Here is a 230686-nt window from a genome sequence, read left to right as displayed (position 1 = left end):
TCAAATTCGGTGTCCTCAATCTCTTTTTTTAATTCATTACTCTCTTTTAAACTTTTCATTTTTTGAGCTATTAACAAATCAAAAGTCATCCTCGGTAAATTAATTTGAAATACACAACTGAACAGAATAATCAATGATGCTGAATTCCATTCAGACAGGTTTCCAGTCAAATAGCTTTGCACAATTATATACCCAGATAGTACGAGGATGATTGGATAAATGATAACATTGGGCCATACCAGTACTTTAAGGTATGTCGTTCTCTGCGAGATATCTTTGACTCTTTCTCCTTCCCAGGTTGGTTTGTAAGATTTTAGGATATTTTCAAATGTCATGATGTTGTGGTATTTTGATGACTTAACTACATTTCAAAAATATAAACTTTTAAAACACCAACTCAATAGCTGTGTTACTCTCACAAGGTACATTTTGAAGCCTTGAGCAATTCTGTACCTTTGCTTAAATTAGAAAAAACAAAAATCACATATCAATGGAGGATATTTTCACAAAGAAGCTATCATCAAAGGAATTAATTGAACTAGAAGATAAACACGGAGCACATAATTATCATCCGCTACCGGTTGTATTGTCAAAAGGAGAGGGAGTTCATGTTTGGGATGTTGAAGGAAAAAAATACTTCGACTTCTTATCTGCATACTCAGCGGTAAATCAGGGACACTGTCATCCCACTATTACTAAAGCGCTTACAGATCAGGCATCTCGCATTACGTTGACTTCTCGTGCTTTTCACAATGATATACTGGGAAGGTATGAAGCTTACGCGACAGAATATTTCGGATTTGACAAATTGCTCCCGATGAACTCAGGAGCTGAAGCAGTTGAAACAGCTATTAAAGTTTGCCGCAAATATGCTCACGAGAAAAAAGGAGTGGATGAAAACAAAGCGAAAATCATCGTAGCGAATAACAACTTCCACGGCCGCACAACAACAATTGTATCTTTCAGTAATGATGAAGAGGCTCGTAAAGATTACGGACCTTACACACCCGGATTTATCCAGGTTCCTTACAACGATACTGATGCGCTTGAAAAAGCACTTCAGGAAGATAATGTTGCCGGTTTCATGGTTGAGCCTATTCAAGGTGAAGCAGGTGTTGTTGTACCTGATGATGATTACCTGGCAAAAGCAAAAGAACTTTGCCACAAAAACAACGCGATTTTCATCGCTGATGAGATCCAAACAGGAATCGGTCGTACCGGAAGTCTTTTAGCCAGTTGCGGAAACTGCGATTGCCAGGGACACTGTGAACGCCAGGAAGATACTTATGTAAAGCCTGATATTTTGATTTTGGGTAAAGCACTTTCAGGTGGAGCTTATCCTGTTTCTGCAATCCTGGCTGATGACGAGATTATGCTTGTGATCAAACCCGGACAACACGGATCGACATTTGGCGGTAACCCACTTGGTGCTGCTGTTTCGCACGCTGCACTGGAGGTTATTCGCGATGAAAAACTCACACAAAATGCACGTGAACTAGGAGAACATTTCCGCAGTGAGCTGCAGAAATTCATCGATCAAAGTGACCTCGTAAAACTCGTTAGAGGTAAAGGTCTCCTCAATGCAATTGTTGTAAACGATTCTGAAGAATCAACAACAGCGTGGGATCTTTGTGTGAAAATGGCTGAAAATGGTCTTATCGCAAAACCAACTCATGGTAACATCATCCGTTTTGCACCGCCACTCGTAATGACGAAAGAGCAACTCGATGAGTGCATCTCGATCATCACGAACACTATTTCAGATTTTGAAAAAGAATGGAAGAAGTAATTTTTTCATTTTGATATAAGTCAAAGCCCGGCAAAGTCATTTTGTCGGGCTTTTTTAGTATTGGTCAGAGCCGAAATTCTACCAAACCATTGACATGTAGGCTTTTTTATATCAACTTTACACCATTGGTTCTGACCGTGAAATGAGAAAGTTAATACACATTCATGCACACGAACCGAAATAAGTCCGTACTTTTGCAACTTAATTTATATATGTTCTGTGCAAAATTTTAAAGAATCAGGGCTATCGAATTCGATACTCAAAGCCCTAAAAGACCTGGAGTTCGACACTCCAACCGAAATTCAACAACTCTGTCTCACGCATTTGCTCCAAAAAAAATCTGATTTACTTGGTCTCTCGCAAACGGGAACCGGTAAAACAGCAGCTTTTGGACTTCCATTGGTGGAATATGCGTTACAGGGTGATACCAGTCATTTGACTTCGCTAGTATTAGCGCCAACGCGGGAATTAGCGTTGCAAATTACGCAAAACCTGGAGGCGTTTAGTAAATATGAAAAGGGTATTAAAATAGAAACTGTGTATGGCGGTGTTTCTATTACCAACCAAATTACTGCCATTAAAAAGGGAAAGCCCACTATCCTAGTGGCTACACCGGGTCGTTTACTCGATCTGTTGAGAAGAAAGGTCGTAAACTTTTCAAATCTCAATAATGTAGTGCTCGATGAAGCTGATGAAATGCTGAGCATGGGATTCCAGGAAGATATTGATCAGATCCTGAGTTCGGTTCCGGCTGAGCGCAACATTTGGCTCTTCTCTGCAACTATGCCGGCTGCCATTAAGAAGCTTTCCAAAAAGTACATGAACGATCCCGTTCACATTTCGTCAAAAGGTGGCGAAAACCTGAATGAGAATCTCGTTCATAAATTCGTATTGGTCGAGCCCAAACGCAAGTTTGACGCGCTTTGCAGAATTGTAGAAACAAACACCGATTTTTACGGTGTAATCTTTTGTCGTACCAAAGCTGAAACATCTAAAATCGCTGAGCGGTTGAGAACGTTGAAGTACGATGCTGAAGCCATCAATGGTGACATGACACAAAGTGCGCGTGAAACTGTGATGGGTCGTTTCAAAAAGAAACAAACGACAATTCTCGTTGCTACTGATGTGGCAGCTCGCGGAATTGACGTGAACAACCTCACACACGTACTACATTACAGTTTACCTGATGACGATGCGTATTACACACACCGTAGTGGTAGAACTGCTCGTGCAGGTAAAGAAGGTGTTTCCATCGTGATCCTCGATCCGCGTGATAGGCGCAAACTCAAGTTCCTCGAACGTAAATTGGACATCGATTTTATTGAGAGTAAAATCCCATCAAAATCAGATGTACTCAAAACGCGCATTGAGAACAGGAGTAGAGAGATTGAAAGAGCAGGCGGACAAACAGTTCCTGATGAGCTTTTAGAAGCTTATTTGGAGCAATTCAGTCACCTGAACAACGAAGCATTATTGCTTCAATTGATCTCGGCTGATATCGCTAAAATTACCGATGAAATTCCGGGTAGGGAAGAAGATTTGAACTACAAAGGAAAAGTCGGTTCTGACAAAGGAAAAGGCGAAAAAGCTCCGCGCAAAAGACGCAAGGGCGATCCTAGTGATGTTGAAACGATGTTTATCAATGTTGGCCGCACTGATGGTTTCAACAAAGGCTCTTTCATGAACTTCATTCAGGAAAACACCGGAGTTAGCAATGGCGCTATCGGTCAGATCCAAATCCAGGACCGCATCTCATTCGTTGAGGTAGCAAACCACGAGGCGGATTCTTTCCTTGAAGGATTAAAAAATAAAAAACACAACGGACGAAAACTGCGCGTTAACAACGATGCTGATCCAATCCAAAAAGGGCGAGGCAACAGCGGTGGCCGCGGAAAAAAGTTTGGAAGGCGAAAAAGAAGGTAATGGCGTAAGCTACTCTTTTAGCCGAATATTTTTGATAAAGGTGCAATGTTTTCATTGTACCTTTTTTTATTACTCAATGCCCACACACTCACCCAATCATCTTCGTAATACGAAGTATAATCGAACTGTGATTTTTGGTGAAATGCCTGGTCTTTTTCTTTTTCGTTGACGATGAAATTGTACTTCATTGAAGGATCAAAATCGGTGCGCTGAAGTGTTCCTTTCTTGTGATCGATGAGGTTGGCCTTGTATTTCAGGATGGTGTAGTGATACGTGGTATTTGTAAAGAAAAGCTCCCCGTATTCTGCAGGTAGCGCATCAGCAAAATCATAAGCCGGTTGAAGTCGCTCGTAGTAGATGTCAAATGTGGGCTTGAAAAAGAAGGCTCTGACCGTGAAAAACAGAATAGCGACAAAAGCAAATACGATGTTGAACCTCATTTTTGGAGCCAGATAATTGTCTTTTACGATTTGTGCTATAAGCATCACAATCGGAACCGTGAGCCAGAGTAGGTTGCGTGTAAACATGGGTGAGCCAGCGGCAATTAGAACGAGCAAAATCGAGATGAGGGAGAAGAAGAATAGTCTTGTTCCTGCCAATTTGCGATTACTGATAATGGATACGATTGCAAGACCAGTTACAACTCCGCTTGCAAATGGGCTGTTGTAACTTGTTTGATAAACGACTCCCCAAATATTCTCACCGATTTCTTTGAGTAACCGGAGAAATGATGGTTTTTCTAGTCCAGAGTTTTGGGTAAATGCCTCAAATCCGTTGAGGATAATGGGCGGAGCGTAGAAAATGACTGTGAGGAAAACAGCCGGAATCAACAGTTTGAGAATAGAGGTGATTTGTATTTCGCGATCTGACCATGAATAAATGATCAATGCTATGAGGGGAATCACAAACGTTGGATGAGCGTACAGTCCAATGAACATAGAGCAGATGAAAAATCCTTTTGCAAAAGTGCTTTGGGGATCTTCCTTTAGGCTGATGAGCGCGTAAAAAGCTGTGATAAATGATAACATCATCAATCCGTAGCCTCGTGCAAGGAAATGATATTTGGCAACAAGGAACAACCCTATCCAGACAATGGTGAAAATCTGCGCTCTTTTAATGCCGTACAGTTTGCGAAACAACCAGTAAAAACTGAAAGTCGAAACCGCGCCAATTATAAGAGAAGGAAGGCGGAGTCTCCAGGAAATGTCCATGAATGAAAGCAAATCACTACAGTTGGCCAGCAGCGAATACAGAATGTGATTATTGGGCTCATTGTAAAACGCAAAAGCCGCAACAAATCCGCGATTGACATAATTCAGGTAAGTAAACGCCTCATCATTTGTGACCGGTATTTGCGAAGCGTGATAGATACTCAAGGCCAGGTGAACGAGAATGATACTAGTCACGGTCAGAGCCTCTCTCGTAGAGACCGCAGATTTTAGTCCGCGTAGTTTTTGGTAGAACTCCTGTAAGAAGCTGTTCCAAAGATTTGTTATTCGCTCAAATCTGAACAAAAACAGAAAACCGGTTGAGAGAGCTACGAGAGTAGAAAAGCCAAACAACAACTGGATCTTTTCTCCAGTTAGGAAGGATTTTATCTTTTCAGAATCACCATCACTCCCAATCTTTTCTGCTAAAGCTTCTATCAGCTCTTCTGCATAAAACCCCATGTACATTGATACAGCTGAAAGCAAGATGAAAACAGCAAAAACCGAAAATCTGATAATTTTATTCATGACCTTTTCTCGTGGCCAATTTACAGAAAATTGATCGTTGATGGAGGTTGGTTAATTATGTAGTAGATTCTTATTTGTGAGAGGTGATGTTTAAACATAAAAAAACCCAAAATGGAATTCCATTTTGGGTTTTAGGTAATAGATATAATAATCTATTTATGAACGACCCCTGTTAAATCAAATTTAGTGTTAACGAGCCCCTGATCGTTATCTTTAACCACTAAAATAATATCGTTGAAATCCTTGTCTCCATGAGGGAGTAAAAGATCTTCAAATGTGAGTGTTAAATCGTCACAGCTATTCTCAACAAAGAGTAAATGCTGCTGTGTTGTATTATCGTTGAATTGAGGTAGTGAATAAATGGTAGTACTACCTGAAACCATTTTTCCACCAGACCATCCATCGACAACCAGGTAAAAACCAATTAGAGTATTAGCTGGAAATGCACCGTTGCCTAGCTGAACCATATCACCCTGATTCAAGCCGCCACCATCACTAGTTTTGGTTACATTAGGGAATACGACATGTTTCTGTAGATTTTGAATATCCTGCATAGATGTTGGAGGATTATTCTTTGGATAAGTGAAGTAGCCAAATGTGTTTGTTTTACCGGCACCTTCCCAAACAAACTGAACATATACTTCAGATGACTGATCGAGAACAACATTTTTCGTAGAACCACCCGCAAATAAATTTGGGTGATTGTTCATTGCGTTTTCTCTTTCAGGGAAAAGATCAGCGATGTTACCGAGGAGAGTAGAACATGGTTCAGTCTCGATTGGATCATCAGGAGCACCAGTCTCTTTTTCTTTAGCTAAGATTCTCAATCCTCCCTTACCATGTGCGATAAACACATTTTCAACTGATGATTTCACAAAGTTTGCAGATCCGTCAAAGCTGAAGTTAGCCATGATTTTAGAGAGCGTATCTTTATCTAGAATGTAAAGACCTTCGCTTCCTTTAGCAGCATAAACATAATTGTGGTCGTAATCAACACCATTGAGTAATCCGTTTCCTTGCGTATTAAATGATTCTACAGGTGTTCCGCTTTGAGTGAATAAATCATAAGAGTGTAAACCGTAAGAGCCTGAAGAAACATAAGCTACTTGATTTGGGTAATCTACACTCAATACTTTTTTACCATCATCAGGAGCAGTTGGAGAAGCCAAAGGAACAACTGTTTTTGAAGCCGGATCAAAGTTGTTGCCATTGTGGATGTGAAGATTAGGGCTGGATCCTGTTTCCAGGAATGTGTAGTAAGAACCACCCATTACACCAAACTTAGAGTTGTTGTAGTAATCACTTTCTGTAACCTGTAAGTAATTTGAAGGAGAAAGACTCACTTCAAAAACACCTCCGCCAGTATTTCCACTAACGCAGTAAAGGTTATCACCATCTCTAAAAACTGAGTTTCCAGAATAAGAAGGAATTGATGCTTCCTGAACATTCGTAGTTGGTAAGCCTCCTGATAGTTCAATAACTTCAACAACTCCGCCACTTGTAACAGCAGGGTCATAACCAGATGAACTCAAACTACGTCCTCCAACAACATAAAGCTCGTTGTTTTCAACGTACAATTCATTTAAATCAGTATCTGTAAAGTAAACACCTTGAATTAAAACCGGTTGAGAAGGATCAGCAATATCGATAACTTCTACAGCACCGGCAAAGTCTGCTTCGCCTTCATTCCAGTGATAAGAAACATAAGCCTTGTTGCCATCAATCGAAATACCTGTAGCAGATAATCTTTTGCCATGAATTGTTGGAGATGTAACATTAGCCACATATATGAACTCAGTCATATTGTTTGATGCTTTCTTTCCAGAACCATCATATGCCTCAACAGGTTCGTTGTGATATGTAATTCGTCCAGAAAACTCATCGTAAGTATCAATGCGCTTTTCTGTTTGGTTAAGCCCGTTATCATCCTCAGGCGTACAACCAAAGGTAATAAGTACTGAGATGAACAGCACTGTTAGTATTTGAATTAGGTACTTTTTCATAAATGTAAAATTTGAAATTTCAATATCACTTACCGAAATAGTGCCAATTGTGGATAATGCTTTAAAAACATTGAAAATCAGTAGTTAATGCTGTTTTAGAAAAGAGCATTAAATCTCATAATTAGACCTGATTTGGTACGGAATTCCCATTTTAGGACTTTCTGGGAATCAACTTAGTGTGATTTTTTAAAATAAAAAACCACCAACCCTTTCGAGCTGGTGGTTCTATTATTGATGACCGAAAAGTGTTAGTCTTCCCAATTCTCCATCGGGATTTCTATAGCGAGTAACTTTGATTTTTCAGTTGCTTCAACCGGGATCGATTTAGTGTCCCAAATACCAACTGCATCGCGTTTATTGAGCGTTTCATCACCCACGTTTACTCTTCCTTCTAGCAAAAAGAAGTACACACCATTGTTTGCACCTCCTTTAACTTTATAGTCAATGGATTTTCCATCATCTAATTCTGCAAGATGAAACCAGGTGTTTTGATGTACCCAAACACCTTCGTCATTTTGATTTGGTGATACTACTTGTGAGAACTGATTCTTCATTTTAGACTGATCAAGCGTGATCTGATCATAACGGGGTTCCACGTGTTTTTTACGCGGAAAAACCCAAATCTGTAACAACTTGCACGCTTCATCTTTATTGTGGTTGAACTCGCTGTGCTCAATGCCTGTTCCGGCACTCATAACCTGAACATCACCGGCTTTTATGACACCGCTGTTCCCCATGCTGTCTTTGTGTTCCAAATCGCCTTCGAGCGGAATAGTCACAATTTCCATATCCTTGTGCGGATGCGTGCCAAAGCCCATTCCGCCAGCGATTTCGTCATCGTTCAAAACCCTAAGTGCACCAAAATGCATTTGATCGGGATTGAACCAATTTGCAAAACTGAACGAGTGGTGAGTATTCAACCAGCCGTGGTTTGCATGTCCTCTCGATGATGATGGATAAAGAATCTTTTTCATAAGCCTTAAATTATAAAAACTTGATCAATTCGTGTTGAGGTTTTCTCACTTTTGCCATGTGTTGAGTAGCATCTTCATCGCTTCTGTAGCCCAGGCCAATCATAGCTAATGGTCGGAGCCCTTTTTCCTCGAGCTTCAGGTGTTCAGTAAACTTTTGTGGCTCAAAGCCCTCCATTGGTGAAGCGTCAATTCCCATTTCGGCTGCCACTTTGAGGGTCTGACCAATAACTAAATAAGTCTGTAATGATGTCCACTCCTCAATATCGCGAGTGCTTTTTGACAATACGGCACCTTTCATCATTTCTGCGTATTGTTGTGCCTGCTCATCCGGAATATCACGAACTTCTTGTGAAAGCTCTATAAATTTATCAATATCTGATTCAGCAAAATCTGTTTTTGAAAGGAACAGGATGAGGTGAGAGGCATCTGTAACTTGAGGTTGGTTGAAAGCTCTTTCCTTCAACTCGGCACGAAGTGTTTCATCTTCAATTACCCAAAATTCAAAAGGCTGGAGTCCGTATGAGGATGGAGCCAATTGTAACGTCCTCAAAATCTCTTTGAAGTCAGAGTGACTGATCTTCTTCGTGTTATCAAACTTTTTTGTAGCGTAACGCCATTCTAAACTTTCTACTGGTGATGTCTTTGTTTTCATAATGTTTTAAATTTATTTGTAGGTACAAATATATAAACTTTAAATATATATGTATATACATGCAATGTGATAGATTTGTTCACGAATTGTTAAAAGCTCACTTTTGTGCCATGAGTTTTGGAGATCGATTTGCAGAGTATTTCAACACCATTGAACCGTCAAATGACGAGTTACCGGATGGAGTAGATTGGATATTTCCCTATGATGATAGAGAAGTACAGGAATGTGTGAGTTCCTTTGCTCACCGTTATTATGCTGGTAATCACGATCGCACGTTCTTGTTCGGGATAAACCCGGGTAGGTTTGGAGCTGGCGTGACAGGTGTTTCGTTTACTGATCCGGTTCAGATGAACAGACTGGGAGTGGAGAATGATTTTGATCAACGAGCAGAGTTATCATCTCAATTCATCTACGAAATGATCGAAGCTCTGGGCGGTGCAGAATCTTTTTACAATTCATTTTACATCGGGTCTGTTTGCCCACTCGGCTTTGTGAAAGATGGAAAAAACCTCAATTACTATGACGAGAAGCCGCTTGAAACGGCTCTGACCGATTGGATAACAGAGCAGATTGAAGCGCAAATAGATTTTGGAGCAAATCGGGAAATCGCTTACAGCATAGGCAAGGGGAAAAACCTCAAATTTTTAGAAAAACTCAATAAAGAACACGGTTGGTTCAAGCGAATCGATACGGTTCCTCACCCGCGATGGGTAATGCAATACCGCAGAAAGCAGAAACCGCAAATCCTGGAGTCGATCATCGAAAAACTTGGACCACATATAAAATAGCATTATGGACAAACTGTTGTATTTCTTTGATCCGCTGTGCGGATGGTGTTACGGATTCAGTAAAGTTATTGGTCAGATCCATGAAAAATATGCCGATAAACTCGATTTCACTGTTTACAGTGGAGGAATGATTACGGGTGATCAGGTAAAACCCATTGGTGAACTGGCTGATTTCTTGCGAGGAGCAAATGAGGAAGTAGAGAAGAGGAGTGGAGTGAAATTTGGTGAAGGGTTTAAAAAAACGATAGAAGAAGGAACCAACAAACTATCGAGTCTGGAACCTGCTAGAGCTATTTCAACAGCTAAGAATATGGCTCCTCACATTCAGATCCCTTTTGCCGAACGCGTTCAGCAGCGAATCTATTTTGATGGTGCTGAGCCGGCCAGTTTGGAGTCGTATCTACCGCTCGCAAAAGAGTTTGACCTCGATGAAAAAGAGTTCAGAGAAAAATTCTACAGCAACGAATCCATAACGTGGGCTGTTGAAGATTTTTACATGACGAAACAGTTTGGAATACAGGGTTTTCCCGCCACAATTATCGAACATAATGGTGAATACTTCATGGTGGGGCGCGGCTACATGCCCTTTGAAATGGTCGATGAAAACATTCACAATGTTATCAATGATTTGCCTCCGGGAGGAGAGTAGGGAAGTGAGAAGTTATTAAATTAGCTCATTGACAACCCAATCAAACTTATGAGACCCCCAAATCGCTTTATCTCAATTTTACTGGTTTTGGTCCTACTTTTCGCTTCGCGATGGTTTTACATGACCGGATCAGACTTTGTTATTGACGGAGATGAAAGTATAATGGGGCTGATGGCTAAGCATTTTCTGCAAGGAAAAGAGCTGCCGCTATTCTTCTATGGGCAGTCTTACGGATTTGCGTTTATCGAAGTGTTGTTCATCTCTGCAGTTTATTCGTTTATCGGTGTTTCTGGAATAGCCTTGAAAATCGCGATGTTGATCTTGTTCGCAATCGGATTGACATTTTTTTACCTGACACTTTATGAACTGAATGAAAAACGCAATTCATGGTTGATCATAATTGTGACAACTCTGCTAGCTTTAGCTCCTTCCTGGGCTATTTGGGCGATGAAAGCTCGGGGCGGATACCACACTGCATTTGCATTCAGTTTTCTTACGACTTTTCTACTTTTCAATAAGTCAGTAAACAGGAAAGCGATAACATCAGTTTTTGTTGGCCTGTTAGTAGTATTGATCTATCAGTCTCAGCCACTCTGGTTAGTAGGTTTATTGCCGTTGATCGTTTATCAGTACCTGAATAAAACAAACTGGAAATCGGGAATTAATGTGCTTTTAGGTTTGTGTATTGGTTATGTGGCTTTCATCATTTTGAAAAGTGGAATGTCGAGTTTTTGGTCACCTTCTGTTGTGAGTTGGGAGAGACTTTCAGATTTTAATTTGATGACTTTTGTTGAACAGGTTTTCAAATCGCTGACAGGAAGTTATTACTACGGAGCGTTTATCGAACCTGATTTGTCAACTAAAATTGTAACTTGGATTTACATGGGAGCAATTGGGTTGAGCATCATTTGGATCGCGGTTGAAATTGTTACTAAGAGAAAGTCAACTGATAAACTTTCAATTTTTTTGTTCGTCTCAGTTATCCTCTCCATTTCATATTTCACAATTGTCAATCAAAATGCTTTTCGCTACTTACTCCCGCTACAGGGCTTTTTGCTCCTGTTGATGTTTTACGGATTGCGAAAAGTGCGCTACAAGGCAGCAGTCGTTTCGGTTCTGACTGTAATGGTTTTTATTTCTGCTTATTCGGTTTACAGTTTTCGTGATTTCGCTTATATCGAAAAATCCACTATCACTGATGTTGTTGAAGTAGCTGAAAAACAGGATGTAAAGTATGTGTTTTGCGAAGGAGGTTTGTTGCAGTGGCAATTGATATTTTATTCAAATGAGTCAATAATTGCGCGATATCGAGGAATGACAGATCGATACCAGCCTTACATAGATACCGTAAATGCAGCATTTTTTCGGTCAGATCCGGGAGTTGGGCTAGTTGGGTACATGCCTCCTAAGCTGGATACTACGAAATACAATGTTACGATTATCAATGATGAATTTTTTCTCGTTAAATCACCAACGAGAGAATTGTTGGAAACGGGCGGATTTAAATTGGAGTAGCTAACGCTTAGATATCTTGTTGTGCGTGATTTGCTTTTGGCGTGAGCTTTTATGTCTGCCCTCGTTGAAGTTTCGCAGTTTAGCGTGTTTTGTACTTCTTCCCTGTACGCGTTTGCGCCACATTCTGAATGAACTCGGTTTCATTTCTCTGCGCATCAACTCGATCACTTCTTGTTCCTTGAGCCCGAACTGAAATTCTATCGCATCAAATGTTGTGCGATCTTCCCATGCCATTTCGATGATTCTGTCGATTTCTTCAACTGATAGTTCTTGCATTAATAAACTTTATGATTTCAACAGTAAAGATGTAGAGTTTGTTTTGGTTAGAAATCACTACTTTTAACGCTGGCTTAAGTTCATTTGTTACTTAGTAAAAAAGATATTTGTGAAAAAAGTTAAGAAACTCCTGATATTCGCTGGAGTACTAATACTATCAGTTATTATTTTAATCTTTTCAGTAGATTTTTATGTCAAAAACTCAACTGAAGATAAAGTCTACGAGTCTGTATCAAATATTCCTAAAAATAGAGTTGGGCTCGTACTCGGAACAAGCAAAAAACTCAATAATGGCTGGATGAACCTCTATTACAAATATAGAATTGATGCTGCAGTAGAATTATACAAAGCAGGAAAGGTTGAGTTTTTACTAGTGAGTGGAGATAATTCCCGGAAGACTTATGATGAGCCCACAACAATTAAAAATGATTTAATTGAAAGAGGAGTACCCGAGGATAAAATTTACCTCGATTATGCTGGTTTTAGAACCCTGGACTCTGTTGTGAGAAGTAAAGCGATTTTTAGTCAGGAAAAGCTGACCGTCATTTCACAGGAGTTTCACAATCGAAGAGCTTTGGTTTTATGTAGAGAAAATGATATTGATGCTGTTGCCTTCAATGCTGAGGATGTTAGTATGAAGTATGGCTTCAAAACAAAGCTCAGAGAAAAACTGGCTAGAGTTAAAATGATGTTAGATATTTTATTTGGAGTTGATCCAAAGTTTTATGGTAAGAAGATTGAAATTAAATAGAATGTAGTGGTTAACCTCTTACTTACTATATTCTTTTAAAGAAAATTCCTCCCCAAAAATCATTACCTTTGCGCGCTCTATGCAACCGTATAAAACTGCAGCATATTACACGCTTGGGTGCAAGCTCAATTTTTCTGAAACGTCAACGATTGCGCGCAATCTCAAAGATGCCGGCTATGCCCGTGTAGGCTTTGATGAAGGCGCTGATGTTTACGTGATCAACACCTGTTCTGTGACTGACCAGGCTGATAAGAAATGCAGAAATGTTGTGCGCAGGGCACTCCGCAAAAATCCCGATGCAAAGGTTGTTGTAATCGGATGTTACGCTCAACTCAAGCCGAAAGAAATTTCGGAGATTGAAGGTGTAACGCTCGTATTGGGAGCCAATGAAAAGTTCAATGTCGCTCAGCATCTCGAATCGCTAGATGAAGATGTAAGTGGTGAATACATTGCCGGCAGAATTGGGAAAGTGAGAGAGTTTTATCCTTCGTATTCATATGGAGATCGCACTCGTACTTTTCTGAAAGTACAGGATGGTTGCGATTACTTTTGCACGTTCTGTACAATTCCCCTAGCTCGCGGAAAGAGCAGGAGTAATAACATTGAGCAAACTATCAAAAAGGCGAGTGAGCTGGAAAGTACTGATGTGAAGGAAGTGGTTCTGACCGGTGTCAACACAGGTGATTTTGGTGCCGGAACTGATGAAAATTTCTTCATGCTCGTTCAGGAACTCGAAAAACTCGATATCAATCGGTTTAGAATCAGCTCGATTGAACCGAATTTACTCCACGATGAAATCATCGAATTCTCAGCTCGTTCCGGTAAGTTCGTTCCGCACTTTCACATTCCGCTTCAGTCCGGCTCTGACCGTTTGCTAAAAAGCATGCGCAGGAAATACGACACAAAACTCTATGAAGATCGCGTTTACACGATCAAGCGACTCATGCCTGACGGATGTATTGGCGTAGATGTGATTGTTGGATATCCGGGCGAAACTGAGGAGGAGTTTATGAAAACCTACAATTTCCTCAATGAGCTTCCAATATCATATTTGCACGTGTTCACTTATTCAGAACGCAACAACACTTTAGCCGATAGAATGGATGGCGTTGTACCGATGAATGTCCGCCACGAACGCAGCAAAATGCTCAGGATTTTGAGTGAAAAGAAAAAGCGCGCATTCTACGAGTCACAGGTTGGTAATGAAAAAACAGTACTCTGGGAATCAGAAAAGCACGGAGAAAGTATGCACGGATTTACCGAAAACTATGTCAAGGTAAAAGCGCCATTTGATGAGTCGCTAATCAATACTTTTTCAAAAGTACAGCTTGAAGAAATCGATAGAGACGGTGTGGTAAAATCAAGAATCCTAGAATTGGCTGAAGCATGAATCAGACAGAATTGAAAGACCTTCTCGATAAAGTTGAAGATGTAGCTCTAAAAGCTCGTCAGCTCGTTTTGCGGGAACGCGAAAAACTGGATGCTCAACAGATAGATGAAAAGGGCAACCAAAATCTTGTGACAAAAGTCGACAAGATGAGTGAGGAGCTGCTCGTTTCAGAACTCTCAAAGCTTCTCCCAAACTCAGACTTCATCGCTGAGGAAGGAACGGCCGGTCAGTCCGGTGGATCTGACTATTTGTGGATTATCGATCCCATTGACGGAACAACCAATTTTGTTCACGGATTGCCCGTTTACTCGATCAGCATTGCGTTACAGGAGAAAGGCGAAACTGTTATCGCGTTGGTTTATCATATCAGCAACGATGAACTTTTCACGGCTTACAAAGGTGGTGGTACGTGTCGCAACCATAGAAAAGTGAATGTTTCATCTGCTCAAAAGCTCAAAAATTCGCTTATCGCTACCGGTTTTCCTTATGATCCTGAGGGACATTTACCCAAGTTCATGGAACTCTACAGCGAATTGTTGTATTCTACACGAGGTTTGCGCAGACTGGGCTCTGCTGCAATCGACATGGCTTATGTTGCTTGCGGTTATTTCGATGCATTTTATGAAATGGGACTAAAGCCCTGGGATATTGCGGCCGGAGCGCTTCTCATCCAGGAAGCAGGTGGAAAAGTTTCGACTTTCACAGGTGATGATGATTTCCTTCATGCCGGCAGGTTGGCTTGCTCAAACGGATCGGTTCACGATGAGCTCATAACCACGATAAAACCGTATATTGGTTCCGTTTAAATCGGTTACCATGCGCAACATATTTCTGTTTTTTATATTCTTTTTATCACTTTTTACGGTCAGAGCCGAACAAGCCGATACCGCAACGCGTGTCTACATCTTCGATATTCACGAAGCTATCGCTCCGCCATCGTGGAGAATAACACAAGAAGCGTTCAGAGAAGCTGATGAGTGGGATGCCGATATTATTTTTCTCAATCTCAACACGTATGGCGGTCAGGTCGATATGGCAGACTCGATCAGAACCAAAATTCTCAACAGCCCTAAACCGGTTTATGTCCTCGTTGAAAATAACGCAGCATCAGCCGGAGCTTTAATTTCGATTGCTTGTGACAAAATATTCATGCAACCCGGATCAACTATTGGAGCCGCTACTGTTGTGGATCAATCCGGAAAACCCGTTCCTGATAAATACCAGAGCTACATGCGCAACAAAATGCGCGCTACAGCTGAAGAAACAGGCCGCGACCCCGATATGGCTGAGGCGATGGTAGATCCTGATAAATATATAAAAGGAGTTAGCGACAGTGGCAAAGTGTTAACTTTTACCACATCAGCGGCTATCGAAAACGGCTTTTGCGAAGCAGAAATGCGTACAATTCCCAACGCCTTGCGCTATCTTGAAATCACAAACTTTGAGACAAAGAAATACAAACCCACCACAATCGATAAAATTATCGGGTGGTTAATTAACCCTGCTATTAGTGGCGTTCTGATCCTTATTATCATTGGTGGAATTTACTTCGAGCTACAAACACCCGGATTAGGTTTTCCAATTCTCGCATCAATAGGAGCAGCGTTGATGTTCTTTGCTCCGTATTACCTGGAAGGACTGGCTGATAACTGGGAAATTTTGCTGTTTGTAGTCGGACTGGTGTTATTGGCACTTGAGGTTTTTGTGATTCCGGGATTTGGTGTTGCTGGAATTGGCGGAATCATTTGCATAGTTGGCGGATTGGTCTTTAGCATGATCGGGAATGTTGGTTTTGATTTTTCGGGAGTTAGTCCAAATAACTTCCTCGGTTCTTTGGCTACTGTTCTCGTGGCAATTACGGCTTCACTCTTGTTTGCTCTTTTCTTTGGTACTAAATTGCTCAATACAGGGCCACTCAAAAAGATCGTACTATCCTCTACACAGCAAAAAAGCGAAGGCTTTGTGAGCAATAAAGATGTAAATGCTACGCTTACTGGTAAAACAGGAACAACTTACACAGAGCTTCGACCTGGCGGAAAGGTGAAAATAGATAATGCGTATTTCGATGCATTTTCAATTGAAGGTTATATCGCTGAGGGTGTAGAGATCGAAGTTGTATCGACTCAGGGAGCTCAGGTTAGAGTCAGAACCAAATAGTGGATCTGACACGCAATAGAAAAAAGTTGTATATTAACAGGGCCAAAATCACGCGCTATGTTAAAATACCGGAAACTTACAGATCATGAGCTGACAAAGTTTGAAAAGCAGTTCAACCGTTTTTTGGCAAAAAACTCAGTCGATGAGGATCGCTGGGCTGAGATTCAGAGAAAAGAGCCTTCTAAAGCTCGCTATCTAATTGAGCTATTTAGTGACTACGTTTTCGATAATATTTTGGGAAATAGCCCGTGTTTGGAAAAGATCACTCCCAAGGAATTCCGCACGTATTACTTCAGTGATGACAGCGTAGAGTTGATTGTCGTAAAACTGACTCAGGATGCACCTGAAGCGTTTACCAATGAAAACATCACGACTGTACTGGGCGATGCATTGATTCACGACCATCTTAAGATATACAGGGCAGAGAAAGAGTTTGATAAAAGTAGAGAACAGGAAATGTACGCTGTTCTTGAAAGCGGTACATTCCCTGCTTCTAAAGATAATTATGAGCTACTCCACGATTGGATTAGCTAAATTGAACTTTCGATAATACTTCGCTGAGCATTTCACGAGCTCTGTCACGAGTAATTAGCTCGTATTCCGCTTCGTAATCCTTTTGACTCAGCTTAATGATCTCCTTAGCTTCTTCAGCATTGTAGCGATCAGTAATTTTAACATCATAACTTTCATCACCGGGCATCGCCTTGTACGTGAGGAAGTAGTGTTTCAATCTGTTCGACACTTTTTCCGGTAATTCACTGATATCGCGCATGTGACCGTAAATAGAATCGTCTTTAAGAACCGCGATAATTTTATCGTCAGCCTCACCACCGTCAATCATGCGAAAACCACCGATCGGGATAGCTTGTGCAAGGATATTTCCGTGCGTTACTTCTTTTTCGCTTAAAACACAAATGTCTAAAGGATCGCCATCACCAACAATATCGGTCAGATCTGTTTTATCCATGCAGTGTTGAGCTACTTTATCGCCACAATAAGTTCTCGGTAGGAAACCGTACATAGCCGGCATAATATTCGAGAATTTTTGAGGGCGGTCAATGGTCATGAAGCCCGAGTCTTTGTCTACTTCGTACTTTACAGTATCAGATGGTACAACTTCAATAAAAGCGGTTACGCGGTTTGGCACTTCATCTCCTAAATCTACACCGTGCCATGGATGCGCTTTGTAGCGCATGCTAATTTTTTTGAGGTAATTCTTAATCTTTTCTTCCATAATAATATGTCGTTACAGAACTCTGAAAGCTCTAAATATCAAATCCAGATTATCGATTAGTTGAAAGCTTTGAGAAAAACTTTCGTTTAAAAAGGATGCAAAATTAGTGAAAAATAGCTAAAATGAAGGCTTTAGTTGTGATGTGATTGTTAAGAGTGAACTTGATGGTTCAAGAGGGTCGTACATCATTTCGCAAAGAAAACGAAACAAAAAAAGGGTCTGACCATATGTCAAACCCTTTCGATGAAAATTATATTGATCTAAAGCTAAGCTACTTTTTTGTCATAGCTACCAGTTCCTAATGAATTGAGCATTGAGAAGTGACTTTTCAATGCGTGCGCAAAAGTTGTGTGTTGGTAATAAGGAATATTAAAATCCTCAGCAGTTTTTTTCACAATCTCTGAAATGCGTTTGTAATGAATGTGACAAATATTAGGGAATAGGTGGTGTTCAATTTGATAATTCAAACCTCCAATAAACCATGACAGTAAAACACTCTTGTGAGCGAAGTTTGCTGTCGTTTTAAGCTGGTGGATAGCCCAGTTGTTTTCCATGCTTGTTCCGCTTTGAGCAGGCTCAAAAAAGCTTGTTTCTTCAATAACGTGAGCTGTTTGGAAAATAAGAGCTAAGAGTAATCCACAAATCATTTGCATGAATACAAAGCCAATCATAATTTGCCACCAGGGTAGATCGATTAAAATAATAGGCAGCGCTATTGTTAAAGCAATATACCACGATTTATTAATTATAAGATGAGATAGAGCCTTTTTAAAGGTCATTCCTTCTCTTACCAGCAAGTCTTCTTTTTTGTAGCGAATTAATTGCACAAAGTCTTTTCCTAAAAACCAGTATAAAGTCATAATGGAATAGAAGAATGGAGCATAAAAAGCCTGGAACCTAAATATCCACTTCTTTTTTTGCTGAGGAGAGAATCGCATAACCGGATTGGCAATATCGTCATCCATACCATCAACATTTGTGAACGAGTGGTGAAGAACATTGTGTTGAATTTTCCAGTTGATGTGGTAAGCACCGAGGAAGTTAGCCAAAAAGCCCAATAATTTGTTGACCCATTTTTTGTTTGAATATGCACCGTGATTAGCATCGTGCATTACAGACAAGCCAATACCTGCCATACCAAATCCCATGATTGTCCACATGGCTATTGTGCCCCAAAAAGAAGTTACCACTCCGGTAAGCATGAGCACTAAAGGTGTAAAATAAAGACTCACCATGAATAAAGTCTTTATTACCATGGCCAGATTTGCGTGCTTTGAAATGTTGTTGTCTTTGAAGTACTGATTGACGTTTTTGCGTAGTTCTTTGATGAACTCCGGATTGTCTTTCCGGTTAAATCTCAATGATTTCATAAATAAAATGTTACAGGTAAAGCTAATTAATAATGCTTTATTCTGTCGTTAATAGCTGCCAATATTACGCAATACGGATGTGAATGTTGGAGTAAAACACGATTTTTTAATAAACATTTATCAAAACAGTAATGTTAGAATCAGTTTAATCAGTTTAAAAATCAGCGTGATAAAGGTTACAGTAAGGCTCTCACCAAAAATGTAAATTTGTATCAACAAATAAAAAGATACAGATAATATGAATATACAACATTTTTATGATGACGCACTTGCTCAGGGATCATTCGCCATTGAAAGCAACGGAGAAGTTGCTCTGGTAGATCCTTCCAGAGATATTAAACCATACATTGATTTTGCTGATAAGCACAATGCCAAAATTGTGGCTGTTTTTGAAACGCACCCACATGCTGATTTCATCAGTTCACATCTCGAGTTAAAAGAGAAATTGGGTGTGGATATCTACATCAATGAAAAAGTTGGGGTGTCTTACGATTTTGAGAATATGAATCATGGAGATGAAGTAAAAGTTGGTGACGTAACGTTCAGAGCCCTTTTCACTCCGGGCCACTCACCAGACCACAACAGTTATTTGCTCATCGATGAAGATGGCAAACAGCACGGGGTTTTCACCGGTGATTCGCTCTTTGTAGGTGATGTTGGCCGACCAGATCTCCGCGAAGGTGCCGGAAATATCCAGGTGAGTAAAAAAGAGCTTGCCGGTATGATGTTCGATACGATCAATGATGTTTTTTCTAATCTCGATGATAACACGGTTGTTTATCCTGCTCACGGACCGGGATCGCTTTGTGGGAAAAACATGAGTTCGGATCTGACCAGTACAATTGCCAAAGAAAAGTCTGACAACTGGGCTTTCCACATTAAGGATAAAGGAGAGTTCGTTGAAGCATTTTTGGATGGACAAAAGTTCATTCCAAAGTATTTCCCAAACAGTGTTGAAGTGAACCGAAAAGGAGCTCAAACACTCGATGAAGCTGTGAAGTCAGTAAAGAGAGAAAAAGGAATCGAAATTCCGGCTGATGCAATTGTCATTGATGCCAGAGATGGAGAGAGCTTTAGAAGTGGTCACGTAAAAGGAGCGATCAACATTCAAAATGGTGAAAAAGACAAGTTTGAAACCTGGTTGGGAAGTATTGTTGGACCAAACGAAAAGTTCTATCTCGTTGCCGAAAACGAAGAAAAGCTAGACTTTGCAATTTATCGTGCAGCTAAAATCGGTTATGAAGGAAATATCATTTCAGGTGTAGTTGACCCAAAAAATACAAGTGAGAAAGAAAGTGATTTGAATTTAGATGATTTCAAATCAAACCCTGATCATTACACGATAATTGATATTCGCAATGCATCAGAAGTTGAAGGAGGTAAGTTTTTTGACAATGCAATAAACATCCCACTTCCTGATTTACGCGAAAAGTTTGATGAAATTCCAAAGGACAAACCAGTCGTAGTGCACTGTGCAGGAGGGTATCGCTCAGCAGCTGGAGCCAGCATCCTCAGTAAGTTGAAAGAAAATACTGAAGTCTACGACCTAAGTGAGGCTGTGAAGGAATTTCAATAGAGAGTTATTGATTTGATTTTAGAGTAAAGGGTGCCGTTATTGGCGCCCTTTTTTGTGTCAATCATCTTCAATCAACGCGACAATAGGCTTGAGCGTTTCGCTGTATTGCATAGTGACTTTCAATATCCCGAGAACAGGGATAGCCAGTATAATTCCGGTTATACCGAGTATTTGTCCGCCCACGATTAATGAAACCAATGCAGCGAGCGGATTCACACTGATTTTTCCCCCCATTATTTTAGGCGTAATGAAGTTCCCTTCTAGAAACTGAACAAATGCATAAACGGCAACAACTCCCACTGCATACCAGGCAGAGTCTTTCGTAACAAGTGCTATGAGGAATGGGAAAAAACCGCCAATCAGATTTCCAAAATAGGGGATTACCGTTAAAATAGCGGAGAAAATGCCGAAGAAAAGCGCGTATCTAATTCCCAGAATAAACAACCCAACAGAGTTTAATATCGCCAGTATCAGTATTACAATAGAAAGGCCTGTTACGTAATTTTGAATTACTCCTTTTAATTCATTTGTGCGCTCACGTGCTGTGTCGCTATTCTTCCATAAATGCGAAAGAAACTCTGAAAAACGCTCTTTGTAGAGCATGATTAAGAAAACATAAATTGGAATTTGAATACCGATACTCGTAATAGAAGAAACCTTGGAAATGACATTAGAAAAAAGCGGAGCAGCTTTACCCAAAGCATTTTCCCAAATACTCAAATCCTGAAGGTACCCAACACCAATGAGAGACTCTATTTGTTGAACTGTAGAGTTAAATAAACTCGTAATTTTTTTCTGTATTGAAGGTAAATCCTCAATCAGCAAGTTCATTTGATAAATCGTGTAAGTGATAATTCCGCCAATAACAATTGTTGCAGTAAGCAAAACCAGAATTATAGCGAATATTCGACCGATTTTGAGCTTTTCAAATTTCCTCAATAGCGGATTTAATACAATTGAAAGGAGAAGTGAAAAGAGTAGTGGAATCAGAAATGCTTTAGAAGCAATTACAAAAACCACAATAAAAGTCAGTACAATACTGATGTGACTGTAAGTTTTTACTCTTTCGCGAAACTGATTTGTCATGTGCTCAATTTTGGGTGAATAAAAGTAAATAAACTCCTACTATTGTAACAGTCTATCGGTCAGATCCACGATCAGCTTGCTAACAAACCCAATTTCAATGAAGTACACAGAAGAAATTACCATTGACTTACCGCGAGAAAAAACTGTTGAGTTGTTTTCAGATCCTGAATCGATGAAGAAATGGATGAGCGGACTCAAAGATATTAAAGTCATCAGTGGGTTACCCGGAAAAAACGGTTCAAAAACTGAGCTCGAGTTCGAGATGGGGAGTAGGCTCACTACCATGACTGAAACAATACAGGAAAACAACCTTCCCGATTCATTTCATGCTAAATTTGAAACTCAGGGAGTTGTCAATAATCAAGAAAATTACTTTGAAGTAACCGAAGAAAGTAAAACGAAGTGGGTAACAAAACCTGAATTCTTATTCAGCAATTTCATGATGAAATTGATGGGCTGGCTAATGCCCGGAATGTTCAAAAAAGAGACGCGGAAAATTATGAGAGCTTTTAAAAGTTATGCCGAGTCTCAAAAAGATTAAAACTACCAGTTTTCCTCTTCCTCATCTAGTAACATGAGAGCCTCAGTGAGTTCGCCAATAGTCTTTTGGTCATTTTGTTTCTTGGCAACAGCTTTTCCCTTTTTGTAAATATTGATCGCTTTTTCGATCTCATCTTTTTGTTCGTAAAGATGACCGAGCGTGTAATAAGCTCCCAAATATTCAGGATCAATTTCGAGTAATTCTTCGATGTGTTTTATCGCCTTTTCGTCTTCATCGATTTTTCGATATTCAATGGCAGCAGCGTATTTGAGAAAAACATCATTCGGGTTTTTCTCAAGCATTTCAAGAACTAATTCTAACCTGTCGTGACTCATCGGGATTATTAAGGTTTAGCGTCTCAAAGGTAAAGAATAATGCGCAATTATAGCCAATCAAGAAGGACATAATGGTAAAAGGGTTAACAGTCTTTATGATTTATTGAAAGTCTGGTGAACAACATTCATTATTTCTTTTTTCCTGGGAAAGTGAATGAGTAGCAAAAGAAGTGATGCAAGCAGAATAAAAGCGTGAATCAGGTTTGCTGTGAGCAAGAATAAAATCCCTGCCCATACACCTGACACACCAAAACAACCAAATTTGACAATCAATCCTGATGTGTAAGCATCAAATCGCTCAACAACGCTTTCAATTGATTGCATATCAACTAATGTTGAAGACTCTGTCTTTTTTTGCAGAGCAAAACAAACGATAAAAATACCAATTGTGGCGAGTGATATCACACTAAACTCGAGTTGATCACTTATTGGATCGCCTGAAATACTCGCAGTGGTATTGATGTAGATAATCCATCCTCCAATTAGCGAGAGCAAAATGAGCACAATAAGGATTGAAATCCATATTGTTTTGAGCTTTTTTATTTGACTGTGCAGTTCTCTCATTTGGTCATTTGATTACGTAAAAGTAAGTAACGTTTTCGTATCATTTGAAAAACGGCTATCTTGCGAAGCTTTAAAATTACGATTTTGACTTTTATCAACTTTGGAGATATTCGCATCGAGGAGCCTGTAACGGTTCTGACAGATATTTTGGTAGCAGCAGTTGCAATGTGGGCTTTTCTCAATCTCGGGAAATCGGTGAAGTACCATCAACTGAAAAAATACTTGAGAGCTCATTTTCTTTTCCTTTCAATTGGAACTTTACTCGGTGGATTGTTGGGACATGGTTTCTTGCATTACCTCTCGTTGGCGTATAAACTACCCGGTTGGTTGTTGAGCTTGTTGAGTGTGAGTTTTTTATCAGTTGCAGTACTGAAATATACACGCAATGTGTTGAATGACAATCTGTACAACTTCATTTTTGGTTTTATCGTAATCGAGAGTATTACTGCCACAATGCTTACCGTTTTTAGCCTCTCATTTTTTTGGATATCAATACACTCTGTCATTTTGTTAATTGGAGTGTCACTGCCACTTTTAATTCGCAGTCATTTCACGCTTGTCCCTAATAAAGCACTTCGTTTTTTGGTAGTTGGCCTGGCTTTAAACGCAGTGTCAGCAGTTGTTTTTGCAACCGAAATTTCAATTGATATTTGGTTCAACCATATTGATATTAGTCACGTGATCATGGCTGTTAGTATTCCTTATTTTTTGCTCGCAGGAAAATTCATGATGGAGTCTACATCAATTGTAAATTCTAAATAGCATGAACCTCAAGAACAATCTCATCAATTTGATAGGAGTAATGGCGGTGATTTTTTTGACTATGGGAATCACCTTGCTCAATACAGAGGAGCCTTCATGGGCAGGTAATGCAAAAGCTTATTCTGGCATTATAGCTGGCCTTATCCTTGTGGCTCTTCGTTTCCTGACAAAGAGGTGGGCCCAGGATGATGCCTCCAGATCTGACCAAAACGACAAGTAAGAAGTACATTTTTTAACGGTCAGAGCCGGGAGTTTTCCAAATCCCGTTTAATTTTGCCGTATGAGTAAGAGGATGCTGAAATTGCGGTTACCCACTGATCCACGCTGGGTGAACATTGCAGAGAAAAACCTGGAAGAAATTCTGACAGATCACGCTTATTGTGAGCAAAAAGCTGCTTCAACAGCTATTTCGTTGATTGTACAATTTCCAGAGTACACCGAGTTAGTATCAAAGATGAGTGAACTGGCACAAGAGGAGATGGAGCACTTTCAGCGTGTTCATCAAATCATGGAGAAACGTGATATTCCATTAGGGAGGGAGCGAAAAGACGAATACATCCATGAACTCAAAAAGTACTTTTCAAATGGTGGCAGGTCACGCTTAGATGTGCTCATCGATAAGTTGTTGTTTGCCGCGATGATAGAAGCTCGTAGCTGTGAACGTTTTCGGGTTTTGAGCGAAAATATTCAGGATGAAGAACTCGCAGATTTTTACCACGAACTCATGAAAAGCGAGGCCGGACATTACTCGATGTTTCTTTTGCTAGCGAAAAAATATGGCGATCCTGATGATGTTGAAGAACGCTGGCAAAAATTCCTCGATTACGAAAGCGATGTCATCGCTATGTTTGGCAAAAGCGAGCGTATTCACGGATAACTTTAAGGTCGCTCGTCATTCTTCTCAAAAGCTGTAATCCTTTCTCTCCACAGTTCAGGAACTGGGGCAGACTTTTGTTCAATAGGATCAAAACAAACCAGAACGAATTTTCCATCTGCTGCTTTGATTTGCTTCCCATCTTTCAATATCCTGAACTCAAAAGAATACTCCATACTTTTAGATCCCAGCTTGATGAGGTTGAGTCCGCACTCGAGATGGTCATTGATGTGCACAGGGGAGTAGTAGTTGATCTCATTTCTGGCGATGAGAACACCAAACTTCTTCCAGTCGTGATTTTCATCGATTATTTGCCTAAAGTAGGCAATACGTGCTTGTTCTACATAACTAAAATAAACCGCGTTATTGACGTGACCCAAAGCATCTAGATCTCTGAATCTTATTTCAATAGGAGAGTAAAATGTCATACTTTTTCGTTATCCAGTTTGGCAAACTCAGAGTTCTTACTGATAAACTCAGGAACGAGTCCTTTCATAATTTTCACAAGTTCTGCAGGAGTAGAGCTGCCACTTTTTGATTCCAGTTCTTTTAAACTCGATGTAATACTTTCAATATCCTGAGGACGTACCTGAGCGATCATAATTTGAGGATGATGCGTGTTCACAGTATTTTCCTCGTTAGCAAGGAGTTCCTCATAAAGCTTTTCTCCCGGTCTAAGACCAGAGAATTTGATTTCAATATCTCTGTTGACTTCAAGTCCGCTGAGCTTGATCATCTTTTTGGCGAGATCTACAATCTTAACAGGTTCACCCATATCGAAGATGTAAATTTCACCACCATTCCCCATCATGCCGGCTTCTAAAACGAGCTGACAGGCTTCTGGAATCGTCATGAAAAAGCGGGTGATTTCAGGATGAGTTACTGTTATGGGGCCGCCTTTTTCTATCTGTTTTCTAAAGATTGGAATCACAGATCCGTTAGAACCCAAAACGTTTCCAAATCTTGTAGTGATATATTTAGTCTTATTCGCAACCTCATTTTTTGCTTGAGCGTACATCTCGGCAATTCGTTTTGAGGCACCCATCACATTTGTGGGATTTACAGCTTTATCGGTAGAGATCATTACGAATTTTTCCACTCCGTATTCATCACTGAGATCAACGAGATTTGCTGTTCCCAAAATGTTCGTTTGAATAGCTTCCACAGGAGCTGATTCCATCAAAGGAACGTGTTTGTAAGCTGCTGCATGAAAAACAACTTCTGGCTTGAATTCCTCAAAAATCGACTTGATGCGGTCATAGCATCTTATGTCTCCTATTAAAACGTGTCCTATTCCTTTTCCGTAATTTTCACTTACTTCAAGATCAACTTCATAAAGTGGTGACTCTGCCTGATCGAGCATGAGAATTTTTTCGGGATAAAAACGGGCAACCTGTCTAACGAGACCGCTGCCAATTGAGCCGGCAGCGCCTGTAATGAGGACTCTTTTACCTTTTAACTCGGCACTGATTTCTTCCTGATCAAGGCGTATTGGTTTTCGGCCTAATAAGTCTTCAATGCGTACATTTTTAATCTGTTGAACGTTGATTTCTCCGTTAATCCAATCAGTTACAGGTGGTACGTTCAGAACCTTCACCTTGTGATTGAGAGCGCACTCAACGATTTCAGACTTTCTTTTTCTCTCCAGGCTCTGAACAGCAATGATCAATTCTTCAACCTTGTTTTTACTGAGGAAATTTTCCAGTTCAGATCCGTTGATTATCAGTGTTCCCTCAAGTCGCTTTGATATTTTTGACGGATTGTCGTCAACAAATGCCAGGATGTTGTAATTCTGCTCTTTAAGTCTGTCCAGAGCTCGCTTTGTCATCAATCCTGATTCACCAGCTCCGAAAATGACAACCGGAATTTGCTCAGTGCTGGTTCTGACCAATTCCCGGTAAAGCAATTTCACTGAAACCCGCATTGCTCCCATGAGGAAGAAAGTGAGTAAAAAATCGATTACTAGAATTGAAAACGGAATGAGGTATTGTGATTCGATGTAAAAAAGAACCACATTACCCGCTGCCATGATCATGGTGCTGAGGATGGAGGCAAAGAAAATACGTTGAAAGTCGTTGAAACCTGAGTGCCTGATGATACCGGCATAAGTCTTAAAAAGGTAGAATGAGAAAGCTCTTGTTACGAGAGCAAAGGCAATACTAACCGGTAAATAATTGAATTCAGTATCTGGAATTGAGAAGTTAAACCGCAGGAAATAAGCCGTCACGATTGAGAAAAGAGCTATTCCCAAATCGATGACCAGGATTATCCAGCGCGGTGCATTTTTGTCTTCTTTGAGTAAATTCACAGATTTATTCTATTTACAATTCGAACAAAAGTAGCTGTTTTACACTTCAATCAAAGCGAATTCAATTGTAATTTTATCTTTGCAACCGCTCAAATGAAAACGAATAGCAAGGAATGAAGAATATTGCATTAAAAGGCAAGCACGAGGAGTTGGGAGCAAAAATGGTCCCTTTTGCAGGATATAATATGCCATTACAGTACACTGGGCTTACTGACGAGCACCTTAATGTTCGTGAAAATGTGGGGATGTTTGATGTTTCTCACATGGGTGAGTTTTATGTGAAAGGTCCTAAAGCATTTGATTTGGTTCAAAAAGTAACATCTAATGATGTGGCCAAACTAACTGATGGTAAGATCCAATACACTTGTATGCCAAACGGAAAAGGGGGAATCGTTGATGATTTACTCGTTTACCGAATAAGTGAAGAAGAATACCTAATGGTAGTGAATGCCAGTAATATTGAAAAAGACTGGAATTGGGTTAGTGAAAACAATACGATGGGAGCTGAATTGATCAACGCTTCTGATGATATGTCTCTTCTCGCTGTTCAGGGCCCTAACGCAATAAAAGTACTTCAGGAAATTACGGATGTAGATTTAGAGAAGGTTACTTTCTACACTTTTGTTATTGATAAAATGGGTGGAGTTGAAGATGTTATTATCTCTGCTACAGGTTACACAGGTGAGAAAGGCTTTGAACTATACTGCAAAAATGAGGATGCTGAAAAGCTCTTTGATGCTATTTGGGAAGAGGGGCAAAAAGTTGACATGAAAATGGCCGGTTTAGGAGCTCGTGATACATTGAGACTTGAAATGGGAATGGCGCTTTACGGTAATGATATCGATGAAAGCACCTCACCTATTGAAGCTAAACTAGGCTGGATAACAAAATTTGTCGATGGAAATAACTTTATTGACAGAGATCAATTGGCTCAACAGAAAGAAAACGGAGTTGATAGAAAGCTAACTGCTTTTCAAATGATCGACAAAGGAATTCCACGTCAGGGATATAAGATAATTGATGCAGACGGCAACGAACTGGGTGAAGTGACATCAGGAACTATGTCACCGAGTTTGAAAAAGGGTATTGGTCTTGGATATGTGAAGGTTCCCCATCATAAAACGGGATCTGAAATATATATTCAGGTAAGGAAGAAACAGTTGAAAGCAGAAGTGGTTAAGTTACCATTCATTAAAAAGTGACGGAGAAGTAATGTCAAAAGTTGAAGTAAGTTTTACGCCTGAGAACTATCACGTTTATGAGAATTTAGACAATATCGTGGTGGTTACTGATATTTTGAGGGCTACCTCAGCCATTTGTACGGCTTTGCATCACGGAGCTAGAGAAGTAATTCCTGTTTCAACTGTAGAAGAGGCACGTTTTTATAAAAGCAAAGGGTATTTAGTTGGAGCTGAACGAAATGGTGTGCAGCTCGAAGAATTTGATTTTGGCAACTCTCCCTACAGCTACATGAATGAACTGGAAGATCGCAGTGTTGTTTTAACCACAACTAACGGTACAAAGGCGATCAATATGGCGAAAAATTCATTCCAGGTCGTGGTAGGAGCTTTTACAAACTTCACTGCACTAGCAAACTGGCTATCACAACAAGAGCGGGATATTCTAATACTTTGCTCAGGCTGGAAAGGACGTTATAATCTGGAGGATACTTTATTTGCAGGAGCTTTGACGGAGAGACTTGAGCAAATGGGAACCGTTTCTCTCACTGAAGATTCAGCACTTTCTGCTAAATACCTTTACAATTTAGCTAAAGACGACCCTTATAAGTTTTTGATGAATTCTTCACATAGGAGAAGACTCAAAAAACTCAACCTAAAAGAAGATATCCGCTACTGCCTGTCAATGGATAACACAGAGATTATACCTGTCTTGCATGAAGGTAGTTTAGTTCCAATGAACGATCAGGTCCTTGAGGAACTTCGCCTGGCAGCTGAAACAGCTGAGGACTAGAATAGCTTTTCGATCTTTGAAGCTAAATCACGATCTTTATCCGTAATTGTATTCCCACTGTCATGTGTAGTGAGTTCTAACTTCACATTATTGAATGTATTTTGAATTGTGGGATGGTGTTGGTTTTGCTCTGCAAGAAGAGCTACACCGTTTAAAAACCTCCATGCTTCATTGAAATTTTCAAATTGCTTTTCGAGAACTAGTTTATTGTTTTCTTCTTTCCACATAACTTTCATTTTCAGCTAAATTTGAGAAATAAGAAGTAGACAGCAAAACCTGAGAGCAATAATATTCCAACGATGCTTATTATTCGTGTAATAAGTTTTGGTCTCAAATGTTTTTTAACATCCTTTGAATTAATAACACTGTAGTTCAGTATAGCAATGATTGGAGCAGTAACAAAGGAAATTGTTGTTGCCAAATCGACAAGTGAATGCATGTTAGTCACGAAGAAAATCACAATTTGAGCAGCTCCCAAAACAAGTATTATCAACCAAAATCTGTAATGAGCTTTATGTTTTAGTTGTTTTTGATTCACGAGTTTATTCGAAAGTGGAACCATCACTCTAGTAAATCCGTCCATCACGGTTAAAGAAGTGCTAAACATAGTGGTCAGAGCCGCAGTTCCAATGATCGGGTAACTCCAGTCTCCCAGCGTTTCAGTGTAAATAGAGATCAGTTGAGCGGCAAATTCAGATCCGGATGAAGAAAGTGTAACATCAGACGTGTACAGTACTTTAGCGCCAAGCAACATAAAACAGATAGCCAAAAAAGTTGTACCCCAGTAACCGACATGGAAGTCTGTACGTGCAGCTTTTACCCGCTGCGTTTTGCTCATTTTTTTATTCTTCTCAATTGACCAAATCGAGTGCCACACACTAATATCAAATGGAGCCGGCATCCAACCGATAAGTGCAATGAGAAAAAATAAATCTGTATGATTTTGCCAATCAAAAGCAGGCTTAGTAATAGAGCTTTCGCCTTGTGGACTCACGAACGCTCCTACTAAAGCTGTTACCGTTGCAATCGTGAGAAGTATTATGATGTACCGCATGACTTTATCAAGCAGCTTGTAAGAGTCCCGGAATAAAATAACGGCACATAGAATGAGAACGGAGACACTCCATTGCCAGGCAGGGAGGTCAACACCGATTATTTCCTGAGCCAGTCCGGCTGTGACAACTGTAATGGCTGCCTGCACCGTAAACATGGTTCCGACCGTAATAATAGCAAAGAGAACCAATGTCCATTTGCCCAGCTTTTCGTAACCATCGAGTAAGTTGTTACCCGTGGCTGCTGCGTAGCGAGGGCCATATTCAAAAAATGGATATTTGATTATATTGGTAACAATAACAATCCCGAGAAGCGCTATACCGTAAGATGCACCCGCTCTTGTCGATTGTACGAGATGTGAAACACCAATTGCAGCTCCGGCATATAGCAAACCGGGACCAATTGTCTTGAAAATTTCACCTCTTTTAATCACGTGGTGAAATTAGGTATTTCTAGAAAGAGTAACCAAATGCGAAATCTAATTGAGGACCAACACCTTTTTTGTAATGATTGACAAAACCCAAGTGGGCTTCATCATGACTACCGGATGCGATAGGGAAAAACATACCTCCACCTAATGCAACATCAATGAAAAAAGGAGTTTCGCTAATGCCAATTATAGTACCAACCATAACCCCTACAGAAGCCGTGCTTGCTTCCCTTGTAACAGGAACAGCCAACTGTCCCATATTATTTTCTTCGAGTGTTATTTGCTTGTAAAGTGCATATGGGGAAATATAGATAGTGCTCTCATTTTCATGCACATCATTGATGTACTTTTTAAAGTTCACTTTTAAATTAAATCCCTCAAAATAATTGTAGCCATTGTAAATACCGGCATCTTCACGGTAGTAGTATCCAGCTCTAAATTTAAGAGATGAGGTATTTGTTAAAAATCTCTCATATCCCATTACAAAACCACCTATAAAAAAAGAAACTGGCTCAATACTCATAATATTTTCTCGAGGAAACTCATTCAAGGGTTTCTCTGAGTTGACTTTTTTCTTATCATTTGAATCGTAGTAATTTTGAGCAATCACAGAAGATCCTAAAGAGATAAGAAGCAGAGTAAAAAACAACTTTTTCATATTCCTGTGGTTTGATTTAATAGATACAAAGAAAACGTTTTTGGTTGCAAAATAAAATTAGCATGATTACAATACTTTCTCCCTCCAAAACTCTGGACTTTGAAAATAACTCTCCCATTAATCAATGGTCAGAACCTAAACTAGCCGAATTTTCAGGTAAGTTGATCGCTGAGTTGAAGAAAAAAAGCAGAAAGCAGATTGGTGATTTAATGAATCTCAGCAGTCAGCTAGCTGATCTCAATTATCAACGCTATCAAGAGTGGGAGGAAAGTCCGTCAAAAGATCACTCAAAACAGGCCGTTTATGCTTTTAAAGGAGATGTTTTTCAGGGAATGGAGCCTGAAAACCTCGATGAAAGCGAAATGGAGTTCGCACAGGAACACATTTGCATTTTAAGCGGGCTCTACGGAGTATTGAGACCTCTTGATCGAATTCAGCCTTACAGATTGGAAATGGGAACCAAACTGAAAGTGAATAAAGCTAAAAACCTATATGAATTTTGGTCTGACAGACCTACGGAGTTTTTAAACGAAGATTTAAAAGGTTCTGACCATAAATATCTTATAAACCTTGCCAGTAAAGAATACTTCAAGGTAATTGATACGAAAAAGCTAAATGCAGAAATTATCACTCCAGAATTTAAAGATTTCAAAAATGGAAAGTTCAAAGTAATTGCTTTTTACGCTAAAAAAGCCAGAGGTGCAATGGCAGCTTTCATTGCTCGTAACCGAATTGATAATCCTGAGTATTTAAAAACTTTTGAGTGGGAAGGATACTCGCTCAATCACCATTTAACCAAAGATAATAACCTTGTTTTTTCAAGAGGAGAACAATAATGAGAATCATAAAAACGATACCCAACGAGAATTTTACTGTCACAATTTTCGATATGAACGAAAAGTATGTCGTGAAACTTGAAGGTGGCTCAATTGAGCAATCTTACAAGGTTAGCAAAGATGGATTTTCAGGAGTAGAAGAGTTGGAAGAAATGCTCGATGATGAATTCTATGATAATGCCATTAAGGAGCACATAGCGTTACATGATAATCTCAAAAAATCTTACGGAAGGTTAAAAAAGAAGAGCAGCACTTAAGCGTACTGCTCTTTTTCCTTCTTTTTTGCCTCTTTTTTCTCCTCAACGGAGCAGGGATAATCAAAAAGACAGTGTTCTTTTATGAAATGAGCCACTCTGGTAGGAACCATTTCTTCCCAACCTTCCTGGCCATTTTTAATCATATCCAATACATCATCGCTGTATATTGTGAGGAGCTTTTTATTCGCTGATGTTATATCCTCTAGCTGTTTGTTATCTGTTAAATACTGAAACAAACCTTTGAGCTTATCAGGTAATTCAAAATTCTCACAATTGTAAAGACCATCGTGCTCACTATTGGTGGCAGGATAAACGTAGAGTTTTACATTCCTGCCGAACAACATACCAAACGCTTCCAAAATTCCACCCTTTAAATGAGTGTAGAATTTGCGGTCAAAAATAGCTTTGAGATTGTTGATTCCCAGTATTACACCAATTTTACGCTCTCTGTTGATATTAGAGAGGTAAGTGACAAGTTTGTAGTAGCGCTGGAAATTGGTGATAATCACCGTTTGACCGAGCGAGCACAAAATATCAACGCGATCAAGGAAATCCTTTTCATCAATCTTTTCTCCCTTATTGATGAGGTTGTTGAGCGTTAATTCACTCAGAACCGTAAGGTTTTCCTTATCTACATCTTTTTCTTTTTTGAATTGTCGATAAGCACTCATAAACATATCGACATTCACGAGAGTTGGAGGACGAAAACGACCTCTCAACACGAGAATATTCTTTTTGTAAAGAACTTCTGATGCTTGTAAATTATTACCATCCGGACCAAACATCGCAGCTGGAGTTAAGCCCATTTTCACTAATTTCAATGATATGAGACGATTGTCCCAGTCTTTGAAATCAGGGCCTTCCATGTTGAACATGTCAATTTCAACACGACCGGTCGCAATACTGTCCATTAAAGATTTGAGGAAATCTTCTTTATTGTCGTGATGGTAATAACACGAATAAACCAGGTTAACACCAAGTCTTCCAACTGCTTTTTGTTGGAGTAGTGTATCGTTGTCATTGAGTTGACAGTGAAGTACACAGGTATTTGGTTCTGAATCTGGACTCAGTTGAAATCTAAGTCCCAGCCAGCCGTGTCCCTGGTTAGTTTTGTAAAAGTTTAACGTTTCAATCGTGTTGGAAAAAGCGAAAAACTTCGAGTTATCTTTTCGCTCATCGAGCTTAGAACAAATATTGTCGTAATCTTTGACGAGCATTGCTTTTAGTCGTTGCGCACTTACGTAACGCGGACTTTCACCATAAATAGAGTCGCTTATTTTCATGTCATAAGCAGACTGACTTAGCGCAATAGTTCCTGAAGATGCTCCAGCGTGAAAAAAAGTACCTGCGACTTCTTGTCCGGCACCAATTTCAGAGAAAGAACCATAGATTTCAGGATCCAGGTTGATCTTGAGCGCTTTCTCTCTTATGGTGAGTTTTCTGAAATCACTCATTTTGTTGTGTGTTAATCTCTTATGTTAGATTCTCTTTGAATTCTTAACGATCGAAAGGTACACAAAGTTCATAAGGGAGCAGAAGAATCTCAAAAAAATATCCAACTTGCTATGTTAACCTTTTTCAATCGGTTTAAGAGCTTGCCGAATAGAAATTGTCTTTGAGCATTTAAAGTGACCTTCTGGGCACGCTTTGTGGCCGTGCAGTCCGCATGGCCGGCACGTCAGTTTTTCTTCAGTTTCAACGATGTGCGAATTATCGCTGAGCGGACCAAAACCAAAAGCAGGTACAGTGCTGCAGAAAACAGCTGTTGTTGGAGCATTCATTGCACTTGCCAAATGCATTGGAGCAGAGTCGTTACAATAGTTCATTTCTGCATTTGCCATGAGTGCAGCAGATTCGAGCAGACTCAGCTTACCGGCCAAGACCTGAACATTTCGGTGTAGTGTGGTTTCGATGATCTTTTCACAGGCGTTGTGATCAGCAGGTGATCCTAATAAATAAACTTTGTAACTAGATGGTATAGCATCGATCAATGCGCTCCATTTATCAGCACTCCATTGTTTGGTGAACCAAACAGATGTTGGTGATAAAGTGATGTATTTTTCTCTCTGGAGTGGTCCAATTTTCTTTAATTCACCTTGATTGGGGTAGAGCTTAGGCTTTTCAGGCTTCTCCTGAGTGAAAGGTTTTATCAATTGATGATTCCGCTCTATTTCGTGCGTGCCATCTCCAATTTGGTGATCATATTTTTTTGTGAAAAACACAGAGAAAGGGTTTTTCGAAAATCCAATTTTCTCCTTTGCTCCTGAAAAAGCAGTCAGCAAGCCGGTAGCACCAAATCGCTGGAGGTTGATAACGGTGTCATACTTTTCGGCTCTGACCGTAGATAAAATACGCTTAAGGTTCTTGTACTTCTTTATTGTTTTATCCCAAACGTGGAGTTTTGATAAAAATGGATGGTCATTGTAAAGAGAGTCGTTGCCTTTTCTAACAAGTAAATGAATTTGTGCTTTTGGCAGGCACTTATGAATGGTCTCCAATACTGAACTCGCTAAAATTGCATCGCCTATGAAAGCAGTTTGAATGACTAGTATTTTAGGATGTGTTTTCATTGTAGGTCGAGCATCTCTCTAATCATTGGAGAGAGACCTGAAAAAAGGAATTCTACTGCGATTACCATTACAATTAAACCCATTAATCTCATCAAAACCAGGTTTCCGGTTTCGCCCAGAAACTTGACCAATTTTGTTGAAGACCAAAGGATAACAAATGTCAAAAGTAACACAACTATAATAACAATGACTAATGTAACTTTTAAGGTTACACTGTGGGCATCCTGCATTAAAATGATTCCGTTTGTAATGGATCCCGGTCCAGCTATCATTGGGATTGCGAGTGGCGTGATAGAGATATCATTGACATAAGATTTGATATCTTCTTCATTAATTTTGGTTGAAGCTAACCTAGCCTGCAACATATCCTGTCCCATCAAAAAGAAGATGATTCCGCCCACAACCCTAAAAGCGTGGATTGAGATACCAAAGAACTCGAATAGCACCTTACCACTGAATGAAAATGCAATTAAAGTTATAATTGCCGTTATGATTGCTTTACGAGCCGTTTTGGTTCTTTCCTCGGGACTGAGGTTCGCTGTCATTGTGAGGAAAACAGGCATTGTCCCCAGCGGATTGAGAAGGGTGAAAAATGACGTAAAAGCCATCAATCCAAATGACAAGGTTTCGTTCATAAGGTCAAAATTTAAACCGCTACATCGTGGTCGCGGAGTGCGTTGTTCAATGAGGTTTTCTTATCTGTACTCTCTTTTCGTTTTCCAATGATCAGAGCCACTGGAACATTGTATTCCCCGGCCTGGAATTTTTTGGTCACGCTTCCCGGGATTACCACTGAGCGAGCCGGAACATAACCTTTGTATTCAATTGGCTCATCTCCTGAAACATCAATAATTCGCGTGCTCTTGGTCAGAACCACATTTGCACCTAGAACAGCTTCTTTTTCAACTTTAACTCCTTCAACTACAATGCTTCTAGATCCTATAAAAGCGTTGTCTTCAATAATAACCGGACTTGCCTGGAGTGGTTCCAAAACGCCACCTATTCCAACTCCGCCCGATAAGTGTACATTCTTACCAATTTGAGCACAACTACCAACTGTAGCCCATGTGTCTACCATAGAGCCGCTATCGACATAAGCACCTATATTGACATAGCTGGGCATCATGACAACGTTGCTCGATATATAAGCTCCATAACGAGCAATTGCGTGCGGAACTACGCGCACACCTCTTTTTTTGTAGTCTTTTTTGAGCTTCATTTTGTCGTGAAACTCAAATGGTCCCACTTCAATTGTTTCCATTTCGCGAGTTGGGAAATAGAGCACAACAGCTTTTTTAACCCATTCATTGACTTTCCAGCCGTCACCTGTTGGCTCAGCACAACGCAGTTCACCTGCGTCTATCGATTCAATGACTTTTTCAATGGTTTTAACTGTTTCTTTGTCTTTTAACAGGGAACGATCTTCCCACGCTTTTTCTATTATTTCCCTCATGGAGCTTTCAAATTTTTGCAAATGTAGTATTTCGCAATTGTGTACAACATTTTACGAAGGTTTGAATATTTTTGGCAAATGGCGCGAATAATGGCTATTGATTACGGGAAGAAGAGATGCGGTATTGCGGTGACGGATACACTTCAGATATCTGCCAACGGGCTGGACACGGTTCTGACCGAAAATATTTTTAAATTTCTCAAGGAATATTTGACTAATGAAGATGTTGAAACGCTCGTTATTGGTGAGCCAAAGAGAATGAATGATGAACCATCAGCAGTGGAGGAGCAGATAAAAGTTTTTATTCGCGGTGTGGAAAAACGTTTTCCTAAAATCAACGTTGAGAGGGAGGATGAGCGCTTTACCTCGAAAATGGCCATGCAGTCGATGGTGCAGGGCGGAGTGAAGAAAAAGAAGAGAAGAGAAAAAGAACTTGTGGATAAGGTGAGTGCTACGTTAATTTTGCAGTCCTATTTGGGACATACTCTTTAAAAAGAAATTATGATTCTACCGATTGTTGCTTATGGCGATCCTGTATTGAAGAAGGTTGCTGAAGATATTGAAGATGACTATCCAAAGCTCGATGAGCTTATCGAGAATATGTTTGAAACGATGTACAACGCTAATGGTGTTGGATTGGCCGCTCCTCAAATTGGGAAATCGATTAGGCTTTTTGTGGTCGATGCTTCTCCTTTTGCTGAAGATGAAGATCTGCCTGATGAAGAGCGGAAACAACTCGAGAGTTTCAAAAAGGTATTCATCAATCCCATTATTCTTGAAGAAGAAGGAAAGCCCTGGAATTTTCAGGAAGGTTGTCTCAGTATTCCCGGAATTCACGAAGATGTTTCCCGAAAGCCTGAAATTACGATCGAGTATTACGATGAAAACTGGGAACTTTTAGAAGAAACATACTCAGGAGTAATTGCTCGCGTTATTCAGCATGAATACGATCACATTGAGGGCATTCTCTTCACCGATTATGTGAATCCTTTGAAAAAACGTGTGCTCAAGAAAAAATTGAGTAACATTTCAAAAGGTGCTGTCAATGTTGATTATAGAATGAAATTTCCCGCATTAAAACGATAAATTGAATTTTTATGAAAAGAATACTAATCCTGTTTGTTTTAGCTGCTTTCACTTTCGCCTGCGGTAATGGTGGATCTGACAGTAAAAAAGAAAAGACTGAAAAGGAACCGATGTCTAAAGAAGAAATGCTCACTGAGATTTCTAAGATAGAGAAGGACCTGGAGAAAAATCCCGAAAACAATTATGAAGGTAGAGCAGAGAGATTGGCTAAAGTTTTGAAATCTTATGCTGATGCTTATCCTCAGGATTCTCTCGCTCCTGAAATGCTTTTTAAATCTGCCAACGTATTCATTACGATCAAAAATTATGATAGAGCTGTGGGGACGTTTAATAGGATTGCAAAGCATTACAGCGACTGGATTAAAGTTCCTGAAACAGTTTACATGACTGGCTTTGTTTACGATTACCACATGAATCAAAAGGGGAGAGCTAAAGAGTATTACGAAAAGGTAATTGATAATTATCCTGATCACGTTTTTGCTCAGGAGGCCAGAGTTGCTATCCAGCATTTGGGAAAGACAGATGAAGAATTGATCGAGGAGTTTGAAGCTAAAAACAAGGCTGAGAACAAGGCGAGTTGATCAACTAAGACAGAAAATCATCTAATTCGCTTTCAAGGGAATTTCGATCTATCAGATTGATATTCCCTTTTTCTATGAAATGTACCTGCCCCGTTTCCTCAGAAATGGTCACCACTTTTACATCACTGTGCTCTGATATTCCAATTGCAGCACGATGGCGCAATCCAAATTTTGAAGGAATATCCTGTCGGTCACTCACCGGTAAAACACAACTAGCAGCTTTAATCGTATTGTCTTTAATAATCACAGCTCCATCATGCAATGGGTTGTTCTTGTAAAAAATACTTTCGATGAGCTCAACTGAAAACTCTGAATTTAATCTGATTCCGGTTGATTCGTAATTACTCAAATCATTTCGTTGTGTGAAAACGATCAGAGCCCCGGTTTTGCGGGCTGATAGGTTCCAAATAGCCCGGCTCATTTCAGCGTGATCGAGTTCATCATTCGATTCCATTGGAGAAAAGTTGAAGAAACTACCTCTTGTGGCTTTCCTCAAAAATTGATGATTTCCGAGCCTAACGAGAAACTTTCGCAACTCAGGCTGGAAGATAATAATGACGGCAATTGCTCCCATACCAATGAACTGACCTAAAATATTGGCAACGAGTTCCATTTGGAGAACTTCAACCGTTTTCCAAATAACGAGAACCACGACTATTCCGGCCAAAATCCTTATTGTGATAGTCCCTTTAACGAGGTTGTAAAGCTGATATAGCAAAACAGCAACGAGCAAGATGTCGATAACATCGAGTAACCTGAGCGATATGAATAATGGATTGATCATTCCCGTCAAAGGTATTAAGCCTTTTTGATTTTTTGGGTAAGTTTAATCGCTTCCACAGCTTCTTTTACATCATGGACTCTTAAAATTGAAGCTCCTTTTTGTAGTGCAATCGTGTTCAGAACCGTTGTTCCATTGAGCGCATTTTCTGCATCAGTTTCCAGTGTTTTGTAGATAGAGGATTTTCTTGATAAACCTACCAAAAGCGGCAACTCCAAAAGATGAAATAAATCGAGTGATTGGAGTAGTTCAAAATTTTGATCGATCGTTTTACTGAATCCAAATCCAGGGTCAATGATCACATCATGAACACCGAGTTCTGTGAGCTTTTTCACTTTTATCGATAAGTCTGAAATGATATCACGGGCTAGATTATCATAATCAGTTAGCGATTGCATGTTTTTAGGAGTTCCCCTCATGTGCATCAGTATATAAGGCACTTTTAGTTTACTCAAAACATTAAACATAGATTCGTCTAAACTACCGCCAGACACATCATTAACGAGTTTGAACCCTGAACTGACTGCTTTTTCAGCGACATCGGATCTGAAAGTGTCAACCGATAAAATAGCATTTGGGAACTCTTTTAAAATGACTTCACCGGCACCACAAACTCTGTTGGTTTCTTCTTCAATTGTCACTTCATCAGCTCCGGGTTTAGTCGAGTATCCGCCAACATCTAAAAAATAGGCTCCCTCTTTCAAGTGTTTCTCTGCCAGTTTGAGAATATCATGATCAGATCTCAACTTACCACCATCGTAAAACGAATTTGGTGTGATATTCAAAATCCCCATTACTTTTGGTTCTGAAAGTGAGTGGAGTTTTCCGTCAATATTGAGGGAATTCTTTTTGTGAAAAAAATTATCTTGCGACACTTCTAAAAACTCGGTTTTAAGCATGAATTCAACTGTTCAACAATACGATGATATCATCGCCAAATGTACTGATATTTTTACCAGAAAAATGCACGATTACGGTACAGCGTGGCGCATTTTGCGCACTACCAGCATTACTGACCAAATCTATATCAAAGCTAAACGCATCAAAACAATTGAAGAAGTTGAAGAGTCAAAAGTTGACGAAGGAGTTGAGCCAGAATACATCGGGATTATCAACTACTGCCTGATGGGGCTCATTCAGCTCGAATGGGGTACGGCTGAAGAACCACATACCGATAACGAAAAGGTCAAAAAAGCTTATCTCAATTATTTCGAGAAAACAAAGGAATTAATGCTCGCCAAAAATCATGATTATGGTGAGGCATGGCGTGATATGCGCGTGAGTTCCTTTACAGATTTAATCTTGATGAAATTGCTTCGTATCAAACAAATTGAGCACAACAAGGGAAAAACACTTGTTAGTGAAGGGATTGATGCAAATTATATGGACATCATCAACTATTCGGTTTTTGCTCTTATACAACTGGAAGAAGAGCAGCGTTAAAATGGTGTTAAGCCGCATGGTAGAGCTGTGAAAAGGTTGTAAATTCGAACGTAAATTTTGCGAAATATGAAATGGTTACTGTTTATCTCAAGAATTTTAGTGGGTTCGTTATTTATCGTATCCGGACTCATAAAAGCCAATGATACAACTGGTTTTTCCTATAAACTCGAAGAGTATTTTGCTGAGGATGTGCTGAACTGGGTGATTTTTCAGGGCTGGGAGGTAGGCCTCGCTATGATCGTAGCTGTAGCTGAAATTTTACTTGGCTTTGCTACGCTCGCAGGTGAAAAATTCAAGCTCAACAGCTGGGCACTTCTTTTATTAATGATCTTTTTTACATTTCTAACTGGTTACACAGCTATAGGGAACTGGTTTTTTGAAAATCCTGAAGCATCTATAACGGCTACATTTGAAGGAATGCTCGGATTTAAAGCAGAAAACATTCACTATTTCAAAGACTGTGGATGTTTTGGTGATGCACTCATGCTAACGCCCTTTCAAAGTTTCTTGAAAGACTTAGTGCTTTTGATTTTCACAGTCATCATGTTTATTGGTCGTAACCGGGTAGTGCCAAATTCTCATTCGAGAGACCTATTCATTTACGCAATAAGCATCGTTATACTTGGAAGCTTCTCAATTTTTGTTTTAGAATGGTTTTTCCCAGTTGTATTCACGCTCATTACATTTATCATTATGCTGACAATTAAACGCTTGTCAACTAGTGATGAGAGCAGAGGTTGGGTAATGGCGATCGCTGTGTTGCTCGTATCTGGCGGATTTACATATTTCGCTTACGCGCATTTGCCGGTTGAAGACTTTAGACCTTACGCCATTGGTAAGAATATTGAAAAAGGAATGACAATTCCTGAAGGTAGAAACCCGCCCAAGTATGCTGTGAACTATACGATGAAAGATACCATTACGGGCGAAACAAAAGTTGTAAGTTCTGATAAATATCTCGAAGATGAAGTTTGGAAAAACAAACAGCTCAAGATTGTAGAAACAAGCGATCAATTTTTAGTAGAGGAAGGATACATTCCACCAATTCACGATTTCGTTCTTGAAGATCCTGAGTCTGGAGAAGATTATACATCCATGATATTAAACCAGGATTACGTTCTGTTTTGGGTTCAGTACGATATGAGTAAAACTGAGACTGGGGCAATGACTGATGTGAAAAAACTCAGTGAAATTGCTATGCAAAGCAACTTCAATGTTTACGGTCTAACTGCTGCATTACCAGGGGAAATCGATGAGTTTAGACACAAATATCAACTCATGTTTCCTTACTTAACATGTGATGCTACAACACTCAAAACAATTATTAGGAGTAATCCCGGACTTGTATTGTTGAAAAACGGAACAGTAAAAGGGAAGTGGCATCACAATGATATTCCTACTTTTGAGGAGCTTAAAAACCAAGTTCAAGCTTCATCATGAGTGAAAAAATAATTGCAGGAAACTGGAAAATGAATAAAAATAGAAACGAGGCACTTGATCTCGTTTCTTCTGTTTTACAAGATTTACCCGATACATCAACTAAAGTAGTATTTGCCCCACCATATCTCTACCTTGAAGAGGTGGCGCGTATGTGCGCAGATTTCTCAAACGTAAAAGTGGCTGCGCAAAACTGCTCTCACTACGATAAAGGCGCTTATACTGGCGAAATATCGGCTCAAATGATCGCTTCAGTGAATGCTGATATGGTTATCATAGGTCATTCAGAACGCAGAGAGTATTTTGGAGAAGAGGAACTTATCCTGAGTGAAAAAGTCAACAAAGCACTCAAGTATAATCTTCAACCAATTTACTGCGTGGGCGAGTCACTCGATCAGCGAAAGGCTGAGGAGCACTTTGATATTATTGAAAATCAAATAGCAAAAGCACTTTTTCACCTCGATGAAGAAAGCATGAAAAAAGTGGTCATTGCTTATGAACCAGTTTGGGCAATAGGGACAGGCGAAACAGCAACTCCTGAGCAGGCTCAGGAAATTCACGCATTCATCAGAAAACTTTTAACTGATCAGTACGGTGAAGAAATAGCTAAGTCCATCTCTATCTTATACGGAGGTAGCTGCAAGCCGGCAAATGCTGAAGGTTTGTTCGCTCAACCGGATATCGATGGCGGCCTCATTGGCGGTGCATCACTAGTAGCTGAAGATTTCGTGAAACTGATTGAAATGCGCTCATGAATTGGATAGAAGTTGCATTTACGATACAACCGTCAGAACCGTGGTCGGATTTACTACCACAAGATCTGGCCGATTTGGGTTACGAGAGTTTCTCTGAAGAAAATGACAAGCTCCTCGCTTACGTCACTGAAGACAAGTACAGCGAAACAGATCTCGATGCTTTAATTAGTCAGTTACCCAATCACGTTCAGGTCAATTACACCACCAAAACCATTGCCGATCAAAACTGGAATGCTGAGTGGGAGAAAAACTTTGACCCCATTAGAATCGGGAAGAAATTACTGGTCAGAGCTCCATTTCACCAAGCTGATAACTCCGTAGATATGGAATTGGTCATAGAACCCAAAATGGCTTTTGGTACAGGGCATCACGCCACTACGGCACTTATAGCTGAACGGTTGTTAGATATGGATCTGACCGATAAACGCGTTCTCGATATGGGGTGCGGAACCTCAATCCTCGCGATCATAGCCAAAAAGCGCGGAGCAGGAGATATTCTTGCAGTCGACATTGATGAATGGTCGGTGAGGAGTTCTGAAGAAAATATCGCGATCAATAATACGCCCGGTATTGAAGTTAGATTAGGTGATATTGATGTGGTTCCTGCTGATGAAAAGTTTGATATAATCATAGCGAATATCAACCGAAACATCATTTTAAGACATCTTGATCACTACGCTAAGCTTCTCCCAAAAGGTGGAGTTTTACTTACAAGCGGATTTTACAAAAGCGATGTGCCTGTTGTTGATGAAACAGCTAAAAAGCTTGGCCTGATTCATGTTGATATGACTTCAAAAGATAAATGGGCACACGTGCTCTACAAAAAAGAATAAGTACATATGCGAATTTTATTATCTGCCATTTTTGTTTTGTTATCGCTGGCTGGATCAGCACAGGAATTTTCGAACGAACCTGAGGATTTCATCAAAGATCTCGATAAAATGATGGGGAGATCCAATAACCGCGAAACAAAAGAATTGATAGATAATTTGGAGCCCATATTCTTAGAGCAACTCTCAGCTGATGACCAAAAAATCATCATTGATAACACAAAGAATTTCACCAAAGAACTTCGATTTCGCTCTTTCCCAGATCTACACGACTACTTTTGGGCGATCATCAATATGCACAATCAGGGTCAGTTTAGTAAAAGATTTAAAGCCTGGAACTCGGTCATTGATGAAATGGATGATGACAGGCGTAATAAAAGGGATCTGACCAGTTTTATTGAGTTCAGCCGTTATTTGTTTAAAGATAATTCTTTCTATCAGACCCGAACCGGATCTGTCAAGTGGTTTACTCGCAGTGGTTCGTGGACGCTCAAATACGATGGCAAACCAATCATCGAAACCAATGAAATTGACCTTATCTGTCACTCCAAGGGAGATAGTATCAAGATACTTTCAACCAGTGGCGTTTATGATGTTGAGGAAGAAGAGTGGACAGGTAAAGATGGAAAGGTTACCTGGGCGCGTATAGGTTTTGCTCCAAATGAGGTTTATGCAGAGTTATCAGACTATAAAATAGACATGCGTCACCCTGAGTATGAGGCTGATTCGGTTGTTTTTCACAACTCGTACTACTTTGATAATCCACTTCAGGGTAAATTTGAAGATAAGGTTTTTCCACAGCCTAAGAGATCTATGTTGTCGTACCCGCGGTTTAGCAGCTATTCGAGGCGTTTACCGATTAAAGGAATCATAAAGAATGTAGATTACGATGGCGGGTTTTCTCAACAAGGAGCAAAATTCCTTGGAACCGGAACGGGAAATACACCGGCTAGATTGATCCTGAATTACGAAGCCAATCCGCTCATGGTTGTAAGCAGCAATAACTTCCTCATCGCTCTCAATAAAACAAATGATCAGCCAGGTGAAGAAGATGAAGAAAGACAGGGAAACAGACAAAAAAGCAGAATTGTAGCCGGAGATGCCAGGATTACAATGATTTTGGATAAAGATTCCATCACACATCCCGGGTTAAAGTTTACATTACTTACTGATGAAAGACAAGCTCGTCTAGTTCGAGAATCAAAAGGAATGTCATCAACTCCTTATTACAATTCATTTCATGAAGTTGAAATGGAGTTTCCTCTCATGGTTTGGAATATTGATGATCCGTTGATCAAGTTTACCGCTCAAATGTCTGATAAGCAGGCTTCTTTTACATCTAACTCTTATTTTAGAGAACGGAACTTCGATATGCTTAGTGGAGCCGGAACACGTTTGCCACTAGTAGAGATCAGGAGTTGCTCAAAAAAATTCGATACAAATACCGTTACACTCATGCAAATGTGTGAGTGTATGAAACTACCACCCACGCAAGTTGAGCCAATGATGTTGCGCTACACGATTAGGAGGTATGTGGATTATAATAGCGATAATAAAACCATAAAGATTTTTGACAAAGTCCACAATCACGTACTCAACAAGTCAAAACTGAAAGATTACGATGTACTCAGGATCATTTCAAAGTTGCCAAAAGAAGATTCAAAACCGAATGCGAGCTTGAGTCTTTTGAATTATGATCTTACGATAAATGGAGTTAACCGAATATTGCTCAGTGATTCTCACCGTGTTCAAATTTTTCCTGATGAAGGCAGAATCGTAATGAAAAAGAACCGTGACTTTAACTTTAGCGGTATGGTGAGTGCAGGAAAAGCGGAGTTTTTTGGTAAAGAATTCGAATTCAGCTACGATGGTTTCGAAGTTAAAATGCCAATCGTTGATTCCCTTCAATTGTGGGCAACCAGTAACAAAAGAGATAACCGGGGTAAATTGTTAGAAGCCAGAGTTAGAACCCTGATTCAGGATTTGCGGGGCGGACTAGAAATCGACAAGCCGGGGAATAAATCAGGGCTTGAAAGTAATCCGCGATATCCGGTATTTACCAGTGAGCAGGAATCTTATGCTTATTACGATCAGAACGCAGTGTTGGGTGGCGCATACGATCGCGATAAGTTTAACTTCCAGCTAGAGCCGTTTGAGCTGGATAGTCTCGATAAATTTAAAAACGAACAAATTCGATTTGACGGAACCTTCAGCTCCGGAGATATTTTTCCTGATCTCGAGGAAACACTCCGTTTGCAGGAAGATTATTCACTCGGTTTCAAGCGCGAAACAGGGCCTGAAGGATTGCAGGCTTACGGTGGAAAAGGTGTCTTTAGAGATGAACTACAGTTGAGCAACAAAGGACTCAAAGGTGATGGAACAATCAAGTATCTCACATCAAGTGCTAAATCAAAAGGATTCATCTTCTATCCAGATTCTGTAAATGGTGTAACAGAATCATTCAATGTAGAAGAACAAAAAGCACCCGTAGAATACCCAAATGTAAGTGCCGATAGTACGTACCTCCACTGGATGCCTTACAAGGATAAAATGGAAGTATCTTCCATTAAAGGGCGCGATCCCATTAGTATGTATGCCGGTACAGCAGAACACACCGGTACAATCAAGTACACGCCAACAGGAATGAGCGGGAGTGGGAAAAACAGCTTTAGCGGAGCTAACCTCTATTCTGAAAACATGAAATTCAAGTTACTGGAACTCACAGCCGATACTTCAGATTTTGAGCTTCAAAAAGATATGTTCGGAGATGTCAACTTTAGTTCTGAGAATCTTCAGGCTAAAGTTAATTTTCAGGATCGAAAAGGAGAGTTTATTTCAAACACCGGCCGTAGTTTAACAAAGTTTGGAGCAACACTTTATCAGGCCTATCTCGACCGATTTACGTGGTACATGGATCGGGATGAATTCGAATACTCAGCTGAGGGGCAAACAGTTGCTCAGGGGGCAGATGCCGTTCAGGTTGAAGGTGCCGAGTTTGTGAGTACACATCCAAAACAGGATTCCCTCAGGTTTTTTGCAAAAGCAGCAATCTACAATGCATCTGATGTTCAAATTAGAGCCAAAAAAGTGGAAAATATCAATGTTGCTGATGCATCCATAATTCCAGGAGACGGTAAAGTGATTGTGAATAAAAACGCGAAGATGGAAACGCTCGATTCTGCTCGCGTAATAGCAAACACTAAAACGAAATTTCACACTGTTTTTAATGCCACTGTTGACATAACTAGCAGATGGAATTATGCCGGAAATGGAGATTACAATTACAAGGATAAGAATGGGACAACTCAACAAATACACTTCAATACAATAAAAGCGAATGACGAACGCCAAACCGTTGCTTATGGTAAAATACTGCCAAAGGATGAGTTTACGCTGAGTCCGCAATTTGGTTATAAAGGAGATGTTGAACTCGAAGCGGCAGAGAAAAATCTCTTATTCAAAGGGAGTGCTATCATCAAACACGGTTGTTCAAATTTACCAACCCAATGGTTTGCGTTTGAGAGTAGAATTGATCCAATAGATATCAATATTGAGATTGAGGATGAAGCCAAAAACGAAAATGGTAATTTAATCACGAATGGTTTAATCTTACCTACAGACTCAGGAAGTGTTTACGGAACATACCTTTCTTCACCCTATTCTGAAAAGGATATTGAAGTTGTTAAGGCAAGAGGCTATCTCGTTTACAACGAACCCACAAAAGAATACCGCATTTCGAGTTTCCAAAAACTCAATGAGCGCTCTTTGCCCGGGAATTACGTTGCTTTGAATACAGAGTCTTGTCTACTTGAAGGAGAAGGTAAAATGGACATCACATTTGAAACAGGAAGAGTAGGAGTTGAACCGGTCGGAACCTACACCTTCAACACTGTGAACAAAAATCTCAACATGCATTACCTGTTGAAAATGGACTTTCTCTTCGATGATAAATTACTCGATATTCTTGTAAAAGAAATTCAGGAAGCAAAAGACCTGAAGCCGGTTAATATCGATAATCAGCTTTACACAACTGCCTTGCGTAATTATGTGGGGAAAGAAGAAGCCGATGAGTTGTTAGGTAGAATGAGCCTCGGGAAAAGAGTTAAACTACCTGAGGAAATTGAATCGAGTTTCTTCTTCAGCGATATCGAAATGAAATATGATGCTGAAAATGATTACTACGTTACTGATGGCAACATCGGTTTGGGGTCATTAGGTGATGAAATGCTCAATAAATATGTAAAAGGCGGAATCTCATTTGAAAATAAGCGCAGAGGTACTGATTTCATGATATATCTCGACTTACCTCAGCATTTTTACATTCTCGATTACAGAGCTTCAACCGGAATAATGCAAATTCATACTGATAACGAAGAGTTCAAAACAACGCTCAACGATCTCAAGATGGATGATCGAAGGATTAAAGCAGATAAGGAAATGCGCAAACAGTTTGTATATCAGATTGGTAGTCGCAGATTGAAAAGTGAAGCGATGCGAAAATTCGAAAAGATTGAATAAATTCTTAATTTGCAAGCAATCAAAGACGAATTATGCCGCTTTACACAATAGCTACATTTATTCTTTTGGCTTATTTGATAGGCTCTATACCAACTTCAGTTTGGCTCGGTAAATTATTCTATTCAATTGATGTGCGCCAGTATGGAAGTGGAAATGCCGGAGCAACAAATACCATTCGCGTACTGGGTGCAAAAGTTGGGGTCCCGGTTCTGATCGTTGATGTTTTAAAAGGATTTTTTGCAGTTCGCCTGGCATATTTGGCTCCTTACGAAATGGCTGGTTCCTCATTTGTAGCTTTTGAATTGGCTTTAGGGACAGTCGCATTGATAGGACATGTATTCCCGGTTTTTGCCCAATTCAAAGGCGGAAAAGGAGTTGCGACTCTGCTCGGATTTATGCTCGCAGTTCAGCCACAGGCTTCTTTGGTTTGCCTCGGAATCTTTATATTGGTGATTTTCATATCAAAAATAGTTTCGGTTTCCTCTATGACCGCAGCTGTAAGTTTCCCATTTATCATCATCTTTGCATTAGAAAATTCAACCCCGGCTTTGACTGTCTTTTCAATACTGGTAGCAATAGCGGTAATAGTAACACACAGAAAGAACATTCGAAGATTATTAAAAAATGAAGAGTCGAAAGTGAATTTTAGAAAGAAAGAACAATAGGTTACAAATGTTTAGAAATGGGGGCAAATTGGTATTGCTGTTTGCTACTCTGTTATTCACAATAACGGCAGTAGCGCAGGATCGTGATACCAAACAAACAGAAAAAAGAGCACAAGAGCTGTTTGAAAAGGGGCAATACAGCGAAGCGAAAAAGCTCTACAGTAATTTGGTCTCGCTCTATCCAAAAGAACCAAATTACAACTTCAAATATGGAGCGTGTATCCTTTACACGAGTCCTGACAAAACAAAAGCACTCAAATACCTCGATTATGCTGTGAGTAGGCCTGATGTTGAGCCGCTGGGCTTTTACTACGCTGCTCAGGGTTATCACTACAATTACAGGTTTGAGAAAGCGATCAACTACTACGAACAATTTAGCGATAAAGGGAGTAACCGCACAGTTGAAGATCTCAACACATCCAGGAAAATTCAAATGTGCCAAAACGGGCAACAGCTATTTCAAAATGTTACTCAGCCCATTGTCAAAAATGTCAAATCGATCTCAAGTTCAGATTTCTACCTGAGCTACAAGTTTGAAAACGCTCCCTATAAATTTCTTAAAACTCTAAATTCTATTCTGACTGATGAGGACGAGGATCGCGAGTACAAGGGAATCATGTACAAACACAATGATCGCGATACGGTTTGGTACGCGTCTTACGGAGAAGATGGAGGGAGCGGACTGGACATCTACTTTGCCCGTGTCAATGAAAACGGAGAGTTGAAAGACCAAACAAAACTTCCGCGCTCGATCAACACACCTTACGATGAAGAATTTCCTTTTTTCAACTACAGTACAAACACGCTGTATTTCGCTTCAAAAGGTCACACCAGCATGGGTGGGTATGATATTTTCAGATCCGAATACGACCCGGCTACAAATTCATGGTCAGATCCGGAAAATATGGACTACGCCATCAACACGCCTGATGATGATTTCCTCTATGCAGTTTCTCCAGATGAGAAAGAAGCGATTTTCACCAGTTCGCGGAATAATGACTTTGGAAAAGTAAATGTTTACACGATCGATCCGGTAAAACGTCCATTACAGCAGGTTATAATCTCCGGTAAATTTGAAAGCGAAAAATACGATCTTGCCAATATCACTGTTCAACGAATGCCTTCAGAGGAAGAAGTGGGCACGTACAAATCAGACTTGAAAGAAGGCAGTTACGTATTTCAGTTGAAAGGCGGTGAAAAATACCGATTCCTCGTGAAACCGGATAACTCTGATGTCACTCATGCCGGAATGGTTGAGGTTCCTGAACTAACCGAGTTGAGACCACTCAAGCAAGAAATGAAAATCGTTGATGAAGATGGCTCTGACCGTTTAATCATCAAAAATCTCTTCGATGAAAAAGCGACTGAAGAAGACGAAGAACTAATCGCTAATTTCCTCAGCAACTCAGCTTCGTTGTCGCCAACAAAAGTTTCCAAAAACATCAACAAAACGAATGATGAAATCATTGCTGAGGTTGAAGAAGGTGCGAACAAACTCGAGAAACGCAAAAATAAATTTGCCGACTTGCGCGATAAGGCCTATCAACTGGCATCTGATAAGCTCGATGAAGCTAAACAACTCAAAAATGAAGGAGAACTATCAGGTGATAAAAAGGAACAGTACGAACAACTGATTTTCGAAGCTAATACTTCTACAGCTTTGGCTCAGCAACTTGAGCGAGAGCGCATAAAAACAGAAAAAGACGAAGAACGCTATCGCAATACATCTACTCAGTTAAAAGACTTCAAGAGCAACAATAATCGTGAAGAAATCATCAAAAACTACGAGGAGCTCAACTCTCAAAAACTGATTCCAAAGAAAGAACCTTTAGGTGTTGCAAAGAGAAATTTCAGAGATCAGTCAGAGCGCAATGAAACCAATGCTCGCGAGTTGAGAAACCGCTATGCCGATTTACAGGCTGCAGAGAAAGAAACTCAAAAAAACATTGACTTTTACGAAGGGCAGGCAGAAAGAGCTCGGAAAAAACGCGATCGCGAACAGTATGAATTGCAGGCACAAAACGCCAAAGCTGAACTCGAGGATGTAAGATCTGAACTTGAGAGAGTTGAACCAAAACTGAAAAAAGAAACTACTCAGGCTAATCAAAGTCAAAAACACCTGGCTTACATGGATGAAGTTTCTGAAAATTTAAAAGACGTTGAAGTTCACGATATTCCAGATCAACAGAAACGCGATCTCGAAAAACGAACTGATGAAGAATCTATCGCTTTACTAGAAACAAAAGAAGCGGTAGAAATCAAAGATGTTGAGCTGGAAGATGATTCATTGCAACTCGCACAACAGAGTCCTGGTGAAACTGAGCAGACTCAAGAAACAGAAGAGCCAGCGGAAAGTGAATCTGTTGAGCAAACTGAACAGGATGAAGTTCAGGAGTCTGCCCAGCAAGAGGAAACACAGGATTCGGCCGGATCTAAAAGTGAACAGACTAAACCAAAAAACCAGGTTCCAGAAAATTACGAACCATATTTTGCTGAGAAAGAGGAACAGGCTGCTTCTATTCCACAAAAAGATAAAAGTCTGTTAGCCAAAGCTCAGGTTCAGGAAGATAAGCTGAAAACGATTGAAAATGAAATTGACGAGCTTGAAAATCAGGAAAACCTTTCTGGCGATCAAGAGCGCAAACTTTCAAGATTGAAGAGTGAGCGAGCTGAGGTTAATAACCAATTGAAGCAAACCAAAGAGGAATTTGATCAGAACCGAAAGACACTTCAGGATTACCTTCCAGATAACGACATGATGGAATACACATCAGTCCAGGATCTCGAGGACAAGTATTTCTTTGATTACGGAAGTGTTTCTGATTCTACCGTAACGGGCAAACTCCGCGATCTCAACGATGTCAATGAGCGCTATGTTCAGGATGTTGTCAATTACAAAAAGGAGATTGAGCAGAGCATGAGCGAAGTAGACGAGGGTTCAGCAGAATACCAAAAACTACAAAACGAACTCGAAGCGCTCGAAAAAACCGAAAAAATCAAAAAGGAATTTTCAGATTACAATGAAGAATTGTTAGCCACAGCATCAGAGTTTGAATCTGAACAGCCATCTGGTGATGAAGGCGAACAAATAGCACAGACAGATCCAATTGAGCAGCAAACCTCACAATCTGAGCCGGAAGAGCAAGAAGAAACACCTGTTACCGAAGAACAGCCAGAAGAAGCAACAGCTCAGGAACAAACTCCAGATTCTGAGGAATTTGAGGAGCTTGAAGAAGAAACTGCTGTTGCAGCCGAGGAAGCAGAAGATCAACCTGCTGATGAAGAAACATTAGCTCAAGAAACTGAGCCGGCAGAAACTGAAGAACAAGCTCAGACAAATGAAGCTGTGGAGGATCCCGCTGAAGAAGAAACTCTAGCGGAAGAAACCCAACCAGAAAAAACTGAAGAACAAGCTCAAGTTGAGGAAAGCGGAGATTATGGAAACTACACAGAAGAAGAACTCCGCAACGAAAACTTTACGCTGGGCGAGTCAAAATACCGCAAACAATACAGCGATGAAATCAACAACATCGAGTACGATTCACAGTTGGAAAGAGCCCAAAAAGTAAAATCAATCAATGAAGAATGGCTCGCTGATATTGAAAAGGAAATAGCGGTAATCCAGTACAACATCGATCAATCAGGAAGTGATGAAACACGCGAAGCACTGAATGGTAAACTCGAAGAGCTTCAATCACAAAAACGCTCAAAGGAAAGACAAATCGATCTCAATGATCGAGTGATCGCTCAACTCGATGATTCTGAAGGAGGCGGTGAAATTGCCGATGCTGAATCTCCGGAAACTGATACTCAGGAAGAGCAAACTGATGTTGAAACTGAAAGCCAGCCAGAAACAGAAGAAGCTCCAATACAGGAAGAACAACAATCAGAACCGCAAGAACAACCAGAAGAGGACCTGGCGAGCGAAGAAACCTCGTTTGATGATGAGGACGAGCCAATGCAAACAGTTGTTTCTACTAATTACTCTCAGGGAGGTTCTTCATCAGGTGAAAAAGATCGATCAGATTTTGAAATTCAAAAGAACGCTGCTGTCGATAAGGCTCTGACCAATGAAGTGAACAAGTTTGAACGCGAGTACAAACAAGCTGAGGTTCGTTATGATTCATTGCTTTCGGCTCGTGATAGTTTAAGTGATGCTGCTCGTGACGCAAAGCGCAGAGAGCGTAAAGAGATTGAAGAAACGAGAGAAAATGTTCAGCAGCAAATCAACGATTACAGTGATGTAATTGAGCGCAAAAAGAACAAACTCGATCAGTCTAAGAAAGCGAAGAAACTGGCGATGAAGTATCCTGAAAGCGATTTGATGAGCGAAACCTATCAGGATAGTGCTCAAGCTCTCGACCGCGAAGCGCAACTCCTGGAACAAGAAGCCAATGACTTACGAGATCAGGCAGGAAATGCTAAAAGAAAAGATCGCGATCAACTAATTCGACAGGCTGAGGTGCTCGATGTAAGAGCTGATGACAAAAAAGAAGAAGCGCAAAAAATGCGTGACATGGCTGATGGGGTGAAGCCACTGGAAGAAAAAGTGCTCACACTTTCAAGCCCGATGTCTAAGAAGCTCGTTGTTGATATGTCGTCATCTGAAAAGGTTCTGACCGAAAACGAACAGCAGGAAATTCAACAGTCAGAGCCTTATCAGAATTACCAGCAGGCCAAAGAAGATTACGACACAAAAATTCAGGAAGCGACTGTCATCTACGAAAAAGCGCAACAAAAACAGTCTGAAGCTGAGCAAAAAGCAAAACGCGCTAACGAATTGGAAGCTCAAAACGGAGATGAACAAGAGATTGAACAACTGCGTGACCAGAGCGAAGATTTGATGCGTGAATCTGAAGAACTTTTTGTTGAAGGCCGCCAAAAAGAGGGAGAAGCTTATTACGATCTCAACATGGCGAGAAAAGAGCTCAACGAAATAGAAGATGAACGCATGCGCGAAAACACACTCGCTTATGTAGGTCAAAACTTCAAAACGCTGGGAACTCAGGCTGAAGAAACAGATGAACCACAGTCAGAACCGAGCGAAGAACAGGAACAACAAATCGCACAGGCTGAGGAAACAGAACTTCCAGAAACTGTTGAGGATACACCTCAGGAAACAGCAACTGAATCACAACCCGATAGAGTTGAGTTGAGCGGTTCGGCTAGCGGATTGACACAATTCCCGCGCAACCTCAATGGCTCTTTGTTCTCGAGTGAAGTTGACGGATCGGCATACAGCGAAAACAACCCAATTCCGATCAATGCCGAAATGCCGCAGGGAATTGCCTATCGAGTACAAATAGGTGCATTCAGAAACCCGATTCCACAAAACACCTTTGCAGGAATTCAACCTATCATGGGTGAAACGGCAGGAAATGGAATTACCCGCTACTTTGCAGGGCTTTTCTCTGATTATAACAGTGCTGATGAGGCAAAAGATGTCATCCGTTCATTTGGTTACAGTGACGCGTTTGTGGTAGCCTATAATAGCGGAGATCGTATTTCAGTAACTCAGGCAAGAAATGCTGAAGGAACTGATCAGGTTGCTCAGCAAGAAACTACTCAGCCTGCACAAATCACTGAAGAAGCTCGTGCAGCACAGCAACGTAACCTCGCCAAAGAGGTAATCCTGCCGGTTTCACCAATCGATTTCGCGATAGAAGAAAATCCTTCAAACATCGAAATCGCTTCGGTTGAAAATCGTGGAGAATTGTTCTTTACGATTCAAATTGGCGTCTTCCGCGACAATGTGGAGCCGCGAGATAATTTTAACTTCAATCCGCTCAATCGCGATAACATCGGTAATGGAACAGTACGTTACTCCACCGGAATTTACGCTGATCTGGAAAATGCCGTTGAAGCCAAAAATCAGGTTCGACAAACCATTCCTGATGCCTTCGTCACAGCTTACTACCAGGGCGAGCGGATTACGATCAAGCGTGCTCTCGAGCTGGGCTCTGACCGTGAAGAAACCACAACTGAGGAAACTCCTCAGGAAACAACTAATGATCAGAACCAAACGGAAGAGCAACCGACTACCGTAACCGAAGCGCCAGATGGAATTGAAGAAGGGCAGTTTACCGTGCAGGTTGGTCCGTATGTAGGCCAGGTACCGATTGAGCAGGCGAGAGAAATCCTAAATATGACATCTCGCGGAATCAATATTGAGAAAAATGGTAATGAAACTCGCTATCAAATCGGTAAATTTGACAGTGAAGCCGAAGCAGAAAATTTGGCCCGCGAATTGAGTGAAAAAGGAATGAAACAACCAAATGTGGTTAAATTTGTAGGAAGTGAATAAAATGGACAGAACTATGGAGTTACCCATTTTGAATGGAATACCGGGAGTAGAAGAACAAGAAGAAACGGATGTATTGGTTGAAGAGAATGATGAGAATAAAATAATTCTTTTCAACGATGAAGTAAATACCTTTGATTATGTGATTCAGTGCCTTATTGAAGTGTGTGAGCACGATATGAATCAGGCTGAGCAGTGTACTATGCTGGTTCACTACAAAGGAAAATGCGATGTAAAACGCGGCTCAATTGAAGACTTAAAGCCAAAATGTGAAGAGCTGTTGAGGAGAGGGCTTTCTGCTGAAATCCACTAATCGTTAGATTTTTTGATGAATGAATAAGTTATTATCGATATTCCTCACAGCAACGCTTCTCGTTTCGTGTGCGACTGTTCCAATTACTGGAAGAAGACAGGTGAACCTGCTCAATGAGCAAAACCTCATGAGCATGAGCCTGACACAGTACAACGGCTTTTTGGAGCAACATAACACCGTGCCCGACTACGATAAGAGAACGAAAATGGTGAAAAACGCAGGGGAAAAACTTAAAGTAGCCTGCGAACAATTTCTCAAGTCTCAGGGAAAAAGCAGTAGGGTAAAAGGCTTTGAGTGGGAGTTCAATCTCGTAGAAGACGAAACAGTAAATGCCTGGTGCATGCCTGGCGGTAAAGTCGTTTTTTACACCGGAATTATGCCCATCTGCCAGGATGAAACAGGTGTAGCTGTTGTGATGAGCCACGAGATAGCACATGCCGTTGCACGCCACGGCAATGAAAGGATGAGTCAGCAGTTGCTTGTTCAGCTAGGAGGAGCAACACTCTCAGTAGCCATGAACGAAAAACCCGGTTACACCAGAGACCTGTTCATGTTGAGTTACGGATTGGGTTCTCAACTTGGAACATTAGCTTACTCCAGAGCACACGAGAGCGAAGCCGATAAGATGGGACTGGTTTTTATGGAATATGCCGGATATAACAGCGAAGCAGCGGTCGACTTTTGGAAGCGCATGAGTGAGCAAGGCGGACAAAAGCCACCGGAATTACTATCAACGCATCCTAGCGATGAAAAACGGATCAATGATATTCGCGAATACATCCCGGTTGCAAAGAGTTACGCTAAAAAGAAATAAATGGATCTGACCACAGCATTAATAATAGTTGGAATTGGGCTTTTGCTCCTTCTCGTTGAGGTTTTCCTCATTCCGGGAGCAGGAATTCCAGGAATCATTGGATTAGTACTGATGGTAACCGGAATCGTTTTAGCCTATTACGAAAGTACAACTTATGGAACCATTACTCTGGTTTCAACCGGAGCTGTAACAGCGCTTTTGCTGTTCAAGTTCCTGCGAGCCGATACCTGGAAATCGATTACCATTTCTTCCAATATTACATCTAAGGCAAATAGCGATGAATACGATATTAAAGAAGGCGATACCGGAATTGCAATAACCAGAATCAATCCGTCAGGGAAAGCTCGAATAAACAATGTATATTTGGAAGTCATTGCCCGAAACAGCTTTATCGATGACCACGCTGAAATTCGAGTTGTTTCTGTTGAAGGCCGCAAAGTTTACGTAGAATCTCAAAATTCTAAATCATGAATATTTACTTATTACAAGTCTCCTGGGGAGTCACTATAGGAGTAGCAGTTGGAGCGCTCATACTCTTGTGGATCATCCTTTATTTTATCCCGATCGGATTGTGGTTCAGAGCCATTATCTCAGGAGTAAGAATCTCACTTCTTCAATTGATCGTGATGCGGTGGAGACGTGTACCGCCATCAGCAATTGTAGATGCATTGATCAACGCCACAAAGGCGGGTCTTATACTCAATAGCGATCAACTCGAAGCTCACTACTTAGCCGGTGGTAACGTGCGGAATGTCGTGATGGCTTTGATCTCTGCCGATAAAGCCAACATCGATCTCGACTTCAACTCTGCCACAGCAATCGATCTTGCGGGTAGAGATGTTTTTGAAGCCGTTCAAATGTCGGTTATTCCAAAAGTTATTGAAACGCCACCCGTAACTGCTGTAGCGAAAGACGGGATTCAGTTAATCGCAAAAGCGAGAGTAACGGTCAGAGCCAACATCCGCCAGCTTGTGGGTGGAGCAGGAGAAGAGACAGTCCTCGCGAGGGTTGGAGAAGGCGTTGTGTCTTCAATCGGTTCTGCTGATTCTCACAAAGCTGTTTTGGAAAACCCAGATATCATTTCAAAAACGGTTCTGAAAAAGGGACTCGATTCCGGTACAGCATTTGAAATACTTTCCATTGATATTGCCGATGTTGACATCGGGAAAAACATTGGAGCTGAGCTTCAAACTGATCAGGCCGAGGCAGATAAAAACATCGCTCAGGCGAAAGCTGAGGAACGAAGAGCGATGGCAATTGCCGAAGAGCAGGAGATGAAAGCAAAAGCACAGGAAGCTCGCGCCAAAGTAATCGAAGCCGAAGCTGAAGTGCCAATGGCTATATCTGAAGCCTTTAGAGCCGGAAACCTCGGATTAATGGATTACTACAGAATGAAAAACATCCAGGCTGATACTGATATGAGAGACAGCATCAGCGAGCCAAAAGAAGGCGGCAAGGATGATGACGACAAAAAGAAAAAGTAAATTGAGACTATTGTTTTTCGATATTGTTCTTATATTTGCAGCCCTGTTGGGAAAAACAACAGTTTAACTCAACAATAAAGGCCTCGTGGCTCAACTGAATAGAGCACCTGATTACGGCTCAGGAGGTTCCAGGTTTGAATCCTGGCGAGGTCACTAAGAAAGGAAAGCCTTTAAATCGAAAGATTTAAAGGCTTTTTTTATGAGTTAAAAAGTCATGCTCGCATGAGCTTTTTAGCTCATAAAAAAAGGTACTCATTCAACGAATGAGGCTTTCCTTTCGGAATTCGGAACTCCAGGGATCACGAAGTAATCCTGGTTTTAAAGTGCTCCGTGCCTACAGCACTCTTTACTAAGCAAGCAATTTTTATCAACTCTGGGCTAAACCCCAGAGTTAGTTGTGAGTCGTGCCTATCGGCACTTGAAAGGTTAGTGACATTTGGCACTTTACACTTCTATTATTATATACTATAACTTATTCTTCTATATTTTGATTAAATTGCGCTGTTTCAAACCTAAAATGTAACCCTATGGCTAATAAGAAATCGACAGTTAACTTTTTTCAAATTATACCCAAGTATGATAATATAACTTCTCCAAAAGAGATTAGAGAGTGTCTAAAAGAGTTTGGTAAGATTCAGAGTTTTGATTTAATGGATAGTTCTGCTTACGTACATTCCATTAACAAACCATTAGAACATAGAAGGAGTGGAAATTATATGAGAGGCGTAATTTTCAAGACTCAAATGAAAAATATCCCTCCTAGTATGGATATAGACAATCGTATTGTAAACAAACTTCAATTGTCTGACTCGGCCGGCTTACTAAAAGTTGCATGTTTTATAATAGAGCCTACAGCTAATATTTTAGCGATTGAAAGTGGTAATGGAGTCAGTCCACAGACACTGTTAAAGTATATAAGAGAGCATACTGGAATGGGAAGTGTAGAGGCTGGTATAATAATAGAGCCTGGTCAGATCAAAAAATTTTATGATATGGGGTCTGTTTATGAAGTTGAGGCTAATTTGGCTAGGGTTCAAAATGGGACTTTACTTTCTGAAGGTGGTGAAAAGTCAATTAGTCAAATAACAAAATCAGCTGATAATACTGATACCGATTTATTAACATACAGAATTAGTGTTTCACCAGAGACTAAGAGAAATAAAGGAACATTAAGGCTTGGGAAGGTTCGTGATATGGTGAGAGGTTTACTAAACTATAAAGATACTGATGAAGTTAAAAAGCTCAAAGTAACAGGGAAAGTTGACGGTGAAGATAAAGCTATTAGTCTAGAATTAGTTGAAGAAAGGCTTTATGAAGAGTTTTATTATCAGGTTGATGATAGGTTGATTGCTGATTATAATACTTCAGACAGGTTAGAACAAGTTGAAAGGTTGTATATTAAAAATAGAGACAGTATTCTAAAAACGTATTCAATTGATGATGAAGGCTAGTGCAGCATTTTACGTAGAGAAGTTTTGGCCTTTAGTATTAAGTGCAGCACTTTCATTTTTTTTCTTTTGGAATATTAAAGATGGGTTTTGCTATGATTCTCTCTTTGATAAATCAGTAGATAATGCATTGAGTATAAGTGGCACTTTAATTGGTTTTTTTTTAACAATATTTACTGTTCTATCATCAATTAATACAAGAAGAATGAAGTTTATTAGAGATCAAGATGCTTATAGCCGAGTTCAGAAATATCTGATAAACACTATAGTTTGGCATTTCGTTTCAATATTAGTTTTGTTCTTATACCCGATCATAGAATCACTACCAGCTTACGATTATATCCTACCATTTCATTTATCGATCACTTTATTTTCGGTTATCTACAGTTGGACTTTAAGTGTTAGGTTTTCAAGGATTTTCTTCATTATACTTAAAAGCTAAACTTACTCCCAAAACTTATTATGTTCTGCTATTTTTGTTTGTTCGTGATCTCAAGATAGAGGCGGAGTGTGTCATGTTTCTTGTGACCGGTTACGGCCATTCGCCCATACCTTTAGCTAATGAGAGAGTAACAAAAGTTTTTCTTCCCATGTGAGAATTCAATCAACTCTGGGCTAAACCCCAGATTAGAATATAGTCGTGCCTAGCGGCACTCATCTTTCGAGTGCCGCTAGGCACGTTTCACCTCTATCTGCGGGTGATAACCCGGAGCCGATCGTTCATAAAAAGCTCAGAGTGCCGTAGGTACGGATCACATTTCTTGCATTTGCATAAAAGAAAAAACCGAACCCAATGCCTAAACAGCACAAAGTTCGGTTCTGAATGTGAGTGTATTTTCTCAGTTAATTAATACCCGAATATTTCTTCGAGCTTCAGCTCTTTGACGGGGCCGTATTTTTCAAGTGCTTCAAAATCGATTTTGTCCTTGTCCCCAAGCACCATCAGCCTGAAGTTCTTGTCTTTCACATTATCCTTTTGGAAGTCGAGGACATCCTGTAAAGTGATGTCTGGAGCAGCTTCGTACACAGCTTTTCTAATGTCAGTGTCGTAGCCCATTCTGCGAGCTGTTTCGTAATTGAACAAAATACTCGTTTTGGTTACGCGCTCACTCTCGATCTGACTCATCAGTGCTTCTTTGGCATTTTCAAATGCTTTCTCTGAAGCGGGCGGATTGTTGAGTGTTTCAACCATTGCCGGGAGAGCATCAGGCAGTTTATCAGCTTGTGTACCGATGAACGCGCGAATTTTAAATGGTTCGTCAGGTAGGTAAGGAGTTGAATAACTCGCATAAGCAGAATAAGCAAGTGCTTTTCCTTCTCGCATTTCCTGGAACACGATAGACCCCATAGAGCCACTAAAGTATTCATTGTACATTTTTACGAGAGGAAGTAACTCTTCATCAAAGTCGCGGTTGATGTTGAGGAACATCAACTCAGTTTGAACCATGTCGTAATGTGTCCAGTAAACTTCATTTTCATCGTTTTTCCAAAACTCAAATTCTTTCTCTTTTTTAGGAGCTTTTAAGTTTTCAGCAATGTAATGACGAGGTTCGAGAGTCTTTTTGACTTTATTCAGATCCTGCGCACCGTAATACAGAACGCGGTGTTCGTAGTTGAGCAAGTCTTTGATGATTCCGGTTAGTTCATCTCCGCTCAATGCTTCTAACTCATCTTTACTCAAGTTGTATTTACCGGGCGACTCTTTCCCATAAGTTCCGTAATCGTTGAGTCCCATGTAGAGGATATAGAACTTACTTTTCTTGTTATCTTCACGCTCTTTGATGATGTCTGTGATCATGTTGTCCAAAGCCTCTTCATCAGGCTCAACATTACTCAATAAATGCTCGAAAAGCTCAGTGGCCTCAGCAAGGTTTTTCTCCAATCCGTTCAATGAAATATAGGCTGTGTGATTTCCCGGATATACGCGGAAACTACAGCCCAGTCGGTACATTTCACTTTTGATTTCCTCAGCAGAGAGGCTATCGGTACCCAGGTACTCGAGGTATTTTACTGCGGTATTGAGTTTTGGATCTGACAGGCGACCCATATCCAAAAGGTAGTACATTGTGAAAAGCGAATTATCCTTGTTTTTCGTGTAGTAAACAGGGATTTTATTTCCCAATTTTGTGTTTTGGATATCCTTTTCATAGTCCACATAAACCGGTTTCAATCTTTCAGGCTTTTCGCTTTTGAGCGTTTTGAAAAACACCGAGTTCGTATCGCGATTGATATCTATTTCTGTGATTTGAGGTTTCTCGATTTGTACTTTAGTCGTGTCTTCACCATTTCGTTTGTACACGATTACATAGTTATCATCACGGTAATTCTTTTGCGCAAAATCCATGATATCCTGTTTGGTGATGGTGCGCATAGAGTCAAATCGAGACACATGATTGATCCACGGTTCATTATCTCTAAAACTGCCCAGGTAAGTGCTGGCTCTGCTCCAGTTTCGCTCATTGCTGCGCATTTCAGATACTTCCAAATCTGTAATAATAGCTTCGAGCATTTCATCGCTAAACGCTCCTTTTCTCAAACTGTCAATCTGCGCCAGGAGTAAGTTTTTCACATCATCGAGCGACTGGCCTTCACGCGGGTTACCATACATGATATAGGCATCGTGATCTTTTTGATCTCTTACGAAACTTCCGGCTCTGAGCACCTTTTGGTTCTGAATGAGATTGAGATCAATCAAGCCAACTTCAGAGTTGTTCATTACCATATCGGCCAGCTCTGCTGTGAGTTTTGTCTTTTGGTCAGATCCCGGAATGCGGTATCCCATGTAGAGGAACTCGCTATCGGGACCGTAAACTTCTTCTTTTTTAACTTCCGTAACAGGTTCGGCTTGTGGATGATTTGGTAGTGATACACCATCAGATTCCCAATCGCCAAAATATTTATCGATGAGTTTTATGGTTTCATCGTAATCGATATCACCACTCATTGAGATGAGAGCGTTATCAGGAACATAGTATTTGTCAAAGTACTTTTTAATCTCTGTTATTGATGGATTTTTTAAGTGATCAATCGTCCCGATTACGGTTTGTGTTCCGTATGGGTGACCCGGATAGAGCATTTTGTTGAGAGCATCAAATGTCTTTGAGTAATCATTGTCAAGTGATTGATTCTTTTCTTCGTAAACTGTTTCGAGCTCTGTGTGGAATAATCTGGGAACCAATTCCTGAAAACGGTTTCTCTCAACCTGTAGCCAGCGTTCCAGCTCATTAGCTGGAATATCATTGATGTAAACCGTTTGGTCATTATTTGTGTAAGCATTTGTTCCCGTAGCCCCTACCATTGACATGAGTTTATCGTATTCATTAGGAACGGTGTATTGTGAGGCAACTTGAGAAACGCTGTCTATTTTACTATAATAAGCTTTGCGTTTTTCTTCATCGTCAAGTGTTCTATAATGCTCAAACATCACTTCGATTGAATCTAAAAGTGGCTTTTCACTTTCGTAGTCGATAGTTCCATACTCAGATGTTCCTTTGAAGAGCATGTGTTCCAAATAATGAGCAAGTCCTGTAGCATTTTCAGGATCGTTAGCTCCTCCGGTATTAAAACCAATTTGTGTTTGAATTCTGGGTTCGTCTTCGTAGTTCGTAAGGAAGACTTTTAAACCATTTTTTAGCGTGTAAATACGAGCATTGAGCGGATCATTGGTGACGTATTCATAGGTGAATCCATTTGAGTCCTTTTTCGTTTTAGTCTCGTGTTTTGGAGATTTTTGAGAACAGGACGCTAAAAAGATGAATAGCGCGAGATAGATTGAATTGCGTAACATAAAATAATTAGAGTTAGGTTAATAAAAAGGCTCTGTTTTCAAAGCCGTATGGTTTGATTATGCTACTAAAATATGAAAAATATTTTATTGGAATTCAGAGTGTTAAAAAAAACGAATAGCAACCTTTAAGTAGTATTCATTCAATTTTTAATAATCTTCCTGATTATAGTTTGGTTGCTGTTCGTGATTTTGAGAAGATATTGTCCGGAAGGCAATTCATTGAGATTGTTGATTTGTTTGTTTTCAATGACACCAGATTTCACGATTTTCCCTGTAACATCGAATAGAGTAAAGTTTGGCTCTGACCAATTGTGGGTTACTTTTATTCTATCATTAAAAGGGTTTGGGTAAACGGTTACCTTTTGGTTTTCAGTAGAAATACCAACTGAAGATGGAATTACAGGATCGCCATAGCTGCTTATGAACTCAACTCTACAATCGAAGTAGACTTTATATTTCCAGTAGTGCCTGTTTATGCAACCGGCAGGACAGTCGCCCCAGCCAATTGAGTAAATTAATTCAACGTGATCATTATTTATGGTTGATGTAATGTCGTTTCCATCACCTGCAAAATACATTTTCCTGAATTCTGCTTCTTGCGTTGTGTCAAGTAAGTTGATAAGGCCTGTAATGTTGTAATTACTATCAGAAGTGAAGGTTGCATCATCCAGGTACCAGGAACCTCCAAAATCATAATAACTGGTTAGCGTGAAATTGTATTTAGTCATTAAACTATCGAGTAGTGGATGAGCAGAAGGCGAGTTCCCACTTTGAAGCTGCTCCATCCATGCTAAACTTGAATCGGCAGAGATCAACAATTTATTGATATTTGGATTTGGAAACGTGTGTATTTCGTAGCGATCTATAACAGAGTCCCAGGCAGGTATTGATGTAGCATTATAAACAGCCAGGAGAGCATTTAAAATTGTATCGGAGAGTTGATTGGGGATTTCAACATTATCTATGTAGGAAAGACTATCCCTTTCTATTTTTCTAACTGCTAATCGATCAGCATCATCGTTGTATTTTTCAATAATACTGTCATGAGCAGTACACGATGATTGGACAATTTGACCAATCGAAAGCTGGGCAAAGATCAAAAGTGTTATGAGGGTAAGTACGTTCTTCATGGTTCCTGATATTTATCTTTTAAAGTTACAAAAAATCAGGAAGAGGGTGTTGCTTATTTTACAATGAGCTTTTTAAGGTTTGAATTACCTGATATATTGAGGAGGTATAAACCACAATCTAGCTCATGAATATCGGCTGATTTTTTGTTTTGTGTTGTGAGAACTTTCTCTCCTAGCATGTTGTAGATAATGATACTTACCTCATTCTCAAAGTAAATATTGCTACTTGCCGGATTGGGCCAAAATTTAAATTCATCATTCTGAAGTTCTATAAATCCGGTTTCCTGGTCAGATCCTGTCCAGCTATCGTTTGCTTTTCCGCCCCACAGGTAATCAGCTAACTCAGGGTGATCGATAAACGGATTTCTGTTTTGTTGAAATTGCTGAAAGATAACTTCATTTCTATTTCTCTCCCAGTCTGATACCGGATCTTCATCGTTCCATTGAAGCAATGTTTCCAGCTTACCGTGAAAGGGTTGTTTATCAGTTTGTCCCGGAATTGAGTTGTCTAATTCTAGATCTTCTTCGTTGTTGTCACCTTCATACCGAACTGCCATGTAAAAAAGCATGCGAGCTACATCGCCTTTTACTTCAGCGGGTGGTTGAAAAGTCCACTGGCTCTGATCGATAAAGGAACCGGTAGCAAAGTTGTTGTCGATGACTTCATCACAGTTGTTGCAGTTATCAAATGAGCGATTATTTCGAGATGAGTTAACTCCGGCATCGAGCGGACGCAAGTGATGCACATCAGTGCCCGGGCCGGGTGAAGTCCCAAAGTCACCGCGTGACTTGGCCCAAACGTGTTCGCGTGTCCAACCGCTACCGCTATTGTATTCCTGGGCAGCATCTACTGAACGACCAGAGTAGAGGAGAATAACATTGTTGGGATTGGAGGTGTCGCGATCTGTAATTTTGAGAATATCCCAAACATCTGTGCTGGATGAAGTGTAGGGAAACTCAACGTGATCATCAATAATATTGTGAAGTTCTGTTTTGAGTTGCTGTCCTGAAAGTCCAACGGCAGATTGATAATAACTTGAAACCTGTCCGTTTAGAGTAAACCCAAAGAGTAGCGAAGCAAAAAGGAGCAGTTTTGCACCTGCTGATTTGATGTGCGGCATCTTGTAAAGTGAAATAGTTTTGCCTCAAAACTAAACTCAGTTTATTACCCTATTATCGTAGTGAAAACCCCGGCACGAGTGAGATTTAACGTATTGTCATTTGATTCTTATAGCTTTTATTATGCTGATTTTATATTCTTTAAAATAACCTATAGACTCTGTTTATCTATGTAAAATGCTACTTTGTTAATAATAGTTTGATCTAATCTTAAAGAATCGCTAGAGCAACTCCAATAATCATGATCCTTCACCTAAGGTTTTGCTGTTAAGCTTTTGAAAAATGATAACAGGCGCTAAAATAATTGCACCTATTGTTAAAGCTATAAATTCACTTTTTCCTGGTGTTTCTGCTAGATCAAATCCATAAGCTATTTTGATTAAAAAGTAGCTTGGTGTTACTATAAGTCCAAGAATAGTAGCAAGGTATTTTGGATTTGAATATTTGACAACTAATGATTTAACTACTGGAGAAAAGAATGCTTCACTTATAGAAAGCATAGTGATGGCTAATAAAAATAACAGATACTGAGCTCCGTGAGGAGTACTTGGAGTAACTAGCATGATTCCACAGGAGAAAAGGAATAAAGAAACACCTGTAATCATTCTTTTTAATGAGCTATTTTTCTTTTTGGGTCAAATTATCGTCAAAATTAAAAGTGTAGCAAAAAGTATTGTAAAGCTAAAAGAATGTGTCGTTACTGAATGTATATCGATGCTTGCTAAATCAAGCCTTGATTGAATTACTTTTTCGAATTTATCAGCTACATCTCTAATTGAGAAGTTGATTATCTCATAAGTTAACCAGTATAACCCCAGTACACATGTAATAATAAAAATCAATACAAAGCGAAGATTAAAACTTACTTTATTGAATTCATTAGAATAGGAGGACAATTTCTTTTGTCTGTGAAAGTAAAATAATGTTAATGACAAAAGCATTATGATGGAACAAACTATAAAGCCTGATTTGAAACCATATATTTCACTTAGATATCCTATTAAAAAAGAACCAGTAAATGCTCCAATATTGATTGCTAAATACATTAGAGCAAAACCAGAATCCATAAGCTTTATCTTGTTGAGATAGGCTTTCCCAAAATATGCCGTAAAATTAGGAGCATGCAAACCGGCACCTATTACGAAGAGTATTAATCCAACATAAAATGACAACTCTGAACTAAATAGACAGACAGTTAAACTTCCTAAGATTTGCAAAATGCCTCCTGTGTAGACTGCTATTCTGTTATTGAGTATTAAGTCACCAATTATTCCTCCAGGAATTCTTGATAAGATCAAACCTAAAGCTAAAGACCCATATATACTTAAAGCAGCTTCATTGGTTAAGTCCAATTGGTCGCTGATCATGAACAACACTATAATTGACCGAAAACCATAAAAGCAAATTCTTTCTAGACTTTTTGAAAAGAATAGAAGAGTTGAATCTAAATGACTTTTGGGTTGTTCCATATGAAAGAAGGGTTATGAGTAATGAGTTTCTAAAGCGAATATAGTTTTATTTTAGAACCTCTTTCATTTTCATTCAAAGACAATGTATAAACCATTTTAATAGGGTATTATATTTACGGTTGAATTGATGTAGGTATTTGTATATGTTAAAAGTTAACATTACACTTGCTTTACATTTTAAAAACTTACACTATGAAAAAACAATATTTTATTATGGCTCTTGCGGGTTTGTTTTTGTTTTCCTGTAATAAAGACGAGGATGAACCAACGCCTGTACAAAACACCCCTACTAAACAAGAGGTCCCCGATACGGTAAAGGCTGTGGATGATTATTTTATGGGCATAAGAACTCAAACTAATTTTGCTGATGCTCATTTTCAAGCTGCTAGACAAACTGAAGATAATGGTTTAGAATCGTATTTTGTCAATGGTCGATTTTTTAACGGGCCGGGAGAAAATGATTACAGGTTGTACATAGGTGAGGACTTAACCATCAATGATCAATCTCTTAACTCTGATGACGGATATTATATTTTTGACACTCCTAATGGCCTAGAATCTCCTTCAAACGTTGATTTTTCTCAAGTTAAATGGGAATTCAGTAATAATACTGATGGATTCTCTCCATTTGTTTACACTTCTGCTCCTCCGGTTTATCCTTCTGCATCAACAGATACAGCATTATTTCTTTCTCAGGATTTTGAGCTCGCGCTAGATAATAGACCAGCCGAAGTAAATTATATTACTATCATTTTTGATGGCGGACCTTACTACGAGTTTTTCTCATACTATAAAGATGAGATAAAAGAAAACATGGTTTTTACTCCTGATCAACTGGCAGAATTAAAGAAAAGCATTCTAATGAAGTCAGTGAGGATTACTATTCGTTATTCTAAAACAGAAGAGAAAAAAGTCAATGGTAAAAGACTCTTTTTTGAAACGACAAGTGCTGATTTCATTACACTCCCTGTTTACGATTAATTTTCACTTTAATAAAAAAAGCCGTCAATTGACGGCTTTTTTTGTTGAAATAGTTAACGTTTTATTCTGTCAGGTAACTCATCCTTAAGCAATGGAGCGCCTTGCTTTTTGAGTTTTGACTCAATTGAAGTCAACTCACGTTTGAGACCTTCAAGTATTTTTTGGATACCCCAAAGTTCATTCTTCACTAATTCAATTGCTTTTTGCTGTGTTTCTGTAGGATTATTTTGAGTGTTGTATGTCTGGTAAACAGCAATGCCAATTCTGTTAGTCAGTGATGGCTCTGTTTCAAACTCTCTGCTGCTCAAAGATTTGTCACCAGTCAATATGATATCCAGCGAATCGAGCATTTTTTCCATTTCGCGAAGCTTAGTCAAGTCTTCAAGGTCAGAGCCGGGATAGTCGCGAACAATCGATTTCACCTCTTTTACACGTTTCTCAAAATCACCGTGAAAGCGGTTTACTTCGTAGAGTTTCTTGCGTGTTTGCTCAATATCAGTTAAAATATTGTTGCGTTCATCTTTATCTACTGGTAAAGTATTGAGGTTTAAAGCTTTCAACGAGAACTTGTGTCCGGTTAAAAGCTCGCTGACTTCTCCATTTTTACTTAAATGTGCGTCAACGGTATAGTCACCGGGTAAAGCGAAAAATGCTCCCGATGCTTCAGTGAGTGGAGCGCCTTTTGTATCAAATCCGGAAATTGAAGCGATTTGCCCATCCCAGTTGATTTTATTGATTCCTTTTTTGATCGGATTTGTCAACCTGCGGATTGGTTCACCGTCTTTGGATCTGATCGTGAGAATCAAGTAGGGCTTTTCTTCCTGATCTTCAGCTCTCAATTCGTCAAATGAAGGGTAGTAAACATCTTCTTTATCCTTGATTTTCTCTTTTTCAGATTCTCGCCTCTTTGCTTTTAAGGTTTTAACATCTTCTTTCAAATGAAGATAAAAATTCACACCTTGCTCAGGGTTTTTAGCTGTCCAAAAATCTTCACTCTGAAAGCTCACACCGCTGTATCCGTAACGGTTTTCTTCGGGGTAAATCAATCCGTTTGGAGTGGGGAGGAAAGTCGCTTCCTCATTGAGTTTTTCTTTGGAAATGGCTCTGAGTGGCGAGTAATCATCGAGCACATAGAAGCCGCGACCAAATGAGCCGAGGACGAGCGCCTCATTATCGCGCTGAATCGTTAAATCTCTAATCGCGATTGTGGGCAATCCGTTTTTGAGCTGAACCCAATTTTTACCATCGTTCAGCGTAACAAAAACACCAAATTCGGTTCCGGCAAAAAGGAGATCAGGGTTCTTGTGATCCTGGACAATGGAGTAAACTGATCCGCGTTCAGGTAGGTCGCCACTGATGCTTTTCCACGATTTCCCTTTGTTCTCACTCTTTAAAATGTAGGGCTTGAAATCACCTTCTTTGTGATTGTTGAAAACTGCAAAAACAGTATTTTCATCGTGAAGTGAAGCCTCAACATCGTAAACAAAAGTGCGTTCAGGGATATCGGGGAATTTACTCAGTTTTTTCCATTGGTCAGATCCGGGTTCTTTGACCTGAATGAGTCCATCATCAGTACCTGCGTAGAGTAGACCCTTCACTTTAGGACTTTCGGTCAGAGCCGTAATGTTCCCGTAAATTGTCGTGCTCTTGTTTTTCATGATGGCGTCAACACCCCAAACGCGGCCCATGACTTTGAGCTTGTTTCGATCTATTTGTTGAGTGAGGTCATCGCTGATGACTTCCCATGAGTTCCCTCTGTCTGTAGTTTTAAATACTTTGTTGGCCGCGAAGTAGAGAGTTTTGTTGTCGTGCGGACTTATAATCAATGGAGCATCCCAGTTCCAGCGGTAAGCTTCACCTTTTGGTGGTTGAGGCTGAATACCCACTTTTTGACCACTGTTCCTGTCAAACCGAACCAGCCACCCGTATTGCGCCTGAGCGTAAACGATATTTGGGTTTTCAGGATCGACCTGACTCTCAAATCCATCTCCATTATTTGTAACGAACCAGTCGTAATTATCAATTCCGCTGCTTTTGCGGGTCTGACTGGGGCCACCCAAAGAAAAGTTATCTTGTGTTCCTCCGTAGATGTTATAAAACGGCTCTGACCGATCAACTGAAACACGGTAAAATTGGGTGATTGGTAAGTTGGTGTAAAACTCCCAGTTTTTGCCGTTATCAAATGTTCCGTAGAGTCCGCCATCGCAGCCCATCAGGTAGTGATCAGTATTGTCTGGATTGATCCACATAGCGTGATTGTCGACATGCTTTTTGTCTTCAGGTAGCTTCTTCCATGTGTTTCCGCCATCCTCTGTAAAGTGGGCGTAAGTATCCATAGAGTAAACCTTGTCTACATCTTGAGGATCGCAAAAGAGTTCCTGGTAGTAATTTCCTGAGGTAACATAGTCGTCAACTTTATTCCAGCTGGCACCGCGATCAGTTGATTTGTAAACGCCCTCTTTGTCGTATTTTCCTTCGATGATTGCATATAGCACATCTGGGTTGACAGGAGAAATATCCATCCCGATTCTTCCCATGTTATCAACGGGTAAACCGCTTTTCAGCTCTTCAAAGCTTTCTCCTCCATCAGTCGATTTGAAAATTCCAGATCCGGGACCTCCAGAGATATAAGTGAAAACTTTACGCATTCTTTGATGTGCTGTTGCGTAGATAACATCAGGATTTCGTGGATCAAGGTGAACTTCATTTACGCCTGTATATTCATCAATATCAAGAATTTTAGTCCAGTTTTCGCCTCCGTCAGTTGTTTTGTAGAGTCCGCGATCTCCGCCTTTGCTCCACAACGGACCATAAGCTGCCACGTAAACGATGTCAGAGTTATTTGGGTGAACAGCTATCATCCCGATGTGCTCACTATTTTTAAGCCCCATGTTTTTCCAGGACTTACCGTCATCAGTACTTTTATAAATTCCATCTCCGTAAGCTACAGAACGCTGGTTATTGTTTTCTCCGGTTCCCACCCAAACTGTGTGTGGATTGTTGGGATCAATCGTTACACAGCCGATTGAATAAGATCCTTCGCTATCAAAAATGGGAGTGAAGTTGACTCCGTGGTTGGTTGTTTTCCAAACCCCACCCGATGCAGCAGCGATATACCAAAAATCTTTGTCTTGCGGATGAACGGCAATATCGCTAATTCTCCCCGAAGTCAAAGCTGGACCTATGGTTCTGAACGAAAAAGCATTTAAGTCTGAACTTTTTAAGAAGTAATCACTTTTCTGTGCTGTTAGAATTGAGCTTGAAAAGATTAGAGATAGTAATAAGAGTTTGATTTTCATTTTATTTCGATTCAAATTCGTTGTAAATGCGTTTTAAGAAAGAACTGTCTTTACCCAGGTAATGGATAGCTCCGTCATGAGTTGTGAAAACTTTCACACCCGGATTAAATTTGACTTTTTTCTCGAAAAGGATAGCAAAAGCTGTTGCCAAAGGCTTAGATGCGATGATGGCTAGTTTTCCCGATACCCGTTTTTGGCTTTCCTCAATGGCCTTGATAAATTGATTCATTTCATCGCGCGATAACTTCACATCGGCTTTTGAGAGATCTGAGATGCCGTCAAATTCAGCATCATAATCAGGGTGAGACCAAATTTTTTGAGTTACTTCGATAATGTCATTAAAAAATACTTTTCCATCAAAAACTTCCAGTATGAATTCGTCTTTTGGGAAAATTTCAAATTTTGCCGGCATATTAATCGATTTGGGAGCTAAACACTGATTATAGTCAAAAGTTGAATTTTTTAGCAAATTTGATTAGCTCGTCATTCAAGCTGGAAGGTATTAAATTTAGCTTGCGATTAAAAGCCTCGTTTATTTTTAATTGAAGTGATCTCAACTTGAGGTGTTGACTCACATTCATCCTTTCCATGTCAGGGAAAACAGTTTGAATTTCGTTGGCTATGTTATCGATAGTTTCGTTTCGGTCAACAAGGTTAATGGTCAGATCCTCAGTCTTTTTTAGCAGGATAGTGGTGATTCCGCGACCTACGTTTTCTACATGAATAAATGGGCGGTATTGTGATCCATCTCCCTGGAGCGTGACTTTTCCACTGTAATTTGCATCAAACATAAAACGGTTGATGACAGCATCAAATCGCATGCTTGGATTGTAGCCGTAAACATTAGCACAGCGGATAATTGTTGTGTTCATCTTGTTTTTGAGTCGCTTGGCGTGATCTTCACCGCGGAGTTTTGAAATTCCGTAAATGGTAGTTGGCTTGGGGTTGGTACTGACATCGAATGGTTCTGACCCAAAACCATAAACCGATGCACTCGACAGATAAATAAAGTGCTCGATATTGGCTTTTATTGCAGCTTCAACCACATTTGCTGTTCCCCAGTGGTTGACCTGCTCAAAGAGGTGGTGATTGGCATCAGCAAATGGAGTACTGACTTCAGCCGCGAGGTGAACCAGGGCATCACAGTCTTTGAGTAATCCTTCGAGTTTGATCCCATCCAGGATTTCTCCGCGAACAAACTGAACCTTTTTGTATTTATCGGGCTCGCCAATAAAAAGATTGAAATTTGTCCTGCTGAGATTATCGTAAGCGATGATTTTATCGATTTCATCGCGTTTCTCGAGGTGATTGATGAGTTCTGTTCCAATATATCCGGCTGCACCGGTGATGAGTACTTTCATATTTTGAGTAAGTTTAAAGGACTATGGACCCTATTTTGAAACGAGATCAGTGTGTAAACCACATTCTGATTTTTTCATTCCCTGCCAGCGACCATCACGATTGTTTTCGAGATCGAATTTTTGTGTGCAGGGCTCACAACCGATACTCAGATATCCTTTTGCTTCCAGTGGGTGAGTGGGTAAATCAAAAGCTTTTCGGTACTCGTGAATCATTTTTGAATTCCAATCTAAAATTGGGTGATAGCGCAATTTGCCGTCAGGCGTTGTGATGAGTTCAGGCATTTCGCGCCTGTTGGCGTTTTGATCTCTCCGAATTCCACTGATCCAAATATCGTAACCCGTCATGGCTTCTTTCATCGGTTGGGTTTTGTTGAGAAAGCAGCACCTGTCAGGATCTTCAGCAAATGGCAAAAGACCGCTTTGTCCGCGTTGGAAGTTTTTTGAAATGAAACTCTCAACCAAAACTGGTTCAACTCCAAACTGCTGGCAGATTTCATCTCTGAATTCGAGCGTTTCAGGAAAGTGATAACCTGTATTGAGGAAAAGAACATCAACTTTTGGTGTAACTGTACTGATGAGGTGGAGCAGTGGAATACTATGTGTTTGAAAGGATGACGACATGCAGATCCGCTCTCCGTCACTGAGCCAATTGCTTAACTGCTGTTCTATGCGAATTTGTTCTTTTTCTACCCATTTCATTTCCATGCCCCAAAAGTAGCAGACTTCATTAAATGGCTGAAACAAATTGTATTTTTACTGGTTTCCTTTAAAAAGTTTAACAACTATTCGGTTCTGAAAGAAATGAATAAAACCGGATGTTACTTTTGCGCGTATAATTTGATATGAAAAAGATATTTTTATTTCTGGTTGCAACCATTTTTATGAGTTGTGCAAATTCGCAAAATGAAATGCAGAAAGACGAAAGTGCTATGACAACAAACAATGATAATTTAGAATTGGCAACATTTGGTGCCGGCTGTTTTTGGTGTGTTGAAGCTATTTTTCAGGATCTCAAAGGAGTAGAGAAGGTCACTTCTGGTTACAGTGGTGGTGATGTTAAAAATCCTTCTTACCGTGAAGTTTGTACCGGAAGAACCGGGCACGCAGAGGTTGTGCAAATTCAATATGATCCTAATGTGATTTCTTTCAAAGAATTGTTGGAAGTTTTTTGGCAAACACATGATCCCACAACTTTGAATAAACAGGGAGCCGATGTAGGAACACAATACCGCTCGGCAGTTTTTTATCACGATCAGAGCCAGAAAGAGCTGGCCGAGGAGTACAAAAAGAAGCTCGATGAGTCGGGCGTGTTTGAAGATCCTATTGTGACAGAAATTTCACCATATGATACTTTTTACAAAGCTGAAGTGAGTCACCAGGATTATTACAATGAGAACAGTGATGCACCATATTGCAGAGCAGTAATAACTCCAAAAGTTGAAAAGTTTAGAAAAGTATTTGAAGATAAGTTGAAAGAGGGTGTGAAGTAGGTTTGATAATTTGTGGATAAAGAAAAAGCCAACTGAATTTTCAGTTGGCTTTTTTATTCTGTTTTGATTGATATCAAAACTTATTTTTTTCTCTCTACTGCTTTGAGTGTAGCTTCAATTACATTTGGTGTATCGATTCCATATTTAGCCATCAATTCGTGTGGCTTTCCTGATTCACCAAAGCTGTCATTTACAGCTACAAACTCTTGCGGAACGGGGAAATGACGCATCAACGTTCCCGAAACACTTTCTCCGAGTCCGCCATTCATTTGATGTTCTTCAGCAGTCACCACACAGCCGGTCTTTTTAACTGAATCGATGATTGCTTTTTCATCGAGTGGTTTTATCGTGTGGATGTTGATGATTTCAGCATCAATTCCTTTTTCTTTCAATGCTTCTTCAGCTTCAACAGCTTTCCAAACGAGGTGACCTGTAGCGATGATTGTCACGTCTTTACCATCTTTTATTTTCCACGCTTTACCAATTTCAAACTTTTGGTCTTCAGCAGTGAAAACCGGCATCTTTGGTCGGCCAAAACGCAGGTAAACCGGACCTTCATGCTCCGCAATTGCGATGGTTGCAGCTTTCGTTTGGTTGTAATCACACGGGTTGATTACAGTCATGTGAGGTAACATTTTCATCAGACCCAAATCTTCCAGGATTTGGTGTGTTGCTCCGTCCTCTCCGAGTGTCAGTCCGGCATGCGAAGCACAGATCTTGACGTTTTTCCCAGAGTAAGCTATGGATTGTCGGATCTGATCGTAAACACGACCTGTAGAAAAGTTGGCGAATGTTCCTGTAAATGGAATTTTACCACCAATTGTGAGTCCGGCAGCTACACCCATCATATTGGCTTCAGAAATTCCCATTTGGAAAAAACGATCAGGGTGAGCATCGGCAAAGGCATTCATCTTGAGAGAGCCTGTTAGGTCAGCGCAAAGGGCGACAACATTTTCGTTTGTTTCTCCCAGTTCGCTGAGTCCGGCTCCAAAACCTGAGCGTGTATCTTTTTGATCTTTGGCTTCGAATAACTTCATAATTACCTCAAATTAACGACCCGAGATTCTCCGGGTGATATTGAAAATTCTTCTACTCGTGTATATTTTGAATTGTTTGAGCTCTTGCTTCTAAAAACAACGCGATACCTGCCCGGCTGTAATTTTACTGATTCGTTGGTAGCTGCAGAATTTAGATTGGTTACCCAGGTAGCTTCATTTCCTTCCAGCTTGTAAATACCTCCATAACCGGTAAGGTTTTTCATGATGGTCACTAGCCCTGGTGGTGGGATTTCAATTGTTGTGGTGTGGCTCTGTTTGATTTCTACATCATTGATGTAAGTACGGGGCAGCGTTAAAATCTCAAGATCGTAAGTGCCAACGAGATATTTTTCATCCGTACCGAGTTTTTGTGCGTTGAGCGTTTTCATTTTGCCGCCTTGTCTCACAATAGCTACGGCCTGTTTGCTGGAAATTGAGCCTGATTTCTTGAGTTCTAAAGTTCCCTGTCCCGCCTGGACACCAATAATATTGTGTTTGCCGGGTGTTAGTGTGATACTGTCTTTCGTAACGGCCGGAGTTGTAAAAACCGTTAAATCGTAAGTTGAACTGGGGTCGAGGTAAATCGTATCAGGATTTCCAAGGGCATTCATCGTGTGTACATAATTTACGATGTCCTCATTCATGAAACGATCGAAGAATGTGTAAGGTACATTTGTCTCAGTTGGATTTCCATAAATATCGAGTAAGTTGAGCTGAGCTGTTGTGCTGTTCAGAGCCTGAGAGATCACGATATTCAATACATTGTCAAATGTTTTTTCATTGCTGGCATCAAAGAAGTTACCAACACATTTGAATGTCTTTTTAAAGTTCTCATCCATCCCAATTCCGATGATAAAAGGCTTTAATGTAATTCCTCTTTTTTGAAGCATTCGGGAAACAGCACAGGGATCACCATCACATTCTTCAATACCGTCAGTTATAAGAATAATGATATTTCGGCAATCTTCACATTCGGGAAAGTCATCACCTGCTTTTTCAAGTGTTCTCGCAATTGGAGTAGTACCTTTTGGTGTAATCTCTTTTAACTTCTTCTGAATCGCTTTAACACGTTTATTGCCAAATGGAACTTCCAGTTTTGTGTCGTCACAATCCTGTCCCTGTCTGTAACTGCTTTGGTGTCCGTAAACACGCAATGCAAGCTGAAGATTGGGCTTGTCTTTTAGGCTATCGAGTGCACTGTTGATAAGGTTGTGAGCCACTGAGTGCCGCGTACCGCTTTCCCATTCTTTGTTCATGCTGTTGGATGCGTCATAGATGAACAAAACTCTGGTCATGGCATTTTGGCTCTGACCGATAACGAGTTGAGCGAATAGGATAAAAACGAATAATAAAATGCGGCTTTTCATGATGATGTTATTTCAGATGGCTCAATAATCGCCAAGTGTTTCATCGAGTTGTTGCAAAGCTTGTTCCAATTGTTCATTATTGGGCGCAACACCGTGCCACTTGTGGGTTCCCATCATGAAATCAACACCCTGACCCATCTCGGTTTTCATGAGGATCATGATCGGTTTTCCGCGACCGGTCATTTTTTGAGCTTCGCCAATTGTATCGAGAATCATATCCATGTTGTTGCCATCCATTTCGAGGACTTCCCAACCAAAACTCTCGTATTTAGCTCTCAAATCTTTCAGATCCAAAACATCAGTCACATCACCGTCTATTTGGCGATTGTTCCAGTCTATAAAGCCGATTATGTTGTCGATTTTTTTGTGAGCTGCAAACATAGCTGCTTCCCAAACCTGGCCTTCCTGCTGCTCGCCATCGCCCATGAGAACGTAAACGAGTTTGTCCTCGCCATTGAGTTTTTTGGTCAGAGCCGCACCAGCCGCAACACTCAGTCCCTGACCGAGTGATCCGCTCGCCACTCTAATGCCTGGTAAACCTTCTTCGGTAGCGGGGTGTCCCTGTAATCTGGAGTCGAGCTGGCGGAAAGTTTTGAGTTCTGACAGTTCAAAAAATCCTTTTCTCGCAAGCGTACTGTACCAAACAGGAGAAATATGTCCGTTTGAAAGGAAAAAGAGGTTTTCGTCTTTTCCGTCAAGCGTAAAATTTTTGGGATCGTTTTTTAAAATATCGAAGTACAGCGCTACGAAAAGGTCAGCGCAACCGAGAGAGCCTCCCGGGTGACCGCTCTGTGCAGAATGAACCATGCGAACAATATCTCTGCGCACCTGAGAAGCGATTTGTTTGAGTTCTTTACTATCAGCCATGTTATAATGATTATCTCGGCTGCGAAGGTACATTTATGTAAAAAGTCAGTGAAGTTTTGCTCATGAAAAATATCCTCAAAGGTTGTTGATAACTGCTCAATAATGGTAATATCAGTTAGTTTTTACATTTTTGAAGCATGAGTAAACGCGTTTTGGTTGTTGAAGATGAAGAGCACATTTTAGAGGGATTGGTACTCAATCTCGAGCTCGAAGGTTACGATGTAACAACTGCTACAGACGGGGAGGAAGCCGTTGACAGGTTCAAACAGGAGCGGTTTGATGTAATTGTGCTTGATGTAATGTTGCCTAAAATGGATGGTTTTGCAGTTTGTGAAACGATCAGACTCGAAAACAGGCAGGTGCCAATTCTCTTTTTAACGGCCAAAGATGGCGGGCAAGATCGCGTGCAGGGACTCAAAATTGGAGCCGATGATTATCTCACGAAACCTTTTAATCTGGAAGAGTTTTTATTGCGTGTCAACAAACTTGTTGAAAGAACAACTTCACGATCAGAACCGGAACAGCGATCCGTTTATTCATTTGGACCAAACGAAGTGAATTTTTCATCATTTCAGATCAAAACCCATGATGGGCAATCAAAACAGATCACAGCCAGAGAGGCGAAGTTATTACAGCTTTTGATTAACCATAAAGATGAAGTCGTTTCCCGCGAGCAGATTTTAGAAAAGGTATGGGGATATGATGTGTTTCCCAGCACCCGAACGATTGATAATTTTATTCTCAATTTCAGGAAGTACTTTGAAGAAAATCCGCGCAAACCAAAATTTTTTCATTCTGTGAGAGGAGTAGGGTATCGGTTTACTACTGGATAGATTATCTCTTTTTCAAAAGAAAAAAGATTATTAAAAAAACCGGAGAGCATTCAAGTGAATACATCTCCGGCTTTCAGCTAAACGGAAAACTAAACCGTCTTTTCCATTGCCAGCGCTCGCGGAAATAGAATATTGTTTTCTAAATGAATATGCTGTAGCAGGTCATTGTGAAATTCCTTGAGCATTTTCAGTGTTACTTCATAAGTGTTGCAACCATCTTTTGGAGTCGTGTAGTTATTGGTCAGATCCTGGATTTTAGCAAATCGTTCACCTTCCTCACTGTGGTCGTCTTTCATCATGTTGATAGGATTTTCAACTGTTCCAAATCCGGGTGTTGGTGGTTCTGATCCGGATTCAGCAGCATCCTCGAGCTTTTTGACAAATGGAAAAAGAATAATTTCTTCTTTCTTCATGTGAGCAGCTAACTCACCTGCCGACTTTTCAAAAAGGTGCCTGATTTCAAATAACTCTTCATGACGGTCATCGTGAACATCAGCGATCTTGGCGACATACTCTTTGATCTGTGGTATTTTCTGCTCAACATATTTATGGTGGTTTTCCAAAATGTAATCGATCAGTTCGTGCTGATTCATAGAAGCAAAATCTGCTCTTGCATTGTCTGTTTTTGCACTTTCTTTATCGAGCTGGATGAGTAGTTTACTCACATCTACTTTACTCGATTCACAAGCTTCGTCTAATGTCCTGTTTCCTTTGCAACAAAAGTCGATATCGTGACTTTTAAAGATTTGTGCCAAGTTGAAATTATCGGCTACGATTTCGCCAACTTTTTGATTTTCTGAATATTTCATGTCTTATCTTTTTCAAATTGATTGATTCCGAAGATGACAAGTGAAATCACTTTTACTATTTCGGCAATCACGGATACGAGGTGTAAATTGGAATCGGGGAGAGGTTGATTTTGAATGATCATCTCGGCTCGGGCATCGAGTTGTGGCAGGATGTAAAAAGTTTGTGCGATCAAAATAATGGCCGGAATGATGTAGAAAATGGTTCTGACCGATACCATTTTAGTGTTCATTATATGAGAAATTGCAATGGCCAATGCTAAAACCCATTCAACTTTGTTGAGTGCACCAAACACCAGTCTGCCAATTCCTAGTCCGAGTTTTGTGTCTATTCCGGGAGCCTGAAATTTGAGCCAGGCCTCCATAAAACTGATCGCACATACAAATCCGATCCATAAAAATGTCGCTGAAATACTAATTCTTCTAGAGGCATTCATCTTTTCTGATTTTGCAGGTAATCGATTTTTGTTTGAAACATGAAAGCCATTTTTTGTGCTCTGCTTTTGGCTTCCATGGCTTTGCTGCCCTGGAACTCTTCGTCTATAGTTTTATTGAACAGTTCGAGCCATTTGTCAAAGTGTTGTTTTTGAACCGGAAGTTTGGCGTGAGGTGGAAACGGACTTCCAAAATAGGTGTGTTCATTGAGCAAAACTGTTTCCCAAAAGCGGTACATTTTATCCAGGTGCTCATCCCAGTTGTCACCGATTTTCTCAGCGAATATGGGACCAAGCAATTCGTCCTTTCTAACTTTCGTATAAAAGGAATCAACGAGTTGTTTGATTTCACTGACTGATAGTATTTCTTGCTTTGTCATAAAAAGACAATTTTATCCTTTATTATTCTAAATTTTTTTATCTCACAAGGTATGTTTCGCCATTTTTGAGTCCGTTTGCTAATTCAAAAATTGTTGTGGTTTCCAGCATCTCCTGCAGGTCATCTCTAATATCAACAAATTTGTCATGAACAGGGCACGGACGCTTTGCATCACATTGGTTTAGCCCTAATGCGCAACCTCTAAAAATTTGATCTCCGTCAATGGCTTCAACGATCTTGCTCAGGTATGTTTTAGTTGACGACTCTTTTGGTAAGTAGAAACCACCATTTGGACCTTTAATAGAGTAGAGGACTTTAGCCTTCGTGAGTAACTGTAAAATTTTAGCAGTGAAAGCTTCGGGAGAATTGGTCTTTTTGGCTATTTCTCGAATACCAATTCTGCTTTCATCAATCGTTTCCTGAGCGATGATAATTGATGCTTTTATACCGTATTCACAAGCTTTTGAAAACATTTACTTCTTTTATCTGGCACAAAGATACAATGAAAAACAGAGTAAAAGATAAATTTATCCTTTATTATTGTTTCATCAAAAAAAAGGCTACCGATAATCAGTAGCCTTCAGTATAATTGGAGTAATCAGTTTACTGATTGCTCATTTTTTCCATCTCTTTGTCAAAAGTCTCTTTAAACTTTTCGTAATTGTAATCAGCTTTCAATTGCTCTTCATTTGAGAGTCTTTCGTTGTAAGCTTTGAGAAGTTCCTGAGTTCCCAGTTCAATTGCGATGTAAGTTTTGTACTTACCTTCAACAGTTTTAGTCTGTTTTTCGCAAATTGTACGAACTCCCTGAATCTGTTGATCTACAACAGTTCTCGCGTTTTCCTGGAACGTCTCAGTGATTTCTTCTTTATTATTGAACTCACTTGATTTTACGTAGTTATCACCAACAACTTTCATCGTTGTTTGAATGTTAGCAGCGAGTTCTGCACGAGCATTACTCAGCGCTTTTTTCTTGGATGTCATTTGGTCGAGTGATTCGCCAATTGCGTTAGCTCTAAATTTTTCTTTTGTAGTGAAGTACTCAGGACCTGAGCAATAAACATTTACTAATTCTTCACCTTTTGGCTTTTCGCCTGATGCTTTTTCTTTGTCTTTACACGCGGGAGCTGATAGGATTAAAAAGCTACCGAATGCAAGTGCTGCGAGTGTTCTAATTGTTTTCATAATTGTTGATTTAAAATTCAAAGTTAGTCTAATAATTCATTTCGTTTCCAAACTTAATCAAGTGTTGTGCCAAATTACTGTTTTTCGATGATTTGCAAGAGTTTTTTACTGTTATTATCCCAGCTAAAGTTTTGTTGTACAAATTGATAGCCTTTATCAGCAAGTTGTTGTTTTCTTTCTTTATTTTTGGTCAGATTCACAATTATATCAGCGTAATCCTGGGCGCTAAAGCCAATAAGAACTTCTTTTCCGTCCACAGCGCCAAGTGCCTGGTTGGCGAGTTCACTCGTTATACATGGTTTTTTCATGGCCATTGCTTCGAGGAGTTTGTTCTGCAGGCCAGTTCCAATTTGCATGGGAGCTACAAAGATGTCAGCTTGTGTGTAAGAGTCGCGAATGTCTTTCACCCAACCTGTTACAATAATATCATTTCCATTATCCAAAGATTTTATTTTAGCCACAGGGTTTGTTCCGCTGATCAATAGTGAAGCATCAGGAAGTTCCTTTTGAACAAGCGGAAGCACTTCACTAGCTAAAAATAATGCTGCTCTCACGTTTGGCGGATAAGCCATATTTCCCGTAAAGCCAATGGTGTATTGAGGTTTTACATCTGACGGCTGATAAAAGTCTAAATCGACACCATTTGGAATAATTTCGATTTCATTTTTATCGGGATGAGAAATGAGGTCTCGATCTTGCTCTGAGATGATAATCTTGTTTTGAAAGAATTTAAAAACGCTGGCTTCGTAGTGTTTCAATCGGTTAGATTCTGTGATGAAAAGCCTCCTCAATCCCGGAATGCTGTATTTTATTCTGCGTTCAACTCCGCGTGAAAAAGCATCCATATAATCAAAAGTGTTGGGAATGAACGGATACTTTTTGGCGTACTCAGCGGTTCTGATCAATTGTACAAAAATGTGAGCCGGCATTTCTCGCTCCACGATTTTGTCAATCTGTTTCTGCACCGTTTTCTTGTAAAAATAATGAACCTGAAACGGCTTTGAGCTAAAAATGGCTCTGACCAAACGGAAGAAAATGGCAATTTTATTGAGTCTGAAAATGTGAACCTGACTGCAATACTCTGAAAGTACTTTTTTAGCTTGTGGATGAACTCTTTTGTCACTCAGGCAGCATAGGATTACTTCGTGTTGCCTGCTCATTTCTTTGATGTGGTGAAACGCTCGCAGCTTGTCGCCTTTTTCAAGCGGCCATGGAACCCGGGAAAGTAAGACGAGTATTTTCATGCTGCGTGTTGAAGATTATTCTGATTCTACTTTTAGACCGTTTACAAAACTGATAAAGCTTTTGGCAACTTGTTTCATTTCAAAATGCTCCCTACAATACTGAAATCCATTTTGTCCTATTTCCTCTCGCTTTTTACTGTTGCTACAAAGTGTTGAGAGTGCCTGAAAGAACTCTGTTTTGTTATCGGCAATTAGAACGGCATTTTGATAATCGCCCGGTAAGCCACGAGCTCCGGTTGTTGTTGTCACGACCGGAATTCCCTTTGAAACTGCTTCAATCAGTTTAATTCTGATTCCGCTACCAGTAAATAAAGGGACAATAACAATATTACAGGACTCAATGAATCCTTCAGCATCATTGATTTCACCTTCAAAAGTGATAGTGGGAGGCAGAGATTCTTTAAATTGCTCTGATGCATTTCGCCCACCGATGTGAAAACTCCACGATGGATGCGATTCATGAACTTTATCCCAAACTTTTTCAATAAACCAGTTGAGTCCTTCCACATTTGGCTCCCAGTCCAGCGAGCCCAAAAATCCAATTCGTTTTTTGTTGCTCTGTTTTGTGGGTTCTGCAATCATTGAAATACCGTACGGAATCACATCAGCCGGTACTTCGAGTCCGTTCTCTTTTAAGATATTGAGATCCCTTTCGCTTATGCAGGCTATCGCATCAAAATTGTTGACGATTGAAAATTCAAACCGCTTGAGTTTGTTGTTGAAATTTTGAAGAACTTTTTTGTTGAGAGCGTTTTCGCCTTGTGAGCGAGCTTCCCAGAGTTGAGACTCAATGTTGTGCTCGCGGTAAACACATTTTGCTTTTGAGTGGGCTCTGACCGTAGCCAAATAAGGTGCAGTAAAAAGCGACTCAAAAATAACCACATCGTAGTTTTTCTTTTGAAGTGTTTCGGTCAGAACCGAATCAAACTTTTCGTCAACAAAGCGTGATGTGTGGTAGGAGTTTTTTTGAAAAAGTCCTTTCAGAGCGCCCATCCATTTGACTTTCGTGTCAACCTCGATGAATTGAGCATTTGTTTTTTCAGCGAGTTTGCTGGATCCCGGCTCAGGCTCAGGATGTTTGTGAGTTGCGATAGAGAGCACATCAACCTGACAACCGTTGTCAATAAGTCCCTGAGCTATGGCTTGCATTGCTTTTGTTCCACCGTCATTTGCGGGGAATGGAGCTTTATGACAGAGTTGTAATACTTTCATCGTTTACGCTTTGAAAACATTTTTGCGAAAGGCGTAACAAAAATACGTTTAAGATTGGAGGTTATTTTAGTGTAATAAGCACTGTCGAGTAAAATACTATCAGTTGTGGCTTTGTAAGTGAGGAAAGCACCCACAGGAGCCAGAATGACTGTTGAAACCCACATTCCCTGCCATGCAGGCATTTCGAGTTGTTTCACGAGTTTTTCGCCTGTGATACTGGAGATGTGGTAAATGAGGAAAAAGATTACAGAGACGATAAACGGCATTCCGAGTCCGCCTTTTCTGATGATAGCTCCCATTGGTGCCCCAACAAAAAAGAGGATTATACAGGCGATTGATAGCGAAAACTTTCTGTGATATTCAATTTCGTGTCGTGCAATTCGTTCGCGTCTGCTTCTCAATTCCTGTTGCATAGCAGCCGCATAGGTTTTGGATGCTCTTGCGAGGTTAGATGCAGTGACAATTACTGAGACATTACTGGTTGCTTTGAGTGAGTCAAAATGCGGAATTACCGAGTCTGGAATAGCGACATCAGCTAAGTTCTCAACCCGGTTAGTATCCCGATATACAGCGAGCCTAACATCCATGGATTTTTTGAAGTCTTTGATTCGTTCAGTTTTAGCCTCCTGGAGCGAATCTGAAGAAAGTTGTAATTGATTGAGGTTGAGCATTTGGTAGTGGCTCTTGAACATATCTTCATCAGTTCGTTTGAACTGAAAGCCAGATAGGCTAAACCTGATCGTGTGTTCTTCAAAATCTGATCGGAATAGCGGTTTGTCCTTTTCGGGGATTTCATCGTACTGATTGCCGTCAAAAAGCTGCATGATGAGATACTTTCCATCTTCAGTAAGAAAGATTTTTCCCGTTTCAGCCATGATGACTTTTCGGTTTGTGTTTGATGAGGTGTGATCGTAAATGAGAACATCTTCCAGGATTTGACCATCTTTACTTTTATCCTCGATGCGAATCACATATCCATCAATTCCGCTGTAGAAAACTCCGGGCTTGAAGTCCAATGCAGGACGCTGGTGCATGACATCGTAGAGTAGCGATTTGAATTTAAGGTTGGCAACCGGTAAAATATTATTTGAAAAGTAAAAGGTGACAATCGCCAGGAATATGGAAAAGACGAATAGCGGACGCATGATGCGGTTCAACGAAATACCGGCAGATTTCATGGAAACCAACTCGTAGTTTTCACCGAGGCTACCAAACGTCATGATTGAGGAAAGCAGAATTGCGAGTGGCAAAGCCATACTCACCAATGAAGCTGATGCGTAGAGCAAAAGTTTTACCAATACTGCCGCCTCAAGTCCTTTACCAACCATGTCTTCAAAATACTGCCACAGGAATTGCATTTCCAGTATGAACAGCGTAATGAAAAACGTAAGAATGAAAGGACCAATAAAGGTCTTGATTAAAAACTTGTCGAGGATTTTCAATGCGTCCTAATTATATGCACTTAAACGGCAAAAATAGACGCTTGAGTACACATGCCAAAACTTTTATGAACCCAGAATGTGCTTGAGCTCATCAATTTGGCTATTCCACAACAAAACAGCTTCTTCTTTTTCATCGTCTTCAGCAAAATCAGTTACGATAAGAGCAGTTTCATTTGTAATAGCATCTTTCTTGAGCGCAAACTCAAAAAAGAAGTCGGTTCCTTCATCATCGAGCCATTGGAAACGAATCGATTTTTTATCCTTCTTCTCCAGCATTTTGGCAGAGTCTTCGCTGCCGTCCCAGTAGAAATTGTAAACATCATCTTTGATGTTCACATTGTCGCAAAACCATTCAGAGATTCCGCTTGGTGTACTCAGGTAGTTGAAGAGAATATTAGGGGAAGATTTGATTATATATTCTAGTTTGAATTCCTTTCTTTCATCCATAGTTCGTGACTTAGTAATAAGTTGCTGACAATATAGGTAAATTTAAACAATTTTCCGAGTGCTTTTTACTCTACTTCATAAATCCTTTTTCCATCCATGTATTGTTGGTTAAACTGCGCTTGATGAAAAAGTAAGCTAACAATGCTCCCATAATACCGATCAAAGAGCCGGCTATGATATCTTCCATAAAATGCTGTGAAATGTACACTCTCGAATAACTCACAATTACAGCACAAAGAGCTAAAAAACAATTCAGTACTCGGTTTTTAGTGGTCAGAGCCAGAGCAAAGAATAGACTAAAAGCTGCCGTAGCGTGACCACTGGGAAAGCTGAACTTGTGTTGTAAATTGACACCTTCAACAAGGTGAGGGGTAATTTCAGACATCTGTTCGTAGTAAAATCCGGGTCTGAAGACCCAGTCAAAAACACCTCGCTTGAGAAACTGAGTTACAGGAGCACTGATCAATTGGCTCAATCCAACTAATAGTCCCCATTTTACTTTGAGAAATAAGAAGAGTACAGTAAAAGCTACAATAGAGTAACCGCTGGCAAGGTGAGTGCCGTATTTAAAAAAGTAGTCGAGTGGAGGTAGGTGAAATTTATTCAGCATGAGCTGAACATCCATTTGATTACCTGATGAAATTATGACAACTCCAATAGCTAAAAAAATGGCGTAAGTCCACCAAAACCAGGCATGTTCCCTCAGCATTTTTTTCATAGCGCGGGCAAAGAAAGTGAAAACCATTTAATGAATAAGCGAATTCATGTTTGAAAAAAGAAAGAAACTTTTATATTTGCAGCCCCTTTGAAACAAGGGAGTTTTGGCGCGGTAGCTCAGGTGGTTAGAGCGCAGCACTCATAATGCTGAGGTCGAGGGTTCGAGTCCCTCCTGCGCTACAAAAGTTTAGCGATTTCGGAAATATTCGGAATCGCTATTTTTTTGGCAACAAGTTTGCTTCTAAAGCGTAATTATGGTCATGATTAAGCGCGTATTTTACATTTTTATCATACTGGCTATTGGAGCCCTCGTTTTTAGCCAATCTTTTAAACCTGTTTCAGGGAGCAACACGCAATCAGCAAATGACACTTATTCAGGTTTTGTCGATTTTCCGGATCCGTTAGATCGTAAAGTCAGACTTGCAGCTTTGCGAGCTCTCACTCACTTTCCCGATTTAAAAAATACGCAAATCGATTTTGTGGTTGATAACTCAATATCGAACTGTATCATGCAGGCTCAGCCTAAAATGAATTTCCTGTTCAGGTCAAAAGACGAAAGGCAATACAAGATTAAAATACGCTCGATCATAGGTTGGGAAAATGACACGCTTTACCTCAAAAACTTTTCAGAGAAAGTGATCGAAGGTTGGTTTGCCCATGAGCTGGGGCACGTAATGGATTATCGTGAACGGTCAAATTGGGATATGGTTAAGTTTGGAACTCAGTACGTTTTTTCAGAGAGTTTCATGAAAGAAGCTGAGCAATCTGCTGATCATTTCGCTGTTGAAAGTGGTTGTGGACATCACCTTGTTTGCATGAAAGAATTCATTCTCGCCAACGAAAGACTTCCGGAAAGCTACAGACAAAAAATCATCGATATTTATCCTTCTCCATCTGAGATTTTGGAACTCACGAAAGCAGAGCAGGAAGACGAAAATATTGGTCAGAACCTTTAAGCCGGCTGGAGTAGGGCTCTGACCGTTATAGTTTTATCGCTTAATTCTTCTCGGTATTGCTGAAGGCAACCTGCTCATCATTTCCTGATTCAACAGAAAAGTAGAATTTGTAAAAGAAGCCACGTTGATCACATTGTTCTTTTGCCTACCGATGAGCACGACTTCATCGCCAATTTCAGCATTTGAAATATGCGTGACGTCAACCATGAAAAGGTTCATATTGATGAGTCCAACAATGGGTGCTTTCTTCCCCCGAATTAATACGTGTCCGCGGTTACTTTGCGCTCTTGGGTAGCCATTGGAATAACCGAGTGGCAAAACAGCAACTCGCATTTCATGTGTGGCCTGGTAAGCTGTTCCATAACCGATGAATTCACCTTCTTTAACGGTTCTGATGTCCATGACATCTGTCTTCCAGGTGAATACGCGTTTTAAACCGTTTTCGTATTGTTTTTCTTCTTTGGAAAGGTGGTGATAATAGATATCAGGACTCGGCCAAAAACCGTATTGCGCAACACCTACCCGCACCATTTCATAATGTGATTCGGGGTACATGAATGTAGCAGCTGATGAAGCTAAGTGTCTGAATTTTGGAAGAAGGTTTTTGGTTTTGCACTGTTTGTAGTACCACTGAAAGCGCTTGAACTGTTTGCTTACTTTAAATTCATTTGACAAACTCTCAGCTCCGCCAAAATGCGTACACAATCCTTCAAAACTGAAATGTTCTTTGTTTTTTTTGATAAAGGTGAGTGTCTTTTTAAAGCTCGCTTCAATGAGTCCGGTGCGGTTGGCGCCAGTTTCAACTTCCAGGTGAATTTTAGCTTTTTTTCCAACTTCTTTGGCAGCATTGAGAATTTTTTCGAGTCGTGTTGTGTCAAAGACATAAAACTCTATTTCATTCTCAATAGCCCAGGGTAGATCTTCATCGTACATGATGCCCATGATCATGATTGAAGAAGAAGGGGAGCAAACATTCAGAACCTCTTCAGCTTCGTGCGCTGAGGCAACGGAAAAGTGATTGACTCCACATTTTTCTGCCATCGGAATATATTGGTCAATACCGTGACCATAAGCATTGGCTTTTACCACAGCTGATAGACGTGTGTCATCATTGACCTTTTTCCTTATAAAATTGAAATTTGTTTTTAGTGCACTTTGACTCAGCTCAATTCGAGAGGAGTGTCGAACCATATAGCTTCTTTAATCTTGAGTTCGTAGAGAATCCTGAATTTTATTCCATTCATCGGCAGGGATAAAGCCTAGTGAAACACTGTTTACGCAGTGACGAGTATTCTTTTCAGTGTAACCTTCGCCAGTAAATACATGACCGAGGTGTGCCTGGCAGTTGTTGCAAATAATCTCAGTTCTGCGACCGTCAGCATCGGGTACTCTTTTGACAGCACCTTCTATTTCATCATCAAAACTGGGCCAGCCGCAATGAGCATCAAATTTATCTTTAGAGCGGTAGAGCGGTGCATTACAGCGCTTACAAATGTACACTCCGGTTTCATCGTGATCGAGGTAAATACCGGTTCCGGGATACTCTGTTCCTTTATTGATAATCACTCGTTCTTCTTCAGGAGTTAGTTCGTTGTAATTTCCTTCCTTCTTAATTTCAAAAGATGATGGATCTACATTCATACTATCTTGCTCTTTATTATCATTATTTTGGCTGCAGGCATTCATTGCGAATAGAACAAGCAAACCAATCAAACTGTATTTCTTCATTAAAATGTACATACAAGTAAAAACTGGCAAAGGTGCAATTTGTTCCATAATTTAGCCATGATTTTACAGCTAAGAATTAATTAATAGAGTGGATCACAGGAGACAAATACATTTTTTGACCAATGAGCTTAAATTCCCACCCGTTGATTTAGCTGATGCTGAGGGGATTCTTGCAATGGGAGGAGATGTTACTCCGCAGAGGGTTTTACTGGCTTATCAAAAAGGGATTTTTCCGTGGTACAGCGATGAAACACCAATTCTTTGGTGGGCTCCTGATCCTCGGTTTGTTCTCTATCCTGAGAATTACAAAACGTCTAAAAGCCTGCGCCAAACACTGCGCAAAAATCTGTTTACAGTTACATTTGATCACGCTTTTGAAGAGGTGATTGACAAGTGTCAAAATGTACCGCGTGCCGGACAGGACGGGACCTGGATCACTGATGAGCTAAAAGAAACATTCTGTGACATACATCGACTCGGTTTTTCTCATTCTGTTGAAGTTTGGCAGGATGGTGAATTAGTAGGCGGACTTTTTGGAACGAGTCTGGGACGTGCTTACTTTGGCGAAAGCATGTTTTCTCTTGTGAGTAACGCTTCAAAAGTTGGGTTTGCCACACTTGTTCCACAATTAATCAACAGAGGAATAAAGCTTATAGACTGTCAGGTTTACACTGATCATTTGAGTAGATTTGGCGCCAAAAATATTCCACGCAGCAAATACAGTGAACACCTTGAGGTTTTGCTGGATTTTGACTCCCTTCAAGGTTCGTGGAAAAACTGGAGTAAAGAGGATGAATAGAGAAGTAGCGTTAAGTACCTTAAGCATTTCAGATCCTGAAATTTCGCAGGAAGAACTTCTACCTCAGGTTCAAAAACAACTTTTCGATATCAAGAATTTTATTTTCATGAGTACAGCTGTTCCGTATTTGTTCAACGCAAAACGAAAACGACTCGTGAAAATTCAGGATGCGCTTGATGTTCTTTTTGGATCTGACCAACTGAAACAAACTGATGAAGAGCGTTTTGGCGAACTCGAAAAACCAGAGAAAAATCCGGTATTCAAAGATTCTGACAGAGCTTACACGGTTCTAAATGAAACTGAGCAGAGCACTTTTGAAACAGTCATCAGGAAATATGAAAAGCTCACTTCACAGGAAAAACTGAACTTTTCAAGAGCTCAATCAGCCGGGTACATGAACATTTTTTTGAGCAGACTCATCGAGCTGGATTGTGCTTATTTGATTCTGTTCTACCATTTTTTCGAAAATCAGTTTTCAGTTGAACAAGAAAAGCAAAAAGAGGTTAAACAAAATGATCAGGTTTTGACTCCTGAGGTTCTTGAGATAGCTAATAATCTCGGTTTCAATGAAAGAAAAATAGGTGAGAGGATTACTGATCTCGATCAATCTAACGAAGAAGTGAAAAACCTGAAAAAAGAATTTTTACGTATCCACAAGACATTAAAACTATAGGGTTAAAAATTAGTTGATTGTGATACATTTGCACAAATTTTAAGATAGATATGGCTAAGTTCCACAATATAAAAGTTGAAGAAATAAAGAAGGAAACTGCTGATACAGTTTCAGTTAAGTTTGATGTGCCCGATAACTTAATCGATGATTTTAAGTATACGAGTGGTCAATACCTCACACTTAAAATGAAAGTGAACGGTGAGGAAATAAGACGTTCATATTCGCTCTGCAGCGAATGGGATTACGACCAGGAGCACAGGATTGCAGTTAAATTGGTTGAAGGTGGTAAAATGTCAACCTTCATCAATGAAGAACTCAAAGTTGGTGATGAAATTGAAGTGAGCGAACCCGAAGGGCGTTTTGTTCCTGAAATTGACGAAAACGAAGCTCGCCAACATGTGTTTTTTGCCGGGGGAAGTGGCATCACGCCAGTACTGAGTATGCTGAAAAACATTTTACGGTCAGAGCCGAATAGCCAATGTGTGTTATTCTATGCCAATACCAACGAGTCTAAAGTTATTTTCAGAGATGAGCTCAATAAACTCATCGATGAGTATCCCGTGAAATTCCAGGTGTACCACATTTTGAGTAAGCCGAATAATCACGATGCTCATGTCAAAGATTATGGAGATTGGGCAGTAGGTAGAATCGACTACAAAAAAGCACTTCACTTGATAAGAGAATACACAAATCTCGAGTCTGAACCGGTTTTTTATCTCTGTGGTCCCAACGGATTAATGGACAGTGTTCAAACAGCTTTGGAAACAGCTCGGGTTGGATCTGACCGAGTGAAAATGGAATATTTCTCAACTCCTGAGCAAGAGCCAGAAAGTAGTGAAAAAGAAGACTCTGAAGATATGTCGCCAGTAGAATCGAAAGCGACAATTCTTTTAGATGATGAAGAGTTTGAAGTTACTGTTCCGGCCGGATCTACAATTTTAGATGCTGCTAATGATCAGGGAGTTGATGCTCCGTATTCATGTCGTGGTGCTACTTGTAGTACTTGCATGGCGAAGATTGAAAAAGGAAAAGCCGTGATGCGTATGAATTACGTATTGCTCGATGACGAAATAGAGGAGGGCTTTGTTCTCACTTGCCAGGCTCAACCGGTAACACCGGAGATCACGGTTGATTACGATGCTTAAGCTGATTTCTCAGATAACAAAAAAGCCGCTTTTTAGCGGCTTTTTTTATTTGTTATTATTTATTGAGAAGCTCTTCAACTTCCTCAATTACACTATCATAATCGGGTTCCTGTAAAATATCAGAAACGAGCTCTGAATAGTGAATGTTGTTATCTTTATCGAGAACTAGAACGGCTCTTGCCAATAGTCCTTTTAATGCGCCATCAGTCATTAATACTCCGTAGTCATCACCAAAATCTCCATAGCGGAAATCGCTGACAGCTTCAACGTTATTGATTTTAGCCGAGTCACAAAAACGTTTTTGCGCAAAAGGGAGATCTTTTGAGATGATGAGTGCTTTCACATCTTTCATTTTGGCCAGCTTTTCGTTGAATTTAGATGTTTCAACCTGGCAAACGTTTGTATCGAGACTGGGAACCGAAATTAGCACTTTCACTTTTGCATCTACATCGTACAAACTTTCCTCGTTGAGGTTTCCTTTCACGTAGTAAAAATCCTGTGCTTTTACGCCTTCGTTTGGCAATTCACCATTGAGCGGTACAGGGAATCCTTTCAAGTTTACAGTTTCCATGTTTATATCTTTGAATTTTGAACAAAGGTGAAAAAAATGTGCGTTTAATGCGCTAAGAGCTCAATTAGTTTGAAAAATAATCGAATAACGATTACAAAATATTATTTTTGACCTCAACCTAACAATTGAATATGAAGTCACTAAACGATGAAAAAATATGGCTTTCGCCTCCTCACATTGGTGAGAAGGAAAGAGCTTATGTCGAGGAAGCCTTTGATCAGAACTGGGTTGCTCCTGCCGGGCCCCATCTGAAGCGCTTCGAATCATCGATTAAACAGTACTTCAATGTTGGGGCAGTAGCGGCACTTTCAAGTGGAACGGCTGCTCTTCATTTGGCTCTTATCAATTTAGGTGTTAGTCAGGGAGACTACGTCCTCACTCAATCTCTTACATTTTCTGCCAGTGCCAACCCAATTCGCTACCTGGGAGCCGAGCCGGTCTTCATCGATAGCGAGTACGACACATGGAATTTAGATCCCGATGTTTTAGAAGAAGCTATTTTGGATCTGAAAGAAAAAGGAATTAAGCCAAAAGCAATTATCGGTGTTGATTTGTACGGTATGCCCGCTAAATGGGTAGAGATACAAAACATCGCCATGAAATATGACATTCCTCTGATTGAAGATAGCGCTGAAGCTGCCGGCTCAACTTACATGGGAAAGTATTGCGGGACTTTTGGCAGAATGGCTGTTCTCTCTTTCAACGGAAATAAAATTATCACGACCAGTGGTGGTGGAGCGTTGCTTTCTAACGACTGGCATATCATTGAGCACGCTCGTTTTTTGAGTACTCAGGCAAAGGATAATGCTGCTCATTATCAGCATTCTCATATCGGGTACAACTACCGCATGAGTAACATTTGTGCGGGAATTGGTTGTGGCCAAATGGAAGTGCTCGATAATAGAGTTAGGCGTAGAAGAGAGATCTTTGATTTCTACTTTGATACATTTAAAGATACTGACGGAATTTCGCTTTTAGTTGAACCTTACGGGCATTACAGCAACAGGTGGCTGACAGCTATTCTGGTTGATCCTGAAAAAACAGATGGTATTACTCGCGAGCATTTGAGATTAGCGCTTGAGTCAAGGAATATTGAATCCAGACCGTTGTGGAAGCCATTGCATCTCCAGCCGGTATTTGAAAACCATTTGTTCTACGGATCTAACGTTAGTCAGAGCCTTTTTGAAAATGGGTTGTGTTTACCATCGGGTAGTGCCATGACAGATGAGCAACTCGGTAAAATAGTATCGATTATTCGGAAAGTCCTCAATAATGGAGCAGGCGAGCTCGTTCACAAAGTCAAGTAAGTTATCCCCAAATCAGTTTTACTGCCAGTAGCGTTAGCGCTATTGCAATGATTTTTTCAATGACATTATTGTAGCGGTTGTACCAGTTTCTTATCCGGCTCTGACCGAAAAGAGTGGCGACTAACGAAAACCAAATCATAGTGGCTACAGCCATGTAGATCCCATAAACAACCTGCCATGAAAATGGGGTAGATTCACTTACAACAGCCGTATAAATACTCAAAAAGAAGAGCGTAACTTTAGGATTGAAAGCGTTGACCAAAAATCCTTTTGAAAATGCCTTTTTGAACGAAATTTCACGCTTTTCACTCTGCACAGCTTCGTATTCTACGCGTTTTGCTCTAAAACCCTGGTAAGCTAAGAACAACAAGTATCCTGCAGCTAAAAATCGCATTCCGTTGTAAAGCCATTCGTATTTTGAAATCAATAATCCGAACCCGAGTACCGAATACGTTGCGTGAATGAGAATGCCTGTTCCCACGCCAATAGCTGTTTCACGTCCCGTTTTTGATCCGAACCGCAAACTCTGCCTCAACACAATGGCGAAATCAGGACCGGGACTGGCAACGGCCAATAAATGAATTCCGGCTATGGTCAATAATTCTCCCCAGTAACTCATAATAATTGTCCAATTCCAAATAGTATGCTGTAAAGAAGTGTTGTGATAGCGAGTTGCTTGAGAAGTGGATCGAGTTGTTTGGGATCTTTAATTTGGAATACCTTTTTGAGGTTGAATATCACGAGCGGACTCACTAATAAAAAGAGGTAGTTTGTCCATTCAATTCCGCCATTGAGGAAGACGTAAACGATGCTCAGGATCAAAGCTCCTGTCAATAGAAAAGTGTGGTATTTCTTTGCATTCCTGAGCCCGATATTGACTACAAGCGTATTTTTTCCTGCATTTTTATCGCTGTTGAAGTCGCGCATGTTGTTGAGGTTGAGCACGCCTGTACTCAAAAAACCAATTGCTGATGCCGGTAAAAAGACATCGAGTGGTAGTTCGTTAGCATGCAGGTAAAAAGTTCCGCAAACGCCAACTAAACCAAAAAATAGAAAGACGAATAAATCGCCCATTCCACGGTATCCGTAAGCACTTTTCCCTACTGTGTATTTGATAGCGGCCCAAATCGACAATAGTCCCAAAACCAGAAAAACAGCGGCTTTCAGCAATTCACTCGATGGAATTGCATAGAGGATGAGCGAGATTCCGCTTAGGAAAGCTAAAAGGCTGAGGATGACAACGGCCATCTTCATTGCGCTCTGACCAATAGCTCCACTTTGGACAGCGCGTTGCGGGCCAATTCGCTCTTCGTTGTCAGTTCCTTTCACACCATCTCCGTAATCGTTGGCAACGTTGCTCAGGATTTGTAAAAACAACGTGGTGAGAACCGCTAAAAGCGTCACCACATAATTCTTGAAACCGTTGGCATAGGCGAGTAGCGATCCCAAAATAATGACCGATAATGCCAGGGGCAAAGTGCGTAAACGAAAAGTTGAAATCCAGTTTTGAATTGTCGCCATGAGGTTACTGGTTACATCCAGCTCTTTTGTGAACTTTCAATTTTATAGAGGACAAAATTATAAATGTCGATGGCATCGTTGTGGCTGAGGTGTGGCATGCTTTCATCTCCGGCCGCTGTAAAGAAGACCAATGTGGAAAGACCGCGCCTTCTTTGGAAAATACTTCTCTTCAAACTCACATTTTGGAGTTTGTACATCGTGATTGAAAGATGTGAAGGAAAGATCCAGCCTTTTTTGATTTCGATGACTTCACCGTTCGTTCTAAACTGAACTGATCGCTGAAATTTATGCGCCCAAAAACCTCCCAGTAAAACAAAAAGTGGAATGGGAGCGAAATAATGCCATGTGAGTTCGCTCGCATAAAAAGAAGCGGTAACAATTATTGACGGCATCATGACTAACCAAATAAATCGCTGGAAGAAAAGTAATTTATGAGAGCCTAAACGATGAAACTTCCCCGTATAACGCTCGGGATAAAATTCCTGCAGCACATCGATGAGTTGCTTGTTTTTACAACCGGGTACGCTCACTGTTCTTTTATCTTCACGGTTTTCGTTAACACCGGCCTGTTTGACGACAAAGGTTTTAAAGCCGAGTAGTTTTCTCAACGGATTACTCGACCATTTGAAGTACTGAATTTTATTCCTGGGAACGTGAAATTCATTGCGTTTTAGCAATCCGCTTTTCAGAACCAGTCCGCGCTCGTTGAGGAAAAACTGTAGGTTGAAGTAGCGGAGTACAATCCTGATCAGTGAAAAAGCGACCGAAACAACAATGAATACAATAATGGTAAAGGGCAGGAGAAGCACCCATTGCGTTAGCCAGCCTTCAGCTTCTTCTAGATAAGGCTCAAAAGGTTCTAAAAGAAATTCTTCAAACTGCCAAATATATCCGTTTACAACAGCAAAGAGAATCAATCCTGAGCGCAAATGGTTTTCGGTAAGACCCACTTTCAGCAAGTCTTTGATGGACAATTTTAAAATGGGCTTTTCCCAGCTTTCAACTTCAGGTTGTGCTGTTGTTTCCTCTTCGCCCGGTTCTGACTGTTGTTTTTGATCTTTCTCTTTTTTCTTGAGTAAGTATTCTTGCAAGCTGCGAGCGTATGATCTATCAAGAGCCGGAATTTCGATTTCGTTATCGGCACTACCGGCTGTATCGATTTTTAATCCTACTACTTTGAATAATTGCTGTGCCAGGTTTTGAGCCGTGTGCACGGTTTGAATACGCTCGAAGGGAATCGTGGTTTTGTCTTTTCTAAAAACTCCGCGTTCAATGATAAACTTGTCTTCTACAGCGTAAAAGAAGAAATTTTTGTACTCGAAATACGAGAACGCTATGAATCCGAGAAATAGAATAATCCCGATTGCGTACAGGCTGATTCCAAGTAAAGAAGAGCCGGCACCGTATTTCAAAAAGAGAAAGGGAATGAACAGGTTTACGGCCTTTCGCAAGTTGAGCAGAAAGAGAATTGCAACGCCAATTGGCGCCTGTCTTTTCTTTGTGGAAAGGTCGATTTCACTCATAATCGGCACTGAGCTTTGTGATGTAGTCTCTCAACTTTTGTGCGCGTTCTTCCTGCAGTCCACGGATGATAATATCGCTAGAACTCCCACCTGCCGTGTACACTTTTACTGCAGCTAAATCGAATGCTCTCCCGAGCGGACCTTGACCTACCTCACAGTGCTGAATCCGGTTAAATGGAATAGAGGTCATGCTGAAAAAAATGAGTCCGCTCTTGTAGGAAATATCTTTTTCCCTGATCGAGTAGCCTTTTATTCTGAAGCCCTTGATTTCAACAAACAGAATGAAAGTTAAAAGAGCTGCCCACGGAGCTAACCAGTGCCACCACGTGAAAGAACCAAGCAGCGACCAAATGCTGAATACCAATCCGGTGATGAAAAAGAAAATCCCCCACGCGGTTAGCCGCATGTAGAGATAGTCTTTTTCTAATCCGTGAAAATCACTGTCCTCAACCTCGGGCAAGGTGGACAGTTCTATATTTTGATTCGTAAATTCCATTATGGAAATTTAGGAAATTGTTGGAAGTCTGGATCGCGTTTTTCCAAAAAGGCGTTCTTTCCTTCCTGTGCTTCGTCCATCAGGTAATACATGAGTGTTGCGTCACCGGCAAACTCCATGAGTCCGCGCTGACCGTCAAGCTCAGCATTGAGTCCGCGCTTGATCATGCGAATAGCGAGCGGAGAACGTTTCATAATGGTTTTGCACCATTTTACAGTTGTGTCTTCCAAATCTTCCAGCGGAACAACTGTATTGACCATTCCCATTTGCTCAGCTTCTTTAGCCGTGTATTGCTCACACAAGAACCATATTTCGCGTGCTTTCTTTTGTCCAACGTGACGAGCCAGGTAAGACGAACCAAAACCGGCATCAAAGCTCCCAACTTTAGGCCCTGTTTGACCAAAACGCGCATTCTCTGAGGCGATTGTCAAATCACAAACCACGTGAAGCACGTGACCACCACCAATTGCATAGCCGTTTACCATTGCGATTACAGGCTTTGGCAAACTGCGAATAACTTTGTGAATATCGAGCACATTGAGGCGGGGTACGCCATCATCACCAACATAACCACCTTTACCTTTTACATTTTGATCTCCGCCAGAGCAAAATGCTTTGTCACCGGCACCTGTGATAACCACAACGCCCACATCCTGTCTTTCACGAGTCATTTCAAGTGCTTTCAGAATTTCCATATTCGTCTCGGGTCTGAAAGCGTTGTAAACCTCTGGTCGGTTAATCGTAATTTTTGCGATTCCCTCAAACAATTCAAATTTGATATCCTCAAATTCTTTAATCGTTTCCCAGTTTCTATTCGTAGCCATATTTATGATTGTTTTAATGCTTTGAAATATTCAGCTAAAATAAGGTCATTTTGTTCACGCGGAGTTGAAATTTCAACAATCATCGCGTTTTCAGTATCTTCATGGTAGGCTTTGGTCAGAGCCGTGTTTAGCGACTTTTCGTCATCGGCAAATTCGTAATCCATCCAAAATGCTTTGGCGATCTCGCGAGCGTGGAAATTGTGATGACTCTCAAAATGTTGTTCCAGCGCTCCTGATGTTTTGGGGCCGGGGATAATCCTGAAAATATTGCCTCCGCCATTGTTTATTAAAATAATGCGCAAGTTATCAGGAACGTGGTTGTGGAAAAACGCATTGCTATCGTAAAAGAATGAAATATCTCCGGTAATGAGAGTCACCAGTTTGTTCGTTTTGAGTGCGTAGCCAAGAGCTGTTGACGTACAGCCGTCAATTCCGCTCGTGCCGCGATTGGCAAATTGCACGATCGAGTTGTTCCAGTTGAAAAGCTGCATGTAGCGGATAGGTGAGCTATTAGCGGTGTGAATGACGCTGTCATTTGGAATGAACGAATTCAATTCCCTGAAAACGGTCATATCACTCCATTCAACTTCATTTGTTACGTTTTCGTGAGCAGCGCGCTTTTCAGCATTTAACTTTTTCCATAGTTGAGCATATTCTTTTCGGTCAGATCCAAAATCTAGCTCGCTGAGTACGTTTTCAGCTTTCATCGGGATGTGGCGGGTAAGTGCTTTGTAGGTATCCAAAACGAGCCCCTGATTGGCGATGTGCCAGTGGTTCTGAATGTGAAAGGAGCGGAGCAGTTTCTTGATTTTCTTCGAGACGATTGGTCCGCCAATGGTGATAAGTAAATCGGGTTTTAGTTTGTGTAGTGTTTCTTCATCAATGGTATTGATCACGCGATCGATGCATGTCAAAATGTTTTCGCCCGATAGGTTAGAGGTAGTCTCCGTCATTACCACCGCCTGATCTGTATCAGTGAGTTCGAACAGAACGTCTTCTAATTCCGGATTGGGTTTTTGCATCCCTACAACGATGAGTCGGTTTGGTAGCTGATCCCACTCGGTTTGGAGTTGGTCGATATGCTGCGGATTCAGGCTCTGACCGGGAATAACAGTAGAAAAAGTTTTTGATTCCAGTGATTCTTCATCGGTGTCGTAGAGTGGCTCTGAAAATGGAATATTGATATGAACCGGACCCTGATTTGGAAAAATAGCTGTTTCCAGCGCCTTGTTGATCTCGTAGCTGTTTTTCCACTGTGTATCTTCGTGATCGTCTCGTTCAAAGAGAGTTGTGTTGTAAACGGTGTGGTTTTGAAGCGCATTGGGTTGCCTGATGGTTTGCCCATCAGCCTGATCGATCCATTCCTGTGGTCTATCTGCCGAAACCACAATAACGGGCAGGTTCTGATAGAAAGCTTCACTGATTGCAGGGTGGTAGTTGAGCACAGCCGATCCTGATGTGCAGGTAATGATCGTGGGCACTCCGCTTTCCTGCGTCATTCCCAGGGCAATGAAAGCAGCCACTCGTTCATCGGGAATGTTGATACAGTTGAAGTACGGATCTTTGGTAAAACCGATGATAAGTGGAGCATTGCGAGAACCGGGCGATATCACAACATCGCGGATTCCTTTTTCCTTGCAAATAGTAATGAGTTGTTGAACTGTGCGTTTATTCGAAGTCATTTTGTACGTAACAACATTATTGCTTTGCAGTTCACAACAGAACTGCTTTTAATGTTTCGGCTTTTAACTGCGTTTCTTTCCACTCGCTCTCAGGCGATGAATCGCTTGTTATACCGCCTCCAACGTACAAAGCTAAGGAGTTTTCAAAGATCTCCATGCAACGCAAATTGACAAACATCCTAAATGTGCCATCTTCGTTGATGGGGCCGAGGTAACCGGTGTAGAATTTTCGGTCGTGCTTTTCTATTTTTTGAATGTACTCTTCGGCTCGATCTTTAGGCAATCCGCAAACGGCCGGAGTTGGGTGTAATTCATTCAGCAGATCCAGCGTTTTGTCCCACTCGTTGTTTGATTTAATTCTGAATTTTGACATCAAGTGAGCAACCGGACCAGCCTCAATAGTTGCCGGACCTTCAATAGCGTACTGAAAGTTCAAATCCTGTAATAATTCTTCGATATAATCAGATACGTATTGCTGTTCTTCAGCTTCTTTTTCTTCCCACGTGTATTTTCCGCGTTCGCTTTTGGGTTGAGTACCGGCAAGCGAAACTGTTTCCAGGGAATTTTCATTTTGAGTGAGAAGCGTCTCGGGAGTTGCGCCCATCCACGTGCCAGTTGTAGGGTGATTGAAGAGGTACACAAATGCGTTTTTGTATTTATCGGTCAGAGCCTTGTAGAGCGACCACAAATGTTCAAAGCCCCCGTACTCTTCAATTTGGACGCGGGAAAAAATGAATTTTTGAAGTCCGTTCTCGCGCAGATTTAAAATAGCCTCGTGCAGCGTGGCGATGTACTCATCCTCAGATATTGAGTGAGGAGCTTCAACACTATTTCTCTCGTATTGGTCAGATCCGGAGACAGCATCCTCAAAATTATCAGGGAAAGTGCCGGCTTTGCTCGCTTCCAGCCAAACAGGGTCGTGGTGTTGCGAGTCGAACGGATAAAAGATAAAACCATTCTTTCCTTTGATCTCATTCCAGTTGAAATCCCGCTTTAATTCACTGTCCACGATATACTGAATATCGTTTGATCCCGGAAGCCTGTAAAGGACAAAAGGGATGTTTTTTTCGAGCGCTAAATGAACCGATTTTGCTTTCATAAATTCTGCCCAAACATAAGTCATTCTTTGGAATGGGGGAGTTAATGGATCGATTAGGCTTCATTGAAATAGATGGTTATTAGTAGTATTTAACGGTAAACTATTAAAATCTATCAACAGTAAAACACACTTTCTACTTTACGCACATTTCGTATTTTGGCCCACTCATAAAAACAAGTGTATGGAGTCAATTGTATCGAAAACGCCTTTAATAACGAATGATGCTATCGTTTTTGGACTGCTGATGGGATTGTTATTGCTTATCTTTTACACGGCCAGGCATCCAAAGTTTAGACGCTTTTATTCGATTATTCCATCACTGTTACTTTGTTATTTTTTGCCATCTGTGTTCAACACACTCGGGATTATATCTCCTGCATGGATTGAGTTTGAGAAGGCTCTTTCGGTTCTGACCGAAAATGGATACGATGTTGCCGGCATTACGACTTTGCACGGATTAAAAGAATTTGTCTCCAATAATGAGGTGAATGTTGAGATGCTACGTCCATTCATGCATAAGTCAAATCTGTATTTTGTCGCTTCTCGCTACCTACTTCCTGCCAGTTTGATTTTACTTACGTTGAGCATTAATCTCAAAGAGGTTTTCAAGTTGGGACCAAAGGCGCTAATCATGTTTTTTACAGCAACAATTGGTGTTTTAATTGGTGGTCCGATCGCAGTTTGGATTTTTTCTATGGTATCACCTGAAGTTGTTGGTGGTGCTGGTCCGGATGCTGTTTGGCGCGGACTCACAACTATTGCCGGTAGTTGGATTGGAGGAGGAGCTAACCAGGCCGCAATGTTCGAAATCTTTGAGCCGAGTAGCAAACTCTACTCGATTATGATTACGGTAGATGTTATTGTGGCTGAGATTTGGATGGCTTTTTTATTACTGGGAGTAGGGAAAGCTGATAGTATTGATCGGTTTTTCAAGGCTGATGCATCGGCTGTGACGAATTTGAAAAACAAGATGCAGGAATTCAGTGATAAAATTGCGCGTATTCCTTCATTTACTGATATGATAATTATTCTGGGAATAGGATTTGGGTTTACCGGATTGGCCCATATCATAGGTGATTTTATGTCGCCATTCATCGCAGAGAATTTCCCGGGATTAGCTCGCTTTAGCCTGACGAGTAAATTCTTTTGGTTGATCGTGGCAGCGACTACATTTGGTTTGATTGCTTCTTTCACTAAAATGAGAAATTATGAGGGAGCTGGAGCTTCAAAAGTTGGGAGTGTTTTCATTTATATTTTGGTTGCGACAATCGGGATGAAGATGAATATTTTGGAGATATTCAGCAATCCTTCACTTTTCCTCGTTGGGCTCACCTGGATGGCTATTCATGTACTCTTACTTTTCATTGTAGCTAAACTGATTAAAGCTCCGTATTTCTTCCTCGCAGTGGGAAGTAAAGCCAATATTGGCGGTGCCGCATCTGCTCCTGTTGTAGCTGCTGCATTTCATCCGGCATTAGCTCCGGTTGGTGTTTTACTGGCTGTTCTCGGTTATGCTTTGGGAACTTACGCTGCATGGATGTGCGGAATTCTCATGCAGGTTGCTGCTGGGTGACGTTTTTTGCTTAAATTGTGCTTTGTGTAAAAAGCTGGTAATGAAGTTTTTTTTGAGATTTTTATTGTGTTGCTTTATCTATGTTTCTTTATCGTCCTGTAGTAAAGATGACGATCAACCGGAGTATGAGTTTTCTGAAATTGAAAGTGTGGATGGTCAAAGTAGTTGGAATTTCAACTCTCAGGCAGATACTTCAGGACCCGGTTCTTCTAATACTGATAGTAACGTTACGGGTAGTGTCCTAAAACTGCTAGCTAATGGTTGTGCAAATATTGATGCAAGCACTCCACTTACAAGTTCTATATTACAGAATGGAAGCTATGGTAACCTCAGGATTGTAGTTAAGGTTAATGAGTTTAACGCATCGCCTGTTATCTCAGAACAGAACATGATAAACATTGCCTTTAGTGGATTTAATTTATCTATTAAGCCAATCGATAATTTCTCAGATAAGAATTTCGTTTTTTATTACAATACGGATAGTAATTCATTGACAGGTGGAAATGGTCCAATTGAATACACTTTTAATACAAACTCTATTGAGAATCGGGTTCATATAAATTTACAATCTGCCAGTATTGGTGATTGCACAGCTTCAGCAGAGATTGAGTTTGAAGGTGTTGAAATTTCAAATTTTTATTAATTTGAAATGTTTAACTCTCATTATCATTTAAATGACTGCTGAAAGGAAAATCGCAAGACTTTTTAATCTCAATGATGAAAACTGGATGCGGCATGCGAATCCATGGAGTGTTTGGACCAGATATTCAGTGCTTCCAGTTATTGCTTTTGCGTTTTGGAGCAGGTTATGGATTGGCTGGTGGTGTATTTTACCTGCTGTGGTTGCAATACTGTGGATGATTTTAAATCCTGTTCTTTTTTCAAAACCTAAATCAACTAAAAACTGGGCATCTAAAGCAGTTATGGGAGAGAGGGTTTACCTTAACAGAGATAATGTTGAAATACCAACTGTTCATCAATCCCCAATTTTTAAAATACTGAACACGATTTCTTTTATAGGAGTAGTGCTTTCAGTTTGGGCAATTGTCGTCTATTCAGTTTGGGGTGTTGTTCTTGGAGTAACATTGTCTTACCTGGGTAAAACATGGTATTTAGATCGTATGGTTTGGCTGTTTGAAGACATGAAGGATATCTCTCCTGAATACAAGGCCTGGGAGTATTAATACAAAAACAAAACAGCCCCAAAGCTTTAAAAACCTTGAGGCTGTTTCGTAGCAAAATGCTTTAGGGAGTCGGGATGACTGGACTTGAACCAGCGACCACACGTCCCCCAGACGTGTACTCTACCAACTGAGCTACATCCCGTTTATTAAACCCTAATTCCTAATCAAACTGTAAGATAGCTGTGGAAGTAGGGTTTGTGGGAATTTTCCGGTCGGCAAATTTATAATTTAATCTTAAACAGCAATTGGGGTAAACTCGTTAACATTGTAAAAAGCACCGCATGAAACAATTTAAAAGTATCAATCCGTTCGATGGTGAAATCCTCAATCAATATTCAGTGATATCTGGAGATGAAGCTATTAAGCGAGTGGAGTCAAATCATAGAGCTTTCACCGATTTTCAAAAGGTTTCTTACAACGAACGATCTCACAGACTGGAAAAGCTGAGTGAGCTGCTGAAAAACAACAAAGAGGAACTGGCTCTGACCATGACACAAGAAATGGGAAAACCGATTTCTCAAGCTATTGCTGAAGTTGAAAAGTGTGCATGGGTTTGCGATTACTATGCCCAAAATGGTGACGACTTTTTATCTGATGACACGATAAAAACAGATGCATCGAACAGTTTTGTAAAGCACGAACCTCTCGGGAGCATTTTGGCAATTATGCCCTGGAATTTTCCGTACTGGCAGTTTTTCAGGTTTGCGGCTCCAAACGTGATGGCCGGTAACGGACTGCTTCTCAAGCACGCTCCCAATATTCAGGGCTGTGCTGAGCATATCATCGAGCTGTTTAAAGCAGCAGGTTTTGATCCTGATTACTGTCAGAACCTACCGGTTGATGTCAGTGATGTCGAGTCAATCATAGAGCACAAAGCAGTGCAGGGTGTAACGCTTACAGGAAGCACCGGAGCGGGAAGTGCTGTGGCTTCAATTGCCGGGAAAAATATCAAGAAAACAGTTCTCGAGTTAGGAGGCAGTAATCCGTTCATCGTAATGGAAGATGCCGATCTAGATGTCGCTCTGGAAAAGGCCTGGATAGGTAGAATGCAGAATACTGGTCAAAGTTGCATAGCAGCTAAAAGATTCATTGTTCACGAAAAACACGTAGATGATTTCATCGATGGATTTCTCTCAAAACTGATGGGAACACAGGTTGAAAATCCAGAGGATAATGAAAGCTTTATTGGCCCAATGGCCCGAATTGACTTGGCCGAAGAGCTCGAAAATCAAATGAAGAAATCTGTAGAAATGGGCGCACAACTCATTCACGGTGGAAACAGAACCGATGCTCATTTCCAGCCGGCTTTGCTAGCAAACGTTAAACCCGGAATGCCGGTTTTTGACGAAGAAACATTTGGTCCGCTCGCTTCAGTCACGACTTTCAAGACGGAGCAGGAAGCGCTTGAGCTGGCTAATCGTACAGATTATGGCCTGGGAGCATCAGTAATTTCAAAAAATCCTGAGCGCCACGTGAGCTTACTCCGCGAAATTCAGGGTGGTGCTGTTTTCTTCAATGAAATAGTGAAGTCTGATCCGCGATTGCCTTTTGGCGGGACTCACAAAAGTGGCTACGGGAGAGAGTTGGCTAAAGAGGGAATCCTGGAGTTTACCAATCAAAAGGTGATTTATTTCGCTTGATTTATCAACAGTCAGAACCGCATACCGAGCCGGCTATTGGTTGTGGATCTGACCAAAAAACTGAAATCATAAAAAACGGTTATCAACAAATTAGACTTTTGTAACTCGCATTACAATTACATAATTTGCAAGCTTTTATTTTTGCAGGCAATTAAAACGATACAATTTAAACAAGATAGAAAATGAGTGAAGAAATTGAACGCGTGAAAACGCTGATTATAGGTTCTGGTCCAGCAGGTTATACAGCAGCTATTTATGCCGCTCGTGCTGATTTAGATCCGGTTATGTACACAGGGATGGAACCTGGCGGACAGTTGACAACAACAACTGAAGTTGAAAACTACCCCGGTTATCCCGATGGCGTTCAGGGTCCTGAAATGATGGAGCAATTCAAGAAACAGGCCGAGCGCTTTGATACTGATGTCCGCAATGGATGGGTTTCAAAGGTTGACTTCTCAGGACCGGTTCACAAAGTTGAAGTGGATAATGGGAAAAAGACGATTGAGGCGCACACGGTAATCATTTCTACCGGAGCGTCAGCAAAATGGCTGGGATTAGAATCTGAACAACGATTGAGAAACAGCGGTGGCGGAGTATCGGCCTGTGCCGTTTGTGACGGGTTCTTCTACAAAGGCCAGGAAGTAGCAATAGTTGGAGGTGGAGATACAGCTTGTGAAGAAGCATCTTACCTCGCTAAGCTCTGTAAAAAAGTCCACATGATTGTGAGACGCGATGAAATGAGAGCTTCTAAAATCATGCAGGAACGTGTTGAAAAGGCTGAGAATATCGAAATTCACTGGAACACTGAAACTGTTGAAGTATTAGGTGAAGAGCAGGTTGAAGGAGCAAAGTTTGTGAATAACCAAACGAATGAAGAATTTGAAATTCCGGTTACCGGTTTCTTCGTAGCAATTGGTCACAAACCCAATACAGATGTATTCAAAGACTGGATTGATATGGATGAAGTAGGCTATATCAAAGTAAAGCCGGGAACAGCAAAAACAAATGTAGATGGTGTTTTTGTTGGAGGTGATGCGGCTGATAAAGTTTATCGCCAGGCTGTTACAGCAGCAGGTACAGGTTGTATGGCAGCTCTTGATGCCGAGCGTTACCTGGCAGCTAAAGGCCTGGCTTAGAAAGTTACTGGTAATTGTATGTTAAAAAAGCCTCAATTTAAATATTGGGGCTTTTCTTTTAATACGCTATACTTGTTAAGTGAATCTAAATATTTTAAGTATTATATCGTACTTAATGCCTCTCACAATTGGGCTATTAGGTGCTGTTTCTCTCCTCAGTAACAGACACCGTGGATTCTCGCGTAATGCCATGAGCTTTGTTATTCTAGCTACTTCTTACAAAGGACTTGACGACTTAATAGGTTACCTCGGACTCAACAACTTGCAAATTGTCTCTTACTTTTTTAGCATCATTGCGCTTTTTAGTGTGGCACCACTTCTATACAAATACTTTCAGAGCCTTTTGCAAGAGAATTATGTATTCACATTGAAAGATATGAAGCACTTTATTGTGCCTTTAGTTTTGCTGGTATTAACCTTGATACTGGCCTTGACTGTGAGTAAAGCAGAGCTTCTTCATGTACTCAACAATCGGTTTGATGAGGGTCGGGATTTTTATGGGATTACGGCTCTAATATTCATTTATATCATTGGATACCCTTTGCTCATTATTCAATGGATACTGTATTTTGCGTTCATCAATAAGTTGGTTCACAGGCAAAAGAAGAAATACGGTAAATTCTATGGCTCTTATGAAAAAAGAAATGAGCAACTTATAAGAAGGGTTTTCTTCGCTCTAACTGGTGTTTTCATTATCAGTTTTTTAATGCTGTTTTTTCAAATCAGTCAGAACCTGATCATCATTCTATCCAATGTCCTTGTAGCTATATTGATAGGAGTAGCAATCAAAGCAGGACATGAACAGGTTGATATGAAGCGATACAGGATGTACAAACTCAACTCTCACGAAGAAGAAATTCAGCAGGGAGAATTGAATCAATTCGATAACTGATTAAAACCTCATTTTCCTGATAGATGCAGGACTCTTGCCGTACTGGTAATTGTACTTTGGTCTGAAACGGCCGTTCGTGTTGGATCTCAATACAAACGAATAAGAAATCATGATTGTGCCATAAGCATCCATTCTGTCTGGATTACCTCTAGTTCGACCCTGAGAAGGATAAGCAGCTTCATTTACTCCGGGCGCCTCATCGCCTCTAAATGAAAGTTCTCTCGCCTGATCAGAAGATAGATTTGCAGGATCGGGGTAAACCGTGCTAACGTCATCTAAATAATCAGTGAACATCTTGCGGTAGTTGATTTCAATTCCAATTCTGTGCCTGCGGAATCTTTGATACTTTGTTTTAAAAGTGAAAAAGCCCCCCAAACCAATAGGAATTACCGGCTCTACAGGTGAATAAGAAACGTTTTCAGTTTTGAGCGGACGCAGATCAACCCAACTTCCATTGTGCTGGGCTTGTGGATTGTGATAAGCCACTCCAATTCCCACGAATCCCATCAAGTGAAAATCTACTTTGTAACGCATTTTACCGCCAACATCATTGATGATTAACGGGTAATATTCCAATCTACCTGATGCTTCAATAATATTATTCCGAAAATGAAGGTTTCTGCTCGCTCTTGGAGATTCACTGTTCAAACTATCAGCACCTGTTACCATGAGGTAGTTTGCCTCAAACCGCATCCCGAATCGGTAGTTCAATCTTTTACGCACAAAACCACCTATGTTGTAACGAGTGTTAGGCCTAATGACATTGAAGCTATTCGTACCGGTTTGAGAGGCCAAATCACCAAAATAGTTTGCTATTCCGGCTTGACCACCAACATCCCAAACGAATTTTTGGCTAAAACCTAAAAACGGTATAAAAAACAGAATTATCGGTATGACATGTCTCATAGAGGGAATAAAAGGTAAGGCAAATATAATAATGTTTGCTGCAATTGCCGTTAATTCTTTGTAAACCTGTATTAAGCAATCTATTTGCTTGCTTTAGGTAATTGTAAAATCCCTGTTATTGAAGTGTGTTTAAGGAATGGAAACAGCTTTTGGTTACAATAGTGATTTTACCTTTGTTCACTAAAATTTATATACCGTATATACATTACGGAGTATTAGATTTCATTTGTGAAATGCGATTTGCTGTAGTAGATGTAGAAACAACAGGAGGCCATCCGGCTGCGAATTCAATTACTGAAGTTGGTATTGCAGTTGTAGAAGATGATAAGGTGATAGATCGATTTCATTCACTGGTAAATCCCAATCAGCCTATCCCATTGAATATTCAGGCTTTGACCGGAATCACACCTGAGATGGTGGCTGATGCTCCTGTTTTTGATGAAATTTCAAATGATGTACTCAGCTATTTGGAAGATAGCATTTTTGTAGCTCATAACGTCAATTTCGATTACGCTTTTATCAAGGAAGCATTTAAAGGTGTTGGGATTAAGTTTGAAGCGACTAAGCGATTGTGCACTGTTCAGTACACACGAGCTGTATTACCCGGTTTGCCCGGCTACAGTTTGTCAAAGCTTTGCAAGAAGATGAATATTCAAAATGAAAATCCACACAGGGCTTTGAGCGATGCTGAGGCTGCCGCCCAAATATTGCTTTTTGTCAAAAACCTGGATAGAAAAGATTTATTGTCTCACAGATTGAAAAGACGCTCTTCAGTTGCGAGTTTTCCAAATTACATCGATCGTGAGATTGTTGATGCATTACCAAACACACCGGGTATTTATTATTTCCACGATAAAAAAGGAAAAGTCATTTATGTTGGCAAAGCAGCTGATATTCAAAAAAGAGTAAAAAGCCATTTTACATCAACATCTACATCAAAGTTTTACCAGGATTTAAAACGTGAAGTACGCGATATTTCACATCGCGAATCAGGATCTGATGTGATTGCCGCACTCATGGAGGATCACGAAATAAGGCATCTTTGGCCGCGTTTCAACAGGGCTCAAAAGCGCAACCCTGTGTATTACGGAGTTTACGCTTATCGAGATAGATCTGATTTTTGGCGTATTGGGATCAATAAAGTGAAAAATCACTATCCGCCACTAAAGCGTTTCCACACTTTACACGCTGCTCGTTCATGGCTCCTGAAAACTGTTGAAAAGTACGAGTTAAAGGCTGAGTTCTGCGATTTGGAGTTTGCCGTTTATGGAACTGATGATATTTATCTACACAATGAGCATTTTGAAAAGATGCAACGTGAAGTGGAAAGTGATGGTCACACTCTTATCATCCCACAAAAGGGCAGGAGCAAAAGCGAAAAGGGATTCATATTTGTTGAAAAAGGGGAGTACAGGGGGATTGGTTTTATCGATTCAGATGTTTCCATCTCCAGTATTGAAGAAGTTGAGCCGCATCTTCAAAAAAGAAAATCGAGTGTTATTACCGAGCAAATAATCGAAAAAGTCCTCGGTCAGATCCCCGCTCATCAACTGATTGAACTGTCGTAGAATCGGGGGATTGTTCCGGCTCTGACCGTGAAGTTAACAAATTGAAAAGTGAGAGTGAGAAGATGATGAAAGTTGTTAATAACGCAAACTTCATCTTGCCGCAGCGCAAAAATGATTCTTTTGATTGCGTGATTCTGTCGGGTTGTTGGTAGAGAAACGAAAAGCCTGCTGTGCAGAATAGTCCAAAAGTTCCTCCCGGAATATTACCCATCGTAAACAAGAACGCTGTTATTGACAAGCTGAGAATTGTGTTTAGTATTATGCTTAATGTTCTTGTTTTGCGCCATCCCAGTGCTGTGATGAAAACTCCCGATAAAACTGTTGCACCGTAGAGCTGAAATGGATCATGAAAAAGCTTAACGAATGAACTTGTGAAAAAGACAATTCCAAAAAGTGGCAATCCTATTTTAAAGGCACTCAGCATCCTGTAAAAATCGAGGTAACGATAAAAATACCAGGCATATGGTGCTAGAAGTGCAAGAACCGGAATGGCTAAAATACCATAAATATTATGTCCGGTTAAATACCATAAAGTGATATGGATGAGTAAAATTGAAATGGGTAGTGTAAGCGTGTTTTTGATGAACAAATAGAGAATACTTGCAAGCGTTCCCAAAAGAATGAGCCAGCCGCTAAAAGAAGTGAAAACATATTCAGAACCGAGCTGTGTGAGTTGCAGTAAAGCCTGTCCATAGTAGGAAACAAGAAATAAAGCAAAAAAGCTTTGAAGGGTTTTTATTCTGAATAGCGTTCCCAAGACTCTGTTGATTTTGAATCAAAAATAGGTGTACAGCTACAAAGATCTAAAATTGATTTCAATACTTATTAACAGGTAAGTCAGTAAAACAAGCCAGAGAATCAAAGATGTTTATTTGTGAATTTATTGACCGAGTTTTAGGATTTAGATGATCACTTTTCTTCAGGCAGACTTACTCTGTGAATATTACCTATTTTTGCGGCCTCAAAACAAAGATCTATGGCATTAAAGTGCGGTATTGTAGGGTTACCAAATGTTGGTAAATCAACACTTTTTAATTGTTTGTCAAATGCGAAAGCACAGTCGGCAAACTTTCCGTTTTGTACGATTGAACCTAACGTTGGAACAATCAATGTTCCCGATGAGCGCCTGGAAAAGCTCGAGAGTTTGGTGAACCCTGAGCGTGTTGTGCCTACAACAGTTGAGATTGTGGACATTGCTGGATTGGTAAAAGGTGCATCGAAAGGTGAAGGTTTGGGAAACCAGTTTTTGGGTAACATTCGAGAAACAGATGCTGTGCTTCACGTTTTGCGTTGTTTTGAGGATGACAATATCACACACGTTGATGGATCAGTAGATCCTGTTCGCGATAAAGAAGTCATCGATGCTGAGCTTCAACTCAAGGATCTCGAAACAGTTGAAACGAGATTGGATAAAGTGAAGAAAAAAGCAAAATCTGGAGATAAAGAATCTGTCAAACAAGCTGATCTTTTCGAGAAATTGATCAATCTGCTCGAAGAAGGGAAAAGTGTTCGCGTTTACGAGCCGGCTAATGATGACGAAGAAAAGATGCTCAAAGAACTCCAGCTTCTCACTTCCAAACCAATTCTTTATGTGTGCAATGTAGATGAAGCATCTGTAAAAGATGGTAATCATCATGTTGAGGCTGTTCGCGAAGCAGTTAAAGATGAAGGTGCTGAAATTATGGTTTTGGGTGCGGCTATTGAAGCAGATATCAATGAACTGGAGACATACGAAGAGCGCCAAATGTTTCTCGAAGAAATGGGACTCACTCAGCCCGGAGTGAATAAGCTCATCAAAACAGCTTACAAGTTACTGAAACTTCAAACCTATTTCACAGCAGGTGAAAAAGAGGTGAGAGCATGGACGGTAAGAATTGGTGCCAAAGCTCCTGAAGCTGCTGGTGTTATTCACACAGACTTTGAAAAAGGATTCATTAGAGCTGAAGTAATCAAATACGATGATTTTGTGGAGCTCGGTTCTGAAGCGGCATGTCGTGATAAAGGGAAACTATCAATTGAAGGAAAAGAATACGTTGTACAGGATGGTGATATTATGAACTTCCGATTCAACGTTTAATCTGCTTTGTAAGCTTTGCGGATGTAATCTACGCTTTGCTTCATCAGCTTTTTCAAAACATCACGATCGATATCATCGAGTTTGTTGATGTATAAGCAGGAAACACCTTTTTTGTGTTTACCCAAATGCTTGAGTAACTCTGAATACTGTTTAAATCCAGACATTATGTAGAGCGCAATGTTTTGTTTGCGAGGAGAAAAGCCAATTTGAAACCAGTCACCTTCTCGGCCGCTGGCATATTTATAGTGATAATCGCCAAAACCAATAATACTGTCACCCCACATAACAGGTTCGTCCTTTGTCACATCCTTCATCATTTCTAAAACCTCAAAAGCATCTTTACGCTTTTGTTCTTTTTCAACCTGCTCGATAAAATCTGATACATTTTTAGATTTATCAGGTTTGGTTTTCATGCCAGCCATGTGCGCTATTTTTTGCGGTTTTTAAAAATGATAAAACCAATTAATATCACGATCAGAGCCACAGCCAGGGTGACGTACAACGGATCTGACCAAATTTCTACCTCATTATTTCCGGTATCTACATCTACGTCAGTTGGTATTTGTGCCAGTATAAATCCTAGTATAGATTGAATCATTCTTTCTCTTTAATTTTGGTTTAAAGGTAATAATTTGAGACTGATCTTCAAGTTTAAAAAGATTTAATACTAATTGGAAAGAGCGACAACACTGGCATTGACTAAAGCAAAACCGTAGATTCGTAAATTAGTGGAATTCAAAAGATTATTTTTCAGTTATATTTGCCTTTATAATTCCTGAACTTATGGCTAAAAGGGGAAGTCCAAAAATAACAATATCTATTATTGTCTTTTTTGCAGCGATGTTAGCTGTATTGAGCCTGTTTTGGATGTACCGTTCTACCACAGAAAAGCACTTAAAAAACGAACTCAAAGCCCAATCTCTTTACGCTAAAAGTGAAATTGAAAATGTCGTAAAAAACAACATTGATGCTTTAAATAGTCTGAAGCATCGATTGGAATTTACGAATGGTGAATATTTTGAATATTGGCCTAAAGATGCCAATGATATCATTGAAAAACACAGATCTATAAAATTTGTAGAGTGGATAGACTCCAATATGATTATCAAGGGAGCATATCCTGTTGACAGTAATGCTGAAGTCATAGGTTTAGATGTGTCTAAAGTGAAATATCGTGTTGCTTCCTGGCAACAAATCAAAAAAGACTCATCTATAAATATCACACACTGGACAGAGTTAATTCAGGGAGGTAGAGCTTTTTTAATCGATGTTCCAATTTTTATTGATGATCGTTTTTACGGGACAATTACAGGTGGTTTTGATTTTGATACGTTGTTTGATGAGGTTTTTAGTGCTTATCCTGAATTTGCTATTCGTGTTAATGATAACAGGGACAGTACTTTTTATGCTATTCACGACAGTGAAATAGGAGAGATCGATAACGATTACATACAGACTTATAAAATTAAACTACCAATAAAGAGAGACATCACCTGGAAACTCAATTACTCACCTTCATCAGCAAGTTATTACGAATCAGAACAGCGTGACGGTTATTATGGATTAGTAGCCGGTTTTCTTTTGTCGATATTGTTAGCACTACTTGTTTGGCTGTTTTTGTCAGTTAGAGAAGCTGAGAAAAAAAGAGCTAAAACGAATGAAGAATTAGAACGACTCAACGATTATCTTAAGAAGACCAAGAAAGAAGTTGAACAGGCTTCAGAGTTTAAAACGGTCTTTTTATCGAATATGAGTCATGAAATTCGCACACCGCTCAATGCGATTGTAGGATTTACTGAAATTCTCAAAAAACTAAACCTGGGAAGTGAGGAAAAGAAATATCTATCGCTGATGGATTTATCTGCCCGGAATTTGATGTCGCTGGTCAACGATATTCTCGATATCGATAAGATAGAGTCTGGAAAAGCTTCTCTGCGGGAAGATATATTTGAACCTTGTAAAGAACTGAATGATCTCACGACTTTATTTGAGCACGGGTTTTCTGAAAAAGGTCTTTACATAAAGCTCGACAACGATTGTCATGAAAATATTACCGTAAAAGGAGATAGAGGAAAGTTCAATCAAATTTTCACGAATCTCATTGGAAATGCTCTCAAATTTACTGATGAAGGCGGAGTAGTGATCAAAGCCAGAACTGAAATTAATGAAGATGAATTGAAGATTCATGCTGAAGTGAATGACACGGGAGTGGGAATCCCTGAAGATAAACTCGAAGATATATTTGGCAGATTCATACAGGTTGAAAACGAGAACACCAAAAGACATAAAGGAAGCGGTCTCGGGCTCTATATCACAAGAGAAATTGTCAACCTTATGGGAGGGCAGATTAAAGCCAAAAGTAAAGAGGGAAATGGAAGCAGTTTCATTGTTGATGTCAAGTTTGAAATAGTAAAACAAAAATCAAAAGCTGATACAGAAACAATACATACGTTTGATAATTCCAGCATTCTTGTAGCAGAAGATAACCCCATTAATGTGGCGGTAATCAAAAACTTACTCAAGCATTTCAATGTAACACCAAAAGTGGTTAGCAATGGTAAAGATGCTATGGAAATGATTGAGGACGAGTATTTTGATGTGGTTTTTATGGATCTCTTTATGCCTGAGCTCGATGGAATTGATGCAGTTAGAAAATTACGAAAAGGCGGCTATAAAGGAACAATTATCGGTCTATCAGCCGATGCTAAAAAAGAGACTATTGAACAAGCTTATGAAGCCGGAGTTGACTCATACATCGTGAAACCAATTTCTTACGAACAACTCCACGAAATTCTCTCGACTTACGCTTCTTCACAAACATCAGCACTCAATTGAATTTGAGTTATTGATAGGTCACAAAAAAAGCGACATTCCTGGAGAGAAATGTCGCTTGTAATGTCTGTAGGAATAAGTGTTTACTTAATTCCCAATTTCTTTCTTAGCTTCTTTGGAATAGCATCTTTGTGGACCATAATGTCCATCGTTTTGTACTTCACATAAGCTTCAGATGCGAAAAAATAACCGTCATGCATTTCAGTGAATCCGGTTCCCCATGAGTTCTTTATGAGGTAGTATTTAGTTCCGTTTTGGTCATTTGCAACACCCGTGATGTGCATACCGTGATCATCAGTTGTTTCGTAATTATCAAATGCCTTTTGACGCATTTCCTGAGTAATTTCTTTTTCGTCACCCGGACTCATAAACTGATTCCCGATTTTCTCTGCTCCGGCATCACTGAAGTTTTCATTGTCAGATCCTTTTTTCTGAATCGCATCCTCATTTTCAGGAACAATTGCCAGCCCATCACGGAATGAGAACCCTTTTTCGCTCACATCAGCAGCCCATGCAACACCGTACCCGTTTTCGAGTGAGTTGTCCATCACGTTGATGAGGTCTTCCATCGGGACGTTGTATACTTCTCCGCCAAGCCAGTTATCAGGTACTTCGAGCACAAACTTTTCGTAAAACGGATGATGCGTATAGCTCGAGAGCTCTACATAATCATCTGGGTTGAGCCCTAATTCATCCATGTACGATTGTGGCGTATACGTTTCGCCATTGTACTCAAATTCCTCAGGGATCTGACCGAGATAACTATCCAGTGCATTGTTAAAAGCATTGTGCCATGCAGTTGAGAGTTCACCATTGGGATTTTTGATAACAGCATCAACCATGCTTTTCATCACCTTATCGAGTTCTCCGTGAATATGTTTTTCAGTACCGTAGTTGAGGCCGCTGTAAACACTTTCAGGAACCATTCCGTAATGCTTCATCACATATGTTACATCGTGGAAAGCTCCGCCTGGACCAAAATTTAGGTTGCCGTGCATTCTCACATACTTTTCGGCTTTATCACTGTAAACGTTGCGAACAACAAACATTTCAGATAAATCGTAATCCCCTTTTCCCATTCTGTCGAGTTCTGACTCAAAAAATGAGAGTGTAGAAAACGACCAGCAAGTACCTGAGCGATACTGATTTTTGATATCTGTGGCCTCAATGTCGTGTTCAATAGTGAATAAATAATTACCACCTTCTTTGTTGCGCACAGTATCCTGCGCAAACGTAGTTCCGGTTGCCAGGAGCAATGCCCCCACCAAAAAACTCTTCAATTTCATAAATAAATTCTTTTAATGTTTAACTGCACAAGTTAATTGGCGCAAGTTAATAATATGCGCGATAATCAGGACGAGAGCCGCCAGGATAGCAATAGTGTTGAAAACCGTTTCGTAATGTTTAAGGGTGATACTGGCAGCCAGTGCAGCAAAAGAGAACCACAGGAAATAGCGCATCCAGGTGAAAGGAGTTCGCCTGGCAGAGTAGAGTACCGCGACAAAACCAATTCCCAAAAACACGAAATCAAATGCATGCCAGTATTCTTCGAGCCAATGGCTCATTGGAACTCTAAACAAAATCAAAACAGGAAGCATCAGGCAGTGTAAAAGACAAACTACTGATGCCAAAATCCCAACAGAATCGCTACTTTTCAACCAGTTTCTCATTTCGATGCAAATGTACAATAAAATGAAACAGTGTTGCAAAAACGAAGTGTGAGAATTGTTACTTTCGCAAAAAATGAGAATATTACTGGTCATTTTAATCGCTTTAATGTCTTTTTCGGTCAGAGCCGAAAGCGATCATCCTATTCATATCTCCGTAGCTGAATGGCGTTACAATGCAGAGCGTAATTCGCTAGAATGCGCAATCAAACTATTCACTGATGACCTTGAATTAGCACTCACTACAAGAAATGGAGACTCACGATGGAATCTCGCAACTGATGACCAAATTCCCAATGCTGATCGTTACATTTACGACTATTTGAGTCAAACTGTTAGAGTGAATCAGGAAAACACTCAACTAACCATGAAATGGGTGGGAGCTGAATACAACATGGATGCTGTATGGTGCTATTTTGAAATATTGCAATTCAATGCTTCTGCAGCTTTTGAGTTTACCAACAGCACTTTTCTCGAAGTGTATCCAGATCAAACAAACGTCAATCATTTTTATGTTGGAGAAGAATCTTCTTCATTTGTAACAAACAAGGATGATAGGGAAAAAACGATAAAACTGATCAATGAGTAAATTTGAATTGTACCTAAAACTTGGAACCGAACATATTCTCGATATCAACGGACTCGATCACCTCATTTTCATGCTCGCCATAGCCAGCGTATTTTCCATCGCAAACTGGAAGAAACTGCTCATAATGGTAACAGCATTTACACTCGGTCATTCTTTGACGCTCGTTTTGGCTGCACTTCACGTTGTGAGCGTAAATATGGAACTCGTGGAAACATTAATTCCCATTACCATACTACTGACATCACTGGTGAACCTATGGAAAAAAGGAAGAGAACAACACACCATTGTACTTTACATACTCATGGTGCTTTTTGGACTCATTCACGGACTCGGCTTTTCCAATTACTTTGGTGAACTCGTAGCCGGAGACCAGGATTTAATCCTCGCACTCTTTTCATTTAATTTAGGGATAGAAGTGGCACAAATACTCGTAGTGCTTTCTATTCTCATCATCCATATTATCTTCGAGAAGATTTTTTCAGTAAAGCGTGAAAGCTGGATTTTATTTATGAACGGAGGCGTATTTTTTCTCGCCCTCAGTATGATAATCGGTTAGTTTATGAGAAATATATTTTACACATTGCTAGGACTTTTGGCTTTGACTTTTTCGGTCAGAACCGCAACTGCTCAATACGAAACTTACAACAATAACAAGTTCAAGCAGCTCAAAGAAGAGCTTCCAACTCCAAATGTTTACCGCACAGCTAGTGGAGCTCCGGGGCACGAGTATTACCAGCAACAAGCCGATTATGAAATTGAAGTAACACTCGATGATGAAAATCAAACGATCACCGGAAAGGAAACAATCACGTATTACAACAATTCACCTGATGATCTCAACTACCTGTGGGTTCAGCTCGATCAAAATGTGAGAGCGCGTGACTCGCAATCAAAGAAAATACGCCAGAGAAGCATGAATGAAAAGATGTCATTTGGCGGAATGAAGCGCATGATGAACGACTTTGATGGTGGTTTCAAGATTTCATCAGTGAAAACAAACCGCGGAACAAAGCTCGATCACACCATCAATTACACCATGATGCGTATCGATTTACCTGAGACACTGGAAAGCGGGCACTCTTATACTTTCCAAATCGAGTGGAATTACAACATCAACAACCGCATGGAAATTGGTGGTCGCTCTGGTTATGAATATTTTGAAAAAGACAGTAATTACCTCTACACAATTGCGCAGTTCTATCCGCGAATGGCTGTTTACAACGATGTTGAAGGCTGGCAAAACAAGCAGTTTCTCGGGCGTGGAGAATTTGCGCTACCATTCGGAGATTACGATGTGAAAATTACAGTTCCGGCTGATCACATTGTAGGATCTACCGGAGTTTTACAAAATGACCGTGACGTCCTCACATCAAAGCAACGCAATCGCTTTGAGGAAGCACGTGAGTCAGACAGTCCGGTTCTGATCGTGACAGAAGAAGAAGCGATTGAAAACGAGAAAGAGGGAACTTCCAAAACAAAAACATGGCACTTTGAAGCGGAAAATGTACGGGACTTTGCATTTGCTACTTCTCGAAAATTCATTTGGGATGCACAAGGTGTTGATATTGGCGGAAAGCGCGTTATGGCCATGAGCTATTACCCAAAAGAGGGAAACCCTTTGTGGGAGCGCTATTCGACAAAAGTTGTGGCGCACACAGTGAAAACGTATTCTAAATACACAATCGATTATCCATATCCTGTGGCTATTTCAGTAAACAGTAAAAGAATCGGGATGGAATACCCGATGATTTGCTTCAATTACGGCCGACCTGAGGAAGATGGGACATATTCAGAACGCTTAAAATACGGCATGATCTCAGTGATTGTGCACGAAGTAGGACACAACTTTTTCCCGATGATCATCAACTCTGATGAGCGTCAGTGGACCTGGATGGATGAAGGGTTGAACAGTTTTGTTCAATACCTGACTGAGCAGGAATGGGAGCGTAACTACCCGAGTAGAAGAGGTCCGGCTTACAAGATTGTGAATTACATGAAAGGTGATAAGTCTTATCAAACTCCAATTATGACCAACTCCGAGTCGATCTTCCAGTTTGGCAACAACGCTTACGGCAAGCCGGCAACGGCTCTGAATATTTTGCGTGAAACGGTTATGGGCCGTGAACTTTTCGATTATGCATTCAAGACATATGCTGAGCGATGGGCTTTTAAACACCCAACTCCGGCCGATTTTTTCAGAACCATGGAAGACGCATCTGCTGTTGACCTCGATTGGTTTTGGAGAGGATGGTTTTACACGACTGCACATGTTGATATTGCAATTAATGATGTAAAGTGGTACAAAGTTGAGACCGGTGACCCGCGAATCGACAACCCGATTGCCCGCAAAATGGATGATGCTGATGAAAAATATATCGCGAACCAGCGCAATGCAAAATCGGTTGAGAAGACAATAACAGAGAAAGATACTGCTACAGCAGACTTCTATAACCGAACTGATGAGTACGATTACACTTCATTGGATGTTGAGCGATTTAAAGAATACACAGCCTCGCTGAATGAAGAGGAAAAAGCGATGTTGGATACTAATATGAACTTCTATGAAATGGAGTTTGAGCTCGTTGGTGAATTGCCGATGCCAATCGTTGCTGAATTCTCATTCCTGGATGGATCAAAAGAAAAGATTCATATTCCGGCAGAGATTTGGAGAATGGGTGATGAGAAAGTGAGCAAGGTATTTTGGTTTGAAAAAAAGCTCGTAGGTGTAGAGGTTGATCCAAACCTGGAAACAGCAGATGTTGACCGAAATAACAATTACTGGCCGGCCCGTAATATTCCATCGCGTTTTGAGTTGTTCAAAAAACAACAGCGAGGTTCACCTAAAAACCGCATGCAGCGTTTTCAAGAAGCAGAAGAACGATAGGACCGAAATATTTTACGGTCCGTAGAACGGCAGGATCGGAAAAACATTTCGATCCGTTCATAGCCTTTCCAAATTGTAGATGTTAATATTATTGAATTTCAATTTGTAGGAATGCGATGCATCGCATTCCTACAAATTGAAATTTTGGATATCAAACCACCTCCATCTCACTGTATCCCTGTCCAGTAGGCGAAAGCTTAATCTGTGTTTGAATGCGTTCCTTGAGCGCATCAACGTGTGAAATTATACCGATAGTTCTATTGTCGTTAGCTTGAAGTCGTTCCAGTACATCGAGGGTTTGATCGAGAGTTTGTGGATCCAGCGTTCCAAAACCTTCATCGATGAACATACTCTCAATCGTGATGTTTTTCGAGGCCAGGTCTGACAGGGCAAGAGCCAAAGCCAAACTGATAAGAAATGTTTCGCCTCCACTCAACGTTTTAATACTCCGCTGCAAATCGCCCATGTCGCGGTCGATTACACTGAGGTCGCCATCTTCATTTTCCCCAGAATTGAGTAAGTATCTTTCGGTTAGAGCCTGGAGCCTTTTATTCGCCAGCGTGATCAATTGCTCCAGCGTGAGTTGCTGAGCGAACTGACTAAAATTGCTCCCTTTCGCATCACCGATTTGTTTGCTGAGTAGTACCCATTTCTTTCCGCTTCCTTCAATTTCTTCTTTTTCTCGCTGCTTTTCAGCAATCACTTTTCTGATATCCTTTTGCTGTTCAATTGTAGCAAACAACTTCTTTATATCAGTCTCAAGGTTCTGAACAGCTTCTTCCTGTTCAACTTTCAACTCCTGTAGCTCTTCCTCAGTTTGTGAAACGTCTCGATCTTCAGATTTTTTTAGGAGTTCAGAAAAATGATTGAGGTCGTTTTCGGCTTTTTCGATTCCCTTTTTCAGTTTGTTTTCAATTTCAGATAGTCTTTGTTCTTCATTGTGTGGGAGCAAATAAGAGAGGGCCTCATCGATTCCGTCATAGTCCAAATCCTGAAGTTGAGGTTTTAGCTGTTTTTCAAGTTTTTCAACCTTGCTTTTGTTCTCTTCAATGCTTTTTGAAGTCTGTTTGTTTTCGTGTTCTAGCTTATTCTTCTCATCGCGTGTTTCATTCCAGTTGTTCTCTAGCTTTTCAATGAGCACGCTCAGTTCTTCTTCATCACCACTGTACAACTGCTTGAGCTTTTCAGATAACTCGACTCCTTTTTGTTTGATTTTCAGTAAATCTTCCACAATTGGTAGAGCCGCTTTTGCACTTTGTTTTTCGCGTTCAGCCTTGTCTAGTTTTTCGTTGATATCGATGACTTCATCTACAACTTTGATGATTTCAGTAGCATTTTGTGACTTCACTTTCTCGGGAAGCCCATCGAGCAACACTTTTTGTCTTTTGAGTGATTCTTTCAGTTTTTCTTTTTTGGCCGAGAGCTCACGGTTTTCTCGTTTTAGCTCATTTTCATCATTTTCTTTTTTCGCTTTGAGTTTGCTCAATGATTCTCGTTCGGCATCTAAAGCCGATTGCTTTTTCTTCAATTGCTCATCATCCACGTTTTCGTTCGGCACATCATGCGCCCACGGGTGATGGTCAGATCCACAGAGCGGACAAGGTTCACCATTTTTCAATTCATTACGTAAATCCTCCAGGCTGGCTTTTACTTTCTTCAATTCAATCTGAGAGCGCAGAGCATTTAACTCGGCATCTACTTTATCGAAAATAGCTTGTTGCTTTTCTATTTTGTTAGGAGCTTGCTCGAGTTCAGCCTTGATTTTTTGTACAGACTTCTCTTTTTCTGAGATTTCTTCTATTAAAGTCTTAGTCTCCTTTTCTAAACTCACCAATTCTCGTGCATTTCCCGAGAGTTCATTCAACTGTTTAGCAGAAAAATCTTCTAAAGCGTATTCTCGTTTTTTCTGGCTGAATTTTTCGATAGAAGAATCTGCATCTTCTTTGATCTTGTGAAGTTCATTGAGTACCTCTTTAGGATTATTGACATTGCTCTTAACCCTGGAAGAAACCTCTAAATTCACGAGCTGACTTTTAGTACGATCAAAGTTTTCGAGTAAGTCAGCCTTTTTAGTATTTAAATCTCTGTACTGCTGGTAAAAAGCAGATAATTCATCGATTGCTGTCGCTTGGGTGACAGGTTTTTGAGTGATAGATCCAATTCGATCGATTAAATCGTTTTGTTGGGTTGTAAGGTTCTCTAATCTAGCCTGTAATTTTTCAACTCTCTCTTTGTCCTCAGCGATTTGACCATTAATTCGTTTCCATTCCCAAAGCGGTTCAGAAAGTGGTTTTAAAGGCTTGTGTTTTTGCAGCTTTAATCCTTCACTTTTCCAAAAGTTATCGAGATCAGCATTGAGTTTTTTGATCGATTGCTGAGCTTTTCCAATGTCTTGTTTTATCGTGCTAATCTCCTTTTTCAAATTGAGCTGTTGCACTGTTTTATCGTGCGCTTCTCTCTTGTTTTTCAATCTTTTTGAGAGGTCGTTGTAAGCAGTCTCATGTTCTTTGAGCTCTTCATCGGGAATCATTTTTTCCTTCCAGTCGGAGATAGCGTTTTCAACCTTTTCGGTTCTGATTGTAATTTCCTTTCCTTTTTGGAAAGCCATTTTTCCGAGCTCGCGATAAATGAATGTTCCGGTAATTTTCTCGAGCAGATTGGCACGTTCCTTTGGCCCGCTTTTGAGGAATTGTGCAAAATCGCCCTGTGCGAGTAGGATGGAGCGAACAAACTGGTCGTATTCCAACCCGATGAGTGCTCCGTTTTTAGCCGGAACTTCGCTCTTCTTTTGAACGATTGAAGTTCCGTTTTCATCGAACAGACTCATATCGTAATCGCTCAACGTGTCGTTACGCGTGGTTCTGATCGACCACTCACTTGTGAAAACACCTTCTTTGCATTCGTATGTAACTGAGGCTCTTGCTTCTCGAGTGTTGCGCGTGAGAATGGCACCGCTTTCACCGATTGTCTTTTTTGAGACGGTTTTCATTCTGGGCGTTTGGTTGTAAAGTGCCAAACAGATGACATCGAGCAGTGTGGTTTTCCCACTTCCGGTAGGGCCGGTAATAGCAAACAGACCAGCATTTTTGAGCGGTTCGCGGTCGAAATTTATGGTGTGCTCTCCTTTGAGCGAATTGATATTTTTAAACGTTACTTCCCTGATCTTCATTGGTTCTCGTTTTGGTGGTATTCCTGCAAAATATCTTCAAATGCCTCGTTCATGAGATTTCCGGTTTCCTCATCCACTTGTGATTTTTCAATCCATTTTGAAAATACCTCTCTCGGTTTTAACTCCTCGATTTTTTGATTTTGAAACAGACTTGAAGAAGTGATCGATTCACCCGTAATCGTGATGAAATATTTGAGGATTTCAGCATTGTTATCAGCTTCATTGAATTGTTCTACAAGCGTTTCAAACTCCATTATCTCAGCCGGATTACGATGTTCTTCAACCAGTTCAATCTCAATGAAAGCGGGCAATTGGTCAGATCCCGAAAAGCCTGATAGTTCATTCCTGATCTCGGTCAAATTTCCCTTCACTCTTTTCAGCTCTCGCCATGAAGGAACGGGAACTGAAACAGGATTTGGCTTCTCCTGATTTAGATCGATTAAGATAACGCGTTTATCGTGATTTTTTTCGTCAAATGAGAGCGGAATTGGCGAACCGGAGTAGAGGATATGTTCAGATCCTGCTCGTTGCGGCTTGTGTATGTGTCCGAGAGCGATGTATTCAAATGATTTTGGAAATTGATTGCTCTCAAATCCTGCTAAATTCCCAACCTGAATTTCGCGTTCGCTTGAAGAAGTCGAAGCTCCATGAGCAAAAAGGTGTCCCATCGCTAATGGAGTTGCTGATGGATAATGAGTTTGAATCAACTCAGCCGATTCATTGAAAATCTCGCGTATTCCGTCAGTGATGGCTTCCTGTCGTTCTTCGTAAGATTGGCCGGGCGCCAGCTTTCGCAATTCATTATCGCGGATAAACGGAATGGCGGCTACGACAGCTTTCGGCTCTGACCGTGACCCGAGTGGAATAATGAGTTCTTCCCGGTTGGCCGGTAGTTCGCCAATCACTGTAATGTTTAGAGCCATGAGCAGTTCGCGCGGAGCGTTTAACATAGCAGGCGAGTCGTGGTTCCCGCCAGTTAAAACGATTTGAATGTCGAGTTTTGAGAGTTTGTGTAGAGCTGAGTAGTAGAGTTGACGCGCTTCAGCCGATGGATTGGCGAGATCAAAAACATCCCCCGAAACGAGCAATACATCAACCTGTTGGTCTTTGATCGTTTGACATAACCAATCGATAAAAAGCGAAAAGTCTTCGTGTAGCTCTTTTTGGTAGAGTCGCTTCCCGATGTGCCAGTCTGCAGTGTGTAGAATTTTCATGTTACTCGATTTACGAATACGAAGGTAAACACGAGTAACGTAATGTATTTACGGAGCAGAGGAAATACTAAAACAGATTACATTTTATAAATCAGACCAACTCCTATGAAATCCCAAATGTTTGAGTTGAGCTCAGGTACTGACCCCATATCAAAATAAACTCTTTGATAGCCAGACTCAGCAAAGACAGAAAACTGTTTATTTAATTGATATTGAAGGCCAACTCTCGGGTTTAGGGCAAAATTCCATATTTGTTCTCCACTTTGATCGCCTCTTAAGTATTCACCAGGGGTGAAAAAGTTGAAAGAAAAACCGAGGTATCCTTTTAGCTTGTTTTTGTTGAGGTAGTATTCTCCACCAACTCCGTAAATGAGCGTGTTGGGTTTTTGAATGACTTCTCTGGTAAGCCTGTCAAAAGGTCTGCGTATGGAGAAATCAACACCCAATGAAACACGATCTTTGAAGTTGTACCGTACATTTGTAAAAGCGCTGAAGCTGCTAGTTGTGCGGTCATTTGATAAGCCTACTTGTCCTTTGAAGTTAATTTGAGAAAATGCATCTGAAGGCAAGATGAAGAAAGAGGCAAAAAGAATAATCCAACTGAAAATAGATTTAAACATAGGTTTCTAGCTTAATCAATTTATTATCGAATATATAGAAAGTTGTTGGAAAAAGCTAATTTTCAGTGTTTTTACTCAATTTCCAATCCACACGTCTCGCTGTCAAGTTCCGTTTCAATGGTGTAGTGCTGGAAGGGGTATTTCTTCATGATCGATTTGACTTCGTTTTTAACGCTCAGTACTTCAGATAACGAGTTGATGTTTTTAAGCTTTATGTGTGTCGTAAAAACATGATGTTCTCCATCGAGTGACCAAACGTGAGTGTGATGCAATGAATGCACGTTTTCAACACTTTTTATCGAATTAGTAACTTCTTCAAGGTTGACATCATCCGGTGAGCCTTGCAGGAAAATAGTCATCGTTTCTTTGAGTCGTTTCACAACGCCCCACAAGATTACAGCAGCTATGAGTAGTGACAGTGCCGGATCTAATATCGGGATGTATTTGAATTTCAAAATAATCGCAACAACTAATACCGCTACCCAGCCGAGCACATCTTCCAGTAAGTGCCAGGAAACTACTTTTTCATTCAGTGATTTACCTGTACTCACTTTCCAGGCTGCATATCCGTTTACCAAAACACCCAGAATTGCAAAAGCGATCATTCCGTCAGCATTTGGCTTTACAGGTTGCATGATTCGGTTTACTGCTTCGTAGATCACAAATCCAGATCCTGCTATGAGTACAACCGAGTTGATGAGAGCACCCAGTAAAGAAAGCCTCGAATAGCCAAACGTAAAGTTCTTCGAGGCTTTCTTTTTTGATTTTTTATCGAGGTACCACGCCAATCCTAACGATAAGCTATCACCCAGGTCGTGAACGGCATCGCTCAGTATAGCAACGCTGTTGACGAAAACACCGCCCACAAACTCAATGATCGTAAAGAACAAGTTGAGCAGGAAGGCCGTCCTCAGGTTCTGACCGTTATGATGATGATGATGATGTGCCATTAATGACTGTGACCACTTTCGTTTTTCTTCATTTCGCTAATCAGGTAGTAGGCATTTTGGTGAACAAAGTTAGCCTGAAAATCGAAATCAGACAGTGGCTTTACTTCAACCCACTTTCCCTGTTGGATTCCGCGTTTTACTTCAACCGGTTTAAAATGCCAGTCTTTTTGGTCAGATCCCGATTCAACAACCTGATAGATAAATGTTTTCCCTTCTTCATCAACAAAAGCACCCTCCGGCAAAATGTATCTTTTTTCATCTGAGAGGTGAACAGTTCCATTGATGTACATTCCGGGTATGAGCGTGTCACTGTGCGATTTAATCTCAGCGTGAACGTGAATCGCTTTAGGATTTTGCTCAAATTTTTTCCCAACTGAATAAATACGTGCTTCAAACTTTCTTTCGGGCATTGAAGAGAGCGAAAATGTAATAGGCTGGTCGATTTTCACTTTGTGCGCATCTTTCTCAAAAACCATGAAATCGGCATGTACGTGGTCGTTATTGACGATCATCACCATTGGTTGTGAAGGAGTCACGTACTGACCAATTTGAATTTTAACCTTTTCAACGTATCCATCGAACGGACTCACAACGGGTACTTCTTTACGCACGTCTCCATTCCGTATTGTTGATGGCGATATTCCCAACTGTTTCAGTTGAGCTTCATATCCCGCAACTTCTCCTTTTAGCGAAAAGTATTCAGATTTAATCTGCTGGAAAGCCTTTCCCGATCCAACTTCCTCTTCGTAGAGTTTCTTTTGACGTTCGTACTCCTTTTGAGCAAATTCGAGCTGATTGTACGATTTGATGTAGTCTGTTTGCAACCTGATTAAATCGGGGTGGGAGAGAGTTGCTAACAAATCTCCTTTTTCAACTCTGTCACCTTCAATCACTGCAATCGATTGCACATTTGCGCCAATGATAGAGGTTACTTTGGCTTCGTGTTGAGGTGGCACCCGCAACATTCCATTTACCTGGATCGATTTCCCCATCAATCGCTGCGGAAGTGTGTCAATGGATATATTGAGGTTTTTAACCTGTTTTTGATTCAGAGAGATTGTATTATCAACCTTCTCGTTTTGTTTTTCCTGAGCGTTTTCTTCACGGTTAGATCCACCGCTGCTTCCGCCACAGGAAACAAGTAGCAAATTGAGTGAAATGACTAATGAGAATATATATGTCGGTTTCATAACTTCTTATTTATTGTTTGTGTAATATTCGAGTGAAAACTTATTGATCAACATCTGCTCGTAGGCACTCCATGCGCTGATCTCGAGCTGAATGGCATCGTTGATATTTTGAAGGAATGCCACATAATCAATCGCTCCCTCTTCAAAAGCGATGAGTGCTCCTTTTCTTTGTTTTTGTGCAAGTGGAAGCGCTTTTGTTTTGTAGTACTTCCACGAGTTGAGCCACTTTAAATAGCTCTCCTTTGTTTGCGAATACCTGGCGTAAAATTTGAGCTTTTGAGCATTGTAATTTTCCTGAGCAATTTGTTTCTGCAAACCAGCGCTTTGTGCTGTCCCCAGCTCAGAAAAGAAAAATAGCGGAATTTGCACTCCAAACTGGTAGATTTGAAATCCGTCCTGTCCGTTGATCTCCTGAACACCATACAATCCCTGTAATTTTGGAAGAAATTGACTTTTAGCCTGCCCCAGTTGAGCATCAGCTACTTCGATTTGTCGTTGCAGAATATCGAGCTCGCTGTGTGTATTGACAGAATCGTTTACATTGACAATCGGTGAGGCAACATCATCTAACTGTTGAATTGAAGCGGTGTAGAGCGTATCTTCGATAAACCAGCTATTCAGTTTTTGCAGTGCAATCGTATAATCGCGATAGGATTGCTCCTTTTGTAGCGCGATTTGGTGTCTGCGGTTTTGAGTAGCCAGGAAACGCAGCTCAGAGATGTCTTTAGTCTCGCGCTGTATTTCAGCAGCATTCATCAACTTAGCAAAAGCGGAGTCGAGTTGTGAAAAAACGGAGAGTTGTTTTCTCGCAGCCACAACACGCGCCCAGTCTAACTGTACATCGCGCTTGATTTGTATTTCGGTCAGATCCTGTTTAGCACGAGCAGCAGCAATTTGCTTGCGCTGTACTTTCAGTTTGGCCGGAATAGCAAATACATCGATTTGCTGTTGTTGAATAGCGAAATTGGTGCGAACTCCTTCAATTCCATTTCCGGCTTCTTCAAGTTGCCTGTACAGTTGTGTGTTCCCGAAATCATAAGCAGTTTTTTTCAATTTCTCCTGCTGCTCGACTTCCAGTGCAGCAACTTTTAGAACCGGATAGTTTTTCACAGCTTTGTCGACTGCCTGTTGTGCTGATATCGGTTGTAGCTCAGTTTGGCTCTGACCAAAACCGAACTGACTGATAAAAAGCAAGGCTAAAGCTGCTAATACATTCGTTGAATTATTCATCTTTTTACGTTTTTCTAAAAGTGCGTACAAGACAGGGAGAACGACAAGCGTGAGGAGTGTAGCCGTTAACATTCCGCCAATCACAACCGTTGCCAACGGTCGCTGGACTTCAGCTCCGGCCGATGTTGAAAAAGCCATCGGCAGAAACCCGAAAATATCGGTTGTTGCTGTGAGCATAATTGGGCGAATACGCTCTTTTGTTCCCAGCATAATACGCTTTTTGATATCATTTACGCCTTCATCTTTTAACTCGTTGAATCGATTGATGAGAACGAGTCCGTTCAAAACCGCCACACCAAACAGCACGATAAAGCCCACTCCGGCCGAGATACTGAAAGGCATTCCGCGCAAATAGAGCGCGTAAACGCCTCCAATAGCAGCGAGCGGAATGGCAATATAAATCATCAGCGATTGCTTAAACGATTTTAGCGCGAAGTAGAGGAGGATGAAAATCAGGAATAAGGCAATGGGCACCACTATGCTGAGTCTGCCTTTAGCTCGTTCCAGGTTTTCGAACTCACCACCGTAGTTAATGTAGTAGCCGGGCGGTAAGTCGAGATCTGCATCGAGTTTTTCCTGGATATTGGTAACAACAGTTTCCACATCACTTCCCCGTGTATTGACACCCACATAAGTCCTGCGATAAGTATCATCTCGCGATATTTGCATCGGCCCCGGTTGGTATTCGATGTTTGCTACTTCTTCCATCGGAACCTGATGGCCGTTGGGCAAGTCGATGAGTAATTGCCTTACATCTTCAATGCTGTTTCGCTGTTCTTCGCTTAGTCTCAGTACAAGGTTGAATCGCTTTTCACCTTCAAAAATGACTCCCGCCTTTCCGCCTGCAAATGCAGTACTCACGTATTCATTGATTCGCGCAATGTTGAGTCCGTACTGAGCGATTTTATCTCTGTTGAAATCGACTGTTATTTGCGGTAATCCTGAGATTCGCTCCGTATTTACGTCACCAACACCATCAATATTCGTGATGAGTTGACCAATTTCTTCAGCTTTATTTGATAAAACGGTTAGATCCTCACCGTACAGCTTAATTGCGATATCCTCGCGAACTCCGGTGAGCAGTTCATTGAATCGCAGCTCAACGGGCTGACTAAAAACCAGTTTGAATCCGGCCAGCTCTTCGTTGAGTTTATGGCGGATTTTTTCAATTAGCTCTTCTTTTGAATCGGCAGCTGTCCATTTATCGAGATCTTTTTCCAGTATGATCGCCATATCGGCTATATCCATCGGCATGGGATCAGTTGGAATATCAGCGACACCAATCCTGGATACAGCTGTTTTGATCTCGTTTGGAAAGTTTTCTAGCAAGATGTTTTCGATCTTGATGGAAAGGTCAATCGATTCGTCAACCGTACTTCCGGGTCTGATCAAAACCTGCATGGCCAAATCTCCTTCATCTAATTGGGGAATGAATTCTCCCCCCATGCGACTAAAAGTGAAGGTTGTAATTCCCAAAATGCCTACAGCCAAAATAATGATAGCTGCTTTGAACCTCAGTGCTAATTTGATAACCGGCTCGTAAGCTCTGTGGAAAAAAGCCATGATGCGGTTACTCAGGTTTTCGAGTTTGCGCTCAAACCTCGCGAACCAGTGGTTCTGATTGTTCATCGGTTTCATGAAAAGTGCACTCATCATGGGAACGTAAGTGAGGCACAACACAATTGCTCCGATCATGGCAAAACCAAAGGTGAAAGCCATCGGTTTAAACATTTTTCCTTCTACACCGGTGAGGAAAAGAATAGGAGTGAACACAATGAGGATAATGAGCTGACCAAAAAAGGCTGATCCCATCATCGTACTTCCCGATTGATAAGCTAGCTCATCAGCATCTTTTCGTGTAATTGTTTTTCCGCTTTTCAATCGTTTTTGGATTTCATACACTGTACCCTCAATGATGATAACAGCACCATCTACGATAATTCCAAAGTCGATTGCTCCCAAACTCATCAGGTTTGCCCAAACGTTGAATTGCTTCATGAGTATAAAGGCAAAAAGCAGAGAGAGCGGAATTGTAGTGGCTGTGATGAGTCCGCCACGGAAACTACCCAGCAGCAAAACGAGTGCAAAAATCACGATCAGTGCCCCTTCAATAAGGTTCTGACTAACGGTACTCGTTGTGCGAGCTATCAATTCACTGCGATCGAGAAATGGTTTTATTGTCAGACCCGGAGGGAGTGATTTTTCCACCTTTTTCATACGCTCCTTCACCGCTTCAATAGCTGTGTTTGGATTTGCTCCTTTGAGCATCATCACAATACCGCCCACAGACTCGTGACCGTCACGCGTAAAAGCTCCGTAGCGAACCTGATTGCCAAAATAAACGCTGTCTGAAACATCAGCCACGGTAACCGGAATTCCCGATTCGTTTTGGACAACGATTTTTTCAATGTCCTCAATCGATTTAGCAAGCCCCTCACCGCGAATGAAGTTCGCCATTTTGTTTTTCGCGATATAAGAACCTCCTGTGTTTACGTTATTCTCCCTGAGAGCTGTAAACAACTGCGAGATGGTGACATTGTGCGCGTTGAGTTTATCTGGGTTGATGGCGACCTCGTATTGCTTGATCGATCCACCAAAAGAATTGACATCTACAACACCTTCAATCAACGTTAGTTGACGCTTGATCAACCAATCCTGAATTGTTCTCAATTGCTGGGGAGTGTAACTCGTGTCAGCATCTTCTTTTTGAGAAATGGTGTACTGGTAAATTTCTCCCAATCCAGTCGCGATTGGCCCCATGAAAGGACTACCAAATTTTTCTGGTATTTCCTTTTTGACTGTGCTGAGTTTTTCCTGCACCAGTTGACGCGGGAGATAAGTTCCCATGTCATCTTCAAAAACAATAGTCACCACTGATAGTCCAAAGCGTGAAATAGATCGTATTTCCACAACTCCGGGTAAATTTCCCATTGCAAGTTCAACCGGGTAAGTGACAAATTGCTCGATGTCCTCTGTAGAGAGGTTTTCAGATACGGTTATTACCTGGACCTGGTTGTTGGTAATATCTGGTACTGAGCCTAGTTTTACAGTGGCCATGGAGTAAATTCCGAGCCCGGCTATAGCAGCTACCAGTAGACCAACAATGAATTTATTCCTTATTGAAAAGGATATAATCCTGTTAATCATAAAATTAAAGTTTAGTTCAACGAAATATTTAGACTAATGACATTTCATCAGTCATTTCAATTCAGATAGAACTAAACCTGAGGAGGCCGAAAAAGGGAATCTAAATAACCTGATTTGAGGTTTTGAATTGGCATTATGCTGTTTGTAGCTCTGTAAGAGATCGGTTCATCAAATGTTTTCATTTCAGGAACTGAGACATCTATGAGGCAGCAATGACAATAACAAAATGGAGAGCAATCATCTACTGAGTGGGGAAGATGGTGATCGTGATTGCCAATAGGATTCATATGTGCCACGTTTTCCTCATCCTGCAAACCAATTGCATGGTCAGAACAAGGGATGAATGCAACGAGTAATAAATAAGCACTTAATATGATCGCCAATACTTTCACGATCACAAATTTAAAATATTTGATGAAACAGGTTTAGCGATCATCTTCATCAAATAAATGCGTGAATTTACGCGTGTATTTGATGATGAGGTAAATGATGACACCAACAATAGCAGCAGTGTAAATCCACGCTTCAAAAGTAGCTTTTCCGTAAATTCCGTAATCGTGTACGGCTCTGAAAACGGCAAATACGATGAAGATAGCTGCAAAACCATTTTTCTCTTTTTTGATCACCTTTTTCCATGTGAAGTCGAGATCGCTTGAACGGTAGGCTGATAGTTTTGGGACAAATGCCGGAACATCCTTTGACCAGTTGAGGTAGGCTTCTTTGAATTTTCCTCTCAGGAATTGTTCCTCAGCATACATGATTCTTTCGTAATAAACCCAGTAGAAAAGGATGAATGCCAGGACAAACCAGAGGTTTTGAGTCATTAAGGCCGGACCTAACCACATGAAAAAGTTACCAACGTAAAGCGGATGACGAACAGTTGAGTAAATACCTGAAGTATTGAGGTGATCTGCAACCTGACCTTCAGAAGTATTTCGACCTGAAGTGTTTTTTGCTGACTGACCAATCGTGATCACACGAATGAAGAAACCGATAAATGCTACTACGATACCGGTTATTTCTAGCCCGTTATAACTAAAAGGCCAATGCGAGTCGAGTCCTTTATTTGCCTGAAAGTATATTTGTATTAGTGCTACGAGCAGCACGATCAATGGGATGTAACTTCTGTTTTTAAATAGAAAATCTCCCTGTGATTTGAATTCTTCCTGTAATGCCATTGCTTATTAGATCTGTAAAAAGGCTGTAAAACTACTATGTATTTTTTCATTTGGAGTAAGAGAAAATCAAAAAACTTTTAACCTGTTCATTAGTTAGGAATTCAATCGCTGTGTTTTGTAACCTGAGTTCGATTTATAGTTTAGGATTCAAACCACATATAAATAGTGAGTTTCGACTAAAAGCAAGGAAAGTATAGCGGGCTATATTGACGAGCTTTTAGGAAGAAAATGGCTGTTTATATGTGGGGTTTCCAAAGAAGCCACTAATACTGCGTTTCTTTTGCTCAATTTAGCCCGCTAAATTTTCGCAAAAGAGCCTTGTCTAATGGCTTCTTTGAATATTTGAATCTATAAATAATAATCGAACTCAGGTTTGTAGTGTTACAGGAATCAGGCAGTTTAAAACAGGGTTTACGTTTAAAATGGTTTTTATTAATCAAACTATAACCTTTATTTATGGGAAACGCTTTTAAAATAAGTTGTGAACATATAAGTTTGTGGTGAGTTAATAATTAAACAACCAATAAAATATAAATATTATGGCATTTGAACTTCCAAAATTACCTTACGATTACAATGCATTAGAACCACATATTGATGCTCAAACAATGGAGATACACCATTCAAAGCACCATGCTGGTTACACGAAAAAACTAAATGCAGCAATCGAAGGTAGTGATTTAGCAAACAAAAGTATCGAAGACTTATTAGCAAACCATGTAGATAACACAGCCGTTCGCAACAACGGTGGCGGTTTTTGGAATCACAAATTGTTTTGGGAAGTGATGTCTCCAAACGGTGGTGGAGAACCATCAGGAGATATTGCAAACGCAATCAACGAACAATTTGGATCATTTGACAAATTCAAAGAAGAGTTTTCAAATGCAGCCGCTACGCGTTTTGGATCTGGTTGGGCATGGTTATGTGTTCACAATGGTGGTAAATTAGAAATTTGCTCAACACCAAATCAAGATAATCCACTTATGCCAAACTCTGGCTGTGATGGAGAACCCATTTTAGGTCTTGATGTGTGGGAGCACGCTTATTACCTCAAATACCAAAACAAACGTCCAGATTACATCAACGCATTCTTTAATGTGATTAACTGGGACGAAGTGAACAAACGTTATAACGACAATAAATAATTTGTCGGGTTATAAGTTTCATAGTTGATATGATAGAGCCGGTTCTTATTGAGAATCGGCTTTTTTAATGTCTTAGAAAAACGATTAATACGTGTAGAACCGAATATTCTTTTCGTTTGATAGTTTTTTGATATCAGCCGTTTTGCGTTCGTGCTTTTCTTTGATTTCTCTCACGATAATCGCCTGTATAGCATTAGGGTGTGCTATGATCACACTCTCAAAAATATTGACATCGTGTTGTGCTGTATCGCCAACTAAGAGCCAGCGTTTTTCAGGAAAGTAGCTAATAAGTCTTTCTATCGATTTTACTTTATGGTTATTGTGCAGCTTCTTTCCCTGCTTGGTGAAAAACTCAGAGAAGTGGGTAATGATAGAGTTGAGGAGGTAAACTCCTCGCGGCAGCTCATTGACATCAAAAAAGTCGATCAGGAAATCGTAAAGATTCCATTCACTGTTTGAGAGATAGACAAAAAAGTTGGGTGTGTTACCTCTGTTTTCCAGTTGCCATATTCTTTCCAGCTCACCGATGTTTGAAACAGCTCTTCGCGAGTGTGAATTGTTGACGAGCAGTGTGTATAATTTCCTCAGGTTGTAAGCAGAGTGTGAAACGAGTAATGAATCGTCAATATCACTGATTACGCCAACTCCATTATCTTTCGCGATGTAATATTCTCCATGAAATTCACGATCAGAACCGGAAAAAGTAGCCGAATAGGAGTGCCAACCTTCACGTTCGTGTTCGATTGGAATTTCGAGTTCGAAATACCCTGATTCATCGCTTTGTGTCGTGAATATTTTGGATCTGACCGAAACAGTTATTTCAGTATTTTTAAAAATAGTGGGTGCAAACCTGCGGATGTTGTTGATGATATTACGGAGTTTACTGCGTTTGCGGTCGTGCCTGCGCACAGGGTATTTTTTGAAGGCGTGACCGCAGATGAAAAGTTTTTTCTTTGATCCAAATCCTCTATGCAGTAAAATCGTATTCAATGTTGTAAGTTCGGTTTTTAATATTGGCCTATGATCTATTTGGTTGTCATCAATCCCGTTTCTGGGGATTCTAATAAAAAATCGCTCACTTATTTTTTGCAGGAGCAGGCGCAAAGTAAGGGTTTTGATTTAGAAATCTTTGAAACAACCGGGAATAACGACTACGAAAAGCTCAAAGAGCAGGTCGATTTTGTGATGCCCGATAAGCTTCTCGTGGCTGGTGGTGACGGCACATTACTGATGGCAGCTGAGGTAGTTAAGAATAAAGAAATTCCAATAGGATTGTTTCCTCTTGGCTCTGCAAACGGAATGGCTGCAGAGCTCGACTTGCCTTCAATGATGCCCAATATTCCCATTCTGGATCAACAGTCTTTTAAAAGGGCCTGGAAGATCATTGAAGATGGTCATTCTGTGAAAGTTGATATGGTTCGTATCAATGGAAAATACAGTATTCACTTGGCTGATGTGGGGTTAAATGCCGAAATCGTGAGGGGATTTGACGAGTCTGATTCTCGTGGTTTTGCAACATATGCTCATCAGTTTTTTCAAAAATACACGAGCAGGAAAGCATTTAATTATTCGGTCAGAACCAATGACGGCCGGCTCTACAGCGGAGAAGCTTACATGTTGAGTATAGCCAATGCTCGTATGTTTGGTACGGGAGCTATAATCAATCCCAGGGGAAATGTTAGTGACGGAACAGTTGAGTTGTGTGTTATTAAAAAGGCTTCAGCATTGTCGATCTTAAAATCGGCAGGTTCAATTATAACCGGAAATGTGGAGTACGATGCTGATCAGGTTGAAATTATATCCGTCAAAAAGGCGAGTATCGAATTAGAGCCTGCACAATCTTTCCAGATAGATGGCGAGTTGCAGAAACCAGTATCAAAAGTTGATGTGAGTATTTTGCCTTCAGTTGTTGAGGTCTATTGCAGCAAAGAATTTAAAGATCAGGCGTAACCGTGTTCTTTGAGAACAGACTTTCTTCCAACTTCACGTGTTATGAAGTCCTTTTCTAGTTTGAGTCCGCGAGCCGGAGAATACTCTCTACCGTAAAAGATGATTTGTAAGTGAAGCTTGTTCCAAATGTCTTTTGGAAATAATCGCTTTGCGTCTTCCTCAGTCTTTTTGACGTTTTTCCCGGTTGATAATCCCCAGCGATACATCAACCTGTGAATGTGTGTATCGACCGGAAAAGCCGGTTCACCAAAAGCCTGTGCTACAACAACCGATGCTGTTTTGTGACCAACTCCAGGAAGTTCCTCTAGTTCCTTGAGGGTTTTGGGGATCTGACCGTTATACTTCTCAACCAGAATTTGAGAGAGTTTGTGAATGTTTTTTGATTTGGCTGGTGCTAATCCGCAAGGTCGAATGATATCCTCAATTTCCTGAGGAGATAATTTCACCATATCAAAGGGATTATCAGCCCGCTTGAATAGAGCAGGAGTAGTTTGGTTTACGCGTTTATCAGTCGATTGAGCAGATAATAAAACAGCGATTAATAAAGTATATGGATTTTGGTGTTGGAGCGGAACAGGAGTCTCAGGATAGAGCTTCTCCAGTTCCTCAGCTATATATTGGGCTTTCTCTTTCTTTGTCACAAATAGTGTTTTATTGGCCTTGCATCATTTGTTGAGCTTCTTCCATAGAAATTTTCTCATATTCTGATGGAACTACAAAGTTATCATCATCTATTTTCTTTTTCTCAACTTTAACTGCAGTTAAAATCATTTCCATTCCCTGATTACTCATTTCGTAGGACAGAGGAAACCCTTTGAGCTTTTTACCGAGTTGATTTTGAGTGTTTGCTTTAATTTTATCTGTTACCCAGGCAATAGCAACATTTTCATCATGAATTATTTCTACTTTCTTACACTCGTAACCCACAATTTCTTTTGTTTCGTCAAGGTAGTTTATTTGATAATCCTGGTTGTTTTCTTCAGTGTTTACTACAATACATTTTTTGGAGCCCATGATGTCAAGTAGCTGATAAGTTTTGCCTTTTTCACCATCTACAATTGTCACCATTTCTCCAGCCATTGGAGAGGTTATCACGGTCCTTACCATTTTTCCTTTTATGTAAGAAACAGATTTTTTGGGCATCATTGACTGTACAGACTCACTCTCACCAGGAGCTTCGATTTTAAACTCGATAACACCTTCAAAAGTTTGAGAAATGGCAACTCCAGTAAAAAAAATTGCGAAAAGAGATAACACTATATTTTTCATGTCGTTTGTTTTAAACGAAGGTACTAAAATGCCATTAAATGCTTTTAGTAACTTGCTTTTTCCACAGAGCGTTTATGATAACTATTTGAGCATAATAAGCTCCAATTACTTGTCAATAAAAATGATAAGTATAGTTTTGAAGTTGGAGAAAGAAGGCCTTTAATTAAAAATTATAAGGAAAGCCAGAGGAACACATGATTAACTACAGGTTCTCGAGGAAGGTAAATCGCGACTTTTCAAAAACGCTTCGCAAGCGCGTCAATAATTATTTTAAAGAAAACGAACTCAGTAGAAATGGCAACACGAATATGGCTGTTAAGTCAGTATTTGCCCTGTCATTTTATATCGTTCCGTTTGTGGTTATGCTCACGAGCGGAATTTACGATTTGGTGTTTTTATTTTCAATGTGGGTTTTGATGGGAGTAGGAACAGCGTTCATCGGCATGTTAGTGATGCACGACTCTCTTCACGGTTCTTACTCCAAAAACTCGTGGATGAATAAACTCATGGGTTTTTCAACATTTATTATTGGTATGAGTCCGCTGATTTGGCATCTCCAGCACAATGTATTGCACCACTCTTTTACAAATATTGAAGAGGCAGATGAAGATATTGATCCGCGTTTTGTATTGCGTTTTTCTGAGCACCAACCATTGAGATGGTTTCATAAATACCAACACATTTATGCGATGTTTTTTTATTCACTATCAACTGTGTTTTGGGTTTATATCAAGGATTTTGTCAAGTTATTTCAGTATCGCGAAAAAGGATTGATCAATAAAGGAGCTGAATTTCAAAAGGTATTTGCAACGATTATCATTAAAAAGTTGCTGTATTTGGCCCTGATCATTGGGTTACCTGTTTATTTTTTACCGGTTTCGGTCGGAACCATCATCTTGATGTACCTGGCTATGCACGTGACCACCGGAACGATTTTGAGTCTTATTTTCCAGCCTGCTCATGTTACTCCTGAAGCTGAATTTTACGATTTACCCGAAAATGAAGTAGAGGAAAACTGGTACGTGCATCAGTTGAGAACAACTTCAAATTATGCGATTAACGCACCGGTTTTTTCATGGTTTGTTGGCGGACTCAATTATCAGGTAGAGCACCATTTATTTCCCAATGTTTGTCATATTCATTATCCTGCAATCTCTAATATTGTTCAGGAAACAACCAAAGAGTTGGATTTGCCTTATTATCATCAGCCTTCATTTGCTTCAGCTGTTAAGAGCCACTTTCTTCACTTGAAGAAAATGGGGAAGGGGTGATTTTATTAGTCTTAATTTATTCTTTGATGACTCTAAAAGTGCTGCTTTTTAGGTTGTTGTGAAGTTTTATAAAATAGAGTCCATCATTCAATTGTGAAAGATTGATGCTTTCTTTTGTGACTCCATTTTTTACTTGAAGGCCTTTTGCATCATAGATCGAATACTTAAAACTCGTGTTTTGAGTATTTGAAGAGACGTAAATTCGATCCTTTGTAGGATTTGGATAAATTTCCCATGATTCTTCCTGTCGATTTTTTCCATCAACACTCAAGGCTTCGCATTCAAGATCATTGATTCTTTTCCAAATGTCATTATTGAGAATGAATGGAACTAGGGAATTATCAGGTGCTTCACCCATTCTGATCCAAACCATATTTTCAGAAGGAACTACATTGATGAATTGTCCGTTAAGTCCCATTGCAGAATACATATCATCAGGTGCATCAGGGTTTTTACTACCTTGAAAAACCTGTTTAGACTGAGGTATCATGAAAGATTCTTTGCCATTAAGCCACCACAAGTATCCGTATGATTTATTCAGGTTTTGAGTAGTGTTTACCATGGAGTTGAAGTAGTTTGAGTCAGTCATGATTTGGTTTCCGTTCCAATTTCCATTGTTTAATGCTAGTAAACCAAACCTTGCCATACTTCTTGCAGTACTTATATAAACCTTGTTGTAACCCTGATTGATAAATAGACCATCCATGCCAATAGGGTTTTTAAGTTTTTGGTTGATATAAATATTAAATCCAGTACCGGTTGCACTTTCTAATACATCTGCTAAGAGTGTGTATGGAGCATTATGGTAAGCCCATCTGGTTCCCGGTTCTGATAGATATTGTAAACAACTATCTTCTGTACAAAATGGATCTGATACATTATCATCTAATCCAGTTGTCATCGTTAGCTGATTCCAAATTGTAATCTTCTCTTCCTGTTGAGGTGTGCAACTTGTCCATCCCTGTCCCAGATGTGTTGAGGTAGTATCAGAAATTGATAAGTAACCTTCTTGTTGGGCAATACCGATCATAAATGCTGTAATCGTTTTACCTGCAGAAGCCCAATACCAGTTCGATGTGGCAGAATGTCCATTGGCATAATGTTCCAGTACGATTTTGCCATCTTTAAGTAAAATGAATGCTTTGGTGTTATTGATGTTCAAAAAAGCGTACAGACTATCGATTTCATTTTGACACCAATTTAAACTAGATGGATCAGTTGTTTCCCATTCATTTGAATTAGCTGGAGGGAAGTAAGTTTGTGCGTAAATATATTGGGAAGCCAATAATAGTGCCAATAAGACTTGTATAGTTTTAGTTTTCATCTGATTGGTAAAGTTCGTAATCAGAGCTAAAGTACTATTTTATAGTATAGCACCTGTGAAATATGGGACCTGATACGGGATGATAATAGAAATACAAACTATCACCCGAAAACCTAAAAGACGGAGGATGGTATTCTATATCTGAAATCAACTTTCCATTTCTATAAGTAAGTTCAAAAGACTTTTTAGAACCAGTAAGTGTGGGGTCAAATTTTGCAACAACTAACGAGTCATGTTCTTCCTTTTTTAGCGTAACTACCACATCATTTGTATCATGACTTAATGTGTCATTATTGTCATCATAGGAACTATAAACGTATATGCCCTCATAGTCACCTACAATTTTATCTCTGTAATCAACAGTTTCAATGGCTTTAGGTTTTTTCTCATCTTTTTGACAAGAAGTCAAATAAATCAAAAAGGATAACAAGAATACTAGATGCTTAATTTTTACTTGGTTCTGAAGATGACATTTAATTTCCATATTAATCAGTTTTTACTATGAGAATATCCTTTTCGCTTTCTGCCTCTGTATTGGTATAGCCACAAAGAGCATAACCTCCATCATTAGTTTGAATGATATCATTGAATTCTTCAAAATGAGGTCCACTGATTAACCTTACAAAGCTTTCACAGTCAGAACCAGAAAGCTTGAGGTTTTTAATGCCAGAAGATAGGTTATTCTCAGATTTACTTTCTTTCTCACACCCATATAAGCAAAAAAGAAAGCAAATTCCCAGAATCAAGAAGAATGATGGCTTAATGTCTTTTTTAGTTAATTGATTATAAACTTAACAAGTTTATTACACAATTCAAATTACCATCTAAAAATCATGATTTTTCTTGAACTTAAAATAATAGACTATCTATAATATTGAAAAGACTCTTCTTCAATATATAATGAAGAATCTATTCTACTCACTACTGTTTGAAGCTCGTGCTTTTTTGCTATGTACATATCATAACCAACTCCGGTATCAATTGATAGCTCAATAACCTGATCTTTATTATTGTTGATACTTTGCTGAATCAAATTCTGGATTGTGGTAATTCTTTTCGCTTTTTGACCATCAACTGATACGATACCATCTTTGTGAAGTTTAATGGTAGTAAAATTAGAAGCATCTATTAATGAAACAGTTGAAGAGTCTCCTTCGAGTACATAAGTTATCGTATTTACAGAATCAGCAGCCAATAGCCTTTGCATTTCTTCAATGATACTCATATCCTGATTTCTTTTAGCTTCTATTATGACATGATTAACATCTCCGTTTATGCGAGCATATGTACTGAGCTTTTCCTCGAATCTGTTGAGCTTGATAAGATTCTTATTGAAAAGTATGGTACTGTCTGATAATACTTTTATTTCAGGTTTAAGATGAGTGCTATTAGTTTTAGATGAACAAGAAAATAGACTCAATGTGAGCAGAATAAAGAAAGCTGATTTAATCATCCATTTGATAATCTTATTTATTTCTGAGCTGTTTCAACCATCATTCCACTCCCTGTCAACCTCTAAATCATGCAGCCAGTGGTGAAGTTCTTCAAAGGCTTTTTGGCGTACATCGGGCGGACTCAAAAATACATCGTGCATTGCGTTTTCAATTTCAACGCGTTTTACATTTTCTCCCAATCTCTCGCTATACTTGCGTATATCGTTCACATTCAATACAGCATCTGCTTGCTGGAGATCTTTACTCCAACCTGAAATTTTGAAAATACTGTGATCGCTGTGGATAACCAAAGCCGGCATTTCGAGATGCAAGCCGCGTCTCAATCTTTTTTGTGCTCGATAAACTGCGTAAACCCAGCCGAAATACACATTGAATCCTTCAATCGGTTTTAGGCTGGTGTCGTACTCCCATTCGCCATGATGCGCTTTGTTGATACTCTGACCATAACATTTTGAGAACTTAGCAGGCAATTGCTTGTATGGGAAAAACTTTCCGGTGTTAGTAATGGCGGGAAGCAACAAGCGCTTCATCCAGTTGGGATATGGGAAAGCGAAGAATGGGCTGTTCAGGAAAAGTGCATCAACCAGTTTCCCTTTCGGATCCTCTGCCACAAACAGCGGAGTAATGAGTCCGCCAGTGGAGTGACCGTTGAGCAGGAGGAAATTGTGCTCTGACCGAATAATTTCTACAGCTTTTCCAAGTTCCTCGTAATATTCTGTAACTGAACGTGCAAAGTTGGGGCGTTGGTGATCCATAATGGACCTGCCGTGTTTGCGCAAATCGAGTGCATAAAACGCATATCCCTCATCGTGGTAAAAATGGGCGAGGTGTTTTTGGAAATAGTAATCGGCAAAGCCGTGTACGTAGAGGACCGCTTTTTCGTGACTTGACGATGGCGTATAATGGACCAACACGGCTTTTGCGTGGCCCTCGTAATCGTCTTTTAACTCTATGTCACGGGTCGAAAAATCTTCAAATTCCATCATCTTTCAAGAAGGCGTAACAATCAAATTTACGACATTTTTAGTCGTTGGGTAACACTTCGTATTCAAAAGTTACACGATCATCGTGCCCCAGAGGATAGGCGTGATGTTTTTGCGGACCGCGAATACCTATATGAAAAACTGTTTGCGACCCAATGTGCTTTTCAGTTAATTCAATGAGCTGCACATTGTTGGTACTCCATTTTGACGGGTAAATGCGATAACTCAAATCCTGGTCTTTTGGGTCTTTTCCTGTGATGACAAATTCGAGCGTATCTCCAGGATGTAACGTGAGTCCGGTTTTGATTTTTTTCGGTTTGCCCGGTACCCAAATATTGCCCAGGTTGTCGCGCACACTTTCAATCTTAGGAAAGCCTTTTTTGTTTCCGTCTTTCCAGCTGCGGTACACCACAATGCGGTTTCTGATAAAACCGGAGATTCCCAGGATCAAGTGCTTTTGATGAGTGAGTAAGGCTCGTTGATGACTATCAGTGTCGTAGTAGCGATAAAGGGTAGAGAGATAAATGCTGAGCGTATCCCAATCGCCAAACGCCACTTCAAAATCACCCTTCCAGTTTTTTGAAATAATCGTTTTAAGATCAATGATATTGGTATTATTGATGAGCCTGTTTTCATCCTGGATAGAGATTTTTCGCTCATCATTCGCATCTTTTTCTTCCTCCAACAACCTGATGCGTTCACTCGATAAACCGCTGTTGTGGATCCAGTCCTCACCGTGCTGTTGTTCCATAATCATGGAAACAAAATCACGCAGCGTGGATTCAGTATCCAAAAGTATTTGCCTTACATCCATGGTTCAAAGTAATGCAAATTTTGGGATGTTATTCTTAACTTTTGCCCATGAAATGGCAAATTCTTCTGTTGCTCTTGTTTTTCGGTCAGATCCATGTCACCGCACAGGACGAGTGTCTTAGCGGAAACTGTGAAAACGGCTACGGCAAATTGAAATGCGAATGCGGGTACATTTTTGAAGGACAATTCAAGGATGGCGAAAAGGTGAGCGGAAAAATGATCAAAGAAAACCTCGTTTACGAGGGCGATTTCAAAAATGACATGGCCCACGGAAAGGGGAAAATCACTTTTGCCGATAGCAGTTGGTATCGAGGCGACTTTGCTTTCAGTCAACCAGATGGAGTTGGTGAGTATCACCTCGCTAGCGGAGACGTTTACAAAGGCGAAATGAAAGCCGGAAACTTTCACGGGGAGGGCGTAAGAACAAATGCCAAACAATCTGAGTATTACCGCGGGAAGTTTGTAGAAGACGAATTTGTAAGTGGCGTTCACTTCTTACAGAATCAGCTCTACGAAGCCGGATCATTTCGTGACAAAGAATTACATGGATACGGCATCAGACAGAATTTAGCTGATTCAACCACACAAATTGGAGTCTTTAAACGCGGGAAATTCAAAGACGGACAGGAATTTGAGTTTTTGTTGATTGATAAAGCAGGCCTGAATAAGAGTTTAGACTAATTATTCAATAATTGACCGAATTATGATTTTCCTTTAAGTCTTTACTGATTTCTGACATTCGATTAGAGTGATAAGCAACTGACATTATTAATGTAATTATCAAAATAATAAAAGGCTCAAATATCCAATGTTTTGCTTTTATCCATTTTCTATAGATTATCATGTTGAAGACTAACAGGATGAGAGCAGTGCAGATTATCCAATTAATATCATTACCGCCAGCCTGCATAAATCCAACTTGCTTTAGAACATCATCATGAGGCCCATCGAATTTTAAATTTGCGATATTTGCATATCGTTGATTTTGAAGGTAGATGAGAGTGATTATTGTAGCTGCATTTAAAAGAAGTGTAATTGCTTTTCTTTGAATACTGACTTTGTTCATATTGACATTATTAAATCAGGAAGTTAAGTGTGACAAGGAATATTAATCCAAGAATAATCAGTAATAAAACTATGAGATAAATCTTATTCTCCTGTTCCGATTGAATATTTATTACTTTTTCTGAAAAAGTGTTTCCCTGCGAAATATCACTAATATTAATTTTTTCTACTTCCTGTTCCTGAGCTAACTTGTATAGCAGTTTTTTTTTATATCCGTTTACTTCAAACGTGTGAAGCTTAGGCAAGCTGGAATGTTTGAATTTGTAAGGGATGTCAGCTAAACTGGTATTCGTGAAGCCATTACTTGAGTAGTTAGTTTTGTGAAACCTAATCGAAGATAAGTCAAACTGATCTTTAGCTTTTCTATAATCAAAGCGATAGTGAACCTCTTTTGAGCTTGAACGAATATGCTTTTCAAGGTTCCCCATAAATTTAATGCAAATGTTAAATCGTTAAGTCAGGAATGTGCTAATAATATTTAAAAATATGAGGCAGATTTTTTAATTTGATTAAACTTTTCTATCAATTTCTTAGCCTCATATTCACTCAATACACCGCCAATATAATACTTATTCGTTTTAGTACCAACCTTAAATTTACCTAACATAACTGTATACTGCACTAATGAATGTGAGGTATCCGATCTCCAGTCATTTAGGTCAAGAGTGATCAATTCAAGGTTTCCTAACTGTTTTGTTACACCAAGATTAAAGAGTGTCCTTTTGATAAATGATTGCTCTTTAGAAAAGTATATTTCTTCTTTCCCAAAAAAATAATAGAGAAGAAGTATGAAAACGTATATAGCCATTAAGAAAAAAGCTAAAGCAAAAATAAAGGACAATACTTGAATTATTATTGGATGATTTGAAGCTCTTGAATAAACATCTGTTATGAAATAATAAGGATATATACATTGCAGGATCATAACCAGTAAAATGAATAAGGTTCTGAGAGGAGTCCTTTTAATAGGTAGAATTAGATGAATATCCTTCATGATCTACACAATATATAACACTTCTTATCTTATTCCCAGAGCAGGCAAACACTTCACTTTATGGTAAGTGAGTGTCGCGTTGATGCATTGTTTTAATTCTTCTACAGGAAGTTCATCTTCGAGTTGAAAGATAATAGCTCGTTTGCCATCGTATTGGAAATTTTTCCCAAAAACCATTTTGAATGTTTCTACGAGTCTGGTCGTACATTGAAAGTAGAGGGCATATTGTTCAGGTGATTTTTGTTTCCAGTCCATTCGTAAGGTGCTACCATGCTTTGTCACAAAGCTGGGTTCGCCCCATTTGAGTGTTTCTTCGATCTCGTCAATATCTTCGTTTTCTGATGCTGTGTCTATAATCAGCTTTCTCAGAAATAACATTTTGTCACGAACAGAATCGGGATAGTTAGAAAAGACTGTGTCAACTTTTGGGCTAGTGGTTATAGAAAGAGCTTTCATTTACTCAGCTTCCGTTTCACCTTTTTGTTCTTGCTGTGCCTGCTGTTGAGCTTGTTGTTGGCGTTGTTGTATTTGTTGCACTACGTAGTTCTGGTAAGATCTGTGTTGATCGGTTCCAAAAAAGTAGAGCAAGCCTTTCATCGGATCTACACGCTTGTAGCCTTTTATGATGTGTAATCTGTTGAAGTTCTTGTCTAAGACGACAAAAGAAGGGTAGGAGAGTTGGTTGTTGAGCAATGAAGCGGCAAACATATGCGTACTCCGCTTTCCGTTCGGCTTTGGGTTCACGAAAGTGTATCCGTCAAAAATGACAGTATCTTTTCGTTCGGCATCGAACTTAACTGCGTAAAAGTTTTCGTTCATCGCTTTGATGATCTCAGGATCTTTAAAAGTGGTTTGATCCATTTTTTTACACCATCCGCACCAATCGGTGTAGAGGTCGATGAAGATCTTTTTGGGCTCTTCCTCCATCTTTTTAGAGGCTTCCTCCCAGGTTAGCCAGTTTATTTGGCTCTGACCGAAACCGAAAACGGTAAAAAACAATAGAGTTGTGAGTGTAGTAAGTGCTTTATTCATTACAGTTTAGATTCAAATGATTCCTGATAAGCTTCCCATTTTTGGTCTTTATATGCTTCATCTACGACAAAGTGCAAAATAGGCTCTATTTGCTTTGGACGCATAAAACCCTGAACGGGTGTAATTATGTTAAAATCCTTATCCATATACACAACAGTAGGATATGCAATTCTGCCGTTTACATTGGCAATTGCTCTGGTGAGTTGATGAGTACCATTTCTGCCGCGTTTGTTGGGATCGTAATTGGGATTTTCAAATGTCTTACCGAGGATATTTACTGGTTCAGGACCTTCAGCATTGAACTTGACAGCATAAAAGTTTTTATTGATGTAAGAAGCAATTTGCGGGTTGCTAAAAGTGCGAGCTTCCATCATTTTACATGGTCCACACCATTTGGTGTAAACATCTACAATAACTTTACGGGGCTCTTCTTTCATGGCTTTTTTGACTTCTTCAAATGACATCCAATTTACCTGTGCCATTGAAACAGAGCTCGCTAAAACGAATAGAAGTGAAAATATTTTTGCTTTCATGTGTTCATGTTTTGTTTTCAGGGTCATGTGGAACTCGTCATGTTTGATCATTCCTTGAAATGAAAATGACTCGTTTCATAACCTCAAATTTATGATTAACAACGGAGAAATAAAGGATGATTGCCTGTTAATACTTCGATTAACTCCAAATTAACAGCGCTTTTAGTGGATTCCGTTCATCCATTTTCTAAGCTGAGGCACTAACAAGACGAGTAAAATAGCAGAGGCTGCCACTACAAAAACACCCCAAATCAAATAAGTGTCTGTGTAAACAGCCAGGCTTTCCATTATGCTCATTTCCTTATCAGTATCTTCACTTGCTGTCAGCTCTCCAATGAGTCCGGCCATTTTATTGGCCAGCGCCATCGAAAGGAACCAGGCGCCCATTACAAACCCTACTGCTTTAGCCGGAGACAATTTAGTGATCATCGACAAGCCAACGGGCGAAATACTCAATTCTCCGGTTGTGTGGAAAAGGTACATGATTACCAAAAATAAAACTGGCATGAGGCCATCATCGGCAAAGAATTTGGCTCCCAGGACAAGTACTGCGAATCCCAAAGCGAGCTGACTCAATCCCAAAACAAATTTCATTGGTGTTGATGGTTCGGCTCCTTTTTTACTCATTTTTCCCCACATCCAGCTAAAAACCGGAGCGAGTAGAATAATGAAAAGAGAGTTGAAAAATTGGAAAATCGAAGCAGGTATTTCAGATCCAAAAACCACTCGGTCAACATTCCGCTCAGTGAACAATGTGATCGATCCGCCAGCCTGCTCAAAAAGTGCCCAAAACATTGCGTGAAAAACGAAAAGTACCACGACAACCAAAAGTCTTTGCCCGGCAACTTTGCTCTCCATTGCAAATGACTGCACAATGAGAACACCTAAAATCCCCAGACTCAAAAAGATCAAAATATAAGTCATGGCTTCGCTGTAGCCCAGCATAAACGCACAAATTGGCACAACAGCTATTGTCGCAATTGTAGTGAGCATTTGCTGTGTCTTGATTTTTTGAGGAAGTGTTGTTGGAGTAGGAGAAGTTTCACTTTCAGAGCCCTCGTCCTCATCATCTGCGTTGCTTATCGTGCTCGGGAGGATTCCCTTATTGCCAAAGGCGTTCTGACCAAAAATCACAAAAACGAGTAAACCCAGGAACATGCCTATTCCCGCAAGTCCGAATCCGTAATGCCAGCTTATCGTTTGACCGACATATCCACAGGTTAAAATCGATAAAAACGCCCCGATGTTTACTCCCATGTAAAAGATCGTAAACCCCCCATCTTTGCGCGAATCATTTGCTGTGTAGAATTTCCCTAAAAAGGAAGATACATTGGGTTTGAAGAGTCCGTTACCCACGATGATCAAAGCGAGCGAAAGAAAGAAGAGCATCATGTTTCCCTCGAAGAACATGCCTTCAAGAGCGAGCGAAAAGTGACCAAAGATCATGAGTATTCCGCCCAGAATAATCGCTTTTCGAAAGCCGTAGATCTTATCGGCAACAATACCTCCAATTACGGGAAACAGGTACACCATAGCGGTGTAAGAGCCGTAAATTCCCAGCGCTTTTGTATCAGCTGCAGACTGTGACAATTCAGCGAACAACACCTGCACCATGTAGAGCGTGAGCAGGGCGCGCATGCCGTAGTAGGAAAAACGTTCCCACATCTCGGCAAAAAAGAGGATGAACAGTGCTTTTGGATGTGTGTTCTTATTGGAATAAATAATGGCGGGTATCCATATTAAAACGAATACCCAGCCAAATATCATGATCCAATAAGTCAAATCCATACGATCTGATTTTTATTTGTCGTCATCTTCCTTATCAGCAACCTCAAAGCCTTCCTGCTCTTCGTGAGCTGAGCCTTTACGAGTCTCTTCAGCTCCGTGAGTGAGTTTCTTGAGTTTCTTGAGGAACATAATCAATAGAATGCCAAATCCTGCTGTGAAGACAAATATCATCAGGAAGGTTTTGAATTCTCTCTTGTTCTCGAGTTCGAATATTTGGACTTCAGCCTTGTAAGCTTTAATCGGTTCGTCAACTTCTTCTTTCTTGTCTTCGTCCTGCTCGAATTTGATAATGGCAGTCAGATCCTTTTCATCAGATTCATTGACGCGAGTCCTAATTGTTTCGATGTTTTCCTCATCGAGAACGATAAATTCGCTCAGGTTCTGACCGTCTTTGTTGACCTGAATTTGGTTTTGATTAACAATGGTCAGATCCCCGTGAAGTTCGAAGTTATGACCTTTCTCGATCATTGTGTCAGCCACAAACTGAGTGAGTTGATCTTTTTCAGCTTTCACCTCAACTTTGATCGGTTCAGCCTGAGCAGATTCTCCAATAGCTCCGGCCAGCTTGTTTCCTAGCCCGGTTGCAGCGAAGTAGAAGCCCATCATAATGGACACGTATTTTGCGGGAGCCAATTTCGTGATAAACGATAGTGCTACTGGAGAGGCAGAAAGTTCACCAAGTGTGTGGAAAAGGTAGGCGAGGATAAGGAAAATCAACATTCCCTTAGCGCCAACTTCAGTTCCGGCTTGTTGTGAAGCAATTGCCATGAAAATAAAGCCGATCCCCATGATGATCGTACCCATCGACATTTTGAGAATAGATGAGGACTCTTTGCCTTTGTGTTTCCACCAAACCCAAAAGTTTGCTACCGCGGTTCCGAATAGGATAATAAACGCAGCGTTCACAGCCTGAAATGCCGATGCCGGAATTTCATATCCGAGAACTACACGGTTGATCTTTTCTTTTGTGTAAATGTTCATGAGACCACCGGCCTGCTCAAATGCTCCCCAAAAGACAATTACGATGAGGAAGGAGATGAGTATAACCGTCATTCGGTCACGTTCAATCTGATTGATATCCTGGTAAATAACCATGATAACACCAATACCAAAACTCAATGCGATAGTCAGGATTCCGTATCCTATAACACCTTCAACAGCAATCAGGTAAACACCCAAACCGATAATAGCGAGAGTTACGTAACGAGATAGTGGATGTTCAAAGATTTGCTTGAGCATATTGCTCGGCTTTTCTTCTTCTCCGGCTTCATTGGTTTTGATAACAGATTCCGGTTTTTCACCAATTCCTTCGAGGTATTTTTGCCCTGCCATGAATACAATTTGTCCCAGTGCCATACCGATTCCGGCTAATCCAAAGCCGTAGTGCCAGCCAATTGTTTCACCGATGTAACCAACGAGAAGTGATGAAGCGAGCGCTCCTATGTTAATCCCGATGTAGAAAATAGTAAAACCTTTGTCTCTTCGCTCGTCACCCTGGCCGTAGAGTCCGCCAACCATGGTAGAGATATTTGGTTTTAATCCGCCAACACCAAGTATAATGAGGATGAGGCCCGTATAGAACGCCCACATTTGTTCAACAGCCAAAATTCCGTGACCGGCACAGAGTAGGAGTCCACCGTAGAGCACTGTTTTCTTTTGTCCGATCCACTTATCAGCGATAATACCACCCGGAATGGACATTACATAAACCAACATGGTGTACCAACCGTAAAGAGCAAGTGCATCTGCTTTTTCCCAACCTAAACCTGGGTTTTGATCAGTTGCAGAAGTATAAATGTAAAGTACCAAAATGGCACGCATCCCGTAGTAGGAGAATCTTTCCCACAACTCTGTGAAAAAGAGAATGTAAAGTCCCATTGGATGGCCAAAAAGCTCTTTGCGTTCTATCTTGTGTGCTCCTTCGTTCATTAGAATTGTTATTACCTTGGTTTGTGAATTGTTTCAAAAATGACGGGCCGAATATAGGTATTCTTAAAGATTTTCTTCTAACCAGTTCGTAAACTTGTCGTACAGGTGGTTGCGTGTATTTCCACCGTAAATGCCGTGATTGCGATCGGGGTAGACGTAGAGATCGAACTGTTTATTGGATCTGACCAGTGCGTTGATCATCTCTGCAGAGTTTTGAAAATGAACATTGTCATCGGCTGTTCCGTGAACGAGTAAATAGTTTCCTTCGAGCTCACCTGTAAAGTTGATGGGGGAGTTGTTATCGTATCCATCTTCGTTTTCCTCGGGTGTTTGCATGTATCGCTCAGTGTAAATGCTGTCGTAATATCTCCATGTTGTTACCGGAGCAACGGCAATTGCAGCGTCAAAATACTTGCTTCCTTTTGTGATGGCGAGTGAGCTCATGTAACCGCCAAAGCTCCAACCCCAAATCCCGATGCGTTCATCGTCAACAAAATCTTGTTTTTCGAGGTACTTTACGGTTTCGATGTAATCTTCAAGCTCGAGTTTACCGAGTTGCTTGTATGTCGATTTTTTGAAATCAACTCCACGTGCACCTGTTCCGCGGTTATCTACAGAGATTACGATGTAGCCTTTTTGAGCGAGCATTTGGTGCCACATGTAATTTCCGCCACCCCATTCGTCAGTAACAGTTTGTGATCCCGGACCTCCGTAAATATTGATCAGAACCGGGTATTCTTTCGTTGAATCAAAATCTATCGGTTTGATGATAGAGGCATTGAGTTCGTGCCCTTTTTCTGTTTTAAAACTGAAAAACTCTTTGTTGGATAAAGCGTACTCTTTCAGTCTGTTTTTGAGGTTCTCACTGTCTTTCAGAACCCTGATTTCATCGCCATTTGCGTTGTTGAGCGTAATGTAGTTTGGAGAGTTGGCAGTGCTGTAAGTATTGATGAAATATTTCATTCCCTCGCTAAACGAAGGAGCATTCCAACCATCCTGACTGCTTATTTTTTGTTTGCGTTTACCATTGAGTTTGATGCGGTATACATCGCGCTTCATCGGACTTTGCTCAGCAGAGCGGTAGTAGAGGTAACCGCTTTCTTCATCGATTCCATAAAAATCTGTCACTACCCAGTTTCCTTGTGTAATAGCTTTTGCCTCACCGTCTTTCAAGCTCACTTCATACAAATGATTGAAACCGCTCTTTTCAGAACTCATGATAAAAGACTTTCCGTCTTTGAGGAATGTCCAGTCGTCAGTTATTGAAATGTAAGTGTCGCTTTCCTCTTCATATATCATCTTCTCTTTACCGTCTTTTGTACTTATAGTTTTGATTTTGAGTTGATTTTGGTGTCGGTTGAGGCTCTGAATAGCAACCAGATTGGGATCTTTTGTCCACTTGACACGTGGGAAGTACTCCGTATATGGTTTATTGGTCTCAGCGATTTTCTTTGAATCACCATTTTTGAGATTGTAGAGCTTGATTTGAACATTACTGTTTCGTTCACCGGCTTTTGGATATTTGAATTTGTAATCCTCAGGATAGAGGTTACCCTGATACATTGCCATTGAGAATTCTCTCACATGTTCTTCATCGAAACGGTAATAGGCAATGTGCTTACCATCGGGCGACCAAAAGAATGCTTTGTCGAATGCGAATTCCTCTTCGTAAACCCAATCAGTTCCACCGTTGATTATTTTGTTCTTTTCACCGTCCTCAGTAGCCTGAGTTGTTTCACCTGACTCAATATCGTAAATGTATAGATCATTTTCAGCTACATATGCTATTTTATCTCCTTGTGGTGAGAATGTAGCAAACTTCTGCTTTGCATCACTGGGTAGCTTTGTGAGGTCACCGGATTCAAGGTCATATATATAGTTGTATTCTTTAGTAGAGTGGCGGTAAATTTGTTCAACTTCAGTTTTGAGTAATAATTGAGCTTCATCGTTTGAAAAGCTGTATCCACTGAAAAGAAAATCCTCTTTTTCAAGATCAGAGGTGGAGAAGAGGGTATCAACTACCTCACCATTCTTGTAAGCGTATTTTACGATGTGCAATCCATCTTTGCTTCTGTCAAGCGTAGTGTAGTGAATTCCGTCATTCATAGACTTTAAACCCCACACGTAATCTTGCCTGAACATTCCTTTTAGCCAGATGTCACTGTTTTTGATTGCTTTGTCCTGTGAAAATGCGATCGTAGATAATACTGTTGCAAGAACAGCAGTCGTTATAGCCTTTATATTCATTTCCAAAATATTTTTGCGCAATATAATAGTTTGAGTTGAAAAGCGAGTAAATTTAGCCTAACTCAAACATATTGTTGGACTAAACAATTTTTTTAAATTGTACACTATTAATGTGGAGTCCAGATAAAAACAGCTTTAGTATTGTCGTAACCTATGCTGCTATTGGTTGCGTTTACATACTTCTCTCAGACTATGTAGGTGAGTTGCTATTTCCCCAGCTACATGGCTACGGTCTTTTTCAAACGATTAAAGGCTTATTTTTTGTCATTACCACGGCATTACTACTATTGATTTTAATAAGAAATTTTACTGGTCGCATTGAGCATTCCAATAAACAATACCGCTATTTCTTTCAGAACCATCCTAACCCTATTGTGATCTACAACACGAATACGCTTGAAATTGTAAATGCAAATAGAGCTAGCTTATCATTTTTACAAGGAACCAAAGAAGAAGTGATAGGCATTGGGATTAATGAATTTCTCGATCACAAACAATATGATCGTTTCAATGAAGTGGTGAACATTGCAAGGACGAAATCGAAATACAGATCATTAGGGTGGAGGATTCACAAATTAAATGGTGAAACTGCAGAAGTCTCAATCGTTTCGCACTCGGTTACACACGATTCTGATAATGTTGAACGATTGATCATGGTTGAGGATCTGACCGAAAAAATAAGAAGTCAAAGAAAATTGCAAAAAAGCCAGGAACGTTTACAGCAGGTTCTCGATGGAATCGATTATGCTATTTGGTGGGATTCGAGCGCTGATGATGGATTTTTCTATGTAAGCCAGGCTGCTGAAGATTTATATGCTCAGGATATTGAGATTCTTGAAAATGATCCAATGTACTGGTACAAGTATATTGTTGATGAAGATAAGCACAAGATGGATAAAGCCCTTGATGAGTTTCAAAAACACACAACTTACCAAAAAGAAATCGTTTACAGAATCAAGGATGAAATAGGTAACATTAAATGGGTGTCAAACAAGGTTTGGAAGAGTATGATTAATGGAAACCCTACTTTCCGTGGAATCACCATTGATATTACAGATCAAATTAACTACAAGAAGGAGAGAGAGGCTTATATCAAACAGATTGAGAATTATGCATTTTCAGCTTCTCACGAATTGCGCAAACCTATTTCCAATATTTTGGGTCTTACGACTTTACTCTTTGAAAACATTGAGGATAAAGAAAAAGCCACGCATTATGCGCAGCTTTTGCAAGAGAGTGGTGATGAGCTCGATGAATTAACAAAGCGACTCATCAATGATTTAGAATATACGCAACGCAAGCAGGTTGATTAACCTCTCATTGCACTCCAGTTGCCCTGCATATAGTCAGTTGATTTTACAACAAACAGAGGCATATTAGATTTTACTAGTGTTTCTTCATCCTGATTTCCCCTCAGTCTGCTAATCAAACCGGGATCGTGGTGGAATACTTTAGCAACTAAGTCTGCATCAATTTTATTGGCAAAGTTTACAACAACACTAACTTCGTCATCACCTTGCAAAATGGCTTCAGTGTATCTCACACCGTACTCCTCAAATTGTTTTTTCAGTTGATTCATGAATATTTTGAGATCTCTGCGGTCTCCGTCAGTCATGTCAACATCCAATCCGATAAGGTGAATCGTTGCTCCTAAACGTTGAGCCAACCTGATTGTAGCAAATGTTTTTTGCCTGGCATAATCCCACAAATTCAACGGGAAAACAATATCCTTGAGATCTTTAAGCGTTTCGTCTTCCTTAATCGCTAAAACGGGTAGCTTAGTGCCGCGAACAATCTTCATGATGTTGGGACCAAAGAAACGGTCGAGTCCTTTTTTGACTTCATAACCAACAACAAAGTAGGCAGGAGCCAATTTTGTCACTTCCTTATTGAGTTCTTCCACAATATCACCGCCACCGTCAACAACATTGAATTTAACTACGATATCACCTAATTGATCTTTTACCTGATCAACCATTTTAGCCATTTTCTTGTCAGCAGTTACTTCAGTTTCAGAATTTTCTAGAAGTACATGTACAAGGTGAATTTCTGCGTTTAGCTTTTTAGCCAAAGCAATTGACTCTTCAAACGCATGTTGGGCTATTGAGGTAAAATCAGTGCAAACTGCAATTTTGTTTGTGTCTTGTGTGCTCATTAATCTAGGTTTAATTCAAGAATCGTTTCGAAAATAGAATAGTTATTTGTTAAATCAAATTATTGAACATTTATTGAACAAAAATAATCCTGACTCTTCGGTTTTTAGCTCTTCCTTCTTCAGAGTCATTATTAGAAGCCGGTTTAGAAAAATCAAATGCTTTAGGCGCCATTTCCCATTCAACATCATTATCGAGCAAATAGTTTTGTACCCACATAGCTCGCTGATAGCTCAGTTTTTGATTGTAGTTTTTAGTTCCTTTATTATCGGTGTGTCCTTCAATTTTAACCTCTTTTACATTTAAGTCATCAGGTACTTTATCGAGCCATTCCGCAAAGCGGGCAATTTGATTTTCATTTGGAATATTTTTATCAAATCCAAAGTAAATAGCATACTCGAAATTCTTTTTTTCCTGAGTTTTTTCAGCTTTTTCAACCGTTTTAACTTCCTCGTTTTTGGTTTCGGTCAGATCCTTACTTTCAGGCTCCAGCACCTTAATTTCTTGCTTTTCGATCTCTGACTGGGTGAGAGGTTCTTCACCTTCAATTTTTAGTCGCTCCTTTTCAAATTGCTCAAAATAGCGTCTGTTCTCCATCACAAAAGTATCTTCATCCTGACTCTGGAACGAACCACCTTCGAGGAAAACAGCAGAGTCGTAGCGTGAATCTCCCGCATCAGCTATTGCAATTTTTATTCGGTACGCTCGTCCAGGTTCAACTTTAGCATATGCGATGAGAGGTCTCGTGATACCGTCAAACTCAATCGTTTTTTGCGCTACAGACATCGGTTTGAAATTCGTGTTGTCGATGTAGAACTGACTGTATCGTTCACTGTTGATATTGTCGATCGAGATTGGTTCATCAGTGTTGGGGATAACAGCCAGGTTTCGTCTTTCCTGAGTTTTGAGATCGATCAAATAAAAAACAAAGACATCATTGAATCCACGATTCACATATTCAGGGTACTCTTCAGATCCAAATACATAGCGGAAAGAAATGGTGTTTTGCTCAGGAACAAAATCAAAGGTGAGAACGGTAGCATCAAAAGTGACTCCTTTTGCAACTCTGTCTAAGTCTGGGTCTCCCGGAACTCCCATAGATCCACTTGCACCGGTTTCAACGTTTTGCATCGGGATAATGCCTGCACTACCAGTACTCAAAACCACACCTCTTTTGATAGGCAGTATCGAGTTTTCGTTTTCAAAGAGCTTGAAGCTACCACGTGCTCCGCGTGTGTAATCAAGATTGCGCGTTTCAAGGTCACCTTTAATGAGAACGTCATTGATTACGTGGTCGAGTGTTTTGATTTCATCGATCAGTAGTTGGGCTCTGACCGTAAAAGCAGATAGCAGAAATACTGCAATTATGAATTTCTTAGACATAAAGACTAGCGGAGTTTAACAAAAGGTTCTTCTAAAAGTTGATTATCGCCCGATTGAATGACAACGCGGTAAACGCCTTGCTGGAGTGGAGCGGTATTGAATATGAGTTGATTGTTTCCTTCCTGAACACTTGTGCTCATCAGTTTTTTAACGATTTTGCCGGTTGCATCTATAATGTAAACATCGACTTCCTGTTGCTGATTCATGGAGAAATCAATCGTTAGGTCATTGATAACAGGGTTCGGAAAAATGCGTGACTTTCCAACGCTGAATTGATTTTCTTCAGCGATATTTCCACTCATCGAAACTTCACAGTTCCAGTCATCAATTACTTTTAATTCAAACGGACCATTACAGCCGTTGAAAGTGTAGGAACTGTCAGATTGTTCACCATTCCATAAAAAAGTATAGGGTGCTTTACCGCCACTAACATCAGCAGAAAGCTTTACTTCACAGCGATTTGCCGATGAAAATGTTGTGTCCACAGTCAATTGAGGATCACTGGTTTCCTGAGGTGATATTGTGAGCTTGCTCAACCAGGTATTACTTTGATTTCCACCTTTGCCGTAAAAACCGCCTGTGTACACAGTTCCTGGATTGTTGTAAACACGCTGAATGCCAAAATAATCGCCCCATCTTTCTGTAGCTCCCTGTTGTTTATCCACTACGCCTTCACCGCGCTTGAGCGTCACTCTTGGTGAATACTCACGAGTGTTATGGTTGTAGTAAATTGCTGAAACTCCCGGGTGAAAAGTAGGAGATGTGTGATTAAACCCGATCATATAGGTGTTGTCGCAATCACTCATTCCTGTGTAGGCAATTTTTGGATATCCGTAGTCGAGCGTATCACTTGCAATGATATTTCCGGTAAAAGTTCTGTTTCCATTCAACGAATCAATTACTCCGTGGTAAACAGCAGCATTGTTCGTTTCAAAGTCACGAGTGTTTCCCACAAAATGAATTTCGTCTTCAAACAATATAGCACCTAACCAGCGGGCATCATTTGTTTGTAAGCCCAGCGAGTCGGCACTTCCGGGAGGAGTGTCGCCCTGTTTTCCATTTGGTGGAACTCCATAAGGTTGATCGAGTTTGCCCATCTCGATGTTGAGCGCAGCTTCTCCACTCGCCATAGTATTGGTGACTTCCACGATGAAAATCGAGTCGTTTTGCACGTCAAAATTGCGGTTGCTGAGGAAATAAGCATTTGGGCCTAATGGGCCGTCAGGGCCTTCAACCGGATTGAGATTCCTCAAATAGCGTCCTTGATATTTGATATCGTCCCAAACCTGCAAATCAACTTCAGAGTCACCGGCATAAGCGCCCTCCAAATCCATTTGCCAAATTACAGATCCGCGAAAACCCTCCTGCCAGCTCACATTGTTTTCAATGAGGTTGATCGTCACAAAGAGTTCATCTTCAGTAATGGTCAGAGCCGGGTAATCTGTCCACTCGTTTACATCGCGCGGATTACCGGTAATCGCGTAAACCGACCATCCTTCTCTTGGATCTGACGAGTTTGAAAAACCGACAACAATTTGGCTGTCATCAGGTCCGCGGCCATCTAAAAAAGCAAAGATGAACCGGTCGTGGTTAGGATCGTAAAGTAGTTTGGGGTCAAATGGAAAAGTGTTTTCATTTGACGGGCTGATTGAATCTCCGGCAAACTCTTTGAATGAAATTGTTTTAGTAGATCCAGCCTGATCTTTGAATAAAATGGTATCAGCTTCTAGATCGTAACCCCACAGGTAAGAGTTGACCGAGGCTAAAAGAATGTTGTCATTATTGACCGCTATAGTATTGTCGAGCGGCACACCTCCTGAGAGCAGAAAGTTTGTATCCAGTGGAGCTAAATAACGGTAAAGTGCCATCTCCCAGTTGATTGTGGGAGCTGGAGCATTTGTATTTATTGAATTAGTCGTTTTGAAAGCTCCTTTTTTGTGTAAGCGTGAACCTTTAATTTTTTGACGCAATAAAAAAGATTTATAGGAATCGCCTCCGGGAGTAGGGGCTTCAATATTTTTTATCCGCGCATCAAAATCAGGTGTTTTTTTGCTTGGCGTGTATTGATTGATCTTTTTAGCTGTGAACTTTTTAGGCTGATGGTCTTGTTGACCAAAAGATAAACTAACGCCACAAATACCAAAGATTGCAACTGTTATAAACTGCTTTAGCATACTTTTACAATTTCGTTTCTAATGTACGAATTTCTTGTATTAAAAGAAGTTTTCGCTAAGTTTATTGTTTACTTGTAATTTGCAAATGTGTTGGATTATCGCTAATCTTATTGGCTGTAATTATGATGAAAAGAATTATTGGCGGTTCTGACCGTATCGACTTTCCTGAATTAGAGCTCGAAAATGTTGAAGCCAGAATCGACTCCGGAGCAAAAAGCTCATCGATTAGAGCCAGCTACATTAAAGAGACCGAAAAAGAAGGCAAAAAGATTTTGCGTTTTTGCCTGCTGGGAAACCGAAAAAAGACATACTACTTTGACCAGTACTGGACGAGAGAAGTGAAAAGTAGTAATGGGCAAACACAAAAGCGATTTGTTGTAAAATTAAGGGTGGAGATATTTGGTCACAAAACTCTTACTGATTTTACTTTGGCTCGCAGAAAAGAAATGCGCTATCCTGTGCTACTGGGGCGTAGATTACTGCGCAATCGTTATGTTGTGGATGTGAGTAAAAAGAATTTATCATACGATCAAAAGAAGATAAACAAAGATGCGAATAGCAATATTATCTCGTAATTCGAAATTATATTCGACAAGAAGACTGGTAGAGGCTGCTGAACAACGAGGTCATGAGGCCATCGTACTCGATCACTTGAAATGTTCAGTGACATCAGAAATCGGGAATCCTCAAATATTTTACAATGGTAAAGAAGTCAAAGACATCAATGCCATTATTCCGCGTATAGGTAACTCCGTTACAATGTACGGTACAGCGATTGTCCGCCAGTTTGAAATGCAAAAAGTTTTTTCTGCAAACTCATCACTGGCAATAGTCAGAGCACGGGATAAGCTGCGTAGTATTCAAATTTTATCGCGTCATCACATCGGTATTCCCAAGACTGTTTTTGCCAATCATGCTAAGGACATCAACAACCTTATTTCATTGATTGATGGTCCGCCAGTTGTGATAAAGCTATTAGAAGGAACTCAGGGAATTGGAGTAGTGCTTGCCGAGACGCGCAAAGCGGCAAAGAGTGTAGTGGAGGCGTTTCACGGACTCAAAGCCGATATCCTGGTTCAGGAATTTATCAAAGAGGCTGACGGAGCTGATATTCGCGCTTTTGTTGTCAACGGTAAAGTTGTTGGAGCAATGAAAAGACAGGGTGCTGAAGGTGAGTTTAGAAGCAATCTTCACCGTGGAGGAACTTCTTCAGCAGTTAAGTTGTCATCAGCAGAACGCAAAGCAGCTGTTGCAGCAGCCAAAGCGATGGGGCTTTCTGTTGCCGGAGTAGATCTATTACAGAGTTCTCGCGGACCACTAATCCTTGAGGTAAATTCATCTCCGGGACTTGAGGGAATTGAAACAGCACTCAAAAAGGATATCGCCACACGAATTATTCAATTCGTGGAAAAAGGAACTGAGAAGCGAATCAAGGTCGATAAAGTGGGAGCGTAATGCGGAGGTTTTTCATATTTCTGTTAGTTGTTATTCCATCGTTGACGATTGCTCAGCGAAACTTTACTGAAATTGATTTCAATGATGGTATCTATTTGAAATATGAAGATTTTCAATTCAACGATCCTCTCTCTCCACAGGAAGTTTACACACCACTTGATAAAAACGATCCCGATTTTTTTACGAAACTATTTGAGCTTACGAGTTTCAGATATGAAAACGAAAACGGTGAACTCGTCAATGTTTTTACTGATGAAGTTTTTGGGTTGTGCGCAAACGGAAATCCGTATGTACAAGCCGGTGGCGGATTTTATAAAATAATTGTCATCGGGAAGTTGTCTTATTTTCTCATCAACGATGTGCAAAGCGGATTCAAGCCACAGGTTGGATTTGCTGCCGGAAGCTTTGGAACAGCAGCTGGAGTTTCAATTCCGGTCGGAGGCTATTCAAATGAAATGCGATCTTTTATTTTTGAATTCCAAAGTGGAGAGATCAAGGAAATGACACCACAAAATGTGGCTGAATTCATCAAAGATGATGAGCAGCTCTACCGACAATTTATGGATCTCAAGCGGAGAGAGCGCAATGTAGCTATGTATATTTATGTGAGGAAATACAACGAGAAATACCCGGTCAAACCAAAAGATATAGAGAATGCTCGATAAAATAATTCTCTACAGTGGTTTTGCCGGAGCTACTGTTTTTCTAGGTGGTTTACTAGCTCGTTTTTTTAATCACCGCATCGAGGATAGTCCGGTAAAAGATGAAACGAGTCACGGTTTAATTGCTTTTGGAGGTGGTATTATTTTGTCTGCTTTAGCCCTGGTGCTTGTCCCAAAGTCGATGGAGGCTCTTTCACTTACTGAATTGTTGATCTCGTTTTTTACCGGAGCAGTTGTCTTTTATTTTGTGGATAAGGCAATCGCTCAAAAAGGAGGGAAGGTAGCGACTTTGTTAGCTATGCTCATGGATTTTGTTCCTGAGTCAATTGCTTTGGGGGCTGTATTTGCAGGGGATATGAAAACTGCAACTCTCCTCGCCATATTTATCGGGCTACAAAACCTACCTGAAGCATTTAATGCTTACAGAGATTTGGTTCTGAGCGGATTTAAGGAAAGAACAGTTCTATTCATTTTCTTTTTCCTGAGTTTTTTCGGAATTGCAGGAGCACTGCTCGGATTTTACTTTCTCAGCGATTTACCAACTGTCACAGGTCACCTGATGATTTTTGCCAGTGGCGGAATTCTGTATTTGCTCTTTCAGGACGTTGTTCCGGAGAGCAAACTCGAAAACACTTATATCACTTCATTGCCGGCAACACTAGGGTTTGCTGTGGGAATAATAGGAGAGAAGCTGATCGGGTAATTTAGGAATCGAGGTATTCTTCAACCTCTTTAACCGTTTGTTTTGCTGTTCTTCCAACTCCGATTAATGTCGCAGATGCAAAACCTGTAAAACCTCCATATCCAACGAGCCACAAACCGGGATGATTGATTGCACGTGTCTTTTCTGTCTCAACTTTTCCCTTCTGGTCCGGTTTTACTAATGGTTTGAGGTGTTGAGTAGCGTAACCAAATCCGGTACACCAAATAATGACATCAATTTCCTGGAAACTTCCATCAGTCCAAAAAAATCCATTCTCTGAGATGCTTTTCAGTTGTTTTGGGTTTTCGTAAACACCACGCTCATGAGCTTCTTTCACACTCGGAACCATAACGATGTTTCCCAGGTTGTACTGGCTCGAATCAAAATGTTCACCCTTTTGTTTGGCGTAGTATTTTGCTGAAGCCACATCGAAGAGGACGTGTCCGTCCACATCATCGGGGAGGAAGTCAGGTGAGTTTTTGGTTGCCCAGTATGTCTCGGCAATCTTTGAGACTTCAGCTAAAATCTGCGCTCCGCTATTTCCTTCTCCCACGATCAGAACCTTTTTGCCTGCAAGGCTATTAGGGTTCTGATAATAAGCCGAATGTATTTGCTTTCCGTTGAATTTTTCTTTTCCCGGGACATTCGGAATGTGAGGATTTCGCAATGTGCCTGTAGCCGAGATGACTGTCCGGCTCTGAACGTTACCTGTAGACGTTTTTAAAGTGAAAATACCGTTCTCTTTGTGCAGACTCTCAACTTTCACAGGGCGCTCCACCGGCACGTTGTACTTCTTTTCGTACTTGCACAGGTAATCGATAACCTCCTCGCGTGTGGGATAACGATCCTTTGATGGCGGCATGAACCAACCCGGAAGGGAGCTGTGCTTTGCAGGTGAAAAGAGCGTCAATGAATCCCAGTACTTGTTCCAGGAACCGCCACATTGTTGCGATGCATCGAGAATCGTGTAATCGATATCAGTCCTGCGCAAATAGTAAGCACAGGCGAGAGCACTCTGTCCCGCGCCAATTATGATGAGGTCTTTATTCATGATTTCTACTCGTATTTCCAGTGCTTGGCAATTTGAACCAATGACAACATTATAGGAACCTCAATTAAAACTCCTACAACTGTGGTCAGGGCTGCACCTGAATTGAGTCCGAAAATAGCGATAGATACAGCCACTGCCAACTCAAAGAAATTACTGGATCCGATCATTGAAGCTGGTGCACAAATACGGTAAGGTAATTTCCAAAACTTTCCTGCAAACCAGGTAAGAAAAAAGATAAAATAGGTTTGAATGGTTAAAGGTATTGCAATAAGTAAAATGTGTCCCGGCTTATTGAGAATTGTTTCTCCCTGAAAGGAAAAAAGAAGGAGAAGAGTAGTTAGTACAGCTATTATGGAAACGGGCTTTAAAGCTGGCAAAAACCTTTCATTGAACCATTTTCTTCCTTTTCGCCTGATGAGATACTTGTTTGTTAGGTATCCAGCTATTAAGGGGATCACAACAAATACGATTACAGAAGTAGTGAGTACATCGAACGGAATTTGAAAATCGGTAATTCCAAGTAGAAATTGAACAATAGGTATAAAAGCAACGAGTAAAATAAGGTCGTTGATTGAAACCTGAACGAGCGTGTAGTTTGGGTCTCCTCCCGATAAATAAGACCATACAAACACCATTGCTGTACAGGGAGCAGCTCCCAATATGATTGCTCCGGCTATGTATTCATCAGCCTGTTGAGGAGTTATAAATGCATTGAAGAGATTATCGAAAAAGAGCCAGGCGAAAAAGGCCATAGTAAATGGTTTTATCAACCAGTTCACAATAACGGTGAGGCTAAGACCTTTGATGTTCCTACCTGATTTTTTGAGGGATGAAAAATCGATTTGAACCATCATAGGGAAAATCATCATCCAAACTAAAATGGCAACAGGGATATTGACATGTGCAATGTTCCAGGAAGAAATAACAGCTATTTTCTCTTCAAATAGCGATCCTATTGCTACGCCAATCACAATACAAATCAAGACCCAAACGGTTAGGTATTTTTCAAAAAAGCCAATACCGCTTTTTTCGTCACTCATCACTAATTAGTTTATGTGTTAAGTATTTTAATTCTGTAGCTATCTGTTTATTGGTTAGTCTGTAAGCTTCAATTTCACGGTCAGAGCCATCGTACTTTCCGGGATCATCATAAGTGAGCGAAAATCGCATACTGGCTTGTGGGATAAACGGGCAATTTTCATCTGCCTGAGAACAAGTAGAGATAGCAACAAACTTTTTGGGAAGTGATTGATCATCGATCGACTTTGAAAACAGCAGAATAGAACCTTTGGTTTCAGAAAAGTTCAGTTTGTAACGTGGATTATTATTTGTCTCCCGGCTCTTTTCAACTTCAAACCCTGATTCCTCAAGAACACTCAGTATGTTAGGATGAACCTGTGTGATCTCAGTTCCGCTTGAGTAGGAGTGGATGTTGAGATGGAATAACCGACTGAAATTGTGCATCCAAACCTGAGCGAGCTGACTACGCCTTGAGTTGTGGGTGCAGATGAAATTCAGGTTCAGTGTATCATCTTGCCTGTAAACAGAACTGAGCGACTCAGCTATAGAGTTGAGCCGCTCAATTCGAGATGATTTGATTTCAGAATCGTTGAGTGATTCTGTAAATAACTTCAGTTTATGATTTGGATCTGACTGTGACATAAAATCAACTAGCAGCAACCACCACCCGGAGTGCATTCTGATTGTGCAGCATCACCGGCCGTGGCCATATTTACTTTTTTCTTTTCAGCTCCGGCTTTTTGAGCAAAAACAGTAATGCTGAAAATTCCGATGTCACCATTTTTGAATTCTTCCATTTTCTCGTTGCTGAGGTATTTTGAAAGAATATCATCGGGAATGGTGATGGTCTTTTCTTTTTGGATCGTGATATTTTCAAATCCGGCTTCTTTGATATGGCCGAGGTAGTCGTCCTTTTGAATTGCACCGCCAATACAACCGGCATACATTTCAGCATCATTGCGCAGCTCTTCAGGGAGTTCGCCAACGAGCACGATATCCGATATGCTGAAGTGTCCGCCCGGCTTGAGCGTACGGTGAATTTCCTGAATCACTTTTTGCTTATCGGGAACTAGGTTGAGCACACAGTTGCTCACGATAACATCAGCAACGTTATCATTGACCGGCATATCTTCGATATCACCCTGCCTGAACTCCACATTGTTGTAGCCCAGCTTTTCAGCATTTGCACGTGCTTTAGTGATCATCGCATCAGTGAAATCAATTCCGATGACTTTTCCTTTATCACCCGTTTCGTGGCGAGCCACAAAACAGTCATTTCCGGCACCTGAACCCAAATCGATGACCGTGTCACCTTCTTTGATTTGGGCAAACTGAGTTGGGAGTCCGCATCCCAGTCCGAGATCAGCTTCTTCATTATAGCCGTCTATTTTTGTGTAGTCATCTGTCATGATGTTGTACACTTTTTGAGAAGTTCCGTCCGCTCCGCAGCAGGAAGATTGATTTTCAGCTTTATCCTGTTCAGCTATTTCGCTGTATTTTTTGCGGACTGTCTCTTTTAATTCCTCTGATTTATTCATGTTATTTTATTTTAACAACATTCATTTTTGTATTCATCAAACAGACCTGTGAGTAGGTCTTTACATTCGTTCCATTTCGTTGGGTTGATGCAGTAGCTCATAGAAGATCCTTCTACAGTTCCCTGAATGATTCCCACATTCTTGAGTTCCTTCAGGTGCTGACTAATTGTAGCCTGAGCCAATCCTAATTCCTGCACCAGGTCACTGTTGATACAGGCATTGATTCTTGCCAGATGCTGAACAATCGCAATCCGAGCGGGATGTCCTAATATCCTGGCAATTTTGGCCAATTCGTTTTGTTCTTCAGTGAAGAGATCAGTACGTGTTACTCCCATCGTTATATTGTTTAATCGCAATATTACGATAAATTATTTAATTAGATGGGGCGAATAGCGATTCGCCCTTGGCGATTATGGATGATTAAATATATTTTTCCTCAATCAGCTGGATTATAGATGGGGCGAATGGCAATTCGCCCGTTCTATTATCGATGATTAAATTTATCCTTTTCCCAATTGGCTGGATTATTTCTGATATATCTGCTGATGTTATAATATGATTTTTCGTTTCGAATAATGCTCTCGTAGTAATTGCGCTGCCAGATTTTATCCGTTGGGGAGAAATGCTTTGGGGCGAATTGCGATTCGCACGTACTTTGATTTTCAGAAAAATATAATTCCTTAATCCTTTTCGTGCTTGCTCCTTTAAATCCGCGAATTATCGCCCCGATTGTTTGAGATGGTGATTTGAATTCACCTATGTTTTCTTCGTGATTTTTTGAAAATAAGATTTCAATAATGGCGTGAAAATGATTGGGCATTATGATGTATTCATGAAGAGCTGTGTTTTCTCGAATTAGAGGTGTTTTCTCCCATTCTTCTTTCACGATTTCTCCAGCTTTGTTCAATCTATTTTCACCATTGTCAATCTCCCCAAAAAAAGAGCTCCTATCCTGGCAGCAGAGGGTAATGAAATATAGCCCTTTCTTGCTGTAATCGTATCCTTTTAATCGGATGGATCTTCGGTGATGTTTATTGGGATCGTAATTCATGAAACCTACTTTATTAAGGCCTTAGCTATTTCTAATGGGGCTAAAGGAACATAATCTTAATACGGGAAGTTTAATGAAGTATTCTAATATCTAATTGTTTAGTCTTTAACTAATATAGTTAATTTTAACAACTAAACTACTATACCTACTCCAAAACCTTAATAAACAATTCATGCTTTTCAGAGTAGCTGTTGGAGTTAAATACCACTTTGTGCACTCCGGGTTTGAGGTTAGAGATATCGATTTTACATCATGTAAAGCTTCAACTTAAAAAAATAGAAATCGGATTTTGTAAATTGCTATTATGGCTATAGAGTACATAAATAACATCAAATCGAAACTAAATTTCGATTTGGTGCTTTTGAGGTTTAATCATTTCCAATAGAACTGGAAATAATTATAAGATGCTAGAAATAACTAAAATTTTCACAGCAAAGTATACAAACAATTATTGCTTGAGAGTCCCTTCAATTATACCGTTTTCTGATGATGATCCAGTATTCGTATATACATTTCCTCCCCATTTATCAGTTGAATTGTAGGAGGTGGAATTTCCAATTTCAGCTTCTAACTCCATTTCTTTATGTCTTAAAGTAGTTAGTTGCCAAACTTCAGTAGATTCACCATTGGCAAATGATTCCGTGTCGTATCCATCGCCAGTATAGCCATCAGTATCAGTGTAATTATATGTTGAATTAACTTCAATAATATTCAATATGATTCTTTCTTTATTTTTAAACTCGTCTTCAACTCCTCCAAGAAAATTCCAGGTTCCGGTTTCTTTGATTGTCTGATTGTAAGTTGTTGTTGTTGAGTTGCCACCAGTTGTATAAGTAGAGGTCATATTTTTATAATCATACGTTCTTGTAAAAGAACCATCCTTCTTAAAGGTTATTTCAGCTGTTATATATCCAGTAGCATTAGTTGAGTAGCTATCTGATGAAGTAGGACCTGACTCAGTGCCTGACTCAGATATTGTAATACTAGATCCATTAATTTGTGTTTTTGAGTTACCGTTACTTGTATAAGTTTCGCCATCATATATGTCAGAACCTGAAAAAGTAGTTTGTTTATTCCAACTATCAACAGTCCATTCTCCGGCAACTCTTGCCTTTCTCGATCTAAGAGAAATAAATGGATCTCCATCTCCTTTTTTGCAACTATTGAATGTTGGAATCGACAATACTATAATAGCTATGGACAGGAAAAATCTTTTTGTTGTTTTCATAGAAATAGGGTTTTACTTATCGAAATAATGAGTTATAGGGGTAATTTCAGTTTTTGTGTTCGTTAAATAGAATATTTAAGCTGAACTATTTTTTAAAATATTCTATTCTACAGCTACAATTATACCCAACATTTATCTTTTTAACAATTAATCCTATATATTTTAATTAGAAGAATATCGAGTTATTGAGCTTTTTGTGATTTTGATTTAGTGAGATATGAGATAAAGAATAAATTAAGATCCTACTCCAAAACCTTAATAAACAACTCGTGCTTCTCAGAGTAGCTGTTGGAGTTAAATACCACTTTGTGCACTCCGGGTTTGAGGTTAGAGATATCGATTTTCAATTCTGCTGTTTCGTTTACTGGAATCGACCAGCTCTGCTGGGTAAAACGGATGCTAGCAGGGCTCTGACCGATAGAGAATTTTAGCGTTTCATTACCGGTATTCGTGATTTGTGTGGTGATTTGATCAACCGGTAACGTTTCGATAACCGGATCACTGAAACGGAAGGTGGGTAGCTGAACTCTTTGATCTTTCATCTCGATCCAGTTGATGGAAACTTTACGCGCGAGAGCAGCATTGTTGCTGTAAACGGAGTTTATTTGGTTGCTATCAGAATCGCTCACTTCATCCGTGCTGAAAAACTCGCCAAACGGAATTTCATAAAATAGTAGATCTCCGCGGTTGTAGGCTTCGTTCAGAACCGAATCGGTGGTCATAGTGTTGACTAAACTGTGAATTCGCCTTTTGGCCAGGTTGAGGTTGTATTTGCTTGAAGCGATAGGAGAGGCGTATCCCTGTACACCTAGCTGAATGCGCTTGCCGTTCCCGATCAGCGAGCTAATGGTATCCATTAAAGCGGTGAGAATTTCATCGCGGTCAACAACGTAGTAGTCGTAAAATTCAGACTTAAAACTCGAGTTATTTTCTGTATAAGTTGAAAGTTCTTTTCGGTAGGTTTCTATGACATCAAAGTAGGTTTGTTCAGTTGTCGTAGCGTAGGTGTTTTTATCGGGCTGGTCGTTGGGGAAATACATTTCGAGGGGCAAAAGCTTTAAGTCGATCAGCTTTTGGGTGATTTCATTGCGTACTTCCTCCACAATCAAGTTAGTATCTGGCTCTTCAACCGTATCGGGTTTGACAGGCTCTTCTTCAACTTCAGGAGCTTCGATCTCTTCAAAGCCGTAAATCTCGTTGCAGCAAGTTTTGCTCTTGATCGCCATGCCGCCTTCGCGGTTCGATACCAAAAAGCCCATCTCGTAAAGATCGTTTCTATTGAAGTATAAATCATTAACAGATGTGTTGATAGGATGGAGGAGGTTTTCCGGTTCTGACAGATCATTTGGGAATCCTGTCACACGAAAAACATCCTGTCCGCCAAACCCATTGTGCCAGTCTGAGGAGAAATAGAGGGCCTTATGAGCTGTGTCGTAATAAGGTGTGATTTCATTTCCGGGCGTGTTGATAGCCGAGAGGTTTTGCGGTTGAGAAAACTTGTCATTAGGCATCATCGAGCTGTACCAGATATCCATTTTGCCCTCACCGCGCCTGAAATCGCTCGAGAAAAACACATACCGTTTTCCATCGATCATGACAGGAAATGCCTGGGTAGATTCGTATCCGCTGCGGTTGAGTTGCTCCACGTATTCGAAGGATGTCCATTCGCCATTTTCCTTTTTTGCAGCGTAAATATGACAGTTTTCATCGCAGCGTGTCACAACCGCAAATGTTGAATCGAAGAAATAATTAGCCGTGTGGACAAAGCTCTCGTTGATGTTGTCAACTTCATCAATGGAATAAACTTCGTTGGTATCTTTTTCCACGGTCAGAACCTCAGTGAAGTAGCTCTTGTCAGCGTTCGGAATTCTCCACGAATAGCCGGTGTCGTAGCGCAGAGCAGCAAAGTAGAATGTTGAGTCGTAGCTCAACCACGGACTCAACTCTGAGTAAATCGTGTTGATAGGGTGTTCGTAGCGGTAGAATTCAACTTTGTTGCTGTCAAATTGGTGTTCGTAAGCCCATTCACAGGACTCCAGTTCTTTTTTAGCTTTTTTGGTGTGCCAGGCAGATTTGTAGCGGTAAATCTTTCCGTACTGCTCAAATAATTCGCGGGCCTGCAGGTAATTGCCTCTGTATTTTTCCATCTCGGCCTGGTAGTATAACGCGAGCGGATATTCATCCATGTCGTCCTTTTGAACTACATGAGAAAAGAGCTCGTTTGCCTTTTCGTAGTCGTTTGTCTCACGGAAAGCTTTACCCGCATTGTAAGCGAATCTCAGGTTCTGACTGTCTAGTAAAAAGGCTTTTTGATAATACACCGCAGCACCGTAGTGATCGCCCTCACGGATTGCGTCATCGGCCAGCTCGCGGAATTGATCAGGGCTCTGACCAAAACTGTTGCTACGCAGCATCAACAAAAAGATAAACCCTATGAGCGACTTTATTTTCATTACAAAAAGGTTGGACAATTTTTGAATTTCTTGCGATCCGGTTTAATGTATTCAATCGTGTACAGCAGCGCAACTTCCCACGCACCACGGTTGTTACTTGCTCTTTCCAGCGATGAAATGTTGATGTCGTACGATAACCCTATTTTCCATCTTTCAATATGCGCTCCGGCATAGAGGATTGCGGCATCGTTATGGCGATACCACGGGCCAACTTCAATGCTTTTATTTTTAAACGGAGAATCGTTGAAGTGGAATGCGAGATTAGCTCCGCCCATAATTTCCTGGTGTGGTCCCTGCCTCATATAGCGAATACCGGGATTTACATTGAATCCCTGCGAAAATCGAATGGCTGCATTTCCATGTACGCTGTAGCGCATGTTGACCTGGGCGGTTTGACCAAACCATGAGTTTTCTGGTTCAAGAGCGTTGTGAACGGCTAATCCTGCTTGAAAATATTCACGTTTCGATTTTTGTGAAGTGTACACAGCTCCAGCGTGCAGATTGAAAAAGCGTTGTGTTTCGTATTGTAAAAAGCCAGTTTCTGCAGTTGGAATATTCGGGTTAAAAGATCCGTTGTCATACTGATCATCAAAGAAAAAATCACCAAAGTTGAGTTGTTGGAACTGGAAAACTGGTTGAGCTCCCAGTGTCAATCGCTGAGTAGAATCAGACGATAACTTGAAAGTATAACTGAGCGGAACTGATATTTGCGTATTGCTGTAATCTCCGTCACCTGCAAGATCATTGTAAATCATCAATCCGAGTCCGGTAGAAGGGAGGATATTGGCAATATCGGCAGAGACACCACCCGTTTGAAATGCTCGTGTTACAGATGCCCATTGATGCCGATAATGCGCACCAAAGCGGTATTTACCTAAAAAGTTGCCGGTCAGAGCCGGATTTGTGTAAAGTGGATCATTGAAAAACTGTGTGAAGCGTGCATCCTGAGCCCTCAGCCCGATGACAAAAAAGAAAAACGCTATGTAAATTACCAGTTTGCGCACTATTTCAAAATCGTCACGTTTCCTTTTTCAAAATACTCTTGCCCGTCAATACAGATCAAATCGAGGTGATACACATAAACACCGTTTTCAACTCGGCTATCGTTCCAAATTCCGTCCCAGCCTTCTTGCTGATTGGTTGTTTCAAAAACCAGTTCACCCCAGCGGTTGTAAATCTTGAATGTAAGATCCCGAATATTTTCTCCTCTCACCAGCAGCTCATCGTTGAGGCCATCGCTATCAGGAGTGAAAGCGTTGGGCACGTAAATATCTGGCGGACCACAAATCAATTCTTCAACGACAACGGTTACTTCAGCACGGTCAGAGCACTGCGGGTACTGGCTATCAGTTACAGCCACCTCAAAAGTTGTGGTTTGCTGCGGTTGAGCGATGACGCTTGCAAGTCCGTTTGAAACGAGGACATCCTCAGGAGACCACGTGTAAGAATAAATTGATGTGTCTGGATTAGCAAGCAGATCTACAGTTTGTGATTTCAATATCGTGTCCTGACTCGCCAGGGCTGATATCACTCCCTGATTGAGTGATGAAACGTCAATTGTAGCCGTGTCTTTTCCCACACAACCACTATCGTTAATAGAGGTCACGATGTATGATGTTGTAGTAGTAGGCGTTGCAACAATACGTTGGCTATCGGTAGGAGTGATGATCGTTTCAATCGGTTCCCAGGAGAAGGTGAGCTGATTTTGCGGGAATTGGTTTTCGGCAAACAACTGAGCGGTATCGTTGAAACACACAATGCTGTCGCCATCAGTTTTGACAGTTAAATCACTCACTACTATATTGGTTGAGTCAATCGCCTCACAGCCAAAAGCAGTTGTAGCTTTGAAATAGAGTTTGTTTACGCCTCTTTCAGCTGAATAAGTAAGAGCTTGTTGTGTGGATATCGGGTTAGCAAAACTCGAAAGCGTATCCCACTGGAAAGTTGGGTTGTCACCCTGAGCTGTTCCGTTGACTTGAACCGGATTTTGGTCAGAACACGAGATGATGAGCGAGTCAGTATTTGCAGAAATGGAGTCGATCCTAACCGAGTTGTAAAGCGTGTCCACACAAACCGATGTAGCTAACAATGTTAGCGTTGTATCTGAGTTCAATTGCGCTGAAGTTGAAGAGGCGTTAGGATCACTCACAAGCCCGCTCTCAACCCAGGAGTAAGTTGTATTCGGTTCTGACTGTGAACCAATTTGTATGGTTGAATTGAGGCAACCGGTATCAGCCACATTTTCAGTAATCGGCTCAATCACTTCAATTTGCAGTTCTGTTGTATCAATTTGAGTACAAATCCCAGTATCTAAAGCAACAAGTTGAATGGTGTAAGTGCCTGAATTGCTGAATTGATAACTCGGATTTACCTGCATGCTGGTATCTCCAGTTCCAAAATCCCAGAAAAACTGGGCTGAATCAATGTGTGTTGACGTGTTATTAAAATTGATATCGTAAGGTATACAGCCAATCCCGGGATCGTCAAATCCTGTGATCAATGGATTTTGCTGTTGTACAGATAAAACTTCAACGCTATCTGTGAGCTGACAATCATTAGATGAAATAGCAGTGAAGTAGTAAGTGCTGGCAGAATCTGCCTGGAAGGTGGAATCTGTTAATGCAGTGTTGAGCGTATCGGTCAGAGTCAAATCTGAACTCCAAACAAACTGATTTCCCGTCCCAAAGCTATTTCCGCTGAGATTGAACGGGAATTGATCATCACAGAGTAGTGTGTCATTAGGGAGTTCTATTTTTACCGAATCGACCTCTACCGGCTGAAAAACGGTATCGGGGCAAACTCCATTGTCGATGATTAACTCATAAGTGAAATCAAATGGAACGGTTGTAGCAGTTCTTGGTATTGTCGTGTCTGACAAAAACTGGGAAGGTGACCAGTTGTAAGAGATTCCGGGAATAGGAGTAGAGTTAGGTCCTATTTTAACTTCTTCGTTAATGCATTTTGTTACTGTTGGGAGAGTGTAAGAAGTATCGTTGCTTACTGTTATTTCCTTGAAGAGCGTGTCATTGAGGTTACAGGAGGCGGTATCTGAAAGTACCAACATTACGTTGTAGACTCCGGCAGAATCAAAAGTGTGAATGGGTTCAAATAGGTTTGAGGTGTCGCCATCGTCAAAGTCCCAGTAGAAATTAGTAGCACTTTGTTGCAGGCTAACATTTTCAAAATCAACAGTAAATGGAGCACAACCCTGATCGGGTGCAATGAAATCAGCCACGACAAGTGGAAGTAAAAAGTCTATTTTAAATACGGCCAGATTACAGCCATTTGCGTTATTGGTTGTACTGTGAGCACCTGGATTAGGATGCGTTGGAAAATCTGATGATGGAGGAGAAGATGCGGTGGCGCAGCCGGCACAAACAGCCTGATAGACTTTTCCTTTTTTGTCAAATCTACTCGTTCCCCCATCAACGTGTTCTGCTGCAGAACCGCCCATGAATGTCGCGTAATCGAGCGATGATGCATCATCGGCAAGTTGCATGAGGTAGAAGTCGTTGCCATCTGTTGTGCTCTGAATAGGATTTCCGGCAGTGGTTAAACCGCTGGTACTCAAACTGCCGCCCTGAATGGAACTTCCCCAGCCAGATAGATAAACGGCATTACACAAGTCAACGAGGAATGCTGTTGGTGAAATATCCGGATCGCCATCACCGCTACCAAAGCGGGTAGACCAAATTATGCTGTCGAGTTGTGGAGATAATTTTGTGATGAATTGACCACCTGCAGGTACATTGTACTGAGCATTGAATATCAACTGGCCAGAAATAGCTGCTGTTTGCCCAAATATATAGACATCATCATTGTCGTCTGTTTCAACAAAGTAGCTTTGGTCATAATTATTCGAGCCCCAGTAAGAGCTGTGGATCAAACTACTACCATCTTCGCTGATAAGTGACACAAAAGCATCGATTCCACCGTTATGTGCTGTTCCTATAACTCCGCTCGTTGTGGGGAAATTAATCGATGAAGTACCACCCGAAACATACAATTGGTTCTGATCATCAAAGGCGACTGAATACAAACCATCAGCTGCAATACCGCCCAGGTAGGAGGACCAAGTGAGTGAAGTAAGATCATAACTCATTTTGAAAATAGCCGCATCCAGGTTATTTGTAGATCCCGGTTTTGTAGCCTGAAAAGGTGATCCAGCGATGGGGATATCATCTGACCTGGTACAGGTCACGATCACAACATTTTGGTTGTTGTCGATTGCGATTTCGCCTCTCACTTCATCAGCATAGTTGAATTTTGTGGGACCGTCATTGAGTCCGTCATTGTGTGTGCCGCCAAGGAAAGTGGAACCGAGTAAATTATTCCCACTAGAATCGAATCGTGAAATGACAAGGTCAGATCCAATATCAAAAAACACACCCAATCCGGCTAGCAAATTGACCTGACTTATGTTATTGTTATCCAGGTTAAATGAGGTATCATAGCTTGTCGCGATCACAGGGTAATCCTGAGATCCTGTTGTTCCCATGAGATAGAGTTCCTGATTGTCATTGACGACCAAACTGTGAGGTAGCTCGTCACCGGAGCCGCCAATGTAAGTGCTGTAGATTGGAGCAGTTCCGTTTGTATCCCATTTGGTTATGGCAATATCGGTTCCGTTAATGGATGGAAAACCAACCGGACCACCACCAGTACCGCCTGCCCAGGATGTTTGAAAAGCTCCCATTGTTGTGGGATATCCGTTGTCAAATACCGTACTGGCCGAGTAGAGGTATCCACGCGCATCAAATGTTGCTGAATACCCAAAGTTGTTGGCTGTACTTCCCGAGTAAGTGGAAAAAATTAAAGTTGGATCGATTATAAGTGGCTCTGACCGATTGTAACCATCGGGAAATTCAAAGCCGATTGATCCGTCTTCGAGTTCTTTGAAAAAACACTTTACTTCGATTTTTTCACCGTTAATGAGCTGGTAGGCAAATGGTCTGTTCTCTGAAATATCGAACAGTGAAGTGCTTAAAGTAATAGATCGCTTTCTGACAGTAATATCTTCTAAGCCAGAATATTGCCATTTTATTTTATCAGGGTCTGAGCCGGGATTGACGATGAAGTCGTACTTGAGTTGATTCTCACTCGTGTAAAGGCGCATGTCAATTCCATTGTAAAGTGACTGCCATTGCACTTCACCAAAAGCCGGAACTTTTTTCGCCCATTTATCAGGATTGTTTCCTAGATAATAATTGAACCAGTGTTTGTACTTTTCTTTTCCTTCAACCGTAGCGGGAGTTGCATCAACAAACTGCATTTTAAATGCGTGATGCTGCATTTTTTGATTCGGATTGGAATCTGCTTCAGGACTGTGGTGAAGATCCTGTAAAAGCTGTGCATCGTAGAGGTGATAGGTGAGTGCATTCTTCTCAGCAAATATATTTCCCGATGGGATTTCTGCTTTGAACAGCACATTTTCGTGAAACTGACCGTGGTTGATGATGAATTTGTAGCCGGGCTTAACAGCAAAACTCAATGCATTGCACAGCCCAAGAAAAACCAATATAACCCCGAGTCTTTTCATGTGTTCCTAAATCGAAAGTTATCAAATATAAGAATGATAATCACATTAGAACAGACGAAAATGATTCTACAAATGACGGCTTCACCCTCTTTTCACGAGGTAAACCCCTAAAAACAGAAAGAGAACCCCTAAAACTCTTGTCCATGTAATTGGTTGAACAGGAACGTTTAAGATCCCAAAATGATCGATGATAATCGCGCCTACCATTTGTCCCGTAAGTGCTGCAGCTAAAAAGTTTCCGGCTCCGATTATGGGAACAGACAAAAGTGCCATTGTCACAAATATGACTCCCAGAAATCCACCGGTGTAAATGTACCACGGATTTCCCTTGAGCATGCTCCAGGTAGGAATATCAGGATTGATGATGATGAGTAAGATGAAAAGGAAAAAAACACCACCCAAAAAGGAGATGAATGTCGCCTGGAGCGGGTGATTCATTTGTTTTCCCAAAATTCCGTTCAGTGCTCCCTGTAGCGGAATTACCAAACCGGCTGCTAATGAAAGAACGATAAATAAAGTTGAACTCTTCATAACTATTCGATTAATCCAAGACAGATTTTTAACCTCAAAATACGTTTGATGCTTTCATCAATCTGACTCCTGAAAGCTTTATTTTGTTCGTATTCAGCCTGCATTTCTTTCAAAAGCGCTGTTTCATTCGGGGGCATCAGGATCATGTCGCAACCCGCTTCAGCGGCCAGGAATGGAGCACTTTCACCAGAGCTCGTTGCGCCAACCATATTCATTGCATCAGTCGTTATAATGCCTTCAAATCCTAGTTCGTTGCGTAGCAAATCTGTCACGATGTTTTTCGAAATGCTGGCCGGAGCTCCATCAGTGCCGTATTTCTCGTTGTTTTCAACCGCTATGTGCGCGATCATGATGCTCAAGACACCTTCTTCTATCAACGGTTTGTAAACATCAACTTCCTTCAATTCGCCATCGATATAAACCAGCTTTTTATGCGTGTCACCTTCAACAAATCCGTGCCCGGGAAAATGCTTGGCACACGAAACAACATTTTCATCCTGAGTTGCTTTGATGAATGCCTTTGCTTTAGCTATCACACTGTCACGGTCAGATCCAAAGCTCCGCGACTTAATGGCTTCGTTATTCGGGCTGAGGTCCACAACCGGTGCGTAGTTGTAGTGAAATCCGAAATTTTTGATCTTATTTGAAATATCAGTCGCAACGCGGGCTGATTCTTCAGGAGATTTGATGTCAATCGTCTTTGGGAATTTCTGTTTGACATCTGGCAAACGGCTGTTGATCAACGATGGCTCAGCATCAATGCTGTAGATGAGTGGAAGTTGACTTTGTTTAGCAGAAATTGCGTTTAATGAATCGATGAATTTTTTGTGATCTGATCCGTTTCCTTTCAAAAAGATCACTCCGCCAACTTTATTGTTTTTTACAAGGTTAGCAACTGTAGCTTGTGGTTTGCCCAGCTCTCCGGCACTTGTGATGATCATTTGTGCGAGTCGCTCTGAGGGCTTTAACTCATCAAATACTCGCTGTACTTTTTCATCTAACTCTGCCCGATTGGAGTAGAAGTCACTGAGGTTGAACGACAGCTTTTTCGGCTCTGACCGTTGAGTTGTCAATTTTTCTTGTTTTGGTTGTCCGTTGCAGGCGCTGAATGTAGCGAGCAGACTAAAGAGTATCAATTTCGTTTTCATCGATCGGTTCTTTTTCCTCAATTGTTTCGGTTTGGTAACGGTGGTTGTTCATTTTGGTGAATAGTACAAAGTCGATTGCAGCGTGAGCTGTTGCTGCTGCTACAATTCCTGAGTACTCGTAAAGGTAACCAATTCCGGCAATGACGAGTGTCATGTAAGCTCCGTAAATGGATATTCGCCAGTCGCGCGGGTTGAGATAACCGTGAATGGCGACAAAGAAAATGGCTGTTAGCCAAATGCCCCAGTAATGTTGAATGACACCTCTGAACAGAATTTCTTCACCTATTCCTGCGCACAAAGACATGAATAGTGAATCCCAGGTATTCATTTTAAAGGATTTCACGAGTTTGCCGTAGCGATTGAGGATATCGCTCATGAATTTTGTGAGTGTGATGCGCCATGCGCCAAATCCGGCAATTACTCCGATAATGGCACCAATGAGTAGCTGCATGTACCACGATTGTTCAAATGACCAGGGAAAAGAGCGGGGCTGGTCTTCAACAAATCCTACAATTGTAATTCCGACAAGTGGAAACCCGATAAGGGTAATGAGGCCGAGAAAATATAAGCGTTTTTTATTCATTCAACTTCACCTTTTCGTGAGGCTGAACAAATGTGCTACTTTAAAGAGAGTACCGCAAATTTAGCTTGCAGATGTTGAATCGGGCTGTGATGCATTTACCGTTGCGCTATCCTCTGCAGGTTGTTCAGTCTGGGACGGAATGGCTTCAATACAGTTTGGATTGTTTTTATCGGCTGATGCATTTTTCGCGAGATTCTTGAGTCCGCCTTCAAATGTAGTTTTGATAGCTGTTTTAACAATCACTCCAAAAATTCGCTGGAATGGGTTGCTGCCCATATTTGTTTCAAATTTCCAGGTTACTTTAGTGCCGTCAGCAACTTCCTGGAAGGAGAATGTACCGTATGATTTTGTGGACTGACCAAAATCGATTTCAGATTTAATTCGTTTGTTTTTTTCAACTTCTATGTATCGTAGCTCTCCTGATCCCTGATCTGGGCTTTCCCAGCTGTAGTTAGCACCTAACCCTTTTTTGACCTGTCCGTATTCGATTTTCATTGCCGAATCAAGTTGTTCCCATGGCGACCATTCAGTTCTTTTTTCGAGATTATTTACGTGATCGAAAACTGCGCAAACAGGAGCGTTCACGACTTTTGAAACGCTCAATTCAACCTTGCTCGGTTGCATATAACCAACTACAATTACAATTAGTAGTAGTCCTATTAAAGTAAAACCTATAATTTTGAGAGCTTTCATGGTTTCTTAATTTTGGTAGTGCAAAATAATTAAACCTGTTGAAGTACGCGTGTTAGCGTAATCCCTTTTGATATAAATATTTGTGCGAATTGTGGAACTATTGCGTCACACTATTATTGTAGTTTTATTTATGGGCTTTTTGGGAGCTAATTCGGCTCATGCAAAGGGCGATACTCTGTCGGCTATGGTAATGTACGGTGAAGAGATGCTCTTTGAAGAGGTAGAGGAGCTCGACAGGTCTGAAGCCTTACATTACAGGGACTCTTTAGCTGCTCTCCCAAATGCTTCATCAAAATTGATACAACAGTTAGATCTCTATCTGTCGATTCCAACCATGACTTTTGATGAAGTCTTCACAGTGATCGACTCGTTGTTTGAACTCGACACTATTCCGTACCCGCTCATCAACCAGATCAATTATTTTGTTGCTCATCACAACTTTGAGGAGAATGAAGGTTTTGATACTTCAGCTTATCCGGCTTCATTTTATTATCCTGAGTGGAATACCAGCGTTCCTAACCCTTACAATTCTAACGAGTTAATAGCTTCTGATACCGTGATCAATTTACAGCTCACAGGAAGCAAGCTTTTGCAGGAATATCATCATCCTTATTCCGGTAAAATCACCTCTAAATTTGGCTGGCGCGATGGTCGGAACCACAATGGCGTGGATATCGATCTCCAGGTTTGGGATCCGGTGAAGGCTGCATTTCCGGGAATGGTAAGAGTTGCAAGATATTACGGTGGTTATGGTAGAGTAGTGGTTGTTCGCCACTACAACGGATTGGAAACGATTTACGCACATCTCCATCGATTTAAAGTGAAACCGGGCGACTTTGTCAAAGCCGGAGATGTTGTTGGTTTGGGAGGTTCATCTGGTCACTCAACTGGCAGTCACCTTCACTTTGAGGTTAGATTCAAGGGAGTTCCGCTCAATCCGCACACGTTTATCGATTTCGGTTCTGAACGTGTGGAAAACGATGTCCTTGTTCTCAAAAAGACACAATTTGGCTATGCTGCTTTTCCGGCCGGTACGCACTTTCATAAAGTAAAACGTGGCGATTTCCTCTATAAGATTGCAAAACAGTACGGAACATCGGTTAGTGAGATTTGCAGGATGAACGGAATCAGTAGAAATCAAACGCTCTACGTGGGGCAAAAGATACGGGTGATATGAGTTTAGATCGATTTGACCTCACCAATTGGCGAACTCACCCTACTGCAAAAGGAATTGAGGTTTTCTTTTTCAAATCTGTTGAGCAGGGCGATTATTTTGAACAATTGCTGAATGAAAATGAAATCTGGTACGAGAAGGATGTTGACACTGAACAGGATCATTCGAGAAAGGTGATGTTTGCGGTCAGATCCAACGATGTAAAACACGTGAAACCGCTTAACAACATGGCTATTGGGAAATACCGTAAGCGTTTTATCCCTTACAAAGGATTACGAATAATTCTATTGGTTTTTCTTTTGATCATGCTCACTTTGTTAATTGTTGGACTCTTCAAAGCATAAAACTCTTAATATTGCGTTACGCCATTATGAAGAAAATACTGAGTGCAGTTAGTATCGCTTTATTAACACTTGTGTCGTTGAGTTCTAATGCTCAGGAACGGGTGCTTACTTTTGGAGTGCAGTTCAAGCCAATGCTCCCTGTTAGCTTTTTAAATGCACGAACAGTTTCAAAGACAGAAAACAACGTTACTTACAGCAATAATCAACAGTTTGGCTACAACGCAGGCGGAATGATCCGTTACGGGATCAGTGATCGTTTTTCGATTGAATCTGGTATTTCCTACGTGCAGCGCAACTTCAACTTAAAAGTCGACAGCCTCAACAACAGCTTTGAAGCGAATATGGATTATCGCCTTATTGGATATGAAATTCCGGTTATGGGTCTTGTTTTCATTCAGCTCGATGATCGTGTTTACATGACAGCCGGAATGGGAGGTGTGATAGACCTATTTCCTTCTGATGTATTCAGCGAAGCTGATCGCGGAGACTACGTCCACGAAACGGTTCGCAGAAGTTGGATACAGGGATCTGTCATGGCGAATTTAGGTTTTGAGTTCAGACACAAAAAACATGGAATATTCTACGTTGGCGGATCATTTCATCAACCATTTGATAGCTTTTACCTCTCCAAGATCGGTTTTTTCGATTCTCCATTAACAGAGAATACTCTCGATATTGAGGGAACATATCTCACCCTTGACTTCCGTTATTACTTTCCTGAGCCTCCTATGAAGAAGAAGGTGAAGGAGTAATATCACTTCTCCTCCATGAAATTGGAGTAGTGGTCGTAATGACTGTAGATTGATTTTACGTAATTATATGGTTCAACTCCGCGGCAGTAACCGTGTAAAACAACTTCGTCCTGATAGTATTCAGGATTACTTTTCTTCAGGAGCATAGAAGCTACGTTGTTGTCCCATTTATCAGGATCTTTGTCGTATTTTTTTGCCAGTCTGCGAGCATCTTTCACGTGACCAAGTCCAACATTATATGAAGCGAGCGTGAACTTGAGTACGTCAGTAGTATCATCGAGTTCTCGACTCCAGTAATTTTCGATCCAGTCCATGTATTGTGTACCGGCAAAAATGTTCGGCTCAGGAAGAGCAAGTTGATGTGAATCCACACCGTACTGAATTGCAGTTGCGGGTAATACCTGCATCAGTCCAACAGCTCCTGCCCATGACTTAATGTTTGGGTCAAAATTACTTTCCTGCTTGACAACAGAAGCGAGCAGAGGCCAGTCCCAGTCAATTTTATTGGCGTATTGCTTAATCATATTGTCGTATGGAGATATCATACCTCCACCTTTTAAGCTGTAATTGCTCTCTGCCTGTCTACTCTTTTTGCTCCACTTGAAGTACTTGTTGTAAATATAAGCGTAGTCGCTGGTACTTTGCTCAGCTGTGATCCACTTATTGACAGTATCTAAAAGATTATTTCCATTTTTCGGTAAAGCCCAGGCGATGTTCTGACTAAAAGAAATAGAAGTTTGAATATCGACATTGGGATAAAATGGTTGGAAGAAACGCGCTACATTTTCATCTTCAATAGAATACTTTATTTGTCCGCTGCTCACCATTGAAAGAATACTATCAGCTTCAACAACACCAGCGAGCTCACCAACGTGAATAGTATCGCCAATTTCATCACTTAAATTAACTAATCTGTCGTAAAAAGAAGTTCCGGTTCTCACATAAACAGTTTCGTTTGCCAGTTCAACCGGGTCGCGAATAAGATCCCGCTCAACCTGATTGCGTGTGAGTCTGCGGAAATTATCAGGCATTTTTTGTACAAGAACCTGCTTGGTTCTGAGGTGAGGTTCTGAAAACAAAAAACGGTTTTTGCGAGATGAAGTAACAGTGAGGTTAGCTGCAGCAATGTGACCTTTACCGGTTTCAAGGCTATCGAGAAGTGCATCGATGTTATCGACAACTTTTATTTCTAAATCTACATCGAGGTATTTGGCAAAAAGATCGAGCAACTCGTACTCATAACCCATCGGTTGACCTCTGTAAATAAAATAACTGGTAGCGCTGTTATCAGTAAGAGCGATGAGCTTATCCTTTTCGAGAATATCTTTGAGAACATCAGATTGTTCCTGATCCTGGACTTTAGCTTCTTGTTCTTCTTCTGCCGCATCATCATTACAACCGGCAAAAGCAAAAACGAATAAAGCTATCCAAACAGCTTTACGGTTAAGTAGAAAACTCCAAAAATTACGACTATTGCTAGTAAAACTTTCCATGTTCCTTTAAAATATGCAGGTGTTCGTTTAAAATCTTTTCTATATGCTAGGCCGATGAAGATAATAAAAATTACGAACACCGCAACGGCAAATACGAGTTGACTATCTGAAAAGTTCATGTTTAAACATTTTGCGCAAAACTATCTTTAATTTGCATAATTCTTTACAAGTGGCTGAAAAATGCAGTACTTTGCAAGATTGATGTTATGAAATATATCGGTTACATAACGAGTTTGTACCTGTTGATGTTTTTGCTTTCGTGCGAGACAGAACAACCCGATATTCCGCAAACTGAAACACACCCCAAAAGGGAAGGTAAAAACGTTGTAATGAGCCTCCAGTTTGCCGAGTTATTCAACGATATAGCTTTTGAAACAGCAACTTCACTTATTGTAGATACATCAAAGGTTGAATACCAGGGTAAGTACATTACAAACTGTTCAGATACTACAATCACCACAAATGAAAATGGAAGAACTGATGTGGAAATACAGTTCAATTCATGTACGCTCGAAGAATCAATAAGTCTGGATGGTCAACTCGTGGTAGAAGTGAGGGGAAACACACTAGAGCAGGGATCTTTTTTCACGGTCAGAGCCGTAGACCTCAGGGTAGACGACTACGTATTGAGTGGAACAGTTAGAATCCAGCAGCTAGGTTACACCCAAGACGAAACGATTCTCTTCAAAACACGCATTGAGGAGCTCAACTACATGGGTATTGTAGGTTACGGAGCTACATTTTCAGGTGAGTTTGATCGCGAATTCAAGAGTGGTTTTCACGACAATATTTTTTACGATGGTCTCGAAGCTCACAATAACGATGAGTTTGGAATAACCGGAGGGGGCGAGATAGTTGGAGGAAATCTTGATTCAACCATGGTTCTGATCGATAAAGAATTGGAAAAACGGAATGAATGTGTTTATTTTTCAAGAGGTGTTATCACACTAACAACAAAAGGAAAACCCTCTCGCACACTTAACTGGGGAAATGGTTCATGTGATAACAAGGTGAAAATGACAACGAGTAAAGGAGAGTACGATATTGAATTAATGAATCTTTAAACTGTAATAATCAATGGATAAAAAAGCACTTGAATTTCTTGAAAAGTATGTGAATACTGCATCACCAACAGGATTTGAATCGCCCGGACAGGAAATGTGGCTAGACTATCTCAAGCCACATGTAGATGAGTATTTTACTGACAATTTTGGATCAGCAGTTGGAGTCATAAATCCTGAGGCTGAATACAAAGTTGTTATTGAAGCTCATGCTGATGAAATTAGTTGGTTCATTCATTATATCTCTGATGATGGTTTTCTTTATGTAAGGAGAAATGGCGGATCTGACCACATGATTGCACCTTCAAAAAGAGTGAATATTCAGGGCGAAAAAGGAGTTGTGAAAGGAGTTTTTGGCTGGCCGGCTATTCACACACGCAAGAGCAAGGAACAGTATCCTAAAGTTGATAATATCTTTATCGATTGTGGTTGTACATCAAAAGAAGAAGTGGAAAAGCTCGGAATTCATGTTGGAAGCGTAGTGACGTTTGAGGATGAGTTTATGGAGCTCAACGATCGATATTACGTTGGTCGAGCGTTGGACAACCGAGTTGGTGGATTCATGATTGCTGAAGTAGCTCGCAGATTAAAAGAAAATGGAGATGAATTGCCGTTTGGGCTTTACGTTGCAAATGCAGTTCAGGAAGAGATAGGAACTCGAGGAGCCGAAATGCTCGTTGAGCGTATAAAGCCTGATGTTGCTATTGTAACTGATGTTTGTCACGACACGCAAACACCGCTGATTAATAAAAAGACTGAAGGAGATCTTGCAGCGGGAAAAGGTCCGGTGCTCAGCTATGCACCTGCAGTTCAAAATAACTTACTCAAGCTGATCATGGACACAGCAAATAAGAATAAAATCCCATTCCAGCGATTAGCAGCCTCACGCTTTACAGGAACAGATACTGATGCATTTGCCTACGGTAATGGTGGAGTTGTAGCAGCATTGATTTCATTGCCTTTGCGCTACATGCACACAACGGTAGAAATGGTGCACAAGAAAGATGTGGAACAGGTAATCGACCTGATCTATCATGCCGTTAAGTCGATCAAGAACAAACAGGATTTTCGATATATTAAGTAGAAGGCAACATTCATGGCTATATAAAACACTTCGGGTTTGTTCTCGAAGTGTTTTTATTGCTGATTACTGATCAGAATTAATATTCACTATTTTTGGCATCAGACCTTAACTTTTATCTCTACATATCAAACTCTTGTTGACTTCTACTATGAGTAACTTTAAAGAAAAAGCCAAACCGATTTCAATTGTATTGATTGGTACACTTATTTTATCATTGATTGGCCTTTACAATGGTTATCCATTGGTCTATTCTGACACTGGAACATATATTTACAGTGGATTTGATGTGTTTGTACCCAATGACAGACCTGTAATGTATGGACTATTTCTGCGATTTTTCTCTTTCAAGACTTCAGCATGGTTTGTGATTTTCGTTCAGAACCTGATTACATCTTATGTTTTGTATGAACTGTTTAGGAGTTTATACAAAACTGATAGGTTGAAAAAGAGTTACTTATTGATTACTCTTTTTCTGGTCTTCTTTACAGGAATAGGATGGTATTCTAACCAGTTAATGCCTGATTTCTTTGCTCCGATTGCCATTATTTCACTTTACCTGTTTCTATCTGGAAGTTTGAAGGGCTCAATTGTTAGAAATGTGTTGGTCGGATTGATACTAACGGTTTCGTTGCTCGTTCACTTTTCTCATCTAATGATCGGAACGATAATGGTTGGTCTGGCTCTGATCGTGAAATTAACCAGAGGTAAGGAGATGATTCTTCTCTCTCTTAAGAACAGTGTATTTCTTTCATTATTAGTGTTATCCAGCTGGATTATTCTGCCTTTTATCAATTACTCAATTAGCGAAGAATTTGTTCTTTCTAAAGGATCCCATGTATTTTTACTGGCTAGTTTGAATGAGAAAGGACTTGTTAAGCCTTATCTCGACAAAAACTGCGATCAACCCTGGTTTGGAGGAAATACTCTTTGTGATTATAAAGAAGAGTTGCCCACAACTATCGATGGTTTTATTTGGAGTGGAGATGGCATTGTGTCTAAAACAAATGCCTGGGAAAAAGGAAAACAGGATTTTGATGAGGTTATTTATGGGATTCACAAGGATCCAGGATTATTAGTTCAAAGTATCTCAAAGTCTCTGATATATGGTGGAGTTCAGCTAACAAGGAATAAAATAGGTGAAGGTCTCTCAGCTTACGGTCAAGGAAGTGCTCCGTATGGACAAATTCACTGGCGATTTAGAGAAGAGCTGAATGATTATTTAAATTCCAAACAAAACAAGTTTAATGGTCAAGCTCTACAATTTGACTTTCTCAATAAAGTTAATGTGCTCGTCCTTTTTATATCACTGGCAATATTGGTTCTTTATTCCTTAAATCCTGACAAGAAAAGACAAACAGCCTTTTTAGTGCTATTTCTTTTGGTCGGAATAGTTGTCAACTCAATGGTTACTGCCGGACTCAGTGCTCCCTATGATCGTTATCAGGCGAGAGTAGTATGGATGCTGCCTCTTTTGATTTTAATCATGCTTGATAAAAAAGAAATTAGCATCAAGCTATAACTCAAAGAGACTTAAAAAAAGAAAGCCCCTCGAAATTCGAGAGGCTTTACCAGCATGATATAAAAAAGTTCTTAGTTTACTGAATCTGCTAACTCAGCACCTGCTTTGAACTTCACAACATTTTTTGCAGGAATTTGAATTTCTTTACCCGTTTGTGGGTTACGTCCAGTTCTTGCACTTCTCTCAGAAATTGAGAAAGAACCAAAACCTACTAGTGATAGACGATCACCTTTTTTTAGGGTTTTAGTAGTTGTGTCAATAAAAGCGTCAAGAGCTTTTTTAGCGTCTGCTTTTGTGATTCCAGCACCTTCTGAAATCGAGTCGATTAATTCTGCTTTGTTCATTTTGAATTAAAATTAGGATTAAACAATAAATTAATTTCAAATCGCTATCAAATTTATGGGAATAGCCAAGCTACACAAGGGTTTAGACGAAAAACAGGCTTTTTTGTTAATAAATCGGGTGGTTTGTTAATAACTGCGCTTAAAATCAACCCCATTGCGGGTTTTAGCTCATTTTGGAGGCCAATTTTCTGATTCAACATAGTTTCTATCCTTATTGAAAAATTCAGGTGCCTGTATACTTATCACTTTGAGCGGAGTTTTGGAGAGAGTCTTGACTGCATGAATAATATTGGGCGGAATGGCAATTATATCGCCAGCTTTAACTTCTTTTAGTTCATCACCTAATAACATGGTTCCGTATCCTTCAATCACGTACACATGTTCAACATGGTTACCGTGGTGGTGAGGTTTTACTTCATTCTTCACCCAAATTACGAATGAGCTCACCTCTTCGCTTGTATGGACTTTTTGAACATGGATGTTATCGTATTCTTCATTTGGAACGATATCAGCTGCATTTTGCCAAAACTGTCCAACCCCAAGTTTGACAATAACTAATAATAGTGCAGTAATGAATAACTGTTTCATATCAATTGAGTTTTAGGTATTCTTTATCGTGTAACCCGCGGAGGAAATCATTCGCTCTCATGCGTTTCTTTCCTTCCATTTGTAGTTCCTTTATTATAATAGGTATGGTTCCGGTTCCAACGATGAATTGATCGTTTTCGGTCAGAACCACACCAGGGTCGAGCTTTTTGTGACCATCAGCCGGTTCTGACTGGTAGAGCTTCAATGTTTTCTCTCTATCGCCTATACCTGATATTTTCGTCCAGGCAGTGGGGTATGGACTCAATCCGCGTATTTTGTTGTGAATCGTTTCAGCATCTTGACTCCAATCTATTTGGCAGTCCGGCTTGAATATTTTTGGAGCTTTTCTGGGTTCGCCATCTATTTTAACATCGCTTTGCGGAGTGGGTTGAAGGTTGCCATCAACATAGCGGTCAACAGTTTCAATAAGCAGCTTTGCTCCGGCTTTCATGAGCTTATCGTGCAGGGAGCCTGCATTGTCCTCAGGGGTTATTGCTACTTCCTTCTGTAAAAGGATATTTCCGGTGTCAATCTCGTGTTTGAGTAAAAACGTTGTAACACCGCTGTATTTTTCACCATTCATGACGGCCCAGTTGATTGGAGCTGCACCACGATATTGTGGAAGGAGTGAGGCATGTACGTTGATGGTTCCCATGGATGGCATGTTCCAAACAACTTCAGGTAACATTCTGAAAGCTACTACGACTTGTAAATCGGCACTGAGAGCTTTCAGGTCTTTTATAAAGTCTTCGTCTTTCAGGTTTTTTGGCTGTAGGACAGGGATCTCGTTATCCAAGGCAAACTGCTTGACAGGTGACGCTTTGAGCTTGTGTCCGCGACCTGCGGGTTTATCGGGCATTGTGACGACTCCCACAACTTCGTGATCTGACCGATGAAGTGCTTCTAATGATTCAACTGCAAAATCTGGTGTTCCCAGGAAAACGATACGTAGCGACTTGCTCATATTCGATTGTTTTGCACAAAGGTGGTGATTTTGGGCTAATCATCTTCCCATCCGTCCCAGTAAGATAGAAAATCGTCAAGTTCTCTGCGTTCCTTTTTCGTTGGTCTGCCGGTTCCTTTATCGCGGTCAAACTGAACACGTGTTTGAATGACCTGTAGCTTCTCTTTTTCCTCTGGTGGAGTAATATCTTCGATGTAGTCGGGTACGAGCTTTGCGCCAACACGCTTTTTCAGCAACTCAAGTACGCGGTAGCGAAACCAAACTCCGCGCTTTTTCACATCAACTTCATCACCTATTGAGATTTCTTTAGCGGGTTTTACGACTTCGCCTTCCATCTTTACCTTGTTATTCTTACAGGCTTTGGTGGCAATTGATCGTGTTTTGAAAATTCGCGTGCTCCACAGAAACTTATCGACTCGTACTCCTGCCATTCTTTTTTGTGTTTAAACTCTAAAGTATAACAATCACTCAAGTGTCAAAAGTCAATTATGAATATTTCTGTGACTTTATTTTCACAATATATGAAAGTGTTGATTGCTAGATGGTAAAGATTGTTTCTATAGTTAAAGCTAAATAGTAGAAAAGAATAAAATGATGGATTAAGTTTATGACTGTGAGAATTTTACTTCTCATTAGTTAAACATTAATAGTCCTGTGAGAATTCAAAAAACCCTGCATTTTTGCGGGGTTTTTTATTTCTTTTTCAATCTAAAGTTATTCGTTTCAACCTCTTCAATGGTTTGTTCATCGATCAATAGCCTGAGGTTTTCCAGTAATGAATCCTTTCCGATGTTAGGATAAGCCTGCTCGGCTTCTTCGAGCGTGAAGGTTTTATGAAGTTTCACGTATTCATTCAGGTTAGCATAAGCGATGCTCCCTTTTTTCTTTTTGATGCAGTAGTCACAAATGCCACACTCTTCGGTACGGTTCTGACCGAAATAATTGAGCAGTATTACAGATCTACAGGTTTCTTTGTTGCTCACAAAGTTTTCCATTGATTTGAGGCGCTTTTGTGCCCTTTCTTTCAGATCGCTGTACGTTTCGGGTTGTAAGCGGAATGAGGAAGTGGGAATGCGTTCTCGCGTGTAAGTGACAATTCCACTTTCGCTCTGTTCAGTGTAATCGACTATCTCCAGCTTTTTGAGGTAATTGAGTCCGGCTACCACTTCGTAACGAGTCGATTTGAGTTTTTGCGAAATACGCGATTCAAAAACAGAGATAAAATCATCGAAGTACCCTTCATAGGATCTCAGGATTGTATCGATGAGTGGCGCCATTTTAGGTGTTCGCAATTTGAAATCGTAAAGTGTTCGGTTATCGACCAGGAACATAAAGCGGGAAGTGTAAAAACCTGATTCGTTATAGCTGATGAGTCCTTCGCGCTGAAGTATTTTCAATGCGCTAAAAACCACGAGCGGTTGTAAATCAAAATTGCGGGAAAACTTTTGAATATCGAGTTCGTGTGAAGTTTCAAACCCGCCACCTTCAGCAATTTGAAAGTAGTTTCCCATGGCCTGGTAAATACGTTTGATCTCGCTGATGGGAGGGAAGCTCAACTCAAACCTGCGTTGCAGCTCATCAAAATCGCTTTTGTGAAAAAGCGTAATCGCAAAAGACTTTTCGCCATCTCTTCCAGCTCTTCCTGCTTCCTGGAAGTAAGATTCTAAGTTATCAGGCAAATCGAGGTGAAAAACGGTGCGCACATCGGGTTTGTCGATTCCCATCCCAAATGCATTGGTAGCACAAATCACTCGTGTTTTTCCCTTAATCCAGTCTTGCTGAATTTTTTGCCGGTCATCACTTCTCAAACCAGCGTGGTAGTAATTAGCACTTATTCCCTGCCTGTTGAGCCAGTCTGAATATTCCCGTGTTTTCCTGCGCGATTTGAAGTAGATGACAGAAGAACCCGGATTTTTTTGGAGTGCTTTTAACAGGAGCGGATCTTTCTTTTCTGTCTCGGTGATAAAATAGGAGAGGTTTTTACGAGCAAAATCACCTTTGATGATGTTCGGTTGTTCAAAATTCAGCCGTTCCTGGATATCATCTGCCACTTCAGGTGTTGCGGTTGCGGTCAGAGCCAGAACCGGTACATCAGGCAGCAGCTCCCTTATCGATGCTATCTCCAAATAGCTGGGCCTAAAGTCGTATCCCCATTGAGATATACAGTGCGCTTCGTCAATAGCCAGGAGTTTGACATCCATTCTTTTGAGTCGCTCCGTGAAAAGGTCTGTTTTGAGTCGCTCCGGAGAGGCAAAAATGAACTGGTATTTGCCGTGAACTGCGTTGTCGAGAACAATATCGAGCTGACGATAGTTGAGCTCTGAAGTGAGAGCAATAGCTGATATCCCTTTATTCTTGAGACCTGCAACCTGATCGTGCATCAGTGCGATGAGTGGAGAAATAACAACGGTTACACCGCCAAGTGCAATTCCCGGAACCTGGTAGCAAATCGATTTACCGCCACCGGTAGGAAGTAGCGCTAACGTGTCTTTCCCTTCGAGGACGCTCTCAATAATGGGGCGTTGCATGGCTCTGAACGAGTCAAAACCCCAGTACTTATTCAATATGCTTAATGGACTTTCCATTGTGAAAAGGCCAAATTACGAGAACGAGCCGAATTGCTCAACGATTACCGTTTTTCTTTTCCGCGCAGCACAGCGTCTTTATCGATTCCGCTGATTACTTCTGTTTGAATTCCGTCACTCAATCCAAGTTGAACAGGTGTGCGCTCAAACATTTGTGAATCCTGCTGAACATAAACGTAAGCTTTCCCTTCTTTATATTCCACAACTGATTCACTAATTGAGAGCACATCTTTGCGCTCGGCAAGTGTGATTGAAGCATTGGCAGAATATCCTGCTCTGATGAAAGTTGAATCATCCTGTAATACTTCAGCTTTGATCTTAAACTGGATTGCTCCGTTTTTATCTTCTCCTTTTGGCGAAATATGTTCGAGTTTGGCATCAAGTGTCTTGTTTTGAAGGGCACCTATTTTGAGGGAAATATCCATTCCTTCCTGAACTTTTCCCACTTCAGCTTCATCCAGAAATCCCTCGAAGATCATTTCGCCCATATCAGCAACTGAGGCAATGGTTGTTCCTTCGTTAAAAGTGTTGGCTTCAATAACCTGGAAGCCGCGTTCTACGGGAACGTCTAATACCATTCCTGAAATAGTGGAGCGCACAATTGTATTTGAGGCTTCCTGAGAAGAGCTATTAATACCTTTTTGAATGATAGACAGGTTGTCTTTTGCGGCTTGCAATTCGAGTTGGGCATTGTCGTACGCGATTTCTATGGGTTGGAAATCTGCTTTTGAAATTACGCCCTGATCGTAGAGTTGCTGGTTGCGATCAAAATCCTGTTTGGCATTGTTGAGCTGAATCTTTGCTTGTTTAACGCGGTTTTGTGCATTGTTGAGATTCACCATGTCAGGAATGATCTTGATGCGTGCTATGCGATCGTTTTCAGATACTCTGTCACCGGGTTCAACGTAGAGTTCATCGATGATTCCAGATACCACAGGCTTGATCAAAATCTCATTGCGCGGAGTAACTGAGCCGGCTGCCACGGTTTGTTGTTTGATGGTTCTGATCGTTGGCTTTACCGTTTCGTAAACTGTTGCAGGCTCCTGGTTTTTGTTGTAGAGGTAAAAAAGGGTGTATCCAAAACCTCCTAAAACTGCGAGTAACAAGATGGTGCGAATTGCTGTCTTCATATTTATTCAGTTCTTAATGCTTCAATTGGTTTAATTCTAACTGCTCGCGATGCGGGCATGATTCCGGCAAACACTCCCGAAATGATCAAAATCAAAAGTGCTGTAATGGCGATTGTAAAGTCGACTTCAGGGTTAGCGAAAAACTTGTGTTGAATGAGTTGGCTCGTTTGTTCCAGCAGGAAAACACCGGCTATAAATCCGAGGATACCGGCTATAGTGGTCAGAACCATGGATTCTAAAATGATTTGCTGAATGATGTTTAAAGGTGTTGCTCCCATTGCTCTGCGAACGCCAATTTCCTTTGTGCGCTCTTTTACGATGACGAGCATGATGTTGGAAATACCGATTACCCCTGCCAGTAAAGTAAGCGTTCCAACTGTCCACGAGAGAATTTGAATTCCGGAAAACATGTTGAGGAAACGTGTCATTTCGCGTTCCATGTTCCAGGCTCCAATTGCTCTTACATCACCCGGATGTACACTATGTGCTTTTTTCAGAACCTGTTTTGCTTTTTCTTCTACCGATGTTGCTGAAACGCCATCATCTCCTGTAAGTACGAACCAACCGACTTCATTGCCTTTATTGAAAGTGCGCTGAAAAGTTGTGAAAGGAATGTAAATACTGCGGTCTTCATTTTCGGCTCTATCACCACTGAGTGACGATTTGAACTGCCCGATGACTTTAAAGTAAACATCATTGATCTCGATGTACTTGTCGAGAGGATCTTCACCTTTTTCAAATAGTTCATCTGCAACAATATCACCAACTACACACACCTTTCGGTAATCAGTCATGTCGCGTTCATTGAGGAAGCGACCTTTAGGGATTTGAAGCAGTTTTACATCTTTAGCCTCAGGTGTGTAGCCGTTGATCTCAAAAGCACCGATTTTATCTCCTCGCGATACGTTGTTAGCTCCACGCCATCCGCCAAGTTGCAAACCGGGAGAGATGAGGTTGATATCAGGAACCTGAGTTCTTAGCAGTTCGATATCGTCATTTGTAAATTGAATTCTGCGACCTTCCTGATAGCCGGCATAAGGTTTACTTGTGAACATCGACCACATGAAAACACTGTTGGCTACTCTGCCCGAAAACATTTGAAGTGTTCCGTTTTTGAGTCCCTGTCCGGCACCAAGCATGATGATGAGCATGAGAATTCCCCAGCTTACACCAAAGGCGGTCAGAGCCGTGCGAAGCTTGTTTCGCGACAATGTAGCGTATATTTCGTTCCACTGGTCTCTGTCAAACATTACTCATCTCTTAGTGCAACAATGGGTTTTACTTTAGCTGCGTTCATGGCAGGGAATAAGCCGGCAATTCCGCCAGCTATCACCAATAATATTACGGCCCAAATAGCGGCTTGAAAATTCACTTCAGGATTTTGGAACATAGGAGCCTGAACAACTGAAGACAAATACTCCAGTAACGCAACTCCGCTGATTAAACCGATGTAACCGGCAATGGATGTAATTATCACCGATTCCATCAGAACCAAAATCACAATGGAAAATGGTGTAGCGCCTAATGCTTTTCGTATTCCAATTTCTTTTGTGCGTTCTTTCACTACAATCATCATGATGTTGCTCACACCAATAACACCAGCTATTACAGTCATAATCCCGATCACCCAAATGAAAAGGCTGATGCCGGTGAAAATACTCGTAATCATTTGGTATTCCTCTGCAAGGTTTCTCACGCGTAGTGCACGTGTATCTGTGGGGTCGAAGAGTAGTTTCTTTGAAAAGTAATCGGTTACGCGCTCTGTCATGGAATTGACTTCTTCGAGAGAAGCATCACCGGTTGAGAAGATGATGCGCTGGAGTTGGTTCTGACCGTTATAAATTTTTTGAGCCACATTAACAGGCACGTAAACGGTATTCTCCTCGCCTGATGACCCTTCATCGGTGAAGACACCAATCACTTTGAACATTGTTCCAGCCATTTGGAGATTTTCTCCTACAGGATTTGGCCTGGTAGGAAAGAGTTCCTGTTGAACTTTTCTTCCAATAACAATAACCTTGCGCTCGTCATCGAGGTCTTTTTGGTTGATGTATCTGCCACTTTCCACAATCGTGTTTTCCAGGAATTTGTGATCAGGATGGACAGAGCGAAGCGAAAATGATCCACTGTATTTCTCTGAGGAAACCTGCTCACTCCATCTCATGAATCGGCCGGTAATGTGCTCTACACCGTCAATATTGTTTTTGATGTACTCGTAATCTTCGTTCTTGAAAACGATATTCCGATTGGGCTGCATGCCCTTGTATGCTTTGGAGGTACTTCCGGGAGTAATGAATACAGAATTGACCGCATCATCTTTAAAGTCTTTTTCTACACCGTTTTGTAAACCCTTACCCGAACCGAGTAAAATAATAAGCATGAAAATTCCCCACGCCACGCTGAATCCCGTGAGAAAAGTACGCAACTTGTTTGTGCGTATGGTTTGTGCTATTTCAGCAAAGCTGTCGCGGTCAAACATTTTGTTCTATTCTACCATCTTTTAAACGAATAATACGATCAGTCATTTCAGCAATGTCATTTTCGTGGGTCACGATAACTACAGTATTACCCTGACTGTGAATTTCCTTGAGCATGTCCATCACGCTGTGTGACGTAGTTGTATCGAGTGCTCCAGTAGGCTCATCAGCCAATATAACCTTAGGATTCGTGATGAGCGCCCTGGCTATTGCAACACGTTGTTTTTGTCCGCCCGAAAGTTCATTTGGCAAATGGTGAGCCCATTCTTTTAATCCTACTTTTTCGAGGTACTCCATCGCCTTTTGATTTCGTTTTTTGCGCGAAACCTTTTGGTAATAGAGTGGGAGAGCCACGTTTTCAAGAGCAGACTTAAAACTTACAAGGTTGAACGATTGAAAAATAAACCCGATAAAATGATTGCGGTATTTTGCTGCTTTTGTTTCGTTCAGATCCTTGATGAGCATGTCATCGAGCAGGTACTTCCCAGTGTCGTAATTATCCAAAATTCCGAGAATATTCAAAAGCGTGGATTTCCCACTACCTGATGAACCCATAATAGAAACCAGCTCGCCTTCTTTGATGTGCAAATCAATTCCTTTAAGGACCTTGAGTGAGTTCGCTCCAGTCTTGTAAGACTTTTCGATATTCTCGAGTTTAATCATAGCAGCAAAAATAGCTTTTGAAATATTACTGGGAACACATTTTTTGTCGGGCGGGAACCTGACGTGACAAGTGGCTTTATCGGTTTAATTGACTGTAAATGTAGCACTGATAGGGCGGTGATCTGAGAAACTCACAGAATGAGTTTGGAATTTCTCAAATTGAATAGAGTGACTACCGTAAATATAGTCGATACGCATACTGGGTATTGAGCCAAAACCTTCATAGGTTAAACCAAAACCGTTTCCAGCTTCTAAAAATGCGTCTTTCATGAGTTGACTTACCTGTTGAGTATTGAACGTGAATGGAGTCTCATTAAAGTCTCCGGCTATGATCATAGGGTAGGGACTATCACTCATGTGAAGTAGCAATTCATCTACTTCTTTAGTTCTTTTCTCCGTAGCTAGAATCAGCTTTTTCAAAATCGACTTTCCACCTTCTAAATTTTCATTGTTTGGCTTTTTGGATACATCTTTCAAAAACTCATAATCGCGATTATTAAAACCGAGTGACCTCAGGTGAACATTGTAAATTCGAATAGTTTTATTACCGATTTTCACATCACTGAAAGTCGCATTTGCTTTAGAGTTTTCCTGATCAGATCGCGGGACCACAACTCCCGATTTTATAATAGGATGTTTTGATAATGTAGAAAGCCCAAAGAAGTATTTCGGGTTCTTATCTTTCGTTTCCTGATATTCAAAGTAAGTATTTGTCGCATTGAGTCGTTTAGGCACCAGTTGGTAATTCTGAGTGTTTTCACCTTTTTGACCGTGATAAAACTCCTGTAAAAGATAAACATCAGCATCTTGACGGCTGAGAAAGTTCATGATGCTATCCCGCGTTTTGAGACTGTCCTTCCAACTGTATTTATTGAATAGCCTAACATTGTAGCTCAGCACTTTAACTTCATTAGAGTTGCCTGTTACGCGCACTTCATCTTTATTGTAAGCGTAGATTTCGAGCGGCTTTGGTAGAGTTCCTAAAATCGCTGCAAGCGGTAATATGGCTAGGAAAGGCTTGAAAAATAGAGCGAGTAGTATTATTGCCAAATTAGCAAAAAGCAAATAAGGATAGAGCAACCCCATAACCTTGAACTCAGGCAGGAACTGCAAATCCACTTTAGCAGATAGATGAGAAAGTAGGAGCATAAGAGCCAGAACAATGCTGACAATTAAAAAAATGGCGATAATTACTTTACGCATAACCGCAAAGTTAACGTTTGCTCATCTTAAAAAGGAAATCTTTTTCTTCAGAAGTTAAACTATCATAACCCGAGTGTGATATTTTATCGAGTATATCGTCTATTCTTTTCTGTACCTGATCATCGCTCATAGATGAACGGTCAGAGCCTTTTGAAGCCGATGCTTTGCGTTTCCCGGCCGACTTCTTTTTCGTGTTTTTGTGCACGACTTTCATCTTTGGTTTGGGTTGTAGGACTTTCCAGATGTTTTCAAAAAAGTCGATAATTGGATCGGTGATTTCTTTTCCGTTGCGCAATTGCATTCCGTAAAGCAGCCCAAAACCGGCTCCGCCAACATGCGCTATTTTACCTCCTGTATTGGCGTTGAGATCGAGAATTGTCGATAAAATGAATCCAACGAGAGCCAGATACTTTAACTTGACGTTTCCAAAGAAAAGCAGTCTCAACTGGAAGTCAGGAAGTAGGGTAGCGGCACCTATCATTACAGATAAAACTCCGCCAGATGCACCAATTAAAAAGCTCGACTGTGGAATAATCGAAGGAAAAACCGATGCGAGCACATAGAGTACCCCGCCAGCTAGGCCACCAAAAATATAGAGGATGAGTACACGGTTCTGACCGTAAATATCAGCTAAAATGCGGCCGAGCCAATAGAGCCACAGCATGTTGAAGAGAAAATGGAAAAAACCCTCATGTACAAACATGTATGTAAAGTATGTCCAAATATGAAGGATCGAATTCAGGATTCCGGCCGGTAAACCTATAGCTCGCAAAATAGTCTCATCAGTTGCCGGAGAGGCAATAGCTAAGGCTATGTTGAGCACCAAAAAAACAGCCGCGTTGATCAATATCAACTTTGATAAGTGATTGCGACCGTAAAGGACTTTCTTTAAATCTTCAACGATGAAATTATTTGTCATACGAATAAATCAGTGTTATTCTAACCCTCTTTTGTATTTAACTTTATCTGGTGCTTCGTAAGGATCGAGTTCAATTATTTTACCATCTTTTTCAATAATCAAAGGGCTGTTAATCTGCCGTTTGTATTTCACAAGTCTTTCGTAAGCGAGTTCAAGACCCTTTACAATTTTGTCTCTTTCTATTTTTAGTTCTTTAGCTGTACTCATTCAATTGTTTTTTTATTTCATTCCAAATAGCAGTATTATATACATCCAGTTGATTAGATCCACCTTCAGCAATTATCTCTTGTTTTTTATTTGAATTATTAATGAATACCCAGCTATCAACTGTTTCTTCATAAAAATCAAAAAAGTTGGCAATTCCGTTTTTGTAGCGTCTTTTGATAACGTTTACCGGAATATCATGTCCTCCTTCTTTAACTCTTTGTTTCACGCGGCTAATTGCCAGCTCAGGAGATGATAACCAAAAAAAGATACAGGTTGTTTCATATCCTTCATCTTTAGCTCTCTCAATAATATTAAAATAACTCTTTGTAGCTAAAGTAGACTCAAAGGAAAAGCTTTTTCCAGCATCAATAAAGCTTTTAATCTTTTTGAGCATAATCCTACCAGCCTCAATCTTTGCTTTATCAGGATTAAAAGGAGATAACCCTCTCGCTATTTCATCAGCATTTATAAACTCTTCACAATCGAGAATATCAGGTAAAATAGTGTAAGATGCAGTTGTTTTACCTGCTCCGTTACATCCTCCTATTATGTAGAGTTTTTTCATTTATATCAATAACTTGATAAGTCTAATAATAATCGTTATAAGAGTTATTTTGGTTTCGGTTTTGCCAAATTTTAATCAAAATATAACCAAATAGCATTCCGCCAAGGTGAGCAAAGTGCGCTACATTATCGCCCGGACTATTCATTAAACCAGATACAAATTCGATTAAGCCGTAGCCAATTACAAAGTACTTGGCTTTAATCGGTATAGGCAGAAATATGAGGAATAGCCTAACATTAGGGAACATCATTCCAAATGCCAGCAGTAATCCAAACAACGAACCTGATGCTCCAACCACATTTGGTAAATTGAGAAAATGCAAGCGATATTCATTTATAAATGCGTAAGCCTTTTTTACGTCCGCTTCAGATCCTGCACCATCGGCAACGCTTTGCAAACTTGCCTGAGCATTGCGAAACATATCGTACATGTTTCCGTGAAATTGCTTGCTGATTTCAAACTTGTGTTCGGCAAGTAAGGCTCTGAGTGTGTCTGATGAAGGATTATTCAAAAACTGATCGATTAAGCTAATAACCGGAGCAATATCAGTGAAGTAAAGGATCACATAATGCAAGAATGCTGCACCAATTCCTGTAATGACGTAGTAGGTGAGAAATCGTTTAGATCCCCATGTGTTTTCAATGGCGCTACCAAACATCCAAACAGCAAACATGTTGAAGAAAATATGCGAGAAACTACCGTGCATAAACATATATGTAATCACCTGATAGATCTCGAATTTTTGAGAACCAATCCAATGTAAGCCAAGCATATCGTTGAGTCTGATACCAAATGATGATTGCAACATCATCGTGGCCAGGAACATGAGTCCGTTTATAATCAATAAATTCTTAACTACCGGAGGCAGCATCTGAAAGCCTCCAACTCTGTGTTGGTTCATCAATTAAATAGTTTGTCAAATTCTTTAATCGTAAAAGTATGAATAATAGGTCGGCCACCCGGTGTGGTGTAGGGGTTTGAACAGGCAAAAAGCTCTTCGATCAAAACCAACATCTCGTCACGAGATAATTCCTTACCACCTATAATGGCAGTTCGCTGCGCTAGTGAGCGCGCAAAAGCTTCCTGTTTATCTAACTTTAATTCCTGTAAGTTGTTCTTGTAGTTCTCTAAAACAGTCTCCAATAATTCTTGTGGGTCCTGGTTGACAGCATAATCAGGCATTCCCTGAACAACAAATGTAGTTTTCCCAAATCCCGATAATTCAAACCCGAGCATTTTCAATTCATCGCTCAATTCTTCAACCAATGTAGCATCCTGAGCTGAGAACTGAACTTGTTGCGGAAATAAGGATTGCTGCGAGCTGGCCGGATTATTCGCTAGAAACTCAGTGAAACGCTCAAAAAGAATTCGTTCATGAGCTCTCGACTGGTGAATCAAAACCGCGCCAGACTTGATCGTTGATAAAATATATTTTTTGTGAAGTTGAATACACGGCATTTTGTGTTGCTCTTTTTCTTCAACTTCAAAAGACTGTTGTTGTGTTTCTTCTGGAGTTTCATCTTCCTGATCGAGGTGTTGAGCCGTCCATTTTGCCATTTCTGGATTCGCCCGAAAGAGCTTTTCGTAATTCTCTCGTTGCATCGCCTTTGATGCTTCAGAACCACTGAATTTTTTTCGGTCAGAGCCTGGTTTACCGCCAAACTGTTTGTTTTCCTCAAACGGATTGTAGCTCGTATCTACCTTAATCTGTGGTGGCGTAACCGGTTTATTTGAGGAGGGACCATCAAAACTGGTTTCCTGTTCAAAATCAATCGTTGGCGTTATATTGTACTGCCCGATTGCCTGCCTTACTGAGCTGCTCACAATCGCGTAAATAGCCCGTTCATCTTCGAATTTTATTTCAGTCTTAGTCGGGTGGATGTTGACATCGATAAAGTCTGGCTCAACCTGAAGTTCGATGAAATAGGAAGGATGATAACCTTTTGGAATCAGCTCCTCCATCGCCTCACTGATAGCGTGATGCAAGTAGTGCGATTTGATGAAACGTCCGTTGACAAAGAAAAACTGCTCACCTCTGGTTTTGCGGGCAGACTCCGGTTTACCAACAAATCCGCGCAAGTCCAAAATATTCGTTTTTTGTTCAACAGGAACCAGTCGCTCTCTGAATTTTTTACCGAACACAGCTACAACTCGCTGCCTGAAAGAACCCGGATCTAAGTGGAACAATTCGTTGTCATTGTGATGAAATGTAAACTTGATATGCGGATTTGGCAATGCAACACGCTCAAATTCATCGATGATATGTCGCAACTCAACCTGATCGCTTTTTAGGAACTTTCTACGAGCTGGAACATTGTAAAACAGGTTTTTAACAGCTATTGATGTTCCGTTTTTGGTTTGAGTGGGTTCTTGTTTTTTAACTTCAGATCCCTCGACTAAAACCTGAGAACCGAGGTCGTTACTGCGCTCTTTCGTTTTGATCTCTACATGTGAAATCGATGCGATTGAAGCCAGAGCCTCACCGCGGAATCCCATTGTTTTGATAGAAAAAAGATCATCTGAACTGCGAATTTTAGATGTAGCATGACGTTCCAGCGCCATTCTCGCATCTTCGTCACTCATTCCGCTACCGTTGTCGATTACGCGAATGAGTGTTTTACCCGCATCTTTAACGATGAGGTCAATCTCAGTTGCATCAGCATCTACAGCATTTTCAAGTAGTTCTTTTACTACGGATGCGGGTCTTTGAATAACTTCACCCGCGGCTATTTGGTTGGCAATGTTATCGGGTAACAGTTGAACGATATTCGCCATTCTGATTGTTTCTCAGTTTAGTGTTAAAATGGTAGTTGGAAATCTGTGTAAATGAAAAGGTAAAAGAGGAGTAGAAGTACTCCGGCAATGAGCGCAACTCTCAAATTAGACTTCTTGTTGGCTTTTTTACGGCTCTGACCGTGACCCCATTGAGATTTAATCTTTGATCTGAGATCACTGGCATCAGCAGCTTTGCCTTCTTTTTCCAACGCTACCTGCTTTTCAATTTGAGCTACGCGTGCATCGAGAGCTTCTTTCTCAGCATCATAGTAACGCGGCTTAAAGCCAAAGCCGCGCGGTTTATTTTGTTTGAAAATCGTATATCGCATACTGATGGCCAAAAATACAAAATGATTTTGTGACTATATACGTGGTTATGCACATCGAGTGTTGGGGAAATTCATGAATTGGTTCATTTTTTGTGAATTTGGAATGGCTAAATTCGCAACGTTAATTTCAATTAAATCTATGAATAAGCTATATCTGTCGATAACACTTGTGCTTGCGTTTTTTGCTGTCTCTTTTCACGACTGGCAAAAAGTACATATTGACCCTGATTTTGAAACTGCAAAATCTCCCTGGGCAGATAGTGTACTCGATGCGCTTACGCTAGAGGAAAAGATAGGTCAGCTATTCATGGTTGCAGCTTATTCTAACAAAGGTGAGCCGCACGCTGAAGAGATCGATGAGCTTATTGAAAAACACAACATTGGCGGACTCATCTTTTTTCAGGGAACTCCTATCAAACAAGCTAAACTGACGAATCGCTACCAAAAGAAGTCAACTATTCCATTGCTCATCGGGATGGACGCAGAGTGGGGACTTTCGATGCGTTTGGATTCTGCAATGCGCTTTCCAAGGAGCATGATGGTTTCGGCAGCTGATGATGACTCACTCGCGACAGAACTGGGACGGGCAATGGCACAACAACTCAAGCGAATTGGGGTACATGTAAATTTTGCTCCGGTTGTTGATGTCAATAACAATCCTAATAATCCCGTAATCAATTCCAGATCGTTTGGTGAAGATAAACTGAGAGTAGTTAGAATGGGAAAAGCACTTTCAAAAGGCTTACAGAATGAAGGTGTTATTGCTGTTGCCAAACATTTCCCGGGGCATGGTGATACGAAAACAGATAGCCACAAGGAATTACCAAATTTACCATTCGATCGAAACCGATTAGAAAGTCTCGAGTTATTTCCGTTTCAGGAATTGATCGATCAAGGAGTAGGTGGTGTCATGGTTGCTCACTTGAATGTTCCGGCCTTAGTTGACCAACCTAATGTTCCCACAACATTGAGTAAAAGTGTTGTGACAGATTTACTCAAAAAAGAACTCAACTTCAACGGCCTCATTTTTACTGATGCTCTCAACATGAAGGGCGTTACTGATGGTCGTGACGGAGCAGATGTCGCTCTTGAAGCATTTTTGGCCGGTAATGATGTGTTGCTTTTCCCCACAGAAATTCCTTCTGCGATTAAGGCGATAAAAAATGAAGTGAAACGAAATGATTCGCTCGAAAAGGATTTGAATGAACGGGTTCTGAAAATACTGAAAGCCAAAGAATGGACAGGCGCTACAAAATTTGACTCTATCAATTTAAAGAATATCGGTCAGAGCCTCAACCAGCCGAATCACGTTCAACTAAATCGAGACCTTAACGCCAAAGCGCAAACTCTGGTTCACAACAATGGAGATATTTTGCCTTTTGGAAGGTTAGACTCTCTCAACATAGCAAATCTTTATTTTGGTGAAAACGATCGTTTTGCTTTTCAGGATGAGTTGCAACTGTACGGAAACATCAAAACCGTTTACAGCAACAAAAAACCGACTTCATTTGAGCGCAAATTGATTCGGGAAGAGCTCGAAAATGTTGATGTGGTAATTGCATCGCTACACAATACAAGGCTATATCCAACAGGTAATTTTGGAATCACGAATGAATCGCTCTCTTTCATTAAAGAACTGGCAAAAGAAAAAGAGGTGATACTCGTTCACTTTGGAAATCCATATGCTTTGCGCAATTACGATGCTTTGGATTCGCTATCGGCAATTCTGGTGAGTTATGAGGAGAGTGAGTTTGCTCAGCATTATGCAGCTGAAGCTCTTTTTGGAGCAATTCCGGTTTCAGGGAAGCTGCCGGTTACGATCAATCAGCATTACATTGCCGGAAGCGGATCACGAACAAACAAGGTGAAGAGGTTTTCCTATTCAGAACCACAAACAGCCGGCTTGAATCCGCAGGTTCTGACCAGAATTGATTCGATAGCTCAGCACGGTATTGTTGAGCAGGCGTATCCCGGTTGTCAGATTTTAGTAGCCAGAAAAGGGAAAGTCGTTTACCACAAGGCGATGGGTAGGCATACCTATGAAGACAATGCTAAACACGTGGCTCTGACAGATATTTACGATCTTGCTTCAATTACGAAAATAGCCGCTACAGTGAGTTCTCTGATGATTTTGAATGATAGAGGAGAGCTCAATGTGAACAATACACTTGGAGATTTTATTCCGGAGTTTGTAAAAGGGACAGAGTACGAAAACCTCAAAATCAAAGATATATTGACTCACCATGCTGGATTGATTTCCTGGATTCCATTTTACAAAAACACACTGTCAAATGGTGTTCCCCGATATGATGTTTACTCTGTTGGTCAAAGTGAGTTGTATCCGCACCGGGTAGCTGAGAATTTTTACATTGAAAAATCATATCCTGACTCTATCATCAAACGAATTGTGGAAACACCGCTCAAGAAGAACCAGGATTATCTTTACAGTGATTTGGGGTATTATTTCATGCAACGAATTATTCAAAAAGTGACTGGTCAATCGCTTGATGAGTTTGCAACTGAAAATATCTACAAGCCAATCGGAATGGGAACTACACGTTATTTACCACGAGAGCATTTTGATTTGGATAGAATTGTTCCCACGGAATACGATGTTTATTTCAGGCAACAACTCATTCACGGTGATGTGCACGATCCGGGAGCAGCGATGTTAGGCGGTGTTGGCGGACATGCAGGCTTGTTCAGCAATGCCAATGATCTGGCCAAGTTGATGCAAACTTTTTTGAACAAAGGAAGCTACGGAGGCGTAAATATATTTTCTGATTCTGTTATCGAGAAGTACACGGAGTGCTTGTTTTGTGAAGACCCTGAAGTGAAAAACAGGAGAGGAATCGGTTTTGACAAGCCTGTGAGAGATGACGATGGCGGACCTACTTGCCAGTGCGTTAGCTATGCGAGTTTTGGTCACACAGGTTTTACGGGAACAATGGCCTGGGCAGATCCCGAACAGGATATTGTTTACGTGTTTTTGTCGAATCGGATTTATCCTTCAGCAGCTAATAAAAAGCTGATTACGATGGATATCAGAACAGATATAATGCAGGTTATTTACGACTCAATCGAGTATTGATTTTTGATATTATGAACATTGGAATTGTTTGTTATCCCACATACGGAGGTAGTGGAGTAGTCGCTACAGAACTAGGAAATGCACTTGCCAAAGAAGGCCACAAAGTGCATTTTATCACTTATAGTCAGCCCGTTAGATTAGATATCTTAGAAGAGAATATTTACTACCATGAAGTGAATGTTGAGGATTATCCTCTTTTTCATTACCAACCTTATGAACTCGCGTTGGCGAGTAAAATGGTGGATACAGTCAAAAATGAAAAATTGGATATTCTACATGTGCATTATGCTATTCCGCACGCTTTTGCTGCATACATGGCAAAAAAGATTCTGATTGATGCCGGAATCAATGTGCCGGTTATCACCACTCTTCACGGAACAGATATTACACTTGTTGGTAAAAATCCGAGTTACAAGCCGGCTGTGAAGTTCAGTATTCAGCACAGCGACTATGTAACGAGCGTGTCAGAACACCTCAAGGAAGAGACAATTGAGTTCTTTGATTGCTCAACACCTATTGAGGTAATTCCGAATTTCATCGATTTAAAGCTCTATCAGAACCGCAAGAATTGTGAAAAAGCGAGACTGGCTGAAGAAGGACAAATGCTCATCACACATATTTCAAATTTCAGGAAAGTAAAGCGTGTTCACGATGTTGTTCGAATTTTCAAAGGAATTCACGATCAGATCCCGGCTCGACTGGTTTTGGTAGGTGACGGCCCCGAGCGTTCTAAAACAATTGATGAAGCGAGAGAACTCGGTTTGGGAAGAGACGTGATATACCTCGGAAAAACGAAAGAGGTTGAGCGTGTTTTATGCATGAGCGATCTGTTTTTACTTCCATCTGAAACTGAAAGCTTTGGTTTGGCAGCACTTGAAGCGATGGCTGCTAAAGTACCGGTTATTTCATCGAATACTGGCGGTTTACCGGAAGTGAACATTGACGGCAAAAGCGGTTACACAAGCTCTGTAGGAGACGTAGAGTCAATGATCGCTAACAGTCTTTCGGTTCTGACCGATAAAAACGAACATCAAAAGTTCAAGCAAGGTGCTTATGAAGTGGCACAAACATTTGATATTCAAAAGATATTACCCCGTTACGAAGAGCTCTACGAGAGAGCTATGAGAGAATCTAGTTCGAAAGGCGTCCAAACTTAAACGCAGCAGATTTTGGTATTTTACCTCCAGAGCCGTGTATGATTTTCACTAGAGAATCTCCTGAAGTGCGGTATAGAATCTCTTTAGGGAATTGGTATTCTGGATTGTGAAAGATGATTGACGTATCACTCTTTTTCTTGATTGTAAAAAAATAAGGCTCAATATTTTTATCATTAATGAGTTCCAGGGTCAAGCCATCTTTATTGTAGATTTTAGAAAGCCACATGACTGAAGTGTCATTACCATTTGAGTATTTTACTTCACCGTAAATTGTGTCGTTTCGTAACTTCCAGGACTCCATTTGCGATGTATTATTGAAATCGCGTTCCCAATCGCCAGTGAGCCAACTCAATTCATTGAGATCATGAGTGGAACACGCTGAAAGGAGTAGTGTAGCGAAAAGCGAGCAAACAATAACCTTGGGAATGAAATGTTTTAGTTGTGGCATTGAAATTGTGATGCTTAAATTTGTAATCGAAAAATTCAAAAGTGATGAAAAATATCTTTACAATCTTATTAGTAGCTTCTTTTTTTGGAATGATAAGCACATCATGCTCTAAATGTTACGATTGCAGCAGATCAGTAGTGATTGAAGATTCACAGGGAAATCCAATCGATACTACAAACTCCAATGAAGAAGTGTGTACTGCTGATCAGGATGAAATTGACAACCGTGAAGATGAGGGGTATAGCTGTTCTTAACCTCCTGCTTGCTTGGCGTTGTAGCCTTCTTTTTGGAGAACCTCCAACACTTTGTTGCGCATTTCGCCCTGAATAATGATTTCACCATCTTTTGCGGAGCCACCGGTTCCGCATTTTGTTTTGATCGTTTTTGCCAGGTCTTTTAAATCATCTTCAGATCCGATAAACCCTTTTACCACAACCGCGGTTTTTCCTCCACGACCTTTTTTTTCAATTCTTACTTTCAGGTTTTGCTCCTCAGGTGGAAGGGTTTCTTCCACACCATCATCTTCGTAGTCGTATTCGTAATCGGGGTTTGTCGAATAGACAACATCAACTCGTTTTTTCTTATTCTTTTTGCTCATATCATCAAAAGTAAAACAATAAAAAAACCGCTCAAAAAGCGGTTTTTTCACAATGTAAGATGAGTGCGATTAGTTTTGTTCCTGCGGTTCACCGTTGTCTCCGAGCTCGTCAAAACTAACCTCAGTGAATTGGTTTTCAAATTTGTCGTTAAGGCGTTCGTTTTGTTCCTGCTTCAATTCAATGATTTTTTGGAAGGAATCGCTGAGTGCATCACTAAACTTTTCAAAATCTTCCTTGTAGAGAAAAATTTTGTGTTTCTTGTAATGAACAGATCCGTCTTCATTGAATTTTCGCTTACTTTCAGTAATCGTCAAAAAGTAATCATTTCCTTTTGTTGAACGCACATCAAAAAAGTATGTGCGCTTGCCCGCTCTCACTCTTTTAGCGTAAATCTCTTCTTGTTCAAAATCCTTGTTGTCTTCCATGGTCCGTTTAGCTTAAAATCACTTCAATAATAGAGATTTCAAATGTATTGAAAAAAGACCTTTGGAAAAAAATGGAATTAAGCCTCTTGTTCTTCAAGCAATTGTTGCTCGTGCAAGTCGCTGTAAACACCCTTTTTAGAGAGTAGTTCAGCATGATTACCACGTTCAACAATTTTGCCATCATCCAGCACTATAATTTGATCACAGTGCTTCACAGATGACACTCTGTGAGAGATAATTACTGAAGAACGCCCCTTCATAATGCGCTTTAAATTCGTCAAGATTCGTTCTTCGGTTTGAGTATCAACAGCTGAAAGACAATCATCAAAAATGAGGATCTTCGGTTTTTTGATCAGAGCCCGGGCGATTGATAGTCGTTGTTTTTGACCGCCCGATAACGTGATACCGCGTTCTCCCAGTTCAGTTTGAAAACCTTTTGGAAACTCAGTAATATTGTGATAAACCTGAGCATCTTTAGTAGCCTGTTCAACTGCTTTTAAATTGTCTTTGGTCAGATCCAAACCAAAAGCAACATTGTTTTCTATTGTATCAGAAAAGAGGAAAACCTCTTGTGGAACATAGCCGATTGATCTTCTCAACTGGTTGAGGTTGAATTCCCTAATCGGTTTGTTGTCAACTCTGATTTCGCCCTGGGTAGGATCGAATAATCGACCAATAAGGTTTGCAATTGTCGTTTTGCCGGAACCCGTTCGCCCGATTACAGCCAGAGATTCACCGGCTTTGATCGAGAAATTAACGCCTTTTAGAGCTTCAATTCCACTGTCTGGATAGACAAAATGGACATCTTTAAATTCGATATTTCCTTCAATTGGGGTATCGGTGTGAATGTGGTTCTTGATTTCCGGTTCTGACTGTAAAAATTCGTTGATGCGTTCCTGAGATGCCGCAGCTCTTTGAGTAAGAGATGTTACCCAACCCAAAGCAGCAACAGGCCAGGTGAGCATGTTAACATAAATCACAAATTCGGCAATGTTACCGGTCGTGATTTCACCTGAAATGGCGAGTTCTCCACCGATGTAAATCGTTAGGATCGTACTCAGCCCGATTAGCAAAATCATCAACGGCTGAAATAGAGCGTTTACTTTTACCAGTTCAAGGTTCTTATTTTTATACGTTTCAGTTTCTTCCAAAAAGGCTTTTTCGCGTTCCATGTTGATGTTGTAGGCTTTCAAAACCCGAATACCCGAAAATGCTTCCTGAACGAAAGTTGAAATATTGGAAAGCTGTCTTTGAACTTTTTCACTCTTAATGTTGATGATGTTACTCACGTAGTAAATCGAAATGCTGAGAAGTGGAAGAGGAGTGAGGACGTAGAGCGTAAGCTTTGCGTTTACTGAAATCATTGTGCTGATGACAAGAACAAAAAGAACAATTAGGTTGAGCGTGTACATAATAGCCGGACCCAAATACATTCTTACCTTACTGACGTCTTCACTGATGCGGTTCATCAAATCACCGGTGTTATTGCGCTTGTAAAAAGCCAAACTCAAATCCTGGTAGTGTTTGAAAACCTCATTCTTGAGATCGTACTCGATGAGCCTGGACATCACGATGATCGTTTGACGAGTAAAAAAGAGGAATAATCCGTTCATTAAAGCCATCAACAAGACGAAGCCACCAAAAAGCAGTAGCATTTTACTCAATACCGCATAAAAATCGGCATGGAAGTACGTACCATTCAAAACCTGATACTGAACAATAGTCTCTTTAACAATGTCAAAAGCGTAGCGGATAATTTGGGCTGGAAAGATTTTGAAGACGTTTGAAATGGCGATGAATAAAATTCCCAGTAACAGTCGCCACTTGTATTTTACTAAATATTTATTGAGGTATCGAAGTGATTTCATTCAGTTGAGTACTTTCCTACATTCATTAACAAATCCCGAGAAAAACGCTACATTTGCCGTCCCAAATAACGGGGCAAATGTATAGTAAATTTCGTCTCTGAATATTAACGTTCTAATACAATAAACATGGATGTGAATACAGTTTCACTGGCCGATAAAACACAAAACCCTGTAATCCAGGAAATGTTTCAAATGGGACATGAACAAGTAGTGTTTTGTCATGATGATGCAACCGGTTTAAAAGCGATAATTGGAATCCATAATACCACATTAGGTCCGGCACTTGGCGGTACCAGGATGTGGACTTACGACAACGAACTTCAAGCTATAAATGATGTTTTGCGCCTTTCGCGCGGTATGACTTACAAAAATGCTGTAAGCGGACTCAACCTGGGTGGAGGAAAAGCTGTGATAATCGGTGATTCCCGCACAATGAAAAACGAAGCGTTAATGAGACGCTTTGGTAAATTCGTTGATTCGCTAAGCGGAAAATACATCACTGCTGAGGATGTTGGAATGACAACTCAGGATATGGAATTTATCAGCAACGAAACAAAACACGTTGTGGGTATTCCAAAGGAATTGGGCGGAGCCGGTGATCCTTCTCCTGTTACTGCATACGGTGTTTATCTCGGGATGAAAGCCGCTGCTAAAGCCGCTTATGGATCTGACGATTTAGGAGGCAAAAAAATCACTGTTCAGGGAGCCGGTAATGTTGGTCGTTATTTGATCGACCATCTAATGAAAGAGAATGCTCAGGTTTCTATCGCAGATATTTTTGACGATAAAATCAAGCTGGTGACTGATAAACACTCTTCAGTAAATGTAATCGATTCTGATAAGGTTTACGAGAATGACATGGATATTTATGCTCCGTGTGCTTTGGGTGCAACGGTCAATGACGAGTCACTCAAAAAGCTGAACTGTAGCGTGATTGCCGGAGCTGCTAACAATCAGCTCGCTGATGAAAAGAAACACGGTGTGGCAGTGAAAGAAAGCGGAATTATTTACGCTCCTGATTACGTGATCAATGCTGGTGGCGTGATCAACTGTTATTCAGAACTCGAAGGCTATAACCGCGACAGAGCGATGAATAAATGCGAAACGATTTACGACACAACAACACGTATTTTTGAACTTGCCAACGAGCAAAATATCCCTACCTATGAAGCGGCTAATAAAATAGCTGAGCAAAGAATTGAGCAAATCGGAAAGATAAAAATGACCCGTTAATGCAAGAAGGGATGATTAACAGACGCTACCTGCGAGTCAAAGGATTACAGGCTATTTACGCATTTGAAAGCGACAATGCTGATATGACTGTTGGTGAAAAAAACATGATCACCAGCATCAACAAAATCTACGACCTGTATCTCTATGTTCTCGAACTCACGAATGAAGTTGCTGAGAAAGCGCGTAGGAACATTGAACAGAATAAAGAAAAACGACTGGCAACTGATGAGGATTTGAATCCTAACCTCAAGTTTATCAATAACCATATTGTTCAATTACTGGATAACAATGTTTTATTCAGAGCCGAGGTAGAAAAGAAAAAGATCAACTGGTCGCTTGAGTCTGACAACATCAAGAAGTTATGGCGTCAAATTCGCGAAAGTGATGAGTACATTGAATACATGGAAAAACCCGGTCAGTCTTTTGAGGAAGATCAGGAGTTCATGATCAAAATATTCAAGCGATACATCGCCAGTTTTGAAGTAATTCACGACTTTTTTGAAGACAAGAGCATCTACTGGACTGATGATCTGGCTCTGGTTATTTTGAATGTCATCAAGACGTTTAAAAACATGACGCCTGAAATGGGAGAGCACAGCAATTTTCTTCTTCCACTTTTCAAGGACAGAGATGACGATCTCAAATTTGTGAAAGAACTGTTCAAGCGAACAATTGTAAACAAAGAATCGCTATCTGATCGTATTGGCCAAAACACAACTAACTGGGAACTGGAGCGTATCGCAAAGCTAGATGTTGTACTCATGCGTATGGCATTGTGTGAATTACTTTACTTTCCAAGTATTCCCGTTAAAGTGACTTTTAATGAGTACATAGAATTAGCGAAAGATTACAGCACTCCAAAATCGAAAGTATTTATCAATGGAGTACTCGATAAACTGGTTGCTAAACTCAAAAAAAGTGGCGAAATTTCGAAAACAGGTAGAGGTCTAATCGAATAATTGAAAATTATGAAAAAGCTATTGTTTATCGGATTGATAGGATTGGTTGGTTGGGGATGCAATAATTCCGGATCTGACCAGGAATCAATTACTCCTGATATGGTGAAGAATAATGCAACTGCTTCATCAGACTCAACGAAGAAAAGCAGTGAAGCACCCATTATGGAGTTCGATACACTTGTACAGGGATTTGGAACAATCACACAAGGTGAGAAAGTGACAAAGATCTACAAGTTTCAAAACACGGGTAATAAAGAATTGGTGATTACATCAGCTCGTGGCTCATGCGGATGTACTGTTCCCAAATATCCGCGCAAACCAATTGGTCCAGGAGAATCCGGAGAAATTGAAGTTATGTTCAATAGTAAAGGAAAAGTAGGACGCATTCACAAAAAGATTTATATCGTTGCAAACACAACTCCCGCGACAAACACGCTGGCTATAACCGGTGATGTTGTGGGACCATCAAAATAAAAAACGCAAAAAATGGAAAATTTACAGGGATTATTAGAAAACTTTGGACCGCTTCTTTTGATCATCGTGGTGTTTTATTTCTTCATGATCAGACCCCAAATGAAAAAGGCAAAAGAGGCCAAAAAATTCAAGGAAAACCTCAAAAAAGGCGATCACGTGGTAACTATTGGTGGTATCCACGGTAAACTTGCCGAGCTCAATGAAACAACAGTCGTAATCGATATCAACGGAAAATTCAAATTGACTGTTGAGCGTTCAGCAATTTCACCTGAATATTCAAAAGGAACAGGTGAATCAACATTAGCGCAACAGCCGCAAAAATAATATCTTCGGGCTGGCGATTAATTGCACCGAAGTATGAATAGAATCAAAGCACTCATAAAAAAACCGGGAAAGCGTTTTTACGTTTTTCTGGTTTGTTTGCTTATAGCCACTTTTTTTTGGGTTCTGAATGCCCTCACAAAAGAGTACTCTCTCACTATTTCTGTCCCGGTAGAGTATGCCGGAGTTCCTGACGAAAAAGTTATTGTCAACGCACCTCCAAAAGCTGTCTCTTTCAGGGTTAGAGGAGAGGGTTTTAATTTATTAGGCGTATCTAAAAAAGATGAATTTGAGCCGGTTACGGTTGATCTTCGCAATTACACCACTTTTGGTGATGATGAAGTAGAACGAAAGGTTGTGGATGCAGGATCGATCAGGAATTTGGTGAATGACGAGCTTGGCGATTACCTCGATATCGATCAACTATCGGCAGATTCCATTCAAGTTCTCATCGAAGAGAGAATGGCTAAAAAAGTTCCTGTTGAGCTGGATTTAAATGTTACCGTAAACGAGCAATACACATTACAGTCAGATCCATTTTCAACTCCAGATTCTGTAGTGGCTAAAGGACCAAAATCTGAAGTGCGTGAACTCACAAAAGTATTTACAAAAAGATTGCAACTGGATGATCTGGAAACGACTGTTAATGAAGATTTACCAGTTGTGAGTAATTCAGCAAAAATGAATTTTGAGCCGGCTTCGGTGAAAGTCACTGTACCTGTTGAGCAACTCACACAGGGATCGACAAAAGTGAAAATAGAAACAATTAACTTACCCGATTCGCTTACACTTTCAACATATCCGCGAGTTGTAACCGTCAATTTCAAAACAGGATTATCACATTTTGATAGCATTGACGAAAAGCAATTCAAAGCACAGGTCGATTATTCTTCGGTTCTGAAAAATCAACCGCCAAAACTCTATGTTAATGTCACTTCTAAAAACGATCATGTGAAAGTGATTAGTTACTCTCCTGAAAATGTAGAATACATAATCAGATCGCGATGATTGTTGGCGTTACCGGAGGAATAGGAAGCGGAAAAAGCACGGTTTGTCGCATATTTCAATCGTTTGGTATTCCCATTTACGATGCTGATCAGCGAGCAAAAGCACTGTACGTTGAAAGTGATGATGTGAAAGCTGCTGTAATTGACTTGTTGGGTGAAAAGGCTTACAAAAACGATAAACCCGATAGAGATTACATTGCAAAAGTGGTCTTTGACGATAAGTCAAAACTGGAAAAACTCAACGGAATTATTCATCCGGCCGTTAAAAAAGATTTTGAAAATTGGTATCACAGTCAGAACACGACTTACGTCATCAAAGAGGCAGCCATCATGATCGAGAGTGGCAGTTACAAACAGTGCGATAAACTCATTCTGGTTACTGCTCCCAAAGAACTCAGAATTAAAAGAGTAGTGGAGCGTGACAAAGTCTCTGCTGAAGAAGTTGAAAAGCGCATGAGCAACCAGATGACTGATGACGAAAAACGCGCTTTTTGCGATTACGAGATTTTAAATGACGGAAAAGCATCATTGATCGAACAGGTTCGTGATATTCATCCACAATTGCTATCTTTTGGCCAAAAGCCGAAAAAATGAAAATACTCTCCGCTGATCAAATCAGAAAAGCTGATCAATTTACGATAAAGAACGAACCTATTTCAAGTCTTGATTTGATGGAAAGGGCTGCAAAAAATGCCCATTTAGCTCTGCCCATTTTTTACATCAATCAAAAGATATTGATCGTTTGCGGACCGGGCAATAATGGAGGTGACGGACTCGTAATTGCTCGCCATTACAGTGATCTAAATGAAGTGGAAGTAGTTGTACTCAATTTCAATGACCAGTACTCTGATGATTTCAAAACGAACTTTGAAAGACTGAGAGATTGCAATGTTAAAATCACGACAATCAAATCGGCAGATGAGTTAAAGATCAACGAGCCAGATTTCATTATTGACGCGATTTTTGGTTCAGGTTTGAACAGACCCGTTGAAGGCTTTCCCGCTGAAGTTATCGAGAAACTCAACAATTACGAAGCGAAGCGATTGGCAATTGATATTCCTTCAGGGCTCTTTGCTGATGACAATGACGAGAACGATGGTACCATATTCAAAGCTGATGAAACGATAACTTTTCAATTGCCGAAATTAGCTTTCCAGTTTGCTGAGTATGCAGAATTTGTAGGCAATGTGACGGTTCTCGATATCGGGTTACTCAAGAGCTTCATCGAAAACGAAAAGACAGATCATGAGGTTCTGACCGAAAGAGATGCGCGCAAGATATTGAGAAATAGAAAGGGCTTTTCGCACAAAGGAACTTACGGTCATGCATTGTTAACGGCCGGTGGAAAAGGAAAAGTAGGTGCAGCTGTACTTTCATCAAAAGCAGCGCTTAAATCCGGTGCAGGTTTGGTTACTGCTCACATTCCAAGATGCGGTTATGATATCATGCAAACAGCAATTCCAGAGGTGATGTGCATTGTTGATTCAGGAGAGGAATGCTTAAAAGACGATATCGATTATTCTGATTTCAATGCCGTGGGAGTGGGGCCGGGAATTGGTCATCACGAGGAAACGCGTTTTGTCGTGGAAGAATTGATCAAAACGACTGAGAAACCGCTCGTACTCGATGCTGATGCACTCAACTTACTTTCAGAACACCCGCAATGGCTCGATCATCTTCCGAAAGGAAGCATTTTAACTCCACATCCGGGAGAATTTAAGAGGTTGTTCGGAGACATCGATAAACCGATTAAACGTCTCGAAAAGATCAAAGAATGGTGTTCAAAATCTGAATGTTACCTCCTTTATAAGGATCATATCAGCTTTTTAGTAACACCTGACCGAAAAGTGTTTTTCAACAGTACTGGAAATGCCGGTATGGCAACTGGTGGAAGCGGAGATGTATTAACCGGAGTTATCACCGGCTTGCTTGCTCAAAACTACAGCAGTTTTGAAGCCGCACTTTTAGGAATGTTTGTCCACGGAAAAGCCGGAGATGCTGCACTCGATAAAGAGTCGTTTGAATCGCTTACTGCGTCTGATATTATAAATAATTTGGGTGAAGCCTTTAAATCGATCAGACATGCGTAGAGTTTTTGTTTTTCTTTTCGGTCTGATCCTGATCACTGCATGTGCCTCACAGCGAGATGTGAGCGTGCAAACCGCTGAGAATATCGACTTCAGATCTTACAAAACATTCATGGTAAAACTCGACCCGGATAAAGAATATGCTGATTTTGCCGACCAAAAAATTGAAGAAGTTCTCGAAAATGAAATGGAGCTCCGCGGATTAGAAAAAGATACCGTAAAGCCTGACCTCTGGATATTGTACGACACCAGAGTGAGGCAAAAGACAAAACTCGAGCGTTCGTCATATCCTTACGATTATTACTACCCGTGGGATTGGGGGTATAACCGCTATCCCTATCGCGAGTACACTTATCAGGAAGGAACTGTCATCATCGATGTTGTGGACGTAAAAAATAAGCGACTCATTTGGCAGGGCTGGTTGAGCGAATCTGTGGATGACAAGCGCGATCTTGAAGATGTTGAAATGGACATCCGTTCAATTATGGCTCGTTTTCCGCTCAAGGCTTCAAAAACCGCTACCGAAAACCAATAGTGATTCCGGCAGCGATTTCAATTAAAATTTAAAACCAACGGTCAGAGCCCCGTTAAAGCCGGCTCTCGGGACATTTCCCCAGTCGAGGTGGTCCCAGTACTGCTTGTTGGTGAGATTTCGCAAGTCTGCACGAACAGTAAGTTCATTCTTTCCAACTTCAAAAACGCGTTGAGCGCTCGTGTTGAAAATAACATATCCGCTCGTTTCATCTTCGCCATAAATGGGGTTTACCCTGTTTTGATCAGCAGCGATATTTGAGTTCACTTCAAAGAACCATTTTTCTTTTTTATATTGAGCTGTTAAATCTACTTTTAGCGGAGCAATCAATGGGAGAGGAGTTCCGTTGTTATCCTCAGCATAGCGGTATTTGAGTCGCTCTTTTAACGAGACAGCTTTTGTGATTTTCCAAAAAGCACTTTGTTCAAAGCCGGTTATGTAAGCATAATCGAGGTTTTCGTAAAACTTCACTCCATTTCCACCAATGGTCATGACTGAAAGTGTAGAATCCCAAACACCAAAAACATAGTTTTCGATGTAGTGAACGAACGGACTCAAACTCAACTGTATGTCATCAAATGACTTTTTCATTTCATAACTCAACTGATAAGAGTTTTCCATCTCTAAATCAGGATTTCCCATGTAATCGAATCCATCCTGAGCGTTGAATAAATAGAACCCGTAGAGTTCGCTTAGAGTAGGAACGCGCTGACTCACCTTCATGCTCAAAGAGTGATTGAAAATACTTGGGTTGTGATTAATAACCAATCCGCCACTCATTGTTAAATCCTCTCTGTCAGGATTCTCATATCCGAAAATGGAAATCTGCTTTAAACCAAAGTCGCTCATCATTGAGTTTTCATAGTAATTGGATCTGAAGAAAACTGTTGTATTGAGTTTATCGGTCCATTTTGAGTTCAATTCAGCTTCACCGCCAAATCCAACACGTGTAGATAATGGCCATGTTTCCATGAACATTTCCTTTTCATTTTTTGGGTACATGATCATATCGGCCCAGCGCTCATTGTAGAAACCATCAGCTTTGATTTTCACTTTGTGTCGGTTGCCCAGGTTCTGACCGTAATGGGCATAACCACCATAAGTGGTGCTTCCACCCGGCATATCCATGTGCATAGGAACATTAGGTCGCTTTGTGTCGTCCATCACGTGCTCGATGTCGTTCCCGTAAGCTTTTACCTCAAGATGAGACTGTGCAGAATTCAGAAAATACCGATGATAAGACAAGCTGTAAATTCGCCCTTTAGCCGATGAAACATCCATTGGTAAAGCGGTGTAGCCAATGTCCCAAGCGTCATCTAAAATGAACTGAGCTTCAATCCATTCGTTTGATGATAATCTGTACTTTGCATTAGCAGCCAGGTTGAGTTTGTGGAATTGTGTGAAGAGAACCTCATTTCCGTTTCCATCATTGTAAGGATCAGCATCGCGGTAAGAACCGGATACTCTCAAACCAAACTTCGATGATGAGTAATCGACAGATCCCTGGGCCACGTTTCCCAATCCATTAAAACTCAAACCGTATAAACCGGTACCTGTGAATTGTGGTTCGCCTGTGAATCGCGCTTTTTTAGTTGCCAGGTTGAGTCCTACAGGTGATGTACCACCAAATGCACTCGAATTATGGCTCTGACCAGCAGCTATGCCAGACAGGTTGTTCGTTGAGACGTAAGAAGTAACCGGATCCATTTTATCAGTACACGCTCCAAAAATGCGCATTCCATCGAGTGTGATATTCATGCGTTCCATGGTGAGTCCGCGAAAAACAGGTTCATAAGCGTAATTTCCACGCCTGATGAAATCTGCTCCTGAAATTTGCCTGATTGCCTCTCCGGGCTTGTTAATTGAAGAGTAGCTTTGGTTGACCTGTGATAAATCTTCTTCAATCTCTACTTCATTGAGGTTTTTAACGCGTAATGAGTCATTACGAACCTCGCTCACCTGCGCCAAAACTGACGCAGGGAGTAAGGTAAGGACAATAAATTGCCTTAACATATCAATATGTTTTAGAGATTCTTAGAACGTGATGTCGAAGAAAAGGTCGTCCTTGATGTCGTTTCCGTTTTCTTTGAGAACCATATTGACTTTCCAGTAGCCTGTCATGGTGAAGTTCACTTTTCCAACGTAGTGCCCGTTAGTCGTTTCTACCGGGTTTTCATTGTCTGGTGAACCGTGGCCCATCGTAGGCATTTCCGGATCGATCTCCATCGTTAATCCGTTTACTGCAGGCCATGACATCATCGTTTTGCGTTCGTGAACCACAACTTCGTAATCGTTGATTCCAACCTCAGGGTCTGATGGTTCTACGAGCGATACAAAATAGCGAGCACTGTCGGGAGTGTAGAAGCTTTTAGTTCTCGTTTCTTCCGGCTCAACGACACTGTTTATTTTCACACGATGTGTTTCTGAATCGTTATCATCAGTAAGCGTAACATCAATGTACCAGTCACCTGCAGTTGTAGGCATCACAAATACGACTGCTGCTTGACGAGCACCGTTTTGATCAGGAGTTCCAGGTTGTTCTACAGGAGCACTGTGAGAGTGCATAGGCATATCCATAACCGGATTTATCGTTACCTGATCTTCTAAAAAGCTGTCATCAACAGTTCCGTCATCGTCTTTTTCTACGATCCAGATTTTGTTGTATCCCACAAAAGCTTCCTTTTCACCGTAAATCACAATGTCGTCATCGTCATTGTCATCATCACTGGTTCCCAGGATTACATAGTTTTTAAAAGGATTATTTGTTGGTGTGGGAGTGTTGTCATCATCGTCATCGTCTTTACATGATGTACTTGCTCCAATAATTAGCGCCATTAAGACCCAAACTTTAATATTTTTGAGTAACATAAGTCTTTGATTTTAAGTTGATAAAAAAGTATGAAGTAATAGGGGTAAGACTTATGCCCTGGGTGGATGAAACACCTCAATTGGTGCTAAAAAGGAATATGAGATCTGATAAAAGAAGTTTGAAGAGTTCTTATTTTGGTCAGATCCAGAGGAAAATTCTTCACAGTCAGATCCAAAATAAAGTGTTTGTTCAGGTAAAAATGAAATTTCCTGTGGAGCTCTTTTTTCATCTGTTTCACCCATGAGTTGTTGGCTAAAGTGACATTTACCGTTACAGTTGAGTTCAGGTTTATCCTTGTTTTCACAAAACAACTCCGTGATCTCGTCCACATTCATGCGGTAATTGACAAATAGCACAGCATTGAAAAACTGTGTAAAGCCAAACAGTGCAATTAGCAATATGGATGAAATGAATTTCATTTGAAACAAAAATAATCCTTTTTACTTCACTGTATTATGACTTTAGTCACATGTGGTCAATCAAGATGATTAGTATTTCAACGATAATGCTCAAATAAAGGTTGTTTAATTTCATTAAAACCTGATTAAAAAGCTAACTATAAAGTTTATTTATTTTTATTACATTTGAGTAAACCAACACCTACAGCTATGAGTGAACGTGCTTGTTTAGAATGTGGTGAAAAGTTGAGGGGCCGAATTGATAAACGCTTTTGCGATGCAGATTGCAGGAGTAGTTATCACAATCGCAAACACCGCGATGAAGATGCTTATTACCGCAAGATCAACAAAAAACTCAAGAAAAACCGCTGCATACTCAACGATCTCAATGATGGAGGTAAAACCAAGATCTCCAAATTAAAACTCTTACAAAACGGGTTTAATTTCAATTACTTTACTCATATACTCCGTACCAAAAAAGGCGGTATATATTTCTTCTGTTACGATCAGGGATATATTGAACTGGATGAGAATATGTTCCTACTCGTTGAAAATAAAAGTGAGGATTAACGGTCTTTTTAATGCTCCATCTGTCGTTTCAGAATTGTATCTTAGTGGCAACAGAAATGACATTTTATGATCTACAAAAATTTTTATGCTGAGCTGGGAAAGCTGCTCTATGCTGTCGCAAAATCTGATGGAAAGGTTGCCGAGAAAGAACGAAAAGCCATGCACGAAAAAGTAGTGAAGGATCTCGTTCCGGTTGAAAATTCAACTGATGAGTTTGGAACAGACAGTGCTTACTACGTAGAAATGCAGTTTGAAAGTTGCCAGGAACAATCGGCAGATCCTGAAACATGCTTTATCGATTTCATCAGCTACGTTGATGATCACCACTCTGCTTTTGATGCGAAACTGCGCAAAGCAACTGTAGAAATTGCCGATGCTGTTGCCAGTGCGTTTTACAATACCAACTCGAAGGAACGCGATATGCTTCAACGACTCAAACACAAAATACAGGAGTTTGAAAAGCAACAGTGAGTTAGCCGGCTCTGACCAAAAGGAACTCATTTCAAGCGAACAGCGAATAGAATACCGTTTTTTGCTCGAATTGATTTGTGGAGTATATGCCGAAGCTTTTTCTGCCCGGTTTGGCGATAACCAAAAGAAATGGACATTAATCGGGAAGGAAGAGTTTGGGCCGTATTTTCCATTTGAAGTTCCGTCAGGATTCGAGCGACTGTCAACTTTTTATGTTGAAAACAACCTGTTGCCGTGGAAGAGCAGGTATAACAAGGTGTTGCCTATTGGCGTTTTGTTGCGCAACGGATCTGACCATTATTTAATTTTTAGGGGAACACTCGCAGCGGTGGAATGGTACCACGATATGTTGTTCACGCAAAAACAGTGGTCGAACGGTAGTAGCGAAAAGTTGCTGGTTCACAGCGGGTTTAACGATTTGTTCGACACAGTCAGAACCGCAGTCGATTTAGCCATTGACAGTGCTCAAATAGGAGAAGGGAAGTTGACAATCACGGGACACAGCCTGGGAGCGGCACTTGCAACTTTATCAGCCCTTGAATGGAGTGATCTCAAACCCAGGCTCATCACGTTTGGTAGTCCGCGTGTTGGGAATTCTATATTTGCTAAGACTCTTGAGAAGAGTGTGTCATTTCATCAACGAATCGAACACATTTTTGACCCTATTCCCAATTTACCGCCAGAGAGCGTTAAGCCTTTCTACAGCGAATACGCTCATGCCGGAGAGCAATTATTGATCAAGGGATCAATCGATACGATTTCGAGTTATAAGGACCTGAGCAAGAAAGAGGTGCTTCTGGGACATCTGCCATCAGCTTACTTTGATGCGCTCGATCGCTTGTGAAAAAGCTTGTCAATTTTCCGCTGAATCGTAACTGCATAGTGCGGTTTGTTGCGACTAATGATTTCCAGTATTTCATTTTCAAGCTCGGTATAGCGTTTCATAAATCTGTCCAGTAACTCCAGGCTATAGTTGTGAATAGCTATCGCTTTAGCAGGGTTTTCGATGTTAGACAAACAGTTGTCCAGCACTTTACCTTCCCATTCTTCAGATATTTCAGATTCTTTCGCCATGCGCAAAATCTCGCGTTCCTCACCGCTCGTTTTGCAATGCGGGATGAAATCGAACAGTTGCTCCCCGTATTTTTTAAAGAGCTCTTCATTTCTCATGACAGCATGTGAAGCGACCCAGGCAGCGTAGTTTGGATGAATATTTCCGCGCTTCCAAATGTCGATCAATACCTCAAAATAAGCTTCATTTTTTGAAACCTCGGCAGCCAATTCATCGCATTTTTGCTTTGTGCGATGTGTTGTCAAAAAATACTCAATCCTCTTTGCAAAATCTTTCTCCTTCATGGCAATTGAAAATGATGGATGTGCTCGTATTCGGCACCTTTTTTCTTCAACAAAGATTGCATTAAAATCAATTCATTCGGTTTTACGGTCAGATCCATTTCACCGCTTACATCAGGGCACTGAATAGGCTTTTTGTCGTAAACGCGAGCCATGGTCACGTGCGGACTAAAAACTGCGTGATCGGGTTTTCCCTTCCCGATAACCGCGTAGTGTAGATTATCGCGAAATGTTTGCCATTGTTTACTTTGTTCATAGGCAGCCCAAATCATTTTTGATTTGTTGTTGGGAACGGTTTTAAAACCGTTAAAAGTCAGTTGAGGTAGAGAAGGAGATGAGTTTAAAACATCTTTTACAGCCTTTTTAATCTCACCAACCGATTGCTCGCCAGTTTCTCCTATAAACAAAAGCGTAATGTGGTAATTCGCAGGCGGAATCCACCGCAACTTGTGATCATCAGGAAACAACTCAATACAACTCGCCAACTTGACAGCAATTTTCTTTCCGATTGGTATGGAGAGGAAAAGGCGCATTGTTGTTACTTAAAAGTTAATAGCTGTAATTAGGAGGATACTCGACAGTATATTTGAAATTGTATTCTTTTGTTTCGTTCGGTTGAAGAGTCACCTCCCATGATAGTATTCCTTTATCTTTATCGACATCAGCATTTCCTGATTCAACCAGTTCAATTTCAATCTCTTCATTTTTGGCAAGAGGATATTGATCTTTTAAATCGACTATTACTGGTGATTTGCTCGTGTTTTTAACTGTGAGGGTGATGTCTTCTGTCGTCTGTCTTTTGTTTTGCCTAATTCCCTTTCTATCATTTTTAATTTTCACATCTCTATCAAGTATTATCTGCTTTGCAATGCCAACAGCTAAATCCAGAGTATCATTAGTCTTTGATGATTTATCTAGCTTCAATACACCATTAAATTCATTTTGATAAAAAATATTGATGACACTATTTGGCGGAACTCCATATTCCTGCCAATTAGGGATTGTTGCTGTTACAAATGCATTTGAGTTGTTTTTAGGGATTCCTGTGAGTTTAAAATCTGAATTTACAGTGTCTTTTTCAATATTAAGTTTCTTACTACTTGAGCTTTTAATTGAGTATTTTTTAGGAAGTTTTGAAAAAGATTTATTGCTGCTATTTAACAACTTTTTAGAATTGATAGTAACACCAGCAACAGTCATTGCCTTTTTATTTTGAGGTTCTGAAGATTTTCTGGTTTTTGGTTTGTACCTATCGTTTGTAAATGTATTTCCACTCGATGTATTATCCTTCTCTATTAGCGGTACTTTGTAGTCTACAACTTCAAATTCCTTTAGACTTTCAAGATTTTGATCAAGCTTGATTACAATATTCGACACTTCTTCTGGAACTACGACAATCTCTTTTCTCAATGGTTTATAGCCAACGAAAGTTGCTTCTAAAGTGTATCTTTCAGACTTTAAGTCTCTCAAAGAAAAGTTCCCATCAAAATCAGAAGATGTGCCGCTAACTTGAACTCCCTTTTGTTTAATGATAATATTAGCAAAGGGTACTGGTTCTAATGTTTCTGAATCAATTACTTTTCCTCGTATTTCGCCCGGCTCATTACTTTGTAAGTCTGGTTTCATTTCATCGATATAGTATTTTTCCAAACTTGTACTTTTAAGGTCTGTTGTTGGATGATATGATGAGATATTAATGCTTATATTTTCCCAGTTTCTACCAGTGTTTTGTCTAATGTCAACCCATTTTTCTAAAATAGTTGGTTGTTCTATATCCCTGACTTTTAAATCATATTTTGAATTCCAACCAGCATCTCTGGAAAAGTATTTGAGTTCTATGTTTTTTCTCTCTTTATTAGAACTCATTATTTCAATTGAGATCGCATTTGTGTTTTTTTCAATTTGAGATGTGATTCTCTCTCTTTTTAAATTTAGGGTCCTTATCTCTTTGGCAATTGATTCTTGTTTTTCTCCATTAGAAAATAACTCTTTGTTTATTGATGAAAGTTCTTTTTTAAGAAGAGTAAGTCTTGCCTGAATTTCATTATTACCAATATCGACATCTTTCTTAGATGTTGAATTGTAGAGAAGCTGTTTTTGAGTTTTTAAAATGCTCTCTTCTGACTGCAGTGATTTGAGATCTTTAAGTAACCCATCAATTGTGTCATCTATATTTTTAATCTCGTCTTTCACTTCAGATATGTCATAATTGAGAATCTCCTGAATAGAAAGAATCTCTACATTATCGATTTTGACTCTGATACTATTCGATTCAACAGAACTCTCTAGCCTGGGGAATATCAATACATTTCTACCTTCTGGGATTTCAACTTTTCCCACACGTTTAATTTCAACTCCTCTCTTGAAGACTGTAACCTCTTCAATTGATAAATCATTAAGAGTTAGAGTATCATTTTCTGAAAATGAGTTGAGTGAAATAAAGATTACTAAAAGAGTTAACAGTTGTTTGATTTTCATATCTCAATAAAATAAGTGTTTCTTCGATTTATCATTCCAGCCGCTCTGGTGGCGGTGCTCTACAAAATAAATAGTGATATCGGCCTGGTGCTGGTAATCAACGAAATAGATCTTTTTATCGGCCTGATGTGCGTACTCCACGAAAAACCACTTTCCCTCGTTGCCGTCTGCCTGATGGCCGTAATCTACCTTGAAAACGCTTAAGTCTGCCTGGTGCTCGTAATCAGCTACGAAGACTTTCACATCGGCCTGATGAGCGTACTCGACTGAGAAAACCTTTTGGGATCTGACCGTAACAGCCGATACAATAAAGAGGAAGAGGATGAAGGTTTTTTGCATTGTGCGTGGCTTACGTACCGAAAGTAACAAAATTTTGAACTGTTTGCCAGCGATGTTCAAAAACGTTCAATTCACGGACTAACTCAAAAGCGGTAAATCCTTACTTTTGGCACAATAAAAATGCATTAGATTATGGCAACTGATTTATTAAAGGGAAAAAAAGGAATCATTTTTGGAGCGCTCAACGAGCAGTCTATTGCCTGGAAAGTGGCTGAAAAAGCACACGAGCAGGGAGCCGAATTTGTTTTGACAAATGCGCCAATCGCTTTGCGAATGGGCGAAATCAACAAACTGGCTGATGCTACAAACAGCGAGGTGATTCCGGCCGATGCTACCAACATGGAAGATCTCGAAAACCTGTTTACCAAAGCTCAGGAAATCCTTGGCGGAAAGGTTGACTTCATCCTGCACAGCATCGGGATGTCACCCAATGTGAGAAAAAAGAAACATTACACTGAGAATAACTACGACTTTTACCACAAAACGATGGACATTTCAGCCATGTCGCTTCACCGCACATTGAGCACTGCTATGAAAATGGATGCGCTCAACGAATGGGGAAGTGTGGTTGGTTTGACTTACATCGCAGCACAGCGTGTATTCCCCGATTACAACGATATGGCTGATGCCAAATCACTTCTCGAGAGCATTGCGCGCAGTTTTGGCTATCATTACGGTGAAAAGAAGAAAGTGCGTATCAACACGATTTCTCAATCGCCAACTCCAACAACTGCCGGAACAGGCGTGAAAGGATTTGACGAGTTTATTTCATTTGCTGATTCAATGTCACCATTGGGCAACGCATCGGCTGATGAATGTGCAGATTACACGATCACGCTCTTCAGCGACTTTACGCGCAAAGTAACCATGCAAAACCTTTACCACGATGGCGGCTTCTCCAATACAGGAGTGAGCAATAAGGTCATGGAAAAATTCACAAAATAATCATCAGGCCCTCGCTTTTTGCGGGGGCTCTTTTGTTGAAGCCGTGCACACAGCAATCGAGTTTTTCAAATACCTTGCAACCGCCAAAACACGCCACGGCATTCACTCTCCGTTTGTCTACAACTTTTTAGAGGAAGTCCTGTATTCCCAAAAAGAATTCTACGTTTTTGACGAACTCTTTGAAAAACGAAAACAGTTACGGTCAGATCCCTCGACCATCGAAGTAACAGACTTTGGAGCTGGGTCTCGTGCAGGGCTCACAAAAACAAGATCGCTCTCAGGGATAGCCAAAAAGGGGAGTCCGGATAAGAAATTCCTCAAACTCCTGTTCAAGATCGCACATTATTACGATTCTAAAAATATTTTGGAGTTAGGGACATCACTTGGCATTTCAACTTCTTTTTTAGCCTCAGCTCATTCAAAGAGTAAGGTTGTGACGATTGAAGGCTGTCCGCAAACAGCTAAAATCGCTCAGCAAACATTTGATGACCTCAAATTGTGCAACATCGAACTCATCGTTGGCCAGTTTGACGAAAAGCTGGATTCGGCTCTGACCGAAAATGGACCTTTTGATTTAATCTACATCGATGGCAATCACCGCGAAGAGGCGACTGTTCATTATTTCGAGCAAATTGAAAAACATGCGGCTAAAGAAGCTATTTTCATTCTCGATGATATTTACTGGTCGGCCGGAATGACGCGTGCCTGGGAAAAAATAAAGGGCCACAAAAATGTTTCTGTGACCCTTGATTTATTTAGGATGGGGATTGTTTTCACCGGAGTAAAAACGCCCCGTTACGATTATCGATTTCGCTTTTAGCGCGTTTGTCCTTTAGCCTTAATGTTGATGCTTTCATTCTCGCGGTGCGAGTTGATGATATCAGGCAATTGCTCTGATGTAATGCGCTTAGCGATGATCTCTTTGTTTTCATCGAGCAGGAAGATTTGCGGAGTACTGAAAATATCCCAGTAATCGCGGAAGTTTAGACTGTTGAGAGTCGTTTTTCCTGAACGGATGTATTTGACCGCATTCTCATTGATCTCTGGCGTATCAGAAACATTGAGGAATGTGATATTCTTCTTGTCGAGGAATTTCTTGAGATCTCCGTTTTTGAGCTCAGTGCTCACACCAAACATCTCAACTCCATTGTCCTTGTGTTCTTCGTAGAACTTTTGAAGTTTAGGAAGTTCTTTCTTGCAGTGTCCGCAGTTTGGATCCCAAAATACCAGCACCGTGTAAGGTGCTTTGATATCGTACATTGAATGCCATGTTCCGCCTGTGTCAGGCAGAATGATGTTTTCAGCGGTTACACCTATGATTTGTCTTCTTCTTTTAGTGTACGATTCTTCGAGCTCAGCATATTGAGTAGAATCGATCCAAAAAGCTTTGCCTTTCATGTAATACTGCTCAGCCATGCAAACGAAAACACCGTCCATCCCCATGATCTTAGACTTTTCGTAAGTGTTTGTCACGTGCTGAACGACATACTTATAGATGAGGTTTGAATCATTTCCTGTCAGATCCGTCATACGTTTTGCGGCTGCGCAAATTGAGTCTGGAATTTGCGGAACTACCTTTTGCAAGTAGTAATCCAGTTTTTGGTGGAGGATAGGAGTGCGCAACATGCGATCATCCGTCATGTCGATGTTATCGAAATAGTGTTTTTTGTAATACTTGTACTGCGCTGTAGAATCTGAACTGTTTTTAACCTCTTCAGGAACCTTGGGTTCAATTGAAGCCTTCATCACTTTGGCGATGAAGAGGTCTTTATTATTAGTTACAAAATCATCTCGAAAGCTCTTGAGTTCATCAGCCGTTTCATCGATTTGTTCCTGGAGCTTTTTCTTCTTTTTCTTGCTCGTTTCCTGTTGCTTTTGTTCAGCCAGTTGTTGCAGTTTTGGCTGTAGACTGTTCATTTTACGCATGTATTCGTAAAAAGCCTCGTTTTCCGGTGAATTTTTGATTTTCACAGAATTCATGAGGTCGTCCTTATCAGCTTCTATGTAAAATGAATTTTCGGCAATTACGACCTGTAAATAAGACTTTTTGTCGGGCATGATTACCGAATAAATACCACCCGGTTTCATTTCTTCTTTACCGGTGAACTCAAATTCACCTTTAGAATTTACGTAAGCCGTATCGTTGTAATACTGGCGGGCACCGTAAAAATTGGCCATTTTGATCGTAGTATCAGCAAGGCCGTTGATCTTAAATTTGTAGGAATATCCGTCTTGTGAAAATCCCGGTAACAGGGAAATGACGAATAGTGCGAGTGTTATTGTCGATCTCATATTTCTTTAGTTTAACTATCAGACTCCCAAAAATGCTAAAAGCGTGCCACAAAATTGGCATTTAAGATTACTTTAACAAGCTTTTTACGAGTAAAGCGAAATTGTGGAGTAATTTAATATTGTAATACGGATATAAACAATGTGATGAGAATTAATCATCTGTAACAAAAGTCACTGCACAGCGATATTATTATTGCTACTTTTATTATCAAATTAAAACGCGATGAAAACGGATAGATTAAATTTTAAGAAATACTTGTTGTTATTCGGTGCGGCAATAGTGCTGACTGGAGTAGGTATAAGCTGCAATAACGACAATGATGATGACGATGATAACAATAATCCACAGCCTGTTCAAAAAGGTCAGGTTACTGTTAATTTTGAGTTGGAGTACAATGATGCGCCAATGAACTTTGATGAAAAATACGATTACAATAATGAATATGAATTCAATTTGACAAAGCTCCAGTTTTATCTGAGTGATATTGGGGGAATAAATCAATCAGGAAAAAAGAAAATTGGAAAGGATATTGAATTCATTGATATGAGTCCGTACGCTACTCGTTATAACAACACGGTAACGTTTGATTTGCCTGTTGGGACTTATACCCAGGTCAGATTTGACCAGGGAGTAAAAGACGAATTAAACAGTGCTGATCCGGCTGATTATGGCCCGGAACATCCTCTGCACAACAGCAACACAATGTACTGGACATGGAAAACGATGTATATTTTCCAAAAAGCTGAAGGATTTGCATACACTCAAAATGATACTGTTTCATGGTTATACCACACAGGAACAACAGATCTTTACCGTGAAGGAGTAGAAGTAGATCGCAGTTTTGATGTGAAGAAGGGTGAAAATACCGATATTACAATAATGATTAATTTTAATAAGATATTAAACAGCAATGCTGAGTTAGACTTCATCAATGATGGTCAGAGCCACACAATGGATAACATGCCGGCAGCCAAAGACTTTGTAAACAACTTTGAAATTGCGTTTGAATAAATCAAATAGACTTGTCTTAGGGGCGATACTGATTGCTATCAGTGTCGCCTTTTTTTCGTGTTCTGACCAAAAAGAAAGTTACGAACTCAACATTCCTGAATGGTTTCCCAAACCAGAGATTCCCGCTGACAATCCGTTGACAACAAAAAAGGTGAAACTGGGGAAACAACTTTTCTTCGATGCACGGTTCTCTTCAGATTTTTCGCTATCATGCGCTTCCTGTCATTTACCTGCTTATGCTTTTAGTGATACGGTAGCTTTTAGTAGTGGTGTACATAAGCGATCTGGTGAGCGCAATTCGCCAACTCTGGTAAATGTAGCTTACAAACCGCATTTCTTCAAAGATGGCGGAATTGAATCGTTAGAATTACAAGCTTTAGCGCCAATTGATCATCCCGGTGAAATGGACATAAGCACTACGACAATTGTCGATCGATTGCGAAAAGATTCATTGTATCAGCAAAGTTTTAAAGAGGTTTTCAATAGCGGTGTCACAATGAGAGGGATTACATATGCATTGGCTGCGTATCAACGCACGCTGATTTATGGCAACTCAAAATACGATCGAGTAGTTCACGAAAAATCAGCGTCTTTTTCAGATCTCGAAAAACGCGGACAAAACCTATTTAATAGCGATTCGCTCAATTGTTCAAAATGTCACAGCGGAGTATTCTTTACAAATTATTCTTTTCAAAACAACGGACTCAAAGCAAATTATGCTGATTCGGGTAGGGCAAAGGTGACCTCTGATCCTGATGATGCAGGAAAGTTTGTAGTGCTAACACTGAGAAATGTAGAAGTAACCGGCCCTTACATGTACGATGGCAGCCTCAAGTCACTATCTCAAGTGATTGACCATTACGCTTCAGGTGGATCTGACCATCGCAATAAAAGTACGTTGATCGATGGTTTTTCGCTATCAGATAATAATAAGAAAGCATTAATCGCTTATCTCAAAACACTCACTGATAAAGAATTTCAGCAGAATCCTAATCAATAAGTTTTAGAGAAACTCGTTCTTAACATTCTGCAACTTGTGCGAATTAACCTAAATTCGGGCCGTTCATGAAGCTGAAATACGACCAGTACATAAAGCAGTTGATGGGAGTTACGGGGATTCACGGTGTCTTTTTAGTCACCAGTTTTCTCACACACATCCTCCTTTCTAATTATTTACCAGCTTCTCAGTTTGGTGAGTATAGCTTTTACAGCTCGCTCATTCAACTTTTCGTAGTGATCGCCCTTTTTGGACAACACAACTATTTAACTCGCGAATTACTAAAGGTCAGAACCGGATTCAGCAAAGGGTTTAGCGGTATCACCAAAAAGAGTCTCGGTTACAGCGCTATTGCCTGGAGTTTATTGGCCGGAGCTTTTCTCGGTTCCAATGCAATTGGATGGTTTAATATCGAATGGCCAATTGTCGTGTTGATTCTGTTGATCACCGGCTTCATCGTTGTTGGAACAATCAGGCAGGCGGTTCAAAAAGCCTTCGATCAGGTGGGCGTTAGCCAATTGCCAGAGAAACTACTTTTTTCGGCTGTTTTCCTCTTGACATTATCGACCGGTGTGTTTTGGCTAAAGCTGGATCTGACCATCCTGAAAGTGATGTTTTTCAGTGCTTCAGCCTATTTTATCAGTCAAATTGCCGGAGTTATTATTTACGCTTCACTCAAAAAGAAGCAGCCTCCTAAAGAGCTAGAAAAAGCACCTGAGTCATCGAGTGATAAACCGGCTACGCGTTGGTATTTTTACTTCATGTCGGTCATTGATATTATCGACAGCAACGTTGATATTTACCTGATCAAGTATTTTGAGGAATATGAAACCGTTGCAATTTATTCGGTTGTCAAGCGCGTTGCAATGTTGCTCCACACGATAATTTACATTTCAAACTACGCGCTGGGTCCTGAGGTGAGCAAGTTGTATTACAGCGGTCAGATCCAAAAGCTACAGGCTACCGTAGCGCGCATTGTGCGAATGAACCTGAGTTTTGGGGCAGTTGCGCTCGTAGTACTCCTTTCATTCAAGAATATTATCCTTTCGCTTTTTGGTGAATTTTATCATGAAAGTATCACCTGGACGCTATACTCTGTTATGATGATAGCTCAGTTTGTGAATGTAGCGCTAGGAGCACCAAATCAGGTGTTGTCCTCAACTGGTTTTGAGCGATATAATTTATGGGTTTACGCGGGCGGAGTTTTACTTCAGGTTGTTTTGGGTAGTATCGCCCTCCATTATTACAACATCACCGGAATGGCAATTGTCACACTCATTTCAGCATTCTACTGGAACGGACTCACACATTTCATCATGGAAAGGAAAGTGGGAGTGAAGATCCTGCCATTCAATCGTTAAACTACCTGGGCTGATTGAAAAAGTCGTCACTTTGGTTCCCCCAATCGCTAGCGTCACCTTCAAAGTCAACATCTCCGTAAGGAGTGTTTCTTCTTTGGAGCTCGTATTTCCATCTTGGGTTATTGATTTCTCCTATTACATTGGAGTGGAGTAATTTGTAATCGTTTGTCGATTTGTCCTTGTTGTAAAAAACGTAGCGAGCGTCTGATCTTTTTGGGTGTTTGTAATAATGCCAAATGTGGTAGGGGTAATTACTTGGCTCATTATCTCTGCGCACAATTGTGTTGGGCTGTCCGTATTTCAGGTATGTGAGTCCGCGATCGGTTTCATAGCCTTTCTCAACACGTGTACCAAAATGCTGATTCACATACTCAACTTTTTTGCGGTATTCTTTCCATGCCTGGTATGGATCGCGCGGATTTTTCTCCATCCAAAAGTCGATGAAGAAATTTTCGAGCTTGGCTTTATCAACATTTTCTGCGTGAATCCTGATAAATGATTTTTCAGGAACTGAAGCAATTGGTTTCATGCTGTAGATGTGCTCCAACAATTGCGGCTGAGGAGTTTTCTTTAACATCTCAGCAAGTGCGTCATATTTATTAGTTGGCGCATTTTGTTGTGGCAGTGCCTTGTTGACATTCAAAAACTCGAGCTCTTCAGATCTCAATACCTTTTGAGCACTGTCCAGTAAATCGATCTTTAGCTTAAAATTACCCGTAGGCAATTGCGAAATATCAAAATCTTTAGCCAAAATAGCGATGTCGCTAGCTCGCTCGCGTTGATACGCAGTGAACTGAGGTAAATGATCACCGTAATCGTTCACAATTCCGTAGCGGATTACATATGGAGTTTCTTCACCGAGTGATTGGCTGGCGTTGTACACCTCTGCATAAAATGAAAGTGTATTGATTTCAGTAGGATAATAGTCATATACGTAAGGAATGAACTTGAGTCCGTTTTTAACGAACGGACTTTCTTGATTCTTTGCAACTGATTTGTTCGCAATTAGCTCAATATCAGAAATCGACAATTCATTCTCAGGGTAATTCACGTTGACAGTTTGTGATCCTTTGTATTCATGGTCAGATCCGTATGCATCGCGAAGTTTGATTTCCAAATCGTACACTCCGTTGTCAATCGCGATTCGTTGCAGATCCATGAATGATCCTTTTGCAGAGTCGGGACTTGTAACGGTTGGACTCAAAATCTCAAATTTCTTGAATGCCCTTACAGTATCTCCCTGAGAGAAAGTATAAGTCACGATAAGCTTTCCCTGGTATAAACTATCGCTGTTTTTTTTGTAGTTTATAGTTTTCGCCTGAATTTTGAGATAGTTTTCTACGTATGGCTCCTGAGTTGGAGTTGAAAACGTAGACAACGCGAATTGGGCATCCAGCCCGGTTAGGCTCTGACCGAAAACCGTAGATGATATGATTAATAAAAAGGCTGTAATTGTCGATTTCATAATGAACAAAGGTAATGAGAAGAACAATGTTGCTCAAGTAAACGATTAATAATTGAAAATAGATACAAATTAGAATTATGGAAATTAAAGGAAAAACTTTTTTAGTAACAGGTGGAAGCTCAGGAATAGGGAAGGCTACAGCTAAATTATTGAGCGAAAAAGGCGGGAAAGTAGCAATTACCGGTCGTAATCCTGAAAAGCTCCGCAAAGTGGCTGAAGAAATCAATGCATTAGCAATTCACGCTGATGTGGCAAGTGATGAGGATATAGCCAAGACTTACGAGACTTTTCTCGAAGAATTTGGACATCTCGATTGTTTGGTGAATAATGCCGGCATTGGATCGAGACAAACACTTACTGAGCACGAAAAGAAAAACAACATCAAAGTTAACAAGCGCAAGGAGCTCACAGATTTAAAACGCGAAGATTTTCAGGCAGTTTACGATATCAATGTTATGGGGGCTGCGATGATGGGTGCTAAAGCGGCTGAATTGTTCAAGGAGCAGAAGTACGGAAACATTGTAAATCTTGGTTCCACAGCTTCATTGAAGGGATATGCTACAGGATCGGTTTATGTTTCGTCAAAGTTTGCGTTGAGAGGAATGTCACAATGCTGGCAGGCAGAGTTGCGTCCTTACAATGTTCGGGTGATTCATGTCAACCCCAGCGAGGTTCCAACGGCATTTGGTCAGGAGACACGTGAAGAACGTCCAGAGGAGCCCAGCAAACTCACGGCAGTGGAGATTGGCCACGCAATTGTGAGCAGTTTAGAGATGGATGATCGCGGATTTATTCCCGAGCTAACAGTTTGGGCCACAAATCCTTTTTGATCGATTATTCCTGTAAGTCCCGTTATTCCTGAAATTTTTTTGAATTGGGGGCTTGCAGGTTTAAAAAGCGATATTACATTTGCAGCGGAGAGTTGGCAGAGTGGTCGATTGCGGTGGTCTTGAAAACCATTGACCTTCACGGGTCCGGGGGTTCGAATCCCTCACTCTCCGCCAAAAGAATTAAAAGCTCAGTGCGATTAGCACTGGGCTTTTTTCGTTTTCACAAAGTCTGAACACTTGTGTTCAAGCGGTGA

222 protein-coding genes and 4 tRNA genes (1 of these 226 cut by a window edge) are annotated in these 230686 nt (G+C 40.5%); 92 read left to right on the top strand and 134 right to left on the bottom strand.

Going from position 1 to position 230686, the window contains the following annotated elements; genetic code table 11:
* On the bottom strand, positions 1 to 335 hold the 5' portion of the coding sequence (locus tag F3059_RS07295; RefSeq protein ID WP_151167723.1) for a hypothetical protein. The gene continues 226 nt to the left of window position 1, outside the view; only the first 335 of its 561 coding nucleotides appear in the window; the start codon lies at positions 333 to 335; the stop codon falls past the left edge of the window.
* Between the two features lie 155 nt (positions 336 to 490).
* On the opposite strand from F3059_RS07295, the gene rocD reads away from it, so the two are divergent.
* A complete protein-coding gene (gene rocD / locus F3059_RS07290; protein WP_151167721.1) occupies positions 491 to 1789 on the top strand; it encodes an ornithine--oxo-acid transaminase in 1299 nt (432 codons plus the stop codon).
* Between the two features lie 20 nt (positions 1790 to 1809).
* Here rocD and F3059_RS07285 read toward each other — a convergent pair whose 3' ends face one another.
* The gene (locus F3059_RS07285; protein ID WP_151167719.1) at positions 1810 to 1989 is read right to left on the bottom strand and encodes a hypothetical protein; all 180 of its coding nucleotides are present in this window, start codon (positions 1987 to 1989) and stop codon (positions 1810 to 1812) included.
* A gap of 19 nt (positions 1990 to 2008) precedes the next feature.
* On the opposite strand from F3059_RS07285, the gene F3059_RS07280 reads away from it, so the two are divergent.
* Positions 2009 to 3712 (top strand): DEAD/DEAH box helicase, encoded by a 1704-nt coding sequence (locus F3059_RS07280; protein WP_151167717.1) that lies wholly within the window; start codon positions 2009 to 2011, stop codon positions 3710 to 3712.
* 17 nt (positions 3713 to 3729) lie between these two features.
* Here F3059_RS07280 and F3059_RS07275 read toward each other — a convergent pair whose 3' ends face one another.
* From F3059_RS07275 to F3059_RS07260, 4 genes are all read right to left on the bottom strand, one after another.
* Positions 3730 to 5448 (bottom strand): glycosyltransferase family 39 protein, encoded by a 1719-nt coding sequence (locus F3059_RS07275; protein ID WP_151167715.1) that lies wholly within the window; start codon positions 5446 to 5448, stop codon positions 3730 to 3732.
* A gap of 152 nt (positions 5449 to 5600) precedes the next feature.
* Positions 5601 to 7451, bottom strand: a complete 1851-nt coding sequence (locus F3059_RS07270; protein WP_151167713.1) for a DUF4114 domain-containing protein — start codon at positions 7449 to 7451, stop codon at positions 5601 to 5603.
* A 248-nt stretch (positions 7452 to 7699) separates the two neighbouring features.
* Positions 7700 to 8425 (bottom strand): pirin family protein, encoded by a 726-nt coding sequence (locus tag F3059_RS07265; RefSeq protein WP_151167710.1) that lies wholly within the window; start codon positions 8423 to 8425, stop codon positions 7700 to 7702.
* A 10-nt stretch (positions 8426 to 8435) separates the two neighbouring features.
* Positions 8436 to 9077 carry an NAD(P)H-dependent oxidoreductase gene (locus F3059_RS07260; protein WP_151167708.1) on the bottom strand — a complete coding sequence of 214 codons (642 nt, stop codon included), beginning with the start codon at positions 9075 to 9077 and terminating at the stop codon, positions 8436 to 8438.
* Between the two features lie 59 nt (positions 9078 to 9136).
* Here F3059_RS07260 and F3059_RS07255 point away from each other — a divergent pair, with 59 nt between their 5' ends.
* Genes F3059_RS07255 through F3059_RS07245 form a run of 3 tightly spaced genes read left to right on the top strand, consistent with a single transcriptional unit; the run spans position 9137 to position 12029 of the window.
* Positions 9137 to 9865 carry a uracil-DNA glycosylase family protein gene (locus tag F3059_RS07255; RefSeq protein ID WP_151167706.1) on the top strand — a complete coding sequence of 243 codons (729 nt, stop codon included), beginning with the start codon at positions 9137 to 9139 and terminating at the stop codon, positions 9863 to 9865.
* 4 nt (positions 9866 to 9869) lie between these two features.
* On the top strand, positions 9870 to 10514 hold the full coding sequence (locus tag F3059_RS07250) for a DsbA family protein (RefSeq protein ID WP_151167704.1): 645 nt from the start codon (positions 9870 to 9872) through the stop codon (positions 10512 to 10514).
* 48 nt (positions 10515 to 10562) lie between these two features.
* Positions 10563 to 12029, top strand: a complete 1467-nt coding sequence (locus F3059_RS07245) for a hypothetical protein (protein ID WP_151167701.1) — start codon at positions 10563 to 10565, stop codon at positions 12027 to 12029.
* Here the strand turns inward: F3059_RS07245 and F3059_RS07240 are convergent, their stop codons facing one another.
* Positions 12030 to 12305, bottom strand: a complete 276-nt coding sequence (locus tag F3059_RS07240) for a TIGR03643 family protein (RefSeq protein WP_151167699.1) — start codon at positions 12303 to 12305, stop codon at positions 12030 to 12032. It lies immediately after the preceding gene.
* Between the two features lie 109 nt (positions 12306 to 12414).
* Between F3059_RS07240 and F3059_RS07235 the strand changes: the two genes are divergently transcribed.
* The 5 genes from F3059_RS07235 (at position 12415) to F3059_RS07215 (ending at position 17137) form a co-directional block, all read left to right on the top strand.
* A complete protein-coding gene (locus F3059_RS07235; RefSeq protein ID WP_151167697.1) occupies positions 12415 to 13056 on the top strand; it encodes a SanA/YdcF family protein in 642 nt (213 codons plus the stop codon).
* Between the two features lie 79 nt (positions 13057 to 13135).
* Entirely contained in the window at positions 13136 to 14446 is a 1311-nt protein-coding gene (gene mtaB, locus F3059_RS07230) for a tRNA (N(6)-L-threonylcarbamoyladenosine(37)-C(2))-methylthiotransferase MtaB (RefSeq protein WP_151167695.1), read from the top strand.
* Entirely contained in the window at positions 14443 to 15252 is an 810-nt protein-coding gene (locus F3059_RS07225; protein WP_151167693.1) for an inositol monophosphatase family protein, read from the top strand. Before mtaB ends, F3059_RS07225 begins: the two co-directional genes overlap by 4 nt.
* A 10-nt stretch (positions 15253 to 15262) precedes the next feature.
* Entirely contained in the window at positions 15263 to 16603 is a 1341-nt protein-coding gene (locus tag F3059_RS07220) for an NfeD family protein (RefSeq protein ID WP_151167691.1), read from the top strand.
* 57 nt (positions 16604 to 16660) lie between these two features.
* Positions 16661 to 17137: a DUF6495 family protein gene (locus tag F3059_RS07215; RefSeq protein WP_151167689.1), complete on the top strand. Its 477-nt coding sequence runs from the start codon at positions 16661 to 16663 to the stop codon at positions 17135 to 17137.
* Here F3059_RS07215 and F3059_RS07210 read toward each other — a convergent pair.
* Positions 17130 to 17837 (bottom strand): inorganic pyrophosphatase, encoded by a 708-nt coding sequence (locus F3059_RS07210; protein ID WP_151167687.1) that lies wholly within the window; start codon positions 17835 to 17837, stop codon positions 17130 to 17132. The two genes, F3059_RS07215 and F3059_RS07210, sit on opposite strands and share 8 nt — an antisense overlap.
* Before the next feature lie 266 nt (positions 17838 to 18103).
* Complete coding sequence (locus F3059_RS07205) at positions 18104 to 19207, bottom strand: fatty acid desaturase family protein (RefSeq protein WP_151167685.1); 1104 nt, start codon at positions 19205 to 19207, stop codon at positions 18104 to 18106.
* A gap of 238 nt (positions 19208 to 19445) precedes the next feature.
* Here F3059_RS07205 and F3059_RS07200 point away from each other — a divergent pair, with 238 nt between their 5' ends.
* A complete protein-coding gene (locus F3059_RS07200) occupies positions 19446 to 20783 on the top strand; it encodes a rhodanese-like domain-containing protein (RefSeq protein WP_151167683.1) in 1338 nt (445 codons plus the stop codon).
* A 57-nt stretch (positions 20784 to 20840) separates the two neighbouring features.
* Here F3059_RS07200 and F3059_RS07195 read toward each other — a convergent pair whose 3' ends face one another.
* Entirely contained in the window at positions 20841 to 21869 is a 1029-nt protein-coding gene (locus F3059_RS07195; RefSeq protein ID WP_151167681.1) for an AI-2E family transporter, read from the bottom strand.
* Positions 21870 to 21966: 97 nt separating this feature from the next.
* Between F3059_RS07195 and F3059_RS07190 the strand changes: the two genes are divergently transcribed.
* The gene (locus F3059_RS07190; protein ID WP_151167679.1) at positions 21967 to 22410 is read left to right on the top strand and encodes an SRPBCC family protein; all 444 of its coding nucleotides are present in this window, start codon (positions 21967 to 21969) and stop codon (positions 22408 to 22410) included.
* Positions 22411 to 22412: 2 nt separating this feature from the next.
* Here F3059_RS07190 and F3059_RS07185 read toward each other — a convergent pair whose 3' ends face one another.
* Complete coding sequence (locus F3059_RS07185) at positions 22413 to 22745, bottom strand: tetratricopeptide repeat protein (protein ID WP_151167677.1); 333 nt, start codon at positions 22743 to 22745, stop codon at positions 22413 to 22415.
* A 93-nt stretch (positions 22746 to 22838) separates the two neighbouring features.
* On the bottom strand, positions 22839 to 23309 hold the full coding sequence (locus F3059_RS07180; RefSeq protein WP_151167675.1) for a hypothetical protein: 471 nt from the start codon (positions 23307 to 23309) through the stop codon (positions 22839 to 22841).
* Between the two features lie 60 nt (positions 23310 to 23369).
* Between F3059_RS07180 and F3059_RS07175 the strand changes: the two genes are divergently transcribed.
* The 3 genes from F3059_RS07175 to miaE all read left to right on the top strand — a co-directional run bounded on the left by F3059_RS07175 (position 23370) and on the right by miaE (position 24948).
* Positions 23370 to 24071 (top strand): DUF6962 family protein, encoded by a 702-nt coding sequence (locus F3059_RS07175; protein ID WP_151167673.1) that lies wholly within the window; start codon positions 23370 to 23372, stop codon positions 24069 to 24071.
* A gap of 1 nt (position 24072) precedes the next feature.
* Positions 24073 to 24291 carry a hypothetical protein gene (locus tag F3059_RS07170; RefSeq protein WP_151167671.1) on the top strand — a complete coding sequence of 73 codons (219 nt, stop codon included), beginning with the start codon at positions 24073 to 24075 and terminating at the stop codon, positions 24289 to 24291.
* 72 nt (positions 24292 to 24363) lie between these two features.
* The gene (gene miaE, locus F3059_RS07165) at positions 24364 to 24948 is read left to right on the top strand and encodes a tRNA-(ms[2]io[6]A)-hydroxylase (RefSeq protein WP_151167853.1); all 585 of its coding nucleotides are present in this window, start codon (positions 24364 to 24366) and stop codon (positions 24946 to 24948) included.
* Positions 24949 to 24950: 2 nt separating this feature from the next.
* On the opposite strand, the gene F3059_RS07160 is transcribed toward miaE, so the two are convergent.
* Together F3059_RS07160 and F3059_RS07155 are read right to left on the bottom strand one after the other, a co-directional pair.
* Positions 24951 to 25373, bottom strand: a complete 423-nt coding sequence (locus tag F3059_RS07160; protein ID WP_151167669.1) for an acyl-CoA thioesterase — start codon at positions 25371 to 25373, stop codon at positions 24951 to 24953.
* Positions 25370 to 27253 (bottom strand): polysaccharide biosynthesis protein, encoded by a 1884-nt coding sequence (locus F3059_RS07155; protein WP_151167667.1) that lies wholly within the window; start codon positions 27251 to 27253, stop codon positions 25370 to 25372. Before F3059_RS07155 ends, F3059_RS07160 begins: the two co-directional genes overlap by 4 nt.
* A gap of 113 nt (positions 27254 to 27366) precedes the next feature.
* Here F3059_RS07155 and gcvT point away from each other — a divergent pair, with 113 nt between their 5' ends.
* On the top strand, positions 27367 to 28455 hold the full coding sequence (gene gcvT / locus F3059_RS07150) for a glycine cleavage system aminomethyltransferase GcvT (protein ID WP_151167665.1): 1089 nt from the start codon (positions 27367 to 27369) through the stop codon (positions 28453 to 28455).
* Between the two features lie 10 nt (positions 28456 to 28465).
* Complete coding sequence (locus F3059_RS07145) at positions 28466 to 29224, top strand: 2-phosphosulfolactate phosphatase (RefSeq protein ID WP_151167663.1); 759 nt, start codon at positions 28466 to 28468, stop codon at positions 29222 to 29224.
* Here the strand turns inward: F3059_RS07145 and F3059_RS07140 are convergent.
* The 3 genes from F3059_RS07140 to F3059_RS07130 are packed head-to-tail and all read right to left on the bottom strand — an operon-like array spanning position 29221 to position 31365.
* Entirely contained in the window at positions 29221 to 29460 is a 240-nt protein-coding gene (locus F3059_RS07140; protein ID WP_223274565.1) for a 4a-hydroxytetrahydrobiopterin dehydratase, read from the bottom strand. The genes F3059_RS07145 and F3059_RS07140 overlap by 4 nt on opposite strands.
* A gap of 2 nt (positions 29461 to 29462) precedes the next feature.
* Positions 29463 to 30710 (bottom strand): Nramp family divalent metal transporter, encoded by a 1248-nt coding sequence (locus tag F3059_RS07135; RefSeq protein WP_223274564.1) that lies wholly within the window; start codon positions 30708 to 30710, stop codon positions 29463 to 29465.
* Between the two features lie 19 nt (positions 30711 to 30729).
* Positions 30730 to 31365, bottom strand: a complete 636-nt coding sequence (locus F3059_RS07130) for a hypothetical protein (protein WP_151167661.1) — start codon at positions 31363 to 31365, stop codon at positions 30730 to 30732.
* 62 nt (positions 31366 to 31427) lie between these two features.
* Here F3059_RS07130 and yaaA point away from each other — a divergent pair, with 62 nt between their 5' ends.
* Positions 31428 to 32201, top strand: a complete 774-nt coding sequence (gene yaaA / locus F3059_RS07125) for a peroxide stress protein YaaA (protein WP_151167659.1) — start codon at positions 31428 to 31430, stop codon at positions 32199 to 32201.
* Entirely contained in the window at positions 32201 to 32458 is a 258-nt protein-coding gene (locus tag F3059_RS07120) for a hypothetical protein (RefSeq protein WP_151167657.1), read from the top strand. Before yaaA ends, F3059_RS07120 begins: the two co-directional genes overlap by 1 nt.
* Here the strand turns inward: F3059_RS07120 and F3059_RS07115 are convergent.
* The 4 genes from F3059_RS07115 to F3059_RS07100 all read right to left on the bottom strand — a co-directional run bounded on the left by F3059_RS07115 (position 32455) and on the right by F3059_RS07100 (position 36481).
* A complete protein-coding gene (locus tag F3059_RS07115) occupies positions 32455 to 33912 on the bottom strand; it encodes a TonB-dependent receptor (RefSeq protein WP_151167655.1) in 1458 nt (485 codons plus the stop codon). The genes F3059_RS07120 and F3059_RS07115 overlap by 4 nt on opposite strands.
* A gap of 114 nt (positions 33913 to 34026) precedes the next feature.
* The gene (locus F3059_RS07110; RefSeq protein WP_151167653.1) at positions 34027 to 35028 is read right to left on the bottom strand and encodes a glycosyltransferase family 9 protein; all 1002 of its coding nucleotides are present in this window, start codon (positions 35026 to 35028) and stop codon (positions 34027 to 34029) included.
* Positions 35025 to 35663 (bottom strand): MarC family protein, encoded by a 639-nt coding sequence (locus F3059_RS07105; RefSeq protein WP_151167651.1) that lies wholly within the window; start codon positions 35661 to 35663, stop codon positions 35025 to 35027. Before F3059_RS07105 ends, F3059_RS07110 begins: the two co-directional genes overlap by 4 nt.
* 11 nt (positions 35664 to 35674) lie before the next feature.
* A complete protein-coding gene (locus tag F3059_RS07100) occupies positions 35675 to 36481 on the bottom strand; it encodes a 2,3,4,5-tetrahydropyridine-2,6-dicarboxylate N-succinyltransferase (protein ID WP_151167649.1) in 807 nt (268 codons plus the stop codon).
* A 78-nt stretch (positions 36482 to 36559) separates the two neighbouring features.
* On the opposite strand from F3059_RS07100, the gene ruvX reads away from it, so the two are divergent.
* The 3 genes from ruvX to F3059_RS07085 are packed head-to-tail and all read left to right on the top strand — an operon-like array spanning position 36560 to position 38148.
* Positions 36560 to 36973: a Holliday junction resolvase RuvX gene (gene ruvX / locus F3059_RS07095; RefSeq protein WP_151167647.1), complete on the top strand. Its 414-nt coding sequence runs from the start codon at positions 36560 to 36562 to the stop codon at positions 36971 to 36973.
* Between the two features lie 9 nt (positions 36974 to 36982).
* A complete protein-coding gene (def, locus tag F3059_RS07090) occupies positions 36983 to 37567 on the top strand; it encodes a peptide deformylase (protein ID WP_151167646.1) in 585 nt (194 codons plus the stop codon).
* An 11-nt stretch (positions 37568 to 37578) separates the two neighbouring features.
* Entirely contained in the window at positions 37579 to 38148 is a 570-nt protein-coding gene (locus tag F3059_RS07085; protein WP_151167644.1) for a tetratricopeptide repeat protein, read from the top strand.
* A 4-nt stretch (positions 38149 to 38152) separates the two neighbouring features.
* On the opposite strand, the gene cdaA is transcribed toward F3059_RS07085, so the two are convergent.
* A complete protein-coding gene (gene cdaA, locus F3059_RS07080; RefSeq protein WP_151167641.1) occupies positions 38153 to 38932 on the bottom strand; it encodes a diadenylate cyclase CdaA in 780 nt (259 codons plus the stop codon).
* Positions 38933 to 38946: 14 nt separating this feature from the next.
* On the bottom strand, positions 38947 to 39828 hold the full coding sequence (folP, locus tag F3059_RS07075) for a dihydropteroate synthase (protein WP_151167638.1): 882 nt from the start codon (positions 39826 to 39828) through the stop codon (positions 38947 to 38949).
* Here folP and F3059_RS07070 point away from each other — a divergent pair.
* The 13 genes from F3059_RS07070 (at position 39827) to F3059_RS07010 (ending at position 58940) form a co-directional block, all read left to right on the top strand.
* Positions 39827 to 40372: a DUF1599 domain-containing protein gene (locus tag F3059_RS07070; RefSeq protein WP_151167636.1), complete on the top strand. Its 546-nt coding sequence runs from the start codon at positions 39827 to 39829 to the stop codon at positions 40370 to 40372. The genes folP and F3059_RS07070 overlap by 2 nt on opposite strands.
* A 66-nt stretch (positions 40373 to 40438) precedes the next feature.
* A complete protein-coding gene (locus F3059_RS07065) occupies positions 40439 to 41812 on the top strand; it encodes a MauE/DoxX family redox-associated membrane protein (protein WP_151167634.1) in 1374 nt (457 codons plus the stop codon).
* Complete coding sequence (gene tpiA / locus F3059_RS07060; protein ID WP_151167632.1) at positions 41809 to 42564, top strand: triose-phosphate isomerase; 756 nt, start codon at positions 41809 to 41811, stop codon at positions 42562 to 42564. The genes F3059_RS07065 and tpiA overlap by 4 nt, the downstream gene beginning before the upstream one ends.
* Entirely contained in the window at positions 42561 to 43397 is an 837-nt protein-coding gene (gene prmA, locus F3059_RS07055) for a 50S ribosomal protein L11 methyltransferase (RefSeq protein WP_151167630.1), read from the top strand. The genes tpiA and prmA overlap by 4 nt, the downstream gene beginning before the upstream one ends.
* A gap of 6 nt (positions 43398 to 43403) precedes the next feature.
* Complete coding sequence (locus F3059_RS07050) at positions 43404 to 47912, top strand: hypothetical protein (protein ID WP_151167628.1); 4509 nt, start codon at positions 43404 to 43406, stop codon at positions 47910 to 47912.
* A gap of 32 nt (positions 47913 to 47944) precedes the next feature.
* Complete coding sequence (gene plsY, locus F3059_RS07045) at positions 47945 to 48577, top strand: glycerol-3-phosphate 1-O-acyltransferase PlsY (RefSeq protein ID WP_223274563.1); 633 nt, start codon at positions 47945 to 47947, stop codon at positions 48575 to 48577.
* Positions 48578 to 48584: 7 nt separating this feature from the next.
* Complete coding sequence (locus tag F3059_RS07040; RefSeq protein WP_151167623.1) at positions 48585 to 54881, top strand: SPOR domain-containing protein; 6297 nt, start codon at positions 48585 to 48587, stop codon at positions 54879 to 54881.
* Positions 54882 to 54894: 13 nt separating this feature from the next.
* Complete coding sequence (locus F3059_RS07035; RefSeq protein WP_151167847.1) at positions 54895 to 55191, top strand: ATP-dependent Clp protease adaptor ClpS; 297 nt, start codon at positions 54895 to 54897, stop codon at positions 55189 to 55191.
* A 19-nt stretch (positions 55192 to 55210) separates the two neighbouring features.
* Complete coding sequence (locus F3059_RS07030; protein WP_151167621.1) at positions 55211 to 56005, top strand: M48 family metallopeptidase; 795 nt, start codon at positions 55211 to 55213, stop codon at positions 56003 to 56005.
* Positions 56006 to 56476, top strand: a complete 471-nt coding sequence (locus F3059_RS07025; RefSeq protein ID WP_151167619.1) for an NfeD family protein — start codon at positions 56006 to 56008, stop codon at positions 56474 to 56476. It abuts the gene before it with no gap.
* A complete protein-coding gene (gene floA / locus F3059_RS07020; RefSeq protein ID WP_151167617.1) occupies positions 56473 to 57489 on the top strand; it encodes a flotillin-like protein FloA in 1017 nt (338 codons plus the stop codon). The genes F3059_RS07025 and floA overlap by 4 nt, the downstream gene beginning before the upstream one ends.
* Positions 57490 to 57568: 79 nt before the next feature.
* A tRNA-Arg gene (locus F3059_RS07015) sits at positions 57569 to 57642 on the top strand.
* 374 nt (positions 57643 to 58016) lie between these two features.
* Complete coding sequence (locus F3059_RS07010) at positions 58017 to 58940, top strand: hypothetical protein (protein ID WP_151167615.1); 924 nt, start codon at positions 58017 to 58019, stop codon at positions 58938 to 58940.
* An 844-nt stretch (positions 58941 to 59784) separates the two neighbouring features.
* On the opposite strand, the gene F3059_RS07005 is transcribed toward F3059_RS07010, so the two are convergent.
* From F3059_RS07005 to F3059_RS06985, 5 genes are all read right to left on the bottom strand, one after another.
* Positions 59785 to 62724, bottom strand: a complete 2940-nt coding sequence (locus F3059_RS07005; protein WP_151167613.1) for a M16 family metallopeptidase — start codon at positions 62722 to 62724, stop codon at positions 59785 to 59787.
* Between the two features lie 140 nt (positions 62725 to 62864).
* Entirely contained in the window at positions 62865 to 63854 is a 990-nt protein-coding gene (locus F3059_RS07000) for a T9SS type A sorting domain-containing protein (RefSeq protein WP_151167611.1), read from the bottom strand.
* Positions 63855 to 63907: 53 nt separating this feature from the next.
* The gene (locus tag F3059_RS06995; protein ID WP_170265107.1) at positions 63908 to 64975 is read right to left on the bottom strand and encodes an endonuclease; all 1068 of its coding nucleotides are present in this window, start codon (positions 64973 to 64975) and stop codon (positions 63908 to 63910) included.
* A 237-nt stretch (positions 64976 to 65212) separates the two neighbouring features.
* The gene (locus F3059_RS06990; RefSeq protein ID WP_151167609.1) at positions 65213 to 65578 is read right to left on the bottom strand and encodes a hypothetical protein; all 366 of its coding nucleotides are present in this window, start codon (positions 65576 to 65578) and stop codon (positions 65213 to 65215) included.
* A 30-nt stretch (positions 65579 to 65608) separates the two neighbouring features.
* Positions 65609 to 66442 (bottom strand): MFS transporter, encoded by an 834-nt coding sequence (locus F3059_RS06985; RefSeq protein ID WP_151167607.1) that lies wholly within the window; start codon positions 66440 to 66442, stop codon positions 65609 to 65611.
* A gap of 192 nt (positions 66443 to 66634) precedes the next feature.
* Between F3059_RS06985 and F3059_RS06980 the strand changes: the two genes are divergently transcribed.
* Entirely contained in the window at positions 66635 to 67423 is a 789-nt protein-coding gene (locus F3059_RS06980) for a hypothetical protein (RefSeq protein WP_151167605.1), read from the top strand.
* A gap of 53 nt (positions 67424 to 67476) precedes the next feature.
* On the opposite strand, the gene F3059_RS06975 is transcribed toward F3059_RS06980, so the two are convergent.
* From F3059_RS06975 to F3059_RS06960, 4 genes are read right to left on the bottom strand one after another with little or no spacing between them, the layout of a single operon-like run.
* Positions 67477 to 70722, bottom strand: a complete 3246-nt coding sequence (locus tag F3059_RS06975; RefSeq protein WP_151167603.1) for a WD40/YVTN/BNR-like repeat-containing protein — start codon at positions 70720 to 70722, stop codon at positions 67477 to 67479.
* Position 70723: 1 nt separating this feature from the next.
* Positions 70724 to 71134 carry a hypothetical protein gene (locus F3059_RS06970; protein ID WP_151167601.1) on the bottom strand — a complete coding sequence of 137 codons (411 nt, stop codon included), beginning with the start codon at positions 71132 to 71134 and terminating at the stop codon, positions 70724 to 70726.
* A 34-nt stretch (positions 71135 to 71168) separates the two neighbouring features.
* Positions 71169 to 72083 carry an NAD-dependent epimerase/dehydratase family protein gene (locus F3059_RS06965; RefSeq protein ID WP_151167599.1) on the bottom strand — a complete coding sequence of 305 codons (915 nt, stop codon included), beginning with the start codon at positions 72081 to 72083 and terminating at the stop codon, positions 71169 to 71171.
* A gap of 30 nt (positions 72084 to 72113) precedes the next feature.
* The gene (locus F3059_RS06960) at positions 72114 to 72827 is read right to left on the bottom strand and encodes a phosphoadenylyl-sulfate reductase (protein WP_223274562.1); all 714 of its coding nucleotides are present in this window, start codon (positions 72825 to 72827) and stop codon (positions 72114 to 72116) included.
* A 164-nt stretch (positions 72828 to 72991) separates the two neighbouring features.
* Here F3059_RS06960 and msrA point away from each other — a divergent pair, with 164 nt between their 5' ends.
* Positions 72992 to 73573 (top strand): peptide-methionine (S)-S-oxide reductase MsrA, encoded by a 582-nt coding sequence (gene msrA / locus F3059_RS06955; protein WP_394349548.1) that lies wholly within the window; start codon positions 72992 to 72994, stop codon positions 73571 to 73573.
* A gap of 80 nt (positions 73574 to 73653) precedes the next feature.
* Here the strand turns inward: msrA and F3059_RS06950 are convergent, their stop codons facing one another.
* The 3 genes from F3059_RS06950 to F3059_RS06940 are packed head-to-tail and all read right to left on the bottom strand — an operon-like array spanning position 73654 to position 76844.
* Positions 73654 to 74610: a transketolase family protein gene (locus tag F3059_RS06950; RefSeq protein ID WP_151167595.1), complete on the bottom strand. Its 957-nt coding sequence runs from the start codon at positions 74608 to 74610 to the stop codon at positions 73654 to 73656.
* A 2-nt stretch (positions 74611 to 74612) separates the two neighbouring features.
* A complete protein-coding gene (locus tag F3059_RS06945) occupies positions 74613 to 75977 on the bottom strand; it encodes a vWA domain-containing protein (protein ID WP_151167593.1) in 1365 nt (454 codons plus the stop codon).
* 21 nt (positions 75978 to 75998) lie between these two features.
* Positions 75999 to 76844, bottom strand: coding sequence for a transketolase (locus F3059_RS06940; RefSeq protein ID WP_151167591.1), 846 nt, complete (start codon positions 76842 to 76844; stop codon positions 75999 to 76001).
* A gap of 137 nt (positions 76845 to 76981) precedes the next feature.
* Here F3059_RS06940 and F3059_RS06935 point away from each other — a divergent pair, with 137 nt between their 5' ends.
* Positions 76982 to 77677 carry a response regulator transcription factor gene (locus F3059_RS06935; RefSeq protein WP_151167589.1) on the top strand — a complete coding sequence of 232 codons (696 nt, stop codon included), beginning with the start codon at positions 76982 to 76984 and terminating at the stop codon, positions 77675 to 77677.
* Between the two features lie 89 nt (positions 77678 to 77766).
* Here F3059_RS06935 and ric read toward each other — a convergent pair whose 3' ends face one another.
* From ric to F3059_RS06885, 10 genes are all read right to left on the bottom strand, one after another.
* Positions 77767 to 78486 (bottom strand): iron-sulfur cluster repair di-iron protein, encoded by a 720-nt coding sequence (gene ric / locus F3059_RS06930; RefSeq protein WP_151167586.1) that lies wholly within the window; start codon positions 78484 to 78486, stop codon positions 77767 to 77769.
* Positions 78483 to 78920, bottom strand: coding sequence for a hypothetical protein (locus tag F3059_RS06925; protein WP_151167584.1), 438 nt, complete (start codon positions 78918 to 78920; stop codon positions 78483 to 78485). Before F3059_RS06925 ends, ric begins: the two co-directional genes overlap by 4 nt.
* Positions 78917 to 79297, bottom strand: a complete 381-nt coding sequence (locus F3059_RS06920) for a group III truncated hemoglobin (protein ID WP_151167582.1) — start codon at positions 79295 to 79297, stop codon at positions 78917 to 78919. Before F3059_RS06920 ends, F3059_RS06925 begins: the two co-directional genes overlap by 4 nt.
* Before the next feature lie 37 nt (positions 79298 to 79334).
* Positions 79335 to 79769, bottom strand: coding sequence for an RrF2 family transcriptional regulator (locus F3059_RS06915; protein ID WP_151167580.1), 435 nt, complete (start codon positions 79767 to 79769; stop codon positions 79335 to 79337).
* A 130-nt stretch (positions 79770 to 79899) separates the two neighbouring features.
* Complete coding sequence (locus tag F3059_RS06910; protein WP_151167579.1) at positions 79900 to 80481, bottom strand: LPP20 family lipoprotein; 582 nt, start codon at positions 80479 to 80481, stop codon at positions 79900 to 79902.
* 74 nt (positions 80482 to 80555) lie between these two features.
* The gene (locus F3059_RS06905) at positions 80556 to 81725 is read right to left on the bottom strand and encodes a glycosyltransferase (RefSeq protein ID WP_151167577.1); all 1170 of its coding nucleotides are present in this window, start codon (positions 81723 to 81725) and stop codon (positions 80556 to 80558) included.
* Between the two features lie 15 nt (positions 81726 to 81740).
* Positions 81741 to 82937: a glycosyltransferase family 4 protein gene (locus F3059_RS06900; RefSeq protein ID WP_151167575.1), complete on the bottom strand. Its 1197-nt coding sequence runs from the start codon at positions 82935 to 82937 to the stop codon at positions 81741 to 81743.
* Positions 82934 to 84379 carry an LptF/LptG family permease gene (locus F3059_RS06895; RefSeq protein WP_223274561.1) on the bottom strand — a complete coding sequence of 482 codons (1446 nt, stop codon included), beginning with the start codon at positions 84377 to 84379 and terminating at the stop codon, positions 82934 to 82936. The genes F3059_RS06900 and F3059_RS06895 overlap by 4 nt, the downstream gene beginning before the upstream one ends.
* Positions 84380 to 84442: 63 nt before the next feature.
* On the bottom strand, positions 84443 to 84826 hold the full coding sequence (locus F3059_RS06890) for an START-like domain-containing protein (RefSeq protein WP_151167573.1): 384 nt from the start codon (positions 84824 to 84826) through the stop codon (positions 84443 to 84445).
* A 70-nt stretch (positions 84827 to 84896) separates the two neighbouring features.
* On the bottom strand, positions 84897 to 85544 hold the full coding sequence (locus F3059_RS06885) for a phosphatase PAP2 family protein (RefSeq protein ID WP_170265103.1): 648 nt from the start codon (positions 85542 to 85544) through the stop codon (positions 84897 to 84899).
* Positions 85545 to 85649: 105 nt separating this feature from the next.
* On the opposite strand from F3059_RS06885, the gene F3059_RS06880 reads away from it, so the two are divergent.
* Positions 85650 to 85723: transfer RNA gene (locus tag F3059_RS06880), tRNA-Met, on the top strand.
* Between the two features lie 80 nt (positions 85724 to 85803).
* Positions 85804 to 86499, top strand: coding sequence for a hypothetical protein (locus tag F3059_RS06875; protein ID WP_151167569.1), 696 nt, complete (start codon positions 85804 to 85806; stop codon positions 86497 to 86499).
* A gap of 33 nt (positions 86500 to 86532) precedes the next feature.
* Here F3059_RS06875 and alr read toward each other — a convergent pair whose 3' ends face one another.
* Together alr and F3059_RS06865 are read right to left on the bottom strand one after the other, a co-directional pair.
* Positions 86533 to 87690 carry an alanine racemase gene (gene alr / locus F3059_RS06870; protein WP_151167567.1) on the bottom strand — a complete coding sequence of 386 codons (1158 nt, stop codon included), beginning with the start codon at positions 87688 to 87690 and terminating at the stop codon, positions 86533 to 86535.
* A 9-nt stretch (positions 87691 to 87699) separates the two neighbouring features.
* Positions 87700 to 88275, bottom strand: a complete 576-nt coding sequence (locus F3059_RS06865) for a methionine-R-sulfoxide reductase (protein WP_223274560.1) — start codon at positions 88273 to 88275, stop codon at positions 87700 to 87702.
* Positions 88276 to 88315: 40 nt separating this feature from the next.
* Here F3059_RS06865 and aat point away from each other — a divergent pair, with 40 nt between their 5' ends.
* From aat to F3059_RS06850, 3 genes are read left to right on the top strand one after another with little or no spacing between them, the layout of a single operon-like run.
* Positions 88316 to 89026 (top strand): leucyl/phenylalanyl-tRNA--protein transferase, encoded by a 711-nt coding sequence (gene aat / locus F3059_RS06860; protein WP_223274559.1) that lies wholly within the window; start codon positions 88316 to 88318, stop codon positions 89024 to 89026.
* The gene (locus F3059_RS06855; protein WP_151167565.1) at positions 89019 to 89699 is read left to right on the top strand and encodes a hypothetical protein; all 681 of its coding nucleotides are present in this window, start codon (positions 89019 to 89021) and stop codon (positions 89697 to 89699) included. The genes aat and F3059_RS06855 overlap by 8 nt, the downstream gene beginning before the upstream one ends.
* 50 nt (positions 89700 to 89749) lie before the next feature.
* Entirely contained in the window at positions 89750 to 90844 is a 1095-nt protein-coding gene (locus tag F3059_RS06850; protein ID WP_151167563.1) for a ferredoxin--NADP reductase, read from the top strand.
* A 55-nt stretch (positions 90845 to 90899) separates the two neighbouring features.
* Here F3059_RS06850 and tpx read toward each other — a convergent pair whose 3' ends face one another.
* Positions 90900 to 91415 carry a thiol peroxidase gene (gene tpx, locus F3059_RS06845; RefSeq protein WP_151167561.1) on the bottom strand — a complete coding sequence of 172 codons (516 nt, stop codon included), beginning with the start codon at positions 91413 to 91415 and terminating at the stop codon, positions 90900 to 90902.
* A gap of 131 nt (positions 91416 to 91546) precedes the next feature.
* On the opposite strand from tpx, the gene F3059_RS06840 reads away from it, so the two are divergent.
* Positions 91547 to 92722 (top strand): DegT/DnrJ/EryC1/StrS family aminotransferase, encoded by a 1176-nt coding sequence (locus F3059_RS06840; protein WP_151167559.1) that lies wholly within the window; start codon positions 91547 to 91549, stop codon positions 92720 to 92722.
* 1 nt (position 92723) lies between these two features.
* Here the strand turns inward: F3059_RS06840 and F3059_RS06835 are convergent, their stop codons facing one another.
* From F3059_RS06835 to F3059_RS06805, 7 genes are read right to left on the bottom strand one after another with little or no spacing between them, the layout of a single operon-like run.
* Positions 92724 to 93341, bottom strand: coding sequence for a LysE family translocator (locus F3059_RS06835; protein ID WP_151167557.1), 618 nt, complete (start codon positions 93339 to 93341; stop codon positions 92724 to 92726).
* Positions 93338 to 94243, bottom strand: a complete 906-nt coding sequence (locus tag F3059_RS06830; protein WP_151167555.1) for a 1,4-dihydroxy-2-naphthoate polyprenyltransferase — start codon at positions 94241 to 94243, stop codon at positions 93338 to 93340. Before F3059_RS06830 ends, F3059_RS06835 begins: the two co-directional genes overlap by 4 nt.
* Positions 94244 to 94254: 11 nt before the next feature.
* Positions 94255 to 95766 carry a PH domain-containing protein gene (locus F3059_RS06825; protein WP_151167553.1) on the bottom strand — a complete coding sequence of 504 codons (1512 nt, stop codon included), beginning with the start codon at positions 95764 to 95766 and terminating at the stop codon, positions 94255 to 94257.
* Positions 95759 to 96262 carry a PH domain-containing protein gene (locus F3059_RS06820; RefSeq protein ID WP_151167551.1) on the bottom strand — a complete coding sequence of 168 codons (504 nt, stop codon included), beginning with the start codon at positions 96260 to 96262 and terminating at the stop codon, positions 95759 to 95761. The genes F3059_RS06825 and F3059_RS06820 overlap by 8 nt, the downstream gene beginning before the upstream one ends.
* Complete coding sequence (menB, locus tag F3059_RS06815) at positions 96262 to 97086, bottom strand: 1,4-dihydroxy-2-naphthoyl-CoA synthase (protein WP_189683212.1); 825 nt, start codon at positions 97084 to 97086, stop codon at positions 96262 to 96264. The genes F3059_RS06820 and menB overlap by 1 nt, the downstream gene beginning before the upstream one ends.
* A gap of 2 nt (positions 97087 to 97088) precedes the next feature.
* Positions 97089 to 98768, bottom strand: coding sequence for a 2-succinyl-5-enolpyruvyl-6-hydroxy-3-cyclohexene-1-carboxylic-acid synthase (gene menD, locus F3059_RS06810; protein ID WP_151167547.1), 1680 nt, complete (start codon positions 98766 to 98768; stop codon positions 97089 to 97091).
* A gap of 31 nt (positions 98769 to 98799) precedes the next feature.
* Complete coding sequence (locus tag F3059_RS06805; RefSeq protein ID WP_170265101.1) at positions 98800 to 99867, bottom strand: isochorismate synthase; 1068 nt, start codon at positions 99865 to 99867, stop codon at positions 98800 to 98802.
* Positions 99868 to 100048: 181 nt separating this feature from the next.
* Here F3059_RS06805 and F3059_RS06800 point away from each other — a divergent pair, with 181 nt between their 5' ends.
* The 3 genes from F3059_RS06800 to F3059_RS06790 are packed head-to-tail and all read left to right on the top strand — an operon-like array spanning position 100049 to position 102624.
* Complete coding sequence (locus F3059_RS06800; protein WP_151167542.1) at positions 100049 to 101440, top strand: DUF819 family protein; 1392 nt, start codon at positions 100049 to 100051, stop codon at positions 101438 to 101440.
* 40 nt (positions 101441 to 101480) lie between these two features.
* Positions 101481 to 102083, top strand: coding sequence for a hypothetical protein (locus F3059_RS06795; RefSeq protein ID WP_151167540.1), 603 nt, complete (start codon positions 101481 to 101483; stop codon positions 102081 to 102083).
* 31 nt (positions 102084 to 102114) lie between these two features.
* Positions 102115 to 102624: a DUF6653 family protein gene (locus F3059_RS06790; protein ID WP_151167538.1), complete on the top strand. Its 510-nt coding sequence runs from the start codon at positions 102115 to 102117 to the stop codon at positions 102622 to 102624.
* Between the two features lie 69 nt (positions 102625 to 102693).
* On the opposite strand, the gene F3059_RS06785 is transcribed toward F3059_RS06790, so the two are convergent.
* Positions 102694 to 102766, bottom strand: a tRNA-Pro gene (locus F3059_RS06785).
* A gap of 139 nt (positions 102767 to 102905) precedes the next feature.
* Between F3059_RS06785 and F3059_RS06780 the strand changes: the two genes are divergently transcribed.
* The 3 genes from F3059_RS06780 (at position 102906) to F3059_RS06770 (ending at position 106292) form a co-directional block, all read left to right on the top strand.
* A complete protein-coding gene (locus F3059_RS06780) occupies positions 102906 to 104264 on the top strand; it encodes an NAD-dependent succinate-semialdehyde dehydrogenase (RefSeq protein WP_151167536.1) in 1359 nt (452 codons plus the stop codon).
* A gap of 182 nt (positions 104265 to 104446) precedes the next feature.
* Positions 104447 to 105400 (top strand): thioredoxin-disulfide reductase, encoded by a 954-nt coding sequence (gene trxB, locus F3059_RS06775; RefSeq protein ID WP_151167534.1) that lies wholly within the window; start codon positions 104447 to 104449, stop codon positions 105398 to 105400.
* Between the two features lie 115 nt (positions 105401 to 105515).
* Positions 105516 to 106292: a hypothetical protein gene (locus F3059_RS06770; protein ID WP_151167532.1), complete on the top strand. Its 777-nt coding sequence runs from the start codon at positions 105516 to 105518 to the stop codon at positions 106290 to 106292.
* On the opposite strand, the gene F3059_RS06765 is transcribed toward F3059_RS06770, so the two are convergent.
* Positions 106293 to 107198 carry a DUF6089 family protein gene (locus tag F3059_RS06765; protein ID WP_151167530.1) on the bottom strand — a complete coding sequence of 302 codons (906 nt, stop codon included), beginning with the start codon at positions 107196 to 107198 and terminating at the stop codon, positions 106293 to 106295.
* 233 nt (positions 107199 to 107431) lie between these two features.
* Here F3059_RS06765 and F3059_RS06760 point away from each other — a divergent pair, with 233 nt between their 5' ends.
* Complete coding sequence (locus F3059_RS06760; RefSeq protein WP_151167528.1) at positions 107432 to 108766, top strand: exonuclease domain-containing protein; 1335 nt, start codon at positions 107432 to 107434, stop codon at positions 108764 to 108766.
* On the opposite strand, the gene F3059_RS06755 is transcribed toward F3059_RS06760, so the two are convergent.
* Positions 108699 to 109523, bottom strand: a complete 825-nt coding sequence (locus F3059_RS06755; protein WP_151167526.1) for a hypothetical protein — start codon at positions 109521 to 109523, stop codon at positions 108699 to 108701. The two genes, F3059_RS06760 and F3059_RS06755, sit on opposite strands and share 68 nt — an antisense overlap.
* 219 nt (positions 109524 to 109742) lie before the next feature.
* On the opposite strand from F3059_RS06755, the gene ychF reads away from it, so the two are divergent.
* Positions 109743 to 110843, top strand: coding sequence for a redox-regulated ATPase YchF (gene ychF / locus F3059_RS06750; RefSeq protein ID WP_151167524.1), 1101 nt, complete (start codon positions 109743 to 109745; stop codon positions 110841 to 110843).
* Here ychF and F3059_RS06745 read toward each other — a convergent pair.
* Together F3059_RS06745 and F3059_RS13670 are read right to left on the bottom strand one after the other, a co-directional pair.
* Entirely contained in the window at positions 110840 to 111265 is a 426-nt protein-coding gene (locus tag F3059_RS06745; protein ID WP_151167522.1) for a DUF1801 domain-containing protein, read from the bottom strand. The two genes, ychF and F3059_RS06745, sit on opposite strands and share 4 nt — an antisense overlap.
* Positions 111266 to 111270: 5 nt before the next feature.
* Positions 111271 to 111441, bottom strand: a complete 171-nt coding sequence (locus tag F3059_RS13670; protein ID WP_170265098.1) for a hypothetical protein — start codon at positions 111439 to 111441, stop codon at positions 111271 to 111273.
* A 185-nt stretch (positions 111442 to 111626) separates the two neighbouring features.
* On the opposite strand from F3059_RS13670, the gene F3059_RS06740 reads away from it, so the two are divergent.
* Complete coding sequence (locus tag F3059_RS06740) at positions 111627 to 113678, top strand: response regulator (protein WP_151167520.1); 2052 nt, start codon at positions 111627 to 111629, stop codon at positions 113676 to 113678.
* Positions 113679 to 113758: 80 nt separating this feature from the next.
* Here the strand turns inward: F3059_RS06740 and F3059_RS06735 are convergent, their stop codons facing one another.
* Positions 113759 to 114961: a C1 family peptidase gene (locus F3059_RS06735; protein ID WP_151167518.1), complete on the bottom strand. Its 1203-nt coding sequence runs from the start codon at positions 114959 to 114961 to the stop codon at positions 113759 to 113761.
* A 12-nt stretch (positions 114962 to 114973) separates the two neighbouring features.
* A complete protein-coding gene (locus tag F3059_RS06730; RefSeq protein WP_170265096.1) occupies positions 114974 to 115345 on the bottom strand; it encodes a MerC domain-containing protein in 372 nt (123 codons plus the stop codon).
* Positions 115346 to 115418: 73 nt separating this feature from the next.
* Between F3059_RS06730 and F3059_RS06725 the strand changes: the two genes are divergently transcribed.
* Genes F3059_RS06725 through F3059_RS06715 form a run of 3 tightly spaced genes read left to right on the top strand, consistent with a single transcriptional unit; the run spans position 115419 to position 118815 of the window.
* Positions 115419 to 115931, top strand: coding sequence for a DUF6702 family protein (locus F3059_RS06725; protein ID WP_151167514.1), 513 nt, complete (start codon positions 115419 to 115421; stop codon positions 115929 to 115931).
* Positions 115924 to 116487 (top strand): HupE/UreJ family protein, encoded by a 564-nt coding sequence (locus tag F3059_RS06720; RefSeq protein ID WP_151167512.1) that lies wholly within the window; start codon positions 115924 to 115926, stop codon positions 116485 to 116487. The genes F3059_RS06725 and F3059_RS06720 overlap by 8 nt, the downstream gene beginning before the upstream one ends.
* A gap of 3 nt (positions 116488 to 116490) precedes the next feature.
* On the top strand, positions 116491 to 118815 hold the full coding sequence (locus F3059_RS06715) for a M1 family metallopeptidase (protein WP_151167510.1): 2325 nt from the start codon (positions 116491 to 116493) through the stop codon (positions 118813 to 118815).
* Positions 118816 to 118966: 151 nt separating this feature from the next.
* Here F3059_RS06715 and F3059_RS06710 read toward each other — a convergent pair whose 3' ends face one another.
* From F3059_RS06710 to F3059_RS06675, 8 genes are all read right to left on the bottom strand, one after another.
* Positions 118967 to 121984: an AAA family ATPase gene (locus tag F3059_RS06710; RefSeq protein ID WP_151167507.1), complete on the bottom strand. Its 3018-nt coding sequence runs from the start codon at positions 121982 to 121984 to the stop codon at positions 118967 to 118969.
* Entirely contained in the window at positions 121981 to 123198 is a 1218-nt protein-coding gene (locus F3059_RS06705) for an exonuclease SbcCD subunit D C-terminal domain-containing protein (protein WP_151167504.1), read from the bottom strand. Before F3059_RS06705 ends, F3059_RS06710 begins: the two co-directional genes overlap by 4 nt.
* 77 nt (positions 123199 to 123275) lie before the next feature.
* Positions 123276 to 123818, bottom strand: coding sequence for an outer membrane beta-barrel protein (locus F3059_RS06700; RefSeq protein WP_151167502.1), 543 nt, complete (start codon positions 123816 to 123818; stop codon positions 123276 to 123278).
* Positions 123819 to 123889: 71 nt separating this feature from the next.
* On the bottom strand, positions 123890 to 124768 hold the full coding sequence (locus F3059_RS06695; RefSeq protein WP_151167500.1) for a cation diffusion facilitator family transporter: 879 nt from the start codon (positions 124766 to 124768) through the stop codon (positions 123890 to 123892).
* Positions 124768 to 125958 carry an efflux RND transporter periplasmic adaptor subunit gene (locus tag F3059_RS06690; RefSeq protein ID WP_151167498.1) on the bottom strand — a complete coding sequence of 397 codons (1191 nt, stop codon included), beginning with the start codon at positions 125956 to 125958 and terminating at the stop codon, positions 124768 to 124770. The genes F3059_RS06695 and F3059_RS06690 overlap by 1 nt, the downstream gene beginning before the upstream one ends.
* Before the next feature lie 6 nt (positions 125959 to 125964).
* Positions 125965 to 130335, bottom strand: a complete 4371-nt coding sequence (locus F3059_RS06685) for a CusA/CzcA family heavy metal efflux RND transporter (protein ID WP_151167496.1) — start codon at positions 130333 to 130335, stop codon at positions 125965 to 125967.
* A 71-nt stretch (positions 130336 to 130406) separates the two neighbouring features.
* Positions 130407 to 130727, bottom strand: coding sequence for a DUF6660 family protein (locus F3059_RS06680; protein ID WP_151167494.1), 321 nt, complete (start codon positions 130725 to 130727; stop codon positions 130407 to 130409).
* 33 nt (positions 130728 to 130760) lie between these two features.
* On the bottom strand, positions 130761 to 131513 hold the full coding sequence (locus tag F3059_RS06675) for a methyltransferase family protein (protein ID WP_151167492.1): 753 nt from the start codon (positions 131511 to 131513) through the stop codon (positions 130761 to 130763).
* Positions 131514 to 132052: 539 nt separating this feature from the next.
* Between F3059_RS06675 and F3059_RS06670 the strand changes: the two genes are divergently transcribed.
* Positions 132053 to 132658 carry a superoxide dismutase gene (locus F3059_RS06670; protein ID WP_151167490.1) on the top strand — a complete coding sequence of 202 codons (606 nt, stop codon included), beginning with the start codon at positions 132053 to 132055 and terminating at the stop codon, positions 132656 to 132658.
* Between the two features lie 84 nt (positions 132659 to 132742).
* Here F3059_RS06670 and F3059_RS06665 read toward each other — a convergent pair whose 3' ends face one another.
* The gene (locus F3059_RS06665) at positions 132743 to 133648 is read right to left on the bottom strand and encodes a phosphatase domain-containing protein (protein ID WP_170265093.1); all 906 of its coding nucleotides are present in this window, start codon (positions 133646 to 133648) and stop codon (positions 132743 to 132745) included.
* Positions 133649 to 133678: 30 nt separating this feature from the next.
* On the opposite strand from F3059_RS06665, the gene F3059_RS06660 reads away from it, so the two are divergent.
* A complete protein-coding gene (locus F3059_RS06660; RefSeq protein WP_151167486.1) occupies positions 133679 to 134608 on the top strand; it encodes a diacylglycerol/lipid kinase family protein in 930 nt (309 codons plus the stop codon).
* Here the strand turns inward: F3059_RS06660 and nth are convergent.
* Together nth and F3059_RS06650 are read right to left on the bottom strand one after the other, a co-directional pair.
* A complete protein-coding gene (gene nth, locus F3059_RS06655) occupies positions 134599 to 135249 on the bottom strand; it encodes an endonuclease III (RefSeq protein ID WP_151167484.1) in 651 nt (216 codons plus the stop codon). The genes F3059_RS06660 and nth overlap by 10 nt on opposite strands.
* A 10-nt stretch (positions 135250 to 135259) precedes the next feature.
* The gene (locus tag F3059_RS06650) at positions 135260 to 135877 is read right to left on the bottom strand and encodes a DUF4412 domain-containing protein (protein ID WP_151167481.1); all 618 of its coding nucleotides are present in this window, start codon (positions 135875 to 135877) and stop codon (positions 135260 to 135262) included.
* A 194-nt stretch (positions 135878 to 136071) separates the two neighbouring features.
* Here F3059_RS06650 and F3059_RS06645 point away from each other — a divergent pair, with 194 nt between their 5' ends.
* Positions 136072 to 137148, top strand: a complete 1077-nt coding sequence (locus tag F3059_RS06645) for a fatty acid desaturase family protein (protein WP_151167479.1) — start codon at positions 136072 to 136074, stop codon at positions 137146 to 137148.
* 16 nt (positions 137149 to 137164) lie between these two features.
* On the opposite strand, the gene F3059_RS06640 is transcribed toward F3059_RS06645, so the two are convergent.
* From F3059_RS06640 to F3059_RS06620, 5 genes are all read right to left on the bottom strand, one after another.
* On the bottom strand, positions 137165 to 138445 hold the full coding sequence (locus F3059_RS06640) for a serine hydrolase (RefSeq protein ID WP_223274558.1): 1281 nt from the start codon (positions 138443 to 138445) through the stop codon (positions 137165 to 137167).
* A gap of 61 nt (positions 138446 to 138506) precedes the next feature.
* Positions 138507 to 138956, bottom strand: coding sequence for a hypothetical protein (locus F3059_RS06635; protein ID WP_151167477.1), 450 nt, complete (start codon positions 138954 to 138956; stop codon positions 138507 to 138509).
* Between the two features lie 378 nt (positions 138957 to 139334).
* Positions 139335 to 139925, bottom strand: coding sequence for a hypothetical protein (locus tag F3059_RS06630; RefSeq protein ID WP_151167475.1), 591 nt, complete (start codon positions 139923 to 139925; stop codon positions 139335 to 139337).
* Positions 139926 to 139958: 33 nt separating this feature from the next.
* Entirely contained in the window at positions 139959 to 140912 is a 954-nt protein-coding gene (locus tag F3059_RS06625) for an alpha/beta hydrolase (protein WP_151167473.1), read from the bottom strand.
* Positions 140913 to 140949: 37 nt separating this feature from the next.
* Positions 140950 to 141723 carry a hypothetical protein gene (locus F3059_RS06620; RefSeq protein WP_151167471.1) on the bottom strand — a complete coding sequence of 258 codons (774 nt, stop codon included), beginning with the start codon at positions 141721 to 141723 and terminating at the stop codon, positions 140950 to 140952.
* A 47-nt stretch (positions 141724 to 141770) separates the two neighbouring features.
* Between F3059_RS06620 and F3059_RS06615 the strand changes: the two genes are divergently transcribed.
* Positions 141771 to 142403, top strand: a complete 633-nt coding sequence (locus tag F3059_RS06615) for an MORN repeat-containing protein (RefSeq protein WP_151167469.1) — start codon at positions 141771 to 141773, stop codon at positions 142401 to 142403.
* Positions 142404 to 142407: 4 nt separating this feature from the next.
* Here the strand turns inward: F3059_RS06615 and F3059_RS06610 are convergent, their stop codons facing one another.
* The 9 genes from F3059_RS06610 to F3059_RS06570 all read right to left on the bottom strand — a co-directional run bounded on the left by F3059_RS06610 (position 142408) and on the right by F3059_RS06570 (position 151310).
* Entirely contained in the window at positions 142408 to 142788 is a 381-nt protein-coding gene (locus F3059_RS06610) for a hypothetical protein (protein ID WP_151167467.1), read from the bottom strand.
* Between the two features lie 10 nt (positions 142789 to 142798).
* Entirely contained in the window at positions 142799 to 143215 is a 417-nt protein-coding gene (locus F3059_RS06605; protein ID WP_151167465.1) for a hypothetical protein, read from the bottom strand.
* 50 nt (positions 143216 to 143265) lie between these two features.
* Positions 143266 to 143781, bottom strand: coding sequence for a hypothetical protein (locus F3059_RS06600; RefSeq protein WP_151167463.1), 516 nt, complete (start codon positions 143779 to 143781; stop codon positions 143266 to 143268).
* Positions 143782 to 143805: 24 nt separating this feature from the next.
* The gene (locus F3059_RS06595) at positions 143806 to 144237 is read right to left on the bottom strand and encodes a DUF1801 domain-containing protein (protein ID WP_151167461.1); all 432 of its coding nucleotides are present in this window, start codon (positions 144235 to 144237) and stop codon (positions 143806 to 143808) included.
* Positions 144238 to 144813, bottom strand: coding sequence for a thioredoxin family protein (locus tag F3059_RS06590; RefSeq protein ID WP_151167459.1), 576 nt, complete (start codon positions 144811 to 144813; stop codon positions 144238 to 144240). It lies immediately after the preceding gene.
* Positions 144813 to 145346 (bottom strand): thioredoxin family protein, encoded by a 534-nt coding sequence (locus F3059_RS06585; RefSeq protein ID WP_170265089.1) that lies wholly within the window; start codon positions 145344 to 145346, stop codon positions 144813 to 144815. The genes F3059_RS06590 and F3059_RS06585 overlap by 1 nt, the downstream gene beginning before the upstream one ends.
* A 162-nt stretch (positions 145347 to 145508) precedes the next feature.
* On the bottom strand, positions 145509 to 147134 hold the full coding sequence (locus F3059_RS06580) for a peptide MFS transporter (protein WP_151167455.1): 1626 nt from the start codon (positions 147132 to 147134) through the stop codon (positions 145509 to 145511).
* Positions 147135 to 147146: 12 nt separating this feature from the next.
* Entirely contained in the window at positions 147147 to 149063 is a 1917-nt protein-coding gene (locus tag F3059_RS06575) for a peptide MFS transporter (protein ID WP_151167453.1), read from the bottom strand.
* Between the two features lie 63 nt (positions 149064 to 149126).
* Positions 149127 to 151310, bottom strand: coding sequence for a S9 family peptidase (locus F3059_RS06570; RefSeq protein WP_151167451.1), 2184 nt, complete (start codon positions 151308 to 151310; stop codon positions 149127 to 149129).
* A gap of 110 nt (positions 151311 to 151420) precedes the next feature.
* Here F3059_RS06570 and F3059_RS06565 point away from each other — a divergent pair, with 110 nt between their 5' ends.
* Positions 151421 to 152623, top strand: a complete 1203-nt coding sequence (locus tag F3059_RS06565) for a PAS domain S-box protein (RefSeq protein WP_151167449.1) — start codon at positions 151421 to 151423, stop codon at positions 152621 to 152623.
* On the opposite strand, the gene F3059_RS06560 is transcribed toward F3059_RS06565, so the two are convergent.
* The 3 genes from F3059_RS06560 to F3059_RS06550 form a co-directional block, all read right to left on the bottom strand.
* Complete coding sequence (locus F3059_RS06560) at positions 152620 to 153465, bottom strand: universal stress protein (RefSeq protein ID WP_151167447.1); 846 nt, start codon at positions 153463 to 153465, stop codon at positions 152620 to 152622. The two genes, F3059_RS06565 and F3059_RS06560, sit on opposite strands and share 4 nt — an antisense overlap.
* Positions 153466 to 153535: 70 nt before the next feature.
* Complete coding sequence (locus tag F3059_RS06555) at positions 153536 to 154846, bottom strand: choice-of-anchor L domain-containing protein (protein WP_151167444.1); 1311 nt, start codon at positions 154844 to 154846, stop codon at positions 153536 to 153538.
* A gap of 5 nt (positions 154847 to 154851) precedes the next feature.
* Positions 154852 to 157020 carry a T9SS type A sorting domain-containing protein gene (locus tag F3059_RS06550; RefSeq protein WP_151167442.1) on the bottom strand — a complete coding sequence of 723 codons (2169 nt, stop codon included), beginning with the start codon at positions 157018 to 157020 and terminating at the stop codon, positions 154852 to 154854.
* A gap of 122 nt (positions 157021 to 157142) precedes the next feature.
* Here F3059_RS06550 and F3059_RS06545 point away from each other — a divergent pair, with 122 nt between their 5' ends.
* The 4 genes from F3059_RS06545 to F3059_RS06530 are packed head-to-tail and all read left to right on the top strand — an operon-like array spanning position 157143 to position 159840.
* Positions 157143 to 157595, top strand: a complete 453-nt coding sequence (locus F3059_RS06545; protein ID WP_151167440.1) for an ATP-dependent zinc protease family protein — start codon at positions 157143 to 157145, stop codon at positions 157593 to 157595.
* The gene (gene rimK, locus F3059_RS06540) at positions 157570 to 158475 is read left to right on the top strand and encodes a 30S ribosomal protein S6--L-glutamate ligase (protein WP_151167438.1); all 906 of its coding nucleotides are present in this window, start codon (positions 157570 to 157572) and stop codon (positions 158473 to 158475) included. Before F3059_RS06545 ends, rimK begins: the two co-directional genes overlap by 26 nt.
* Positions 158475 to 159140 carry a hypothetical protein gene (locus F3059_RS06535; RefSeq protein WP_151167435.1) on the top strand — a complete coding sequence of 222 codons (666 nt, stop codon included), beginning with the start codon at positions 158475 to 158477 and terminating at the stop codon, positions 159138 to 159140. The genes rimK and F3059_RS06535 overlap by 1 nt, the downstream gene beginning before the upstream one ends.
* Positions 159130 to 159840, top strand: coding sequence for a ZIP family metal transporter (locus F3059_RS06530; protein WP_151167433.1), 711 nt, complete (start codon positions 159130 to 159132; stop codon positions 159838 to 159840). Before F3059_RS06535 ends, F3059_RS06530 begins: the two co-directional genes overlap by 11 nt.
* Position 159841: 1 nt before the next feature.
* Here F3059_RS06530 and F3059_RS06525 read toward each other — a convergent pair whose 3' ends face one another.
* The 14 genes from F3059_RS06525 to F3059_RS06460 all read right to left on the bottom strand — a co-directional run bounded on the left by F3059_RS06525 (position 159842) and on the right by F3059_RS06460 (position 176675).
* Entirely contained in the window at positions 159842 to 160891 is a 1050-nt protein-coding gene (locus F3059_RS06525; RefSeq protein WP_151167431.1) for an ArsO family NAD(P)H-dependent flavin-containing monooxygenase, read from the bottom strand.
* A gap of 5 nt (positions 160892 to 160896) precedes the next feature.
* Positions 160897 to 161931 carry an ACR3 family arsenite efflux transporter gene (gene arsB, locus F3059_RS06520; RefSeq protein ID WP_189683211.1) on the bottom strand — a complete coding sequence of 345 codons (1035 nt, stop codon included), beginning with the start codon at positions 161929 to 161931 and terminating at the stop codon, positions 160897 to 160899.
* Positions 161924 to 162553 carry a low molecular weight phosphatase family protein gene (locus F3059_RS06515; RefSeq protein WP_151167429.1) on the bottom strand — a complete coding sequence of 210 codons (630 nt, stop codon included), beginning with the start codon at positions 162551 to 162553 and terminating at the stop codon, positions 161924 to 161926. Before F3059_RS06515 ends, arsB begins: the two co-directional genes overlap by 8 nt.
* Before the next feature lie 8 nt (positions 162554 to 162561).
* A complete protein-coding gene (locus tag F3059_RS06510) occupies positions 162562 to 163449 on the bottom strand; it encodes an arsenite methyltransferase (protein ID WP_151167427.1) in 888 nt (295 codons plus the stop codon).
* Between the two features lie 11 nt (positions 163450 to 163460).
* Positions 163461 to 163784, bottom strand: coding sequence for an ArsR/SmtB family transcription factor (locus F3059_RS06505; RefSeq protein ID WP_151167425.1), 324 nt, complete (start codon positions 163782 to 163784; stop codon positions 163461 to 163463).
* Positions 163785 to 163933: 149 nt separating this feature from the next.
* Positions 163934 to 164500: a transposase gene (locus F3059_RS06500; protein ID WP_151167423.1), complete on the bottom strand. Its 567-nt coding sequence runs from the start codon at positions 164498 to 164500 to the stop codon at positions 163934 to 163936.
* 448 nt (positions 164501 to 164948) lie between these two features.
* Entirely contained in the window at positions 164949 to 165728 is a 780-nt protein-coding gene (locus F3059_RS06495; RefSeq protein WP_170265087.1) for a hypothetical protein, read from the bottom strand.
* A gap of 242 nt (positions 165729 to 165970) precedes the next feature.
* Entirely contained in the window at positions 165971 to 168181 is a 2211-nt protein-coding gene (locus F3059_RS06490; protein WP_151167409.1) for a tetratricopeptide repeat protein, read from the bottom strand.
* Complete coding sequence (locus F3059_RS06485; RefSeq protein WP_170265085.1) at positions 168181 to 169185, bottom strand: PorP/SprF family type IX secretion system membrane protein; 1005 nt, start codon at positions 169183 to 169185, stop codon at positions 168181 to 168183. Before F3059_RS06485 ends, F3059_RS06490 begins: the two co-directional genes overlap by 1 nt.
* Entirely contained in the window at positions 169185 to 173720 is a 4536-nt protein-coding gene (locus tag F3059_RS06480) for a DUF7948 domain-containing protein (protein WP_151167405.1), read from the bottom strand. Before F3059_RS06480 ends, F3059_RS06485 begins: the two co-directional genes overlap by 1 nt.
* Before the next feature lie 81 nt (positions 173721 to 173801).
* Positions 173802 to 174251 (bottom strand): DMT family transporter, encoded by a 450-nt coding sequence (locus tag F3059_RS06475; RefSeq protein ID WP_151167403.1) that lies wholly within the window; start codon positions 174249 to 174251, stop codon positions 173802 to 173804.
* 2 nt (positions 174252 to 174253) lie between these two features.
* On the bottom strand, positions 174254 to 175399 hold the full coding sequence (locus F3059_RS06470) for a glycoside hydrolase family 3 N-terminal domain-containing protein (RefSeq protein ID WP_151167401.1): 1146 nt from the start codon (positions 175397 to 175399) through the stop codon (positions 174254 to 174256).
* Positions 175374 to 175982: a CPBP family intramembrane glutamic endopeptidase gene (locus tag F3059_RS06465; RefSeq protein WP_151167399.1), complete on the bottom strand. Its 609-nt coding sequence runs from the start codon at positions 175980 to 175982 to the stop codon at positions 175374 to 175376. The genes F3059_RS06470 and F3059_RS06465 overlap by 26 nt, the downstream gene beginning before the upstream one ends.
* A gap of 60 nt (positions 175983 to 176042) precedes the next feature.
* Positions 176043 to 176675: an SRPBCC family protein gene (locus tag F3059_RS06460; RefSeq protein ID WP_151167397.1), complete on the bottom strand. Its 633-nt coding sequence runs from the start codon at positions 176673 to 176675 to the stop codon at positions 176043 to 176045.
* Between the two features lie 82 nt (positions 176676 to 176757).
* Here F3059_RS06460 and F3059_RS06455 point away from each other — a divergent pair, with 82 nt between their 5' ends.
* From F3059_RS06455 to F3059_RS06445, 3 genes are read left to right on the top strand one after another with little or no spacing between them, the layout of a single operon-like run.
* On the top strand, positions 176758 to 177852 hold the full coding sequence (locus tag F3059_RS06455) for a peptidoglycan DD-metalloendopeptidase family protein (protein WP_170265084.1): 1095 nt from the start codon (positions 176758 to 176760) through the stop codon (positions 177850 to 177852).
* Positions 177849 to 178193, top strand: coding sequence for a hypothetical protein (locus tag F3059_RS06450; protein ID WP_151167393.1), 345 nt, complete (start codon positions 177849 to 177851; stop codon positions 178191 to 178193). Before F3059_RS06455 ends, F3059_RS06450 begins: the two co-directional genes overlap by 4 nt.
* A gap of 26 nt (positions 178194 to 178219) precedes the next feature.
* Complete coding sequence (locus F3059_RS06445; RefSeq protein WP_151167391.1) at positions 178220 to 178945, top strand: outer membrane beta-barrel protein; 726 nt, start codon at positions 178220 to 178222, stop codon at positions 178943 to 178945.
* Positions 178946 to 178947: 2 nt separating this feature from the next.
* Here F3059_RS06445 and F3059_RS06440 read toward each other — a convergent pair whose 3' ends face one another.
* On the bottom strand, positions 178948 to 180438 hold the full coding sequence (locus F3059_RS06440) for an MltF family protein (protein WP_151167389.1): 1491 nt from the start codon (positions 180436 to 180438) through the stop codon (positions 178948 to 178950).
* 206 nt (positions 180439 to 180644) lie between these two features.
* Here F3059_RS06440 and F3059_RS06435 point away from each other — a divergent pair, with 206 nt between their 5' ends.
* The 3 genes from F3059_RS06435 to F3059_RS06425 all read left to right on the top strand — a co-directional run bounded on the left by F3059_RS06435 (position 180645) and on the right by F3059_RS06425 (position 184102).
* Entirely contained in the window at positions 180645 to 181502 is an 858-nt protein-coding gene (locus F3059_RS06435; RefSeq protein WP_151167387.1) for a hypothetical protein, read from the top strand.
* 13 nt (positions 181503 to 181515) lie between these two features.
* Positions 181516 to 182583, top strand: a complete 1068-nt coding sequence (locus F3059_RS06430; protein ID WP_151167385.1) for a M42 family metallopeptidase — start codon at positions 181516 to 181518, stop codon at positions 182581 to 182583.
* A gap of 148 nt (positions 182584 to 182731) precedes the next feature.
* Positions 182732 to 184102, top strand: a complete 1371-nt coding sequence (locus F3059_RS06425) for a hypothetical protein (protein ID WP_151167383.1) — start codon at positions 182732 to 182734, stop codon at positions 184100 to 184102.
* Positions 184103 to 184173: 71 nt separating this feature from the next.
* Here F3059_RS06425 and F3059_RS06420 read toward each other — a convergent pair whose 3' ends face one another.
* The 16 genes from F3059_RS06420 to F3059_RS06345 all read right to left on the bottom strand — a co-directional run bounded on the left by F3059_RS06420 (position 184174) and on the right by F3059_RS06345 (position 198851).
* Positions 184174 to 184446: an HU family DNA-binding protein gene (locus tag F3059_RS06420; RefSeq protein WP_151167381.1), complete on the bottom strand. Its 273-nt coding sequence runs from the start codon at positions 184444 to 184446 to the stop codon at positions 184174 to 184176.
* 168 nt (positions 184447 to 184614) lie between these two features.
* Positions 184615 to 185034 (bottom strand): cupin domain-containing protein, encoded by a 420-nt coding sequence (locus F3059_RS06415; protein ID WP_151167379.1) that lies wholly within the window; start codon positions 185032 to 185034, stop codon positions 184615 to 184617.
* Position 185035: 1 nt separating this feature from the next.
* Positions 185036 to 185998 (bottom strand): methionyl-tRNA formyltransferase, encoded by a 963-nt coding sequence (fmt, locus tag F3059_RS06410; RefSeq protein ID WP_151167376.1) that lies wholly within the window; start codon positions 185996 to 185998, stop codon positions 185036 to 185038.
* A 35-nt stretch (positions 185999 to 186033) separates the two neighbouring features.
* Positions 186034 to 186429, bottom strand: coding sequence for an RNA-binding S4 domain-containing protein (locus tag F3059_RS06405; protein WP_151167374.1), 396 nt, complete (start codon positions 186427 to 186429; stop codon positions 186034 to 186036).
* Between the two features lie 261 nt (positions 186430 to 186690).
* Positions 186691 to 188583 (bottom strand): RecQ family ATP-dependent DNA helicase, encoded by a 1893-nt coding sequence (locus F3059_RS06400; RefSeq protein ID WP_151167372.1) that lies wholly within the window; start codon positions 188581 to 188583, stop codon positions 186691 to 186693.
* 44 nt (positions 188584 to 188627) lie between these two features.
* The gene (locus F3059_RS06395) at positions 188628 to 189713 is read right to left on the bottom strand and encodes an efflux RND transporter periplasmic adaptor subunit (RefSeq protein ID WP_151167370.1); all 1086 of its coding nucleotides are present in this window, start codon (positions 189711 to 189713) and stop codon (positions 188628 to 188630) included.
* Positions 189714 to 189715: 2 nt separating this feature from the next.
* On the bottom strand, positions 189716 to 190963 hold the full coding sequence (locus tag F3059_RS06390; RefSeq protein WP_151167368.1) for an ABC transporter permease: 1248 nt from the start codon (positions 190961 to 190963) through the stop codon (positions 189716 to 189718).
* Entirely contained in the window at positions 190963 to 192192 is a 1230-nt protein-coding gene (locus F3059_RS06385; RefSeq protein WP_151167366.1) for an ABC transporter permease, read from the bottom strand. Before F3059_RS06385 ends, F3059_RS06390 begins: the two co-directional genes overlap by 1 nt.
* Positions 192185 to 192853, bottom strand: a complete 669-nt coding sequence (locus F3059_RS06380) for an ABC transporter ATP-binding protein (protein WP_151167363.1) — start codon at positions 192851 to 192853, stop codon at positions 192185 to 192187. Before F3059_RS06380 ends, F3059_RS06385 begins: the two co-directional genes overlap by 8 nt.
* Positions 192854 to 192937: 84 nt before the next feature.
* On the bottom strand, positions 192938 to 194056 hold the full coding sequence (locus F3059_RS06375) for an endonuclease/exonuclease/phosphatase family protein (RefSeq protein ID WP_151167361.1): 1119 nt from the start codon (positions 194054 to 194056) through the stop codon (positions 192938 to 192940).
* Between the two features lie 10 nt (positions 194057 to 194066).
* Complete coding sequence (locus F3059_RS06370) at positions 194067 to 194975, bottom strand: rhomboid family protein (protein ID WP_151167359.1); 909 nt, start codon at positions 194973 to 194975, stop codon at positions 194067 to 194069.
* A 15-nt stretch (positions 194976 to 194990) separates the two neighbouring features.
* Positions 194991 to 195182 carry a hypothetical protein gene (locus F3059_RS06365; RefSeq protein WP_151167357.1) on the bottom strand — a complete coding sequence of 64 codons (192 nt, stop codon included), beginning with the start codon at positions 195180 to 195182 and terminating at the stop codon, positions 194991 to 194993.
* Entirely contained in the window at positions 195169 to 195747 is a 579-nt protein-coding gene (locus F3059_RS06360; RefSeq protein WP_151167355.1) for a zeta toxin family protein, read from the bottom strand. The genes F3059_RS06365 and F3059_RS06360 overlap by 14 nt, the downstream gene beginning before the upstream one ends.
* Positions 195748 to 195769: 22 nt before the next feature.
* Positions 195770 to 196648 (bottom strand): rhomboid family intramembrane serine protease, encoded by an 879-nt coding sequence (locus F3059_RS06355; protein WP_223274557.1) that lies wholly within the window; start codon positions 196646 to 196648, stop codon positions 195770 to 195772.
* Entirely contained in the window at positions 196648 to 198522 is a 1875-nt protein-coding gene (gene mutL, locus F3059_RS06350; RefSeq protein ID WP_151167353.1) for a DNA mismatch repair endonuclease MutL, read from the bottom strand. Before mutL ends, F3059_RS06355 begins: the two co-directional genes overlap by 1 nt.
* 23 nt (positions 198523 to 198545) lie before the next feature.
* Complete coding sequence (locus F3059_RS06345) at positions 198546 to 198851, bottom strand: hypothetical protein (RefSeq protein WP_151167351.1); 306 nt, start codon at positions 198849 to 198851, stop codon at positions 198546 to 198548.
* A gap of 139 nt (positions 198852 to 198990) precedes the next feature.
* Here F3059_RS06345 and F3059_RS06340 point away from each other — a divergent pair, with 139 nt between their 5' ends.
* Both F3059_RS06340 and bshA read left to right on the top strand, forming a co-directional pair.
* Complete coding sequence (locus tag F3059_RS06340; protein ID WP_170265082.1) at positions 198991 to 201942, top strand: glycoside hydrolase family 3 N-terminal domain-containing protein; 2952 nt, start codon at positions 198991 to 198993, stop codon at positions 201940 to 201942.
* 11 nt (positions 201943 to 201953) lie between these two features.
* Positions 201954 to 203099 (top strand): N-acetyl-alpha-D-glucosaminyl L-malate synthase BshA, encoded by a 1146-nt coding sequence (bshA, locus tag F3059_RS06335; RefSeq protein WP_151167347.1) that lies wholly within the window; start codon positions 201954 to 201956, stop codon positions 203097 to 203099.
* Here bshA and F3059_RS06330 read toward each other — a convergent pair.
* Positions 203074 to 203547 carry a hypothetical protein gene (locus tag F3059_RS06330; protein WP_151167344.1) on the bottom strand — a complete coding sequence of 158 codons (474 nt, stop codon included), beginning with the start codon at positions 203545 to 203547 and terminating at the stop codon, positions 203074 to 203076. The genes bshA and F3059_RS06330 overlap by 26 nt on opposite strands.
* Before the next feature lie 44 nt (positions 203548 to 203591).
* On the opposite strand from F3059_RS06330, the gene F3059_RS06325 reads away from it, so the two are divergent.
* Positions 203592 to 203801, top strand: a complete 210-nt coding sequence (locus tag F3059_RS06325; protein ID WP_151167343.1) for a hypothetical protein — start codon at positions 203592 to 203594, stop codon at positions 203799 to 203801.
* On the opposite strand, the gene F3059_RS06320 is transcribed toward F3059_RS06325, so the two are convergent.
* From F3059_RS06320 to F3059_RS06310, 3 genes are all read right to left on the bottom strand, one after another.
* On the bottom strand, positions 203798 to 204145 hold the full coding sequence (locus F3059_RS06320; protein ID WP_151167341.1) for a translation initiation factor: 348 nt from the start codon (positions 204143 to 204145) through the stop codon (positions 203798 to 203800). The two genes, F3059_RS06325 and F3059_RS06320, sit on opposite strands and share 4 nt — an antisense overlap.
* 69 nt (positions 204146 to 204214) lie before the next feature.
* Positions 204215 to 204571: a DUF3276 family protein gene (locus F3059_RS06315; RefSeq protein ID WP_151167339.1), complete on the bottom strand. Its 357-nt coding sequence runs from the start codon at positions 204569 to 204571 to the stop codon at positions 204215 to 204217.
* 77 nt (positions 204572 to 204648) lie between these two features.
* Entirely contained in the window at positions 204649 to 206439 is a 1791-nt protein-coding gene (locus F3059_RS06310) for an ABC transporter ATP-binding protein (RefSeq protein ID WP_151167337.1), read from the bottom strand.
* Between the two features lie 126 nt (positions 206440 to 206565).
* Between F3059_RS06310 and F3059_RS06305 the strand changes: the two genes are divergently transcribed.
* The 8 genes from F3059_RS06305 to F3059_RS06270 are packed head-to-tail and all read left to right on the top strand — an operon-like array spanning position 206566 to position 213055.
* Positions 206566 to 207672 (top strand): Glu/Leu/Phe/Val dehydrogenase dimerization domain-containing protein, encoded by a 1107-nt coding sequence (locus tag F3059_RS06305; protein WP_151167335.1) that lies wholly within the window; start codon positions 206566 to 206568, stop codon positions 207670 to 207672.
* Positions 207672 to 208631 carry a transcription antitermination factor NusB gene (gene nusB / locus F3059_RS06300; RefSeq protein ID WP_151167333.1) on the top strand — a complete coding sequence of 320 codons (960 nt, stop codon included), beginning with the start codon at positions 207672 to 207674 and terminating at the stop codon, positions 208629 to 208631. The genes F3059_RS06305 and nusB overlap by 1 nt, the downstream gene beginning before the upstream one ends.
* Before the next feature lie 9 nt (positions 208632 to 208640).
* Entirely contained in the window at positions 208641 to 209105 is a 465-nt protein-coding gene (locus tag F3059_RS06295; RefSeq protein WP_151167332.1) for a DUF1573 domain-containing protein, read from the top strand.
* A 12-nt stretch (positions 209106 to 209117) separates the two neighbouring features.
* Complete coding sequence (gene yajC, locus F3059_RS06290) at positions 209118 to 209429, top strand: preprotein translocase subunit YajC (RefSeq protein WP_151167330.1); 312 nt, start codon at positions 209118 to 209120, stop codon at positions 209427 to 209429.
* A 33-nt stretch (positions 209430 to 209462) separates the two neighbouring features.
* Positions 209463 to 210434 carry a YbbR-like domain-containing protein gene (locus tag F3059_RS06285; protein ID WP_151167328.1) on the top strand — a complete coding sequence of 324 codons (972 nt, stop codon included), beginning with the start codon at positions 209463 to 209465 and terminating at the stop codon, positions 210432 to 210434.
* Complete coding sequence (gene coaE / locus F3059_RS06280; RefSeq protein ID WP_151167326.1) at positions 210431 to 211027, top strand: dephospho-CoA kinase; 597 nt, start codon at positions 210431 to 210433, stop codon at positions 211025 to 211027. Before F3059_RS06285 ends, coaE begins: the two co-directional genes overlap by 4 nt.
* Positions 211024 to 212523 (top strand): NAD(P)H-hydrate dehydratase, encoded by a 1500-nt coding sequence (locus tag F3059_RS06275; RefSeq protein WP_151167324.1) that lies wholly within the window; start codon positions 211024 to 211026, stop codon positions 212521 to 212523. Before coaE ends, F3059_RS06275 begins: the two co-directional genes overlap by 4 nt.
* Complete coding sequence (locus F3059_RS06270) at positions 212516 to 213055, top strand: DUF4136 domain-containing protein (RefSeq protein WP_151167322.1); 540 nt, start codon at positions 212516 to 212518, stop codon at positions 213053 to 213055. The genes F3059_RS06275 and F3059_RS06270 overlap by 8 nt, the downstream gene beginning before the upstream one ends.
* A 21-nt stretch (positions 213056 to 213076) precedes the next feature.
* Here F3059_RS06270 and F3059_RS06265 read toward each other — a convergent pair whose 3' ends face one another.
* The 3 genes from F3059_RS06265 to F3059_RS06255 all read right to left on the bottom strand — a co-directional run bounded on the left by F3059_RS06265 (position 213077) and on the right by F3059_RS06255 (position 216340).
* Complete coding sequence (locus F3059_RS06265) at positions 213077 to 215065, bottom strand: TonB-dependent receptor plug domain-containing protein (protein ID WP_151167320.1); 1989 nt, start codon at positions 215063 to 215065, stop codon at positions 213077 to 213079.
* Between the two features lie 21 nt (positions 215066 to 215086).
* Positions 215087 to 215887 carry a FixH family protein gene (locus tag F3059_RS06260; protein WP_170265080.1) on the bottom strand — a complete coding sequence of 267 codons (801 nt, stop codon included), beginning with the start codon at positions 215885 to 215887 and terminating at the stop codon, positions 215087 to 215089.
* Between the two features lie 84 nt (positions 215888 to 215971).
* Positions 215972 to 216340, bottom strand: a complete 369-nt coding sequence (locus F3059_RS06255; protein WP_151167316.1) for a hypothetical protein — start codon at positions 216338 to 216340, stop codon at positions 215972 to 215974.
* Between the two features lie 189 nt (positions 216341 to 216529).
* Here F3059_RS06255 and F3059_RS06250 point away from each other — a divergent pair, with 189 nt between their 5' ends.
* From F3059_RS06250 to F3059_RS06240, 3 genes are all read left to right on the top strand, one after another.
* Complete coding sequence (locus tag F3059_RS06250; protein ID WP_151167314.1) at positions 216530 to 216889, top strand: hypothetical protein; 360 nt, start codon at positions 216530 to 216532, stop codon at positions 216887 to 216889.
* Positions 216890 to 216955: 66 nt separating this feature from the next.
* Positions 216956 to 217360, top strand: coding sequence for a hypothetical protein (locus F3059_RS06245; protein ID WP_151167312.1), 405 nt, complete (start codon positions 216956 to 216958; stop codon positions 217358 to 217360).
* Positions 217344 to 218204 carry a lipase family protein gene (locus tag F3059_RS06240; protein WP_170265078.1) on the top strand — a complete coding sequence of 287 codons (861 nt, stop codon included), beginning with the start codon at positions 217344 to 217346 and terminating at the stop codon, positions 218202 to 218204. The genes F3059_RS06245 and F3059_RS06240 overlap by 17 nt, the downstream gene beginning before the upstream one ends.
* Here F3059_RS06240 and F3059_RS06235 read toward each other — a convergent pair.
* The 4 genes from F3059_RS06235 to F3059_RS06220 are packed head-to-tail and all read right to left on the bottom strand — an operon-like array spanning position 218177 to position 221530.
* Complete coding sequence (locus F3059_RS06235) at positions 218177 to 218716, bottom strand: hypothetical protein (RefSeq protein WP_151167308.1); 540 nt, start codon at positions 218714 to 218716, stop codon at positions 218177 to 218179. The two genes, F3059_RS06240 and F3059_RS06235, sit on opposite strands and share 28 nt — an antisense overlap.
* Entirely contained in the window at positions 218713 to 219246 is a 534-nt protein-coding gene (gene thpR, locus F3059_RS06230; RefSeq protein WP_151167306.1) for an RNA 2',3'-cyclic phosphodiesterase, read from the bottom strand. Before thpR ends, F3059_RS06235 begins: the two co-directional genes overlap by 4 nt.
* 16 nt (positions 219247 to 219262) lie before the next feature.
* On the bottom strand, positions 219263 to 221191 hold the full coding sequence (locus F3059_RS06225) for a DUF4139 domain-containing protein (RefSeq protein ID WP_151167304.1): 1929 nt from the start codon (positions 221189 to 221191) through the stop codon (positions 219263 to 219265).
* Positions 221192 to 221194: 3 nt separating this feature from the next.
* Positions 221195 to 221530 carry a DUF6150 family protein gene (locus F3059_RS06220; protein ID WP_151167302.1) on the bottom strand — a complete coding sequence of 112 codons (336 nt, stop codon included), beginning with the start codon at positions 221528 to 221530 and terminating at the stop codon, positions 221195 to 221197.
* Between the two features lie 132 nt (positions 221531 to 221662).
* Here F3059_RS06220 and F3059_RS06215 point away from each other — a divergent pair, with 132 nt between their 5' ends.
* Positions 221663 to 222475 carry an enoyl-ACP reductase FabI gene (locus F3059_RS06215; RefSeq protein WP_151167301.1) on the top strand — a complete coding sequence of 271 codons (813 nt, stop codon included), beginning with the start codon at positions 221663 to 221665 and terminating at the stop codon, positions 222473 to 222475.
* A 43-nt stretch (positions 222476 to 222518) separates the two neighbouring features.
* On the top strand, positions 222519 to 223295 hold the full coding sequence (locus F3059_RS06210) for an O-methyltransferase (protein WP_170265077.1): 777 nt from the start codon (positions 222519 to 222521) through the stop codon (positions 223293 to 223295).
* Here the strand turns inward: F3059_RS06210 and F3059_RS06205 are convergent.
* Positions 223292 to 224767: a redoxin domain-containing protein gene (locus F3059_RS06205; protein WP_151167297.1), complete on the bottom strand. Its 1476-nt coding sequence runs from the start codon at positions 224765 to 224767 to the stop codon at positions 223292 to 223294. The two genes, F3059_RS06210 and F3059_RS06205, sit on opposite strands and share 4 nt — an antisense overlap.
* 223 nt (positions 224768 to 224990) lie before the next feature.
* Here F3059_RS06205 and F3059_RS06200 point away from each other — a divergent pair, with 223 nt between their 5' ends.
* From F3059_RS06200 to F3059_RS06190, 3 genes are all read left to right on the top strand, one after another.
* Positions 224991 to 225779, top strand: a complete 789-nt coding sequence (locus F3059_RS06200; protein ID WP_151167295.1) for an MbnP family protein — start codon at positions 224991 to 224993, stop codon at positions 225777 to 225779.
* Positions 225772 to 226779, top strand: a complete 1008-nt coding sequence (locus tag F3059_RS06195) for a cytochrome-c peroxidase (protein ID WP_170265075.1) — start codon at positions 225772 to 225774, stop codon at positions 226777 to 226779. The genes F3059_RS06200 and F3059_RS06195 overlap by 8 nt, the downstream gene beginning before the upstream one ends.
* 65 nt (positions 226780 to 226844) lie before the next feature.
* A complete protein-coding gene (locus F3059_RS06190) occupies positions 226845 to 228137 on the top strand; it encodes an oligosaccharide flippase family protein (protein WP_151167291.1) in 1293 nt (430 codons plus the stop codon).
* Position 228138: 1 nt separating this feature from the next.
* On the opposite strand, the gene F3059_RS06185 is transcribed toward F3059_RS06190, so the two are convergent.
* Entirely contained in the window at positions 228139 to 229602 is a 1464-nt protein-coding gene (locus F3059_RS06185) for a GWxTD domain-containing protein (RefSeq protein ID WP_151167289.1), read from the bottom strand.
* Positions 229603 to 229679: 77 nt separating this feature from the next.
* Here F3059_RS06185 and F3059_RS06180 point away from each other — a divergent pair, with 77 nt between their 5' ends.
* Positions 229680 to 230432, top strand: a complete 753-nt coding sequence (locus tag F3059_RS06180; RefSeq protein ID WP_151167287.1) for an SDR family oxidoreductase — start codon at positions 229680 to 229682, stop codon at positions 230430 to 230432.
* A gap of 86 nt (positions 230433 to 230518) precedes the next feature.
* Positions 230519 to 230606 (top strand) — tRNA-Ser (locus F3059_RS06175).
* Positions 230607 to 230686 lie beyond the last annotated feature (80 nt).

Source organism: Salibacter halophilus (genome assembly GCF_008806325.1).
In the GTDB taxonomy this organism is placed as follows: domain Bacteria; phylum Bacteroidota; class Bacteroidia; order Flavobacteriales_G; family Salibacteraceae; genus Salibacter; species Salibacter halophilus.
The sequence above is the reverse complement of the archived record's forward strand: the minus strand, read 5'-3'. Positions and strand labels throughout refer to the sequence as shown.

Bases quoted from the DNA above. Each gene is read 5' to 3' on its own strand.
- F3059_RS06225 (WP_151167304.1), bottom strand. From the start codon at position 221,191: ATGAAAATCAAACAACTGTTAACTCTTTTAGTAATCTTTATTTCACTC.
- F3059_RS07085 (WP_151167644.1), top strand. From the start codon at position 37,579: ATGAAAAGAATACTAATCCTGTTTGTTTTAGCTGCTTTCACTTTCGCC.
- F3059_RS06440 (WP_151167389.1), bottom strand. From the start codon at position 180,438: ATGGAAAGTTTTACTAGCAATAGTCGTAATTTTTGGAGTTTTCTACTT.
- F3059_RS06200 (WP_151167295.1), top strand. From the start codon at position 224,991: ATGAAAACGGATAGATTAAATTTTAAGAAATACTTGTTGTTATTCGGT.
- F3059_RS06830 (WP_151167555.1), bottom strand. From the start codon at position 94,243: ATGGCGACAATTCAAAACTGGATTTCAACTTTTCGTTTACGCACTTTG.
- mtaB (WP_151167695.1), top strand. From the start codon at position 13,136: ATGCAACCGTATAAAACTGCAGCATATTACACGCTTGGGTGCAAGCTC.
- ruvX (WP_151167647.1), top strand. From the start codon at position 36,560: ATGGCGCGAATAATGGCTATTGATTACGGGAAGAAGAGATGCGGTATT.
- F3059_RS06465 (WP_151167399.1), bottom strand. From the start codon at position 175,982: ATGAATAAAAAACGCTTATATTTTCTCGGCCTCATTACCCTTATCGGG.
- F3059_RS06580 (WP_151167455.1), bottom strand. From the start codon at position 147,134: ATGGATTTGACTTATTGGATCATGATATTTGGCTGGGTATTCGTTTTA.
- folP (WP_151167638.1), bottom strand. From the start codon at position 39,828: ATGCTTAAAACCGAGTTTTTAGAAGTGTCGCAAGATAATTTTTTTCAC.
- F3059_RS06430 (WP_151167385.1), top strand. From the start codon at position 181,516: ATGGATAAAAAAGCACTTGAATTTCTTGAAAAGTATGTGAATACTGCA.
- F3059_RS07120 (WP_151167657.1), top strand. From the start codon at position 32,201: ATGAGAATCATAAAAACGATACCCAACGAGAATTTTACTGTCACAATT.
- F3059_RS06445 (WP_151167391.1), top strand. From the start codon at position 178,220: ATGAAGAAAATACTGAGTGCAGTTAGTATCGCTTTATTAACACTTGTG.
- rocD (WP_151167721.1), top strand. From the start codon at position 491: ATGGAGGATATTTTCACAAAGAAGCTATCATCAAAGGAATTAATTGAA.
- F3059_RS06875 (WP_151167569.1), top strand. From the start codon at position 85,804: ATGATTAAGCGCGTATTTTACATTTTTATCATACTGGCTATTGGAGCC.
- F3059_RS07050 (WP_151167628.1), top strand. From the start codon at position 43,404: ATGCGAATTTTATTATCTGCCATTTTTGTTTTGTTATCGCTGGCTGGA.
- menD (WP_151167547.1), bottom strand. From the start codon at position 98,768: ATGACTTCGAATAAACGCACAGTTCAACAACTCATTACTATTTGCAAG.
- F3059_RS06900 (WP_151167575.1), bottom strand. From the start codon at position 82,937: ATGAAAGTATTACAACTCTGTCATAAAGCTCCATTCCCCGCAAATGAC.
- F3059_RS06215 (WP_151167301.1), top strand. From the start codon at position 221,663: ATGGCAACTGATTTATTAAAGGGAAAAAAAGGAATCATTTTTGGAGCG.
- F3059_RS07195 (WP_151167681.1), bottom strand. From the start codon at position 21,869: ATGACAAATCAGTTTCGCGAAAGAGTAAAAACTTACAGTCACATCAGT.
- F3059_RS06610 (WP_151167467.1), bottom strand. From the start codon at position 142,788: ATGAACAAAGTCAGTATTCAAAGAAAAGCAATTACACTTCTTTTAAAT.
- F3059_RS07200 (WP_151167683.1), top strand. From the start codon at position 19,446: ATGAATATACAACATTTTTATGATGACGCACTTGCTCAGGGATCATTC.
- F3059_RS06800 (WP_151167542.1), top strand. From the start codon at position 100,049: ATGGAGTCAATTGTATCGAAAACGCCTTTAATAACGAATGATGCTATC.
- F3059_RS06560 (WP_151167447.1), bottom strand. From the start codon at position 153,465: ATGAGCACACAAGACACAAACAAAATTGCAGTTTGCACTGATTTTACC.
- F3059_RS06925 (WP_151167584.1), bottom strand. From the start codon at position 78,920: ATGAATGCCTCTAGAAGAATTAGTATTTCAGCGACATTTTTATGGATC.
- F3059_RS06890 (WP_151167573.1), bottom strand. From the start codon at position 84,826: ATGGATGAAAGAAAGGAATTCAAACTAGAATATATAATCAAATCTTCC.
- F3059_RS07145 (WP_151167663.1), top strand. From the start codon at position 28,466: ATGTCAAAAGTTGAAGTAAGTTTTACGCCTGAGAACTATCACGTTTAT.
- F3059_RS06545 (WP_151167440.1), top strand. From the start codon at position 157,143: ATGATGAAAAGAATTATTGGCGGTTCTGACCGTATCGACTTTCCTGAA.
- fmt (WP_151167376.1), bottom strand. From the start codon at position 185,998: ATGAGCAAGTCGCTACGTATCGTTTTCCTGGGAACACCAGATTTTGCA.
- floA (WP_151167617.1), top strand. From the start codon at position 56,473: ATGAATATTTACTTATTACAAGTCTCCTGGGGAGTCACTATAGGAGTA.
- F3059_RS06850 (WP_151167563.1), top strand. From the start codon at position 89,750: ATGGCTAAGTTCCACAATATAAAAGTTGAAGAAATAAAGAAGGAAACT.
- F3059_RS06180 (WP_151167287.1), top strand. From the start codon at position 229,680: ATGGAAATTAAAGGAAAAACTTTTTTAGTAACAGGTGGAAGCTCAGGA.
- F3059_RS07025 (WP_151167619.1), top strand. From the start codon at position 56,006: ATGGATCTGACCACAGCATTAATAATAGTTGGAATTGGGCTTTTGCTC.
- F3059_RS06840 (WP_151167559.1), top strand. From the start codon at position 91,547: ATGAAGTCACTAAACGATGAAAAAATATGGCTTTCGCCTCCTCACATT.
- F3059_RS06600 (WP_151167463.1), bottom strand. From the start codon at position 143,781: ATGAAGGATATTCATCTAATTCTACCTATTAAAAGGACTCCTCTCAGA.
- F3059_RS06435 (WP_151167387.1), top strand. From the start codon at position 180,645: ATGAAATATATCGGTTACATAACGAGTTTGTACCTGTTGATGTTTTTG.
- F3059_RS06275 (WP_151167324.1), top strand. From the start codon at position 211,024: ATGAAAATACTCTCCGCTGATCAAATCAGAAAAGCTGATCAATTTACG.
- F3059_RS06555 (WP_151167444.1), bottom strand. From the start codon at position 154,846: ATGTCTAAGAAATTCATAATTGCAGTATTTCTGCTATCTGCTTTTACG.
- F3059_RS06945 (WP_151167593.1), bottom strand. From the start codon at position 75,977: ATGAAAAGCCGCATTTTATTATTCGTTTTTATCCTATTCGCTCAACTC.
- F3059_RS06205 (WP_151167297.1), bottom strand. From the start codon at position 224,767: ATGAGATCGACAATAACACTCGCACTATTCGTCATTTCCCTGTTACCG.
- F3059_RS06370 (WP_151167359.1), bottom strand. From the start codon at position 194,975: ATGACAAATAATTTCATCGTTGAAGATTTAAAGAAAGTCCTTTACGGT.
- F3059_RS06970 (WP_151167601.1), bottom strand. From the start codon at position 71,134: ATGCCGGCAAAATTTGAAATTTTCCCAAAAGACGAATTCATACTGGAA.
- F3059_RS06495 (WP_170265087.1), bottom strand. From the start codon at position 165,728: ATGAAAACAACAAAAAGATTTTTCCTGTCCATAGCTATTATAGTATTG.
- trxB (WP_151167534.1), top strand. From the start codon at position 104,447: ATGAGTGAAGAAATTGAACGCGTGAAAACGCTGATTATAGGTTCTGGT.
- F3059_RS06820 (WP_151167551.1), bottom strand. From the start codon at position 96,262: ATGGAATTTACGAATCAAAATATAGAACTGTCCACCTTGCCCGAGGTT.
- F3059_RS06905 (WP_151167577.1), bottom strand. From the start codon at position 81,725: ATGAAAATACTCGTCTTACTTTCCCGGGTTCCATGGCCGCTTGAAAAA.
- F3059_RS07170 (WP_151167671.1), top strand. From the start codon at position 24,073: ATGAACCTCAAGAACAATCTCATCAATTTGATAGGAGTAATGGCGGTG.
- F3059_RS07010 (WP_151167615.1), top strand. From the start codon at position 58,017: ATGGCTAATAAGAAATCGACAGTTAACTTTTTTCAAATTATACCCAAG.
- nusB (WP_151167333.1), top strand. From the start codon at position 207,672: ATGCAAGAAGGGATGATTAACAGACGCTACCTGCGAGTCAAAGGATTA.
- F3059_RS06745 (WP_151167522.1), bottom strand. From the start codon at position 111,265: ATGGCTGGCATGAAAACCAAACCTGATAAATCTAAAAATGTATCAGAT.
- F3059_RS06735 (WP_151167518.1), bottom strand. From the start codon at position 114,961: ATGAAATTGAAGAGTTTTTTGGTGGGGGCATTGCTCCTGGCAACCGGA.
- F3059_RS06915 (WP_151167580.1), bottom strand. From the start codon at position 79,769: ATGTTTTCAAAAGCTTGTGAATACGGTATAAAAGCATCAATTATCATC.
- F3059_RS06285 (WP_151167328.1), top strand. From the start codon at position 209,463: ATGAATAGAATCAAAGCACTCATAAAAAAACCGGGAAAGCGTTTTTAC.
- F3059_RS06660 (WP_151167486.1), top strand. From the start codon at position 133,679: ATGATCTATTTGGTTGTCATCAATCCCGTTTCTGGGGATTCTAATAAA.
- yaaA (WP_151167659.1), top strand. From the start codon at position 31,428: ATGATTACAATACTTTCTCCCTCCAAAACTCTGGACTTTGAAAATAAC.
- F3059_RS06550 (WP_151167442.1), bottom strand. From the start codon at position 157,020: ATGCTAAAGCAGTTTATAACAGTTGCAATCTTTGGTATTTGTGGCGTT.
- ric (WP_151167586.1), bottom strand. From the start codon at position 78,486: ATGAAATATTCAGAAAATCAAAAAGTTGGCGAAATCGTAGCCGATAAT.
- F3059_RS06625 (WP_151167473.1), bottom strand. From the start codon at position 140,912: ATGATGGAATTTGAAGATTTTTCGACCCGTGACATAGAGTTAAAAGAC.
- F3059_RS06345 (WP_151167351.1), bottom strand. From the start codon at position 198,851: ATGCGATATACGATTTTCAAACAAAATAAACCGCGCGGCTTTGGCTTT.
- F3059_RS07100 (WP_151167649.1), bottom strand. From the start codon at position 36,481: ATGAGGGAAATAATAGAAAAAGCGTGGGAAGATCGTTCCCTGTTAAAA.
- F3059_RS06565 (WP_151167449.1), top strand. From the start codon at position 151,421: ATGTGGAGTCCAGATAAAAACAGCTTTAGTATTGTCGTAACCTATGCT.
- F3059_RS06720 (WP_151167512.1), top strand. From the start codon at position 115,924: ATGAGTAAATTTGAATTGTACCTAAAACTTGGAACCGAACATATTCTC.
- F3059_RS06670 (WP_151167490.1), top strand. From the start codon at position 132,053: ATGGCATTTGAACTTCCAAAATTACCTTACGATTACAATGCATTAGAA.
- F3059_RS06620 (WP_151167471.1), bottom strand. From the start codon at position 141,723: ATGGATGTAAGGCAAATACTTTTGGATACTGAATCCACGCTGCGTGAT.
- F3059_RS07070 (WP_151167636.1), top strand. From the start codon at position 39,827: ATGAATTCAACTGTTCAACAATACGATGATATCATCGCCAAATGTACT.
- F3059_RS06855 (WP_151167565.1), top strand. From the start codon at position 89,019: ATGAATAGAGAAGTAGCGTTAAGTACCTTAAGCATTTCAGATCCTGAA.
- F3059_RS07065 (WP_151167634.1), top strand. From the start codon at position 40,439: ATGAAATGGTTACTGTTTATCTCAAGAATTTTAGTGGGTTCGTTATTT.
- F3059_RS07215 (WP_151167689.1), top strand. From the start codon at position 16,661: ATGTTAAAATACCGGAAACTTACAGATCATGAGCTGACAAAGTTTGAA.
- F3059_RS06715 (WP_151167510.1), top strand. From the start codon at position 116,491: ATGAGAAATATATTTTACACATTGCTAGGACTTTTGGCTTTGACTTTT.
- F3059_RS06450 (WP_151167393.1), top strand. From the start codon at position 177,849: ATGAGTTTAGATCGATTTGACCTCACCAATTGGCGAACTCACCCTACT.
- F3059_RS06795 (WP_151167540.1), top strand. From the start codon at position 101,481: ATGAAGTTTTTTTTGAGATTTTTATTGTGTTGCTTTATCTATGTTTCT.
- F3059_RS06505 (WP_151167425.1), bottom strand. From the start codon at position 163,784: ATGGGAGTAACACGTACTGATCTCTTCACTGAAGAACAAAACGAATTG.
- F3059_RS06375 (WP_151167361.1), bottom strand. From the start codon at position 194,056: ATGCGTAAAGTAATTATCGCCATTTTTTTAATTGTCAGCATTGTTCTG.
- rimK (WP_151167438.1), top strand. From the start codon at position 157,570: ATGCGAATAGCAATATTATCTCGTAATTCGAAATTATATTCGACAAGA.
- F3059_RS06685 (WP_151167496.1), bottom strand. From the start codon at position 130,335: ATGATTAACAGGATTATATCCTTTTCAATAAGGAATAAATTCATTGTT.
- F3059_RS06525 (WP_151167431.1), bottom strand. From the start codon at position 160,891: ATGAATAAAGACCTCATCATAATTGGCGCGGGACAGAGTGCTCTCGCC.
- F3059_RS07160 (WP_151167669.1), bottom strand. From the start codon at position 25,373: ATGACATTTTACTCTCCTATTGAAATAAGATTCAGAGATCTAGATGCT.
- F3059_RS07130 (WP_151167661.1), bottom strand. From the start codon at position 31,365: ATGAAAAAGTTGTTTTTTACTCTGCTTCTTATCTCTTTAGGATCTTCT.
- F3059_RS07220 (WP_151167691.1), top strand. From the start codon at position 15,263: ATGCGCAACATATTTCTGTTTTTTATATTCTTTTTATCACTTTTTACG.
- F3059_RS06395 (WP_151167370.1), bottom strand. From the start codon at position 189,713: ATGAAGACAGCAATTCGCACCATCTTGTTACTCGCAGTTTTAGGAGGT.
- coaE (WP_151167326.1), top strand. From the start codon at position 210,431: ATGATTGTTGGCGTTACCGGAGGAATAGGAAGCGGAAAAAGCACGGTT.
- F3059_RS06360 (WP_151167355.1), bottom strand. From the start codon at position 195,747: ATGAAAAAACTCTACATAATAGGAGGATGTAACGGAGCAGGTAAAACA.
- F3059_RS06330 (WP_151167344.1), bottom strand. From the start codon at position 203,547: ATGCCACAACTAAAACATTTCATTCCCAAGGTTATTGTTTGCTCGCTT.
- F3059_RS07005 (WP_151167613.1), bottom strand. From the start codon at position 62,724: ATGTTACGCAATTCAATCTATCTCGCGCTATTCATCTTTTTAGCGTCC.
- prmA (WP_151167630.1), top strand. From the start codon at position 42,561: ATGAATTGGATAGAAGTTGCATTTACGATACAACCGTCAGAACCGTGG.
- alr (WP_151167567.1), bottom strand. From the start codon at position 87,690: ATGGTTCGACACTCCTCTCGAATTGAGCTGAGTCAAAGTGCACTAAAA.
- F3059_RS06190 (WP_151167291.1), top strand. From the start codon at position 226,845: ATGAAGCTGAAATACGACCAGTACATAAAGCAGTTGATGGGAGTTACG.
- F3059_RS07245 (WP_151167701.1), top strand. From the start codon at position 10,563: ATGAGACCCCCAAATCGCTTTATCTCAATTTTACTGGTTTTGGTCCTA.
- F3059_RS06975 (WP_151167603.1), bottom strand. From the start codon at position 70,722: ATGAAAATCAAACTCTTATTACTATCTCTAATCTTTTCAAGCTCAATT.
- F3059_RS06980 (WP_151167605.1), top strand. From the start codon at position 66,635: ATGAAAAAACAATATTTTATTATGGCTCTTGCGGGTTTGTTTTTGTTT.
- F3059_RS06995 (WP_170265107.1), bottom strand. From the start codon at position 64,975: ATGCCGCACATCAAATCAGCAGGTGCAAAACTGCTCCTTTTTGCTTCG.
- F3059_RS06885 (WP_170265103.1), bottom strand. From the start codon at position 85,544: ATGAAAAAAATGCTGAGGGAACATGCCTGGTTTTGGTGGACTTACGCC.
- F3059_RS07225 (WP_151167693.1), top strand. From the start codon at position 14,443: ATGAATCAGACAGAATTGAAAGACCTTCTCGATAAAGTTGAAGATGTA.
- F3059_RS06835 (WP_151167557.1), bottom strand. From the start codon at position 93,341: ATGAGTTACTGGGGAGAATTATTGACCATAGCCGGAATTCATTTATTG.
- tpx (WP_151167561.1), bottom strand. From the start codon at position 91,415: ATGGAAACTGTAAACTTGAAAGGATTCCCTGTACCGCTCAATGGTGAA.
- F3059_RS06365 (WP_151167357.1), bottom strand. From the start codon at position 195,182: ATGAGTACAGCTAAAGAACTAAAAATAGAAAGAGACAAAATTGTAAAG.
- F3059_RS06575 (WP_151167453.1), bottom strand. From the start codon at position 149,063: ATGAACGAAGGAGCACACAAGATAGAACGCAAAGAGCTTTTTGGCCAT.
- F3059_RS06405 (WP_151167374.1), bottom strand. From the start codon at position 186,429: ATGGCAGGAGTACGAGTCGATAAGTTTCTGTGGAGCACGCGAATTTTC.
- F3059_RS06235 (WP_151167308.1), bottom strand. From the start codon at position 218,716: ATGAAGGAGAAAGATTTTGCAAAGAGGATTGAGTATTTTTTGACAACA.
- F3059_RS07105 (WP_151167651.1), bottom strand. From the start codon at position 35,663: ATGAACGAAACCTTGTCATTTGGATTGATGGCTTTTACGTCATTTTTC.
- F3059_RS07250 (WP_151167704.1), top strand. From the start codon at position 9,870: ATGGACAAACTGTTGTATTTCTTTGATCCGCTGTGCGGATGGTGTTAC.
- F3059_RS06265 (WP_151167320.1), bottom strand. From the start codon at position 215,065: ATGTTAAGGCAATTTATTGTCCTTACCTTACTCCCTGCGTCAGTTTTG.
- F3059_RS06740 (WP_151167520.1), top strand. From the start codon at position 111,627: ATGGCTAAAAGGGGAAGTCCAAAAATAACAATATCTATTATTGTCTTT.
- F3059_RS06865 (WP_223274560.1), bottom strand. From the start codon at position 88,275: ATGGAACAAATTGCACCTTTGCCAGTTTTTACTTGTATGTACATTTTA.
- F3059_RS07260 (WP_151167708.1), bottom strand. From the start codon at position 9,077: ATGAAAACAAAGACATCACCAGTAGAAAGTTTAGAATGGCGTTACGCT.
- miaE (WP_151167853.1), top strand. From the start codon at position 24,364: ATGCTGAAATTGCGGTTACCCACTGATCCACGCTGGGTGAACATTGCA.
- plsY (WP_223274563.1), top strand. From the start codon at position 47,945: ATGCCGCTTTACACAATAGCTACATTTATTCTTTTGGCTTATTTGATA.
- F3059_RS07030 (WP_151167621.1), top strand. From the start codon at position 55,211: ATGAATAAGTTATTATCGATATTCCTCACAGCAACGCTTCTCGTTTCG.
- F3059_RS06415 (WP_151167379.1), bottom strand. From the start codon at position 185,034: ATGAAACAGTTATTCATTACTGCACTATTATTAGTTATTGTCAAACTT.
- F3059_RS06270 (WP_151167322.1), top strand. From the start codon at position 212,516: ATGCGTAGAGTTTTTGTTTTTCTTTTCGGTCTGATCCTGATCACTGCA.
- tpiA (WP_151167632.1), top strand. From the start codon at position 41,809: ATGAGTGAAAAAATAATTGCAGGAAACTGGAAAATGAATAAAAATAGA.
- F3059_RS06675 (WP_151167492.1), bottom strand. From the start codon at position 131,513: ATGGCATTACAGGAAGAATTCAAATCACAGGGAGATTTTCTATTTAAA.
- F3059_RS06985 (WP_151167607.1), bottom strand. From the start codon at position 66,442: ATGGAACAACCCAAAAGTCATTTAGATTCAACTCTTCTATTCTTTTCA.
- F3059_RS07240 (WP_151167699.1), bottom strand. From the start codon at position 12,305: ATGCAAGAACTATCAGTTGAAGAAATCGACAGAATCATCGAAATGGCA.
- F3059_RS06245 (WP_151167312.1), top strand. From the start codon at position 216,956: ATGATCTACAAAAATTTTTATGCTGAGCTGGGAAAGCTGCTCTATGCT.
- F3059_RS07270 (WP_151167713.1), bottom strand. From the start codon at position 7,451: ATGAAAAAGTACCTAATTCAAATACTAACAGTGCTGTTCATCTCAGTA.
- msrA (WP_394349548.1), top strand. From the start codon at position 72,992: ATGCAGAAAGACGAAAGTGCTATGACAACAAACAATGATAATTTAGAA.
- ychF (WP_151167524.1), top strand. From the start codon at position 109,743: ATGGCATTAAAGTGCGGTATTGTAGGGTTACCAAATGTTGGTAAATCA.
- F3059_RS06700 (WP_151167502.1), bottom strand. From the start codon at position 123,818: ATGTTTAAATCTATTTTCAGTTGGATTATTCTTTTTGCCTCTTTCTTC.
- F3059_RS06825 (WP_151167553.1), bottom strand. From the start codon at position 95,766: ATGAGTGAAATCGACCTTTCCACAAAGAAAAGACAGGCGCCAATTGGC.
- F3059_RS06590 (WP_151167459.1), bottom strand. From the start codon at position 144,813: ATGAATAAAGCACTTACTACACTCACAACTCTATTGTTTTTTACCGTT.
- F3059_RS06760 (WP_151167528.1), top strand. From the start codon at position 107,432: ATGCGATTTGCTGTAGTAGATGTAGAAACAACAGGAGGCCATCCGGCT.
- F3059_RS06725 (WP_151167514.1), top strand. From the start codon at position 115,419: ATGAGAATATTACTGGTCATTTTAATCGCTTTAATGTCTTTTTCGGTC.
- cdaA (WP_151167641.1), bottom strand. From the start codon at position 38,932: ATGATCAATCCATTATTCATATCGCTCAGGTTACTCGATGTTATCGAC.
- F3059_RS13670 (WP_170265098.1), bottom strand. From the start codon at position 111,441: ATGATTCAATCTATACTAGGATTTATACTGGCACAAATACCAACTGAC.
- F3059_RS06250 (WP_151167314.1), top strand. From the start codon at position 216,530: ATGAGTGAACGTGCTTGTTTAGAATGTGGTGAAAAGTTGAGGGGCCGA.
- F3059_RS06770 (WP_151167532.1), top strand. From the start codon at position 105,516: ATGCCTCTCACAATTGGGCTATTAGGTGCTGTTTCTCTCCTCAGTAAC.
- F3059_RS06730 (WP_170265096.1), bottom strand. From the start codon at position 115,345: ATGAGAAACTGGTTGAAAAGTAGCGATTCTGTTGGGATTTTGGCATCA.
- yajC (WP_151167330.1), top strand. From the start codon at position 209,118: ATGGAAAATTTACAGGGATTATTAGAAAACTTTGGACCGCTTCTTTTG.
- arsB (WP_189683211.1), bottom strand. From the start codon at position 161,931: ATGAGTGACGAAAAAAGCGGTATTGGCTTTTTTGAAAAATACCTAACC.
- bshA (WP_151167347.1), top strand. From the start codon at position 201,954: ATGAACATTGGAATTGTTTGTTATCCCACATACGGAGGTAGTGGAGTA.
- gcvT (WP_151167665.1), top strand. From the start codon at position 27,367: ATGAAGAATATTGCATTAAAAGGCAAGCACGAGGAGTTGGGAGCAAAA.
- F3059_RS07210 (WP_151167687.1), bottom strand. From the start codon at position 17,837: ATGGAAGAAAAGATTAAGAATTACCTCAAAAAAATTAGCATGCGCTAC.
- F3059_RS07180 (WP_151167675.1), bottom strand. From the start codon at position 23,309: ATGAGAGAACTGCACAGTCAAATAAAAAAGCTCAAAACAATATGGATT.
- F3059_RS06690 (WP_151167498.1), bottom strand. From the start codon at position 125,958: ATGAAACCGACATATATATTCTCATTAGTCATTTCACTCAATTTGCTA.
- F3059_RS06260 (WP_170265080.1), bottom strand. From the start codon at position 215,887: ATGGCGCTAATTATTGGAGCAAGTACATCATGTAAAGACGATGACGAT.
- F3059_RS06400 (WP_151167372.1), bottom strand. From the start codon at position 188,583: ATGGAAAGTCCATTAAGCATATTGAATAAGTACTGGGGTTTTGACTCG.
- F3059_RS07040 (WP_151167623.1), top strand. From the start codon at position 48,585: ATGTTTAGAAATGGGGGCAAATTGGTATTGCTGTTTGCTACTCTGTTA.
- F3059_RS06710 (WP_151167507.1), bottom strand. From the start codon at position 121,984: ATGAAGATCAGGGAAGTAACGTTTAAAAATATCAATTCGCTCAAAGGA.
- F3059_RS07140 (WP_223274565.1), bottom strand. From the start codon at position 29,460: ATGAAAGTTATGTGGAAAGAAGAAAACAATAAACTAGTTCTCGAAAAG.
- F3059_RS06320 (WP_151167341.1), bottom strand. From the start codon at position 204,145: ATGAGCAAAAAGAATAAGAAAAAACGAGTTGATGTTGTCTATTCGACA.
- F3059_RS06790 (WP_151167538.1), top strand. From the start codon at position 102,115: ATGACTGCTGAAAGGAAAATCGCAAGACTTTTTAATCTCAATGATGAA.
- F3059_RS06965 (WP_151167599.1), bottom strand. From the start codon at position 72,083: ATGAAAGTACTCATCACCGGTGCAGCCGGATATATTGGAACAGAACTC.
- F3059_RS06480 (WP_151167405.1), bottom strand. From the start codon at position 173,720: ATGAAAAGACTCGGGGTTATATTGGTTTTTCTTGGGCTGTGCAATGCA.
- F3059_RS06920 (WP_151167582.1), bottom strand. From the start codon at position 79,297: ATGACAAAGCAAGAAATACTATCAGTCAGTGAAATCAAACAACTCGTT.
- F3059_RS06310 (WP_151167337.1), bottom strand. From the start codon at position 206,439: ATGAAATCACTTCGATACCTCAATAAATATTTAGTAAAATACAAGTGG.
- F3059_RS06460 (WP_151167397.1), bottom strand. From the start codon at position 176,675: ATGAAAGCTCTCAAAATTATAGGTTTTACTTTAATAGGACTACTACTA.
- F3059_RS07205 (WP_151167685.1), bottom strand. From the start codon at position 19,207: ATGAAATCATTGAGATTTAACCGGAAAGACAATCCGGAGTTCATCAAA.
- F3059_RS06490 (WP_151167409.1), bottom strand. From the start codon at position 168,181: ATGAAAATAAAGTCGCTCATAGGGTTTATCTTTTTGTTGATGCTGCGT.
- F3059_RS07255 (WP_151167706.1), top strand. From the start codon at position 9,137: ATGCAATGTGATAGATTTGTTCACGAATTGTTAAAAGCTCACTTTTGT.
- F3059_RS06935 (WP_151167589.1), top strand. From the start codon at position 76,982: ATGAGTAAACGCGTTTTGGTTGTTGAAGATGAAGAGCACATTTTAGAG.
- F3059_RS06570 (WP_151167451.1), bottom strand. From the start codon at position 151,310: ATGAATATAAAGGCTATAACGACTGCTGTTCTTGCAACAGTATTATCT.
- thpR (WP_151167306.1), bottom strand. From the start codon at position 219,246: ATGCGCCTTTTCCTCTCCATACCAATCGGAAAGAAAATTGCTGTCAAG.
- F3059_RS06605 (WP_151167465.1), bottom strand. From the start codon at position 143,215: ATGGGGAACCTTGAAAAGCATATTCGTTCAAGCTCAAAAGAGGTTCAC.
- F3059_RS06695 (WP_151167500.1), bottom strand. From the start codon at position 124,768: ATGGCACATCATCATCATCATCATAACGGTCAGAACCTGAGGACGGCC.
- F3059_RS07275 (WP_151167715.1), bottom strand. From the start codon at position 5,448: ATGAATAAAATTATCAGATTTTCGGTTTTTGCTGTTTTCATCTTGCTT.
- F3059_RS06470 (WP_151167401.1), bottom strand. From the start codon at position 175,399: ATGAAAACGAAATTGATACTCTTTAGTCTGCTCGCTACATTCAGCGCC.
- F3059_RS07185 (WP_151167677.1), bottom strand. From the start codon at position 22,745: ATGAGTCACGACAGGTTAGAATTAGTTCTTGAAATGCTTGAGAAAAAC.
- F3059_RS06805 (WP_170265101.1), bottom strand. From the start codon at position 99,867: ATGAAAGCAAAATCGGTTCATTTAGCGCTCGAAAAAAACATCCCTTTT.
- F3059_RS06510 (WP_151167427.1), bottom strand. From the start codon at position 163,449: ATGAATAAATCAGAGGAATTAAAAGAGACAGTCCGCAAAAAATACAGC.
- F3059_RS06535 (WP_151167435.1), top strand. From the start codon at position 158,475: ATGCGGAGGTTTTTCATATTTCTGTTAGTTGTTATTCCATCGTTGACG.
- F3059_RS07035 (WP_151167847.1), top strand. From the start codon at position 54,895: ATGGAGTTACCCATTTTGAATGGAATACCGGGAGTAGAAGAACAAGAA.
- F3059_RS06295 (WP_151167332.1), top strand. From the start codon at position 208,641: ATGAAAAAGCTATTGTTTATCGGATTGATAGGATTGGTTGGTTGGGGA.
- F3059_RS06220 (WP_151167302.1), bottom strand. From the start codon at position 221,530: ATGCAAAAAACCTTCATCCTCTTCCTCTTTATTGTATCGGCTGTTACG.
- F3059_RS06315 (WP_151167339.1), bottom strand. From the start codon at position 204,571: ATGGAAGACAACAAGGATTTTGAACAAGAAGAGATTTACGCTAAAAGA.
- F3059_RS06515 (WP_151167429.1), bottom strand. From the start codon at position 162,553: ATGTCACAGTCAGATCCAAATCATAAACTGAAGTTATTTACAGAATCA.
- F3059_RS07000 (WP_151167611.1), bottom strand. From the start codon at position 63,854: ATGAAGAACGTACTTACCCTCATAACACTTTTGATCTTTGCCCAGCTT.
- F3059_RS06765 (WP_151167530.1), bottom strand. From the start codon at position 107,198: ATGAGACATGTCATACCGATAATTCTGTTTTTTATACCGTTTTTAGGT.
- F3059_RS06910 (WP_151167579.1), bottom strand. From the start codon at position 80,481: ATGAAAACAATTAGAACACTCGCAGCACTTGCATTCGGTAGCTTTTTA.
- F3059_RS06425 (WP_151167383.1), top strand. From the start codon at position 182,732: ATGAGTAACTTTAAAGAAAAAGCCAAACCGATTTCAATTGTATTGATT.
- F3059_RS06705 (WP_151167504.1), bottom strand. From the start codon at position 123,198: ATGAAAATTCTACACACTGCAGACTGGCACATCGGGAAGCGACTCTAC.
- F3059_RS06305 (WP_151167335.1), top strand. From the start codon at position 206,566: ATGGATGTGAATACAGTTTCACTGGCCGATAAAACACAAAACCCTGTA.
- F3059_RS06530 (WP_151167433.1), top strand. From the start codon at position 159,130: ATGCTCGATAAAATAATTCTCTACAGTGGTTTTGCCGGAGCTACTGTT.
- F3059_RS06650 (WP_151167481.1), bottom strand. From the start codon at position 135,877: ATGAAAAATATAGTGTTATCTCTTTTCGCAATTTTTTTTACTGGAGTT.
- F3059_RS06990 (WP_151167609.1), bottom strand. From the start codon at position 65,578: ATGATTACAGGTGTTTCTTTATTCCTTTTCTCCTGTGGAATCATGCTA.
- F3059_RS06500 (WP_151167423.1), bottom strand. From the start codon at position 164,500: ATGAATTACGATCCCAATAAACATCACCGAAGATCCATCCGATTAAAA.
- F3059_RS06255 (WP_151167316.1), bottom strand. From the start codon at position 216,340: ATGAAATTCATTTCATCCATATTGCTAATTGCACTGTTTGGCTTTACA.
- F3059_RS07115 (WP_151167655.1), bottom strand. From the start codon at position 33,912: ATGAGTGATTTCAGAAAACTCACCATAAGAGAGAAAGCGCTCAAGATC.
- F3059_RS06635 (WP_151167477.1), bottom strand. From the start codon at position 138,956: ATGGAAATTAAATGTCATCTTCAGAACCAAGTAAAAATTAAGCATCTA.
- F3059_RS06385 (WP_151167366.1), bottom strand. From the start codon at position 192,192: ATGTTTGACCGCGACAGCTTTGCTGAAATAGCACAAACCATACGCACA.
- def (WP_151167646.1), top strand. From the start codon at position 36,983: ATGATTCTACCGATTGTTGCTTATGGCGATCCTGTATTGAAGAAGGTT.
- F3059_RS07190 (WP_151167679.1), top strand. From the start codon at position 21,967: ATGAAGTACACAGAAGAAATTACCATTGACTTACCGCGAGAAAAAACT.
- F3059_RS07110 (WP_151167653.1), bottom strand. From the start codon at position 35,028: ATGAAAACACATCCTAAAATACTAGTCATTCAAACTGCTTTCATAGGC.
- F3059_RS06585 (WP_170265089.1), bottom strand. From the start codon at position 145,346: ATGAAAGCAAAAATATTTTCACTTCTATTCGTTTTAGCGAGCTCTGTT.
- F3059_RS06420 (WP_151167381.1), bottom strand. From the start codon at position 184,446: ATGAACAAAGCAGAATTAATCGACTCGATTTCAGAAGGTGCTGGAATC.
- F3059_RS06780 (WP_151167536.1), top strand. From the start codon at position 102,906: ATGAAACAATTTAAAAGTATCAATCCGTTCGATGGTGAAATCCTCAAT.
- F3059_RS06325 (WP_151167343.1), top strand. From the start codon at position 203,592: ATGAAAAATATCTTTACAATCTTATTAGTAGCTTCTTTTTTTGGAATG.
- mutL (WP_151167353.1), bottom strand. From the start codon at position 198,522: ATGGCGAATATCGTTCAACTGTTACCCGATAACATTGCCAACCAAATA.
- F3059_RS06630 (WP_151167475.1), bottom strand. From the start codon at position 139,925: ATGATTAAATCAGCTTTCTTTATTCTGCTCACATTGAGTCTATTTTCT.
- F3059_RS06355 (WP_223274557.1), bottom strand. From the start codon at position 196,648: ATGAACCAACACAGAGTTGGAGGCTTTCAGATGCTGCCTCCGGTAGTT.
- F3059_RS06380 (WP_151167363.1), bottom strand. From the start codon at position 192,853: ATGATTAAACTCGAGAATATCGAAAAGTCTTACAAGACTGGAGCGAAC.
- F3059_RS06185 (WP_151167289.1), bottom strand. From the start codon at position 229,602: ATGAAATCGACAATTACAGCCTTTTTATTAATCATATCATCTACGGTT.
- F3059_RS07265 (WP_151167710.1), bottom strand. From the start codon at position 8,425: ATGAAAAAGATTCTTTATCCATCATCATCGAGAGGACATGCAAACCAC.
- F3059_RS06615 (WP_151167469.1), top strand. From the start codon at position 141,771: ATGAAATGGCAAATTCTTCTGTTGCTCTTGTTTTTCGGTCAGATCCAT.
- menB (WP_189683212.1), bottom strand. From the start codon at position 97,086: ATGGCTACGAATAGAAACTGGGAAACGATTAAAGAATTTGAGGATATC.
- F3059_RS06940 (WP_151167591.1), bottom strand. From the start codon at position 76,844: ATGGCTGATAGTAAAGAACTCAAACAAATCGCTTCTCAGGTGCGCAGA.
- F3059_RS06950 (WP_151167595.1), bottom strand. From the start codon at position 74,610: ATGAAGTTATTCGAAGCCAAAGATCAAAAAGATACACGCTCAGGTTTT.
- F3059_RS06595 (WP_151167461.1), bottom strand. From the start codon at position 144,237: ATGAAAGCTCTTTCTATAACCACTAGCCCAAAAGTTGACACAGTCTTT.
- F3059_RS06475 (WP_151167403.1), bottom strand. From the start codon at position 174,251: ATGAAGAGTTCAACTTTATTTATCGTTCTTTCATTAGCAGCCGGTTTG.
- F3059_RS06645 (WP_151167479.1), top strand. From the start codon at position 136,072: ATGATTAACTACAGGTTCTCGAGGAAGGTAAATCGCGACTTTTCAAAA.
- F3059_RS06390 (WP_151167368.1), bottom strand. From the start codon at position 190,963: ATGTTTGACAGAGACCAGTGGAACGAAATATACGCTACATTGTCGCGA.
- F3059_RS06340 (WP_170265082.1), top strand. From the start codon at position 198,991: ATGAATAAGCTATATCTGTCGATAACACTTGTGCTTGCGTTTTTTGCT.